This window comes from Stenotrophomonas sp. KH_052 (assembly GCF_057838755.1).
The window spans coordinates 3,750,051-3,977,504 of record NZ_CM174475.1; the positions used below are offsets into that span (position 1 = coordinate 3,750,051).

The window sequence follows — 227,454 nt, forward strand, 5'->3', positions numbered from 1 at the left end:
TCGCCACTTACCAGCGAATCGGCACCGGCGGCAAAGGCCGCCACTTCCTCATGGCGTACGTGCACCCAAGCGATCTCGCTGCCATGCATCGCATCGGTCACATGGTTGAGCGTATCGCCCACGATGCCGTAGCAACGGCGGACACCAGCCTGCTGCAGGGTGTCCACCACGATTTCGGCCACGCGCTTGCTCATCGGATACATCCTCGAACGGGGGAACGTTCGAGGCTAGACCTGATGAAGTGATGCTTCCGCAAAAAAAGGGGACGGAGGGAATTAAGTCGTTTGTGCCGTTAACGACTTAATTCCCTCCGTCCCCTTTTCTTAATCGTTGACGTTGATCCAACCTTCCACCGCGCCCTGCTTCGGGTTGCGGTAGCGCAGCTTCATCCAGCCATCCTGTTCATCCAGCATCTCCACACGGTCGCCCTGCACCAGATAACGCTTGGTGCTGGATGCACCGGGCCGGTCGAACAGGAACAGGCGCGCCGCCAGCACAGAGGCCTGCTGGCCACGCAGCGGTCCGTCGGCGGGTGCACCCAGGCCATCGGCGATGGCGCTCTCCAGCACACGACCAGTGGGATCATAGGTGCGCCAGACTGCCAACGGGCCCTGCTCGTCGGTCTGTTCCCATTGCAGCGCGGCGTTCAGCGTGTCGCCCAGCATCAGCACGCTCTCGCTGCGGTAGAGATAAAGCTTCGCACCTGCAAACCGGTACTGGTCGGCGTACCACATCGGGCCGCTGCGGCAGCTGCTGGTCAGGGTGCGGCTCAGACGATCGACAGTCAGCCCCATCAGGTCACCGCAGCTGTCCTTGCCGTGGGTGTCGGCCTGCAGCGCGCGGAACCCGGCACTGGACGGATCGAAGCGGTACACCGTCACCGCTTCGTTGACCATGCCCACCGAGGCGCGCGCGACCAATTCCGGGTAGCCATCGAAATCGACGTCCTCCAGGCCCCATCGCGAATTGCCGTCCGCATCCGCCGCGCCTTCCAGCGTCTGGCGCTTGCCCGACGGCGACAGCTGCACGGTGATGCTGCCATCCTGCTGGGGATCGGCGTGTGCCTGCACGTGAGCGGCGACCTGGAACCGTAGCGTTTCGCCGTCGCCCTCATTCGCCTCCGCCGTCTGCAGCCACAGGCCTGCCAGCAGCAGGCCCAGCACATAGTCCCTGTGTTTCATCGTCTATCCCTGTGGCGCCACGATGGCCCCTTCAGGTCAGAACGATACCTCGACCGGCTGCCGCGACCACAGCACCGACTGATGCTTGGTCTGCTGCTTCCACGCCAGGCGGATCGCTTCAATGTCAGCACGGCGCTGCGGGGTGTCCTCGTGCAGCACCACCAGCACCTTGGTGCGCAGGCGGTTGGGCGCGGCATCACCGCGGAACAGCCATTGGCCATAGGCATCGAACACGGTCAGGCCATCCGGGAAGTGCGGGGTCACTTCCTTGTCCAGGAAAGCGCGCCACTGCGTCTCGCTGATGGTGTCGGCCTGCGGACGGTTGCCGGCGCCCTGCTCTTCACCCACGCCGAAGTACAGCTCGCTGCGCACCCAGCCGTGGCCGGCGGAGGGGCGGGCGGCATCGCCCTTCAGTTCGGCGGTGGTGGCCGTGGCATAGGCGCTGGGCGCCTGCGAGGACAGGCTGGCGCAGCCACTGGTGGCCAGCAGCACGGCGAAGACGAGGCCAAGGTGTTTCATCGGTACAGCTCCGGGGAAGGGGGACAAGGCGAGCCGGCAGCGTACAGCGCCACCGGTCCGGCGTGCTGATGCCAACGGGGCATCAACTCATGCCGGACCGGCAGGGGCTTGCATCGGCACCGGCCATCACGCGAAGATAATATATCGCTTCATCCGGATGGATGTAAGTGAAACTATCTCCCCCCTTCCCCGTCGTCGTTGTTGCTGGAGCCCCCATGTCCATCCGCCTGCCCGCGTCGCCGCTCGGCCTCGCCATCGCCCTCGCGCTTTCCTCCACCGCCGTCCCGGCTCTGGCCCAGGACGCTACCAACCTCGACACCGTGATCGTCACCGGCACCCGTGCCGCCGACCGCACCGTGCTCGAATCCACCTCGCCGGTGGATGTGCTCACCGCCGAGGACATCCGCAAGGCCGGCGTGGTCAACGGTGAGCTGGGCAGTGCGCTGCAGGCGCTGCTGCCGTCGTTCAACTTCCCGCGCCAGTCCAACTCCGGCGGCGCCGACCACGTGCGCGCCGCACAGCTGCGTGGCCTGTCGCCGGACCAGGTGCTGGTGCTGATCAATGGCAAGCGCCGCCACCACACCGCGCTGGTCAACACCGACAGCAAGATCGGCAAGGGCACCACGCCGGTCGACTTCAATTCGATCCCGGTCAGCGCGATCAAGCGCATCGAAGTGCTGCGCGACGGCGCCGGTGCGCTGTACGGCTCGGACGCCGTGGCCGGCGTGATCAACGTGATCCTCGACAACGGCGGCGACGGTGGCGAGATCGAGGCCAGCTACGGTGCCAACCACACCGACCTCAAGCCGATCGGCCGCACCCTCACCGACGGCCAGACCGGCAACATCAGCGCCAAGGTCGGCACCTCGCTGGGCGAGGACGGCGGCTTCCTGCGCGTCGGCCTGGAGTACAAGCACCGCAACGGCACCAACCGTGCCGGCTTCGACCAGATCCCGCCGTGGGACCAGACCCCGGGCAACCTCGCGCTGCAGGGCAAGCGCAACTACGTGCTGGGCGATGGCAAGAGCAAGGACATCAACCTGTGGCTGAACACCGAAATTCCGGTGGGCCAGACCTCGACGTTCTACGCGTTCGGCACCTTCAACCAGCGTGATACCGAAGGCGCGAACTACTTCCGCTATCCCGATGGCGATGCCAACTGGAAGCAGGTCTATCCGAACGGTTACCGGCCGATCTCCGAAGGCGAGAACCGAGACGTGCAGGCCGTGGCCGGCGTGCGCGGCCAGTGGGGTGAGTGGAGCTACGACGGCAGCCTGGATTACGGCCAGAACGACTTCACCTACCGCCTGCGTGATTCGCTCAACGCGTCGCTGGGCCCAACCAGCCCGACCCGCTTCAAGACCGCTGACTACAAGTACGCACAGACTGTGGGCAACCTCGATCTGAGCCGCGTGTTCACCCAGAGCGACAGCATCAGCCACACCCTGGGCCTGGGCGTGGAAGCGCGCCATGAGCGCTACCAGACCCGCCCGGGTGACCCGGCCAGCTACGCCGCAGGCCCCTACACCGATCGCCCGACCGGCTCGCAGGCCGGTGGCGGCCTGACCCCGCAGGATGCGGCCCGCCTGTCGCGCGATGTCGCCAGCGCCTACGCCAGCCTGTCCAGCCAGTTCGGCGAGAAGTTCTCCACCGATCTGGCCGCGCGCTACGAGCACAACGACGATTTCGGCGGTGAACTGACCGGCAAGCTCGGCCTGCGCTATAAATTCACCCCGGCGTTCGCGCTGCGTGGCGCCATCTCCAACAACTTCCGTGCGCCGTCACTGGCGCAGATCGGCTACGAATCCACCTCCACCGGCTACAACGCCGGCGGCCAGCTTGTGCAGGGCCGCCTGTTGTCGGTCAACAATCCGATCGCACGTGGCCTGGGTGCGCAGAATCTGAAGCCGGAAAAGTCGATCAACACCTCGCTGGGCTTCACCAGCCGCATCGGTGAGCACTTCGACCTGTCGCTGGACTTCTTCCAGATTGACATCGACGACCGCATCGCGCTGTCGGAAAGCATCACCGGCGCTGCACTGACCGACTACGTGGCGGCCAACTACGGGGTCACCGGCCTTCAGAGCGCCAGTTTCTTCGTCAACGCCGCCGATACCCGCACCCGCGGTGCCGAGCTGGTGAGCAACTGGCGGCAATCGCTGGGCGATGGCCAGCTGCTGCTGACCGGCACCTACGCGTACACCAAGACCACACTGAAGAACGTGCTGGCCACGCCGGCACAACTGCGTGCACTGAATCCGGACTACGTGCTGTTCGGTATCGAAGAGACCAATACCCTCACCGATGCCACGCCGCGCACCCGTGGCAGCTTCTCGGCCGCCTGGAGCAACGACCACTGGTCGCTGAGCACCCGCGTGAACCGCTATGGCAGCGCCACCCGCGTGTTCAACTTCGGTGACGGCTACATCCCGCGCCAGACCTACCAGGCCGAATGGCAGCTGGATGCCGAAGTCGAGTACCGCATCACCCCGCAGTGGAGCGTGGCCATCGGTGGCCAGAACCTGACCGACAACTACCCGGATCGATCCAACAGCGATATCCACTACTTCGGCAACCTGCCGTACGACGTACTGTCGCCGATCGGCAGCAACGGCGCGTATTACTACGGCCGCGTCCGCTATACGTTCTGATCGCATTGGGTGTGATTGCCTTGGGTGGGTGCGGACCGTTGGTCCGCACTGTCTGCGTTCCATGCAGGCTGCCCTTCGTGCCGACCAACGGTCGGCACCCACCGGAGGTGAACGCTCTGGGCGGGTGCGGACCGTTGGTCCGCACTGTCTGCGTTCCATGCAGGCTGCCCTTCGTGCCGACCAACGGTCGGCACCCACCGGAGGTGATCGCTCTGGGTGGGTGCGGACCGTTGGTCCGCACTGTCTGCGTTCCATGCAGGCTGCCCTTCGTGCCGACCAACGGTCGGCACCCACCGGAGTGATCGCTCTGGGTGGGTGCGGACCGTTGGTCCGCACTGTCTGCGTTCCATGCAGGCTGCCCTTCGTGCCGACCAACGGTCGGCACCCACCGGAGGTGATCGCTCTGGGCGGGTGCGGACCGTTGGTCCGCACGACACGGTAGTGCCGGCCGCTGGCCGGCAACCGCAGGGTGCATCCATGGACCATGACGTTGCCGGCCAGCGGCCGGCACTACCAGATCCGTAGCCTGCCCTCGACCCCACGTACACGCCCGCGCTGGCAAGCTGGGCGTCATGGCTGAACCGCTCCCCCTGCGTCCGCCACCTCCATTGCTGGACGATGCCTGCGCGTTGTTCCTCGATGTTGATGGCACCCTGATCGAATTCGCTGCACGCCCGGATGCCGTGCAGCTGCTGCCCGATGTGCGCGAAGCCATCGGCCGCATCAGCGACCGCCTGGAAGGTGCCGTGGCACTGGTCAGTGGCCGCCCGCTCGAGCAACTGGACCAGTTGTTCGCTCCGCTGCAGCTTCCCGCCGCCGGCCTGCATGGCCACGAACTGCGTGGCGAGGATGGTCGCGTGCTGCGCGACACGCATGATGACGACACCGCCGACTGGCTGCATGCGCTGCACCAGCAGGCAATGCGTTTCGCACATGGGCACCCCGGCGTGCTGGTGGAGGACAAGGGCGTCGGCCTGGCCCTGCACTGGCGCGGCGCACCGAACGCAGCGGCCGATGTGCGCGCCTTTGCCAACCGCCACCTGCGCGGTCGCAGCAGCCATCGCCTGCAACCCGGCGACCATGTGGTCGAGTTCGTGCCGGTCGGCTCCGACAAGGGGCGCGCGGTGCGACGGATGATGCAGTACCTGCCGTTCCGTGGCCGCCTGCCCGTGTTCATGGGGGACGACCTCACCGATGAGTTCGGCTTTGACGCCGCCAATGGCCAGCATGGCTGGAGTGTGCTGGTGGGTGAACGCGAACCCAGCGCGGCGGTGTTCGCACTGCCCGACATACGCAGCGTGCACGCCTGGCTGCGTGAGAATGCCTATTGACCCGGCCAACCCCCACGGCCGCAACCGAGATGTAGCACGTGATGACCCAACCCGATCTTGATCTGGGCGTGGTCGGCAACGGCAGCTTCGGCGCCCTGGTCGACAAACATGCCCGCGTTGTCTGGAGCTGCCTGCCCACCTTCGACGGCGACCCCACCTTCTGTGCCCTGCTCGGCCCCAACCAGCAGACCGGCGGCGACTTCGCCATCGAGCTGGAGGATTTCAGCAGCAGCGAGCAGGAATACCTGACCAACACCGCGATCCTGCGCACCGTGCTGCACGACAGCCACGGCGGCTCGCTGGAAATTCTCGACTTCGCTCCGCGCTGGCGCCAGAACGATCGCTTCTACCGCCCGGTGAGCCTGATCCGCCAGGTGCGTCCACTGGCGGGCAGCCCGCGCATCACCGTACGCGCGCGGCCGCTGGCCGACTGGGGCGCACGCGTACCCGAGTCCACCTGGGGCAGCAACCACGTGCGCTGGATCCTGCCCGAACACGTACTGCGGCTGACCACCGACGTGCCGGTGCGCCTGGTGCGCGACGGCCTGCCCTTCGTGCTCAACCATCCGGTCCACCTGATCCTGGGCGTGGACGAATCGCTCGACCGCTCGATCAGCGGCTACGTGCAGGACGCCTTCCAGCGCACCCGCGACTACTGGCGCGAATGGGTGCGCTACCTGTCCATTCCGCTGGAATGGCAGGACGCGGTGATCCGCAGTGCGATCACCCTCAAGCTGTGCCAGTACGAGGACAGCGGCGCGATCATCGCGGCGATGACCACCTCCATTCCCGAAGCGCCCGGCAGCGTGCGCAACTGGGACTACCGTTACTGCTGGCTGCGCGATGCCGCGTTCGTGGTGCGTGCGCTGAACCGCCTCGGCGCGACGCGCACGATGGAACAGTTCCTCGGCTACATCTTCAACCTGGCCAGCAACGACGGCACCCTGCAGCCGCTGTATGGCATCGGCTTCGAAGCCAAGCTGGACGAGGACGAAGTGCCCAGCCTGTCCGGTTACCGCGGCATGGGGCCGGTGCGCCGCGGCAACCTGGCCTGGGTGCAGCGCCAGCACGATGTCTATGGCAGCGTGGTACTGGCCTCCACCCAGCTGTTCTTCGATCGTCGCCTGCAGGATCCCGGTGACGCGCACACCTTCGCGCGGCTGGAACCACTCGGCGAACAGGCCTTCGCCCTGCATGACGTACCGGATGCCGGCCTGTGGGAGTTCCGCGGCCGCACCGAAGTGCACACCTACACCAGCGCGATGTGCTGGGCCGCCTGCGACCGCCTGTGCAAGATCGCCGTGCGCCTGAAGCGCGATGACCGCGCACGCTACTGGCGCGAGCGCGCCGACACCATCCACGCCCGCATCATGGCTGAGGCCTGGAGCGAAGAACGGGGCCACTTCACCGATACTTTCGGTGGTCACCGCCTGGATGCGTCGTTGCTGTTGCTGGCCGACATCGGCTTCATCGACGCGATGGACGCCCGCTTCGTCGCCACCGTCGAGGCCATCGGCCGTGACCTCAAGCATGGCAACTCGCTGTACCGCTATGTCGCCCCGGATGACTTCGGTGAACCGGAAACCAGCTTCACCATCTGCACGTTCTGGTACATCGACGCGCTGGCCGCGATTGGCCGCATGGAAGAAGCGCGCGAGATGTTCGAGCTGCTGTTGAAGCAGCGCAATCATCTGGGCCTGCTGTCGGAGGACCTGGCCTTCGACAGCGGCGAGGCCTGGGGCAATTTCCCGCAGACCTATTCGCACGTCGGCCTGATCACCGCCGCGATGCGCCTGTCGCGGTCGTGGCAGGAGGCATCGTGAGTCGTCTTGTGGTGGTTTCAAACCGCGTGGCCGTGCCGGGCGAGAACCGCGCCGGTGGCCTGGCGGTGGGCCTGCTGGCCGCGTTGAAGGAACGCGGCGGCATGTGGTTCGGCTGGAGTGGCAAGAGCGTGCGTGATGGCAGTGGCACGCTGCACCGGCAGAAGGACGGCGACATCGAGTTCGTCACCCTGGACCTGAGCAAGCGCGAGGTCGATGGCTACTACAACGGCTTCGCCAACCGCACGCTGTGGCCGCTGCTGCATTTCCGCCTGGACCTGGTCGATTACGATCGCGGCACCCGCGAGACCTACCACAAGGTCAACGCGCTGTTCGCCGACAAGCTCGCACCGCTGCTGCGCGAGGACGACATCGTCTGGATCCACGACTACCACCTGATTCCGCTGGGCGCGATGCTGCGCGAACGGGGCATCGGCTGCCGCATCGGTTTCTTCCTGCACATCCCGATGCCCTCGGCCGACCTGCTGCAGGCGATGCCGGACCATCTGCGGTTGTTCTCGGCGCTGTATGCCTACGATCTGGTCGGCTTCCAGACCCAGCGTGACGCCGACCGTTTCCAGACCTACCTGCGCCTGTTCGGTGGCGGCAAGGTACTCGAGAACGGCGAACTGGAAGCACCGGGGGGACGCCGCTTCCGCGCGGCCGCCTTCCCGATCGGCATCGATACCGAACTGATCGCCCGCCAGGCTGGCACCGCCGCCACCAAGGCGGCGGTGAAGAACCTGCGCGGCAGCCTGCGCGACCGCCAGCTGGCGATCGGCGTGGACCGCCTGGACTATTCCAAGGGCCTGCCCGAACGCTTCCTCGGCTTCGAGCGTTACCTGGAACGGCATCCGGACCAGCACGGCTCGCTGACCTACCTGCAGATCGCCCCGGTCTCGCGTGGCGATGTCACCGAGTACCGCCAGCTGCGCAGCCAGCTGGAACAGATCGCCGGGCACATCAATGGCGGCCACGCCGCACCCGACTGGACCCCGCTGCGCTACGTCAACCAGAACTTCACCCATGCCACGTTGACCGGCTTCTACCGCGCTGCGGCGGTGGGCCTGGTGACGCCGCTGCGCGATGGCATGAACCTGGTGGCCAAGGAGTACGTGGCCTCGCAGGATCCGGAAGATCCCGGCGTACTGGTGCTGTCGCTGCTGGCCGGTGCCGCCGACGAACTCAAGCAGGCGTTGCTGGTGAACCCGCATGACCTGGACGGCGTCGCCGATGCCATCGCCACCGCAGCAACGATGTCACTGCACCGGCGCAAGGAGCGCTGGCACGCAATGATGGAGCACCTGCGCACCTACGACATCAATCATTGGCGCCGCAGCTACCTGGACGCGCTGGAAGGCTGAGGGAAAAAGGGGACGGAGGGGATTAAGTCGTTTGTGCACAAACGACTTAATCCCCTCCGTCCCCTTTTTTCTTCAATCCAGGAACCGCGCGGCCTGCTCCGGTGCCGGCAGATAGCAGGCGTCATGCCGCCCGAACCAGCGATAGCGGTTGCGGGCCAGCGCGCGGTACGCCGCGTCGCGCCAACTGCGCGGCAGCACGCGCAATGCACCGGTCAGGCGCCAGCCACCGCCCATTCCTGACAGCACGCGCAGGATCGCATCGGTATCGGTCCAGGCGCCCTGTTCGTCCAGCAACAGGAACGACATCGGGTCCTGCGGGTCCAACCCGTGCGAACGCAGCAGCGCACTGCCCCGCTCGCCCTGCATTGCCGCGAAGCGATAGCGTTCCTTGCGATCAAAGCGCAGCAGGAAGCGCACCCAGCGGTTGCACAGTGCGCAGACACCATCGAACACGATCACCGCGCCGCCCGCTTCGGTGGCGGCTTCACTGCGGTTCGAGCCAGCCTTCATAGCGGATCAGGGCTCCTGCCCAGGGCAAGGTCACATCGACCAGGAAAGTGTAGCGCTGGTCATCCCAGGCCTCGCGGCAACGTACGCCACCAAACCAGCGCGTCGGCAGCGGCAGCAGGCCAAATGCCCAGACCCGCCGCACCGACCAGTCGATGCCACCGTCGCGGGCCTGCAGGTCGAATTCAAAACGCACCGCACCCAACTGCTCGCGCAGATACCCTTCGTGCACCCACAGCCTCGATACCATCGGCCAGCGGCCGAAGCGTCGTGCCCAGCGTTCCCCCTGCCCGTATGCGCTGAACGCCACCTCGGTCGGCAACGCCTCGCCATCCCTTGGCAGCCGCGCCAACGCAGCCAGCAGCGGCACCAGCCAGTGCCGCCCCCTCACGATGCGCGCCTGCCCCGCGTAGCGGCAGGGCAGCGGCGCGGCATGCAGTGCCTGCACCGGTGTGGCCAGGGTGGCGAAGGCCGGCCCCAGCACGCGCGCGAACAGCGGCACGCTCAGGGCGCGATCCAGGCCAGGGTTGCCATGCGTCCGGTACGACGGTCGCGCCGGTGCGAATACAGGTCCGGATCGGCCATGGTCGACACCGTGCCGCCGTGAATCTGCGCCGGGTCCATCCCCGCCGCCTGCAGGCGCTGACGGGCCAGGACGAACAGGTCCACCTTCCAGTGCCCAGCTCGGGTTGCCACGAAGGCGGCCTCGGCAGCCGGATCGTGACCGACGAAGGCGTGATAGACCTCCTCGCCGATCTCGTAGTCGGCCGGTCCGGCCGCCGGGCCCAGCCACGCGCGCAGCTGCGCCGGCGGGGTCTGCATGGCGGCCACGGTGGCCTCCAGCATGCCGTCGGCCAACCCACGCCAACCGGCGTGCGCAGCGCCCACCTCGCTGCCATCGACGGCGGCGAACACCACCGGCAGGCAGTCAGCGGTCAGGATCGCCAGCACCACACCCGGCACCGAGGTCACCGCTGCGTCGGCGACCGGTTCGCTGGCACCGGCCACCGGCGGCGCGTTGAAGCGCAGTACGGTGCTGCTGTGCACCTGGCGCAGCCAATGCGGTGCCGACGGCAGCGCCAGCCCCTGCTGCAGCAGCTGGCGGTTGTGTTCGACGTTGGCCGGGGTGTCACCATCGGCCGCGTGGCGGTTGCCCAGGTTGAACTGCGCGAACGGCGCCGGCGAGATGCCGGCACCATGCCGCCGCGTGGTCAGCGCGTGGACGCCCGCAGGCGCCGGCCAGTCCGCCTGCAGCAACGGCAGCGCGGCAGCCATCACCAGCGGTCCCGCTCGCGTGCGGCGAAGGCGTCGCTGTCTTCGCGCAGCACCTTCAGCAGGTGCAGCATGTCGGCCGGCACCGGCGCGGTGTTGCGCACCGTCTCACCGGTGATCGGGTGCACGAACTCCAGCGTCTCGGCATGCAGCGCCTGGCGCTTGAAGCCGCGCAGCGCGGCCACCAGCTCGTCACTGGCGCCCTTGGGCAGCTTCAGCGCGCCGCCATACAGCGGATCGCCCACGATCGGGTGACGGATGTGCGCCATGTGCACGCGGATCTGGTGGGTACGACCGGTTTCCAAACGGCATTCCAGTGCGGTATGTGCACGGAAGCGCTCGCGCAGGCGGTAATGGGTCACCGCTTCCTTGCCATCCTCGCGCACGCCCATCTTCAGGCGGTCGCGCGGGTGGCGGTCGATCGGCGCATCGGCAGTGCCGCCGGCCACCAGTGCGCCCATCACGATGGCCAGGTACTGGCGGTGCACGTCGCGTGCGGCCAGCTGCTCGACCAGCGCGGTCTGCGCCTCCAGGGTCTTGGCCACCACCATCACGCCGCTGGTGTCTTTGTCCAGGCGATGCACGATGCCGGCGCGCGGCAGCACCGCCACCGACGGGTCGCGGAACAGCAGGGCGTTGACCAGGGTACCGCTGTGGTTTCCGGCGCCGGGGTGCACCACCAGGCCGACCGGCTTGTTGATCACCAGCAGGTACTCGTCCTCGAACAGCACGTCCAGCGGGATGTCCTCCGGCTGGGCGTCGGTCTGGGTTTCCAGCACCACGGTGAGGGTGACCACCTCGCCGCCGCGCAGCGGATCGCGCGGGCGGGCCTGGGCGCCGTCCAGCAGGACATCGCCGTTCTTGATCCACTCGGTCAGGCGCGAACGCGAGTATTCGGGGAACAATTCGGCCACGACCGCGTCGAAACGGCGGCCGGCAGAGGTGTCGGGGACGATGGCCTGGCGGGCCGATTCAGAGGGTTGTTCAGACATGGCAGGGGGCATTCTTTGAAATTTTGGGGTCCCGGCGGCCGGTTTCAGTCGCTGGACAGGACACTAGGCTATCATCGACCCTTCGTATTCCAGCCGCGTCCCGCCTCGACCTCATGATCCGACGCTCCGTCATGCTCTCTGCGCCCGTCCGCCTCACCGCCCTGTTGCTGGTGCTGGTCATCGCTGCCACCGGCTGCCACCGTGGTGCCAAGAAGGGCGATCGCCCCGATGAAGGGACGCCGGTCGAACAGTTGTACGAGAAGAGCCACAAGCTGATGCAGGGTGGCAACTGGAGCGGTGCTGAGTCCAGCTTCCGCCGCCTGGTGGCCCAGTATCCGTACGGCCCGTACACCGAACAGGCGATGATCGAAACCGCCTATGCCCAGTACAAGGCCGGCAAGCACGATGACGCGGTGTCCAGCATCGACCGCTTCATCCGTACCTATCCGACCCACCGCAACATCGCCTACCTGTACTACCTGCGCGGCCTGGCCAACTCCAACCGCAGTACGGTTTTCCTGCGCCGCGTATGGTCGCTGGATGCAAGCCGCCGCGACCTGTCCACGCCGCACCAGGCGTACTCGGACTTCAACATCGTGGTCGACCGCTACCCGAACAGCCGCTACGCCGCCGATGCGCGCCAGCGCATGCTGGAACTGCGTGACGTGTTCGCCCAGCATGAGCTGGACAACGCCCTGTACTACATGCGCCGTGGCGCCTGGGTCTCGGCCGCGGGCCGCGCCAACTACCTGCTGGAAACCTACCCGCAGAGCGCCTTCCAGTACGACGCCGTCGCCGTCCTGGCTGATTCCTACACCCACCTGGGCAACAAGACCCTGGCCGACGACGCCCGCCGCGTCCTGCAGCTGAACCAGCCGGACCACCCGTGGCTGGAAGGCAAGTGGCCGAAGTACCCGTGGATGATCCGCAAGCTGAACCCGTTCGCCGGCGAGAAGTCCGCCAGCACCGGCCAGCGCAACGCGCGACTGGAAAAGAAGTAAGAAAGGGCCCCGCAAGGGGCCCTTTCCTTTTGTAGAGTCGAGCCATGCTCGACTGCTCTCCCAGCCCGCCTCCCCGCACCGGGACCGGCATCTAGGAATTCTCCGAATCCCCGGTGGATGCGACGCCGGTCCCAATCGGCGCGGGCAAGGCCCTCCACACTGCGGCGCAACGGCCATCCCGGCCGGCAAGGAGCGCCCCATGTCCCGACCGTCCCGCCATTTGCGGCCGCTGCCCGCCCTGATCGCCTGTGCCGTGCTGGCGCTGGCCGCTGGCCCGCTGGGCGCCAGCCCGGCCGCACCCGGCGACCTGCTCTCTGCGGCGCCGTACCGCGCCAGCTGGGTGCCGTCCAAGGCCGCCCAGGCCTACAAGCTGCACTACCGCACCCCAGACCACCGTGGCCAGTTGGCCGCAGGCACCGGCCTGCTGTACCTGCCGGCCGGCGCGGCTCCGGTCGGTGGCTGGCCGGTGGTGTCGTGGGCACACGGCACCCAGGGCATCGCCGATCGCTGCGCCCCCTCCGTGTCCGGCCCCTACCAGCCTGAACGCGACGGGCGTTTCCTCGACCTGTTCCTGGCACAGGGCTATGCCGTGGTCGCCGCCGACTACCAGGGCCTCGGCAGCCCCGGTGACCACGCCTATCTGCACGTACGCACCGCCGCACGCAACGCCATCGATCTGGTCAAGGCCAGCCATCAGTACCTCGGCCGCACCACGCTGTCGCCGCGCTGGGTGTCGGTCGGCCATTCGCAGGGCGGTGCCGCCGCGCTTGCTGCCGGCCACATCGCAGATGCTTACGGCGGACCATCACTGCGGTACCGCGGCAGCTTCACCACCGGCACGCCCACCGCCGTCGAACTGACCGCACTGGTGATGAAACCGGACAACCGCACTGCCAATCCCGGCGCGCTCAACGCCTATCACGCCTATCTGCTGGATGGCCTGCTGCAGGTCGCCCCGCAGATCGACCGTGTGCTCAGCGATGAGGGGCGTACACGGGTCGCGCTGGCGCGCAGGCAATGCCTGGGCGAACTGGCCGCCACGCTGGAAGGCGCCGATACCGGCGCGATGTTCACCGCACCGCTGACCGACGTGGCGGGCATCTGGACGTTGCTGCACGACTACCTGGGCGTGCCGCGCCGCGGTTTCAGCCAGCCGCTGATGCTGGGCCATGGCAGCGAGGACCGCGACGTACCGTACCTGACCACCCTGCTGTATGCCGCGGGGCTGGCCCTGCGTGGAGAGCCCGTGGCATTCCGGCGCTATCCGGTCGACCACCGCGGCACGCTGGATGCGGCGGCAGCCGATGGGCTGGCGTTCGTGCGTGCGCGGTTGGGGGACAGCCCGTTCGACGAAGCCACCGAAACCGCTGGCTTCGAACAGCTGCTCGACCAGGCCCGGTAGATCCACGCCGTGCGCGGATACGCGGTGTACGGGGTTGCCGGCCAGCGGCCGGCACTACCAGATAGCGCCGGGCCATGCCCGGCGGCCTGCCTCAGCCCTTGTAGCCGTTGCTGATCGGGTAACGGCGCTCACGGCCGAACGCACGCCGCGAGACCTTCGGCCCCGGTGCGGCCTGGTGCCGCTTCCACTCACTGATGCGCACCAGGCGCAGCACGCGGTCGACCACGGCCGCGTCGTAACCGGCCGCAACGATCTCCGTGCGCGACTGCTCCTGGTCGATGTAGCGGTACAGGATGCCGTCCAGCACGTCATAGGCCGGCAGCGAATCCTGGTCCAGCTGGTTCTCGCGCAGCTCGGCCGACGGCGGGCGGCTGATCACTGCCGGCGGGATCACCGGCGCACCGCCCACGGTGTTGCGCCACTTCGACAGGCCGAACACCTCGGTCTTGTACAGGTCCTTCAGCGGCGCGTAGCCACCGCACATGTCGCCGTAGATCGTGGCGTAACCCACCGCATACTCGCTCTTGTTGCCGGTGGTCAGCAGCAGTCCGCCGAACTTGTTGGCCAGCGCCATCAGGATCACGCCACGGCTGCGCGACTGCAGGTTTTCCTCGGTCACGTCCGGGGTGGTGCCTTCGAACATCGGCGCCAGCGATTCCATCAGGCCCTTGAATGCTGGCTCGATCGACACCGCTTCCAGCTTCACGCCCAGCGCCTGGCACTGTTCGGCGGCCAGGTCGTTGGACAGGCCAGCGGTATAGCGCGACGGCAGGCGCACCGCGGTGACGTTTTCGGCACCCATCGCGTCCACGGCCATCGCCAGCACGATCGCCGAGTCGATGCCACCGGACAGGCCCAGCCACACCTTCCTGAAGCCGTTCTTGCGGCAGTAGTCCTGGATGCCCCGGGTCACTGCGCGCCACGCCAGCGCGTCCATGCTCTCGTCGCCATCGTCCATCCACACGTGCGGCAGGAAGCGGCGGGTTTCACCGTCGTACTCCACCACCAGCCACTGGTCGACGAAGGCCGCCGCGGCCGGGTGCACGGTACCGTCGCCATCGGCCACCACCGAGGCACCATCGAATACCAGCGCATCCTGGCCACCGACCACGTTGAGATAGGCGATCGCCGCCCCGCTCTCGCGGGTACGTGCAGCCAGCACGGCGTCGCGCTGGGCATGCTTGCCGCGCTCGTAGGGCGAAGCATTCGGCACCACCACCAGCTGCGCACCTTCGCGCACGGTGTCGGCCAGCGGCTCGGCGAACCACAGGTCCTCGCAGATCAGCAGGCCCACCGGAATGCCGTTGACCTCGAACACGCAGCTGCCGCCGTCCGGGTCGACATCGAAGTAGCGACGCTCGTCGAACACCGCGTAGTTGGGCAGCTCGCGCTTGCGGTAGGTCTGCTCGACCAGGCCGTCGCGCAGCACGCTGGCGGCGTTGTAGACCACCGCACCGGCCGCCTGCGGCCAGCCGACCACGGCGGTGATGCCACGGCAGGCAGTCGCGATGCGGGTCATCGCCTGCTCGCATTCGTACAGGAAACCGGGGCGCAGCAGCAGGTCCTCCGGCGGATAACCGCTCACCGCCAGCTCGGGGAACATCACCAGCTCGGCGCCGTACTCGTCGCGCGCCTGGCCGATCATCTCGATGATGCGCTCGGTGTTGCCGGCGACATCGCCGACCGGGAAGTCGAACTGCGCCATCGCGATGCGGATCGAAGCCATGGGAATCCAGCCTGTGGTTGCAATGCGCTCATTGTAGCGCTGCGCGTTCGCCGGGCATGGCCCGGCGCTACCGTGTAGATCCGGCCAGGTAGCGCCGGGCCATGCCCGGCGGATGTTCGCCCGAAGCCAGACGCAGAAAGGCCGCCCGGAGGCGGCCCTTCTGTTTCAAGCAGCCGGCCAGCGGCCGGCTCTACAGAATCGTCTGCCAGAGGCAGTCGATCTTATTTCACCAGCTTGGCGATGGCAGCACCCAGGTCGCCCGGCGAGCGGACGGTGACAACACCAGCGGCTTCCATGGCAGCGAACTTGCCTTCAGCAGTGCCCTTGCCGCCCGAGGCGATCGCACCGGCGTGGCCCATGCGCTTGCCGGCCGGAGCCGACGCACCGGCGATGAAACCGACAACCGGCTTCTTCACGAACTGCTTGATGTACTCGGCGCCGGCTTCTTCGGCGTCACCGCCGATTTCGCCAACCATGATGATGCCTTCGGTCTGCGGGTCTTCGTTGAACAGCTTCAGGCAGTCGACGAAGTTCAGGCCGTTGATCGGGTCACCACCGATGCCGATGCAGGTGGACTGGCCCAGGCCGACTTCGGTGGTCTGCTTGACCGCTTCATAGGTCAGGGTGCCCGAACGCGACACGATGCCGATCTTGCCCGGCTTGTGGATGTGGCCCGGCATGATGCCGATCTTGCACTCACCCGGGGTGATGACGCCCGGGCAGTTCGGCCCGATCAGCACGGTGTCCGGATGCGAACGGGTCAGCACGTTCTTGACGCGCAGCATGTCCAGCACCGGGATGCCTTCGGTGATGCAGACGATGACCTTGATGCCGGCAGCAGCGGCTTCCAGGATCGCGTCAGCCGCGTACGGCGGCGGCACGTAGATGACCGAAGCGTTGGCGCCGGTGCTCTGCACGGCGTCGGCAACGGTGTTGAAGACCGGCAGGTCGATGTGGGTGGTGCCACCCTTGCCCGGGGTCACGCCGCCAACAACCTGGGTGCCGTACTCGATCATCTGAGTGGCGTGGAAGGTGCCCTGCTGGCCGGTGAAGCCCTGCACGATCACCTTGGTGTTCTTGTTAATCAAAACAGACATGGGAATTCCTTGGTGTCGAATCAGGCAGCGTTCTTGACAGCTTCAACGATCTTCTTGGCGCCATCGTTGATGTTGTCAGCCGGGATGATGGCCATGCCGCTGTCACGCAGCAGCTGCTTGCCTTCTTCCACGTTGGTGCCTTCCAGGCGCACCACGACCGGAACCTTGACGCCCACTTCCTTCACGGCGGCGATGATGCCTTCGGCAATCATGTCGCAGCGGACGATGCCGCCGAAGATGTTGACGAAGATGCCTTCGACCTTGTCCGAGGACAGGATCAGCTTGAAGGCTTCGATGACGCGCTGCTTGTTGGCACCGCCGCCCACGTCCAGGAAGTTCGCCGGCTCGCCGCCGTTGAGCTTGATGACGTCCATGGTGGCCATGGCCAGGCCTGCGCCGTTGACCATGCAGCCGATGTTGCCGTCCATGGTGACGTAGTTGATGTCCAGCTCCGAAGCGATCACTTCGGTCGGATCTTCCTGGGTCTTGTCGCGCATGGCGACCAGGGCCTTCTGGCGGAACGCGGCGTTGTCGTCGCTGTCGAACTTGCCGTCCAGCGCGTACAGGTTGCCGTCGTCCAGGATGGCCAGCGGGTTGATTTCAACCAGCGCCAGGTCCTTTTCGTTGAACAGGCGGTACAGGTTCACCATGATGCTGGCGAACTGGCCGGCCTGCTTGGCGGTCAGGCCCAGCTTGAAGCCGAAATCACGGCCGTGGTAACCCTGCACGCCTTCGACGAAGTCGACGTTCAGCGAGTGGATCAGCTCCGGGGTTTCAGCAGCGACCTGCTCGATCTCCACGCCGCCTTCCGAAGAGGCGATGTAGGTGATGGTCTTGGTGCCACGGTCAACCAGCACCGACAGGTACAGTTCCTTGACGATCTCGCCAGCGGTGGTCACCAGCACCAGGTTGACCGGCAGTTCAACGCCAGCGGTCTGGTAGGTGGCCATCTTGGTGCCGAGCATCTTGGCCGCAGCGGCCTTCACGTCGTCGGTGGTCTTGCAGAACTTGACGCCGCCAGCCTTGCCGCGGCCGCCAGCGTGGATCTGCGCCTTGACCATCCAGGGGCCCTGGCCCAGGGAGTTGGCAGCGGCAACCGCTTCGTCCGGGGTCGCAGCGACCTTGCCGGCCGGGACCGGGATGCCGTACTCGGCAAGCAGTTGTTTTGACTGGTATTCGTGGAAATTCATGCGTCACCGTGGGAATAGGAACGACCGCACGCAATTCCTCAGGGCCCCGGCGGGGCGCCGGCATGGACCGCGGCGGGCCCACTATTGTGGCCGAGCCGGCGCCGGGGCGCAAAGAAGTCTGTACAAAACGCCAGACCCGGCCAGATTTCCACCATCATTCAGGCAGTTGCGCCCCGCCCGACGCTGGCCACCGGTATCCACAGCGGGCCAAATGCGCGATCCGGGTGACTCCGGCGGCGTCCTGTCGGGGGCCCTATACTGGTCGTATCGAGCAGACTCGACGCCACATCGACGCGACGTGCCGGCCGGCTTCAGGGGACGCCAGGCAGGCCCGCCGCAGATTCCAGACCCAGGCAGCCAGAAGGGGAGTTCCGGCGTGTCACCCAGTGCTTCATTGATCGACCGCATCGAATCGATTCCGCGGCGTGAGCTGTACTTCTTCGCGCTGTACCGGGTGCTGATCGCCGCGGTCATCGCCGGCCTGCTGTACAGCCCGTTGTCGGCCATGGTCGGCGAAGCCCATCACCCGCGACTGGCCGATACCGTCGCGGCCATCTACCTGCTGCTGTCGCTGCTGGCCCTGGCCATCGGCCGCAACGAACGCTGGCTGCGCCCGATCGTGGTCAGCGGCGTACTGGTGGACATCGTCGCCGCCACCCTGCTGTCGCATGCCCTGCCCGGCGCCAGCGCCGGCATCTCGATGTCGCTGTTGTTCAACATCGCCGCCGCCGCCACGCTGCTGCCACTGAGCTGGGGCCTGGGCCTGGCGATCGCCGCCAGCGTGGCCACCGGTACCGAATACCTCTGGAAAGTACTGGAAGGCGGCGACCCCACCCGCACCCTGGCCGAACTGGCGATGTTCGCCACCAGCTACCTCGCGCTGGCCTTCATCAGCTTCCAGGTGGGCAACCGCGCGCGCCGCAACCAGCAGCTGGCCAACCAGCGCGGCGATGAAGTAGCCAACCTGTTCCAGATCAACGAACTGATCATCCGCCGCATGCGTACCGGCGTGCTGGTGGTGGATGCCGACAGTCGCATCACCCTGGCCAACGAAGCCGCCTCGATGCTGCTGGGCGACAGCGATGGCAATGGCGAAAGCGGGCGCCTGGACCTGACCAGCGCCGCGCCGGAACTGGCCCGCCGCCTGCAGCGCTGGCGTAACGGCTGGGCGCAGGACGAACTGCCGCTGCAGCTCAACCCCGACCAGCCCGAGGTACAACCGCGCTTTGCCCGCCTGCTGGCCGGCAGCGAACTGGCGCTGGTGTTCCTGGATGACTCCAGCGTGGTCTCGCGCCGCGCCGAATCGCTCACCCTGTCGGCGATGGGGCGCTTCTCGGCCAGCCTGGCGCACGAGATCCGCAACCCGCTGGCGGCGATCAACTACGCCGTGCAGTTGCTGGAGGAAGGCACCGGCTTCAACGAAAGCGACCGCCGCCTGCTGCAGATCATCCGCCAGCAGTGCCAGCGCACCAACGGCATCGTCGAGAGCGTGCTGGGCCTGGCCCGGCGCGAGCGCGCCACCCCCGAGAACGTGGACCTGGCCGCGTTCGTGCGCCGCTTCGTGCTGGAGTACAAGCAGGGGCAGACGCTGGAGACCGACAGCATCGAGCCGATCATCAACGACAGTTCGGTGATGGCCCAGGTCGATGCGAAGCATCTCTACCAGGTGCTGACCGTGCTGGTGCACAACGCCCTGAAGTACGGCCGCATCGGCCAGCAGCCTGCACGCGTGCGGCTGCGCGTGGCGCAGCACGAGCGCAGCGCGGTGATCGACGTGATGGACCGTGGCCCGGGTATTCCAGAGAGCGTGGCCGCGCAGCTGTTCCGTCCGTTCTTCACCACCTCCGAGCATGGCACCGGCCTGGGCCTGTACATCGCCCGCGAACTGTGCCGGGCCAACCAGGCACGGCTGGATTACATTCCGGTGCCGGCCGGCGGCTCCTGCTTCCGCCTGGTGCTGCCCGGCCCGCACACGCTGTTGCCCACCTGATTCCGATTCTGTGCGTCAAACATTTGTCGCTTCCAGCCCCCTCGTTTATCTTTCACGCCCATGAACGAAACCCGCAGCGCCCTCGTCGTCGACGATGAACGCGACATCCGCGAACTGCTGGTACTGACCCTCGGCCGCATGGGGCTGCGTATCAGTACCGCCGCCAACCTGGCCGAAGCGCGCGAGCTGCTGGCCAGCAATCCGTACGACCTGTGCATCACCGACATGCGGCTGCCCGATGGCAACGGCATCGAGCTGGTCAGCGAGATCGCCCAGCACTACCCGCGCACGCCGGTGGCGATGATCACCGCCTTCGGCAGCATGGACCTGGCCGTGGAAGCACTGAAGGCCGGTGCCTTCGACTTCGTCAGCAAGCCGGTGGATATCGCCGTCCTGCGTGGTCTGGTCAAGCATGCACTGGAACTCAACAACGCCGAACGCCCGCAGCCCGGGCCGAACGCCGAACAGGGCGCACGCCTGCTGGGCGCTTCGCCGGCCATGGACGTGCTGCGCACCACCATCGGCAAGGTCGCGCGCAGCCAGGCGCCGGTCTACATCCTGGGTGAGTCCGGCGTTGGCAAGGAACTGGTCGCACGCACCATCCACGCCCAGGGCGCGCGCGCGGCCGGACCGTTCATTCCGGTCAACTGCGGCGCCATTCCCGGCGAGCTGATGGAAAGCGAGTTCTTCGGCCATCGCAAGGGCAGCTTCAGCGGCGCCCATGCCGACAAGCCCGGCCTGTTCCAGGCCGCACACGGCGGCACCCTGTTCCTGGACGAAGTGGCCGAGCTGCCGCTGCAGATGCAGGTGAAACTGCTGCGCGCGATCCAGGAGAAGTCGGTGCGGCCGGTCGGTGCAGCCAACGAAGAACCGGTGGACGTGCGCATCCTCTCTGCCACCCACCGCGATCTGGCCGAACTGGTCGAGGACGGGCGTTTCCGCCACGACCTCTACTACCGCATCAACGTGATCGAACTGAGGGTGCCGCCGCTGCGCGAGCGCCGCCAGGACCTGCCGGAGCTGGCCGCGGCAGTGCTGGCACGACTGGCCCGCAGCCACGGCCGCGCCACCCCGCTGCTGGCGCCGTCGGCGCTGGAGGCACTGGCCCAGTACGCCTTCCCCGGCAACGTGCGCGAACTGGAGAACATTCTGGAACGGGCGCTGGCGCTGGCCGAGGAAGACTGCATCGGTGCAGACGACCTGCGCCTGCCGCAGCATGCTCCGCGCGTCCCCGGCGGTGCCGCTCCTGTCGAAGCCGTGGCCGACCTGCAGCCTGGCAGCGCGGCCCTGCCCTCGTACATCGAGCAGCTCGAGCGCAGCGCCATCCAGCGCGCGCTGGAAGAGAACCGTTGGAACAAGACCCGTACCGCCGCGCAGCTGGGCATCACCTTCCGTGCGCTGCGCTACAAGCTGAAGAAGCTGGGGATGGAGTAAGGACCGGGTCGGATCCCTTTCCGCAGGAAAGGGCTCTGACCCGATGCGCGGCACCCCATCCACGCATGTCGTGGATCCACCTACCAACGTGGTAGGGCCGGCCGCTGGCCGGCAACCTCACACATCCCGGATCCACGCATGGCGTGGATCTACTGTCGGGCCGAGCCCATGCTCGGCTGCTGTTCGGGCATTAAGCCGAGCATGGCTCGGCTCTACAGAAAGCCGCGCGGCATCAATCCTTGGTCACGCGATTGATCTCGGCCAGGCTGGTCACGCCTGCCGCCGCCTTCTTCAATGCCGACTGCCGCAGGTCATTCACCCCGATCTGCTGCGCTGCTTCCGCAATCTGCAGCGCGTTGCCGCCAGCCAGCACGATGGTGGCGATCTCATCAGTCATCGGCATCACCTGGTAGATACCGGTACGGCCCTTGTAGCCCTCGGTGCACTCATCGCAGCCCACCGCTTCATACAGCTCGATGCCCGCGTCCAGCTGCGCCTGGGTAAAGCCCTCGGCCAGCAGCGCATGCTCCGGCAGGGTCGAGCGCCGCTTGCAGTTGCCGCACAGGCGGCGTGCCAGGCGCTGGGCGATCACCAGCGTCACCGAGCTGGTGATGTTGTACGGCGCGATGCCCATGTTCATCAAGCGCGCGATGGTCTGCGGCGCGTCGTTGGTATGCAGCGTGGACAGCACCATGTGGCCGGTCTGCGCCGCCTTGATCGCGATCTCGGCCGTCTCCAGGTCGCGGATTTCGCCAACCATGATGATGTCCGGGTCCTGGCGCAGGAACGAGCGCAGCGCCGCAGCAAAGGTCATGCCGCGCTTGTTGTTCTGCTGCACCTGGTTGACGCCGGGCAGGCGGATTTCCACCGGGTCTTCGGCGGTGGAGATGTTGCGCGTCTCGTCGTTGAGGATGCCCAGCGCGGTATACAGCGACACGGTCTTGCCCGAGCCGGTCGGGCCGGTCACCAGCACCATGCCGTACGGCTTGTGGATGGCATCCTGGAACAGCTTCTGCTGGTCCGGCTCGTAGCCCAGCTTGTCGATGCCCAGCTTGGCCGCGCTGCCATCGAGGATACGCAGTACCACCTTCTCGCCGAACAGGGTCGGCAGCGTGCTGACGCGGAAGTCGATCTGCTTGCTCTTGGACAGGTTGAGCTTGATGCGTCCGTCCTGCGGCACGCGCTTTTCGGCGATATCCAGCTGCGCCATCACCTTCAGGCGCGCGGCGATGCGCTGGTTCAACTTCACCGGCGCGCGCGCGACCATCTTCAGCAGGCCGTCGATGCGCAGGCGCACACGGTAATCGTCTTCGTAGGGCTCGAAATGGATGTCCGATGCGCCCTTGCGGATCGCATCGACCAGCACCTTGTTGACGAACTTCACCACCGGGGTGTCGTCGCCCTTGGCGTCGATGCCGGAATCGCCGCTGCTGGCGCCGAGATCTTCGTCACCGGCTGCGACATCCAGGTTTCCCATGCCCTCGTCATCGCCCCCCAGCGCATCGCCCAGGGTGTCATGACTGGCGTGCCACTGCTCCAGCGTGCGGCGGATCTGGTCCTCGTCGACCAGGATCGGCTCCACCACCAGATTGGTGTGGAACTTGATTTCGTCCAGCGAGTGGGTCGGGTTGCTGGTGCCGACAAACAGCTTGCCACCCCGTTTGAACAACGGCAGCACGTTGTGCTTGCGCAGCAGCTCCTCGCTGACCAGGCTCATCGCATTCTGGCTGGCATCGAAGGTGGACACGTCAAACAGCGGCATGCCGAACTCGACCGCATTGGCGGCCGCCAGTTGGGCCGCACCAACCACCTTGTTCTGCGCGAACCAGGTTGGCAGCGGCTGCCGGGCGGCAGCGGCCTTGGCCATGGCATCGCGGGCGGAAGCCTCGTCCAGCGCACCATCCTGGACCAGGCGACGGGCCAGGCCGGTGATGCCGACGAGATTGGCGGTGGTTACGGCGTTCATATGGATCCTTGGCTCATCATGGGTCAGGCAGTGCGGCGCGCCTTCCAGGGGCACCGCACAGGGCAGTAGAACCTGCCGCGACCCGATGGCCGACGACGACGCCAATCCTTCAGCATGACTGCCTCGCCTGGCACTCCCAGCCCGGCAGGCACGATCCTGACTCCCCCGGGGATGATAGCCCCGTCAACGGCCCGCCAACATCCCTTCGGATCACATGTTTCCACATCGCTTTCATCCTCAGAGTGCCTCCAGGCCACATCACAATGGGGACGTGACCCCGCCTTTCCTCCCCAACCCCATTCATGCACCGCAGCGGAGTACCATTGCACCGGGGAAAATGGGGATACATTTTGAATCAGCTCAGCATCATCCTGCCGGCCAAGAATGAAGCCGAAGGCCTTCTTCGTACGCTGCCGGCACTTCGTTTGCAGTACCCACATGCAGAGATCATCGTAGTCGACGACGGCTCCACCGATGACACCGCAAATATTGCGCGGGAACAAGGTGTGCAGGTGCTTTCCAGCCCTTATTCGATGGGCAACGGCGCTTCGATCAAGCGTGGCGCGCGCGCAGCCAGCGGAGACATTCTCGTGTTCATGGACGCCGATGGGCAGCATGACCCGGCCCACATCCGGGCATTGCTGGACAAGCTGGCCGAGGGCTACGACATGGTCGTCGGCGCTCGTGACAGCAGCGGCCAAGCCAACGTCCACCGCGGCCTCGCCAATCGGTTCTACAACTGGCTGGCCAGCCACATGACAGGCTTCAAAGTAATGGACCTCACTTCCGGCTTCCGTGCGGTACGCGCCGGACGCTTCCGCGAGTTCCTGCACCTGCTGCCCAACGGGTTCAGCTATCCAACGACCAGCACCATGGCATTCTTCCGAAGCGCCTATCCTGTTGCCTATGTGCCAATCCCTGTTGCAAAGCGTGTGGGCAATGGCAGCCACATTCGCCCGATCAAGGATGGAATCCGCTTCCTGCTGATCATCTTCAAGATTGCGACCTTGTACTCGCCCTTGAAGCTATTCGCGCCGGTGGCGCTGGCCTTCTTCATGCTGGGCTTGGGCTACTACGGGTATACATTCGCGACCATGCATCGCTTCACAAACATGAGCACGCTACTGTTCAGCGCATCGGTGATCATCTTCCTTATCGGCCTGGTATCGGAGCAGATCACCGGTCTTACCTACCTCGCATCACGGAAGGACTCACCCCAGTGACCGGGGGGGCCGTGCAGACTGCCCCCCTTCCAGGGCTACTGGTTGTGGCGTCTACCTATCCGCGTTGGGAAGGAGACCCCGAGCCTGGGTTCGTGCACGCCCTGAGCCAGCATCTGACTGTTGATTTCCGGGTCACTGTGCTTTGCCCCCATGCTCCCGGGGCGGCCACCCACGAGCAACTCGACGGTGTACAGGTCATCCGCTATCGCTACGCGCCGGAAGCCATGGAACAACTCGTCAATGGTGGCGGCATCACTTCCAACTTGCGCCGCCGTCCCTGGACGCTGGCACTGTTGCCCACCTTCCTGATGGGGCAGTGGTGGGCCATGCAACGCGAACTGCGGCGCCATCGCCACGAAGTGCTGCATGTACACTGGATCATCCCGCAGGGGCTGACAAGTGCGCTGCTGCCAAGGCGCCTCCGGCCTCCGATGCTGATGACCTCCCATGGCGGGGATCTCTTCTCTCTGAAGGGACGGCTTTTCTCAGCCATCAAGCGATTTTCCCTAGCCCGCGCGCAAGCGGCCAGCGTCGTCAGTCGGGCGATGGTGGCGCCCTTTCGCACTTTGGCGGCAGACCTTCCCTTGGCAGTTTCGCCAATGGGCGTGGATCTTCGACATCGCTTCGTACCATCCCCGCTGAAACGGGCACGTAACGAACTACTGTTCGTCGGGAGACTGGTCGAGAAGAAGGGCTTGGCGTATCTGATTGATGCCTTGCCAGTGGTTCTGGCTCGTCATCCCCAGGTATCGCTCACCGTCATCGGACATGGACCGGAACTCCCAGCACGAGAAGCCCAGGTGGCGGCGCTAGGTCTGCAGCAGCACGTTCGCTTCGTCGGCCCTGTGGCGCAAAGCGCGCTTCCCGCCTACTACCAACGTGCAACCACGCTCGTAGCTCCCTTCATTGAGGCCCGCAACGGAGATCAGGAAGGGCTTGGGCTGGTTACCGTGGAAGCGCTCGGTTGTGGCTGTCCGGTCGTCACCACAGATGTGCCTGCAGTGCGTGATGCGTTTCCAGCCGGCCCACCCCGCTACCTGGCCCGCCAGCGATCTTCAGATGCGCTTGCGACCGTACTAATCGAGTTGCTGGACGCACCAGAACAGGCGCAGGCCTGGGCGCACGCGCAACGGCCTGCACTGGTAGCCCGCTTCGACCATGCACAGGTCGCTGCGGACTATGCGAAGCAACTACGCGCCATCATGGAGTTGCCGGATGTCCGCTAGGTTGCCGCGCTTTGGCAACCTGGCCAGAACCTCGATCCTGGTGATGTTCTGGCAGGGCGTGAGGATGTCATGCCTGGCCGCATGGATCATCCTTGGCGCACGCGTATTGGGAGCGACCAACTACGGCCTGTTCTCCGGCACGGTTGGCACTGCCTCGGCTCTCGCCGGCTTGGTTGGGCTCGGCGGCGGCATGCTGATGTATCAGTACAGCATTGCCGACCACACGCAGTTTCCCCGCTACTGGAAGCAGAGCCTTCTACTCTGCGCCGTGAGCGCAGTCCCGCTTTCCCTGACATTCTCGCTATTGGCCGCAGGCCTAATGCCGTGGCCCGCACTCAGCCTTGTCGCGCTTTCGGAAATCATTGCATTCCCTATCGTCACCAATGCCGCATTTGCCTTCTCAGCCAATGACCGCCTGGGCTGGGCGGCTGCCCTTCCCGCATTGAACGCAGCCATGAGGCTTGCGGCGATCTGCATCTTCGGCCTTCTACCGGTCGACCACGATCTGACGGTCTATCTAATGCTACATCTGGCATCTTCGGCATGCAGCGCGGTGCTGGCCCTGATACTGGTACGGAGAATATTGCGCCCCGGCCCAGCGAACATGCAGATCGGACGCAGTGATTTGGCGCATGGCACGGGACACGCCGCAGCATGGAGCTCCGCCGTTGCCGTTACCACCTTGGACAAATCGTTCGTCCTGCATGCAGGTGGAAGCGAGATAGCCGGTTTGTACGCTGCGTGCTATCGCATCGCGGCGGTGATTGCCATGCCACTAGATGCAATGGTCATGTCCGCGATGCCGCGCCTGTTCCGGGCGCAACGAGTATCCCCCCAGTATCGACACCTGATAGTTGCGATGATCCTGGCCGCGACAGGGTATGGAATATTGGGGAGCCTCGTGCTGTGGTGTGCCGCCGGCGTCTTGCCTTCGCTGCTCGGCATGGAGTTCTCTGCCGCAATTCCGGGCCTGCAATGGATGGGCCTGTTCATTATTGGTTACAGCCTGCGCCAGATCGCCTGTCATATCCTGATTGGACGCGGCATGAAAATGTACCGGTTCGTCATCGAGGCTCTCGGGCTGGTAATAATGGCTTTGATCGCTGCAACCTGGATTCCTGCACACGGCCTGCTGGGAGCGGTCTGGATGATCATCCTCGCCGAAACACTGATGGCAGCGGCCGCATGGTCAACGGTAATTTTCAGTTCTGGTCCTGAAGTCGCTCACTTGCCGAGTTGAATATCTCCAGATACGCCGCACAGGCTACGTCGATGGAGAACGCTTTGCTCCGTTCGCGGAGAGTTTCAACCGCCACCCGCAGCTTCCCATCCAGCACATTCCGCATGGCATGGGCCAATGCATGGGCGTCCCCCACTGGCACCAATTGACCAAACTGGCCGCCTCCCAGGACTTCCGAAGGACCGTGTGGGCAATCGGTAGCAATCACCTGCACTCCGCAGCTCATGGCCTCGACCAGGACATTGCCAAACCCTTCGTAGTCTGATGGCAGCACCAGCGCTGTGCTTCGGGCCATCCAGGGAAGCGCATCCTCCACCCGCCCCGGCAGCGCGCAGTCACCCTGAATGCTGCTCCCCTCGATCCACTGGGCCACGCGCACACCTTCTGGCCCTTGCCCCAATATGAGCAAACGAGCCAGATGCGTGGCTCGCACTAGCTGAAATGCCTCCCAAAGAAGATCGAGGCGTTTCTCCGATGAAAGGCGCCCTGCATAGATAAAAACTGGCACATCATCATCCGGGAAGGGCCACGCCCGCGATATGAGATTTGCCTGCATCTCATCCATACGGACCAACGGATTGTGGATCACTCGTATGCTGGAATAAGGAATGTTCAGCTCAGACGCCATATCTGCCGCCAACGCGGCAGAAACAGCAACCAGCCCCTGGGATCGCGTCAGCGTGACCCGCATCGCCCAGCGAATCAACTCCAGTTTGACTCTGACGAACCCACGAGCCCGCCGTCTTGGCCCTGACAGGGAAAGATGCTGAGCCACAACGACTGCCGTCGAGGGATAAAGAATGCGGCGCCAGAAGGTGATCCATACCGCAATGTCGTTGGAGGTGGTGACCACGACGTCTGGCCGCTCTCGCCGGATGCGCCAAGGCAATCCAAGGAGCATCTGCCAAGCCCCGCGCGGAGCGATGAACGTTACTTCACTGTTATCACCCGGCCCATTCAGATCGCGCCCAGCAATGATGCTCACCGGACACGCTCTCTCCTTGAAGCCACGGGCGAGGTTCAACTGCACACGCTCCAGTCCCCCGGCTTCCCAGCGACTGGCCAGCAGCCAGATCATGCAACCTCCAAGGCTCGAACCGGCCCTGCGAAGCAGATCACATCCTGATAGTCCCGCAGATCCTGAACATCGATCCGAACCAGCCGCCGTCTCGTCTCCAGGCGATAGAAGCGATAGCCCAATGGTAATAGTAGCTCCAGAATCTGCCGACTATGGTACCCAGCCGCCAGGCTGGAGCGCTCCTGTACTTCCACTGCAATTACCGGCAGGAAGCGTCGTAGCGTTTCGATGCCACCTTGCAGGCAGGGCAACTCACCACCTTCAATGTCGACCTTCAAAAAATCCAACCGCGACAGGCCAATACGCCGTGCGAGTTCGTCCAACGTTGTGATGTCGACGATTCCAATTCGATTGTCGACGCCCTCGGTTCCATGCAGGCTTCCCAGTCCTTGATGAACTTCATTCACATCATGCTGCCCGCAGGACGCATAGATCGCCTGCCGGCCAATTTCTCCCGCCAGGCCCTGCTGATGGACATGCACTACCCCCTGTAGCCCATTGCGCCTTACATTCAATCGCAATTCCTCGGCAATCCCGGCTATCGGCTCCAGTGCGACGACATGGCCCGCACTGCCCACTCGATTCGCACAGACCAGACTAATCTCCCCGATATTGGCTCCCACATCGACCACGGTCATGCCCTGCTCAAGTAGATGGTCGAGGAGGGAGACGAGGCGAAGGTTGTAGTAGCCCATCCAGAACATGCGACGCTGCATATGTTCGGCCAGATCGAGGGTCATCATGAACCGGCCATCGAAGTCGCGTATGGTCTGCCGCCCCTGGGCGTGACGGAAGAGGCGGCGCAGCATGCTCTGCGCCCAGCCCGGCCGCTCCCCAAGGCGCAGATGATTACCCACCTGTCTTAGCGCTGTTGCAACTCCCATGCCCCCACCCCGTAGGTGACTTTCCACCTTCAACTGGCCCATGATGATGCACTACCCATCTGATTTTCCATACAGGTCCGTCCATGCATGTCCTCATGCTCTGCAAGCGGCAGTACACCGGACGCGACCTTATCGACGATCGCTATGGCCGCCTCTGGGAGATTCCGGAAGCACTTGCACGCCGTGGGCATACCGTCAGCGGAATTGCACTGAGCTATCGGCACCGAGATTCCGGAAATTTTTTATCTGCGGCAGGGGTTCGATGGCGTTCCATCAACGCTCTTTCACTCGAGACGATGCAGTTGAAGCGTGCAATCAGACGACTTCACCAGCAGCATCCTGTCGACGTACTCCTGACAAGCTCCGATGCGCCATGCACCGTGCTCGGCGCAAGCTTGGCGAAGCACATCCATACTCCTCATGCTGCAGATCTCTACGACAATTACGAATCTTTCGGACTAAGCCGAATCCCAGGCCTGCGCGCCGCGTTTCGTCGCGCATGTGCAAGCTCAATGGCAATCAGCGCAGTAACACATGCCCTGGCTGACCATGTGAAATCCACCCTTTCAACACCTGTTCCAGTTCATGTCATTGGGAACGGGGTTCGCCGGGATCTGTTTCATCCGATCGACAGACGTACCAGCAGGGAGATGCTTGGTCTTCCCGTGAAGGCTCGTCTGATTGGCTGTGCCGGCGCCCTCGACCAAAGCAGGGGCATTGAAGACCTATTCCGGGCATTCCACGCACTTTCGGAGCGCCACCCCGACATCCACCTCGTCATTGCCGGCCCCAGGGATGCCACCCTTCACCGCTACCCGCATCCCAGGATCATCGATTTCGGCGTCATCGGCTGGAAGCAGGCTCCCTTGTTGATCAATTCACTCGATGTATCGGTCGTCTGCAATCGCAATTCCGCGTTTGGGCGTTTCTGCTACCCATTGAAACTGGCGGAATCGATTGCCTGCGGTACGCCGATCGTCGCCTCAGATGTTGGCGATACGCGACGGATCGGCGGAGACGCAATACGCGCATACACCCCCGGCAACATCGATGAACTCGTAGAAGCAATCGATCTTCAGCTTCGAATGCCGCTTTCCAACACCGACCTGAGAGCCCTCGAATGGGAAGAACGAGCCATTCAGATGGAAGCGCTTCTTGTAGAGGCTACACGCCCAAATCACCTCTGAACTCTGGTTCAAGACCCCGGGACCGGACTGTCGTCTAGCGACAGGATGTGGGCACATACCTGGCGTCCAACCCTCCACAAGACCAGTTCACCGAGCCGTTGGTATCGCTTGCGGTCAGAACCAGTGTCTGTCCAGCGACCTTTGCGCTGGCCGAGGACGCAAAGGCCACCGCGATCGATCCGGTGCTGTCAACCGTCACCGATCGGACGAATTTCCCGGATACCGACCCTGGAGGGGCCATTCCTGCGGCACGGTTGTCAGCAGGAAACTGCCCATGGTCGGAGTAATAGGTGGCTATTGCCTCCTTGGCCCCGGTTGACAACGAAAGCCCCTCAGCTACCTGCCCTCGAGCGACATAGTCCTGATAGGCCGGCAGCGCGATTGCCGCCAGGATGGCGATGATAGCAACCACGATCATGAGTTCGATCAAGGAAAATCCACGCTGATGCATCTGCTACTCCCCTGTTGTTTGTTGGCTCGTCGCCAGCCAATGCTCCAGGCCCTCAATGTCCCGGTCATATGCGTGGCGATGATTGACGGCTCGCAGGATCCCCAATCCTTGCCTAGCCTCACTGACCTGAAGCAAGTTCGATGCCAATCCCATCCTCAACAGCCACAGCCGACATCCCAGGTCTTTCGGTGAGATTTGCACGGCCTCACGAATGAGCCTCATCGCTAGAGCCGGGTCCCTCATTACGTTGAAGGCGTAGTTCGAGAACACCACCCGGACCCTCGACGAGCGGGGATTCTCTGCAGTTGCGGTCGACAACAGAGCAAACAGCACCTGCTCTTCGGCTGGCCTGCACCCCCCCTCAACCCGGCATGCGACGATCGCTTCAAGCGCCCCGACTTCCTGTGGTCCCAATGACCGCCTAGATATCTTTCGCTCAAGTGCACCCCATATCTCCGGGGGCTGCGCCCGCCCTTGATGCGACTTGAGAATGATCAGTGCCTGCTCGGGAAGTGGCGAACTGCCGGGCAATGAGGCCGCATGCATGAACTCCTTCTCAGCCAGGGCCCAGGCCGGGGAAGCAGGATCGGCAGGGGCAGATGCAAGCAGTGCTCGTCCAAGTTCGTAACCGGCCCGCGAAGAATCAGGATTACGGTTGGACAACGTGAGAGCAAGACGCATCGGATCTGCCCACGTCTGCACCTGGATCCACCCCATGGCCGCAACAAAAAGTAGCAGGACTCCCCCTACCGTACGGCGTGCCTCAACGGTCCACCTCTGCATCAGCGCCGCAAGTGGTTGCACCAGAGCAAGAGCGACACCCGCGATTGCCAGGTAATTCCGATGTTCGAAAGCCAACTCCAGCGGCACAACGTTACTGGTCAGCAAATGGCTGGCAAAGAACCATCCGATGCCAAGTGCCGTCAGGGGCCAGCGCCTGCGCAGTCCCCAGGCCGCTGTCAACAGCGCGACCAGCGCCAGCATCGGGACAATGAAAAGAGTTGAACGCCAGGATGGCGGGACCTGCGCATTGTCGTAATAGAACTTCAACGACTCAGGCCAAGGAAGCATGATCTGCTGAAGGTAGTTCAACAGAATCGCCGGCTGCGAATATAACCGGCCCGCCAAGCTGAAATCACGTGCGGAGTAGCGCTCCGGCACCAGAGCACCAGGCAGAATCACTGCAAAGTACAGCAGCGCCGCCCCTGTGGCCCCAAAGGCATACAGAAGGGACAGTGCACGGGCACGCGTTCCATCCGGATTCCGGAATTTGAGGAGAAACACCTCAATCAGCAGTGTGTAAACCGGAATCAGTATCGCGGTCTCTTTGAAGGCAAGGCCAATCCCGGCTCCCACTACAGCACCGCACCACCAGAACAACGCTGCCCGGGAACACGGAACGCTGCTGCGCGCCTTGAGATAACAGAGAAGTGCGACCAGGACACCCGTCGCTCCTCCCATCTCCATGCGTTGCACAACGTAGAGAACGGTAGACACCTGCAATGGATGAACCATCCATGCGGTGGCGACCATGAAGGCCGTCAAGCGCACCTGTGACGACGACATGCTGAGCACTCGCCCGATCAGCCCGGACGCCAGAGCAAATACCAGCACTGAATTCAGGAGGTGCAGAGCCAAGCCCGTCACCTTCATCGGCCATGGCGCCAAGCCGGTAAAGTAGTAGTTGAGGCCGAAACTGAGCAGTGCCAATGGGCGGCCCACGTCGCCCGTGACCCCGTTACCCATGACCTGCGCGATGGAAGTAAAGTCCAGCGAGGTCAGGCGCCAGTCCGGATCGTCTACCAGATTGGGAAAGTCATCAAAGATGAATCCCCCATTCAAGCCATTCCAATAGACGCCCACTCCCAGCAACGCCAGCAGGACAAGACCCGCCAGGGGCAGCAGTCGCTGCGCAGGCACACTTCGCATCGAATAGAACTCCCCTTGCCCCAAAAAAGAAAGGGCCGCAGAGCGGCCCTTTCCCGATACCGCTATGCCGTTTGCGCGATTAGCGGCAGGACGACGGACGGTACTTGGCGTCGATGGTACCGGAGCTCTTGCAATCCCAGGTGATCGAGCCGCCCGCATCAGCCGGAGTCAGCACGAAGGTCTTGCCTGCAACCTTGGAGCTAACCGAACCCGAGCCCTTCATCATTGCGGTAATTGCACCACCGGTGCCAACAGTCACGCTGGTCACATACTTGCCGCTGATCGACGAGGCGCCAGCCAGGCCAGCCAAGGCATTGGTGGTCGGGAAGGCGCCCTTGTCGGCGTAGTACTCGGTAACAGCGGTCTTGGCGCCCGAGCTCAGGGTCATCGCTTCGGAAACCTGCGAGCGCGCCACATAGTCCTGGTAAGCCGGCAGCGCAATGGCAGCCAGGATGGCGATGATCGCAACAACGATCATCAGTTCGATAAGGGTGAAGCCCTTCTGGTTCTTCATTTGGTACATCCCCAAGATAAGTGGTGGTTGATTTCAGAAGTCAGGATCGGTCTGACCAGTGGCCAGCTGAGCGGGTCCTGCCCCCTGCGGGTGGATCAACGCAGGTTGCGTGCCAACCCCGGCACGCCTCCCCCTGGATTTCCCCGCGCCCATGATGGCAGCTATTTCACGGATGGGAACCCTCCGGATGCGAATCTGCGATGGACGCGGCAATGTGACGCAGTACGTCACCTTTGGTCGGCACCCGGCACGAATTCGCATCATGGGCCCCTTGGCAACTGCCCATACGGGCATGAACCCGCTACCATCGGCGACTAGACGCCCGCCTGGGGATGGCGGGTCTTGGGGAGCCGATATGTCTGTCAGTCGCAGTGCGATCAAGAAGGAGCCAGTGGCGCGCAGCACCACGGACCTGCAGCCGTTTGTCTGGGTGGGGACCGACAAGCGGGGTGTGAAGATGAAAGGGGAGCAGGCCGCGAAAAACGCGAACCTGCTGCGGGCCGAGCTGCGCCGCCAAGGCATCACCCCGGGCACGGTTAAGCCAAAGCCCAAGCCACTGTTCGGAGCAGCCGGCAGCAAGGTTTCGCCGAAGGACATTGCTTTCTTCAGCCGTCAGATGGCGACGATGATGAAGTCCGGTGTGCCGATCGTCTCAGCGCTGGACATCATCGCCAGCGGGCACAAGAACCCACGCATGAAGAAGATGGTGGACGGCATCCGCATCGATATCGAGGGCGGATCATCCCTTCATGAGGCAATCAGCAAGTATCCGGTGCAGTTCGACGAGCTCTATCGCAACCTGGTGCGTGCGGGTGAAGGCGCCGGTGTATTGGAGACGGTGCTTGATACCGTGGCCAACTACAAAGAGAACATCGAAGCCCTGAAGGGCAAGATCAAAAAGGCTCTGTTTTACCCTGCAATGGTCATTGCGGTGGCGCTCTTGGTCAGCTCGATCCTGCTGATCTGGGTGGTTCCGCAGTTTGAAGACGTTTTCAGGGGATTTGGCGCCGATTTGCCTGCATTTACTCAGATGATCGTAGCCGCATCCCGGTTCATGGTCTCTTGGTGGTGGCTGATTGCGATTGTAGTCATCGGCAGCATCGTCGGTTTCACCATGGCCTACAAACGCTCGCCAAAAATGCAGCATGGGATGGATCGCTTGATCCTGAAGGTGCCAGTCATTGGCCAGATCATGCATAACAGCTCGATTGCCCGCTTTGCCCGCACGACCGCGGTGACTTTCAAGGCTGGCGTGCCGCTGGTGGAGGCCTTGGGCATTGTTGCAGGCGCTACTGGTAATACGGTTTACGAGCATGCCGTATTGCGCATGCGCGATGACGTCTCGGTCGGTTACCCGGTCAACATGGCCATGAAGCAGACCGCCCTGTTCCCACACATGGTCATCCAGATGACCGGCATCGGTGAAGAGGCGGGCGCCCTGGACGCCATGCTGTTCAAGGTGGCCGAGTACTATGAGCTGGAGGTCAACAATGCCGTTGACGCCCTGAGCAGCCTGCTCGAGCCGATGATCATGGTGTTCATTGGTATCATCGTCGGTGGCCTGGTCATTGGCATGTACCTACCCATCTTCAAATTGGCATCGGTGGTCTGACACATACATGGCATTTCTCGACCAGCATCCCGGCCTCGGCTACCCCGCCGCGGCCGCCCTGGGACTGCTGCTGGGCAGTTTCCTCAACGTCGTCATCCTGCGCCTGCCCAAGCGGCTGGAGTGGCAGTGGAAGCGCGATGCGCGCGAAGTCCTGGAGGAACCGGACTTCTATGAACCCCCCCCACCGGGGATCGTGGTGGAGCCGTCGCACTGCCCGCACTGCAAGCACAAGCTGAGCTGGTACGAGAACATCCCGCTGTTCAGCTGGATCATCCAGGGCGGCAAGTGCCGCCACTGCAAGGCGCCGATCTCGCTGCAGTACCCGCTGGTGGAGGCGCTGACCTCGGTGCTGGTGCTGGCCTGCGTCTGGCAGTTCGGCTTCGGCTGGCAGGGCTTCGGCGCCATCGTACTGACCTGCTTCCTGATCGCCCTGTCCGGCATCGACCTGCGCACGCAGTTGTTACCCGACCAGTTGACCCTGCCGCTGATGTGGCTGGGGCTGATAGGCAGCATCGACAACCTGTACATGCCGGCCAAGCCCGCCCTGGTGGGTGCCGCGGTGGGTTACCTGTCGCTGTGGACGGTGTGGTGGCTGTTCAAGCAGCTGACCGGCAAGGAAGGCATGGGCCATGGCGATTTCAAGCTGCTGGCCGCATTGGGCGCCTGGTGCGGGTTGAAGGGCATCCTGCCGATCATCCTGCTGTCGTCGGTGCTGGGCGCCATCATCGGCTCGATCTGGCTGTACAGCCGGGGCCGTGACCGTGCCACACCGATCCCGTTCGGCCCCTATCTGGCCATCGCCGGCTGGCTGTACTTCATGTGGGGCGCTCCCGTGGTGGAGCAGTACCTGGTGTTGAGCGGACTGCGCTGAGGGGAATCCCCATGAGCCGCTATGTGGTGGGCCTGACCGGCGGCATCGCCTCCGGCAAGAGTGAAGTGACCCGGCGCTTCGAGGCGCAGGGGATCGTGGTGGCCGACGCCGATCTGGCCGCACGGGCCGTGGTGGCCGCTGGCAGCCCGGCGCTGGCCCGCATCGCCGAGCATTTCGGCGCCGAGATGCTGCTGGCCGATGGCGGCCTGGACCGGGCCCGGCTGCGCGCCCACGTGTTTGCAAACCCGGCCGAGCGGACGGCGCTGGAGGCCATCACCCACCCGGCCATCCGCCTGCTGATGCAACAGCAGTGCGAGCAGGCCGAGAGCCCCTATGCGATTGCTGCCATTCCGCTGCTGACCGAGGTGGGTGGGCGAAAAGCCTACCCCTGGCTGGACCGGGTGTTGCTGGTGGATGCGCCGGAAGCCGTCCAGCACGCCCGGCTGATGCAGCGCGATGGAATTGATGCCGCACTGGCTGACAGCATGATTGCTGCGCAGGCCAGCCGCGCGCAGCGCTTGGCGCTGGCCGACGATGTGGTGGTCAATGACGGGCAGCCGGAGGACCTGCAGGTGCAGGTGGAACGGCTGCATGCGCGGTATCTGGAGTTGGCTGGGGGTTGAGGCCTGGTTGCCGGCCAGCGGCCGGCACTACCGGAGTGCATCCACGCATGGCGTGGATCTACTGATTGGGCATCCATGCGCGAAGTGGATCTACTGTAGAGCCGAGCCCATGCTCGGCTCCGGGAGCCCAAGGCAGCCGAGCATGGGCTCGGCTCTACAACGGCGGCACCTACCGCTTACAACGGCTTCGGCGAGAACGTCAGGGTGGCGATCACGCCGCGTTCGCCGCCGGGGCGCACGCTCACCTGCCAGCCGTACAGATCGCACAGGCGGCTGACGATCGACAGGCCGATACCTCCGCCCTGCGAGTGGCCGGCATGGGTGCCGCGGTAGCCACGCTGGAACAGCTTGGCCGCGTCTTCCTCACTCAGGCCCGGGCCACTGTCGGTCACCGACACCGAATTGGTGCCGACGAACACGCGTACTTCGCCATCCTGCGAGTACTTCACCGCATTGCCGATCAGGTTGCCCAGCGCCACCGACAAGGCGGCTTCGGGTGCGTCGATGACCAGGTTGCGCTCGCCTTCCAGCAGCAGCTCCAGCGGCTTGCCGCCCAACTGCGCGCGATGCGCGTCCAGCAGCTGCTCGGCCACGCGGGCCACGTTGCTGGTGCCCTGCCCGCGCTCGTTGCGCGACAGCAGCAGCAGCGCGCCGATCAGGTCGCTGCACTGCTGTTCGGCGCGCTGGATGCGCTGCAGGCGCTGCAGTACCTTCTCGTCCAGGCCGGGCCGGGTCAGCAGCAGTTCGGTAGCGCCACGGATCACCGCCAGCGGCGTGCGCAGTTCGTGGCTAACGTCGGCGTTGAACTCACGGTCGCGCTGCACCACTTCGGTCAGCCGCGAGGAATAGTCGTCCAGCGCCTGTGCCAGCTGCCCCACTTCGTCGTCGGGGAAGCGTGGCGCCAGGGGTTCCGGGTCACTGGTGCCGCCGCGATAGGCACGCAGCCGCGCGGCCAGGTCCGACACCGGCTTCATCACCTTCGACGCCGACCACCAGCCCAGCACCAGCGACAGCACACTGAACACCAGCACCGACAGCACCAGCGCGCGGTTGAGCTGCTTGCCACCGCGCACGCTGTCGGTCATGTCATAGGCGAGGAAGAACCAGGCGTCAGGCGTCTTGCGTACCGCCAGCTTGTAGGAATACGCCTCGCCGTGCTCATCACCGCTGACGCTGTGGATGCCATCGGAGAAGCCCGCCCATTGCGCGCGCTCTTCGCGCACCCGGTCGAATTTGTCCTTGGAGTACGCGTACGCCTTGATCTGCAGCACGGGGGCATCCGGGTTGTGGCCCGGATGTTCGTAATAGCGCCGCGCGTACTCGTCGATGTTGCGGTTCATCAATTCTTCCACCAGCTGGTTTTCCACGCGAAGGCGGGCCCAGTTGGTGGCGAACGCGAACAGTGTTGTCAGGCAGAAGCCCAACAACACGAACGACACGATGATGCGGCTGCGCAGGCGCCGCCGATACGGCGTACGCCGGCGCTCCCCCTTGGCTGCCACGGAATCAGGCTTCCGGGGTGGCGATGCGGTATCCGATGCCATGGCGGGTCTGGATCAGCGGTACTTCAAACGGCTTGTCGACCACCGCACGCAGGCCATGGATATGCACGCGCAGCGAATCGGAGTCGGGCAGTTCCTCGCCCCACACGCGGGTTTCCAGCTCCTGGCGGGTCACCACGGCCGGGGCCGCTTCCATCAGCGCCTGCAGGATCTTCAGCGCGGTCGGGTTGAGCTGCAGCAGCTTGCCCTGGCGGCGGACTTCCAGCGTATCCAGGTTGTATTCCAGGTCGCCGGTTTCCAGCACGCGGGTCTGCACGCCCTTGCCGCGACGCGACAGGGCGTTCAGACGCACTTCCACTTCCTGCAGCGCGAACGGCTTGATCAGGTAGTCGTCGGCACCGGAATCGAAACCCGCCAGCTTGTTGTCCAGCGAATCGCGGGCGGTCAGCATCAGTACCGGGGTCTGCTTGCGCGCTTCATTGCGCAGCTTGCGGCACACTTCGATGCCGTCCATGCCTGGCAGGTTGAGATCCAGCACGATCGCGTCGAACTCGTGCACCACGGCCAGATGCAGGCCGGTGACCCCGTCAGCGGCGAAGTCCACCGTATGCCCGCGGTCCTCCAGGTAGTCGCCCAGGTTGGCCGCAATGTCGCTGTTGTCTTCGATTACCAGGATTCTCACTGTCACCTCTAATTGACTGTTCTGCCGGCGCGCATGACCTGGCCCATGTCCTGCTGTGCCCGTTCTTTCTGCCGGGCGCGTTCGGCAACGGTCATGCACTGCGTGGTGGTTCGGTTGGAACCAATGGGCTTTTCACGTTGGCATATTAGACGACTATCTTCACGCGCCTGTGTCAAAACTGTGTTCACGACCTGCTGATCGTTGAAGACCTGGGTTTGTACCGGTTCAGGCATGGCCTCACGCGTGGGGTACTGCTCGACCGCACCGCGCATGCGCCCCAACGCCTCGCTGACGCGGGCACGCTCATCCTGCTTCAGTTCCGAATAGGTCTCGCCATCCTTGAGCTCCACCTCGATACGCGCGATCTGCTGCTGCAGCGGCTGCCCGGGCACGAAGATTTCCTTGCCCTTGGATGCCGATGCGGTACTGGCCAAGGCGAGTCCCGACACCAGGACGGCCGTCATCAAAGCCTGTTTCATGGCAAACAAATCCTTGTCTGTAGTGAATCCCGACTCTATTCGCACCGCCTTCACGCCAGCAAGTGCCAATCGGCCGGGTGGAAAGGGCCTTATCGCGAGCTGGCTGGATTGAAATTGTTGAAGGTGCGCTGGTCATTCAGAAGCGCCTTGCCCTTCTCTTCGATCCGGCGGCGCTCGGCCACGGTCAGGCAGCGGCTCTTGGGCATGTTGCTGCCGGTGCTGCGGGTGTGCTGGCAGATCTGCCGGCTGTCCTCGTGGGCGCGGGTGAGCAGGGTGTTGATCCGCTCCTGGTCATTGAAGACTTCGCCCTGCACCGGTGCCGGCAGCTCCTGCAGGCTCTGGTGGTCACCCATCCGCGCGGTGATGCGGGCCAACGCCTCCCGCACCTGGACGCGATCGTCGGCGGAGATTTCGCTGTAATCGCCATCGTCCAGGGCCTTTTCGACCCGGCGCACCTGTTCGGCCACCGGCGACTGCCGGTCCATCTGTACCACCGATTTTTCCGGCTTGGCCGCAGCGGCCCCGGCCAGACCCAGCAACAACGCGATCATCGTGATGCGGTACATCGCCAGCCTCCGATCCATCCAGGAACGATGGGCGCACTGTACGGCCGTCACGCGGCCTCCACAAGGGGCCTTCGGCAGGCATAAAAAAGACCCAGGCGGTGCCCCCGCCTGGGTCTGAAGTTGTATCCCGATACCGATCCTGCTGAGAGGCAGAGCTGCGGTTCGCTGAAGGCTACGCCCGCCCCGATTAAAGGCGTGTTAAAGCCGGCCTCATTTGCTCATGAGAATCACAACCAACTGAAATATCAAGGTTTTCTCAGCTTCTCGACGTGTTCGATGATCCGCGTGGCCACGTCCACTCCGCAGGCGGCCTCGATCCCTTCCAGCCCGGGCGTCGAATTGATTTCCAGCACCAGCGGCCCGCGTGCGGAGCGGATCAGGTCCACCCCGCACACCGACAGGCCCAGTGCCTTGGCCGAGCGCACCGCCACCTGCTGCTCGGCGCGGCTGGCCTTGGCCGCCACGGCGGTCCCCCCCGCATGCAGGTTGGAACGGAAGTCGCCTTCCGGCGCCTGCCGCTGCATCGAGGCCACCACCTGGTCGCCCACCACGAAGCAGCGCAGGTCGGCGCCCTTGGCCTCGCCAATGAACTCCTGCATCAGGAAGTTGGCGTACAGCCCACGCAGGGCCTCGACGATGCCGCGCGAGGCGCTGGCCTTCTCGGTGAGGATCACGCCACGGCCCTGGGTACCCTCGTTGAGCTTCACCACGTGCGGCGGCGGGCCGAGCATGGACAGCAGGTCGACGGTGTCGTCGGGGTTGTCACCGAACACGGTGACCGGCATGTCGATGCCCTTGGCCGCCAGCAGTTGGTGCGCGCGCAGCTTGTCGCGCGAACGCAGGATCGCATCGGACGGATTGGGGGTACGCGCGCCCATCAGCTCGAACTGGCGCAGCACGGCGGTGCCATAGCGGGTGATCGAGGCGCCGATGCGCGGGATGACCATGTCCACGCCGGTCATCGGCCGGCCCTTGTAGTGCATCGAGAAGCCATCGGCGGCGATGCGCATGTAGCAGCGCAGCGGGTCGAGGATGCGTACGGTGTGGCCGCGCGCGCGCGCCGCCTCGACCAGCCGGCGGGTGGAATACAGGGTGCTGTTGCGGGACAGGATGGCGAGCTTCATCGCAGCGGGATCGGACGGCAGGCGCGCAGCATAGCGCGGGCGTGTGGCGGGTGGATGATGCCGTGCGGCGTGGCTTGGCCGGCAGCAGCCGGCACACTGCGCGGACCTGTTCAGTGCGCATGGAGCGGCCGATGACGATCACCGTGTTTCCGCGATTTTCCGAAGTGGACGTGCTTGGCCACGTCACCAACACCGCCCTGCCCGTCTGGTTCGAGGAGGGTCGCCAGGAGATCTTCCGCCACTTCAGCCAGGAGGCCAGCATGCGTGACCTGACGCTGATCCTGCGCCGCTACGAGATCGACTTCCTGCAGCAGATCCAGGCCGGCCATGAGGTGCGCATCGAGACCCGCATCGAGGCCATCGGCCGCTCCTCGCTGTCGATCGTGCAGCAGGCGTTCCAGTTCGAGGCCCTGGTGGCCAGCGGGCGCTGCGTGATGGTGCATTTCGACTACACAGCCAACGCCTCACGCGCCATTGATGCGGAGCAGCGTCGGGCGTTGTCGGGGCTATTTACCGAGGAGTATGCGCAGCTGATGCAAGCGGAAGGCACATGAGTCATCCGGAAATCCGATCATCCGCACTCAGTACTGCCCGCAGCCCATTTCTTCAGCTTTTCCATCGCTTTCCCGGCCTGCATCCACGACGCATGCCGGAACCTCCTTGTTTGATTCGAAGCGGCCTAACCTGTGACTGACGGCCGCTGGTCCGCGCGGGGCAGGCGCAGCGAGAAGCGTCCATCGCAGACACGCACGGCCAGTCCGGTTTCCCGCCACTCCACCGGCAGTGCCAGTGCCGTGTGTGGCGTGGGGATGCGTGTGATCGCCTCGAACGTCCAGTGTTCCTCATAGGCTTCGCAGCGAAGCCTACCGTCATCACCGACCTCGATCACATCGATCCAGGCACCACTCCGGGCCTTGCCGCTGCCGCCCATCGCACGGCGGCCGATGGCCTGCCAACGCCCCTGCCAGTGGACGAGCCACACACCCTCGATGGGACGCAGATCCCCATCAAGTACGCTACCCGCCACCACCACGCATCGCCCTGACGGGCTGGCGATGACCGTCTCCAGATCGCAGGCGTGACGGTCACTGGCCTCGCCATCAAGGCAGAGGGCGTACGGGCAGACGCGGGTGAACAGGGTCGGATGCGCGGTCAGGCGCAGGTCGTCGGGAAGCAGCGGGATGGCCTGCAGAACCCGGCCATCAGGCAGGACATGTCGCAATGCCTGCGGCAACCCGGCGGCCAGTGCCGGGTGTTCCTGTTCCAGCCATAGACCCCGACAGGGGCGCAGCGTGGTCACTCGACTGGGAAGATCGCGCAGCCACATCGCGGCTTCTGCATCTCCGCCAAGCTGCCGGCGCTCGTGCAGTTCCTGCCAGAACAGGCTGGGAACAATCGTCAGCAGGTGCATCACCCTCTTGTCCGCTTCGTCGTAAACGATCACGGCCTCGCTGCGATCAATGTAGCCACTGGCTACGCGCAGCGCGCTTCCTGCCAGCGCCTGCCACTCACCGCTGGCATCGTGGCTGCCGCTGGTCGATACGCCTTCAACGATGGCGCCATCGCGCAGCATCTGGGTGCTGTAGGCAGGCCCGCCCATACCCAGCTCGCCCCAGTCCAGCAGCACATCGTGCGTGGGCGGCCAAATGGCAAAGGGCAGCGTCGCCCGCGAGCGCAGCTGTGCGCCGCCTACGGCATCGCCAACCAGATCGAAGCGCTGCAGCACGCCGCCCAGGGCAAGGCATGCGGCCAGGCCAACGACCACGCCCAAGGGCGACCACCAGGCCACGCAGATGGCCACCCAGGCCAGGAACGGCAGCCATTGGGTGTATCGGCGGAGGGTGATGCGATCAACAATCATGCGGGTGTGGTGGCTGCCACTTCGCACCAGAACGCTGATTCAAGCGCCCGGCACTCCAGGCATTCCGCCGAATCGATTCTCTTCCTCGCTTCCCGGAAGGAGCATGAGAGGAAAGAGAACGAACACACCCAACGGAATGAATGCGATCACCACGTACCAGCCGGACTCGTCGATATCGTGCAATCGCCGAACGGCCAGGGCCAGCATCGGCGGGAGGAGGACGATGACGGCAAACATCGCCACTGCCAGTCCTGCGCCCTGCAGATGCTGGGACATTTCCCCATCGTAGAGATCGGTACCGATCAGCCAGGAGCTGGCATTCATCAGAATGTAGCCCAACCCCGCCACGAACCCGGCAAGCAGGGAATACGACCAGAATTCTGTCCGGTTGGATCGCCCTGAAAAATCAAGGCATCGCCTGATGGGCATAAGTGCAGCGATCATTCTCGCTCCGGGCAGCGGACGATGGGGACCAAAAGTTAACGATCTTTTAGCATCCCCAAGCCGAGCACCGACTGAATCTTCCCGCGCGACACAGCCTGGGAGACAGCGGGCGTTGCAAGAGAGGATTTCCCGCGCAAACCCCGCACCAAGGCCAGTACGGACATGGCCACTCGGTTCACACATGCCTATGAGATGAGCGGTTCGGATATTGCCGAGCGTCAGCCTTGCGCTGACCGCTGGAGACATGGAGCGGGCGATGGGAATCGAACCCACGTCAGTAGCTTGGGAAGCTCGTATGCAATCCCAATATTTCAATGACTTACTATCGATTCCCGCTCCGCAATGTGGCTAGTGGAAGGTTGATTTTTACCGAGAGAAACGCGGCATCCATAGCGATTGCGGAGCGCTCGCGGTCGGCTCAGACACCGCGGTGCATCTGCTGCAGCCCTGCCCTCACCCACGCCTTGCGGGCGTCCTTCGGGCGAGGCTTGGTCTCCTTCGGCGGTCGGCGCGGTTCCAGCGCTTCCTTAATCCGCTCGATCTCCTTCGCTCCGGCCTCGGCCAAGCGCCGTGCCTGTTGCTGCTGCTCGCTGGTTGGCGGCAGCCCTGGCAGTGGCGGCGGCGGCTGGATGGGCGTCGTATCGGTCAGCCGGGCGACGGCCTCACGAAGGGGCAGATCGGGATACAGCCTAGCCGCGCACCAGCGCTCGCCGTAACGCTTTGCCTGCCGGACGTTGGCGGCCCGTACTTCCTTCACGTCCCAGAACTTCTTACCTTCCATCCATAGCCGGACCCCAGGACCGCCATCGGGCGTGACGCTGGCCGTCTCGCGGCCGCGTTGTACCAGAGCGCCCAGCGCTCACCGGTCTGGACCCAGCCAGAGGGAATTGGGGCGGTGCGGAAGCCATGGGAAGAACGCATGGCCGGAAGCATTCGACCGGCCGTCGCAGATCCTGCGAACGCGGCGGCGACCTGGCTGAATCGTTCGAGGAAGGAGTTGTTAAGAGCTGCATCGGCGATTTGACGAAATCGTCAATTCGCCCGAATTGCAGGGTCGAGCCTGACTCGACTCTGTGCCGGCGCGGCGCTGCTCAAGTGCCCCGTGCTGAGCTGCCTGCGGCCCCGGATCCAGCAAGGCCAGGATGCCAGCGAATGCTCGGCGACCTTCAGATCCATGCACTACGCTCAATACATTCCGCACTGATGCCTTCGCCAATTTCAGCAAAGAGTTGTGCCCAGCAAGAGAGTACAAGTCGGAAGGCCGGTCAGTTCACGTTTCATTCAACTTGCGACCAGCCTATGACTCCAGGAAGGAATCGACATGCGCTTCAAACTTGTACAGGTAATTCTCGGAATTTCGCTATCCACTAGTGCGCTCTCTGCCCACGCAATCCAGTCAATCACTTGTGATGACTGCACTATCACAAAACGTCAAACGCAGTCGCGAGCCAAGGGCAACGGAGACTATTACTTCTGGGATTTCAAGAATCGACGCGTGTACCACATGAACGTGTCGGGCGGCGGTGATGTCCCTCTTCGTGTAGCGGCTGCTCCAAGTCGCACTAAGGTGGGAGAAATCATGCTGACCGGCGATGAACAGGCAATGGTCAACGCTGGCTTCCAACTTTACGATATGAATGGCGGATCGCCGACAGTTCAGGTCGAGCTTCCCGTTTATGACCGACCAGTTGCATTCAATTCATCGGGTATTGCTATCGCGGCTTCTTCAGCGCAGCTGTCGGCGGTCGCCAACGAGCCAGGGACGTCTCCCATGAACGCCATGGACGCGGTGACAACGCCAGCCTTGCGAGAGGAGGCGATTGCAAAGACTTTGTCTTACAACAACCTCGGCCCGTTCACTTTCGTAAGGGAAACTCTGCGCGTAGTCATCTCAGGCTTCTCCCAGGCAGTCAACATCACGAAGCTTCCGACACCATTTAGCATCGTAAACAAGATCCCCTTCCCCGACGGATCTTTCATTACGGTCAGATATACCTACCAAGATCATGACTACAGGTACATACCAGGATCTGGCCGAGACGCCGCAGGTAACGTTATTCCTGACACTCAGAAGGACGTGGTAAGTCCGGATCAAGGCTACCAAGCGTACGTCTATCCCACCAGCGCCTTTGCGATGGGAGCGGGTGATGACATGCTCAAGCATCTCACCAATTTGGGCGTCCGATGGATCGGCTCCAACTCCCCCCCCGTGAATGTTGGCTTCAGGATCGGCTGCTCATACACACCGACAGGTGCACAATGCCAAGCAAATTACCTAACCCCGTAGAAGGCGGAACAGAGAGCCACATCCACGGTAATGGCATCCTTTTCCGAGCATTTCTGATTCTGACGGTTAGTGCCGGCATGTGGATGATGGCCGGATTATTGATCGGCAGGGGGGCTCAGGGCGCTCTGGTTTGGCCCTATATTATTCCGTCTCTCGTTGGCATCGCGCTCATCGTTGCCTATCGAGCGAGAGTGCGCAATGCAACTTGGTTCACCAACAAGCCGAGAACGCTGTTCTTACTCACCCTGTCTTGGATTGCCTGCGCAATTGGGATCTTCCTGTCAGTGGTTCCGTCCTGACTTGTCGGCCCCGCCGCTTCCACTGCGGCGGGGCCCTACGTGCGCATAACAGAGCCAGAATATTAGAAGGCGAGCGCCTGCATCCCAGGGCCTAGCTGCAGCTCCGCCTTCTCCGGCCAGTCGAAGGTCTCCGGCTGCGGCAGCAGCACACGCACCTGATCCCACGTCTCGATCCCTGCCGGCGGCGCCAGCACCAGCTGCTCCAACTGCTGGTTCACGGCATCGCGCCAAGCCACCATCGCACGCGCCTCCAGCCGATACCGGCTCACGCTACTGTTGTAGTAGCTGGCGCACGATTCGATGCTGTCATAGCCACGGGCCACGGCCTCGCCACGCATCCATGCAAACGCTTGGTCACGGATGGCCCGGAAGTGCTCCGGCGAGTACGGCGTGTAGGCCGGACCGATTGGCATGGCCGTGTTGCCCTCTTTCAACCACAGCTGGTACTGGTCCCACAACCAGGTGCCCTCGGCGATCCACGATTGGCGTTCGGGGCAGTAGACGACGGTCGGATCTGAAGTCAGTTGGTACATGTTCAAATCTCCGCATCCGCAAAACAGTAGCTCGCAACGGCCGAAGTGGCGCGACCGTCCATGCTGAACCATGTGGTGGAGCCACGCACATTCAATGTCGCCGGAGCGATCGATCTGAGATCGAAGTCGCCATTGATAATCGCGTTGTCTCCGATCATCCGGGCACCGAGAGCATCAACCCGCAGGTCCAGGGCGGCAGCGCCGAACTGCTGGCGTTGCGTACGCCCTGGGTGGTGGTGGACACGAGCTGGCGGAGCAGCTGGTTCTGCTCGGCCAGCAGAGCGTTGCTCTGCTGTACGGCGGCGGTGGTTTGCGTCTGGGCGTCGTTGTTCACGACCAGGTCGAACACGGCCCGGCTGAAGTTGTCCGGCAGCGCCTCGATGGCATCCGCCAGCGCCCCCATGCTGGTGCCGTCCTGCTGGTTGAGGTCGCCGACCTTCATGCCGTCGATCAGGCCCGTCACCTGGCCATAGAGGCTGTTGTAGTCCTGGCCGCTGGCGTAGAGGTTCCGACCAAAGCCCAGCGCTGCCTGTGCGGCTGCCTGCGCGGCGCTGGTGTCCCCGCCGGACACCGCCCGCTCCAGTTCCTTCATCGCCTCGCCCAGCTTCTCCTGGTCCGTCAGCGGCGAAAGATCGCTGATCGACAGGCCGTACTGCATGGCCTTCTTGTCCTTGTCGATCTGCGCCTGCAGCTTGCCCATGTTGGTGGCACGTAGCGCCTCGATCTTGGCCAGGTCCTCCGCGCGGGCGCCGGACAAGCCAAGCGCCTTGGCGCAGTCGTTGGCCGACTTCACCTGCTGGCGATACGTGCGCTCGATCGATAACGCCTGCGACTGGTACTGCGTCAGGTTGGCCGTCATCAGCTGCGTGCTCACGTCGGCCATGAGGTTGGCGTAGCTTCCCAGCAGACCGGTCACCTTCTGCACCTGCGTGGCCAGATCCGTGCCAGCCACACCGGCCAGGTCCTGGAAGTAGTCCACCGCCTTGCTGACCTTGTCGACCTCCAGCCCGTTGAGGGCTCGCCCCAGCTCGTCGGCATTGCGCACGGCCAACGCGATGGACGCACTGAGCGCGGTGAACACGTCCGCCGACTCGAAGTAGCCGTCGAGCTGGCCACCGAAAGGCATCACCGATCTACCCAATCCATGCGAGGGTATTCGGCGCAACAAGGAAGCCGGCCGCGACGTGTACGTGGACGATGACGCTTTCAGGGCCGTCTATTCACACGCCGACGCAGCTCTGCGCGACGCCATGGACTTGGCGTATCTGACCGGCCAGCGCGTCGGCGACGTGTGGTCCATGGACGTGCGCCAGGTCACAGCGCGCGGCCTCATCATCCAGCAGTCGAAGACCAGCAACCGAGTCACCATGGAGATCACAGGCGAGCTGGCTGCGCGGCTCGAACGCATTGCAAAGCGTAAGGGGGAGAAGTGCCCGAACGGGCGAGAGAAGGTCTACAGCACGCGGCTGATCGTAGACGACGACGGCCTAGCCCTGGGGCGCGCGGCCCTGCGCTACCGGTTCGACAAGGCACGGGAGACAGCGGGTATTGCAAAGGGGGAGTTCCAGTTCCGAGATCTCCGCGCCAAGGCGGGTACGGACAAGGCCGATTCGGCAAAGGACATTCGCGAGGCGCAGCACCAACTGGGGCATTCATCGGTCACCACGACCGAGATCTACGTGCGAATAAAGAGGTGGTCCAAGGCCACTCCGACGCGGTGAATTGCGGAGCAGTCTGGATATTGCGGAGCGCCTGAGATGGCGCGAACCGTTGGGAGACATGGAGCGGGCGATGGGAATCGAACCCACGTCAGTAGCTTGGGAAGCTACAGCTCTACCATTGAGCTACGCCCGCATTGCGGGTGAAAGTCTATGCGGAGCGGCCGGTATTGCGCAATGGTGGCCTCTGCATCAGCGACGGGGTCAGAACCCTTTCCTTGCGGAAAGGGATCCGACCCCGCTCTGGATCAGAAGCTGCCGCTGACGGTGGCGAAGATCGAGGCATCACGGGCGCGCTTCTGCGCAGCCGTGGTGCTCAGGCCAACGTTGCCCTGCAGGCCGAACAGGTCCATACGCGCACCCAGCACGGCGGTGGCGTAGTTCTTGTCGAAGTCCAGGCCCGGCACGCGGTAGCTGCCCAGCTCCGGCAGCGTCTGCAGCCAGGCGCTGGCCTGCTTGGTGTCCTCGAACTCGTGGTCGTAGGTCACCTGCACGTACGGCTTGACGGTGCCGCCATCGAAGCGGGCCTGCCAGCCGATACGACCGACGGTGGAGTCGACGTTCTGGCGGTCGTAACCCAGGGCGGTGGCCAGCGTGCCCGCAGCGGCGCTTTCGCTGTAACCGTCGATCTTGACCTTCTGCCAGATCACCGCAGCGACCGGACCATGACGGAAGCCACCTTCGGTGCCGAACTCGTAACCGGCGTTCAGTGCGGCGGTCAGGTTGCTGCCATCCGGGGAACCACCGTGTTCGCGGGTGGCCGGGCCCAGCTGGACCTTGCGGTTCACGTCATACGACAACCAGGTGTAGCTGACCTGGCCGTTGACCCAGACGCGGTCGCCGTACCATGCCGCGAACAGGCCGGCGGTGGTGTCCTTCTGGGTGAAGTCACCACGGCTGTTGCCGAAGTCGGCATTCAGGCGGCCGAAACCGGCGAAGCCGCCGACCACCACGCCGTTGCGTGCCCAGTCGATACCGAACAGGCCGGCCGGAGCGAGGCCGTCATACAGGTCTGCGTGGTCATAGCGCTGCAGGTCGCCACGCACGCCACCCCACCACGACAGGCCATCGGCCGGACGGGCACCGAGGTGATTGCTGACCTGATCGGCACGCGAGCGGCCAACCGTCTGTGCCGAGTGGCTCAGCACCTGCTGCAGGCGCGGCGCTTCCAGCACCGAAACCGCGTACTGGCCCAGCAGCTGGTGACCAGTAACGGTGGGATGCACGCCATCGGCGAACAGATAGGTCTGGTACGCATCCGGGCTGACATAGGTCGTCGGGTTGCAGCCGATGATGCTGCCCGTGGTGTTGGCCGGGTCGATCTTGCAGGCGGTGCCGGTGACATTGGTGAACCCGTACATGCCCGGGTTCGCGGTCACTTCGCGCAGGATGCTGAAGGTGTCGAGCGGAATGAACTCGATGCCGGCCTGCTTCAGGCCGCCATACAGGGCCTTGTTGTAGCCGACCGACATGGCGGTGGCAGCCGCCGCGTTGGGGCCGCGGAACTGCGGGGTGATGCCCACGTCCGGCAGGTTCGGCACCAGCACGTACTGGGCGCCAGCCTGCTTGAGGGCGCCGACCAGCGCGATCTGATCGGTGACCGCTGCGCCGATGATGCCCTGCACCTGGGCCGGCGGCGCGCCCGCACCAGCAGCGCCGGCGGCGGCGAACAGGTCGTTGGCGCCACCCCATACGGTGTACAGGGCATTGCGGTCGGCCTTGCCGCCGTTCGCGGCCAGGTAGCGGGCCGCCTGCGACTTCAGCGACGGAATCGGGCCGAGGCCACCGCTGCCTTCAACCGACACGCGGGCACCGCCGACGGCGTAGTTGTCGCCGTTCTGGCCGTTGCCGTTGGGGTCCTTGTTGAGGCCATAGTAGTTGGCCACCTGCTGCGACCACACCCAGCCCGGGTTGGTGGTGAACTGGCCGGAGAGCCCCTGGGTGGCCCGCGGCAGCAACGGGCGGAAGTAACCGGCGTCGGTCAGGCTGTCACCGAAGAACACGGCCTTCGAGTACGGGTTTTCGCCTGCCATGGCCGGAAGCGCGGCCAGCGCGATCGCAGCCGCCATCAGGGAGCGGATCGGGTGTTTGCTGAGCTGCATGTAGAAACTCCTGTGGGGAAGATAGGTAGGAATCCGGCGCACGTACGCCGGCGCACGGTGAATGGTTTCACCGCACCGCCTTTTGCTCACGCTGCGCCGCCGCATGGATTGTCGCCTGAACGCCTGACAGTGCGCTGTGCCAGCGTTGGCGCCCGGAGGAAGTTGCAAGCATTCCGATCCTGGCAGGCCATCAGCGACAATGGACGGATGAACATCCAGCTCAATGGCGAACCGCGTACCCTGCCCGCTTCGGCGACCCTTCACGACCTGCTCGAGGCCGAGCAGCTGCTGCAGCGCCGGGTGGCGGTGGAGGTCAACGGCGAGATTGTCAGCCGCAGCCGCCATGGCGAACATGCGCTGGCCGAAGGCGACGTAGTGGAGATCGTGCACGCGCTGGGCGGCGGTTGAAGCGACCGCGCTGCGCGCTCGCCGGGCATGGCCCGGCGCTACCACGCGCGCACCTCCTCGGTAGCGCCGGGCCGTGCCCGGCGGTGCAATCACGTGACCCCATCTTCAGGCGGATAAGCGATAATCGCGCCATGAACGTTCAAGTCTCCCCCGATTCGCTGGTGATCGCCGGCAAGACCTATGGCTCGCGGCTGCTGACCGGCACCGGCAAGTTCAAGGATCTGGAAGAAACCCGCCTGGCCACCGAGGCTGCAGGCGCCCAGATCGTCACCGTGGCCATCCGCCGCACCAACATCGGGCAGAACCCGGGCGAGCCGAACCTGCTGGACGTGCTGCCGCCGGATCGCTACACCATCCTGCCCAACACCGCCGGCTGCTACACCGCCGAGGATGCAGTGCGCACCTGCCGCCTGGCCCGCGAGCTGCTGGACGGCCACAACCTGACCAAGCTGGAAGTGCTGGGCGACCAGAAGTCGCTGTACCCGGACGTGGTACAGACCCTCAAGGCCGCCGAACAGCTGGTCAAGGACGGTTTCGAGGTGATGGTCTACACCTCCGACGACCCGATCCTGGCCAAGCGCCTGGAAGAGATCGGCTGCGCTGCGGTGATGCCGCTGGCCGCGCCGATCGGTTCGGGCCTGGGCATCCAGAACAAGTACAACCTGCTGCAGATCATCGAAGACGCCAAGGTGCCGATCATCGTCGACGCCGGCGTCGGCACCGCCTCGGATGCGGCGATCGCGATGGAGCTGGGCTGTGATGGCGTGCTGATGAACACCGCCATTGCCGGTGCGCGCCACCCGGTGCTGATGGCCAGCGCCATGCGCAAGGCGGTCGAGGCCGGGCGCGAGGCGTTCTTGGCCGGGCGCATTCCGCGCAAGCGCTACGCCAGTGCGTCGTCCCCGATCGATGGGTTGATCGGCTGATGACCAATCCTTTCGACAGTGCCGGTTCCAAGGCCCCGCCCAAGCCCTTCACCGTCAGTGAAGGCCGCCGCGAAGTGCGCAGCTTCGTGCTGCGCCAGGGCCGCTTCACCCCCGCCCAGCAGCGCGCGTTCGACGAACGCTGGCCACGCTTCGGCATCGACTACAACGGCCAGCCGCGTGACCTGGACGCGACCTTCGGCCGCCCCGCGCACAAAGTGCTGGAGATCGGTTTCGGCAATGGCGCGGCCATGCGCTTTGCCGCCCAACACGATCCGTCGCGCGACTACATCGGCATCGAAGTGCACGCCCCCGGCGTGGGCCGCCTGCTGAACGCGCTGGCCGACGACAACGCCGATCACGTGCGCCTGTACCACCACGATGCGGTGGAAGTGCTGCAGAACGAGATCGCCGATGGCGCGCTGGATGAAGTGCGCATCTACTTCCCGGATCCGTGGCACAAGAAGCGCCACAACAAGCGCCGCCTGCTGCAGCCGGCGTTCGCCGAACTGATCGTGCGCAAGCTGCGCCCGGGCGGCCGCCTGCACTGCGCCACCGACTGGGAAGACTACGCCGAGCAGATGTGGGACGTGCTCGACGCCACCGCCGGCCTGGTCAACCGCGCCGGCCCGCGTGGCAGCGTGCCTCGCCCCGACTGGCGGCCGCAGACCCACTTCGAGACCCGCGGCCAGAAGCTCGGCCATGGCGTCTGGGACCTGTTGTACGACCGCACCTGATGATCGCCTGAGGACGCTGCGCCCCACATGGATACCGCGCTGACGCTGACCACTGACATGAAGCTCGTGCTCGGGCTGGTCGGCTTCACGATGGCGATGTTCCTGTTCGAGCGCATCCGCGCCGACGTGGTTGCGCTGGTGGTGCTGGTGGTACTGGGCGTGACCGGCCTGATCGCGCCAGAGGAGATCTTCGGCGGTTTCTCCGGTAACGCGGTGATGAGCATCATCGCCACCACCATCCTCGGCGCCGGCTTGGACCGCACCGGGGCGCTGAACCGGCTGGCCGCCTGGCTGCTGCGCCGTGGCCATGGCGTCGAGCAACGGCTGCTGATGATGACCACGGCCATCGCCGGCCTGAACTCGTCCTTCATGCAGAACCCGTCCGTGATGGCGCTGTACCTGCCGGTGGCCTCGCGGCTGGCGGCGCGCACGGGCCTGACCATGCAGCGGCTGCTGCTGCCGATTTCGGCGGCGATCGTGATGGGTGGCGCGCTGACCATGGTCGGCAACTCGCCACTGATCCTGCTGAACGATCTGCTGGCCTCGGCCAACAACAACCTGCCCTCGGGCCTGGCCACCATCGAACCACTGCGCATGTTCGCGCCGCTGCCGATCGGCGTGGCGCTGCTGATCGCTTCGCTGCTGTACTTCCGCTACTACGGCGACCGCAAGCTGGTGGAAGAGGAAAGCCTGGTCAACGACGGGGTCACTCCGGCGCGCACCGAAAGCTACTTCGCCAAGACCTACGGCATCGAAGGCGATGTGTTCGAGCTGGTGGTCAGTGCCGAAAGCCCGCTGGTCGGCATGACCCTGGGCGAGGCCGAGAACCTGCACGATGCACCGCTGCTGCTGGCGCTGAAAACCGGCAACGACACCCGCCTGGCGCCGCCGGCGGAAATGCGCATCTGGGTGGGCAGCGTGCTCGGCGCGATGGGCCCGCGCGAGCAGATCAACGACTTCGCGCAGAACCAGTTCCTGCGCATGTCTTCGCGGCTGAAGCATCTCGGCGACCTGTTCAACCCGAGCCGCGCCGGTATTTCCGAGGCGGTGGTGCCGCCAACCTCGAACGTGATCGGCAAGAGCGCGGCCGACCTGCGCCTGCGCAAGGAGCGCGGCATCAGCCTGCTGGCGATCAACCGCGACAAGCAGGTGATCCGCGAGGACGTGCGCGACGTGCAGCTGCGCGCCGGCGACATGCTGGTCTTCCACAGCATCTGGACCGACCTGGCACAGGCGGCCAGGAGCCGCGACTTCGTGGTGGTGACCGACTACCCGACAGGCGAGCAGCGACCGCACAAGTTCAAGATCGCGATGGCGATCTTCGCCTTGACCATCCTGATCGCGCTGACCAGCAAGCTGCCGGTGGCACTGACCCTGATGACCGGCGTAGCCGGCATGCTGCTGACCGGCGTGCTGCGCATGGACGAGGCCTACGCCTCGATCAACTGGAAAACGGTGTTCATGATGGCCGGGCTGATCCCGCTCGGCTGGGCGATGGATTCCAGTGGCGCGGCGGCGTGGGTGGCCGGCCATACCATCGACAAGCTGCCCACTGGCATCCCGGTATGGGTGCTGGAAGTGGCGTTGGCACTGCTGACCACGGCGTTCTCGCTGGTGATCAGCCATGTAGGCGCGACCATCGTGATGGTGCCCATTGCGGTGAACCTGGCACTGGCGGCGGGCGGCAATCCGACGGCGTTCGCGCTGATCGTGGCGCTGTCGGCGTCCAACAATCTGATGACGGCGTCGAACCCGGTGATTTCGATGATCACCGGCCCGGCCAACTACACCCCACGCGAGATGTGGCGGGTCGGCGGACCGTTGTCGCTGATCTACACCTGCGTGGTGGTGCTGATGATCAACCTGATGTTCTGAGGTTGGGGTTTGTTGGCAGGGCTGCGCCCTGCACCTGCAGAGGCAACGGCAACGGCCGAAGCAACAGCAACAGCGGGCTATCCGTGGGATGGCGGGGTGGGTCCGGTTGCGGGGGACGCTGCAAGTACGTCCCTGTAAGCTCGGTCGCCGCATCCATGCGGCTCACGCCCCCGCAACCGGACCCACCCCGCCTTCGACAGATTTCTGCGATCTGTCGGAACGGCGTCGTGCACCGCTGGCGTCGTGCACCGCTTTGGTAGGTGTCGACCTTGGTCGACACAGTAGATCCACGCCATGCGTGGATGCTCGTGGATGCCTTTGTAGAGTCGAGCCATGCTCGACTGCTTCTGGCCTGATGGGGTCAGAGCCGCTTTCCTGCGGAAAACGGATCCGACCTCTGGCCTGGACTCAGGCCAGATAAACCTGCCCGTCGCGCACGTCCACCGGCACCGCACGCAGGCGGTCGCCCTTGCAGGGACCGGCGATGCAGTCGCCGCTGTCCAGCGCGAACGAGGCGCCGTGGGCGGCGCACACCAAGTGGCCTTCGCGGCTCTTCAGGAACTGGCCCGGCGCCCAGTCCAAGCGGCGGCCGGCATGCGGGCAGATGTTCAGGAATGCCCGCACCTGCGCACCGTCGCGGTACAACACCAGCGACTCGGCATCGCCATCGACCACCGCCTCGACCTCGGCAAACGCGCCATCGGCAATGGCATCAAGGGCGATCAGGGCAGCAGCGGCAGTCATGGCGAAGGCTCGGACAGTAAACGCGCATTGTCGCACGCCCACTCAGGTGACTGGCTGCAACATGAACACAAGTCATTGATTCGTAATAAGCACAGGCTATATTTAACGAGTTTTTCACTCAATGACAGTGGCACCTCCCGATACTCTGGTTTCGCTGATCCCAGCCTATCGAGCCGCCATGTTCAATCGCGCATCCGCCTTCAACCAGTTCCGCACCCTGTTCGCGCCGCGCAAGCCGCGTCACCCGCTGGTGCGCGTTGCCGTGGGCCTGCTCGGCCTGGCGATCCTGGCCGCGATGGTGTTCATCGGCGTGTTCGTCGGTGCGGCGATGATCCTGGTCGGCCTGGCTTGGAAGCTGCTGGCTTCGCGCAAGCCGGGCACTGCCCGTCCGCTCGACCCGAACGTGGTCGAGGGCGAGTTCCGCGTGGTGCGCAAGCCGGTGCTGCCGGCCTCGCGTTGATCCACGCCCTACGCGCCCGCTGACGGCGGGCGCCATGCGTTCTAGACTGCGGGCACGCCCTTCCTGGATGCCCGCATGTCCGATGTCTCCGATGTGATCCCTGCCGTAGCCCTGCCGCGTGTGCCGGTGGTGGGTGGTGGCAGCTTCCCCGTGCACCGTATCTACTGCGTCGGCCGCAATTTCGCCGACCATGCCCGCGAAATGGGCGCAGCGGTGCCGGCGGCCGACGACCGCGGCCGTCCGATGTTCTTCAGCAAGCCGGCCGATGCGATCGTGGTCGGACACGACGATGCCATCCCCTATCCCCCGGCAACCGCCAACCTGCACCACGAAGTGGAGCTGGTGGTGGCGATCGGCCGTGATGCGCCAGCCGGCGAACTGGCCGTGGCCGATGCCGACGCGCTGGTCTACGGCTATGCGGTGGGACTGGATCTGACCCGTCGCGACCTGCAGGCCGCCGCCAAGGACAAGGGCCATCCGTGGGATGCGGCCAAGGGCTTCGATGCCTCGGCGCCGATCAGCGAGATCGTGCATGCCGCTGAAGTGGGCGACCTGGCAGCGCTCAACCTGTCGCTGGAGGTCAATGGCGAGGTGCGCCAGCAGGCCCTGCTCGACCAGATGATCTGGAACGTGCCGGAGATCCTGCATGAGCTGTCCAAGCTGTGGCAGCTGCGTGCCGGCGACCTGGTGTTCATGGGTACCCCGTCCGGGGTGGCCGCGCTGAAGCCCGGCGACCGCTTCAGTGCCCGATTGGAAAACGTGGCCGAGCGCCACGGCGTGATCGCCGGCTGACATCACCTGCGCTACCCTGCGCGCTGTCCACTTCCCCCACCGGAGAAAAACAACAATGGGAATGCTCACCGAGTTCAAGGAATTCGCGATGCGCGGCAACGTCATCGACCTCGCCGTCGGCGTGGTGATCGGCGCGGCCTTCGGCAAGATCGTGACCGCGCTGGTCGAGAAGATCATCATGCCGCCGCTGGGCATGCTGATCGGCAAGGTGGATTTCTCGCAGTTGGCGTGGACGTTGTCACCGGCCAGCATCGGTGCCGACGGCAAGGAAATCCCGGCCGTGGTGATCGGCTACGGCGACTTCATCAATACGCTGATCCAGTTCGTGATCGTAGCCTTCGCCATCTTCCTGGTGATCAAGGTGATCAACCGCCTGTCGCGCAAGCAGGAAGCCGCCCCGGCCGCCCCGGCCGAGGAAGTGGTGCTGCTGCGCGAGATCCGCGACAGCCTGAAGAAATAAGGTGGTAGCGCCGGGCCATGCCCGGCGGGACGCCATCTTGCCGCTGCGCTCGCCGGGCATGGCCCGGCGCTACCGCAGAAGCCTGTGAAAGCCCCGCCCCGGCGGGGCTTTCGCTTTGCCGGACGTGGCGGAAAACAGCGTTCGCGGCAGCCATGACCTCCCGCCCATGCGCCGGGCTGAACGACTGTTAAGCTCCAAGGCTTGGTCCCTTCCCGGAGCTGTCCATGCGTCGCCGCGTCCTTGCCATCGCATCCTCCCTCGCCCTGCTGGCCGCCCCGGCCTTCGCGGCGCCGCACACCACCACCCTGCCCCCGGCGTCGCTGTCCACCGCTGCGCAGCTGCGCGACCAGGCGCTGGCTGACGACACCGGCTGGAAGGTGGTTGAATCGCTCACCACCGAAATCGGCCCGCGCATCGCCGGCAGCGAAGCCGACGCCCGCGCCGTGGCCTGGGCCGAAGCCAAGTTCAAGTCGCTCGGCTTCGACAAGGTCTGGAAGGAACCGGTGACGTTCCCGAAGTGGGAGCGCCGCAGTGAACACGCCGCGGTGACCGGCAAGAACCCGCAGCCGCTGCAGATCACGGCGCTGGGCGGCAGCCCGGGCGGCACCGTTGAAGCCGAAGTGGTCCGCTTCGCCGACCTGGCCGCACTGCAGGCCGCACCGGCCGGTTCGCTGAAGGGCAAGATCGCGTTCGTTGATTACCAGATGCTGCCGTTCCGCGATGGCCGCGACTACGGCCGTGGCGGCGCGATCCGCAGCAAGGGCCCTTCCGAAGCAATCCGCAAGGGCGCGGTCGGTTTCCTGATGCGCTCGGCCGGTACTGACTCGCACCGCGTGCCGCACACCGGCATCACCCGCTTCGACGACGGCCTGACCCCGGTGCCGTCTGCAGCACTGTCGGTGCCCGACGCCGATCAGCTGGCCCGCCTGCTGGCCCGCGGCGCGACAACGGTGAAGGTCGCGCTGGACTGCGGTTGGGACGGCACCGCCACCTCGTACAACGTGATCGGCGAGATCACTGGCCGCAGCCTGCCCAAGGAAGTGGTGGTGATCGGTGGTCACCTGGATTCCTGGGACCTGGGCACCGGCGCAGTGGATGACGGTGCCGGCGTGGGCATCACCATGGCCGCTGGCCATCTGATCGGCCAGCTCAAGCAGGCGCCGAAGCGCACCATCCGCGTGATCGCCTTCGCCAACGAAGAACAGGGCCTGTATGGCGGCAAGGCTTACGCCGAGGCGCATGCCAAGGATGTGGCCCTGCACCAGCTGGCCGCCGAGAGCGACTTCGGTGCCGGCCGCATCTACGCCTTCAACACCGGTTCGCCGAACCCGGAAGGCTCGCGCGAAGCGACGAAACAGATTGCCGAAGTGATGAAGCCGCTGGGCATCGAGTACCAGGCCGACAAGGGTGGTCCGGGCCCGGACGTCGGCCCGTTGGCCGCCAAGGGCGGCGCGTGGGCATGGCTGGCGCAGGACGGCTCGGACTACTTCCACCTGCACCACACCGCCGACGACACGCTGGACAAGATCGACCCGAAGGCGCTGGCGCAGAACGTGGCCGCGTACACCGTGTTCGCGTATCTGGCCGCGGAAGCCGATGGCAGTTTCGGCAGCGAAGCCAAGGCGACCACGCCGCCGAACGAATGATGCGCCAGCGCCGGGCCATGCCTGGCGAGCGCAGCGGGAAGATCGGTGCGAACCAAGGTTCGCACCCACCGGGTAATGGCGCACCCACCGGGCGATGGTGTGGGTCAGAGCCCTCGCCGTGGCGAGGGATCTGACCCGATCCTGTCAGCCCTCCCACACGCTGGTGTTGCGCACACCCAGCAGCTTCGGATTGAACAGCGGATCCTTGCCCGCCTGGCGATGCTGTTCGTAGTCGCGCAGCGCCGCCAGCGCCGGCTTCTGCAGCAGCAGGATGGCGATGATGTTCAACCAGCTCATCAGGCCGACGCCGATGTCGCCCAGCGACCACGCGATCGTCGCACTGTTCACCGCCGAGTAGCCGGTCGCGGCCAGGAACAGCAGCTGGAACCCGCCCATCACCCACGGCGCGGGACGATCACGGCACAGGTAGCTGATATTGGTCTCGGCCATGTAGTACAGCGCCAGAATGGTGGTGAACGCGAACGGCAGGATCGCCAGCGCCACGAACGAACGGCCGAAGCCAGGCAGCGCGGACTCCACCGCGTGCTGCACGAAGCGCGGCCCGGCCTCGACGCCAGGCAGATTGCCCAGCAGCAGGCGCGCCTCATCCGGAATGCCGTTCACTGCCGGGTCGTAGACGTTGTACAGGCCCGTGGACAGGATCAGGAACGCGGTAGCACTGCACACCACCATCGTGTCGATGTAGACCGAGAATGACTGCACCAGGCCCTGCTTGACCGGATGCGAGACCTCGGCGGCGGCGGCTGGATGCGCACCGCTGCCCATGCCGGCCTCGTTGGACAGCACACCACGGCGCACGCCCCACTGGATGGCGGTGCCGATCATTGCACCGAACGCTGCATCCACACCGAATGCGCTGCGCAGCACCAGCATGATCACCTCCGGCACTTTCTCTGCATTGAGCACCATCACCAGCGCGGCCACCAGCAGATACGCCACCGCCATCAACGGCACCACCCATTCGGCCACCCGTGCGATGCGGCGCACGCCGCCGATCAGGATCGCCCCCAGCACCACCAGCAGCACCGCCGTGGTGGTCATCACCGGCACGTCCCAGGCTTCGTTCACCGCGCTGGTGATCGCATTGGACTGGGTACCGGCCAGCATCGCACCGGCCAGCACGGTGACCAGCGCAAACAGCACTGCATACCAGCGCTGGCCCAGGCCTTTTTCGATGTAGTACGCGGGGCCACCGCGGTACTGGCCCTTGGCATCGCGGTCCTTGTAGATCTGTGCCAGCGTGGATTCGATGAAGGCGCTGGAGGCGCCGAGGAAGGCGACGATCCACATCCAGAAGATCGCGCCCGGGCCACCAAAGGCGATGGCCATGGCGACGCCGGCGATGTTGCCGACGCCGACGCGGCTGGACAACGACAGCGACAGGGCCTGGAACGGTGACACACCGGCTTCGGAGCGCTCGTGCCGGAACATCAGGCGCAGCATCTCCGGCAGCGCGCGCAACTGGATGAAGCGGGTACGCACGCTGAAGTACAGGCCGGCGAGCAGGCACAGCACCACCAGGTACGGGCTCCAGACGATGCCGAGGATGGTGTTGACGATGGATTCGATGTTCATCACCTGCCCCTCAGAAGAACATGCCCAGGGCGACCTGGGGGCTGATGATGCGGCCGGTGTTGCGCCCGGCCACGGTGAATTCGACGCCGGCGATCAGGCCCAGCGACGGGCTGAAGTGATACTCCACTGCCGGCGCCAGGCTGACGTTGCGGCTGGCCGGACGGTGCTCTTCAATCCGTTCGATCGCACCACTGCCGTTGCGTGCGAAGCCGCTCAGGCGCTGGCCGGTCTCGCGGCTGGCGGCCATTTCCATCACGCCCACCCAGCGCGAATTGAAGCTGTACTCGGCGCCTACCGACAGGCCCAGTACCGAGCCGCGCGAAATGTGCCCCTGGAAGCTGTCATCGGTGCCGTACACGCTGGTGCCGGAAATGGCGGTGCGCGACGGTGCCGGCCCGGCGCTGAGCTGGGCGCGCCAGCGCACGGGGCGGTCATTGCCCAGCCACACCACCTGCTGCACGCCCAGCGCCGCGGTGGTGCGCTGTACGCCGTCGCCCTGTGCATCCAGCGGATTGCCGGTGATGCGATCGTGGCTGCCGGTGCTGAAACGCTGCACCAGCGCGACCGAGATGGCCGGACGGGTGCCATCGGCATTCGGCGCCTGCAGCAGGTACTGCAGGCGTGCGGTGGTGTCACCGGCGCGGAAGCCGCTGCTGCGCGCACTGCCGGATTCGGAGCGCGAGGCGCTGAGATTGACCTGGCCCATCACCCGGTCACTGAAGCCATAGATGATCGGCACCACCGTGGCCCAGGCGCCACTGTGCTCGGCACTGCGGCGACGATCACCGTTGTTGTCGTAGTGGTCGCGGCTGTCGACCCGCACCAGATAGGGCTCGATGTACCAGTTGCCCTGCGGCAGGCCGGCGGGATTGGGAGTGATCAGCGGTCCGGTGAAATTGACGCCATCGAGACTGCGTTCCGCGGCCTGTAGCGATGGTGCGGCAAGCGCAGCGAGTGCCAGCACCAGGCAAGTGTGACGTGTGCGGCGTTGGATTCGATGCATGGAACCACTCCTGTACGACGTTGGAAGGAACTCCACCGTGCGGCGCGGGAAACGGCCCAGCAATGAGACAAATACTAAAATCGCTTGCGTACCCATCAAGCGTGTTTGAAGCAACGTAAGCTGACGCAGATGACCCAGTTTGCTGCGCGTGCATCGTTTGCGGCCTTGCGCCGCGCAAAAGAAAACCCGGCCGCGAGGGCCGGGTCAGGAGATCAACACAGCATCAGCACGACAGGATCAGCCGTGGCGGCGGCTCGCCCACTGCGCCAGCAACACGGCCGTGGCCGAGGCCACGTTCAGGCTCTCCACCGCGCCGCTGCCGGGAATCGAGACCTGCAGGTCGCATTCGCTGGCAAGGCTGCGGTCCATGCCTTCGCCTTCGGCACCCATCACGTAGGCCAGTCGTGCCGGCAGCGATGCGCGGAACACGTCCTCACCGCCCTCGACCAGTGTCGCGGCCAGCCCGAAACCGGCCGCTCGCAGCTGTGCCATGGCCTGTGCGTTGTCCGGCAACTGCACCAGCGGTACCGATTCGGCGCCACCTTCGGCCACGCGCGCAGCGGCACCAGACAGCGCCAGCGTGCTGCCGGCCGGCAGCAGCAGCGCCTTGACACCGAAGTGCGCGGCCGAGCGCAGGATTGCGCCGAAGTTGTGGGGATTGCCGACACCGTCCAGCCACAACGCCAGCGCCGGGCCTTCGCCCAGATCCTCCAGCCACTGCGCCAGCGGTACGACGGGCGCACGCAGCACGTCGGCCACCAGGCCTTCGTGATGGGTGGTGGCAGCCAGCTTGTTGAGGTCGCCCTCCTCCACCACGCGGTAGCCGACGCGGTTGGCCACGCACCACTTCAGCACCGGCTGCATGCGCGGAATCAGCGATTCCACCAGGTACAGCTTGCGCAGTGCCTGCGGGCGCTTGTCGAACAGGGCCTGCACGGCGTTCCAGCCGTACAGGCGCAGTTCGTCGTTGCCACGCCCCGGCGGTGGCGGGGTGCCGCCCTCACGCGGCGGCAGCGGGGTGGCCCGCGGCGGTCGCGACGACGGACGGCGGGCATTCTTCCAGGGATCATTCACTACGGGACAACTCCAGCTTGCGTTGACGCCAGAAATCGGCGTTCTTGATGCCCAGGGCATCGGGGTCGAAAATCGGATCCAGGCCCAGCTTCTTCTGCCGCTCGTAATCGCGCAGGGCCAGCATGGCCGGCTTCTGGATGATGAGGATGGCGATGATGTTCAGCCAGGCCATCAGGCCCACGCCGATGTCACCCAGCGCCCAGGCCAGGGTCGCATTATGGAACGCGCCGAACACCACCATGGCGATGATGCCCAGGCGCAGGCACAGCACGGTCAGCGGGCGCTTCTTGTTGTGGTTGACGTAGGTCAGGTTGGTTTCGGCCATGTAGTAATAGGCCATGATCGTGGTGAAGGCGAAGAAGAAGATCGCGATCGACACGAACGCCGAGCCCCAGCCCGGCAGCACGGCTTCAACACCGGCCTGCGCATAGCCCGCGCCTTCCGGAATACCGGCCAGGCCCTGGAAGATCGGCGCGGCACCCGGCACCGGCGAGTACACGTTGTAGGTGCCGCTGGCCAGGATCAGGAAGGCGGTGGCGGTGCACACCATCATGGTGTCGAAGTAGATGGCGAACGCCTGCACGTAGCCCTGCTTGGCCGGGTGCGAGACCTCGGATGCGGCGGCCGCGTGCGGGCCCGAGCCCTGGCCGGCCTCGTTGGCGTAGATGCCGCGCTTGATGCCCCACTCCACCGCCAGGCCCATCATCGCGCCGAATGCCGCATGGGTACCGAAAGCGCTCTTGAAGATGATGCCGAACATTTCCGGCACGCGGTCGTAGTTGATGATCATGATGACGATGGCGGTCAGGATGAACGCCGCCGCCATGAACGGCACCACCACTTCGGCGAAGTTGGCGATGCGCTTGACGCCGCCGAAGATCACCACGCCCAGCAGCAGGCCCACCACCAGTCCGATACCCAGCTTCAACGCCTGCGCCGATTCCATGCCAAAGACCTGACCATCAAGCGGGCCGCACAGCGCGGTGCCACGGCAGGCGTTGATGACGCTGTCGGCGATGGCATTGGCCTGCACGCCCGGCATCAGGAAACCGGCGGCGATGATCGTGGCGATGGCGAAGGCCATGGCATACCACTTCAGGCCCATCGCTTTTTCAATGTAGTAGGCCGGGCCACCGCGGTAGCGGCCTTCGGCGTCCTTGGTCTTGTAGATCTGCGCCAGGGTGCATTCCACGTACGAGGTGGACGCACCGAGGAAGCCCATCACCCACATCCAGAAGATGGCACCGGGGCCGCCGAAGGCGATGGCCGTGGCCACGCCGGCGATGTTGCCGATGCCCATGCGCCCGGCCATCGACATGGCCAGCGCCTGGAAGGAAGACACGCCGGCGTCGGACTTCTCACCTTTGACGGTAAGGCGGCACATCTCGACGAAGCCGCGGATCTGCATGAAGCGGGTGCGCAGGCTGAAGAACAGGCCGGCGGCCAGGCACATGAAGATCAGCGCCTTGCTCCAGATGATGCTGTTGATGAAATGTACGGTAGCTTCCACGCGCGCTCTCTCCAGTCGGCGGGTTGTGAGGACGTCCCGTCGGCTGGAAGGGACCGGTCGATTCTCCCTGATCGAAGGCCGCTGCGGTAGCGGCAGAAGGAATCCGCCGGGCATGGCCCGGCGCTACCGGCAATGACCGTGGCCCCCACGGTAGCGCCGGGCCATGCCCGGCGGCCTTTCAGGGCAGCTGCGTGCGCACCCGGGCGAAGCGGCGCAGGTCGTGCAGCACGCCGCGCTTGTAGACCGCGCAGCGGTCCACGCCCTCTTCCTGGAAGCCGTTCTTTTCCAGCACACGGGCCGAGCCGAGGTTGAAGTCGACCACCCCGGCCTGCAGCCTGAACAGGCGTAGTTCGTCCATCACCCACGGTGCGAACAGTCCGACCACGCGGGTCATCAGGCCCTGGCCCCAGTACGCGTGGCCCAGCCAGTAGCCCAGCTCCGCCATGTGCCCGCGCTCGGCATGGCCCTGCTGGGCCCCGACGCTGCCGCAGGCCTGGCCGTCGATCTCGATGGCCAGGTTGAGCGTGCCCGGCGCCAGCACGCGGCCAGCCAGGAAGGCCTCGCCATCCTCGCGCGTGTACGGGTACGGGAAACGATCGCGCAGGCCCCGCGATACCTCGGCGTCGTTGGCATGGCGCAGCAGCGATTCGAGGTCTTCATTGCGCCAGGGACGCAGGAGGAAGCCGTCGCCCTGCAGGTGTGGGGTCAGAGCCCTTTCCTCTTGGGAAAGGGATCCGACCCCGCTGGCGGTCAGGTCAGGCATGCCCACCCACCGACGGCGACTCCGCCTCCTGCTTCTCCAGCTCGCGCTTCACCGCTTCCGGCGAGCGCGTGTACGGCGCCAGCCGCGCGTAGAACGCCGGCACCACGAACAGCGACAGGAAGGTCGAGAGGGTCACGCCGAAGATGATCACGATGCCGATGGTGCCACGGCTGGCCGAACCGGGGCCACCGGCCACCACCAGCGGGACCGCACCGACCACGGTGGCGATCGAGGTCATCAGGATCGGGCGCAGGCGCACCATCGCCGATTCGATGATCGCCTCGCGCACGGTTCTCCCGTCGTCGCGCAGCTGGTTGGCGAATTCGACAATCAGGATGCCGTTCTTCGCCGCCAGGCCGACCAGCATGACGATACCAATCTGGCTGAACAGGTTCACCGTGCCACCGCTGACCCACAGGCCGACCAGCGCACCGAGCACGCCCAGCGGCACGGTCAGCATGATGGTGAGCGGGTGGATGAAGCTCTCGAACTGTGCGGCCAGCACCAGGTACACCACCAGCAGCGCCATGGCGAAGGTCAGCAGCACCGCGCCGCCGGCACTCTGGTATTCGCGCGATTCGCCCTTCCAGTTCACCTGCGCGTACTGCGGCAGCTCTTCGCGCGTGACCTGCTGCGCCCAGGCAATCGCCTCGCCCAGCGGATAGCCCGGCGCAAGGCCAGCATTGATGGTGATCGAGCGCAGGCGGTTGAAGCGGTTCAGGGTGCCGGCCTCGGCCACTTCGCTGAGCGTGACCAGGTTGGACAGCGGCACCAGCTCGCCGGAGGTGGCGCGCACACGGATCGCGGCGAGGTCGGCCGGGCTGGCGCGGCCATCGCGACCGGCCTGGACCAGCACGTCGTACTCCTCGCCGTTGTCGACGAAGGTGGTGACGCGGCGCGAGCCCATCATCGTTTCCAGCGCCGAACCGATCGCGGTGACCGGCACGCCCAGATCGGCCGCACGCTGGCGGTCGATGTTGACCCGCATCTGCGGCCGGGTTTCCTTGTAGTCCGAGTCCGGGCCGACCAGGCCGGGGTTGTCGGCCATGCGCAGCAGGATGCGGTCGCGCCACTGCGCGATCTCGGCGTATTCCGGGCCGCCCAGCACGATCTGGAACGGCTGGCCGCCACTGCGCACCAGGCCACCGCCCACCTGCGTGCGTACGCGCACGCCGCGGATGGTGTCCAGTTCCTTCTGCAGCTCATTGGCCACTTCCGGCGTGCCTTCGCTGCGCTGGCGCCACGGCTGCAGGAACACGCTGACGCGGCCGGTATGCATTTCCTCGCTGGCGCCCCAGCCGCCCGGCACGCGCGGGTTGGCGCGCACGATCGGTTTGTCGGCGCCCACATGCGGGGCCAGCATCGCTTCCACCTGCTGCACCTGCTGCACGGTGTAGTCGTAGCCGGCGCCTTCCGGGCCGTCGATCATGATCTGGAACGAGCCACGGTCTTCGGCCGGTGCCAGCTCCGACGGCAGCAACTTGAGCAGGCCCCAGCTGGCGGCCAGCGCGGCCACCATCACCAGCAGGTAGATCCAGGTGCGATCGACATGGTGGTCGAGCACCCGCCCATAGGCACCGGCCAGGCGCTCCAGGTTGCGGTTGATGAAGCCATGCAGGCCACGCGGCGCCTGCCCGGTATGCGGCTTGAGCAGCTTGGAGGCCATCATCGGCGTCAGCGTCAGCGCCACGAACGCGGACAACGCCACTGCTGCGGCCAGCGCCACTGCCAGTTCGCGGAACAGCCGTCCCGTGTTGCCCTCCAGGAAACCCACCGGCAGGAACACCGCCACCAGCACGGCCGTGGTCGCGATCACCGCAAACGCCACCTGCGCGGTACCGCGTTTGGACGCCACCAGCGGCGGTTCACCCAGGTCGATGCGGCGCTGCACGTTCTCCACCACCACGATCGCGTCGTCCACCACCAGGCCGATGCACAACACCAGGGCAAGCAGGGTCAGCAGGTTGATCGAGAAGTCGAACGCATACAGCGCGATGAACGCGGCGACCAGGCACACCGGCACCGTTACTGCCGGGATCAGTGCAGCGCGGAAGCTGCCGAGGAACAGCCAGATCACTGCCAGCACCAGGATCATCGCCTCCACCAGCGTGGCGTAGACGCGGTCCACTGCGGCTTCGATGAAGGTGGTGTTGTCGAAGGCAACGAAAATCTGCGTGCCCTTGGGCAGCGTCAGCGCGACCCGCTCGGCTTCAGCGCGCGCGGTGCGTGCCACGTCCAGCGAGTTGGCGGTGGAGGTCTTGACGATGCCCAGGCCGATGCCCGGTTCACCGTTGCTGCGGTAGTAGGCGCGACGCTCGGCCGAAGCCAGCTCGATCTTCGCCACGTCGCCCATGCGCACCACGTAGCCGTCGCGGCCCTTGCCCAGCGGGATGGTCGCGAAGTCTTCGGGCTTGATGTAGTTGCGCTCCACGCGCAGGGTGAAATCGCGGTCGGTCGATTCGATGCGACCGGCCGGCAGCTCCACGTTCTCGTTGCGCAGCGCGGTTTCCACATCGCCGGTGGTCAGCCCGCGCGCCGCCAGCTGATCGCGGTCCAACCAGATGCGCATCGCATAGCGCTGGCGGCCACCGATGCGGACCTGGGCCACGCCATCGAGGCTGGAGAAACGATCGACCACATAGCGGTCGGCGTAGTCGCTCAGCTCCAGCGTGTCCATGGTCGAGGAGACCATGTTGAACCAGATGATCGGGTCGGCATCGCTTTCGACCTTGGCGATTTCCGGCGGACGTGCTTCTTCCGGCATGCGGTCGGCAACGCGGCTGACCGCATCACGCACGTCGTTGGCCGCGGCCTCGATATCGCGGTTGGAGGTGAATTCGATGCTGACCTGAGAGCGGCCGTTGGTGCTGCGCGCGTTGATCGTATCGATGCCTTCGATGCCGGCCAGTGCGTCTTCCAGCACCTGGGTGATGCGGCTTTCGATGACCGCCGCCGAGGCACCGGTGTAGTCGACCGACACCGAGACGATGGGCGGATCGATGGCTGGCAGTTCGCGCAGGGTCAGGCGGGTGAAGGACATCACGCCCAGCACCAGCAGCAGCAGGCTCATCACCACGGCGAACACCGGCCGCTGGATGGAGGTGTCGGACAGCTTCATCCGCCGTGGCCCTCGGCCGCGACCGGCACCGGTGCATCAGCCGGTTTGGCACCCGTGGCCGGTGCCGCGTCCTTGGCGGCTACCTTCAGGCCCGGGCGCAGCTTGCCGGTGCCATCGACCACGATGCGCTGGCCCGCTTCCAGGCCCTGCCTGATCTCGACCACGCCGGCACGACGCGCGCCGGTGACCACGTCCACGCGCTCGACACTGTCGTCGCTCTTGATGCGGTACACGAAGGTATCGCGGCCGACCTGCACCACCGCGATTTCCGGCACCACCAGCGCCGGCCGTTCGGGATGGAACAGGCGCACGTCCAGCAGCATGCCCGGACGCAGTGCGTGGTCGCTGTTGGCGAAGTCGGCGCGCACGGTCACTGCACGGGTCGCCGGATCGATGCGCGCATCGATGGTGCTGACCACGCCTTCGAAGGTGCGGCCTGGCCAGGCCACGCTGGACGCACTGACCTTGTCGCCGACGCCGAGCGCGGCCAGTTCCACTTCCGGCACCTGGAAATCGATGTGCATGTGCTCGATGTCGTCGAGCGTGGCGATCACCGTGGTCGGCGTCAGCAGCGTGCCCGGGCTGACCTGGCGGATGCCGAGCACGCCGGCAAACGGCGCACGCACACGACGGTCACCGATGTCCGACTGCATCTGTGCCACGCGCGCTTCGGCGGCATCGCGGATCGACTTCTGCGTATCCAGCGTGGCACTGGACACCAGCCGCTGCGTGGCCAGCTCGCGCTGGCGCTTGTACAGCTGGTCGGCCTCGTGGAAGGTGGCCTGCGCCTGCACCAGCGCGGCCTCCTGGGCCTGCCCGCGCAAGGTCACGATCGGCGCACCGGCGGCGATATGCTGGCCGCTCTCGAAGTGCACCTTCTCGACGATTTCGCTGACCTTGGCGGTGACACTGATCGATTCGCGCGCTTTGGCCGTGCCCAGCGCCTGCAGGGTGTCGCTCCACTGCGTGGGCTGCACGACCTGCGCGGTGACCGGCACTGCTTCGCCCTGCCGACCTGCGGCAGCCTCCTGTTTGCCTGCGCACCCGGCCAGCACGGCCAGGCTGAGGCCGAAGGCCAGGGTCGAAGCGATACGAGCCAACATGAACGGTCCTGATTGATCCACGGCCGCCGAGTGTAGGCAAGGGCCTGCATAAGCGATATGTGCCAAGCGTTTACCGGCGTGGAACCGGCACCGCGATAGCGCCTTCAACCGGTTCCGTGCAAGGCTGACGCTGGCAGTGTCGGCATGTGTCGGGGTGTATCCAGCGACCCATTGCCGACGTTGCCATCGTAGAGTCGAAGCTGCCCGACTGAGGGCGTCGGGCGGGGACGGATCCTGGCGGGGATCCGGCCCCGTTTTTTTGCCCGGCGCATGACGGTAGCGCCGGGCCATGCCGGTGACCCCGCGGTAGCGCCGGGCCATGCCCGGCGGATCAATACCGGTAGTTCACCTTCATCCACACGCTGCGGCCCGGCTCATTGATGCGTACCGGGTCGGCCGGGAAGCCGAAGTCGGCGCTGCCGGCCAGGTTCAGGTGCTCGCTGTAGGCACGGTCGAACAGGTTGTCGACACCCGCGCTGAGCTGCAGTTGCGAGCTGAAGCGGTAGGCGGTGTTGAGCGCAAAGGTGGCGAAGCCGGCGCTCGGTCCCAGGTCCTGCGCGACCACGTTGCCCTGGCCGTTTGCGACACGGTGCTGGTGGGTCACCGCACGCAGCAGGGCACCAGCAGTCCAGCGCTGGCCTTCCCAGTTCGCACTCAGGCGCGCTTCCAGCGGCGGCATCTGCGGCAACGGTCGCTGCTGGTCGCGGTTCTCGCCCCAGGCATAGGCCAGCGTGCCGCCCAGCTTCCACTGTTCGGCCAGCGCTACTTCCACGCCCGCCTCGGCACCGGCAATGCGGGCATCGACGTTGCGGGCCTGGCTCATGCCCATCATCCCGCTGCCGTGGTAGGTGAACAGGATGTAGTCCTGGATCTGCCCGGCGTACGCCGAGACCCAGGCCTGCACGCGCGGACTCTTGTATTGCATGCCCACATCAAGCTGGGTGGTGCGCTCAGGCTGCACGCCGGTGAACGCGTTCACCGTGCCGGCCGGTCCCTGGTTGGGCGAGAACAGCTCCCAGTAGTCGGGCATGCGCTCGCTGTGGCCGAGGCCGGCGTACCAGGTCAGGCCGTCGGCCAGATCCTGCTCGTAGCGCAGGAAACCACTGCCCAGCCATTCCTTGCGCTGCAGGCCAGCGGTCGGGTTCGGCCGGTTGCCCATCATCCCACGCACCGACTGCCGCTCATCGCGGACGCTCGCGCGATCGATGCGCAGCCCACTGATCCAGCGCTGGTCGGTGCCGGCGCCGAGGGTCAACTCGGTGAACACGCCATAGCGGCGGAAGTTGGCATCGGTCTCCCAGGCTGCCTGCCGATACGTGTCGCGGCCCATGCCCATGCGGCCACGATGACGGCTGTCCTCGCCATCCACACCGGCCACCAGCTGCACATCCTGCCAGCGCCACTCGGAACTGACCCGCCCGCCCTGGGTGCGGCGGTCCACGTTCGAGGCCATCGGCATCGGCATCATGCTGTGCGGGTTCGGCGTGCGCAGCGTGTAGTTGTCCATCACGTGATCGGCCTCGTTGTAGTACACATTGGCCTGCAGCGTGTCCCACGCACCCGGCAGGTTGCGCTTCTCGAAGCGCGCCGCGTAGCTGGTGCGCTCGAACGCGGCACCGTCCATGCCACGGCCCGCGTAGCGCGCGATCGCATCACCGGCACCCGCGGAGATTTCCAGCAGCGTGTCGGCATCCGGCGTCCAGCCGATGGCCACGTCGCCGTTCCACTTGCGCCACTTCGACGGCACCACGTCGCCATTGCCGTCCTTGTAGTCATCGGCTTCGGAACGGTTGCCGCTTGCACGCACGTAACCGGTCGGATTGCCCAGGGTCAGGTCCAGCACCTGGTCGTTGCGGTTGCGCGAACCGACCAGCGCACTGGCATCGGCACGCAGGCCCGGTTCCTCGAAGCGCGGCGTATCGCGCTCGAAACGCACGGTGCCGGCCGACGCGCCCGCGCCCCAGCGCACGCTCTGCGGGCCCTTGATGATGGTCAGCCGGTCGAAGCTTTCCGGCGCGATGTAGGACAGCGGATTGTCCATGCGCGACGGGCAGGCACCGATCAGGTTGCCATCGTTGCTGAGGATGTTCAGGCGCGAACCGAACATGCCGCGCAGCACCGGGTCGCCGTTGGTGCCGCCGTTGCGGATGGCGGAGAAGCCGGGGACGGTTTTCAGGTAATCAGCACCGTCGCTGGCGGGCACCGGCTGCCGCGGCAGGCGCGGATCGGTCACCCAGTGCAGCGGCGAGGACGGTGCAGCGGCGGTCACCACCATGGTGTCGAGGGTGCGCGCCTCTTCGGCGGGCGCGGCGTGGGCCAGTGACGCGGTCACGGCCAGGCCAAGGGCAACCGGCAGGCGCGCGCAGGCGCCCGCGGGGCGGGAAGTCATTTTCATCGGAACAGCTCCAAAGTACGCACGCGCGCACGGCGCCCGGTCAGGCGTCGTGCGGCAGATTCGATAGGGACATCAGCGAACGATGGAGAAGCGCGGCGGCCCACGCGCGGCATGTGCCGGCCACCGCAGTGCCGGCAGCACCTGCTGCGACCATGGGAACGCCAGCTGCGGCCGCCACAACAGCGGCAACAGCAGCACCAGCACGGCCAGCCACGGCAGCAGGCGCATGGCCAGCACGCAGTATTCGCAGGCTTCGCCATGCATGGCGTGGGGGTCGGCCGGACGGCTGGGCGCTGCCGGCGCGGCGCCGTGTTGATCGTGCCCAGGCATGGCCATGTCGTGCATGTCATGGCCCATGGCGGCGTGGTCCATGCCTGCCATCGCGGCATGCTCCATCGGCTGCGCCTGCAGCGCGCGGCTGACCAGTGGCGCAAGCACCATCAACAGCGTCGCCAGGACGGCGAGCTGGAGCAGAAGGCGCTGCGGGCGGGACAGGCGGGTCACCCCGCTAGTGTAGAGCCGGGTCCAGGGTTACCCGTGCGACGAACCGTCGCAGGAGGGGGTTTATCGGCAGGGCTGCGCCCTGCACCCGCTGCGAGCTGGAGCAACAGCAACAGCAACAGCCGAAGCAGAAGCGGAATTCCTGTGGGTAGGCGGGGTGGGTCCGGTTGCGGGAGACGCCGTAAACCCGTCCCTGGGGGCTTGGCCGCGGCATCCATGCCGCGGACACTCCCGCAACCGGACCCACCCCGCCTTCGACAGTTTTCCGCGATCTGTCGGAACGACTCTCGGGGTCAGATCCGTTTTCCTTCGGAAAACGGATCTGACCCCAGATGTATTTCGATATCTGACAGCTTTCATCCACGCATGGCGTGGATCTACCGTGTCGACCAAGGTCGACACCTACCAATAGCCGCCAGGATCTGTCAGAGGTGGGGCGGTGTGGGCAGGCAGGACCGTTGGCGCCATGGATGGCGCCATCGAGCCCCCATGGATGGGTTTACGGCGTGTCCTGCCTGCCCACACCGCCCCGCCATCCCACAGGAAACCCGCATTTGATGTTGCTGTTGCTTCTGAGGTTGCCGGCCAGCGGCCGGCACTACCGCGGGTGCAGGGCGGCACGCCCTGCTCGACCAACCTCACACTGTGATGGTCTGGGTCAGTGACTCCCACGTCGGTAGTACCGGCCACGCCGCCGCCTGGTTGCCATCCAGCACCCTGCGCAGGTCGCGCGGATCGATCTGCGGCGCCAGCACGTGCACAAGCTCCAGCGCGTAGTCGCGCAGCACGCGGTCGCGCGGCAGCACCGCCCAGGCGATGCACTCGGCAATCGGTGCCGGCGCCGGCCATGCCTTCAAGTCCTCGTCGTTGGAACTGACCGCCATCTCGGCCAGCAGACCCACGCCCAGACCGGTGCGCACATAGGTCTTGATCAGATCGGCATCCAGCGCGGTCAGCGCCAGATCCGGCACCAGGCCGTTGGCGGCAAAGGCACGCTGCAGCGATGAATTCGGGCGGGTCGAGGATTCGTAGCTGATCAGCGGCTGCCGGGCCAGCGCGGCCAGGTCCGGGGTGCGGCCTGCGCGGTCCAGCGGGTGGCCCTTGGGCACCACCACCAGGCGCCGCCAGCGGAACAGCGGCACCGCAATGCCATCGGTAGGCTCGCTGCCAGCGGTGCTGATGATCGCAATGTCGGCATCGCCCTGGTTCAAGCGATCCAGTGCATCGGCTTCACCGGCCTGCTGCAGATGCACGCTCACCTGCGGATACGCCTGCTTGATCGCTGCCACCGCCGGCGGCAGCACGAAGCGCGCCTGGGTGTGGGTGGTGGTCAGGATCAGCTGGCCCTGGCTCTCGCGGCGCTGGTTGGCCGCGTAGGTGCGGATGTTGTTGGCCTCGGCCAGCACCGAGCGGGCGCGGGCGATGACCTCGGTGCCGGCCGGGGTGACCGACTCCAGGCTGCGGCCCTTGCGCACGAACAGCAGGAAACCCAGCTCGTCCTCCAGCTGCTTGAGCTGCTTGGACAGGCCGGGCTGGGTGGCATGCACGCGCGAGGCGGCGAGCGTGATGTTCAGCTCGGCGTCGGCGATGGCAACCAGATAGCGCAGCTGGGTCAGCGTCATGGCAGGCGGGCGATGTGGGGGCGGAGGTCCACTCTAGGGTCAATTGCCGTCACCAGCTTATAACCAAAGGTTGTTTAAGAAAGGTATCTGGTCATTTCCGGGCGTCATATGCCGGCGCTACGGTCAGCCGGCAGCCGCTGGCCTCAACAGCCAGCCCTCCCCCTTCGCCCGCCGCAGCCCGGCGCGGCCCCTCTCCGGAGCGCTTCCATGGCCCTGTACGACTCCATCCTCGACACCGTCGGCAACACCCCCATCGTCAGGCTGCAGCGCCTGGCGCCCCCGCAGGTCAGCGTCTACGCCAAGGTCGAGTCGTTCAACCCGGGCGGTTCGGTGAAGGATCGCCTGGCGCTGGCGATCATCCTCGACGCCGAAGCGCGTGGCCTGCTCAAGCCGGGCGACACCATCGTCGAGGCCACCTCGGGCAACACCGGCGTGGCACTGGCGATGGTCGCCGCCGCGCGCGGCTACAAGTTCGTGGCGACCATGGTCGAAACCTTCTCGGTGGAACGGCGAAAGCTGATGCGCGCGTATGGCGCCAAGGTGATCCTGACCCCGGCCGCCGAGCGCGGCAGCGGCATGGTACGCAAGGCCGCCGAACTGGCCGAGCAGCACGGCTGGTTCCTGGCCAGCCAGTTCGCCAACCCGGCCAACCCGGCCTACCACCGCAACACCACCGCCGCCGAGATCCTGCGCGACTTCGCCGGCAAGCGACTGGACTACTTCGTCAGTGGCTGGGGCACTGGCGGCACGCTCACCGGCGTGGGCGAAGTACTGAAGGTCGCGCGCCCGCAGACGCGCATCATCGCCACCGAACCGGCCGGCGCCGCGCTGCTGAAGGGCGATGACTGGAAGCCGCACAAGATCCAGGGCTGGACCCCGGACTTCGTGCCGGACGTGCTCAACCGCGATGTGGTGGATGAACTGGTGACGGTGGAAGATGACCGCGCGATCGCCACCGCCCGCCGCCTGGCGGCGGAGGAAGGCATCTTCGTCGGCATCTCCGCTGGCGCCACTGTTGCCAGCGCACTGGATGTGGCCGCGCGCGCCGAACCGGGCTCGGTGATCCTGGCGATGCTGCCGGACACCGGTGAACGCTACTTCTCCACGCCGCTGTTCGCCGATGTGAATGAAGGTTCCGACGACGACTGGTTGGCCGGCCTGCCGTGAGCCCAGGGTCGAATCCCGTTTTCGTTCAAGGTAGCGCCGGGCCATGCCCGGCGTTGCTGTTTCCGGCATTCGCTTCGTCCACCATCCGCCGGGCATGGCCCGGCGCTACCGTTTCGCCACCTCCCCCTTTCTGCTTCAGCCTGCGTGAAGGCGCCGCCAGCCATCGTGCGTGAAGGCCGCCGGATCGCAGCGCGTGAGACGGTCATGACGCAGTATCAATGCCCTGTCCCCTACCTTGGGAACAGCCGGCGCAGATGCTGCGCGGAACACCTCACAGGCAGGAGACGGACGCATGAAGATCGAAGTTTGGCAGGGCGACATCACGACCCTGGCGGTGGATGCGATCGTCAACGCGGCCAATGAAACACTGCTCGGTGGTGGCGGTGTCGACGGTGCGATCCATCGCGCTGCTGGCCCAGCGCTGCTGGCCGAATGCGAGCAGCTGCCGGAACTGCGCCCCGGTGTGCGCTGCCCGACCGGCGAAGTGCGTGCCACCGACGCCCATGCGTTGCCGGCGCGGCATGTGCTGCATACGGTCGGCCCGGTGTGGCACGACGGTCAACGCGACGAACCGGCGCTGCTGGCCAACTGCTACTGGAAGTCCCTGCAGCTGGCAGAATCGCTGGGCGTGACATCGATCGCTTTCCCCGCGATCAGCTGCGGCGTGTACGGCTACCCGCTGTACCAGGCCGCGCAGATCGCAGTGACCGAAACGCTGGCATGGCAGCGCAGCCATGCACAACCGATGCGCATCGTGCTGGTGGCGTTCAATACCGCTACCGCCAAGGCGTACCAGCAGGCACTGACCGCTGCCGGCCAGAACGCGGACAACGAGCCACGCAGCTCGATGCTGCCACCATTGGGCGATACCGGATTTGCAGCCGCGCATTGAACGGCTGAAGGGGTTGGAACAGAAAAGGCCGGGCAATGCCCGGCCTTTTCTGTTGCGGCCTTGAGGTCATCCACGCTGCGCTTGGATCACCTCAACGGCTGGCAGCTTCCACCGCAGCAGCGGCATCATCGGCCACTGCGGCAGCAGCGTCTGCAGCCGCGCGCGCGGCTGAGGCTGCGGCACCGTCGGCGCTGGCACCCTCCACCTGCACGCGCACTTCCACCATGCCCGCGCCATTGTTCAGGCTGGACACGTCAATGGTGTAGTGACCGGCCGGCAAGGTCTCCTCCAGGCGCGCATTGGTACCGTTGCCACCGTCGTCGTCGGTCAGCTCGACATCACCGCCGACCACGCGCAGCACGGTGTCGACCTGGCTGGAGATCGCATCCAGGCGCACGTCGGCCGGGCGATCCAGGGTCAGCAGGAAACGACGGCGGCCATCGTTGTCGAGCATGGTGTACACGCTGCCCGACTTCGGCAGGGCGGTGCCATCGCGTTCAACCAGATTGCCCGGCAGTTCGATGCGATTGGCGGACAGGGTAAACATGCCATTGACACCGTCGCCCAGACCGCGCGCGGTCAAGGTGTACTTGCCCGGCTTCAGCGACAGGGTCAGGCGCGAGTTGGTGCTGTCGTTGCCATCATCGTTTTCGGCCTCAACGCCCTGGCCCGACAGCTTCAGCACCGGGTCGAACACATCCGACACCAGGCGGATCTCGTACAGGCCAGCCTTGTCCACCTGCAGGGTGTAGTCCTGCGAGCTGCCGGCCAGCATGTCGGCGATCTCACCGCTGCCCAACAGCGGCTTGCCGTCATACGGCTTCAGCTTCTCGGCGCGCAGGCGATACGGACCGAAGGCGCTCGGGCCATCGGCGTTGACCGCCACCTGGTAGGTGCCGCCACCGTTGGCACGGAAGGCCAGCGAGACGTCGCCTTCGCGTTCGTAGCCGGTATTGCTGGTGGATACCAGGCTGCCGTTGTTGAACACGGCGATCGAACCGGTCAGTGCACCGGTCAGCTTCAGGCCGACCAGGTCCTTGTCTTCCAGCTTGATCTGGTACAGCTGGTGGTGGCTGCCGTCGTTGAAGTTGATGCCGCTGCGCGAGGTGATTTCGCCGGACACCGGTTTGTCGAAATCGAGCGACGCGGCCTTGCCTGCGTCACCACCGCCACCGATGCGGTTGCAACCGCCGGCGATCAGGACCGTGGCAACGGCCACTGTGATTGCTGCCAAACGCATGTTTTTTCTCCTTGGCCTTCCATGTATGTCCCGCACACCGGCCCGGTGCGTGGGGGCGGAAACGATACCCGCAAAAGCAAACGCCGGCGTGATGCCGGCGTTGCCCTGTTCATCCTGCGATGGGACGGATCAACCGTTCCACTTGCCCAGCGCGGCCAGGCCATTGTCCTTGGCGCGCTCGTACACGGTCTTCTGGGCAGCAGCGTAGTTGCCCTTCATGTCCTTGGCCCACAGCTTCAGCGCAGCCTGCTGCATCGCGCGGCCGTAGGAGAAGCTCAGCGGCCACGGCAGGTTGCCCATCTGGTTCATGGCGTTGAGGTGAGCGGTGGACTGCTCGTCGCTCTGGCCGCCGGACAGGAACACCACACCCGGCAGGATCGCCGGCACGGTGCTCTTCAGGCACATCACGGTCGACTCGGCCACTTCCTCGACGTCGGCCTGCTCATCGCAGTTCTTGCCGGAGATGACCATCGAGGCCTTCAGGATGGTGCCTTCCAGCAGCACGTTCTGCTGGTACAGCGCATCGAACAGCGAACGCAGGGTCGCTTCGGTGACTTCGTAGCAGGTCTCGATGTCGTGGTCGCCGTCCATGATCACTTCCGGCTCGACCATCGGCACCAGGCCGCATTCCTGGCACAGCGCTGCGTAGCGGGCCAGCGCGTGGGCGTTGGACTCGATGCAGGTGCCCGACGGAATGCTCTCGCCGATGTTGATCACCGCACGCCACTTGGCGAAGCGCGCGCCCAGCTTGTAGTACTCCTGCAGGCGCTCGCGCAGGCCGTCCAGGCCTTCGGTCACCAGCTCGCCCGGGCAGCCGGCCAGCGGGTGCGCACCCTTGTCCACCTTGATGCCCGGAATCATGCCGTGGTCGGCCATGTACTTGGCGAACGGCACGCCGTCCTTGGTCGACTGACGGATGGTTTCGTCGTACAGGATGGCGCCGGAAATATGCTCGTTGAGCTTGGGCGTGGTCAGCAGCAGTTCGCGGTAGGCACGACGGTTCTCCTCGGTGTTCTCGATACCGACGCCGGCGAAACGCTTGGCGATGGTAGCGGTGGATTCGTCGATCGCGATGATGCCCTTGCCCGGGGCAACCATGGCCTGGGCGGTTTCAGCCAGCTGTTCGATGCTCATGTACTTCCTGTGGCGGGTGCGGGAAAAACGTAAGTATAGCCCCGCTACCCGTTGCCTCGCCGTAGAGGCCAGGCTGGAAACGATTCCAATGTCCGCACTGGACAAGGGATGTCCTGTGGCATGGGGTCAGAGCCCCTTCGGGGATCTGACCCGGGGTCGGATCCGCAACGCGGCTCGGACCCCAGGCCAACAATACTTACAGGTCGCCCAGACCGCTGGCGCGGCCGTCTTCGCCCACTTCCAGCAGGCGCAGGGTGTTGGTCGCACCCAGGGTTTCCATGTGCTCGCCGCTGGTGAACACCACGCGGTCGCCGGCCTGCAGCAGATCGGCTTCAACCAGCAGGCGGATGCTGCCGCGCGCGGCTTCGCGCGGGGTCAGGCCACGGCTGTCGAAGTTGATCGGATACACGTCGCGCATCAGCGCCATCTGCCGGCGGGCGCCGTCATGGCGGGTGACCGCGAACACCGGCGCCTTGGCGCGGAAACGCGACAGGTAGCGGGCGGTGCCACCGGATTCGGTCATCGCCACGATCGCGCGCACGCCCACGTGCTGCGACAGGAACATGGTGGCCATGGCAATGGCCTGGTCGGCACGTTCCAGGTTGCGCGGCGAGGCGTTGAAGTCGGTCTCGGTCTGGAACTGGCGCTCGGCACCCAGGCAGATCCGCGCCATCGCTTCCACGGCCTTGACCGGGTAGGCACCGGCAGCAGTTTCGGCCGACAGCATGACCGCATCGGTGCCGTCGATGACCGAGTTGGCCACGTCCAGCACTTCGGCGCGGGTCGGGATCGGGCTTTCGACCATCGACTGCAGCATCTGCGTAGCGGTGATGACCACCTTGTTCTGCGCCAGCGAGGCCTTGATGATCTTCTTCTGCAGGCCCGGCAGTTCGGCATCGCCGATTTCCACGCCGAGGTCACCGCGCGCAACCATCACCACGTCACTGGCCTCGACGATCTCTTCGAGGTTTTCGATGGCCTCGGTGCGCTCGATCTTCGACACCAGCGCGGCGTAGCAGCCGTGCGATTCAGCGATCTCGCGCGCGTCATTCATGTCCTGCGCATTGCGGCAGAACGACACGGCGATGAAGTCGACGCCGATCTTGGCGACGATGCCGATCAGTTCCTTGTCGCGCTCGGTCAGCGCGCCCAGCGACAGGCCACCGCCCTGCTTGTTCAGCCCCTTGCGGTCAGACAGCGCGCCGTCGTTGAGCACGGTGTTGATGATGCGCTCGCCTTCCACTTCGACCACCTGCAGCTGCATCAGGCCATCGTCGAGCAGCAGGACATCACCCGGGCCGACGTCCTGCGGCAGGCCGAGGTAGCTCACGCCGACCTGGGTCGCATCACCGGGGCCGGCATTGGTGCTGGCGATCAGGTCGAAACGGTCGCCCGCCTTCAACTGCACCTTGCCTTCGGCGAAGCGCTCGATGCGGATCTTCGGGCCCGGCAGGTCGGCCAGGATGCCCACTTCCACGCCGACGCGGGCCGCAGCCGCACGCACTTCGGCGGCGCGCTTGGCCTGGCCGGACGGATCACCGTGGCTGAAGTTCAGCCGCACCACGTTGACGCCGGCGCGGAACAGATCCTCCAGCACGCCCGGCGGATCAGTGGCCGGGCCGAGGGTGGCAAGGATCTTGGTGCGACGCTGACGCTCGAACATGGTGAATGGGCCTCTCCCGATAAAGAACGGAAATTAGCACATCCTTCACGCCGCATGTATACGGTTACAGCCTTGCGCTGCCTGACTTCGCGGGTCATCGAACGGACATCGGCCGGACATACGCTGGCGCAGGGTCGTGGTAGCGCTGGGCCATGCCCGGCGGGTGCTGGGCAAAGCCGCCGGGCATGGCCCGGCGCTACCGATCAAAGGCGCATCACGCCAGCAGCGTTTCCAGCTGCGCCGGTTCGCGTGCCAGTTGCCCGGCGCCGGCCTCGGTCAGCTCCTGCTCGCCACCGAAGCCCCACAGCACACCGATGCTGCGCAGGCCGTGGTGACGCGCGCCTTCGATGTCCATGCGGCGGTCGCCGATCATCCAGCAGTGCGCCGGCTGCACCTGCAGCCGGCGCAGCGCTTCACCGACCAGTTCCGGCTTGTGGCTGCGCGAGCCATCCAGGGTCGAGCCGACGATCTCCTCGAACAGCCCGCCGAACGGCAGGTGGGCAAGGATGCGGCGCGCATGCGGCTCGTTCTTGGCGGTGACCACCGCCAGGCGGTGACCACGACCGTGCAGCGTGCGCAGCGTGTCTTCCACCTGCGGATACACCGTGTGCTCGCGCCAGCCTTCGGCATCGAAACGTTCACGGTAGTAGCCGACGGCCTGTTCCACCCGCGCCGGTTCGACGAACAGCGGCGCGAAGGTGGTCCGCAACGACGGACCGATCCAGCCCAGCAGGGTGTCCTGCGGCGGCACCGGATGGTCCATCTTCTGCAGCGCGTAGGCGATGCAGGCGGTGATGCCCACCTGCGAATCGATCAGCGTGCCGTCGAGGTCGAAGAACAGCACATCCCTGCCGTGGTCGGCATTCATGCGCCGCGCGCGTCGAGTGCGGCCACCGCCGGCAGGGTCTTGCCTTCCAGGAACTCCAGGAACGCACCACCGCCGGTGGAGATGTAGCTGACCTGCGCGGCGATATCGAACTTGTCGACCGCAGCCAGGGTGTCGCCACCGCCGGCGATGGAGAACGCGTTGGAGCTGGCGATGGCGCGCGCCAGCGCTTCGGTGCCCTTGCTGAAGGCCTCGAACTCGAACACGCCGACCGGACCGTTCCAGACCACGGTGCCGGCGTTTTCGATCAGCTGCGCGTACTGCGCGGCGGTCTGCGGGCCGATGTCCAGGATCAGGTCGTCTTCGGCGACGGCATCGACCGCCTTCACTTCAGCCACGGCATCGGGCAGGAACTGCTTGGCGGTGACCACGTCGACCGGCAGCGGGATGTCCGCGCCACGGGCCTTGGCATCGGCGACGATCTTCTTCGCGGTGTCCAGCAGGTCCGGCTCATACAGCGACTTGCCGACGTTGTAGCCAGCGGCGGCGATGAAGGTATTGGCGATGCCGCCACCGACGATCAGCTGGTCGACCTTGCCAACCAGGCTGGCAAGCAGTTCCAGCTTGGTGCTGACCTTGCTGCCGGCGACGATCGCCAGCAGCGGCTTGGCCGGGGCATCCAGCGCCTGGGCCAGCGCATCCAGCTCGGCCATCAGCAGCGGGCCACCGGCCGCGACCGGTGCGAAGCGGATGACGCCGTGGGTGGAGGCCTGGGCGCGGTGCGCAGTACCGAAGGCATCCATCACGAACACGTCGCACAGCGCGGCGTACTTCTTCGACAGGGCTTCATCGTCCTTGCCCTCGCCGACATTCATGCGGCAGTTTTCCAGCAGCACCAGCTGCCCCGGCTGCACGTCGACGCCGTCGACCCAGTCGCGCACCAGCGGAACCTCGCGGCCGAGCAGCTCGGACAGGCGCTGGGCCACCGGCGCCAGCGAATCGGCTTCGCTCCACACGCCTTCCTTCGGGCGCCCCAGGTGCGAGGTGACCATCACCGCCGCGCCCTGCTCCAGCGCGCGCTTGAGCGTCGGCAGCGAAGCGGTGATGCGCTGTTCGGAGGTGATGCGGCCATTCTCGATCGGCACGTTCAGATCCTGGCGGATCAGCACGCGCTTGCCGGAGAGGTCGAGGTCGGTCATGCGGACGATGGACATGGGCAACTCTTTGGCTCAGGGACGGGATGCCGGGCTACGGCAGACGGCCATTGTATCGGGTGCGGGTGGTGGGAGGGCCGATGCCTGCGGCAGGCAGAAGCGCAGGGCGACAGCAACGGCAACAGCAACAGCAACGGCCGAAGCCAAAGCGCTGGCGCTTCGTGGTGCTGTGGATGGGCCGGGGTGGTGTGGGCTGGCAGGGGACGCCGTAAACCCATCCATGGGGGCTTGGTCGCGGCATCCATGCCGCTCACCCCCCTGCCAGCCCACACCACCCCGGCCTCGACAGGTTCATGTGGCGGAGCGGATGGCAAAAGCAGAAGCGGTTTCTGATGTCGGTTGGAAAATGAAGGGGTCAGATCCGTTTTCCTGCGGAAAACGGATCTGACCCCGATGGCATCGTTGTTCTGTGGAGCCGAGCGTGGGCTCGGCTGGATCTATCGCGAACAGCAGCCGAGCGTCGGCTCGGCTCTACAAGAAGCGCGCAGCCAAGCTGCTTTGCTTTTGCTCTTCTTTTTTCTCTTCCATGGGTGGACGCACACGGAAACTGTCAGAGGTCGGGCGGGTGGGCTGGGCAGGGGTATCCGCGCCATGGATGGCGCGGCTAAGCCTCCAGGGACGGATTCACGGCGTCCCCTGCCCAGCCCACCCGCCCGGCCAAGCGCGGCTTTTCGCTCTACGCGACCAACCGCCCACCCACGAGGGGCTGCGCCGTTCGCCGGAACCTACGCCGAAGGCGCAGGCTTCTGCCGAAGCAGGCTGACCGCCAGGCCGCCCACCACCAGCACGCCCAACCCCAACAACGCCCACAGCAGCCACGCCTTCCAATCGCGCTGCGGCTTCAGCGCCGCGTCGCCGGCCAGCGGTTCCGGGCTGCCTTCCAGGCGCGCCAGCGTCGGCTGCCAGGAGGGGTCATTGCGCTGCCGCAGTTCCTCGATCAGCACCCCCACCGGTGCCTCCGCCCGGCGTGCGGTCGAACTGCCTACCGCCAACGCATACGGTGCCGCGCCCTGGCTCAGGAACACCAGCACTTCCGGCTGATAGCCCAGGCGCAGGGTCGGCGCCGTCGCCGTTTCAGCCGGGTTCGCCACCAGCTTCCAGTAACGGTCGCGGTGGATGCCGCCCAGCGGTTGCGCGGCAGACTGCTGGCGCTGGCCCTGGGCGCCCTGCTGCAGCTGGTAGGCAATCCACGGTGCGCTGCGGCGCTGCCATTCCGCGCTCTCGTCATCGCGGCTGAACAACGTCCACTGCACCAGGCTGTTGTCGGTGCTGGCCACGTCGGCGCGCGCCACCGGGAAGCGGCCGTCCAGCTCGAAGGTGTACTCGCCCTTGCCCTTCGACGTCGGCTCCAGCGACAGCCATTCCCACGGCAGCGTGGCCGGTGCAGGCGGCAGCTCGGCCAGCACACTGCGCAGGGTCGGCAGGCGTGCTTCGCCCTGTGCCAACACGCGCACGTAGCGAGCGCTGCTATCCACCTGCAGCCGGCGCTGCAACAGGCGCTTGCCGGCGCGCTGCAGGTCCACCAGCGGCACGTCCCGCGCGATCGGGCGCCAGTTCTGCAGATCGTCGCTGGCGTCCAGCTGCACCTGTGCCTGCAGCGGCTGGCCGCTGTCGGCCCAGTCCAGCACCAGCGCTGCCAACGGCTGCTGGCCAAGCACGCTGGCGTCGATCAGCCAACCGCCCTGCCCGTTCGTCACCGCGCCGCCGCCCACACGCGCTTCAACCCGGCGCACGCGGCCGTCGGTATCGCGTTCGGTCAGCAGCTGCAGGTCATTGCGCTGCGCTTCGGCCAGCGGCGGCAGCACGAACCATGGCAGCTCGCGCTGCACCGGCGGCTGTGCCAACGGCTGGTCCGGTGCCAGCAGCGCCGATGGCAGCGATTGGCCCGCCGCGTTGAACACCTGCAGATCGCCCAGGTCGGCGGCACCGGCACGGCGGTAGATCGCCGGTTCCAGCACGACGCGATACGCGCCGGACTGCACACTGGACAACGTCAACGGCCATTGTTCGGCGTACTGGGTGCGGTACTCGGCGGCCTGTGCCGCGACGGCGGCCAGCATGCCGAACATCACCGGCAGCAGCGCCCTGCTCCACTTCCTCATTGTTTTTCCTCCACGGACGGCGCCGCGCTGGGCGGTGCCGGTGCCAGATACCCCACGACCGTGCACAGCAGGCCGTAGGCGATGAACGATGCGATGCCGAGCAGGTTGCCCAGGTGCTGGCGATCGATGAGTACCAGCTTGGCCAGCACCACGCCCATCAGCACGGCACCCACCATCCACAACACGCGCTGGCCGCGACGCGAGCCCCATACCCAGGCGATCACGCCAAGCACGCTCCACAGCACGGTCAAGCTGGTCTGGGCCAGGCTGAAGCGCATCATCGAGGCACTCCAGGAGAGGCCGCCCCACTGGTGCACGCCATGCAGCACCAGGCTGGTCAGCGCAATGAAGGCCGCCAGCGCCAGCACGGGCAGGCGGACCTTCAGCAGTGCCTGCGGCGCCTGATCGCTGTACAGCCAGCGCGCCAGCAACAGCAGGCTCAGCCACTGCCCGATCTCGGCCGGGTTCAATACCGGCAGCCACAGCAGTGGCGCGGCATCACCCGGCAGCAGCTGGCCGAACAACCAGCCGATCGACAGCAGGCCGAACAGCACGCACTGCAGCGGCAGGCGCACGCTGTCGAAGGCCACGCCCAGCGGCCAGCGCAGGACGTTCCAGCGCCACAGCGACAGCGCCGCCATCAGCAGCCACGGCAGCGTGACCAGCAGGGTCGTCCAGCCCTGCGCCAAGTTGGCCTCGCCACCGCCCCACAGGGCCAGCAGCGAAAGCAGCGACGGCCACAGCAGCCACCACAGGAACTGCGCGATGCGTGCCACGGTGTCGCCGCCCTGGCGCAGGCACAGCAGCGTGCGCACACCCAGTACCGCGAACACCGCCCAGGCCAGCGCACCGTAGCCGGCGAACGGTTGCTGGTGCGCATCGCTCTGCATCAACGCCAGCGGGAAGCCCAGCGCCAGCATCGCCAGTGCGGTCACGCCCAGCGCGCGCGCTGGCTGGCGACGCTGCATTTCCGCGGCCAACCATGCGGTAACCGCGGCCAGCACCAGCAGTGCATCCACTTCGATGCGGTAGGGGAAGAACCGGGTGATCTCGTGCACCAGGCCACCCAGCCACCACAGCAGTCCCCACAGGTAGTAGACCAGCGCGATCTCGTGACGCTCTCTGCGCTGGTAACTCCACGCCGACGCGAAGCCGGCCACGGCCAGCAGCAGCGCACCAATCGCCGTCGGGTTGAGCAGGAAACGCAGGTCCTCATGCCAGTGATCGCCACCGGCAACGAAGGCGAACGCGGCACCCATCTGCAGCAATGCACCGGACACCTGCGGCAGCCAGCGCTTCTGGCGCAGCCCCAGCCAAGCCAGGCCGGCACCTTCCAGTGCGAACACCGCACCGGTGGCACGCGCCGACAGCGCCAACGGCACCGCCAGCGTGGCGAAGCCCACCGCCAGCACCGCATGCGACTGCGCCAGCACGGTGTACGACGCACGCGCGATCAGCGCCCGCGCCAGCACCGCGTAGATCGCAGCCAGGCCCAGTGCACACAGTGCCAGCGTCATCGGCTGCTCATGCAACATGCCGGCCTGCAGCGAGAACGCGACAAGCGGCGTGCCGAACACCAGGCTGCCGTCGACCAGATCGCGCCGACCTGCCGGCTGACGGCGTGCATACAGCAGCGGGATCAACAGGTAGAAGGCGAAGAACAGCAACAGGAACGGCTCGGTGCTGCTGAACTTGTCCGGCGCGTACTGCAGCACGCCCCAGAACGTACCGATGCCGAACGTAAAAGCGAAGCCGAGCAGGTTCAGCGCACGCCATGGGCGGAACCAGGCGATGGCGAAGATGCCTGCGTTGAGCACCGCGTAATAGCTGAACAACCCCACGTGGTTGCCGCTGCCGGTGGACAGCCACAACGGCGCCATGAAGCCGGCGAGGATGCCCAGCACCGCCAGCGTGCGCGAGTTCTGTACCACCGCCAGCACGCACAGCCCGGCTACCAGTGCGATCGAACTGGCAAAGGCAAAGCCTGGGTTGAGCAGTTCAAAGCGTTTGAACGCGGCGAAGATGGTCAGCAGCAGCACGCCGATGGCACCGCCCTGCAGGGCCAGCGCAAACAGGCGCCGACGTTCGCGCTGGTGCCAGCCGAAGGCCAGCAGGCCCAGTGCACCCACGGTGACGCCGGCCAGGCGCAGTTCGATCGGCAGCACCAGCCAGCCCTGGTCGCTGACGTACTTCAGCAGTGCGGCGACACCGGCCAGCAGCACCAGCATGCCGATCTTGACCGGCACGTTGCCTTCGGTGAACCAGCGTTTGACCGCACCGACGCCACGCTCGATGAAATTCGGCAGCGCCGGCTCGGCCGGCAACGGCGGCTGTACCGGTGACGGTGGCACCGGAGGCGGCGTGAGCGGTCGCGGCGCGGGCACTTCGGCCGAGGCCTGTTCGCGCAGCGGCGGCGGTGGTGGCAGCGGCGGGGTGGCCAGCACCGGCCGCAGGAACGGCGGATCGGCACTGGTGGAAGCCGCGGCGGCAGGCCGTGCAGGCGCGGCCTCGGTGGTGGTTGAGGCCGCTGCGCGGGGGGCCGGCGCGCCGTCCAGGGCGCTCTCCAGCGCGGCGACGCGACGGCGCAGGCCGGCAATCATCACCAGTGCCACCACCAGCAGCAGCGGGATGGCCAGCAGGACCAGTACGACCAGGGCTATCAGTGCTTCCATTGCGTGCTTCCATTGCGATCCCGCGCCCCAGCGGCAGCGGTCGACCGGCCCATGCTACGACAGTGCCGGCCCCATAAACGACGAACCCCGGCCAGGCCGGGGTCCGCGTGCGATCTTTGCCGGCCTTACTTGGCGGCGACGACCTTGGCCATTTCCAGGCACTTGTTCGAGTAGCCCCACTCGTTGTCGTACCAGGTCACCAGCTTGACGAAGGTGCCGTCCAGCGCGATACCGGCTTCGGCGTCGAACACCGAGGTGCAGGTTTCGCCGCGGAAATCGGTGGCCACGACCTTGTCTTCGGTGTAGCCCAGGATGCCCTTCAGCGGGCCTTCGCTCTGTGCCTTCACTTCAGCGCAGATCTCGGCGTAGGTGGCTTCCTTTTCCAGCTCGACGGTCAGATCGACCACCGACACGTCCGAGGTCGGGACGCGGAAGCTCATGCCGGTCAGCTTCTTGTTCAGTTCCGGGATGACCACGCCGACGGCCTTGGCCGCACCGGTGGACGACGGAATGATGTTCTCCAGGATGCCGCGGCCGCCGCGCCAGTCCTTGTTGGACGGGCCATCGACGGTCTTCTGGGTGGCGGTGGCCGCATGCACGGTGGTCATCAGGCCGCGCTTGATGCCCCACTTGTCATTGATGACCTTGGCCAGCGGCGCCAGGCAGTTGGTGGTGCACGAGGCGTTGGAGACGATCGCCTGGCCGGCGTAGGTCTTGTCGTTCACACCGTAGACGAACATCGGGGTGTCGTCCTTCGACGGCGCCGACATGATCACCTTCTTCGCGCCCGCGTCGATGTGCTTCTGCGCGGTTTCCTTGGTCAGGAACAGGCCGGTGGACTCGATCACCACGTCCACGTCCACGTCGTTCCACTTCAGGTTGGCCGGGTCGCGTTCCTGGGTCAGGCGGATCTTCTTGCCGTTGACCAGCAGGTCGTTGCCCTGCACCGCCACATCGGCCTTGAAGCGGCCGTGCACGGAGTCGTACTTGAGCATGTAGGCCAGGTAATCCGGCTCCAGCAGATCGTTGATGGCCACGATTTCGATGTCGTCGCCGAAGTTCAGCACCGCCGAGCGCAGGACGTTACGCCCGATGCGACCGAAACCGTTGATACCAACCTTGATTGCCATGTTCTCAAGCTCCTGCGGCCGCGTCGGGTGCGGCGGGATGGATAGGGCCCACAAGTCTAGCAAACCGGGCATGGCCACCGTGGGCCAGCCCCTGCCGGCAGCGGGCTGGCGGACAGGATTTGATCCGGATCAAAGCGTTAGCGCGACGTGAGGCCGAGACTGGCCGCATCCACCCAGCAACGAGATCACCCCCATGCGCAAGACCTCCCCCCTGATCGTGGCCAGCCTGGCCGCCGCCCTGTCCCTCGCCGCCGCCCCGGCCATGGCCCAGTCCAAGGGCGACTGGACCGTTTCGGCCGGTATCCACCAGGTGGCACCGAAGTCGAACAACGGCTGGCTGGCCAACGGCACCCTGAAGGTCGATGTCGACAACGACGTCAAGCCGACCATTACCGGTGAATACTTCATCGCCGACAATCTGGGCATCGAAGTGCTGGCCGCGCTGCCGTTCAAGCACGACATCAACATCAACGGGCTCGGCCGCGTGGGCAGCACCAAGCAGCTGCCGCCGGTGGTGACCCTGCAGTACCACTTCAACAGCAAGGGCAAGGTGTCGCCGTTCATCGGTGCGGGCGTGAACTACACGACCTTCTTCAGCGAAGACACCACCGGTGCGCTGAAGGACAGCCGCCTGAAGCTGCAGGATTCGTGGGGCCTGGCCGCGCATGCGGGCGTGGACTTCGCGATCGGCGAGAAGGGCGCGCTGCGCGTGGACATGCGCTGGATCGACATCGACAGCAAGGTGAAGCTGGATGGCGAGAAGATCGGCACGGTCAACATCGATCCGCTGGTCTACGGCGCTTCGTACGTCTTCAAGTTCTAAGCGGTGTGTTGAGTGCGGGGGCTTCGCCCCCGCTCCCCCGCTACATGCAAAACCCTCGCAGCATGTTGCCCCGGTGATTGCCGGGGCTTTTTTGTTCCTGGAACTGAAGCGGTTTCGGAGCTGGGGCGAGGCGGGGAGCAGAACCGGGACACGCCGTTAACCCATCCATGGGGGCTCGATGGCGCCATCCATGGCGCCAACGGTCCCGGCTCTGCTCCCCGCCTCGCCCCTTCCCATCTCTGCGCGCGTGCCAGCTCAAGCAAAGGCAAGAACAGAACCCGTGCATCCGAGGCGCAATGATTGCCTGTAATTGCAGGAGGCCGATTTTGATCCTGCATTTGTTTTTGATGTTGCCTTTGACGTTTGCATCCGCCTTCGCGGCCATGTTGGATGGGGGCTGCAGGGGCAGGCGCTGCGGGACCGTCCGCGGCATGGGCCCGAGGCATGCCTCGGGCGGGTTGGGCAGGACGCCCAACCCCGGTCTTGCCGTGTGCGCAGGACAGCGCACACGAGCGAGCCGCGGCCGAGCTTACAGGGACGTACTTGCAGCGTGTCCCGCAGCGCCTGCCCCTGCAGCCAGCCCCAAGCAGACAGGAACGCGCCGCTCTTCAATCCACCTACCCCCGCTAGAATGTGCACATGAAAGCCCTGCACTCCTTCTTCCTCGCCGCCGCCCTGGCGCCGGCCCTGCTGTCCGTCTCCGCCCCTGCCCATGCCTGGGGCGCGCAAGGCCACCGCCTTGTCGCCGAAGTCGCTGACGCCCGCCTCAACCCCACCACCCGCGCCGAAGTGGACCGCCTGCTGGCCACCGAACCGGACGCCACGCTGGCCAGCATCGCGCCGTGGGCCGATCAGCTGCGTGCCAAGGATCCGGGCCTGGGCCGTCGCTCGGCCGGCTGGCACTACGTCAACATCGCCGAAGACAACTGCCATTACGAAGCACCGAAGCACTGCAAGAACGGCAACTGCATCGTCGAAGCCCTGAAGGCGCAGAGCACCATCCTCGGCGACCGCAGCCTGACCGACGGCGAGCGCCTGCAGGCGCTGAAGTTCGTCGTGCACCTGGTCGGCGACATCCATCAGCCGATGCACGCTGGCTACGCCCACGACAAGGGCGGCAACGATTTCCAGCTGCAGTTCGGCAACCGCGGTACCAACCTGCACTCGCTGTGGGACAGCGGCATGCTCAACACCCGCAAGCTGGACGACGCCGGCTATCTGCCGCTGCTGCAGAGCCAGCGCGCGCCGAAGCTGGCGCGCCAGTCCAACCCCCAACGTGACCCGCAGACGTGGGCCGAGGCCAGCTGCCGCATTTCCATGCAAGCTGGCGTTTATCCGGCCACGCGTAAAATCGGTGATGAATACACCGAGCGCTACCGGCCGCTGGCCGAAGCGCAGCTGCGACTGGCCGGTGAGAACCTGGCGCAGTTGCTGAACCGCGTGCTGGGCACGCGCTGAGGAGCGTTCCAATGTCAGTCCAGGTGCAGTCGTTCTTCCACCGTGACAGCAATACCTTCAGCTATCTGGTCAGTGATCCGGCCAGCGGCGAAGCGGCGCTGATCGACCCGGTCCTGGACTACGACCCGGATACCGACGCCAGCAGTGAAGCGCCGCTGCATGCCGCGTTGCAGGCCATCGAACAACAGGGCCTGCAGCTGCGCTGGCTGCTGGAGACACACGCTCACGCCGACCACGTATCGGGTGGGCGCCGGCTCAAGCAACGCTTCCCGCAGGCCACGCTGGCCATCGGCGAAGGCATCCGTGCGGTGCAGGCCACCTTCGCGCCGCGCTACGGCCTGCAGCTTCCTGCGGCGGATGAAATCTTCGATCACCTGTTCGGCGATGGCGAAACCTTCGCTCTTGGCGAACTGCGCTGCCAGGTGATCGCCGTGCCCGGCCATACCAGCGACAGCATCGCCTACCTGATCGACGATGCGCTGTTCACCGGTGACTCGCTGTTCATGCCCGACGGCGGTACCGCCCGCTGCGATTTCCCGGGTGGCGATGCCGCGCAGCTGTACCGTTCAATCCAGCGCCTGCTGGCGCTGCCCGATGCGACCCGCGTGTTCGTCTGCCACGACTACGGTCCGGGTGGTCGTGCATTCGCCAACGAAACCACCATCGGCGAACAGCGCGCACACAACATCCACGTGCATGACGGCGTGGCCGAGGCGGAATTCGTCAGCGTGCGCCAAGCACGCGATGCGACGCTGGAAGAACCCAAGCTGATGCAGCCCGCGGTGAAGGCCAACATCCAGGGCGGGGCCTGATCCACGCCGCTGCGCTCGCCGGGCATGGCCCGGCGCTACCCCGGTCATCGCAAGCGGTCATTTTCCCTGCGTGCGCACCACGTGCTGGCCCTTCACGATCTCAAAGGTAAAGGCGTACTGCAGGGTGACCGCCACCGGCTCGATGCGCTCGGCGCCGCGACAGTCGCCGCGGTCGGCAGGCACCTTGCCAGCCGCAAAGTGGCAGACCGCTGCGGACGAGTACTTCCACATGGCCACCGCTTCCTGTGCGGCCTGCAGAAGGGGCGCATTCTCGCGTGCGGCACCTGCCGCGCACCCGGAGCGATCAGTCAAGGGCAGGCTGCGCTCGACTGCGCCATTGGCATCGACCACCACCTGCAGGCAGATGGTGGTGGGCGCCAGTTCCGCGCGCGGGTCACGATCGCCCACTTCCGGGTCCGGTGCCGCGTACAACTGCGGCATCCGGTAGCCCTCGCTCGCGCCCAGCGAGTAGGTCTGCAGCTGCCCACTGCCGCCACCGGTCTGCGGCTGCAGGCGCTGATGGCCGACATTCTCGCTGCGGGTATCAACGGTGGTCAGGCGATCCTGGGTCGCGCACCCTGCCAACAGCGCCGCCATCATCAACAGCGGCACGGACTTCACTGGGAGTCCTCGGTGTTGTCCATGGCATAGGTGATCGGAATCTTCACAGCCCCTGCAACCGGCTTTCCGTTCTTCATCGCCGGACGATAGGTCCAGCTCCGCGCGGCGGCGATCGACACCGCATCGAACACACCCGGATTGGTTGCGCTGAGTACCTGGACGTCAGTCGGATGGCCTTTGGCATCCACGTCCACGCGCAGGTTCACCACGCCCACCTGGCGCTGTTCGATGGCGGACTTCGGATAGGACGGTGGCGGCATCTTGTCGACCTGGATCGGACGGTCCAGCCCCGCCTTGGCCGCATCTTCTTCAGCATGTTCGAACGGCTCGACGCTGATCGACGGCACGCCCGTCGCGCCACCCTGGCTGGCCCACGCCACCGCTCCCATTCCCAGGCACAACCCGACCACCAGCACCTGCCCCGACACCCACGGCAATGCCTTCCGCTTGGATTGCTTCAACATGGCGATACGCTCCTTCAACACGGGTTGGCTGCGCCAATGGCAGACCGCGGGCGCAACCGGATGGACCAGCTGCGCCTTCAGCAGCGTGCTGGCGTAGAGACCGCGCAGCGCAGGCTGCGGGGCAATGGTGCGGGCATCGCAGGCCAGCTCCTGGTCACGCAGGAATCGGCGGGCGGCCCACGGCAGAAGCGGATGGAACCAGAACACCGCGCGTGCCATCAGCAGCGCCCCATTAGCCCAATGATCGCCATTGCGACGGTGGCTGCGCTCGTGCTGCAGGATCAGGCCCTGCTCCTGTGCGGTGAACTGCTGGTCGAAGTCCGGGCCTACCACGATGCGCGGACGCCACAGGCCGACCAGCGCGGGCAGCCCGGGATCAGCGCTGGCCTGCCAGCTGCCATCGGCGCGTGCACACAGTTGGCCCATGCCACGTTCAAAGCGCCGCTGCGCACGTAGATCGCGTAGCAGACAAAGGACCGCCCCCAGCGTCCATGCCAGCAGCAACAGCCCGGCCCACGGCAACGACTGCCCTGCCATGCCTTCGACGGCGCCGGGTACCACTTTCAGCGGCAGCGTTGGCATATGCTCCAGAAGCGCCACCTGCGGCAGCGGCAGCAGCAACGATGCCCCCAGCAACGGCAGCAGCCACCAGCTGCGGTAGGCCAACGCCGCGCCCCCCAGGCGCACCAGCAAGGGACGCAGCACCGCCAGCACGACCACACCCACTGCCAGCCACAGGCTGGCTTGCCACAGTCCATCGAGCAGCTCAGTCATGGTCCAGCTCCTGGATCAGCTTCTTCAGTTCGGCGATGTCCTGCGCACTCAACTGGCCGCGTTCGCTGAAGTGCGCGACCAGCGGTGCCACCCGCCCTTCGAAGACGCGGCCGATGAAGTCCTGGCTCTGCGCCTCCACCCACGCCTGGCGCTGCAGCAGCGGCCGGTACAGGTAGCGCCGGCCATCGCGCTCGGCGGCGATCGCGCCCTTGGTCAGCAGGCGGTTGAGCAGGGTCTTGATGGTCGGCTCGGCCCAGTCGCGGTGAGCCAGCGCGGCCACCACTTCGTCGGCGCTACGCGGTGCCTGCTGCCACAGCACCTCCATCACAACGGCTTCGGCTTCGCTGATCGGGGTCATGATTTACATCCGTAATCGACAACACGATTACGCGCGTAATCGAATCGCCTGTCAAGCCCCTCGACTCCAGGTTCATCGCACCTGCGCCAGCATCGATACCTCCCGCCCCAGGCCCCGGATGAAAGCGCTGCCCAAGAAGGATTTCCCGGTCGAGCAGGCGCGCCGCTTCCTCGAACCCGGCCCGATCGTGCTGCTCAGCACCGCCTGGCGTGGCCAGCGCAACCTGATGACGATGGGCTGGCACATGGTGATGGGCTTCTCGCCTTCGCTGGTCGCCACCTACCTGTGGAACGCGAACCACAGCCACGCGCTGGCCCGTGGCAGCGGCGAGTGCGTGATCAACGTGCCCGGCGTGGAGCTGCTCGATACCGTGGTGGACATCGGCAACTGCAGCGGCCGCGAGGTCGACAAGTTCGCCCACTTCGGGCTCGATGCACAGCCCGCGTGCGAGGTCGGTGCACCTCTGGTCGGGCAATGTCATTCGTGCTTCGAATGCCGTCTCTACGACGATAGCCAAGTGGAATCGAGCAACCTGTTCATCTGGGAAATCGTGCGCGCCCATGTTGCACCACGCCCAAAGCTGCCGCGCACGGTGCATTACCGGGGCGATGGGCAGTTCATGGTGTCTGGCGCCGAAGTCTCGCGTCGACGGCGGTTCAAGCCCGACATGCTGTAATGCCCGCACTCCCCCACACGCAGGACCACCGCGCATGACCGAACACCTCACCGACCTGGACGCCGCCGTCGACTGGTTGTTTGCGCGCGTGGACGGGCCGCTGCGGATCGGGGCACCGCTGGCACTGGGCAAGCCGCATCGGCTGCTCAATGCCCTTTACGCACGCGTCGAGCACGATCCGTCGCGGCCGCTGCAGCTGTATACCGCGCTCTCGCTGAACCCGCCGAAGGCACGCGGCAATGGCCTGGAAGCGCGCTTCATGGCACCGTTCGCGCAGCGCCATTTCGGCGACGATTTCCCGCGCCTGGCCTATGCCGATGCGATCGCCCGCGATGCGCTGCCGGCACATGTGCAGGTGGAAGAGTTCTACATGCAGTCCGGCGCCCTGCTCGGTTCGCGGCAGGCGCAATCCAGCTATACCAGCCTGAACTACACCCACGCTGCCGATGCCGTGGCTCAACGCGCGCCGCAGGTGATCGTGCAGAAGGTCGCAATGCGACCGGACGACCGGCGGCTCTCGCTGTCGTGCAACAACGACATTACCCAGGACACGCTGGATGCGATCGCCGCGCGAGGCCTGCCGCGCCCGCTGCTGGTCGCCGAGATCGATCCGCAGCTACCCTACCTGGGTGGCTCGGCCACGGTCGATGTGTCGTTCTTCGATCTGGTGATCACCCCACCGCCGCCGTACCCGGCGCTGTTCGGCCTGCCGCGGCAGCCGGTCGGTGATGCCGACTACGCCATTGGCCTGTATGCCAGCACGCTGGTGCGCGACGGCGGCACCCTGCAGATCGGCATCGGCACGCTGGCCGACGCGCTCAGCCATGCGCTGGTGCTTCGCCACACCGACAACGCGCGCTACCGCCGCGTGCTGCATGCGCTGGATCCGCAGCTGGCCAGCCACCCGCTGGTGCAGGAAATCGGCGGACTGGAACCGTTCGAAGTCGGCCTGTACGGCTGCAGCGAAATGCTCAACGAGGGCTTCCGCCGCCTGGTGCAGACCGGCGTGATCAAGCGCAAGGTGCACGACGACCTGGCGCTGATGCAACGCATCGAAAACGGCAGCACCCTGTCCATCGACCACGCCACCCTGGCCGCCGAAGGTGAGTACCTGCACGGTGCGTTCTACCTGGGTTCGCCGGAGTTCTACGAATGGTTGCGCACGCTGCCGGAAGACGAGTGCCGCGCGATCGGCATGCGCCGCATCAGCGAGATCAACCAGCTGTACGGTGGCAACGAGACACTGGAACGCCTGCAGCGCCGGCACGCGCGCTTCTTCAACTCCTGCATGATGGCCACCGCGCTGGGTGCGGCGGTGTCGGATGCGCTGGACGATGGCCGTGTGGTGTCCGGCGTGGGCGGCCAGTACAACTTCGTGGCGATGGCACATGCGCTGCCGGAAGCGCGCAGCGTGCTGATGTTCCGCGCCGCGCGCGATGATAAAGGCCATCGCGAATCCAACGTGCGCTGGAACTACGGGCACACCACCATCCCACGCCACCTTCGCGACATCTACCTCAACGAGTACGGCATCGCCGATCTGCGCGGCTTGACCGACGAGGATTGCGTGCACGCGATGGCTGCGATCACCGAGGCGCCATTCCAGTCCGGGCTGCTGCAGCAGGCACACGCCGCGCGCAAGCTGCTGGCGGCCAAGCAACCGGATCCCGAGCGCCAGCAACGCAACACACCGCAGGCATTGACGGCGGCGCTGGCAGCGTTCCGCGCCGATGGCACGCTGCCGGACTATCCGCTGGGCAGCGACTTCAACGAGATCGAGCAGGTGCTGGTGAAGGCGCTGGGCTGGCTGAAGGCCAACACGCAGACCCGTGGCGACAAGCTGCGCACGGTCTGGGCGGCGCTGCGGCAACCGGCCGGTGATGGCGATGCGGTGTACCTGCAGCGCATGGGCCTGCAGGCACCGAAGGATTTCGCCGAACGCCTGGACGCGCGACTGCTGCGCCTGGCGCTGGCGCGTACCGCCTGAGAAAAGTTTCCGGTAGCGCCGGGCCATGCCCGGCGAGCATCTGATCCGCCGGGCATGGCCCGGCGCTACCCAATAGAGAAAGGCCGGCTTGCGCCGGCCTTTCCTTCATCTCACTGCCGGGCTGCTTACAGCGCCTTGGCGGCTTCCACCACGTGGGCGGTGGTGATGCCGAAGTGCTTGTACAGCTGGTCGGCCGGGGCCGAAGCGCCGAAGGTGTCGATACCGATCACCGCACCGTCCAGGCCGACGAACTGGCGCCAGAAACCGGTGACGCCGGCTTCCACGGCCACGCGCTTGCGCACGGCGTTCGGCAGCACCGATTCACGGTAGGCCGCATCCTGGCGCAGGAACACGTCGGTGGACGGCATCGAGACCACGCGGGTCTTGAGGCCAGCCGCGTCCAGCTGGGCCTTGGCTTCAGTCGCCAGCGAAACTTCCGAACCGGTGGCGATCAGGATAACGTCCGGGGTACCAGCAGCATCGGCCAGCACGTAACCACCGCGCTCGATCTGGGCGATCTGCTCGGCGTCGCGCGGCTGGTGCGGCAGGTTCTGGCGGCTGAACACCAGGCAGCTCGGACCATCCTGACGGGTGATCGCAGCCTTCCAGCTCACCGCCGACTCGACCGCATCGCACGGACGCCACACGTCGTTGTTCGGGATGTAACGCAGCGAAGCCAGGTGCTCCACCGGCTGGTGGGTCGGGCCGTCTTCGCCCAGGCCGATCGAGTCGTGGGTGTAAACGTGGATGGCGTGTGCCGGGATCAGCGCGCTCATGCGCACGCCGTTGCGGGCGTAGTCGCTGAACACCAGGAAGGTGGCGTCGAACGGAATGAAACCACCGTGCAGGGCCAGGCCGTTGGCGATGGCGGTCATGCCGAACTCGCGCACGCCGTAGTACACGTAGTTGGCGTTGGCGTCGTCGCTGGCGACCGACTTGCTGCCCTTCCACAGGGTCAGGTTGGAGTGCGCCAGATCAGCCGAGCCACCGACGATTTCCGGCAGCAGCGGCGCGTAGGCTTCGATGGCCAGCTGCGAGGCCTTGCGCGAGGCGATCGTCGGGCCTTCAGCGGCCACCTGGGCGATGTACGCATCGGCCTTGGCAACGAAGTCGGCCGGCAGGTCGCCGTGCGAACGGCGGGTCAGTTCGGCCGCTTCGGCCGGGTACTGCGCGGCGTACTTGTCGAACTGCTGTTCCCATTCGGCCTGGCGCAGGGTGCCGGCACCATTGGCGCGCCAGCCGTCGTAGATCGCCTGCGGGATCTCGAACGGGCCGTATTCCCAGCCCAGCTGCTTGCGGGTGGCTTCCAGCTCGTCCTTGCCCAGCGGTGCGCCGTGGCTGGATTCCTTGCCCGCCTTGTTCGGCGAACCAAAACCAATGGTGGTGCGGCAGCAGATCAGGGTCGGCTTGTCGCTCTGCGACAGCGCGGCCTCGATGCCGGCCTTGATGCTTTCCGGGTCGTGGCCATCGACATCGCGGACCACGTTCCAGCCATAGGCCTCGAAACGCTCCGGGGTGTTGTCGGTGAACCAACCCTCGACGTTGCCGTCGATGGAGATGTGGTTGTTGTCCCAGAAGCAGACCAGCTTGTGCAGGCCCCAGGTGCCGGCCAGCGAAGCGGCTTCATGCGACACGCCTTCCATCAGGCAGCCATCGCCCATGAACACCCAGGTACGGTGGTCGACCACTTCCAGCTCCGGGCGGTTGAAGCGCTGTGCCAGCAGCTTCTCGGCCAGGGCGAAGCCCACGGCATTGGCGAAACCCTGGCCCAGCGGGCCGGTGGTGGTTTCCACGCCCGGGGTCTCGTGGCGTTCCGGGTGACCGGCGGTGTGGCTGCCCAGCTGGCGGAACAGCTTCAGCTGCTCGATCGGCAGGTCGTAACCGCTCAGGTGCAGCAGCGCGTACTGCAGCATCGAACCGTGGCCGTTGGACAGCACGAAACGGTCGCGGTTGAACCAGTGCGGGTTGCTCGGGTTATGGCGGAGATAGTCGTTCCAGAGGACTTCGGCAATGTCGGCCATGCCCATGGGCATGCCGGGGTGGCCGGACTTTGCGGTTTCAACCGCATCGGCGGCAAGGAAGCGGATGGCGTTGGCCAACTGGCGACGGGTAGGCTGCGTCATGGTTCTGTCGGAATCGGGAGGCGGCCGCGGACGTGCGGGCGGCCTATTGTCCCATAGTCGCCGGGCGGGGGGTCAGTTCACCTTGCCCGGTAGTGCCGGCCGCTGGCCGGCAGTTGCGCAGAATTCAATGAAGATCATGAAGTTGCCGGCCAGCGGCCGGCACTACCCGCCCCCGGAGTTCGGGGGCTGCGCCATAGGCGCCGGGGTGTGGAGGCCGGTAAGGGGGGCCCGCGATTCGCATCGCGAAACGTGGGAGCGGCAGCGCGCATGCGATGACGCGTACCCGGCCAGCGGCCGGCACTACCGCCCCCGGAGTCCGGGGGACGGGAATCCGGACTCAGTCCTTGTGCGGGGTCAGCGCCGGGCCGTCGTGGCCTTCACCCTTGGCCACCAGGGTGGTCAGGGCCAGGTCACCGGTGACGTTCAGCGCGGTACGGCACATGTCCAGGAAGTGGTTCACGCCCAGGATCAGGCCGATGCCCAGCGGGTTCACGCCCACCATCGCGCAGATCATCGCCACCACCGGCAGCGAGCCGGACGGTACGCCGGCGGTACCGATGCCACCGAGGATGCAGACCGCCATCACCATGATCTGCTGGCCGATGCTCAGATCCACGCCGAAGAACTGGGCCAGGAAGATCACCGTCACGCCCTCGAACAACGCGGTGCCGTTCTGGTTGGCGGTGGCACCCACGGTCAGCACGAAGCGCGAAACCCGCTGCGGCAGGCCCATCTGGTCGGCCACGCGCAGCGCGGTCGGCAGGGTGGCATTACTGGACGCGGTGGAGAACGCCATCACTGTCGCCTCCTGGGTATCGCGGAAGAACGACAGCGGCGAACGGCCGGACAGCCACACGGCCGTACCGTAGGTCACCACCATGTGCAGGCCCAGTGCCAGCACCACCACGCCCACGTAGGCGCCCAGGCGGATGATCAGCTCGAAGCCGAACAGTGCGGCCAGGTTGAACATGAAGCAGGCCACCGCGTACGGCGCCAGGCGGATGACCAGGTTGATCAGGGTCATCGAGATTTCGAACACGCCTTCGATGGCGCGGCGCAGCGGGGCGACCTTCTCGTTGTCGGTCAGCACCATGCCGATGCCGAACATCAGCGCGAAGAACATCAGCGACAGGATCGCGCCGTTGTCAGACGCGGCCTGCAGCACGTTGCTCGGCACGATCGACAGCAGCATGTCCATGCCCTTCGGCGTGCCATGGATGCCAGCAACGATCTCCTTGCTGCGCTCGGCGTTCTCCGACAGCATCATTGCCGCGACCTGCGGGTCGACGCCCACGCCCGGCTTGAGCAGATTGACCAGCACCAGGCCGATGCCGACGGCGATGCCGGACAGCAGCACGGTATAGGCCAGGGTCTTCCAGCCGATGCGGCCGAGGGCGCGGATATCGCCCATCTCCGACACGCCCATGATCAGCGCCGAGAAGATCAGCGGCACGATCAGCATGAAGATCAGGTTGAGGAACAGGCCCGAAGCCGGGGTGGTGATGTAGTCCATTACCCACTTGGCACCGGCCTGCAGACCATCGACGCTGCCACCCAGGGCGTGCACGATCAGTCCCAGGACCAGGCCGATCGCGAAGCCGATGCCCATCTTCCAATGCAGGGGCAACTTCTTCTTGTCGGCAGCAGCTGCTGTCATACGCGGGTTTCCTCGAAAAATGAATGCACTCTAACAAAGCGCGCAAGCGGCGCCGGTTCAGGTTCGCCGTGGCGGATACAGCGGCGCCAGACCAGTGTCAGCGGTGCCCGCAGCCGCCGACCAGTGCGGTCCGTCACGGAAGGCCTCGCGCAGGCGCGCACGCAGCGACGCCAAGTCGCCCTGCCCACCCCAGCGCGCCTGCTGCAGGTCCTGCAGCACCTGTCGCTGTCCGGGGTCAGCCAGGCGGTCGATGACCTGCTCGATACGTTCGACACCGGCCATCGCACACAGCTGCGCTTCGACCTGCTCAAAACCTTCGCCATCCAGCACACGGCGCAGTTCGGCTAGACCGGCACGTCCGCTCGCCACAACCGGCGCAGCCGAGCGACCCGCCACCGGCGCCGCCGCACGCGGGCGACGGCCACGTTGCCAACCCCACAGCAGGGTCAGCAGCCACAGCAACGCCAGGCCGATGGCCGCTCCCATCCACGGCCATGGCCGTTCGGACAGGCCACTGGCGCGCGGATCGGTCGCCGCGATACGGCTGTCCTGGCCATCGGCACCGGGCAGCGCCGCATCGGTGTCGATCGGCGGCAAGGGTGCCGGCGGCGCGTTGCTTGCGCCGTTGCCCGCTGCAACGGCCAGCGTCAGGTCTGGCAGGCGCGCTTCCTGTGCCTTGCCGCTGCGAACATCCCACCATGGCAGCTGCGGCCCCGGCACCACCAGCGAACCGGGCTGGCGCGGCACGATCGAATAGCGGCGGGTGATCTTCAGCCGCGGCGTACTGCCGTTGAAGGTCTCCTCATACTGCGCAGGCTCGGCGAAGACCTGCGCGTTGCTGCCGACCTCGGGCACCGGCAGATCAGTGAACTGCGCGCGGGTCGCGCCTTCGGCAATCGCCTCGACCACGATGTTGGCGGCTTCCCCGCTGCGCGCACTGGTCGGCGCGCTGGTGTAGCGCAGTTGCAGGCTCTGCAGCGGCAGCCACGGCTGCAGTGCCTGCGCCGGCTGTGCCTGCACCTGCAGGGTGCGGTCGACGCCGGTGGCATTCATGCGGCCATCGCCGCCGCCAAAGAAATCATCGAAGAACCCACCGGCACTACGCCCGTTGAAGCGTGCACCGGCCAGCCGCAGTGCACCGCTGCGCTCGGGGATCAGCAGGAAGCGGCGCTCGACCACGTTGTAACGGCGGCCATTGACCTGGCGCACGTCGGTGCGGTCGTCGCCCACGCGCTGCAACGACGCGCCGGCCGGTGTATCCAGCACCAGTTCGCCGGACGCCAGCTGCGAGGCGAAGTACAGCCGCACCACCACGCCTACGCTCTGCTGCACGTACGGCGTCTGATCATCGACAACGGTTTCGATGAAGGCCATCGCGTTGCTGTCCGGACCGGCGACGGTGGCGGCGTCCACCTGCAGGGTCAGCGGCGCGGTCCGCGTGCTGCCCACCTGCAGGCCGGGAATGACCAGCGCACCACTGCGACGCGGCGTCAGCGCCACACCGTACAGATTGCGCTGCTGCATGGCGCCGTTGCTCCACTCCACCTGGCGGCTGCTGGTCTGCCCACTGAGGTCGAAGTCGGTACGCAACGGGTTGAAGTCGGGTGCGCCCTGGTCACTCTCGACGTTGAGGGTGACCGTATCGCCCATCGCAACACGGTCGCGGTCGAGCCAGGCGCGCGGCTGCGCCCACGCCAGCAGCGGCAGCCACAGCAGCAGTGCCGCCAGTACCTGCAGCGGCCAGCGCCCATGCATGTTCGTCGCCCGCGTCATCGCCCTTCCCTCTTCCTGCGTTCGTTTTCCAGCTGGAACTTGGCCCGCAGCAACGCGCCCGGATCATCCGGCACACGCCGCATCCACGCCTCCACCGCCTGCTGCTCCTCGCGCTGGCGTGGCGTGGCGCCATCGCTGCCTGGTACCGGCTTGCCGTCCTTGTCGGCCTGACCCTCGCGCGCCTGCTGCATCGCCTGCTGCATGCGCTGGCGCTGCTGTTCATCGGCCTGCGCCTGCGCCTTGGCGTCTTCCACCTGTGGTGGTGCCTGCTGGCCGTCGCGGCCACGCTCGCCGGGCTGCGGGTTCGACTGCGTTTTGTCGTCGCCCGGCTTGGGCTGGCCCTGCTGGCCAGACTGCGGCTGGCCCTGGCCGGAATCCTTCTGGCCCTGCTGCGGCTGCTGGCCCTGCGGATTCTGCTGGCCCTGACCATTCTGCGGTTGTTTCTGCTGCCCGTTCTGCGGCGGCTTCTGCTGATCCTGGCCCTGGCCACCGGATGACTTGCGCTTGCGCGCGGCATCGACCACCGCACGGTTGGCCACCGCGTCGGCCATGCCCGGATGCAGCGCCAATGCGCGATCGTAGGCAGCAATGGCTTCGTCGTAGTTGCCCTGGCGTGCCAGTGCGTTGGCCAGGTTGTACCAACCGGCATCGTTGTCGATGCCCTCGAACTGCTTGCGCGCACTGGCGAAGTCGCCATTGCGGTATGCCTGCACGCCGTCGGCCAGGCGCTGATGCTGCAGCTGGTCGCTGCGCTTCCACAGTGTGCCCTGCACCGGCTGCGGCGCAGCGGCCGACGGCGCCTGCGCCTGCACCTCGCCCATCCATGGCAGCAGGCCCACTGCCAGTACGGCAGCCAGCAATGCGCGGCGACGGAACGCCAACAGCGCCAGCAGCATCAGGGGCGGCAGCAGCCAGAAACCTTCATCGCGCCATTGCCTGCCCTCGCCCGGTCGCTCCGCCGTCGTGCCCTCACGCACATCGAGCACGCCCAACGCACGCAGATCGCTGTCATCGGCGGCAATGCGCGCATAGCGTCCGCCGCCGGCCGTGGCCACCGCGCGCAGGCTGGCTTCATCCAGTGCGGCCTGGCGGATCTGCCCGCTGCCATCGCGATAGGCCGCACCGGCTGGCGTACCCAGCCCCAGCACCGACACCTGCAGGCCCAGGCTGCGTGCCTGTGCTGCGGCCAATCCGGCTTCGCCGTCGGCCTGGTCGGTCACCAGCAGGATCTGCCCGCGCAATGCACCGATCTGCCGCATCAGCCGGGTCGCCCAGTCGATGCCACGGTCGGCGCGCTGGCCGTCGCGCGGCATCACTTCAGGTGACAGCGCATCCAGATACAGCGCGACATTGCTGCCGTCATCGGTCAGCGGCGCGACGGTGTAGGCATCGTCGGCGTACACCACCAGACCGACCTGCCCGCCCTGGCGCGCGCGCAGCAGCTCACCTACCTTTGCACGCACCTGCAGCAGGCGCGAGGGCGGCAGGTCGGTGGCGGTGATCCGGCTGGACAGGTCCAGCACCACCAGCAACGGTGCGCTGGCCTGGAACATCGGTTGCGCCTGCTGGCGCCAGCTTGGCCCGGCCATCGCCAGCGATGCCAGCGTCCAGCCCAGCAGCAGCGCCCACGGCAGGCGCGCACGACGGCGCGTGCCAGCCGCCAGCAGATGCGGCAGCAGGTGCGCATCCACCGCCTGCCGCCACACATTGCTGCGCCGCTGCCGGTACAACGCCACCGCGATGATCAGCGGCAGCGCCAGCAACGCCCACAGCCATTCCGGGCGCAGGAAGTGCAGCGCGTTCCAGTCGGGAAGATTCGAAACCAACGCGATCATCGGCGACGCTCCGGCCACAGCCAGGCCAATGCGCCCAGCAACAAGGCCAGCCCCAGCGCCCATGCGTAGCGTTCCTCGCGCGGGCGCAGGCTCGGACCCTTCGCCGCGATCGGCTCCAGCCGGTCCAGCTCGGCATAGATGCCGGCCAGCTGTGCGGTGTCACGTGCGCGGAAGAACTGGCCGCCGGTCATGTTGGCGATCTTCTTCAACGTCGCTTCGTCGACCGGGTCCTGGTCGGCAGAGATCGGAATACCAAACAGGCGCATGCTGCCGTCACCGCCAAAGGCCACGGTGTGGATGCGTACGCCTTCGGCGCGCGCCACCTCGGCCGCACGCAACGGTTCCAGCACGCCGGCATTGCTCACGCCATCGGTCAGCAGGATCAGCACGCGCTGGCCCTCGGGTTGGCTGCGCAGCCGCTTCACCGCCAGGCCGATGGCATCGCCAATGGCCGTCTCGCGGCCGGCCAGGCCGACCACGCTGTCGCGCAGCTGATCGCGCACGCTGGCCAGGTCGGCGGTCAGTGGCGTCAGCGTGTAAGCACGGTCACCGAACACCAGCAGGCCGATGCGATCCCCGGCACGACGATCAAGAAAATCGGCCAGCACGGCCTTGGCTGCGGTGAGGCGATCAACCGCCTGCCCGCCCAGCACCATGTCGCCCTCGCCCATGCTGCCGGACACGTCCATCGCCAGCATCATCTGCCGGCCTTCCTGCGGCGGCGTGATCGCCTCACCCAATTGCTGCGGACGCGCCAGCGCCACGCACAGCGCGCACCAGCCCAGCCACAGCAGCAGCGTGCGCAGCCACGACACATCGACGCGGCCGCCACCGGCCAGCGCTTCCAGTTCGGTGGCCGCATACGGCACGCGCAGCGCAGCGCCCGGATCGGCACGGCGTTTCCACCAATGCATCAACAACGGCAGCGGCAGCGCCAGCAGGGCCAGCGGCCATGCCAGCTGCAGGTCCGGCCACGGCCAGTAACTCGCCAGCACGTTCATCGGCGGCGCTCCAGCAGCAGCGCCAGGTAGCGCTCGCGCGCCCAGCGGCGTACTGCGGCCACCTCGTTGACGTCCACGCGTGGGCGATAGGCACCTTCGGCCAACAGGCTACGGCGTGCTTCCGGCAATGTGCCCTGCGGATCCACGCGCTGCCACCAGGCCTCATCGCGCAGCGACTCGCTGCCCGGACGCGCATGGCGGGCGGCACGACGCAGCAGTCCCGCAATGGCCGCCAGTTCCGCAACGGCGTCGTGGCTGGCAGCCAACTCCTGGTCGAACAGCTGCAACCAGCGCTGGTGACGACGGCGGCGGCGCCACCACAGCACAGCCACCACCAGCAGCACCAGCAGCAACACGCCACCGATCATCAGGTAGCCCGGTGCCGGCGGCCACCAGGATGGTGGCGGCGGCAGCTGCACATCACGCAGCGGCAGATTGGCGCTCATGCCGGCACCTCGGTCGGCGACGGTGCCAGCCAGGCATCGCTGGGCGCGTCGGTGGACAGCACCTGCACGTCGACACGGCGCGCACCGAGCTGACGCCGCAGCTCCTGCAGCGGTTCAACGAAATGCGCCTGCCAATGGGCCTGCACCTCGCTGCGGCGCAGGTCGAGGCCAATGCGCTGCTGCAGGGTCTGGAACTGCAGCGCGGCCGACGGCGGCTGCAGTTCCAGCGGATCGACCAGCAGCACCAGGCTGAGGTCGTGATGCTGGGCCAGCGCGCTCCAGCGTGCCGGCGGAATGCGGATGGCCTGCTGCGGATCGGCCAGCACCAGCATGCGCGCACCCGGGCGCAGCACGCGGCCGGCGTGGTCCAGCGCGCGCTCCAGGCCCAGATCATCGGCAGGCGGCTGCGCATACCAGCGGGTCAGTGCGTCGAGCACGCGCAGCACGCCGCGCGGACCGCCTGCGGGGGCAATCGGTGGTTCACGGTCGCTGCCACGCAAGGCGCCGATGCGATCGCCACGGCGCTGCGCCGACCACGCGGCGACGGCGCCGGCGCGTGCGGCCTGCACCGACTTGAAGCGCACGCGGGTGCCGAAGTACAGCGACGGTGAAGTATCGGCCACGATCAGGCTGACCCGCTCGCGCTCGGCCTGGAACAACTTGGTATGGGCACGACCGGTCCGTGCGGTCACCCGCCAGTCGATATGGCGTGCATCGTCGCCGGCCACGTACTCGCGCGACTCGGCATATTCCATGCCGCGCCCACGCAGCGGCGACGGCGCCTGCCCGGCATTGCCGGCACGGCCACGGCGCGGCGGTGGCGGACGCTGCGCCAGCCGCCGCAGTGCCACCAGTTCGGCCAGCTGTGGGCGCAGCCCGTCACCGTCACTGACGCTGGGTACGTGTTCCAGGGATCGATCGGTCATGCGCAGGCTCAGGGTGCCGGCACCCGGGCCAGCAGTTCCTGCACCAGGCGCTCGCCATCCCAACCCTCGGCGGTGGCTTCGTAGCTGGGCAGCACGCGATGGCGCAGCACGTCGGCAGCGACCGCGCGCACGTCATCGGGGGTGACGAAGTCGCGATCCGCCAGCCAGGCGCGTGCGCGCGCACAACGCTCCAGCGCGATCGAGCCGCGCGGGCTGGCGCCCCAGGCGATGCGGCGGCCGAGGCCGGCGTCATAGCGCGACGGGTCACGCGAGGCCAGCACCAGCTCGATCAGGTAGCGCTCCAGCGCCGGCGCCATGTGCAGGTCCAGCACTTCGCGGCGGGCATCGAACACATCCTGCATCGGCATCTTTTCCGGTACCGGTGCCGACTCGCCCAACGCACCACGGGCGCGCTCGCGGGCCAGGCGCAGGATTTCCGATTCGGCCGCCTGGTCCGGGTAACCAATGCGCACGTGCATCAGGAAGCGATCCAGCTGTGCTTCCGGCAGCGGGAAGGTGCCTTCCTGCTCGATCGGGTTCTGCGTGGCCATCACCAGGAACAGTGGCGGCAACGCGTAGGTGTGGCGGCCCACGGTGACCTGGCGCTCGCCCATCGCTTCCAGCAGCGCTGACTGCACCTTTGCCGGGGCGCGGTTGATTTCGTCGGCCAGCAGGATCGGGTGGAAAATCGGGCCGGGCACGAATTCGAAGCGGCCTTCCTGCGGGCGCCAGATCTCGGTGCCGGTCAGGTCGGCCGGCAACAGGTCCGGGGTGAACTGCACGCGTGCGAAGTCGGCTTCCAGGCGCGCGGCCAGCGCGCGGATGGCGGTGGTCTTGGCCAGGCCGGGGGCACCTTCCACCAGCAGGTGGCCGTCGGCCAGCAGGGCGATCAGCAGGCGTTCGACCAGCGCGGCCTGGCCCACGATCTCGGCCGACAATGCGTCGCGCAGCTGGCTGAAAGCGGCATGCAGGCGGGAGGTAGCCGGCGCGGGCGGCGGCGAAACGGTTTCGGGCATCGGCGGTGGCAGGTTCATGGGGGCCTTTGACCGGCGCAGGACGGCACGGGTTCCCGACATCATCGCAGGGTGCCCTGCGATTGGCATCAAGAACGGCTGAACAGCATCCACGCATGACCTGGATCTACCGGGCCGTAGGCGTGGAAGGGGGCCCAAACGAAGAAGGGCCGCACAGGGCGGCCCTCTTCGTGTTGCGGGGTGCGATGGCTCAGTTCTGCTTGGCCACGCGCAGCACCTTCGGGGTCACGAACACCAGCAGTTCGGCCTTGTCCTTGTTGCGGCCACGCTTCTTGAACAGGTTGCCGAGGAACGGCACGTCGCCCAGGAACGGCACCTTGCTGATGCTGCTGCGGTCGGTGAACTCGTACACGCCACCGATGACCACGGTCTGGCCGTCCTCGACCAGCACCGCGGTGTTGACCTCACGGCGGTTGATCGACGGCACGGTGCCGTAACCGTCCAGCTGGATGAGCTGGTCCACTTCGTCCTTCTTCACCTGCATGTTGAGGAACACGCGGTTGTCGTTGGTGATGGTCGGCGTGACCTTCAGTTCCAGCACCACTTCCTTGAACTGCACGTTCGGCGTTGCAACGCCACCGGTGCCGCCACCACTGATGGTGACATAGCCGATTTCCTTGCCCTGCTTGATCGTTGCCTCGCGCTGGTTGGTGGTGACCACACGCGGGTTGGAGATCACTTCGCCACGCGACTCTTCCTGCATGGCCGAAAGCTCCACATCCAGCAGGTAGCCGGCGTTGAGGATCGACAGGGCCAGCGAACCCGGATTGCTGGCCGTAGCAACCGGCAGGCTCCAGTTCAGGCCGCGGGTGATGGTCGAGCCCGTCGCCACCGGCGGCGGACCGACGCGGCCGCCGGCAATCCAGTCACGCTCGGCCTTGGCATTGTCCTGCGCCGTCTTGACCTGCGATTCGCGGGTCAGGCGATTGGCTTCCAGATTGCCACTGAAGTAGACGTTGTCACGGCTGCCACTGATGCCGAACTTCGCACCCAGCTCGCGGGCGAAGGTGTCGGTCGCAATGACGATACGGCTTTCGATCAGCACCTGGTCGACCGGGCGGTCGATCACGTTGATCAGCTCGCGCATGCGCGCGATCTTCTTCGGAATGTCGCTGATCATCAGCGTGTTGGTGCGCTCGTCGGCCACGATGCGGCCGCGACCGGACAGGAAGCCACTGTCCTCCTGCGAGGATGAGCCACCACCGCCGCCGCCAGCGCCACCACCGCCACCGCCACCGATGCCCTTGGCTTCAGTCAGTGCTTTGAAGATCTGGGTGGCGCTGTGGTAGTTGATCTGGACGTAATCGGTGACCAGGTCCTCGCGGTTCTCGATGGCGATGCGCGCGTCTTCCTTCTCCTGCTCGAACTTGGCCAGTTCGGCCTGCGGAGCGACCCATATCACGCTGCCGTCGCGACGCTTGTCCAGGCCCTTGGCGCGCAGCACGATGTCCAGCGCCTGGTCCCATGGCACATTCACCAGGCGCAGGGTCACGTTGCCCTGCACCGAGTCGGAGGCCACCACGTTGAGGTTGGACTCTTCGGCAATCAACTGCAGCACGGTGCGCACCGGCACGTCCTGGAAGTTGAAGGTCACCGGCTTGCCGGTGAAGCCGCGCTGCGGCAATGCCTTGGCTGCCTGGGTGACGCTGCCGGCAGTGACCGCGCCTACAGCGGCCGGGGCCTGCCGCGGGCTGATCTCGACCACGTACTCGTTGCCGCTCTGGTAGGCGAGCGATTCGACCGCACCGCCGGTGCTCAGCACCAGCTGGGTACCGGCACCGGACGGCTTGGCGTCGATGCGCTGCACCGGCGTGGCGAAGTCGACGACATTCATCGGCTTCTGCAGGTTGGCCGGCAGACGGGCATTGCCGACGTCCACGACCACGCTGTTGCCCTGTGTACGCAGGTCCGGGATCGCGCCCTGGCCGTCGAACTGGACGATCAGGCGCCCGGCGCCATCATCGCCCCGCTTGAAATCGATCTTGGCCACCGACAGGCCGGCCGGTGCTGCAGCCGGTGCCACGGTGGTGCCCACCGGCTTTTCCGCCGGTGCGGCAGCCAGCGCCGGAGCGCAGGCCAGCATCAGCGCGACTCCCAGCGCGCTGACACGGTTCAAGGTAGAGCGCCGGACGGGACGCAGCCCCTTGGCTTGGTGAAAGGTCATCGTGCTATCCCCAGTAAACGATCATTGATCTTCAAGCGAGAGCGTTGCCGGCCGTTCCAGCCAGCCACCCGCGCCATCCGGCACCAGTTCGATCAGCTCCACGCGGTCCTCGAAGACCGCGGTGGCCCGTCCGTCGCTCTGCCCCAGGTAACCGCCCGGGCGCACCCGGTAGGTCACCTTGTCCGGTCCCATCACCAGCGCGACAGTGCCTGCGCCGGTGCCGATGGTGCCGACCATGTCCAGTGCGTCCAGCGGGAAGCCTTCCAGCGGCTCCTTGCGCCGGTTCGGATCCGGCCGCAACCCACCGCTCCCCTGCGGATTGGTCCAGGCATCGGTGAACGGATCACGCATGCCCTGCGCGGAGTATTCGAAGGTCTCGAACTGCTGCATCACCGGCAGCGGCTCCAGTGGCTGCGCCGGTCGTGCACGCTCACCCTCCACCCACTTTTCCAGGTTCGGTGCATCGCCGGGCGTGCTGGTCACGCCACGGCCGCACGCAGCCAGCAACAGCACTGCAGCAGCCATTCCACAACGTGCGAAGAAGGAACGGATCACTTCTTGTCCTCCTTGCCGGCTTCAGCCTTCTGCTGTTCCTGCACCTCGGTCTCGTCCAGGTAGCGATAGGTCTTGACCGTGCCGGACAGTTCCAGCGCACCACTGCGGACGTTGCCGCCGGTCTTGTCCTTGGGCTTGAGGTTGATGTCGTGCATGGTCAGGATCACCACCCGCGGCAGCGAGGCGACGCCACTGACGAACGCGCCGAACTGGTGGTAACTACCCACCATGCGCAGCTTGATCGGCTTCTCGGCGTAGAACTCCTTCACCTGCTCCTGCTCCGGCTCGAACAGCTCGTTGGTCAGGCCGCTGGACAGCGCAGTCTGCGAGATGTCGATGATCAGGTCCGGCATTTCGGTCTTGCTGGGCAGCTGCCGCAGCATCTGCTGCAGCACCTGTTCCATCTGTGCCAGCTGCTGCTTCAGCGGCGCCAGGTTCACCGCGCGTTCCTGCTGCTTGGTGAACTCGGTGCGCAGCTCGACTTCCTTCGATTCCAGGCCGGCCAGTTCCTCGCGCTTGCCGCTGATCAGCAGCATCCACGCCACGAACATGATCACCAGCGCCAGCAGCGAGCAGAAGACGATCTTGGCCTTCTGCGGCCAGTTGCCGATGTCGTTGAAATCAAGGTTCTTCAGATCGATCTTCTGGCTCATGCGCGGTCCCCCTGCAGCGGGGCATGGAAGGCCTGCGGCGGCTGCGCCAGGCGGCTGCCCTCAGGCTTCGGGGCGGGCTTGGCAGCCGGCTGGTTCGGCGCGGCCGGTGGATTGGCCGGTACTGCTGCAGGTGCCGCCGGAGCCGCCGGAGCCGCCGCTGGCTGGCCTGCGGCCGGTGCCGCCGGAGCCGCCGGAGCCGCCGCTGGCTGGCCTGCGGCCGGTGCCGCCGGCGTGGCAGCATCCGGACCCGCGGCAAGCGGAGCCACGGGTGCCGGCGCTGCCGGCGCAACCGTGCCGTCTGCGTTCAGGCCCGGCGTCGCCGCCACCTCTTCACTCTGTGCCGGCAGCTTCACCTTGACCACGAACACGTACGGCAGCGCCTTCATGTCCGCAACCGGACCCGCCTTGCCGTCCTTGTCCTTCTCCGGATCACGCGCCTCGATGATCGACAGCTCCGGGTTGGTCATCCAGCCGGAGGTATCCAGGTTGCGCATGTAGGCCGAAACACGGGCATTGGACTGGGTACGGCCTTCCAGGGTCAGTACATCGCCTTCCTGCTTCAGCGCGGTCAGTACCACGCCGTCAGGAATGGTGCGCACCAGCGCATCGAACAGGTGGACCATCTGCGAGCGCTTGGCCTGCAGTTCCTCGATCACCTTCTTGCGGGCCAGCAGGCGTTCCTTCTGGGCGTCGAGGCGGTCGATCTCCTTGTTCTGTTCCTTGACCTTCTCGATCTCGGCTTCCAGATAGGCGTTGCGGTCCATCTGGCCGCTCACCTGGCGGTCGTAGTAGAACCAGATCACCAGCGACAGCAGCAGGCCACCGATCGCGGCCATGCCCAGCATTGCGTAGAACTCGCGCTGGCGTTGCTTGCGCCGCTCGGCGCGCCAGGGCAATAGATTGATGCGCGCCATCAGTCGAAGCTCCTCAGCGCCAGACCGGTGGCGATCATCAGCGCGGGGGCATCCTGGGCCAGCGCATGTGCGTTCACCTTCGGGCCCAGGGTCATCTGTGCCAGCGGGTTGGCGATCACGGTCGGCACGCCCAGCTGCTCTTCGACCATTTCCGGCAGGCCACCGAGCACGGCGCAGCCACCGGCCAGCACAATGTGATCGACGCGGTTGAATTCACTGCCCGCATAGAAGAACTGCAGCAGGCGGCTGATCTGCTGGACCGTGGCTTCCTTGAACGGCTCCAGCACTTCCATCTCGTAGCTTTCCGGCAGCCCGCCCTGGCGCTTGGCCAGGCCCGCTTCCTCGTAGCTCAGGCCGTAGCGGCGCATGATCTCGTCGGTCAGCTGCTTGCCACCGAACACCTGTTCGCGGCTGTACAGGCTGCGGCCACCGCGCAGGACATTGAGGGTGGTCATGGTGGCGCCGATGTCGACCAGCGCGACCACGCCCTCGATGGACACCGGCAGCTCGCTGGCGACCAGGGCATAGGCGTTCTCGACCGCGAAGGCCTCCACGTCCATCACCTTGGCCTGCAGGCCACCCAGTTCCAGCGCGGACTGGCGCAGTTCCACGTTTTCCGAACGCGACGCGGCCAGCAGCACCTGGACCATCTCCGGGTTGTTCGGGATCGCCCCGATCACCTCGAAGTCCAGGTTCACTTCCTCGATCGGGTACGGAATGTAGTTGACCGCTTCCAGCTCGATCTGGGCTTCCATGTCGTTCTCGTCGAGCTCGGCCGGCATTGGGATCACCTTGGTGATCACCGCCGACCCAGCGACGGCGGCAGCGGCCAGCTTGGCCTTGCTCCCCGAGCGGTTCATCGCGCGGCGGATGGCCTCACCCACGGCCTCCACTTCCACGATGTTCTTCTCCACCACCGCATTCGGCGGAAGAGGTTCCACAGCGTAATGTTCCACACGAAAACGATTGCCACTGCGGGACAGCTGCAAAAGCTTTACCGCAGTCGAACTGATGTCGACGCCTACAAGCGGCGACTGACTTTTTGGGATGAGCCCCACGGTTTCTCCCCTGCCGACGGGCACTTGGACGCAAGACCTGCGCCCGAGCATTAATAACGTATTCTTAGCAAATGGCAACGGCCCTGCTGTGAAGTCCCTCACGGATTCACCATGCAGCCCCTGACTGTTCCCTTTGCGCTCCCCGGCGACGACCCCAGCCGCCACCTTGCGTAATCTATACTCTGCGACCACGAAATTCGCAATCGGAATCTGAACCCGATGACTCGACTCCGCCGCTGGCTGCGCTGGATCTTCCTGATTGTCCTGGTCCTGGCGCTGATCGGCGCGGCCGCCGTAGGCGGTCTGTACTATGCCGTTTCCTCCAAGCTTCCCGACGTGCAGACCCTGCGCGACGTGGAAATGCAGGAGCCGATGTACGTCTACGCTGCCGACGGCAAGCTGATGGCGGTGTTCGGCGAGACCCGGCGCACCCCGATCACCATGAAGGACGTGCCCGAGCGCCTGAAGCAGGCGTTCCTGGCTACCGAGGATGCCCGCTTCTACGAGCATGGCGGCGTCGACTACATGGGTATCGGCCGTGCCGTATGGCTGCTGGCCACCACCAGCGACAAGCGCGTGCCCGGTGGCTCCACCATCACCCAGCAGGTCGCCCGCCAGTTCTTCCTCAGCTCCGAGTACAGCTACACCCGCAAGCTGGCCGAGATCCTGCTGGCGCGGAAGATCGAGTCCGAGCTGAGCAAGGACGAAATCTTCGAGCTGTACCTGAACAAGAGTTTCTTCGGCAACCGTGCCTACGGCGTGGCCGCCGCCGCCGAGTTCTACTACGGCAAGAAACTGAACGAGCTGGACCTGGACGAGATGGCCTCGCTGGCCGGCATCCCCAAGTTCCCGTCTTCGGGCAACCCGATCTCCAACCCGGAACGTGCCCGCCAGCGCCGCGACAACTACGTGCTGCAGCGCATGGCCGACCTGAAGTTCGTCAGCCAGGCCGAGGCCGACGCGGCCAAGGCCGTGCCGATGCACGCCACCGCGCATGAGCCGCCGGTGCAGGTCGATGCCCCGTACGTGGCCGAGCTGGTGCGCCAGGAAATGATCGCCCGCTTCGGCGGCGATGTGGTCAACAAGGGTTACCACGTCACCACCACCATTGACGCCACCCTGCAGACCGCCGCCAACCAGTCGGTGCGCGACGGCCTGCTGCTGTACGACCACCGCCACGGCTGGCACGGCGTTGAGAAGCAGGTCCAGGTGGGCGCCGGCGAAGACGCCGCGGCCCTGGCCGAGCACCTGCGCGGCATGTTCGGCCAGGCCGGCCTGCTGCCGGCCATCGTTGCCAGCACCGGCGCCGATGGCAGCGCCACTGTGGTGCTGGCCAACCGCAGCGAGATCGTGCTGCCGGCCGGCGCCGCCAAGTGGACCAACAAGACCCCGGGCAAGCTGGTGCAGCGTGGCGACATCGTGCGCGTGCGCACCGGCGCCAAGGAAGGTGAGTGGCTGCTGGACCAGCTGCCGCGCGGCCAGTCCGCCCTGGTTTCGCTGGATGCCCACAGCGGCGCGCTGAAGGCACTGGTCGGTGGCTTCAGCTTCTCGGGCAACAAGTTCAACCGCGCCACCCAGGCCCGTCGACAGCCGGGGTCGAGCTTCAAGCCGTTCGTCTACGCCGCCGCCTTCGACAAGGGTTACAACCCGGCCTCGATCGTGCTCGACGCCCCGGTCGTGTTCCGCGACCGCCGCGGCAAGACCTGGGCCCCGCAGAACGACGGTGGCGGCTTCCGCGGCCCGATGCGCCTGCGTGAGGCGCTGGTGCAGTCGCGCAACCTGGTCTCGGTGCGCCTGCTCGATGGCATGGGCGTGGACTACGCGCGCAAGTACATCAGCGAGTTTGGTTTCGCCGAATCGGAACTGCCGCCGAACCTGTCGATGTCGCTGGGTACCGCCTCGCTAACCCCGTTGTCGGTGGCCCGCGGCTACGCCGTGTTCGCCAACGGCGGCTCGCGCGTGGACACCTGGCTGATCGACCAGGTGAACGACCGCGACGGCAACCTGGTGTTCAAGGAAAACCCGGCGATGGCCTGCCGCGACTGTGCCGGCAGCAGCGGCCAGCCGGTCAACCAGGTGGTGGACGGCTTCAACTTCGGCGCTCCGGCCCCGAAGGTGGACCCGGCTGCTGCGGCCAAGGCCGAAGCCAAGACCGAAACCCCGGCCGCGCCGGTCAACCCCGATGCCCGCACCGCCCCGCGCGCGATCGACGCCCGCACCGCCTACCAGCTGGTGTCGATGATGCGCGACGTGGTCCAGCGCGGTACCGGTGCCCAGGCCAAGGTGCTCGGCCGCGAGGACGTGGGCGGCAAGACCGGCTCCACCAACGACCACCGCGACGCCTGGTTTTCCGGCTTCGGCGGCCCGTACGTGACCACCGTGTGGGTGGGCCGCGACGATTTCCGCTCGCTGGGTTACCGCGAATACGGTGGCAAGGCCGCCCTGCCGATCTGGATCGACTACATGCGCACCGCGCTGAAGGACACCCCGATCGCGCAGAACGAGCCGCCCAGCGGCATGGTCCAGGCCACCCTCAACGGTGCGACCGAGTGGGTGAAGGTGGAAGACATGGACCGCCTGACCGACTACGACCTGAACCTCAATACCCCGCAGGCCGACGCCGCCGCGTTCGATATCTTCTGAGGAAGGGTTTGGTGGGTGCCAACCGCGGGTTGGCACCGATGCGCCCCTGGTAGCTGCCAACCTTGGTTGGCGCCCCGTGCCGACCAAGGTCGGCACCTACCGAAGCGTTGGTGGGTGCCAACCGTGGGTTGGCATCGATGCTGCCCCTGGTAGCCGCCAACCTTGGTTGGCGCCTCGTGCCGACCAAGGTCGGCACCTACCAAAGCGTTGGTGGGTCAGCGGCACGGTCTTGCCGGGTAGCGCCGGGCCATGCCCGGCGAGCGCAGCGGCATCTCCGCGAAATACCCACGCAGATGTCACATCCGTGCGCTAGTCTGTAGCCAGGTCGCAACAGGGAGTCATCGCATGCATCGCGCCCGTCAGCATGCTGCCAGCCAGACCCGCGAGCGGCGCCACCGCCTCGCCCACGAAGCCGCCCGCCTGATGGCCGAAGGCGGCATCCGCGACTACCACCAGGCCAAGTTGAAGGCCGCCAGCCGGCTCGGCATCCACGACGATGCCTCCCTGCCCCGCAACACCGAGATCGAAGACGCCCTGCGCGAGTACCAGCGGCTGTTTTCCGGGCCCCAGCATGGCAACGAACTGCAGCGCCGCCGCGAAGCCGCCATGCGCGCACTGGAGTTCCTGCACGGCTTCGCCCCTCGCCTGGCTGGCCCGGTGCTGGATGGCACCGCCGACGCCAACAGCCCCGTGCAGCTGCACCTGCACAGTGACGACCCGGAAGCCGTGCACCGCTTCCTGGACGAACACGGCATCCCCGCCGAATCGCGGACGCGCCGTTTGCGCATGGACCGCGAGCGCTGCCTGGACGTGCCGGTGTGGGTGTTCAGTGCCGAAGAGCTGACCTTCGACCTGGCGGTGCTGCCGTATGACGCCCTGCGTCAGGCACCGCTGTCGCCGGTGGATGAGAAGCCGATGCGGCGTGCGTCTGTGGCGCAGTTGCGGCAGGTGCTGGCTGAGGCGGAGATCACCGCGTATATCGGCGGGTGACGGTAGCGCCGGTATTGGTAGGTGCGGACCGTTGGTCCGCACTGTGCTTCAGAGATCCGGACACCTGACCAAAGAGCAGCCGAGCGTGGGCTCGGCTCTACAGGGAGCGCGGTCCCCGCCTTTGGTGGGTGCGGACCATTGGTCCGCACGGTGTTTCAGACATCCGGATACCTGACCGAAGAGCAGCCGAGCGTGGGCTCGGCTCTACAGGGGGCCGGTTGCGGTGTTACAACGGCGTTCCGTTTCGAGGCTCCGGCGTCGAACCCGTCATCCACTTCGGCAACCACGACACCGGTGCGCGCCGTGGGTACTCCGCCATCATCCGGGCATGCATTCTCTGCAGATCGTTCAGCAGCCACGTCTGGTGATAGATGTCGTCGAACGAGTCCGACCAGCCACTCTTCACCCGCTGGCGCTCGCTGTCTTCCAGATTGGGCAGCAGATCCAGCGGCTCGTCCAGAATCGCCTGCAGTGCCCGGTTGACGCCCGCGTTCTCCTCCGCCGCCTCGCGTAGGAACGCAATGCGCTCCTGCACGCGCTCGCAGCGGTAAGGCACGCATCCATCGGTCGCGTCGATGTACTCGGCGATATCCGTCAGCAGGCTGGCCTTCAACCGCCAGACGGCCTCACCGTCCAGCACCTGCCGCACCCGCATCGTGCGCACCGTGCTGGCCCGGATCTCCTCCGGCGTAGTGAACGCCTTGCCGGGCGTGGTACCGCCATGGCGCACCAGCACGATGCGGTGGATGGCCTCGTTGGTGATGCCCTCCACCCGCAGCGCAGCCGCCTGCGGATGCATGCGCGGCGGCGGCGCGCTGGTGAACCGCCAGTAGTACCAGAGCAGCGCCACCACCCCCATGAGGCACAGCGCGCTGGCCAGCATCCAGGCATCCAGATGCCGGGTGTAGTAGCGATACCGTGCGCGCCACACGTAGAAGCTGCGGTAGCTCATGAACCAGCTTACCCATCGATACATCGCCATCTCCTGGGCGAGGACCCCGGCGCGACGGGGTGGATTACGCGCGTCACGCCGGGGCTCCATGGCTTACCAGCCGATACCTACACCCACGCCCATGCTGCGCTCACCGCTGTTGGTGAACGCCCCATTGAGGCTGAAGGTAGCTGAGCCCTTTTCGTTGAGCACGCGCTGGTAGCCCACCGCCATGGCCGACTCGCCTTCGGCGTAGCCGACGCCCGCACCGAGACGGTTGTAGGTGGCCAGGCCGGCGGTGTTCATCGCCATCGCCGTCTGCGCACTGCTCATCGCCGCCATGCGGTTGAAGCGCTTGTCCATCTTGTCCAGGCGGCGCTCGACGTTGCTGATCGCCCCATCGGTGTACTCGTTGGCGCGGGCCAGCATCTTCTCCAGCTCGGCGGTGTCGACCTGCGGCTTCGGCGAGTCGTCCTTGTTGGCCTTCGGCTGCGGTGCGGGCTTGTCGCCCTCGCCTACCGAGGCGACCTGCTGGGAATCCTTGCCATCCGGTACCACAGGAGTCTCCTCGGCCTGCGGCTTCGGCACCGAGGACGACGCCAGGGCACGCGGTGCCGGGGCGTCGTCGATGCGCTGCTCGAGACCGTCCATGCGGACGTTGAGCTGCTGCTGCATCGAATGCAGCTGGCCACCGTTGACCGCATCACGACTGCCCGCCGCGATCAGGCCGTTGGCCACGTTGGAGATGACCATGCCGTTGGCGCCGGCGAGGGTGAGCTGGTTGACGCCGTCGGCGCGGACCGAGGGAGTGTCCTGGAAGACGGAGCGGAGCTGGGTTTCAACCTTGTCCACGCGCGAGGTGTTGGTGACGACCGCACCATCCAGCGCCTGCAGTGCGCCATTCAAGGTGGACTGTGTCTGGCCCTGGACGTTGAAGCGCGGGCCGACGATCTTGCCGTTGGCATCGACTTCACCGCCGAGCGCGGAGAGCGCACCGCGCAGCTGGCCGACGGTGGCGGCGTTGTGGTTGGCGGTGCCGTTGGCGATGTTTACGAGACGGCGTCCAACACCCTCACTACCAAATGAGGCCGTACCACTCTCAGTAGCCACCGCACCAGCTCCCAATGCGAGGGACCCATCCGCCCCCTTGAGGACAATTGCACTTTCACCAATGGCCATGCCGTTGCGCTCCCACACCTGCGCACCAGCGCCCACGGCGAAGCCACCCCTCGATTCTTCGGAGACCCAAGACCCACGTCCAAGAGCAACCGAATTCACTCCCAGCGCTGCGGCGTAGGACCCGATTGCAGTTCCACCGTCAATTCCTGCTCGCGCAGAATCACCAATCGCCACTCCGAGGAAGCCAGCGGACGCGTCTTCACTGAGCTCATCCGTATTGATCTTGAAGAAGCGGTTCTGGTATTCCATCCGAGATACCCGATCATTAACACCAAACAGCTGACGGCCGGTAACGACGTCTCGACTATCTGCCGAAATGGAGCCATCAGCCACACCAGTCAAACGCGCACCACCGTAGTCGATGACGCTCGCATCCAACCCACGCATTGCCTGCTGCCCCATCTCCCGCTCCTTGCGCATCGCCTCCAGATCATTCCGATTCTGCGAGATCTTCTGCTCTGCGGCGTAGAGCTGGTTGCCCGTTACGGCATCACGGCTTCCTGGCGCCACCCGGCCATCGGCAAGATTGGTCAGCACCATGCCGTTCACGCCATTCAGCGCGATCTGGCTCGTGCCATCAGCGCGGGCCGAAGGTGAATCCTGGAAGATCGAATTGAGCTGACCTTCCACCTTGTCCGCGCGACGGCCGGCGGTGATGACGGCACCATCGAGTGCCATCAGTGCATCCTCGACGGTATTCTGCGCTCCGCCCTGCACCGTGTAGGTCGGGGCGATGATGTTTCCATTGCCGTTCATGCCTGCGCCGCCCCCGAGGGTGGCGAGGGAATCCTTGAGCTGGGAGACAGTGGTAGCGTTGTGGCCAGCTGTACCGCGCGCGATGTTTACAAGGCGGCGCTGAATGCCTGCATTCCCAAATGACGCAACACCTTCTTCATTCGCCTGAGAGCTGCTTCCAAGTGCCAGCGAGCCGTGAGCCCCGCTTTCAACTCTTGCACCAGCACCGATCGCGACGCCACGACTCGCGCCGCCAGTGGCTCCGCCAACTTCTGCGCCTGCTCCCATTGCGAATCCATTCTCGGAGCCAGCAGAGACAGTTGCCCCTCGACCAATCGCAGTGGAGTTCCTGCCCATCGCTTCAGCAAGAGTACCCACCGCGGTTCCTCCCTCCAGGCCAGTCTTTGCTGAATTTCCGACCGCAACGCCTGCCACACCGGCTGCTGCGCGCTCACTGATGGGCGCTGAGCCTATACTCACAAACTGCGCGACACCCTCAAGCTCTGAGACGCGTGAATTGGTTGAATGCAGCTGCTTACCAGACACAGCCTCGGCACTACTTGCGCTCAAGAGCCCATCTGCAACACCACTGATCTTCCGTTCGGCATTGGCACTATTGCGTACATCCAACGTCGTACCGCTGTTCTTCTCGCCCAGACGCACATTGCCAGACGCAGATGCCTGCGCCACCAGCCCGCCCAGCGCCGCTGTCTCGGCCAGCGCCTTGGTCGCATCCCCCTTCGCCACGGCAGCTTCCGTGCCCGCAGACCTGGCAATGCCCTCCACCGCCGCCACCTTGTCATTGGTGGCATTGAGCTGCCTGCCGTTGACGGCCTCATAGCTGCTGGCGCCGACTACACCATCGGCCACGCCGCTCACCTTCCTATTCGCATTCACACTGTTGCGAACATCCAGCACGGCGCCGCTGTTCTTCCCGCCAACACGAACGTTGCCGTTGACAGCGACTTGACCGACAAGGCCATTCAGCACTCCGGTGTCGGCCAGCGCCTTGTCCGCACTGACCTTCGCTGCGCTGGCGGTCGTCTGTGCCGAATTCACGTTCGCGTTGGTTTCATGGAGCTGCTTGCCGGTCACGGCCTCGTTGCTGGTCGCGCTGATGGCGCCGTCGGCGACGCCCACGATCCCGCGATTTGCATTGGCGCTGTTGCGCACATCCAGCTGCGTGCCACTGTTCTTCTGACCCAGACGAACACTGCCATTGGCAGCGGTCTGGTTGACCAGGCCACCCAGCACCACCGTCTCGGCCAGTGCCTTGCCCGACTCCACCTTTGCGGTATTGGCAGTGGTGGTCGCGCCGTCTGCTGCTGTCTGGGCCTTGGTGACCGCCTGGTTGGTGGCATGAAGCTGGTTGCCAGTGATGGCGTCGGTGCTGCCGGCCCCCACTACGCCATCGGCGATGTACTGGATCTTCCGCTTCCTGCTGGCGCTGCCCACCGATACCGAATTGGCCGAGGCGGTCACTGCACCTGCACCCAGCGCAACGGCATTCTCATGTGAGGCCTGAGCGCGGTCACCCAGCGCCACGGAGCTGGTGTTCGTAGCCTTGGCCAGATTGCCCAGTGCGCTGGCGAATTGCGCCGTCGCCTCACTGCCACGCCCCAGTGCGGTGGCCTGGCTGGCGCCTGCCTTGCTCAGATAGCCAACCGCCGTAGCGTGCTCTGCCTCGGCCTTGGCGTCGCCGCCTACGGCAATAGAGAAGTTGCCGCTTGCGTTTGCACGGAAGCCGGTGGCAACGGCGCCGTTGGCGCTACGGGTTCCGGCGCCGACAGAGACGCCCGCGTTCTGGTTCGCCACCTTGTTGCCGTCCGCATCTACACCAGCGCGCGCGTCGTCGCCCAGTGCCACGCTGCGACCGTTGTACGCTTTGGCATTGTTGCCGAGTGCTGTACTGATGCCGAAGCTGCCGTTCTCCGCGGTGGCACCTTTGCCCAAAGCCAAGGTCGTTGCATCGATTCGGTTCGTGGCGGCCTGAACAAGGGCACGTACCGCTGAAACGTCCACTTTCGCAGCATCTGCAGTCTTCTCGACGACACCCAGCTTGGTATTGGTGGCATGAAGCTGCTTGCCCGACACGGCCTCAGTGCTTGTCGTACTCAGTGTGGCATCCGCGACACCGGTGATCTTACGATTGGCGCTCGCGCTGTTGCGGACATCCAGCACCGTGCCACTGTTGCTGCCGCCCAGGCGGACATTCCCAGACGTGGAGGTTTGACTCAACAGCCCACTCAGCGTGTTCACCTTGCTCAGCGCACTGTCGGCATTGGTTTTGGCCGTATTGGCCGTAGTCTGGGCCCCACTTGCAGCTGAATATGCCGAGTCCGCCCGACCACGTGCGGCACTCACTGCCTGATTCGTGTCGTGCAGCTGACCACCGGTGACCGCATCTGCGCTACCGGAGGACACACCACCCGGTGCAACGTTTACGATCCGCCGCTTCGTGCTACTACTACCCACTGAAACAGTATTGCCAGCACTAGCTACTGAGTTGGCGCCAATGGCCACCGAATTTGACGAAGTTGCAGACGCCCCACTCCCGATTGCGACAGTGTTCTCTCCTTGCGCTTTTGAGCCGTTCCCCACCGCTGTAGCGCCGATGTAATCGGCAAATGCATTGGTTCCGACAGCGAGGTTATGCCCTCCCTTGCTTCCCGTTCTTGCCCTGAACCCAATAGCAATGCTATCCACGTCATGGGTCTGAGCGTTATAGCCAAACGCAACGCTATTGCGCTTCTTGATAGTGGCGCCTTGCCCGAAGGCAAATGAATCACTCCCTTGTATCAGAGCCCCCGCTCCGATCGCCAACGAATTCTCAGCCGCCAAGTCAATTTCCGCATACCCCGGTGTTAGACGCGGATTCCAATGTCCTGCGAACGGAAGGCAGCGCCGAAGATCAGCGCCGTCCGAAGACGAACAACCGACATCATAACCAGCTCTCGCGTTCCCAGTAGCGCCTGCGATCGCCAGGAGAGCCAATAGAGCCGCCCTTCGATGATCAATCAGGGAACCCGCTCTCTTACCCCTAACGGTGGCCGATTCGCTTGCCACGACCCAGCATTGCTTAGCGTGATTCCAGATACGACGATAGATTTTGTTCATGGTCTTTCCTTAACAGGTCAAGGGAAATGAAGCCCCGCGCGTGCACGGGGCGATAGAAGGTCAGGCGCTCGGCGCCAGGGTCGTTACGTGATCGCGATAGCCGTCGTTCGACAGGCGGTACTGCAACTGCAGGGTGTTGCCGGGCTGGAGCTGGAACGGCAGGGTCAGCGCAGCGTCGGGGTAGAGGCTTTTCGACAGCTCACGCGGCGTACATACGCCACCGGCGCTGCACTCGGCAGCACCGGTAATGCCTACACGCAACGTGCCGGTGTTGCGCAGGGTGTTGCCCTGCAGTTGCAGATCCACGCGGCCCTTGGCAGGCACGACGTTCACCAGCGCGCCCCAGATCAGGCTGACGCCGACGTTGGCCTGCGCCGCCTGCTCGTCGCCCTCCAGGATCGTGCCGTCGGGGCCATTCACGCCCTCGAAGTAGATGCGATAGGCCGCCTCTTTTTCGACGGTCTGCAGCGGAATCACCCGGATCAGGCGATTGCTACCGCCACTGAGTGCGAACTTGCCGGGGGTGATGGCAATCGCTGCATCGGCGGCTTCCACTTCGATCTCTTCCTCCCCCACCTGCGCCGGGTTGTTGATGCGCAGCAGCCGCGCCTGCACGTACTGTGGCTGGGTGGACTGCGAGTACACGCGGATCTTCGTGCCGTGCTTGGCGTCCACCGCGGCACGCATCGGATGAATGGACAGATTGGCCTGTGCCGGTGGGGCCAGCAGTGCACTCAACGGCAACAGGCAGAACAGCAGCTTCTTCATGATGAGCCTCCGTGGGGATCAGGGTTTGGCGGTCGGGACGCGCAGCTCTACCGTCAGCTCGCCGTCGTAGAGACCGGGACGTTTGCTGGCGATGGGAGTGGGCGGTGTTTCCAGCGTCAGCGGCGTGGGCACGCAGTACACGGGTTGGCTGATGCCCGGCAGCAGCACCATGCGTAGTTGCGCGCTGTCGATGCCACGCAGCAGCTGTTCCTCGCCGTGCTTCATGGCCAGCAGATTGCCGCCGTAGTTCAGGCCGACCTGGTAGTCGAGGCGCTGGGTGTCGTCGCTGCCGCCGTCCTGATGCCAGACCGCGAAGTCGCGCCCCGGCGGTGGCCGCGGCCCGCTGTCGCGCACGGTGACGCCGAGGAATTCGCTCTGCGAACCCACGCCGTCGTAGAGACACATATCCACGTCCTTGCGCCCGGCGACGACCTTGCGGATGGGGTCGTAGCGCAGGTCCATGTTGACCAGGGGTGCAACGCCGTCGAAGCCGGGGAAGTAGATCGAGATGGCGTCGTAGTCGGTGACTGTGAAGTCGAAGTTGAAGGTGGCTGTGGCGACCGGTGCGGCGGCTGGTTCGGCCTTGATGTTCAGGCGCATCGTGGCCCTCCAGTGGCCTGCGACGAGCCTCGCAAGCTCAGACGCCGGAACCGTCATAGCCGCACCTGTACCGATCGGTTCATCCGCTCCACATCGGTACCAGTAGGTTGCGTTCAGCTTGCGCTGCTCACCGTCCCAGTAATCGAAACCACAGCGATAGCCCGACATAGCCCGCTGCAGGCTTCCCAATGCCCGAATCTCCGCATGCAGCCCCGTCCGCAGCTCTACAAGGCGCAATGCGATCTCAGTTGTTCCTGTAGATATCGCCGGAGTTCCTTCCGTCGGACACCGTCCAAACTCAGGGTCAGAAGCAGACCCACAAACCACATGGATCTGCCCGTACTTCATCGCCAGGTCGTGACTGAACCCCAACACCGTCCGCGGCGCCCACAGCTCCACATCACCCGGCACGGCCGAGCGATCCCAGGTCATCACGATGTCCCTGCTCTGATCCCTCGGATGCGTTTCCGGCGGCCACTGCGCCCACGCCCTCGGCGCCAGCACCGCCAGCGCACACACCAGCATCAACACCAACAACACACGCCGGTTCATTGCGTTCCTCCTGCAGCAGCGGTCTGGGGCGTGGCGGCAATCAAGGCGCGTTCCTGCAGCAGGCGGGTCACCCGGGCCTGCTGGCGGATCTCGGCCGGCAGCTGGGCCACGGCCAGCGGCTCGCAGTGCACGGCGCCCACCAGCAGCACCACCTGGCGGCGCTCGCGCACCTGCAGCGGGCAGTGCAGCAGGCGGTCGTCCTGCAGCAGGTACAGCGTTGTCTCGCGACGCGGGAAGTCGGCAACGAAGCCGCCGTTGGCGCTGGTGCCGGGCACCGGCGCGTTGAGGATGCGGGCGCCACCCAGCGGCGCTCCGGCAAGATCCTTGGCGTTGCCGATGAAGGTGTAGGTCACCTCGATCGGCACCGGCATGCGCATCAGCCGCCCGGGGCTGAGGAACATCGGCCGTGCGCCACCCACGCCGCTCACGCGGATGGCGGCGATGCTGTCCAGCGTGCTGGCGTCCTGTACTTCGGCACGGTGCGACTGGTACGACGACAACGGCAGCAACCGGCGCTCGCCAATCTGCAGGCGTTGACGGCGCAGGCCGCCCACCTGCAGTTCGGCCGCCACGCCACGCAGGTCGACATCGTCGGTGTCGGCCACCTGCACGGCCAAGCCGGCATCGGCACCGTTGCTGCCGCTCCAGTAGAAGCCGCGCTTGCCCAGTGCAAAGCCGGAGCTGTGCATGCCGCTGTAGGCGGTCTCGCTGCGGCCGCGCTGCTGGTAGTGCGCCAGCGTGGCGCCGCTCTGACCCAGGCTGTTCTGCAGCTGGCCGCTGAGCGTGGCGCTGTAGCGGTCACTGTTGTTGGCGCGCAGTTCGGCCGACAGCTCGCGGTACTGCGCATCGACTTCCTGGCGCAGGCTGTGGCCAACGCTGTAGTTGATGTCCGGGCGCTGGTGCTGCGGCTGCCGCACGTCCACGCTATACCGGCGCTGGCCGCTGCCGGCGGTGCCGCGCAGCAGGCGGGTCAGGCTCAGGTTGAAGTAGATGCCGAGGTCGCGCTGATCGCTGCCGCGCAGGCTGTCGCTGGCACGCTGCTGCCACACACCCACGCGGGTGGAGACACTGAAATCCTGCCAGCGATGGCTGCGGCTGAAGCTGGCCTGCCAGGTGCGGCTGAGCTGCGGCTCGCGGCGCGGTTGCCACGGCGGTGGCGGTGGCAGCAACGGGTCCAGTCCGGCCAGCGGATCGTCTTCCGCACCCGGCAGGATGCGTCCCGCGCGCCAGGTCTGGCGCCGCGTGTAGCCCACATAGGCACTGCCACCGGCCAGCGGCAGCGCCATCGAGGCACTGAGCGAATTGGTGCAGCCCAACTGGTCGCGGGCGTCGGCTTCGAACTGGCAGGCCTTGCCGCGCATGCGCTGCTGGTAGATATTCCAGGACGCGGTGCGGCGGTACGACAGCTGGTGCTGCTGGCCGGTGCTGCCATCGTTGCCGCGCATGCCGCCGAAGCTGGCGCGCAGTTCCTGGGTGGCATACAGGCGGCGCAGGTCCACGCGCAGCTCGCCATAGCGGAAGCCGCCGAGGTCGGCGGCGCCGGCCACCATCGCCACGTCGCGGCCCAGCGGCACGCGCATGCCGGCCACGGCCACGCGTTCGCCATCGAAGCGATCACTGCGGCGCTCGTTGCGCTTGCCGCCCTGCACGAACCACTGCCACTGGCTGTTGGTCCAGTCGCCGCCCTTGTCGAACGGCGCGTCTTCGCTGCGCACCAGCACGCCGTCTTCGTAGATGCGCAGGGTGATGGTGTAGTTGCCGAACGGGAAGTTACGGGTGTCGATCTGGTTGATGCCGGCCTGCAGGTAGGAGGTCTGCAGCAGGCGCGTGCCGTCGTAGGCATCCACGCGTGCGTCGCGCGCCAGCAGCACGGTCAGCGGCGTGGCCTGCACGGCGGCATCGGCGTCCACATAGGCCTGGGTGGTGCCCACGCGCAGGCCCTGCAGGCGATCCAGCGGCAGCATGCTGAAACTGAAGGTGCCGCCCTGCGGACTGGACAGGTTGCGGCGGTCCATGCGCCCGGCCTGCAGGTAATGCGCCTGCCCCAGGTCATGGCGGTAGTAGACGTTGTCGAACTGGAACGCGCTGTCACTGCCGCGGCTGCGGTAGCGCTGCTGGTTGAAGTTCCATTCGGCGGAGACATGCCCGCGATCGAACAAGCCCAGCACGCCGGTGCCACGCGCGGACAGCGTCTGGTAATCGCGGCTGCCACTCACATTGATCACCTGCTGGTGCAGGAAGGCGTTCTCGGCGTTGGCGCTGACGGTGTGGAAGCGTTCGGCAGCCGGCTTGCCCGGAATCCACTGGCGGGCGACGAACAGGCGCACCGCGCCCTCGCCTTCGTCGTACAGCGCGCGCACGGCGGCGGGGTCGTCCGGTGGATCGAGATAGCCGCAGCCGGCAGTAGCGCCACCGAAGCGGCAGGCCAGATGGCTGTTGCGCGGCATCGGCTGGGACAACGCGGGCAGCAGCGCGGCCTGCGCCTCGACGGGCAGATCCAGCGCCTGCAGCACGCCTGCCGGATCTTCCAGCTGCACGTGTTCAAGGGTCACGCGCACCGGCGACAGCCCGGCCGAGCGGCCGAACAGTTGGATGTCGAGTTGTTCGGTCTGGCCTTCGACCAGATCCTCGAAGCCGGGCGGGACGCCGCGCGCCGCCGCCAGCGGCGTTGCCAGCACCAGGGCGAGCGCGACCGCCAGCCGGGTGATGGCGGGGGCGTGTGGGGTCATGAGGGTACCGCTGGAGAAGCGGCCGGCCCGAGTCAGGGGCCGGCACAGGAACCGCGTTGAATCAGGGCTTCTGGTTCAGCACGATGTTGACGACGCCCGAGTAGCGACCCTGGGTGGTCAGCGGTGCCGGAGCGGTCTGCGCGATGACCAGCGGCATCGAGATCGACGCGCCCGGGGTCGAGCCGGCACCGGTGAACAGATCGGCCGCAGCGTATTCAATCGGGGTCAGGCCCAGATCGCGACCGTTGAGGCTGACCTTCATCGGCACGGTGACCGTACCGTCACCGTTGGCCAGCACGAACGCACCACCGATCTTGGCTTCGATATCGGCGGTGTCATCGTTGGAGTGGATGCGCACGTGCTGGGTGTCCGGAATCAGGCCACGCAGCGGATCGTGGGTCAGGGTGACGGCGTCCGGCAATGCGCTGCCGTCGTCGCGCAGCAGGGCCAGGGTCGGGTCGACGTCGGCATAGACGGTGATCTTGGTTTCCACGGCGTGCGCGGACAGCGAAGCCGTGGCCAGCGCTGCAGCGAGCGCGGCCTTCTTGAGAATGGCGTGCATGGGTTGTCTCTCTCGGACAAGGGGGAATGAGAAAGCCCCCCTCCCCAAAGGAGAAAGGGAGGGAGGCGCCGCCCGCAGAGGTGGTTGCGGGCGACGGAGAGAATGTTAGGAACCCATTGTCCTGCCGGCCATTCAAGCATTCCTAAAACGTTGAGCGTTAAGAAGAATCTTTGAATGAGTTCAACGTTCCAGGCTTATGCAATTTCCCTCATTCGGTAAATGCAAAAAATCTCATTGCTTCGCCTTTGTAGAGTCGAGCCATGCTCGACTGCTGTTCGCGCTATGCGTGCGAGTCGAGCATGGCTCGACTCTACAGTGGTTCATCCACGCATGGCGTGGATCTACAGACAAGGTTATGCAACTTCCCTCACGCGTTGAATACAACAAACCCCATTGCCTCGCCTTTGTAGAGTCGAGCCATGCTCGACTGCTGTTCGCGCTGTGCGCGCGAGCCTCAGCCTGCGGGCACCACGGTCACGCGATCAACATCGATGTCGGTCGGCTTGAACCGATGCGTGTCGACCTCGCCATGCGGTTCCACCACCGTACCCATCCGATGGCCTCCGTCGGCAGATCGTCGTCGATCTCCTATTCGATCAAGGCGATGACAACAGGAAGGACTCCATTGCCTCCACCAGTACCAACGGTGTCTCATTCATCGGGTAGTGTCCTGCATCCTCCAGAACCTGCAGCGTGGCCTGCCGGTAGCGGCGCAGATAGGTGCGCTCCATCAGTGATCGGTTGAAGGTCGGATCGTGCCCGCCTATCAGCACCTTCAACCGGTGCTCGCCAACGATCTCGTCGCTGAAATCGGTATCTGCCCACGCGGGAAGATAGGCAGCAAACGCGTCAGGCGCGGAGTGCTGCATTGAATAGCGGGCCTTCCAATCCAGCCAGGCTGCAGGCAGTCTGCCGCCAGTACTGCGATCGATGATGGCCCTTCGGCTGGCCACGCTGCCGGCAGCACTCTCCAGAAGTCCTCGCGTGGATGCGTCATAGGCAATGCCACCACAGGGGACGGGTGCGATGGCCAGCATGGAGCGCACCCGCTGGGGCGCGAGCACGGCGATGCGCTCGATGGCCATGCCTCCCATGGAATGCCCCGCCACACTGAATGTCGCCAGTCGAAGTGCATCGGCGAGCGAGAGTGCGTCACGGGCGATTTCGTCGATGCTGTACTGCCCCGCCACATCGCGCATGCCGCCGTAGCCACGGCAGTCCATGAAGATGTAGCTGAAGTGGTCGCGTGACAGCCATGGCTCGATCGGTTCGAACGCGTGTGCGTCGCCGAACCAGCCATGCAGGACCAGGACGGAGTGAGGCCCCTGCCCCACGCGATGAAAGGTATTGGCCATGAAGCATTGCCGCAGTGAGGAGGAGTGTTGATGCTAGGCAGCGCAGGCCCGGCCCACCGTCGATGACAGGTCAACCGCTATAGAATCCGGGCCATGCGCAATTCACTGCTCGATCCCTACGAAGACCTGCCGCGCGATGTCGTGGTCACCTCGAACGACTATGCAGCGTCGTCCACCTTTCCCCGCCATGCCCATCGACGCGGGCAGTTCGCGTTCGCCGCGCGCGGCACCATCAGCGTGACGACACCGCAGGGGCACTGGCTGGTGCCGCCACGGCGCGCCTGCTGGGTACCGGCCGGACTGGCCCACGAGATGACGATGCGCGGGCCGGTGACGATGCTCAACGCATTCCTTTCCACCGACGCGGCCGCCGCGGTGGCGATGCCGGCACAGTGCCACGTATATGCCGTTTCGCCGTTGCTGCGGCAGCTGCTGGAAGGCGCAGTGGACCTGCCCGCGCTGTATGACGAGGACGGGCGTGCGGGCAAGCTGATGCAGTTGCTGGTGGCGGAGATCGGGTCGATGCCGATGCTTTCCCTGCATGCGCCGTTGCCTGCCGATGCACGCCTGGCGCGCGTCTGCCGGGCACTGTTTGATGCGCCCTCGCTCGCCATCGGGCTTGATGAGGTGGCTGCGGATGCAGGCATGAGCCGACGCACGTTCACGCGGACGTTCCGCGCGGACACCGGAGTGAGTTTTGCCGAGTGGCGGCAGCAGGTGTGCCTGCTGGCAGCCATCGAACGGCTGGGTCAGGGGCAGGCGGTGACACGCGTGGCACTGGACTTGGGGTATGCGAGTCCCAGCGCGTTTTCCGCCGCGTTCCGGCGCGAACTGGGGTGTTCGCCGAGCCGGTATTCAGAGGTGTAGTGCCGGGCAGGTGTTTGGTTGCCGTGCGGACCAACGGTCCGCACCCACCACCCGTCGACGGTCCGCAGCCACCCTCCGCCGAACGCGATCGGGGCAAAAAAAACGCCCCGCGGATGCGGGGCGTTCTCGGCACAACCTACGCGGGGCGATCAGCCCTGGTAGTCGCGCACGTCGCTGCCGGTGTAGACCTGGCGCGGACGGCCGATCTTCATTTCCGGGTCAACCTGCTGTTCCAGCCAATGCGAGACCCAGCCGGAAGTACGGCCCAGAGCGAACATGACGGTGAACATTTCGGTCGGGATCTGCAGCGCCTTGTAGATGATGCCACTGTAGAAATCGACGTTCGGGTACAGCTTGCGGGCGACGAAGTACTCGTCCTGCAGCGCGGCCTGTTCCAGCTTCACGGCCACGTCCAGCAGCGGATCCTGCACGCCCAGCTGCTTGAGCACCTTGCCGGTCATCTCGCCGATGACCTTGGCGCGCGGGTCGAAGTTCTTGTAGACGCGGTGGCCGAAGCCCATCAGGCGGAAGCCGGAGGTCTTGTCCTTGGCCTTGAGCACAGCGGACTCGACATTGTCGGCAGTGCCGATCTCTTCCAGCATCTTCAGCACGGCTTCGTTGGCACCGCCGTGGGCCGGACCCCACAGCGCGGTGACGCCAGCGGCGACCGACGCGTACGGGTTGGCACCGGTCGAACCGACCAGGCGCACGGTCGAGGTCGAGGCGTTCTGCTCGTGGTCGGCGTGCAGGATGAACAGCAGGTCCAGCGCCTTGACCACGTCCGGGTTCAGATCGTACTGGCCATCAGCCGACTCGAAGGTCTGCTTCAGGAAGCGGCTGACGTAGTCCAGCGAGGTGTCCGGCTTGTTGGCCGGCAGGCCCTTGCCGTGGCGGTAGATCAGCGCCGACAGGGTCGGCACCTTGGCGATCAGGCGCACAGCGGCCTGGCGGCGCTGTTCGGCGTCGGACAGGTCCAGCGAGGCGTGGTAGATGCCCGACAGCTGCGCGATGGCGGCGGTCAGGATGGCCATCGGATGAGCATCCTTGGCGAAGCTGCCGATCAGGGTGTTAATCGACGGATCGACGTTGGCTTCAGCCGCCAGCTCGTCGGTGAAGGCCTTCAGCTGTTCGGCGCTCGGGCGCTCGCCGTTGATCAGCAGGTAGGCCACTTCGACGTAGCTCGACTTTTCCGACAACTGTTCGATCGGGTAGCCGCGGTACAGCAGCACGCCCTTGTCGCCGTCGATGTAGGTGATGGCGGACTTGCAGCTGGCCGTCGCGGTGAAACCGGAATCGTAGGTGAAGTACCCCGTTTCCTTGGTCAGCTTCGCGATGTCGACGCAGTCGTTGCCAAGGGTGGGTTTGATGACGGGCAGAACGACCGACTTATCGCCGGCGTTGAGCGTGACCTGATCAAGATCGGACACTGTGTGCGCTCCTTCATGGGAAGGCGCCTGCCCAAGCGCATTGGTCAGGCACGTGAATGACGTCCTCGGCCTGTGCCGGGGATCACGCCATTATCGCACAGCAGCATTTGCCCGGCGCTAGACAGAAGTCGTATACGACAGGCGGCCAGACGCCGGCCGTTGAGCGGCCCGGATCGGCAAAAGCGTTGTCATCCGAACGCAGTGTTCCGTCCATCCAAACGCCCGTTGGGTAGGCGTTGGGGAAAAACAAACGGCCGCGCAGAGCGCGGCCGTCGGTTCGAAGCTGGATCGACAGATCAGCGCGCGTAGCGCTTCTGGAACTTGTCGATGCGGCCCGAGGTATCGATGACCTTGTGCTTGCCCGTGTAGAACGGGTGCGAAGCAGAGGAAATTTCAACCTTCACCAGCGGGTAGTCGTTGCCGTCTTCCCACTTGATGGTTTCCTTCGTGCTCATGGTCGAGCGGGTCAGGATCTTGAAATCGGAGGTGACGTCATGGAAGACGACGTCGCGGTAGTTCGGATGGATATCGGCCTTCATGGGCTCACACCGTAAATGGGCTGGTGGTCAAGAGCGGCATTATAAGCACCGGTTGCCCCTCGGGGCAACCGGTTGCCGGCATCCGGCTCAGGCGGCGCCCAAGGCCTGGCGTACCAGGGCCTCGAAACGGGCCTGATCGTAGGCCATCAGCAGATCGCAGTTGTCCGGCTGGCCGGTCTGGCGGTTCCAGTCGACGATGGTGGCGCCGCGGCTGAACGTACCGTTCAGCTCCACGTTCAGCGGCCGCGACTCGACCTGCAGCTGCCCTTCCGGGTTCAGCGCCCAGGCCATGGCCAGTGCATCGGCGGTGTACCAGCGGCCACCCTTGCTGTCTTCGGACAGGCCACGGGTCTTGCGCGAGATCAGCTCGTAGAAGCGGGCGCGGTCAGAATCGGCCTGCAGCCATTTTTCGGCGTCCTGCAGCGGCAGGCCGTGGGCGACGGTGGCCTCCCAGTCCGACACCAGCAGGTGCTTGAACGAGGTGAACACCACGTGTGCCGCTTCCGGATCGAAGGCGATGTTGAATTCGGCGGCCGGGGTGATGTTGCCGTGGCAGGTGACCGCGCCGCCCATCACCACGATGCGCTTGATGCGCTCGGGCAGGGTCGGGTCCAGCTTCAGTGCCAGTGCCAGGTTGGTCAGCGGGCCAAGCATCACCAGCATCAGTTCGCCGGCGTGCTCGTGCGACAGGCGCAGGATGGCCAGCGCCGCGTGTTCGGCGTCGGCCTGGCGGCTCGGCGGTGGCAGATCAACGTCGCCGTAGCCGTCACGGCCATGCACGTGGGCGGCGTCGACGGAGGGATGAAGCAGCGGATCCGGGCTGCCGGCGAACACCGGCACGTCGGTGCGGCCGACGATGTCGCAGAGCTTGAGGGCGTTGCGGACGGTGTACTGCAGGCCGACATTGCCGGCGGCGATGGTCAGGGCGACCACGTCATGCCGTTCATCGGCAAAGGCCATCAGCAGGGCCAGGGCGTCGTCCACACCGGGGTCGGTGTCGATCAACAGGGGGATCTTGTGGGTCATCGTTGCCGTCTTCAGATCGGCAACGAAGTGTGGACCGGGATGATGACCGTTGCAAGTACGGGAGGTTGGGGTTCGGCAGGGCTGCGCCCTGCACCTGCAGAGGCCGGAGCAACGGCAAAAGCTGGTTTCCTGGGGATGGCGGGGTGGGTCCGGTTGCGGGGGACGCTGCAAGTACGTCCATGTAAGCTCGGTCGCCGCATCCATGCGGCTCACGCCCCCGCAACCGGACCCACCCCGCCTTTGACAGATTTCGCGACCTGTCGGAACGGCGTTCTGCTCTGGTAGGTGTCGACCTTGGCCGACACATCCACGCAATGCGTGGAGGAACATGTAAATGATCGAATCGGCTCTCTGTAGAGTCGAGCCACGCTCGACTCACGCGCGCAGCGCGAAAAGCGGCCGAGCGTGGGCTCGGCTCTACAGGGGGGGCGCGAAGGGCCGCCGGGCATGGCCCGGCACTACCGGTTCTTCGTGCGCTCCGTGCGCTTACGCCGAGGCGTAACGCACGGCGGTGCCGATCCAGCGTTGCACCACGCGATCGGCCAGCGCGGGTTGCTGGTCCAGCAGGCGCTCTGCCAGCTCATGCACGCCGGGCAACAGGCCGGCGTCGCGCGCAAGATCAGCGATGCGGAAACCGGCCAGGCCGGTCTGGCGGGTGCCGAGTAGTTCGCCGGGGCCGCGCAGTTCCAGATCCTTCTCGGCGATGACGAAGCCATCGTTGGTTTCGCGCATGGTCTGCAAACGCTCGCGCGCCATCTGCGAAAGCGGCGCCTGGTACAACAGCACGCAGCGCGAGACCGCCGAACCACGACCCACGCGGCCGCGCAGCTGGTGCAGCTGCGCCAGGCCGAGGCGCTCGGCGTTCTCGATCACCATCAGCGAGGCATTCGGTACGTCCACGCCCACTTCAATCACGGTGGTGGCCACCAGCAGGTCGATCTCGCCGGCCTTGAACGCCACCATCGTTGCCAGCTTTTCCGCCGCCTTCAGCCGGCCATGCACCAGCCCGACGCGCACACCCGGCAGCAGCGCCTGCAGCGATTCGTAGGTGGCCTGCGCCGGGGTGGCATCCAACTCTTCGCTTTCTTCAATGAGCGTGCACACCCAGTACACCTGTCGCCCTTCCTGGCAGGCCAGCGCGATGCGTTCGATCAGTTCCGGGCGGCGATCATTGTTCAATGCAACCGTCTGCACCGGCGTGCGGCCCGGTGGCAACTCATCGATGGCCGAGACATCCAGGTCCGCATACTCGGACATCGCCAGCGTGCGTGGAATCGGCGTGGCGGTCATCACCAGCTGGTGCGGCACGCTGTTGCCGCCCGCGCCCTTGTCGCGCAGCGCCAATCGCTGGTGCACGCCGAAGCGGTGCTGCTCGTCGACGATGGCCAGGGCCAGGTCCTGGAACACCACCGCCTCCTGCATCAGCGCGTGGGTGCCGACCACGACCTGCGCTTCGCCGTTGGCGACCTGCTCCATCACCTTGGCGCGCGCCTTGCCGGTAACCTTGCCGGCCAGCCAGGCGATGCGCACGCCGAGCGGCTCCAGCCAGCCGCGCAGGTTGTTGAGATGCTGCTCAGCCAGCAGTTCGGTAGGGGCAGCCAGTGCGACCTGCTTGCCCTGCTCCACCGCCAGCATCGCCGCCAGTGCGGCAACCACGGTCTTGCCGGAGCCGACGTCGCCCTGCACCAGCCGCAGCATCGGGCTGGGGCGGGCGAGATCTTCGCGGATCTGCTTGAACACACGCGCCTGTGCGCCGGTCAGCGCGAACGGCAGCTGCTTCAGCAGTGCCTTGGCCAGCTTGCCGGGACCGGCCAGCGGCGGCGCGTGGTGTGCCTGCAAGGCGATCCGCTGGCGACGCAGGCTGAGGTGGTGGGCCAGCAGCTCTTCCATTGCCAGCCGGCGCTGCGCCGGATGGGTGCCTGCGGCCAGCGCGGCCAGGTCGGCATCCGGCGGCGGCCGGTGCACGGTCAGCAGGGCGCTGCGCAGTGACGGCAGGCCGAGTCCATCCAGCCAGCCACTGGGCAGCAGTTCCAGCGTGCTTTCCTCGGGCAGGCGATCCAGCGCCTGGCCGATCAGCTTGCGCATGGTCATCGGGCCGACGCCTTCGACGGTGGGATACACCGGGTCGAGGCGGTCGCCGAGTTCGGGATCGTCGTTGCGGCCCAGCACCTGGTAGCTGGGGTGGACGATTTCCAGGCCGAGGTGGCCGGGTTTGGGCGTGCCGAAGCAGCGCAGCCGGTTGCCGACCGCGAACTGTCCGACCTGCTGCTGGCGGAAGTGGAAGAAGCGCAGCACCAGGGTGCCCTGCCCTTCGTCTTCCACCGCCACTTTCAGCATCGGCCGGTAGCGCATGCCGCGCTCGACCGCGACCACCCGCCCTTCCACCTGCGCCGGCACGCCGTTGCGCAGGTCTTCGATGCGGGTCAGCCGGGTCCGGTCTTCATAGCGCAGCGGCAGATGAAGCCAGAGATCCTGCAGGGTGGCCAGGCCACGCGCCTGCAGTTTGGCGGCCACGGCCGGACCGACGCCGGCGAGCATCGCAAGCGATGCTTCGCCGGACGGTGACAGGACCGGGGTGACCGCCGCCTTGCGTGCCACGTGGCGGTCAGTCGATGACCATCACCGCGTCGACCTCGAAGTTGGCGCCCTTCGGCAGGCCGGAGACTTCGATGGTGGAACGGGCCGGGAACGGGGCCTGGAAGTAGTCCTGCATGACGGCGTTGACCTTGGCGAACTCGCCCAGGTCGGTCAGGTACAGGCCAAGGCGCACGACCTTGTCCAGCGAGCCGCCGGCGGCTTCGGCAACCGCCTTGAGGTTGTCGAACGCACGACGGGCCTGGGCTTCGACGTCACCGGCGCCGACGATGTCACCGGTGGCCGGGTCGAGCGGAATCTGGCCGGAGAAATACACGGTGTTGCCGGCGCGCACGGCCTGCGAGTACGGGCCGATGGCGGCCGGGGCCTTTTCGGTGTTGATGATCTGGCGGGACATGGGTCGCTCCGGTGCTTTTGGGGGAAAACAGAGCGGTGATTGTACCGGGTGGGGGCGCATCCACGCATGGCGTGGATCTACCGCGCCGCTTCGGTAGTGCCGGCCGCTGGCCGGCAACTCCATGAACGTTTGCCGACATCGCGAGGTTGCCGGCCAGCGGCCGGCACTACCGGGAACATCCACGCATGGCATGGATCTACTGCAATGCAACCGGTAGCGACGGGCCATTCCCGGCGAGCGCGCAATCATCCACGCATTTGTGTGGACCTGCAGCGGGATTCAATGGGGTCAGAGCCCTCTCCGTTGGAGAGGGATCCGACCCCGGGTTCGTGTTACTGGCGGCGCACGGCCTGCACGACCGACAATCGGCGCAGGCGGCGCATCACTTCGGCCAGGTGGTTGCGGTCGCGCACCTGGATGTTGAACGCCAGCACGGCGGCGTTGAAGTCGCGGTCCAGGTAATCCACGCGCTCGATGTTGGAATGGCTCTGCGCGATGGCCGCGGCCAGCTGCGCCAGCACGCCGGTGCCGTTCTCCACTTCCACCACCAGCGAGGTGTCGTAGTCGCCGGAAACGGTGGTGTCCCAGCCGATCGGCACCCAGCGCTCGGGCGACTTGCGCAGCTCGGCCAGGTTCGGGCAGTCCATGCGGTGCACCACGATGCCCTTGCCGGCGGTGTGGTAGCCCATGATCTCGTCGCCGGGAATCGGCTGGCAGCAGCCGGCGAAGGTGACCACGCCGCGCTCGCTGCCGTTGATCAGGATCTTTTCCTGCGAGTGGTGGCGCGAATGCGGGCCGCCACGCAGTTCGGCGTAGGCCATCAGCGCCTGTGCCGCCTGGGTCGGCATCCAGTTGCCCAGCGCGACCTCGGCCAGCAGCGCCTCCAGACGCGGGAAGCGGTGCTCGGCCAGGAACGCATCCAGGCGTCCCTTCGGCAGCCGCTCCAGCGAGGAATCCATCGCTTCCAGCGCGCGGTCGAGCATGCGATGCCCCAGCTGCACGGCGTCTTCGTGCTCCAGCTGCTTGAGCTGGTGGCGGATGGCGGTGCGCGCCTTGCTGGTGACCACGAATTCCAGCCACTGCGGTTTCGGCGTGGCCGAGCGCGCGGTGATGATCTCCACCGACTGGCCCGACACCAGCTTGGTCCGCAACGGCACCAGCTTCTTGTCCACGCGCGAAGCGACCGCCATGTTGCCGACGTCGGTGTGCACGGCATAGGCGAAATCGAGCGCGGTGGAGTTGCGCGGCAGCGCCAGGATCTTGCCCTTTGGGGTGAACAGGTAGACCTCGTCCGGGAACAGGTCGACCTTGACGTTGTCGAGGAACTCCAGCGACGAACCGGCAGCACGCTGCGAGTCGATCAGTTCAACGATCCAGGCATGCGCGCGGCTCTGTGCGCTGTTGGGCGAATCACCACCGAACTTGTAGGTCCAGTGCGCGGCCACGCCGCGTTCGGCGATCAGGTCCATCTCCTCGGTACGGATCTGCACTTCGATCGGCGAGCCATACGGCCCGAACAGCACCGTGTGCAGCGACTGGTAGCCGTTGGCCTTGGGAATGGCGATGAAGTCGCGGAAGCGCCCATCCAGCGGCTTGAAGGTAGCGTGCACCGAACCCAGCGCGTGGTAGCAGCTGGGCACGCTGCGCACGACCAGGCGGAAACCGAACACATCCATCACCTGGTCGAAGGATTTGTTCTCTTCGTGCATCTTGTTGTAGATGCTCCACGGCGTCTTGATGCGGCTGACCAGGCGGTGCTCGATGCCCTCCTTGGCCAGGCGCTGCGACAACTGCACTTCCACCTGCGCCAGCGCCTCGCGGCGCACCACCGGCTGGCTGCGGATGTGCTTTTCCAGGATGGCATGGCGCCACGGATACAGCGCCTTGAACCCGAGGTTCTGCAGTTCGCTCTTGACCAGGCTCATGCCCAGGCGCTGGGCGATGGGCGCGTAGATCTCCAGCGTCTCGCGGGCGATGCGGCCACGTGCCTCGCGGCTCTGCGCGCCCAGCGTGCGCATGTTGTGCAGGCGGTCTGCCAGCTTGATCATGATCACGCGCAGGTCGCGCGACATCGCCAGCAGCATCTTGCGGAAGCTCTCGGCGGCAGCCTCCTGGCGGTCGCGGAACTTCAGCTTGTCCAGCTTGGTCACGCCGTCGACCAGCTCGGCCACGGCCTCACCGAACTCGGCCGACAGCGCCTCACGGGTCAGCGGGGTGTCTTCAATGGTGTCGTGCAGGATCGCGGCGATCAGCGCCTCCACGTCCAGGCCCAGCTCGGCCAGCACCTGGGCCACGGCCACCGGATGGGTGATATAGGGCTCGCCCGACTTGCGCGTCTGCCCAGCATGCGCGGCGGCGCCGACTTCCCAGGCGCGGCGCAGCAGCGGCAGCTGCTCGGGCGGCAGGTAGTGGGCGGCGCGTTCAAGCTGGAGGACGTAGTCGGGTACGGCGGCAGCGGGGACTGCGGCGACCTTGGCAGTGGGGCCTGGGTTCATGCCCGAAGCCTATGCCAGTGCGCCGTTTACGGCAAATCCTGAATGCGAAACAGCCCGCACGGGGCGGGCTGTTCGGCGTATCCAGCAATGACCTTGATCGATGCGATCAATCGTCGTTCTTGGACATGTCTTCGTCGGCGACCACTTCGGCGGCGGCCCACTCCAGCGCTTCGCGCTCGGCGCGCTCACGCTCGGCCTTCTCGACTTCGTCGATCAGCGCGTTGTCGATCTTGCGGGCGGCGATTTCGCGCAGTGCCAGCACGGTCGGCTTGTCCTCGGTCTCGCTGTTGTCCAGCGTGGCCTGCACGCCGTTGGCGAGCTGGCGGGCACGCTTGGAAGCCATCATGACCAGTTCGAAACGGTTGTTAACGACTTCCAGGCAATCTTCTACGGTGATGCGGGCCATACGGGCTCCCGGCGACCGGTCGGCCGCTCAGTCGAATGAGGGAAAGGGGACGGAGTGTACTGGCAGGGGCTGGACAAAATCAAGCCAACCCCCACCCGATTCTTTTGGAATCAGTCAGTTGCGCCCGGATCAGGGGTCAGCAGCGCCTGGATCAGGCCGGCGTGGCGGACCTTCTGGGCCTCCCGGCGCAGGCGGCTGGCGGTGAAGATGGCACACAGCTCGTCCACGGCGGTGTCGAACACCTCGTTGACGATGACGTAGTCGAACTCGTTGAAGTGCAGCATCTCGTCACGGGCGGCACCCAGGCGCTGGGCGATGACCGCCTCACTGTCCTGCCCGCGCTTGCGCATGCGGTCCTGCAGGGCCTGCTTGGACGGCGGCAGGATGAACACGGTGACCGTGCCCGGCACCAGCTGGCGTACCTGCTGCGCCCCCTGCCAGTCGATCTCCAGCAGCACGTCCTGGCCGGCAGCGAGCTGCGGTTCCACCGACTGGCGGGCGGTGCCCTTCCAGTCGCCGTGCACCCAGGCATGCTCGAAGAAGTCGCCGGCGGCGATCATCTGCTCGAACTTCTCGGCACTGACGAAGTGGTAGTGCTTGCCGTTCACTTCACCCGGGCGCATGGCGCGCGAAGTGAAGGAGATCGACAGGGCGATCTGCGGATCACGCGCCAGGGTGGCATTGACGATGCTGCTCTTGCCGGCACCGGAGGGGGCGGCAACGATGTACAGCGTGCCGCGCGCAACGGCGTCCGACGGCTTCGACGGGGCGCTCATGCGCGGAACCCAACTGGTTGATTTCGCAAAATTTTTCCTCAGTGTTCCAGATCCGGCGCGGAGGATCGCGCCAGGACGGCGGGGGCTGCGCGGAACATCCTGGAACCAGGCCCGGCAGACGGCTCCCCGGGGTGCGGGCACGCAACTTTAGCAGAGGCGCCCCTTTCCGCGCCCGGCCAGCGGGCTGCCGGGCCTTGTGCCACATGGGCGTGCGGGGGCCTGTGCTATAACCGGGCCGTACCCACCGACAGCCCGGAGGCCTGCGCCTCCTCGCCATCCCAGGAGAACGGCATGCCCTCGATGAGCCGCCGCCAGTTCCTGAAAGTGACCGGGACAACCCTGGTCGGCTCCAGTCTGGCATTGATGGGCTTCGCGCCCGGCATCGCGCTCGCGGAGGTCAGGCAGTACAAGCTGACCCGCGCGACCGAGACCCGCAACACCTGTACATACTGTTCGGTGGCCTGCGGCATCCTGATGTACAGCCTCGGCGATGGCGCCAAGAACGCCGAGCCGAGCATCTTCCATATCGAGGGCGACCCGGACCATCCGGTCAACCGAGGCACGCTGTGCCCGAAGGGTGCCGGACTGGCCGACATCATCCACAGCAAGTCGCGCCTGCTCTACCCCGAGTACCGCGCGCCGGGCTCGAACGAGTGGAAGCGGCTGAGCTGGGACGATGCGCTGGACCGCATCGCGCGGCTGATGAAGGAAGACCGCGATGCCAACTTCGTGCAGCAGAACGAAGCCGGGCAGACGGTCAACCGCTGGCTGACCACCGGCATGCTGGCCGCCTCGGCCACCAGCAATGAAACCGCGGTGCTGACCCACAAGGTCGTGCGCTCCCTTGGCATGTTGGCATTCGACAACCAGGCACGTGTCTGACACGGCCCGACGGTGGCAGGTCTTGCCCCGACGCTAGGCCGTGGTGCGATGACGAATCACTGGGTCGACATCAAGAATGCCGACCTGGTGCTGATCATGGGTGGCAATGCCGCCGAGGCGCATCCGTGCGGGTTCAAATGGGTGACCGAGGCCAAGGCCCACAACAAGGCCCGGCTGATCGTGGTCGATCCGCGTTTCAACCGCTCGGCCGCGGTGGCCGACGTGTACGCGCCGATCCGCACCGGCACCGACATCGTGTTCCTGGGCGGCCTGATCAACTACCTGTTGACCGAGGACCGCATCCAGCACGAGTACGTGCTGAACTACACCGACATGTCGTTCCTGGTGAAGGACGAATTCGCCTTCAAGGACGGCCTGTATTCGGGCTACAACGAAGAGAAGCGCAGCTACGACCGTTCCAGCTGGGACTACGTGTATGGCGATGATGGCTTCGTGCGCAGCGACCCGACGCTGAAGGACCCACGCTGCGTCTACACCCTGCTCAAGCAGCACTACGCGCGCTACACCGTGGAGATGGTCGAACGCATCTGCGGCACGCCGGCCGACAGCATCCGCCAGGTCTGGGACATGATCGCGTCCACCGCCGGCAAGGACAAGGCGATGACCATCCTGTACGCGCTGGGCTGGACGCAGCACTCGGTGGGTGCGCAGAACGTGCGCGCCGGCACCATGGTGCAGCTGCTGCTGGGCAACATCGGCGTGGCCGGCGGTGGCATGAACGCGCTGCGCGGGCATTCCAACATCCAGGGCCTGACCGACATCGGCCTGATGTCCGACCTGCTGCCCGGCTACCTGACCCTGCCGAAGCAGGACGAGCAGGACTACGACGCCTACATCGCCAAGCGCACGCAGAAGCCGCTGCGCGCCAACCAGATGTCGTTCTGGCAGAACTACCCGAAGTTCCACGTCAGCCTGATGAAGTCGTGGTGGGGCGACGCCGCCACTGCGGACAACAACTGGTGCTTCGACCATCTGCCCAAGCTCGACAAACCGTACGACATGCTGCAGGCGTACGAGCTGATGAACGAAGGCAAGATCCACGGCTACATCTGCCAGGGCTTCAACCCGCTGGCCTCGGCGCCGAACAAGGGCAAGCTGATCAGTGCGTTCTCCAAGCTGAAGTTCATGGTCAGCATGGACCCGCTGGAAACCGAGACCATCGCGTTCTGGCAGAACCACGGCGCACTGAACGACGTCGACCCGGGCACGATCCAGACCGAAGTGTTCCGCCTGCCGACCACCTCGTTCGCCGAGGAAAACGGCGCGGTGGTGAATTCCTCGCGCTGGCTGCAGTGGCACTGGAAGGGGGCCAATCCGCCGGGCGAAGCGCGCAGCGACATCGAGATCATGTCCGAGCTGTTCCATCGCATCAAAGCGATGTACGAAAAGGACGGTGGTGCGTGGTGGGATTCGGTGCGCGACCTGGCCTGGAAGTATTCCAACCCGGAACTGCCGACGCCGGAAGAACTGGCGATGGAGTACAACGGCAAGGCACTGGTGGACGTGTTCGATCCGAAGGACCCGACCAAGCTGGTGCGCAAGGCCGGCGAGCAGCTGGCCGCATTTGGCGACCTGCGCGACGACGGCAGCACCGCCTCCGGCTGCTGGATCTACATCGGTGCCTGGGGCCCGACCGGCAACATGATGGCGCGGCGTGACAACAGCGACCCCACCGGCATCGGCAACACGCTGGGCTGGGCTTGGGCGTGGCCGGCCAATCGCCGCGTGATGTACAACCGCGCCTCGTGCGACGTGGCCGGCCAGCCGTTCGACCCGCGCCGCACGCTGCTGGCATGGAATGGGAAAAACTGGGGCAGCGTGGACGTGCCGGACTTCAAGGCCGACGAAGATCCCGCAGGCGGGATGGGGCCGTTCATCATGAACCCGGAAGGCATCGCCCGCTTCTTCGCCAAGGCCGGCATGGCCGAGGGGCCGTTCCCGGAGCACTACGAACCGTTCGATACGCCGCTGCGCAGCAACCCGCTCAGCCCCGGCCAGGCACTGACGCTGAACAACCCGGCGGCCCGCGTGTTCGCCAGCGATCGCGCACAGATCGGTTCGCCGGATGAGTTCCCGCATGTAGCCACCACTTACCGGCTGACCGAGCATTTCCACTTCTGGACCAAGCACGGCAAGCTCAACGCCATCATCCAGCCCGAGCAGTTCGTCGAGATCGGCGCGGCCCTGGCCGACGAGCTGGGCATCAACAACGGCAGCCGTGTGCGGGTCAGTTCCAAGCGCGGCCACATCGAAGCGGTGGCGATGGTGACCAAGCGCATCAAGGCCCTGCAGATTGATGGCAAAACCGTGCACCAGGTGGGCGTGCCGATCCACTGGGGCTTCCTCGGTGCGGCCAAGCCCGGATACATCGCCAATACGCTGACCAACGCCATCGGTGACGGCAATTCGCAGACGCCGGAGTCGAAGTGCATCCTGGTCAAGGTCGAGAAGGTGTAGGAGACACGCCATGTCACTGCAATCCCTGGATATCATCCGCCGCTCGGCCACCACCACGCCCTCGCCGGAGGCACGTGGTGCGCATACCGGCCAGGTCGCCAAGCTGATCGATGTGAGCAAGTGCATCGGCTGCAAGGCCTGCCAGGTCGCCTGCATGGAGTGGAACGACCTGCGCGACGAGGTCGGCAGCTGCGTTGGCAGCTACGACAACCCGCCCGACCTGAGCGACCAGTCGTGGACGGTGATGAAGTTCCGCGAGTACGAGGACGAGAAGGGCAAGCTGGAGTGGCTGATCCGCAAGGAAGGCTGCATGCATTGCGCCGACCCGGGATGCCTGAAGGCCTGCCCGTCGCCGGGTGCGATCATCCAGTACGCCAACGGTATCGTCGACTTCCAGGAAGAGAACTGCATCGGCTGCGGCTACTGCGTGACCGGCTGCCCGTTCGACGTGCCGCGCATTTCCAAGAAGGACCACAAGGCCTACAAGTGCACGCTGTGTTCGGACCGGGTGGCGGTGGGCCAGGAACCGGCCTGCGTGAAGACCTGCCCGACCGGTGCGATCACCTTCGGCAGCAAGCAGGCGATGACCGAGCATGCCGCCGGGCGCGTGGAAGACCTGAAATCCCGTGGCTACGAGAACGCTGGTCTGTACGACCCGCAGGGCGTGGGTGGCACCCATGTGATGTATGTGCTGCAGCACGTGAACAAGCCCGAGCTGTACGCCGACCTGCCCAAGGACCCGCGCATCAGCCCGATGGTGGAAGTGTGGAAGGGCGTCGCCAAACCGCTGGGCGTGCTGGCGATTGCCGCCACCGCCTTCGCCGGCTTCCTGCATTACATCGGCATCGGCCGCAACACGGTGAACGATGAGGAAGAGGAGGAGGCCGAGCACGAGGCGAAGAAGATCGAAGAGGAGCAGCGGCCATGAAGTACGCCCCGCACCCGCGGCAGATCGTGCGCTACCGCGCGCCGACCCGCATCAACCACTGGATCGTGGCGATCTGCTTCGTGCTGACGGCGCTGTCCGGGCTGGCCCTGTTCCACCCTGCCCTGTTCCCGCTGACCCAGCTGTTCGGCGGGGGGCCGTGGACGCGCATCCTGCACCCGTTCATCGGCCTGGTGATGGTGGTGGGCTTCGCCTTGCTGGCGTTCCGCATGTGGCGCGACAACCTGCCGACCGCCGACGATGGCAAGTGGATGCGCGGCATGCGCGATGTGCTGCGCAACGAGGACGAGAAACTGCCGCCGGTAGGCCGCTTCAATGCCGGCCAGAAGCTGCTGTTCTGGGCCATCATCGGTTGCCTGTCGGCGTTGCTGCTGACCGGCTTCGTGATCTGGCGGCAGTACTTCAGCCACTTCTTCCCGATCGGGGTGATCCGCTTCTCGGTGCTTGCCCATGCGCTGTTCGGCTGGGTGCTGATCTGCGCGATCGTGGTGCACATCTACGCGGCGATCTGGATCAAGGGTTCGGTGCGGGCGATGACCCAGGGCAAGGTGACCTATGGGTGGGCGTACAAGCACCACCGGCAGTGGTTCCGGGACATCCTGCGCGGACGGCGGGGAGAGGGTTGACGGCAGGGCCTGCGGCCCTGCACCCGCAAAATCAACGTCAACGTCAACGGCAAAAGCGGGTTTCCTGGGGATGGCGGAGTGGGTCCGGTTGCGGGGGACGCTGCAAGTACGTCCATGTAAGCTCGGTCGCCGCATCCATGCGGCTCACGCCCCCGCAACCGGACCCACCCCGCCTTCGACAGTTTCCTGCGATCTGTCGGGACGGCGTTCTGCGTTGCTCTTGGTGGGTGTCGACCTTGGTCGACACGATGAACACGGCAGCAACCGATGGGGTCAGATCCGTTTTCCAGAGGAAAACGGATCTGACCCCAACCTTTCAAATGGCCGGCAGCACGCTGGACGCCAGCGCCGACAACGGCGAGGATGGAGGCTGGTTCTTCCGGCTGGCCCTGCATGGCGCAACGCATCCTTGAACCCGGTGAAATCGAGACGCTGGCCTCGCGCGATGTTCCGCGCATCATCCTGCCCGATGCTGCGTCCCTGTTCTCCGATCGCGCAGCACGCCTGCGCAGCCTGGCCGCGCACAGTGCCATCGGCGGTTACCTGCAGTTGCTGGCGGCGTTGGCCGAAGCGCAGCAGGCGCTGCTGGATGAATTGACGCCGCAGCAACGTGAAGCGCTGCAGGTACAGGCGCGCGCGCAGCAGTCGAGCGCTGCGGCCGGCGCCGGCATGCCGCTGCGTCCCGCCAACACCCTGCAGCTCGACGACCGCTGGCGCGGATGGTTGCGCACGCTGTGCCAACACTGTGCCGATGAAGCCGGCCTGCCGGCGGAAACCCGCCAGGAACTGCAACGCGTTGCCGCTGCCGATGACGCGTGGCTGGATGCGCAGGCGCACGCGGTGCTGGAGCGGGACGACGCGCCGTCGCTGGATGCGGTGGCTGCGCTGCTGGTGATGACGGCGCTGCAGGTGTACTGGGTGGTATTGGCCGAGAGCTTCCGCCCGGCCGATCTGAAGCCGCTGGCCGATGCACCCGGGCTGTGCCCGCTGTGCGGCACCCTGCCGGTGGTAAGCGTGGTGCAGGCACGCCCACCCTATGCGTCCTATCGCTACCTGTCGTGCGCGTTGTGCGCCTGCCAGTGGCACTACGTGCGCGTGCAGTGCAGCCAATGCGGCACCGCCGGCAAGGACATCGCCTACCGTGCACTGGCCGATGTGGATGGCGACGCCGGCCACGCCGTGCGCGAAAGCGCAGTGCGCGCCGAGACCTGCGACCACTGCCACAGTTACCGCAAGATCCTGTACCTGGAAAAAGACCCGATGCTGGAACCGGTGGCCGACGATCTGGGCACCCTCGCACTGGACCTGCTGCTGGGCGAGGAAGGCTACGCGCGTGCCAGCCAGAACCCGCTGCTGTGGCAGGCCGACGGCGACTGACCGATGCCACGCACGCCTCCTGCTCCGGCATCCGCCGCTGCCCTGCCCTCGCTGGATCGGCTGCTGCGACAGCCGGCATTGTCCGAACTGATTGAAGGCCACGGCCGCAGCCGTATCACCCAGCTGCTGCGTTCGCACCTGCAGCAGCTACGCGATCGGATCAGCAGCGGGCAGTTGTCCGCCGAGCAACTGCAACAGGCGGTGGACGGCCCGGCGCTGGTCGCCGCACTCAACGCAGCGTTCACCGCCGATGCACGCTTGGACCTGCAGCCGATGTACAACCTGACCGGCACCGTACTGCACACCAATCTGGGCCGCGCCCTGCTGCCCGAGGCTGCGGTACGGGCGGTGACCCGCGCGATGACCGCACCGGTCGATCTGGAATTCGACATCGGCCGTGGCCGCCGCGGCGACCGCGATGCGCGGGTGCAGGCGCTGGTCTGCGAATTGACCGGCGCCGAAGCCGCTACCGTGGTCAACAACAATGCGGCAGCGGTCCTGCTGCTGCTCAACAGCCTGGCCAACCGCCGCGACGTGGTGGTGTCGCGCGGCGAACTGGTGGAGATCGGCGGTGCCTTCCGCATTCCCGATGTGATGCGCAGCGCCGGCGCGCGGCTGCTGGAAGTGGGTACCACCAACCGCACCCATCCGGCCGACTTCGCCAACGCCATCGGTGCGCGCACCGCGCTGCTGATGGAGGTGCACGCCAGCAACTACGCGATCTCCGGTTTCACCGCCAAGGTCGAGACCGCGAAGATGGCGACGATCGCGCACGAGCATGGCCTGCCGCTGGTGGTGGACCTGGGCAGCGGCAGCCTGTGTGATCTGGCCCTGTTCGGCCTGCCGCACGAGCCGACCGTACAGGAAACGCTGGCGGCCGGTGCCGACCTGGTTTCGTTCAGCGGTGACAAGCTGCTGGGCGGACCGCAGGCCGGCATCATCGCCGGTCGCGCCGACCTGATTGCACGGATCAACCGCAACCCGCTGAAGCGGGCGCTGCGCATGGACAAGATGGGGCTGGCCGCGCTGGAAGCGGTGCTGGCCCTGTACCGCGAACCGGAGCTGCTGGCGCACAGGCTGCCGACCCTGCGCACCCTGTCGCGCACGCAGGACGACATCGATGCGCAGGCACAGCGCCTGCTGCGGCCGATGCAAGACGGGTTGGCATCGGAGTACGGCCTTGAACGCGCGGCGATGCACAGCCAGATCGGCAGCGGTGCGCAACCGCAGGTACAGCTGGCCAGTGCCGGACTGCGCATCACCAGTACACGCCGAGGCGGACTGGATCGCCTGGCCAAGCGCCTGCGCCAGCTGCCACGGCCGATACTGGGCCGCATCGCCGATGACGCATTGTGGCTGGACCTGCGCTGTCTCGAGCCTGCGGACGAAGCCGACTTCCTCGCGCAATGGAGCACGCTGCAGGCATGATCGTCGGCACCGCCGGGCATATCGACCATGGCAAAACCAGCCTGGTGCGGGCACTGACCGGCATCGAGACCGACCGCCTGCAGGAAGAGCGCACGCGCGGTATATCGATCGAACTGGGCTACGCCTATGTCGCCGTTGAAGCCGCCGCCGGAGAAGGACCCGCTGCCACGTTGGGCTTCGTCGATGTGCCCGGCCACGAGCGCTTCGTACACACCATGGTGGCCGGAGCCACCGGCATCGACGTCGCGTTGCTGGTGATCGCCGCCGACGACGGTGTGATGCCGCAGACCCGCGAGCATCTGGCGATCCTGCAGCTGCTGGGCGTAGACCGTGCCGCGGTGGCGCTGACCAAGATCGACCGCGTGGATGTCGCACGCCTCGCCCGGATCGAAATCGAGATCGCTGCACTGTTGGCCGGCACGCCACTGCAGGACGCCCCCGTGTTCGCCTGTAACAGCACGTCACCTGAAGACACAGGTGTCAGCGCACTGCGTGCCCGCCTGCACGCGTGGGCTGCGGACGATGCCAGCACGCGCCAGGCCGAACTGCGCAGCGAACTGTTCCGCATGCCGGTGGACCGCGTGTTCTCGCTGGCCGGCCACGGCACGCTGGTGACCGGCGCAGTGCATGGCGGCGTGGCTACTGTTGGCGAACATCTGCAGCTGATGCCGGCCGCCACCGACGTTCGCGTGCGCAGCATCCACGCGCAGAACCAGGCCAGCGAACAGGCGTTGGCGGGGCAGCGCTGCGCGCTGAACCTGGCCGCCATCGCCCGCGACGACATCACGCGCGGTGACTGGATCGCCGACCCACGTGCGCTGCTGGCCACCACCCGCGTCGACGTGCGCCTGCGGCTTTCCGCGCGGGAAGCCCCCCTGCGCGACTGGGCGCCACTGCATATCCACTGGGGAACGATGCACCGGCAGGCCCACGTGGTGCTGCTGGAGGACCATGACCACGGCGATGGTCAGCTCGTGCAGCTGGTGTTCGATGCACCGGTCTGCGCGATGTGCGGTGACCGCTTCATTGCCCGCGATTCGGCCGCGACCCGTACCCTGGGCGGGGGTGTCGTGCTCGATCCGGATCCTCCGCAGCGGCGTCGGCGCAGCCTGGCTCGCCTTGCTTTGCTGGGTGCACTGGAGCAACTGGCGGCCGGAGCAGGGGTTGGCCCGCTGCTGCGGCAGGCCCCTTCCGGCATCCCCCTCGGCGCTCTGCAGCGCTACTGCCGGCGCGCCGCCGACCGGATCGACCTGCCCGACGACGCGCGCCGCATCGCCACCCGCGAAGGCACGGTGATCATCCTTACCTCGCACTGGCAGGCATTGCGCGAGCAGGTGATCGCCTCGCTGCGCGGCTGGCATGAACGACGCCCGGACGAACCCGGCGTCGACGGTGGCCGCCTGCAGCGCAGCACCCTGCCTGCGTTGGCAACCAGCCTGTGGAACGCCCTGCTGCAGGACCTGCTCGACGATGGCAGCGTGCAGCGCGCGGGCACATGGTGGCGCTTGCCCGGCCACGATCACGCACCGCCGGAACGCGAACGCCTGCTGCTCGAACGCGTGCTGCCGCAACTGCACGCGGGCGGTTTCGACCCGCCGTGGGTACGTACCCTGGGGGCCGACATCGGCCTGGCCGAGGATGAGCTCCGCGCGGTCCTGCGCCGCGCTGCCGCGCGCGGCGAACTGTTCCAGGTGGTGCCCGACCTGTTCTATGCACCGGCCCGCATCGCCGAGCTGGCCGCGATCGTCGCGCAGCTGTCACAGGCCAGCGGCACGGTGGATGCGGCGGCGTTCCGCGATGCCATCGGGCTGGGCCGCAAACGCAGCATCCAGATCTTGGAGTTCTTCAATCGCGTTGGCTACACTCGACGCGTCGGTGACCAGCATCGGCCGCGCGGCGACCTGCAGTGGAACGCAGCCCGCGACTGAGCCCACCGGCATCGCGGTACTTTCGGAAGGCATGCGCATCCGGGCATGCGGCTGGGCTTCAAACCCAGTAGGGGGCGTCGATCGTTCCCTGGTAGGTTCGACTCCTGCTGCCTTCCGCCATTCGTGTTTCCGCAGGAGATGTCGGCATGGCCACGCACGCGCAGTCCCCCGCTCCTTCAACGGCCGATGCCCCGCAACGACTGACGTCTCTCGCGCATGGCGGCGGCTGCGGCTGCAAGATCGCGCCGGGTGTGCTGACCGAACTGCTGCGCGGGGTTCCGGCACTTCCCGCACCGGTCGAACTGCTAGTCGGCCGCGAGACCAGCGACGACGCCGCGGTGTACCGCCTCGATGACCACCAGGCGATCGTCGCCACCACCGATTTTTTCATGCCGATCGTCGACGACCCGTTCGACTTCGGCCGCATCGCTGCCACCAATGCCTTGTCGGATCTGTACGCGATGGGCGCGCGCCCGCTGTTCGCACTGGCCATCGTCGGCATGCCGATCAATACCCTGCCGCAGGACACGATCCGCGGCATCCTGCAGGGCGGCGAACGCGCCTGCGCCAATGCCGGCATCGTGGTGGCCGGCGGCCACAGCATCGATTCGGTGGAACCCATCTACGGCCTGGCTGCCATTGGTGTGCTCGATCCGCAACGGCTCAAGCGCAATGCCGATGCCCGCGCCGATGACGTGCTGGTGCTGGGCAAGCCATTGGGGGTGGGCGTGTATTCGTCAGCACTGAAAAAAGAAGTACTGGATGCCGAGGGCTACCGGCAAATGGTCGAGTCGACCACACGCCTGAACAGCGTGGGCATGCCCCTTGCCGCGCTGGACGGCGTGCACGCGATGACCGACGTCACCGGTTTCGGCCTGCTCGGCCACCTGCTGGAAGTGTGCCGCGCCAGTGGCGTGGCCGCCGAGGTGGACAGCGCGCAGATCCCGTTGCTGCCGCAGACGCTGGACCTGCTGCAACGCGGCTGCGTGACCGGCGCCTCCAACCGCAACTGGGCCTCGTATGGCGCCGAGGTGCGTTTCGCCGAGGGCACGGCGGCGCACTGGCAGCCACTGCTGACCGACCCGCAGACCAGTGGTGGCCTGCTGGTGTCCTGCGCCCCGGAGGCGGTGGATGCGGTACTGGCCTGCTTCCACGACGCCGGGTTCGGCCAGGCGGCCGTGGTGGGGCGCTTGAGCGAGGGAGCGCCGGGCGTCAGCGTGGTTTGAGATGTTCTTGCCTCGGGCGCGCGTCTCCCGTCGATGAGATCCGCAGCCATGGCGGCGGCACCACTTCATCGGCTTGCTCAGATAACGTGCCACTGAGAGCAATCTCATCACTATTAAAGCATGCTTTAATAGTGGCCGGGATTCTTAAAGATCCCTTTAACAACGCCTCGCCAGGAGCGCAAATGCCCAGGACCACCGGCACTTATACCACCACCGATTCGGGTGGCGAGCTTGTCAAGGCCTTCGTGCCCCATCCATTGCCGCCCACGATGCCGCCCCTTGACCCTGCTTGCTACATGGCCAATGCGGCAGCCGAGGCGGCGCTGGGACGGCTCTCCGCCATGTCAGGTTTGGTCGCTTCTGCTGAATGGCTGATCTACAGCTCCATCCGCAAGGAGGCCTTGTTGACCTCCCAGATGGAAGGCACTCAGGCGACACTGACGGATCTGCTGGATCAAGAATCCGGAATCGACGTGGCTAGTACCACAGACGTTAGCGACGTGACGAATTACCTGCAAGCGTTCGCGTATGTGCGAGACCAGCTGAAGCACGATCGGGGCCTGCCGATCTCAACGCGCCTGCTGTGCGAAGCACATAGCATCCTTTTGAACAGTGCGCGCGGCGAGCAGAAGCTACCTGGTGAAGTGCGCCGCTCCCAGAACTGGATCGCAGGTACCCGGCCAGGCAATGCTCTTTACGTCCCCCCGCCTCACATGGAAGTCGGACGGTTGCTGGGTGAGATGGAGCACTATATCCACGAGACTACGACAGACCTTCCTCCTCTGGTCCGCATTGCCTTGATCCATGCGCAGTTCGAAACGAGCCACCCGTTCCTTGATGGCAATGGGCGCATAGGCCGCTTGCTGATTGCAGCATTGCTGGAAGACTGGAAGCTGCTGCCGGAGCCACTGCTCTATGTCTCTGGCGAACTCAAGAAACATCAAGCCGAGTACTACCGGCTCCTGTCGGCCATCCGCGCCGATGGCGACTGGGAGAGTTGGATCCGCTTCTTCCTCGACTGCACGACCGAAGCCGCCGAGAACGCCCAAAGAAACATCATCGACATCGCCTCACTCATCGCAGCCGACCGGAGAAAGGTCATGGCTGCGAAAGACGGCACGGTGCAGGCGATCCGCTTGTTCGAAATGCTGCCTACGATACCGCGCTTCACCATTACATTTGCAGCTGAAAGGCTGGGGGTGACATTTCCCACCGCCAGTGCGGCTGTCAAAGTCCTGCAAAGCGTTGACGTCCTTGTCGGTACCGAGAATCAGAAACGGAACCAGCAGTTCAGCTACAAGCAATACACCGAACTGCTGCAGCGCTAGGGAGGTAGGCGCAGCCCGCGCATCGAAGTGAAGACGTTGAATCGCCCCCTAATGCGTACCCAGGCGGATCAACGATCCCCCATCACACGCTCGTCCCAACCGCCAGGGCACGCATCTTCGATGGCCTGACGGCACGCCCGGCCACGCACTCTCACTCGATGTTCTGCACCTGTTCGCGGATCTGGTCGATCAGCACCTTCAGCTCCACCGCCGCATTGGACGTACGGCTGTCCACCGACTTGGAGCCCAGCGTGTTGGCTTCGCGGTTGAACTCCTGCAGCAGGAAGTCCAGGCGGCGGCCGACCGGCTCGCGCTGCTTGAGCACGCGGCGGATCTCGACGATGTGGCTGCCGAGGCGATCCAGTTCCTCATCCACATCCAGCTTCTGCAGCCACAGCACCAACTCCTGCTCGGCGCGGCCGGGGTCGACCGGATGCGGCAGGTCAGCCAGGCGGGCGGCCAGCTTGGCGCGCTGGCCGTCGCGAATGGCCGGAATCAGCGTGCGCACTTCGGTGGCGATGCGTTCGATGCCGTCCACGCGCTCGCTGATGGCAGCGGACAACTTGCCGCCTTCACGTTCACGGGCTTCGACGAAACCGTCCAGCACCTGGTCCAGCAGCGCAAGGGCCTCGGCCTGCAGCGCGGCAGCATCGGTGGCCTCGCCGCGGGTGACGCCCGGCAGCTGCAGCAGATCGGTGAAGCTGACCTGCAGGTTGGGGAAATCGGAGGTCAGGCGGTGCGCCAGGCGACCCAGCTGGCCCAGCAGGGCCTCGTCCACCTGCAGGTTGGCGGCGGCTTCCGGCGCGCGCAGGCGCATCACCAGATCCAGCTTGCCACGGCTCAGGCGCGCGGCAATGCGCTCGCGCAGCTGCGGTTCCAATGCCCGCAGTTCATCGGGCAGGCGCGTGCCGACCTCCAGGAAGCGGTGGTTGACCGAGCGCAGCTCGCAGCCCAGCGTGCCCCACGGGGTGACCCGCTCGCCGCCGGCATAGGCGGTCATGCTTCGAATCATGGAATGTGTCCGGTGCGTGCAAAGGGGGAATGGTACCCTAGCGCCCTCACCAGAGCCCCTTGCCCGCCCCGTGAAGGCCGCGGGCGTGGCGGCGTACTCCCTCGACATTACGGAACCCGCACCATGTCCGATTCCCGCCCCAGCGGCCGCCAGCCCGACCAGCTCCGTCCGGTCGTCATCCAACGCGGCTTCACCCGCCACGCCGAAGGTTCGGTGCTGGTCTGCTTCGGTGAAACCCGTGTGCTGTGCACCGCCAGCGTCGAGAACCGCGTGCCGGGCTTCCTGCGTGGCAAGGGCGAGGGCTGGGTGACCGCCGAGTACGGCATGCTGCCGCGTGCCACCCACACCCGCAGCGACCGCGAAGCCGCACGCGGCAAGCAGGGCGGTCGCACCCTGGAGATCCAGCGCCTGATCGGCCGCAGCCTGCGTGCCTGCGTGGACCGCAATGCACTGGGCGAGCGCACCATCACCCTCGACTGCGACGTGCTGCAGGCCGACGGTGGCACCCGCACCGCTGCCATCACCGGCGCCTACGTGGCCCTGGTCGATGCGGTGAACGTGCTGATGAAGCGTGGCGACATCAAGCGCAACCCGATCCTGGGCGCCGTGGCAGCGGTGTCGGTGGGCGTCTACCGCGGCACCCCGGTGCTGGACCTGGACTACGCCGAAGACAGCGACTGCGACACCGACATGAACGTGGTGATGAACGACGGCGGTGGCTTCATCGAACTGCAGGGCACCGCCGAAGGCCATGCCTTCCGTCGCGACGAACTGGACGCGCTGCTGGGCCTGGCCGAAAAGGGCGTGCGCGAGCTGCTGGACGCGCAGCAGGCAGCGCTGTCGGCATGAACCGGCGCCTTGCCCTGACCACGCTGGTGGTGGCCGACTACGACGAAGCCATTGCCTGGTACACCGGCAAGCTGGGCTTCGCGCTGCTGGATGACATCGACCAGGGCCACAAGCGCTGGGTGGTGGTCGGCCCGACCGACGGCAGCGCCGCCGCACTGCTGCTGGCACGCGCCAGCGACGACGAGCAGCGCAGCCGCATCGGCAACCAGACCGGTGGCCGCGTCGCCTTCTTCCTCAACACCGACGACTTCCACCGCGACCACGCAGCGATGCTGGCCGCCGGGGTCGAGTTCCTGGAAGCGCCGCGCGAAGAACCCTATGCAACGGTGGCGGTGTTCCGCGACCTGTACGGCAACACCTGGGACCTGCTGGAGCCCCGTCAATGAAGCAACTGGTACTGGCCAGCCACAACGCTGGCAAGCTGGTGGAAATGCAGGAGATCCTCGCCGATCTGCCGCTGCAGATCACCTCGGCCGCCGAGCTGGGCCTGGGCGACGTGGAAGAGACCGGCCTGACCTTCGTCGAGAACGCGCTGCTGAAGGCGCGCGCGGCCTGCGAAGCGACCGGGCTGCCGGCGCTGGCCGATGACTCGGGCCTGATCGTCGATGCCCTCGGCGGTGCACCAGGCCTGTACAGCGCGCGCTATGCCGGCCATCCGACCAACGCTGCGGCCAACAACGCCAAGCTGCTGGAGGCGATGGCCGATGTACCCGATGGCCAGCGCGACGCCCGCTTCTATGCGGTGATCGTGCTGCTGCGCCACGCCACCGACCCGCAACCGCTGATCTGCGAAGGTCGCTGGGAGGGGCAGATCATCCGCGAACTGCGTGGAACGAATGGTTTCGGCTACAACCCGGTGTTCCTGGATACCACCCACGGCCTGACCGCCGCGGAGATGGAGCCGGCACTGAAGAACGCCATCAGCCACCGTGCCCTCGCCCTGCAACAGCTCAAGCAGCAGCTGGCGACGCTGTACTGACGCCACCCGATCGAACCAGGGAAGCCGGCCAGCGGCCGGCACTACCGAAGAAGCCCATGCCGCACGCCCACGACCACTGCAACCACCTGCCCGGCGAAGCCTGCTCCGCTGACCACGACAGCCCGCCGCGACTGGTGCCACCGCCGCTGTCGCTGTACGTGCACCTGCCGTGGTGCGTGCGCAAATGCCCGTACTGCGATTTCAATTCGCACCAGGCCAAGGGCGAGCTGCCGTTCGATGCCTACATCGATGCGCTGCTGCGCGACCTCGACCAGGACCTGCCGCTGGTCTGGGGCCGGGTGGTGCACAGCGTGTTCTTCGGTGGTGGTACGCCCAGCCTGTTCCCGCCGGAAGCGATCGACCGCTTCCTGCAGCAGGCCAGCGCACGCCTGCGCTTCGCGCCCAATGCCGAAATCACCCTGGAAACCAACCCGGGCACCGCCGAACACGGCCGCTTCGACCGCTATCGCGCAGCCGGCGTGAACCGCCTCAGCTTCGGCATCCAGAGTTTCGACGATGCGATGCTCAAGCGCCTGGGCCGCATCCACGACAGTGGCGAGGCCGAGCGCGCGGTGAAAATGGCGCAGGACGCGGGCTATGACAACTTCAACATCGACCTGATGTACGCACTGCCGGAACAGACCCTGGCCGGTGCCGAGGCTGATCTGGAACGCGCGTTCGCGCTGCAGCCGGCGCACATCTCGCACTACCAGCTGACCCTGGAACCGAACACGGTGTTCTTCGCGCGGCCGCCGCAGGGCATTCCCGATGAAGACAACGCCTGGGACATGCAGGAGCACTGCCAGGCGCTCCTGGCGCAGGCCGGTTTCGGCCAGTACGAAGTCAGTGCCTACGCCCGCCCCGGCCGGCAGAGCGCGCACAACCTGAACTACTGGCGCTTTGGCGACTATCTCGGCATCGGTGCCGGCGCGCACGGCAAGATCAGCTCCGGTGCAGAGGAACACGTGCTGCGGCGTTGGAAACTGAAGCATCCGCAGGCCTACCTGGACAGCGCTGGCACGCCAGCCTCGTTCGGCGGTGACGAGGTGATCGCGCCCGAGCGCCTGCCGTTCGAGTACATGCTGAATCTGCTGCGCCTGCATGAAGGCTTTGGCCTGCGCGATTTCGAGTCGCGCACCGGGCTGCCGCGCAACGTGCTTGATGCGCCGCTGGCCGAGGCCGTGCAGCGCGGTTGGCTGGACGTGACGGATGGCCATGTGCAGCCGACCGAGCTGGGCCGTCGTTTCACCAACGATGTGGTGAGCCTGTTCCTGGAGGAATGATCCCTTCCGCCGTAACGGGTAGTGCCGGCCGCTGGCCGGCAATCCGATAAAGACAGAGTTGCCGGCCAGCGGCCGGCACTACCGTTCATCCACCGGGCATGGCCCGGCGAACAAGGTGCACATTCACCCTAAAGTAGCGCCGACAGCGGCCGACACGGTAGATTCACCAGATCGATCCGCGGGAATCCGGGTACCGCCTGCCGATGTCAGCTGTCTTTTCCATCACTCCTGCCGACAAGAACCGCCTGGCCGCCAGCGACCTGCCACCGCGGGTGCGCGAACTGCTGGGCGCGTTGATCGGCCTGTGCCGGCAAACGCTGGCCGCGCCGCTGATCCTGACCGTCGAAGCGCTGGAGCAGACCCTGCTGCACGACGCCGACCGCGCGCGCAATCCGCAGCAGCAGTCCGAACTGATGGCCCAGCGCGGCCAGCTGCACACCTTCTCCGGTCACTTCGCCGACCGCATGCTTGATGCCGTTGCCGAAGCACTGGCACGCCTGCGCGAGCCGGCTGCCGCCGCCACGAGCAGCACGGCTCCACCACCGCTGCCCGGCATGCTGGGGCTGTCGCTGGTGGCCGAGCATGACGTCGACCGCGACCTGCTGCTGACCGAGATGGTGCGGCGGGAAACCCTGCGCTCGACCAACACGCTGAACCTGCTGGGCCAACGACTGGGCGTGCTTGCCGCAGCGCCGGCTTTCGAAGCCGACACACTGCCACTGGCGCCGCAGGCGCTGTGCGCGATGGTGCGCAGACTGGCCGAACAGGATGCGCTGGGCGCCGAGGTGCAGCTGGCGCTGTACCGCAGCTTTGAACGGCAGGTGCTGGAGCGGCTGGGTGATGTACTTGACCGCGCCAATGCACTGCTGGCCCAGCACGGCGTGCTGCCGGGGCTGGTCTACACCCCCTATCTGGCGCGTTCCTCGAGCACGCGGCGGATCATCACCCAGTCGGTGGGTGGCGGCCGCACCACGCAGCCCGCAAAACGCGCCGCTGCGCCACTGACCGGCTGGAACGGTTCTGCCCCCTCGGGCTCCTGGTCGAGCCTGGTGCAGGACGCCTTCAACGAGGGCGGCGCTGCCGGCCCCGCCACCACGCCTGGATTGACCACGTCCACCGGCAGCGCACTGCATGAGCTGTTGCAGCAGGCACGCCATGCCAGCGCCGCACCCGCGGACAGCGGCGCCGTACCCAGCGCTGCGGTGGACGCCATACTCGCGCGCCTGCAGGCCCAGTCCAGTGCCGCCACCGGCGTGGCCGACCTGCAGGCCGCCGTCGTCGCCCAGCTGCGCAGCGAGCACGGCGCGCAGGCCCAGCTCGGCAGCCACGACCGCGACAACCTCGACCTGCTGCGCCTGTTGATGCAGCAGGTGCAACAGCAACAGCGCCCCGACCCGGTGCCCGCCGCATTGCTGGCGCGCCTGCAGGTACCGCTGGCGCGGGCTGCGATGGCCGACCCGGGCTTCTTCGTACGCGACGAACATCCCGCGCGCGAGCTGCTCAACCAGATCGCCGAGGTCGGCGCCAACTGGCTGGGCGACGATGATGTCGACCCGCAGCTGCTGCAGCGCATGGCGCAGAGCGTGCAGGGCCTGCTCGGCCAGGATGCACGCGCGCCGGAAGCCTTCGCCGCTGCCAATGAAGATGTGCAGCAGCACCAGCGTGCCGCCGCGCATCGTGCCGAACTGGCCGAACGCCGTCACGTGGAAGCTGCACGCGGCAAGGAACGGCTGGAACTGGCCCGGCGCCAGGCCAGCGCCCGCATCGATCAGTGCTGCGATGCGCAGGAGCCACCGCGCTTCGTGCAGACCCTGTTGCGCCAGGCCTGGGCCGATGCCCTGACCCTGACCCGGCTTCGCCATGGCGACGACTCACCACAGTGGCAGGAGCGCCTGCAGCAGACCGAGCGCATCGCAGCGGTGACCGCACAGCCGGTAGATACCGCTGTCGGCACCGATACGGTGCTGGCCGCCGAGGTCGAAGCAGCCTTGCTGCAGGTTGGCTACCACGCCGAGGAAGCCGCTGCCGTCGCCCGCCGCCTGGCCACGCCCGGTGGCGAGGATGACAGCACCTCGCGTACCGAACTCAGCGCCCGCCTGAAGGCACGCGCGCGCCTGGGTGAACATGCCGGCACGACCGCCGGTACCGCTGCCGACGCACCGCGCAGCGATTCCGAAGAAGCGGCGTACCAGCTACTGTCGACGCTGCCGTTCGGCAGCTGGTTCGACATCGACAACGACGACGGCACCCTTCGCCGCCAGCGACTGTCCTGGTACAGCCTGCTGACTGGCCACGCGTTGCTGGTCAACGCACGCGGGCAGAAGATCGCCGATACCGACCTGGATACGTTGGCCCGGCAGATCAGCGCTGGCCATGCGCAACTGGTCACCGAGGACAAGGGCCGGCTGGTCGACCGCGCCTGGCAGGCCAGCCTTGGCGCATTGCGCACACTGGCCGGTGATCGCACGCAGGAGACCCACGCATGAAACCCGTCCCGCCGCAGGACACGCGCCGCGCACCGCGCCGCCAGGTCTCGGACCTGGTGCCGGTCACCGACCAGATGCGCGAATGCGTGGTCGGCCGCCTCGGCAATGTCTCCGAGACCGGCATGCTGATGCTGGCCAGCGCCCCGCTGCGCGAAGATGCGCTGTACCAGCTGCGCTTCCCGCTGCCGATGGGTGATGGCCGCCAGGAAGCGATCGATGTCGGCGTGCATCTGCTGTGGAGCGAGCCGGCGCACGTACCTGGACAGAGCTGGACCGGCTTCCGCTTCCTGACCCTGTCACGTGAACATCGGCAGCTGCTGCGCCAGTGGGTGGGCGAGGACAGCGACGAGGGACCGCTTTCGACGGCCTGAGTGCCGGTTCCGGCACAGCGGTTTTTCGCGGTATGCGGCAGAATCTAGGGCCGTTTTCCGTGTCGAGCCACCGCAATGATCCAGCAAGACCCCGGCGCCCTGTATTCCGACCACCTGGCCGTGCTGTGCCGACGCGCCGAACAGGCACTGGCCCGCGGCGGCTTCGACCATCTGGTGGTGCCCAGCGGTACCCTGCACTACCAGGTGTTCGACGACCGCGACTACCCGTACGCGGTGAACCCGCAGTTCAAGGCCTGGCTGCCGCTGACCCGCGTGCCCAACAGCTGGATCGTATTCACCCCCGGCAAGCGCCCGGCCGTTATCTTCCACCAGCCGTTCGATTACTGGCACGTGGTACCGGACGCACCCAGCGGCTGGTGGGTGGAGCACTTCGACATCCACATCATCCGCAAGCCCGAAGAGGCGCTGGCGCTGCTGCCGGCCGATCCGTCGCGCTGCGCGATCCTCGGCGAGCCGCAGAGCGCGCTGGGCAGTTATGTGCCGAACAACCCGGCACCGGTGGTGAACTACCTGGAATGGCACCGCGGCAGCAAGACGCCGTATGAAATCGCGTTGATGCGCCAGGCGCAGGTGCTGGGCGTGCGCGGCCATCGCGCCGCCGAGGCCGCATTCCGCAACGGCGCCGACGAGTTCAGCATCCACATGGCGTACTGCCAGGCCGTGGGCCAGGATGCCACCGAGCTGCCGTACGGCAACATCGTGGCGCTGAACGAACACGCCGCCGTGCTGCATTACACCGAGCTGGGCCGCAAGGCGCCGCAGCCGCTGCGCAGCTTCCTGATCGATGCCGGCGCCAGCGCGTACGGCTACGCCAGCGACATCACCCGTACCTACGCCGCGCACGGTCACGATGAATTCGCGGCGATGATCGCTGCCGTCGATGCCGCGCAGCAGCAGATGTGCGCGGCGGTGCGCCCGGGCTTCGACTACAAGCAGCTGCACGTGGACGCGCACCTTTCGCTGATGGGCGTACTGAAGGACTTCGGCGTGATCAAGGTGTCGCCGCAGACCGCACTGGAGACCGGCGTCAGCGCCGCGTTCTTCCCGCACGGCATCGGCCATCTGATCGGCCTGCAGGTGCACGACGTGGCCGGCTTCGCGGCCAGCGACGAAGGTGGCCGCATCGAGCGCCCGGCCGGCCATCCGTACCTGCGCCTGACCCGCGTGCTGGAACCGGGCATGGTGGTGACCATCGAACCCGGCCTGTACTTCATCGACATGCTGTTGAATGAAGTGAAGGACGCCGGTCATGGCGATGCGATCAACTGGGACCGCGTGGACTTCTTCCGTCCGTATGGCGGCATCCGCATCGAAGACGAAGTGCTGTGCACCGAGGGCGAAGCGGACAACCTGACGCGGCCGGTGTTTGCGGCGGCGAACGGCTGAGCCCCTCGTGGTTGGTCGCTGAAATCAGAAGCCGCGCTTGGCCGGGCGGGGTGGGTTTGCAGGACACGCCGTAAACCCATCCATGGGGGCTCGATGGCGCCATCCATGGCGCCAACGGTCCTGCAAACCCACCCCACCCGGCCTTTGACAGTTTCCTGCCGCGTCCAACCACGGAAAAGAAAAAAGAAAAGCAGAAGCGGGTCGCTCGCTGCGCTCGCTCTGTGTCGACCAAGGTCGACACCTACCAACAGCCGCGCGTTCCAACGGCCGCAGTCGCCAGTAGATCCACGCCATGCGTGGAGGATTCATTCGATATCTGACAGATGTGCCGACCAACGGTCGGCACCCACCAACAGCCGCGTGAACCTGTCGAAGGCGGGGCACGGTGGGTTTACGGGGTGTGAACCGCATGGATGCGGCGACCAAGCCTCCAGGGATGGATTCACGGCGTCCCCGCAAACCCACAGTGCCCCGCCATCCCACGGATAGCCCGCTTTGGCCTTGGCTTTGGCTGTTGCCTCTGCGGGTGCAGGGCTGCAAGCCCTGCCGAAACCCCTTACCCCGCCATCACCGCTTCGATCTCGTCAGCGCTGCGCGCCAGGCCCTCGGTCAGCACGCGATGGCCGTCATCGGTGATCAGCACATCATCCTCGGTGCGGATGCCGATACCGCGCCAGCGCGGTTCCACCGTCGTATCGTCCACGCCGATGTACAGCCCCGGCTCGATGGTGAACGCCATGCCCGGCTCCAGCAGGCGCGAATCGCCGGCCAGGCGGTAGTCGCCCACGTCGTGCACGTCCATGCCGATCCAGTGCCCGGTCTTGTGCCGGTAGAAGCGCTGGTACAGGCCCTCGGACAGGTTCTTTTCCAGCGTGCCCTTCAACAGGCCCAGCCGCAGCAGGCCTTCGGTCAGGGTCTGCACCGCCGCCAGGTGACCCAACTCGTAAGCCACGCCCGGTTTGGCCTGGGCCAGTGCCGCGGCCTGTGCATCGCCGACCAGGTCGTGCAGCGCGCGCTGTTCGGCACTGAAACGGCCGTTCACCGGGAACGTGCGGGTGATGTCGCTGGCATAGCCACGGTACTCGGCACCGGCATCGATCAGCACCAGCTCGCCGTCACGCGAACGTGCGTTGTTGTCGCGGTAATGCAGGATGCAACCGTTGCGGCCGGCACCGACAATGCTGCAGTACGCCGGCACCGCATCGCTGGCACGGAACACCCGCTCCAGTTCGGCCTGCAGTTCGTACTCGTGGATGCCCGCCTTCGCCGCCTTCATCGCCGCCAGATGTGCGCGCACGCTGATCTGCGCGGCGTGGTGCATCAGCGCCACTTCCGAACCGGACTTGAACAGGCGCTGCTCATGCAGCAGATGGCCCAGCTCCAGGAACTCATGTGGCGGCTGCGCACCGTGGCGCACCTGCGAACGAACGCGGTTGACCCAGCCGATCAGCTTCAGGTCGAAGTCGGCATCGCGGCCGAAGTGGTAATAGACGCGCGAACGCCCTTCCAGCAGGCCCGGCAGGATCTCGTCCAGATCATCGATCGGATAGGCATCGTCCATGCCGTACTGCGCCACCGCGCCTTCCTGGCCGGCACGCCCACCGTCCCAGGCTTCGCGCTCGGCGTCGCGCTCACGGCAGAACAGGATGGCCTCGCCGTGGCGGCGGCCCGGGATCAACACCAGCACCGCTTCCGGCTCCGGGAAGCCGCTCAGGTACTGGAAGTCCGAATCCTGCCGGAACGGGTAATGGGTATCGAGGCTGCGCACCTTCTCGGCGGCGGCGGGAAGCACCAGGATCGCATCCTCGCCGGCCATGTCCATCAGCTGGCGGCGCCGACGCTTGTATTCGCCGGCCGCGATGCCGGTGCGCTGCTTGATGTCCATCAGTTCAGGCGCTGCCGATGGCGCGAGGCCAGCACCACGTCACCGTGCAGCAGCAGTACCGCCACGCGGATGAATTCCTCGATCTCGGACAGGGCTTCGTCATCGTCATCGCCACCGGCCTCGAAATCCTCGCTGGAGGCACGCGCCAGGCTGGCCATGTCGGTCAGCGCTTCTTCGCCCTCTTCGGACAGGGTCGGGCGGCGGCCGCCGCTGCCCAGGCCGAAGCCGCCCAGGAAGGAACGGGTCCAGCTGAACATGGCATCAGCCTGCGCGGACACGTCGTCGCCATCGGTCAGCAGCAGTTCGAAGGCGAAATCGCGGTCTTCCAGTTGCTTGATGGTGACCTGCAGCAGCTGCCCCAGCACGCTGTCGGCGGCCACCGGCGGCAGGTTGTCGTCGGCCAGCACACGCGCCGGCCAATCATTGCCGGGGGCACCGCCGGCGGCCAGCCAGCCGCACAGTGCGCCGTGCAGCTCGGCAGCGGTGGCGCCCAGGCCCAGTTCCTGGCTGGCGCGGGTAACGTCGTCGACGGAGGGAAGTTCGGTCATCGTGCGGCTCGTTCGGATAAGGAAACCAGGAGCGCGCACGCGCGCGCCCGTGAGACCGCCTAGTGTAGCAACCCGACGGCCTCCTCCCCGTGGCCGCCGGGCCTTGCTGCGACAGCGCTTGACCGCCCTTGCCCCGCTTGCCTATCGTGCCCGCATGGAACCCGCCGATCCCCTTGCCCAGCTGCAGGACTTCGCCGCCCGCGTGGAAGCGTTGCTTGAACGCAACCAGCGGCTGGCCGAGGAGAACCGCAGCCTGCGCCATCAGCAGGAACAACTGGTGGCCGAGCGCTCCACGCTGCTGGCCAAGAACGAACAGGCGCGCTCGCGGGTGGAAGCAATGATCAGCCGGCTCAAATCCCTGGAGCAGCACACATGAGCGCCGAACCGGTCAGTGTCCGCATCCTCGATCGTGAATACACCGTGGGTGTCGGCGGCGATGAACGCGACAGCCTGATGGCCGCCGCGCGCCTGCTCGATGCACGCATGCGCGAGATCCGCGGCAGCAACCGCATGGCCGCGGTGGACCGCATTGCGGTGCTGGCCGCGTTGAACCTGGCCCACGAACTGCAGCTGCTGCGCGACGAAAACGCCCGCCAGGCGGTGGCGCTGCAGCAGACGCTGGCCGACCTGAACCGACGTCTGGACCGCGCGATCGACGGCACCCCATAGAAAAAGGGGACGGAGGGGATTAAGGCGCATTCGCCCCTTCTGTGCTGGAAACGTCTTAATCCCCTCCGTCCCCTTTTCTCATATCTGAATTGGCACGGACTGTTGCCGACGAACGGCCTATCCAGATCCTGCGTGCTGGCTATAATGGCCACGCGTTCTCTGCGGTACTCGACGGCATGTGCAAACATTCGCCTTGTCCCTTAAGAACGACACCGGGAGCGCGACAGCGCCGGGAGTGCAGGTCCGCCTTGTAGCGGGAAGCCCGATGGTTCTCCAGCGTTCCCACTTGAGCCCCCGGGTTCAAGGTCGTTTCGCATGCATCGACATTGCGGAGAATGCAATATTCCAGCAAGGGCGGCGTCTTCGGGCGTCGCCCTTGTTCTTTCCGGCACAATGACGGCTGATCCTTGCCGCACGCTGCCATGACCGACCCGCGCCAGGCCCTGCGCCACGACCTGCGGCAACGCCGCCGCGACCTTTCCGCCGCTGAGCGCATTGCCGCCGCCGAATCCCTCGCCGATGCCCTGCTGGCCCTGCCGTTCGCCCCGCGCGAAGGCGCCGTGGCCGGCTACTGGGCGCTGGATGGCGAAATCGCCCTGCACCGGTGGCAGTTGCAGTTACCCGACACACTGACCTACTGCCTGCCGATTCTGGCCGGCGACACGCTGCGCTTCGCGCCATGGCGGCCCGGGCAAGCATTGACCAGCAACCGTTACGGCATCCCCGAGCCGGATGTGGCCGTGGAAGACACCCTGGAACCGGCGCAGATGGCGCTGGTGGTGACCCCGCTGGTGGGCTTCGACACACAGTGCCGGCGGCTGGGCATGGGGGGCGGCTGGTATGATCGCAGCTTCGCCTTCCGCCACGACCGGCCGGCGCCGCCCTGGCTGGTCGGCGCTGCGTTCGCGGTGCAGCAGGTCGAGTCCTTGCCGGTGGCGTCGTGGGACGTGCCGGTGGATGCGATCTGCACCGAAGACGGCCCCCTGTTCCCCTCCGCTGCCCCCGTGAACGCATGACCGCCCGCAAGCGCTACTGGCTGATGAAGTCCGAACCGGACGCCTTCTCCATCGATGACCTGGCCAAGGTCAAGGTCGAACCCTGGAACGGGGTGCGCAACTATCAGGCGCGCAACTTCATGCGCGATGGCATGCAGGTGGGCGACGGCATCCTGTTCTACCACTCCAATACCAAGGTGCCGGGCATCGTCGGCCTGGCCACGGTGGCCAGCCCAGCCTACCCGGACGACACCCAGTTCGACCCCAAATCCGACTACCACGACCCCAAGAGCACGCGCGAAAACCCGCGCTGGATGCTGGTGGACGTGGCCTTCGACCGCAAGCTCAAGCAGGTGATCGCGCTGGACGAGATCAAGCTGCACGCCGAAGAGCTCGGCGAAGGCTTCCCGCTGGTTGCCAAGGGCAACCGCCTGTCGGTGTTCCCGGTGACCGCCGCGCAGTGGAAGCTGCTGCTGTCGCTGGAAAAGAAATCCTGATTCCCTGCCTGAGAGTTCTCCCATGTCCGAAGCCAAGCGCCTGGCCGCCGAGAAAGCCATCGAGTACGTTGAAGACGGCATGATCGTCGGTGTCGGCACCGGTTCCACCGTGGCCTATTTCATCGATGCCCTGGCCCGCATCCAGCACCGCATCAAGGGCGCCGTGTCCAGCTCCGAACAGAGCACCGCGCGCCTGAAGCAGCACGGCATCGAGGTGATCGAGCTGAACCACAGCGGCAACCTGTCGCTGTACGTGGACGGCGCCGATGAGTGCGATGCCAACAAGTGCCTGATCAAGGGTGGCGGCGCCGCACTGACCCGCGAGAAGATCATCGCCGAGGCCAGCGAGCGCTTCATCTGCATCGTCGACCCGAGCAAGCAGGTGCCGGTGCTGGGCAAATTCCCGCTGCCGGTGGAAGTGATCCCGATGGCGCGCAGCCTGGTCGCCCGCCAGATCCGCGACATGACCGGCGGCCAGCCGACCTGGCGCGAAGGCGTGGTGACCGACAACGGCAACCAGATCCTGGACATCCACAACCTGCAGATCACCGACCCGGAAAAGCTGGAGCGCGAGCTCAACCAGCTGCCGGGTGTGGTCTGCGTCGGCCTGTTCGCGCGCCGTCGCGCCGACGTGGTGATCGTCGGTGGCGAGCCGCCGGTCGTGCTCTGACCTTTGCAAGGATCCTGACGATGTCGCTGTTGCGTTCGCTGCTGATGCTTCCGCTGCTGGCCCTGGCCGGCTGTGCCACCGATGCGGCCCGCCACTGGGTCGAGCTGGATGGCGCCCGCTACCAGGTGGAGCTGGCCACCAACGATGAAACCCGCGCGCGCGGGTTGATGTTCCGCGACCAGATGGCCGCCGATCACGGCATGCTGTTCATCCACGACCGCGAGGAAATGCAGGCGTACTGGATGAAGAACACCAAGCTTGCGCTGGACATCCTGTACTTCGACAGCCAGCGCAAGCTGGTCAGCCAGCAGCGCGATGTGCCGCCGTGCTCGGCCGGCGACATGTGCCCGCCCTACCCCAGCGGTGGACCGGCGCGCTATGTGCTGGAGCTCAACGCCGGCCAGGCCGAGAAGCTCAAGCTGAAGGACGGCACCGAGCTGACCTTCGGCCCGGGCATCGAAAAGTAAACGATGCGGCCGGCCAGCGGCCGGCAACCCTGCAGGGGTCAGATCCCTTTCGCACGCGAAAGGGATCTGACCCCTGACTTTTTCACGCGACACCGCTTGAAACCGCCTGCAATTGCCGCCAGTCTGTGGTCATGCAGGACCGGATCTCACTCCCCGACTGGGATGCACTGGCCGACCTCGAAGACGAGGCGCTGCCACTGTTGCCGACCGCGCTGCTGATCGCGCGCGATGAATACCCCGATCTGCAGCCGTCCACGTACGACGCGCTGATCCAGAGCCACGTCGACCACCTCCGCTCGGAAGTGGACAGCATCGATAACAGCCCGCTGAAGATGGCGGCAATCAACCGCCACCTGTTCGACGAGCTGGGCTACAGCGGCGACCACGACGAGTACTACGACCCGCGCAACAGCTACCTCAACCAGGTATTCGAGCGCCGCCTGGGCAACCCGATCTCGCTGGCACTGGTGCAGATGGAAGTCGCGCGCCGGCTGGGAATCCCGCTCGACGGCGTGTCCTTCCCCGGCCACTTCCTGGTGCGCCTGCCGGTGGACGACGGCGTGCTGGTGATGGACCCGTTCAATGGCGGCCGCCCGCTGGACGTGGACGAACTGCGCGAGCGGGCCAAGTCACACCTGGGCGGGCAGATGCCCGACGACCAGGTGCTGGCGCAGATCCTCGACCCGGCCCCTGCGCGCGCAATCCTGATGCGGATGCTGCGCAACCTGCACGGCGTGTATGCCGAAGCGGGCGAATGGGACCGCGCTGCACGCAGTGCCGACCGCCTGCTGAAACTGGCCCCGGAGCAGGACGACGCCCTGCGCGACCGTGGCCTGGCCTACCTGCAGCTGGAGTATCTGGCCGGTGCCCGCCATGACCTGGGGCAGTACCTGAAGCGCAATCCCGAGGCCAGCGATGCGCAGTGGCTGCGCGAGAAGCTGATCGACCTGGGTGGACCGGTGCCGCGGCTGCATTGAGGATGTCGGTGTGTGGACCAACGGTCCACACCCACCGGATGGGCCGGGTGGCCCACCAATCAATCGACCTCGACCATCTCGAAATCGGCTTTGGTCACGCCGCAATCCGGGCAGGTCCAGGTCTCGGGAATGTCTTCCCAGCGCGTCCCCGGCGCGATGCCCTCCTCCGGCAAGCCTTCCGCTTCGCTGTAAAGGAAGCCGCAGACCACGCACATCCAGGTGCGCAAGGTGGTGGGGGTGGCATCGCTCATCGGATAATCAGGGCTGGATTCACGGGCCGCCATTGTCCCATCGCGGTCCACTCACCGGTAGCCATCGATGACTTCTGCTTCCCCGGCGCCCCGCGGCGTCTACCTGATCACCCCGGACGAGCCCGATACCGCGCGCCTGCTGGACCGCACCGCGCCGCTGCTGGCCGCCGGCGCCACCTGGCTGCAGTACCGCAACAAGACCGCCAGTGACGCGCTGCGGCGCGAGCAGGCCACCGCCCTGCAGGCGCTGTGCGCGGAACACGGCGTGCCGCTGATCGTCAACGACGACCCGGCGCTGGCCAAGGCGGTCGGCGCCGCCGGCGTGCATCTGGGCGGCACCGATGGCGACATCCCCAGCGCGCGCGCCCTGCTCGGCGCGGATGCCATCATCGGCGCGTCCTGCTACGACCAGCTGGCCAATGCCGAACAGGCCGTGGCCGCCGGCGCCAGCTACGTGGCCTTCGGCGCATTCTTCCCGACCACCACCAAGATCACCACCAGCCGCGCCCATACCGACCTGCTGCGGCAAAGCGCCGCACTCGGCGTGCCGCGGGTGGCGATCGGCGGCCTGACGCCGGACAATGTCGGTCCCATCATCGACGCCGGCGCCGATCTGGTCGCCGTGGTCAGCAGCGTGTTCGCCGCCGAAGACCCGGTGGCGACCCAGCGCGCCTACCTCGCCCAGTTCGCGTAATGCCCAGGAAAGCCCCATGAACCACGACCACTCCCACGCCCTGTTCTCCCGCGCCCAGCAGCTGCTGCCGGGCGGCGTCAATTCGCCGGTGCGCGCGTTCAAGTCGGTCGGCGGCGAGCCGTTCTTCGTCGAGCGCGCCGACGGTGCCTACCTGTACGACGTCGACGGCAATCGCTACATCGACTACGTCGGCTCCTGGGGCCCGATGATCGTCGGCCACAACCACACGGCGGTGCGCCAGGCGGTGAAGAAGGCGATCGACAATGGCCTGTCCTTCGGCGCGCCGTGCGCAGCCGAAGTGACCATGGCCGAGACCATCACCCGCCTGGTGCCGTCGTGCGAGATGGTGCGCATGGTCAACTCCGGTACCGAGGCCACGCTGTCGGCGATCCGCCTGGCGCGCGGCGCCACCGGCCGCAACCGCATCGTCAAGTTCGAAGGCTGCTACCACGGCCACGGCGACTCGTTCCTGGTCAAGGCCGGCAGCGGCATGCTGACCCTGGGCGTGCCGACCTCACCGGGCGTGCCGGCCGGCCTGAGCGAACTGACCCTGACCCTGCCCTACAACGACTTCGAAGCGGCCACTGCACTGTTCGAGCAGCAGGGCGATGACATCGCCGGCCTGATCATCGAACCGGTGGTCGGCAACGCCAACTGCATCCCGCCGCGCGACGGCTACCTGCAGCACCTGCGCGAACTGTGCACGAAGCACGGCGCGCTGCTGATCTTCGACGAAGTGATGACCGGCTTCCGTGTCGCCCTCGGCGGTGCGCAGGCGCACTACGGCATCACCCCGGACCTGACCACCTTCGGCAAGATCATCGGCGGCGGCATGCCGGTGGGCGCCTACGGCGGTCGTCGCGAGCTGATGCAGCAGATCGCCCCGGCCGGCCCGATCTACCAGGCCGGTACGCTGAGCGGCAACCCGGTGGCGATGGCCGCCGGCCTGGCGATGCTGGAACTGATCCAGCAGCCGGGTTTCCACGACGATCTGGCCGAGCGCACCGCGCGCCTGTGTGCCGGCCTGGAAACGGCCGCCGCCGACGCCGGCGTGGCCGTGACCACCACCTGTGTGGGTGCGATGTTCGGGCTGTTCTTCACCAGTGAAAAAGTGGAGACCTATGCGCAGGCAACCGCCTGTGACATTCCGGCGTTCAACCGTTTCTTCCACGCGATGCTGGACCAGGGCGTGTTCCTCGCACCGTCGGCGTACGAAGCCGGCTTCCTGTCCAGCGCGCACGACGATGCGGTGATCGAAGCGACGCTGGTCGCAGCACGCGTGGCGTTCAAGGCCGCCAAGGGCTGAGCCCGCTCTGCACGAAAAAGGGGACGGAGGGGATTAAGTCGTTTGTGCACAAACGACTTAATCCCCTCCGTCCCCTTTTTTCAACCGAAGACGAACTTGCCCTTCATCATCGCGAAGTGGCCGGGGAACGAGCAGAAGAAGGTGTAATCCCCACCCTTCTGCAGCCCCTGGGTAGAGAAGCGCACGCGCGTGGTTTCGCCGCCGCCGATCACCTTGGTGTGCGCCAGCACGCGCTTGTCAGCCTTCGGCAGGTAGCTGTCGGCCAGGGTCATGCGCATGCCGGCCATCGCCACCGGCTGGTAATCCGCGCTGCGGGTCAGCACCCAGTTGTGGCCCATCGCGGTAGCGGCCAGCTTGCCGGTGTGGCGCAGGGTCAGGTCGACGGCGGTGCAGTCGGCGGCCACCTTGATCTCGCGGCTGCTGAAGCTCATCTGGTCGGTGCTGTCGATACTCACCGCACACACCCGCGCCATCGCCGACGGCGCCAGCATCAGCGCGCCCAGTCCCACTGCCACCATCCAAGCCTTCATCGTTGCGTCTCCTGCGGATTCAAGCGCCATTCTAGGCAGGCGCCTGCGGCCCCGTCTGCGACTGTCTGTCGCATGGCTGGTCCAGGGTTTCCCGCGTGATCATTGCAATGGCATGCTCGGCCAATGCGGATCGACCTGTTGCTGCTGGATGTGGATGGCGTGCTGGTGCAGTACCAGCGCGCGCAGCGCGTGCTGCACCTGGCGCGGGCGCTGGATGTCGCGCCGGAAACCGTGCAGGCCGCGCTGTACGACAGCGGGCTGGAAGCCCAGCACGACTGCGGCGCACTGGATGGCCCCACCTATCTGGCGCGCCTGGGCCAACAGTTGGGCCGCACCGTTGATGTGCACACCTGGATCGCTGCGCGACAGGCCGCCAGCCAGCCACAGCCCGCCGTGCTGCAGCGGCTGCAGGTGCTGCAGCTGCCACTGGCGGTGCTGACCAACAATGGCGAGCTGATGGAGCAGGCCTTGCCCACGCTGCTGCCGGAACTGTTCCCGGCACTGCAGGACCGCGTGTTCTGCAGCGCCGATTTCGGCCTGCGCAAACCCGAGCCAGCGGTGTTCCTGCGTACGCTCGATGTACTGGGCGTCGCGCCTTCGCACACGCTGTTCGTCGATGACCTGTTCGCCAACGTGCGCGGCGCACGCGCCGCCGGCCTGCACGCGGAAACCGTGCGCGATGGCAAGGGTTTGGGCAAGGTGTTGAAGCGCTATCGGATCGGATGACCCGCTGTAGAGCAGAGCCCATGCTCGGCTGCAATTGCCTGACATCACGATGAGCCGAGCATGGCCTCGGCTCTACAGGGATTCCGCGGCAGCCGGGTCAGAGCCCTCTCCGCAGGAGAGGGGTCCGACCTCAGCAGATTCAGCGCGCGGCGATGAACGCGGCAATCGCCGCGCGCAGGCGCTTGAGGCCTTCGGCCACTTCTTCGTCGGTGATGTTCAGCGACGGCACGAAGCGCAGCACGTCCGGGCCGGCCTGCAGGGTCAGCAGGCCCTGCTCGGCAGCGTGGTCGAGAATCGCACCGGCCTGGCCGGCGAAGTCCTTGCTCAGCACCGCGCCCAGCATCAGGCCACGGCCACGCACGTCGCTGAACACACCGAACTCGTCGTTGATGCGGGCGAAGCCATCCCGCAGCGCCTTCGACTGACGGCTGACGTTGGCGGCGATCTCCGCCGAGGCCAGCTTGCGCAGCGCCACGCGCGCGACGGCGGCCGCCAGCGGGTTGCCACCGAAGGTGGTGCCGTGCGCGCCGAACTGCATGGTCTCAGCCACCTTCGGGCCGGCCAGCATCGCGCCGATCGGGAAGCCGCCGCCGAGCGCCTTGGCCAGGGTGACCATGTCCGGCACCACATCGTCCTGCCAGTGCGCGAACAGGGTACCGGTGCGGCCCATGCCGGCCTGGATTTCATCCAGCACCAGCAGTGCGTTGTGCTGGTCGCACAATTCGCGCACGCGCTTGAGGAAACCGGACTTGGCCGGCATCACGCCGCCCTCGCCCTGGATCGGCTCCAGCATCACCGCCGCCACGTCGCCGGCGGCCATCGCGGTTTCCAGCTGCACCTCATCGTTGAAATCGATGTAGCGGAAGCCACCGGGCAGCGGCTCGTAGCCTTCCTGGTACTTCGGCTGGGCAGTCGCGGTCACCGCGCCCATGGTGCGGCCGTGGAAGCTGCCGCGGAAGGTGATGATGACGCGCTTGTCGGCCGGGCGGCCCTGGCTGGAGGCCCACTTGCGGACCATCTTGATCGCCACTTCGTTGGCTTCGGCGCCGGAATTGCACAGGAACACGCGCTCGGCGAAACGGCTGGCCTTGACCAGCTCCTCGGCCAGGTGCAGCGGCGGTGCGCTGTAGAACACGTTGCTGGTGTGCCAGAGCTTGCCGGCCTGCTCGACCAGCGCGGCGACCAGGTCCGGATCGTTGTGGCCCAGGCCGCACACGGCGATGCCCGCGGCCAGGTCGATGAACTCACGGCCCTGGCTGTCCCACACGCGGGCGCCCTGGCCTCGCTCCAGTACCACCTGGCGGGGCTTGTAGACCGGCAGGTAGTAGTGCGAAAGGGAGATCAGCGGATCGGTAGCGGCGGTCATGGCAGTCGGCAGGGTTCAGGAATCCCCATTCTCGCGCCGGAACCCCTGCGGCACAATGCGCCCATGCGACCGTTTTCCGCCCCCCAGCTGAACCCCGCCACCGAAACCGGCTGGCGCCGTCGGTGGTTCGACATCATCTACCGCCACGACTCGCGGCCCTCGCGCAATTTCGACCTGATCCTGGTGGTGGCGATCGTCGCCAGCATCCTGGTGGTGATGATCGACAGCGTGCAGCACCTGCATGCCGAATGGTCCACCGGCCTGTACATCCTGGAATGGGCCTTCACGATTATCTTCACCGCCGAGTACCTGCTGCGGCTGGCGGTGGTCAAGCGCCCGCTGCGTTACGCGGTGAGCATCTGGGGCATCATCGACCTGCTGTCGATCCTGCCCGCCTACCTGTCGATGTTCATCCCCGGCGCACAGAGCCTGCTGGTGGTGCGCGCGCTGCGCATCCTGCGCGTATTCCGCATCCTCAAGCTGACCCGCTACATCGAGGAAAGCGGCGTGCTGATGACGTCGCTGTGGCGCAGCCGGCGCAAGGTACTGGTGTTCCTGTTCACGGTGATCACCATCACCATCATCGCCGGCGCGCTGATGTACGTGATCGAGGGCCCCGAACACGGCTTCACCAACATCCCGGCCAGCATGTACTGGGCGGTGGTGACCATGGCCACGGTCGGCTTCGGCGACATCGTGCCGCAGACTGTGCTTGGCCGCTTCGTCACCTCGGTGCTGATCCTGATCGGCTACAGCATCATCGCCGTACCCACCGGCATCTACACCGCCGAACTGGCCAGCACCATGCGCGAAGCCGAGCTGGCTGCGCGCCGTGATGCACGTGGCTGCCCGGAGTGTGGCCTGGAAGGCCACGAACCGGATGCACGGCACTGCCGCAAGTGCGGCGGCCAACTGCCGGATGCGTTCAACCATTGAGGCAGATGCCGGCCAGCGGCCGGCACTACCTCTCGGCGGTTACGCATGGATGCGTGTGCCGTTGCTCACCGCATGCGGTTGCTGGTGGTCACCAGATCATTGTATGCGGCGAGGATCGTTGACTGCGCTCCTTCCGGGTCGGTGGTGAGCCAACTGCCCGACGCCTTCCGCTCTGCCGCCAGCGCTTCGGCGGTGATCGGCTTGTGCTGCTCCAGGCGCTCGACGCCACGTCCCGCAGTACGCACCAGCTTGTCCGCCGAACGCTGCACGTGGCCCCACATCGGGTCGTCCTTGCCGACACCGCCGTTCTGGATTTCCGTCACCAGTGTCTGATAGTCAGCCAGCTGCACGCGCAGCGCCGCAACATCCGGTGCGTCGTCCTGGAACGCCGTGGCCAGTAGCTTGCCGTCGCCCAGCAGGCGAAGGTGGTAGTAGGCCAGCGAGCGCCCTTCGCTCTCCTCGATCTGCTTCAGCTGCGCGGCACGGCGATCGTTCTCGTTCTTTTCCAGCGCCACATCCATCGCTTCGCTGGCCTTGAAGAAATCAGCATAGGCCTGCATCAGCGGGGCATGCTGGCTGCGCATCCCTTCACCGCCATCACGACGATAATCCTCGCGGGTGAAGTAACCATCGGCGCGCTCGACCAGGGTGTTCAATGCCTGGAAGGCCTGCTGATAGTCACGCGCGGGGCCATCCATCGGCAAGGCCGGGGTCTTCGCCAGCGCGTCGGTCAGTGGCTGGCCGCAGTACTCGACGCGGTGCGACAGCACCTTCCCGGGCGAACGCGGTTGCGCTTCCTTGCCGGTCAGGCCGGCTTCAGGGTCCTTCATCCAGCTGGTGTAGGTCTGGAAACCCTCGTGAATGGGTTGTTCAACGCCGTTGTAGCACTCGATGTAGGCGTTCACCTTCTCCAGGCTGGGGTCGGCCAGCGACAACCCTGCCGGTTTGTTGCAGCCGCTCAGGCCAGCCACAGCGCCGATCAGCAGCAGCGGCACGATACGCAGACAGGAAGTCATCATGGTCTCTCGCATGGGTGCTGGCGCGCCGGTCACTGGCGGTTGCTCTGGAAAACGAGCGTGTTGTATTCCTGCATGAGCTTGCTGGCAGAGCCACGCGGCGCCATCGACGGCGAATCAAGCATGCGTCGTTCGAAATCGGTGTAAGGCTTTTTCTCGCTGACGCGCTGCAGCCGCTCCTTGCCTTCGCGCCGGAAATTCTCGGCCCCACGCTCGAAGCCTTCCCAGTCCGACTTGCCCGGTTCCTGGTCGGCAACCTTGGCGTGCGCTTCATCGGAAATGCGGTTGAAGGCATCCAGGCGTTCGCGGGCCTTGGCCTGATCGAAATCATCCTCGCTCATCAGATCCATGATGGCCTTGGCTTCCAGCATCATCGCCAGACGGTAGTACTCGCGCGTGCGCCCCTCGGCCTGTTCCAGCGCCTTGAGCTGCTCGCGCTGGGCGGCGTCGTTCTGGCGCTCCAGCTCGGCATTGAACGTTTCGCTGGCAGCTACGAAATCCTTGAAGGCGGCCATCAAGGGCGCGTGCAGCTGCTTGCCCTTGGCGAACTGGTCGTCTTCGTAGTCCTGGCGATCGTAGTAGTCATGCGCGTCCTTGCTGACCGGCACCAGCGCCTTCAGCGCCTGCTGGTAGTGACCTGCAGCCGCATCGAGTTCGGCCAGCGCAGGCTTGGCAGCGATCGCCTCGGTCACCGGGGCGTCGCACTGCTTCATGTCGTAGTCGCTGAACTCGAACGGGCCGTACACGTGCGTCTCGCGTCCGGTCGGGCCAGCGTCGACATCCTTGATCCAGCGCGTGTAGGACTGGATGCTGCCGCGGGTTTTCGAATCCAGCGCGTTGAAGCAGCTGATGTAGGCGTTGAGCTTGGCGGTCAACTGCTGCTGCGTGTCGGACGGGGCCGCGCTGGCGTCTGCCGTGCCGGAGGCAGCGGCGCCGCCCGCAACTGCGGGTGCCTTGCCACCGCAGGCGGTCAGGATCAACGACAGCGAAGCGGCCAGCGCCGCGACGGAAAGAGTGCGTGACATGTGCTCACATCCCTGTTGAAAACGATTACAGCCACGCATTCTAGCGCAGCAGGCCGAAGGTCGCAGCCCTCGGCCTCTTCCGGCGACGCGCGATCAATCCAGGAACAGATCCGGCAACAATGGACGCGACGGATCCACCGCGTAACCCGAAAGATCGGTGACACCAGCCTGCGCCAGCACTTCATCGTCGATCAGGAACTGGCCGTGGAAACCGGCCGCCTCACGCACCAGCACCGCATGCGCGGCGTCGGCCATGATCTGCGGCGTGCGGCAGCCGGCCGCGTCCACGCCGGGAATCATGTTGATCGCATCGGTGGCGATCACCGTGCGCGGCCACAGCGCATTCACCGCCACGCCCTGCGGACCGAACTCCGCGGCCAAGCCCAGAGTGACAAAGCTCATGCCCATCTTCGCCAGCGTGTAGCCGGTGTGCGGTGCCCACCACTTTGGGTCCAGGCTCGGCGGCGGTGCGAGGGTGAGGATGTGCGGATTCGGTGCCTGCAGCAGGTACGGCAGGCAGGCCTGCGCGCAGAGGAAACTGCCGCGCGAATTGACCTGCTGCATCAGGTCGAAACGCTTCATCGGCGTATCCAGCGTGCCGCGCAGCCAGATCGCGCTGGCGTTGTTGATCAGGATGTCGATGCCACCGAAGGTGTCGACCGTGGCCGCAACTGCCGCGTTGACCTGATCTTCCTCGCGGATGTCGCACTTCAGCGCCAGGCCCTGGCCGCCGGCGGCGGTCACCGCTTCGGCAGCGGTGTGGATGGTGCCCGGCAGCTTCGGGTTCGGCACCGACGACTTGGCCGCAATGGCCACATTGGCGCCGTCGCGCGCAGCGCGCAGTGCGATGGCCAAGCCGATGCCGCGCGAGGCACCGGTGATGAAAAGCGTTTTGCCCTGCAGACTGCCCACGTTCCACACTCCAGCGTATGCAATGAGTCGCTAGTATGCCGCGCCGACGCGGAGTTCACCCGGCCTTGACGATACTCGGGCCTCCAGACAACGCACGAGGTCCATGCTATGCGCCGTTCCCGCCTGTTGCTGCCTGCCCTGGGGCTTGCCCTGCTGACTGCCTGCCAGGGCCGTTCGCCGGAACCCGGCAAGGAGCCGCCCGCCGGTGACGCGCCCAGTGCGGAGAAGGCCGCCGCCGACGGCAAGATGCGCTGGAGCGAGGCGGTGGTCTGGGATGGCGATCTCAACGCCTGCCGCCAGGGCGAGAATGCGGCCACCCGGGATTGCCTGCGCGATGCGATGCGCGCCGGTGGCGCCAGCGCCGATGCCATCACCGCCGCTGAGCAGTTGTCCAGCGGCGGCGAGCTGGCCTATGTGACCGCCTGGCACGAGAACGAAGGACTTGGCATTGCCACGGTCGAGTATCCGTTCCGCGCCAACACCAATGAAGGCACGCGACTGGTCGATGCCGGTGGCAAGCGCATCGACGTGGATGCGGTGCAGCTGGACGACACGCTGCGTGCCGACCCCACTGTGCAGGAACTGCTGAAGGCCAACCCACAGGCCACGCCGTTCGCACCGGCGCAGTCGGCCGGCGCTTCGCCATTGGATAACGGCGGCATCCGCCTGCTGTACCGCACGCCGCTGCGCGACTGCCACGCCTGCCCGGATGTGGGGCAGTTGCAGATCGCCTACGACTTCGACGCCAAGCGTAACTTCATCGGCCAGCAGGTGGTGCCGGCAACGCCGTAAGCAGGTGGCACCGGGCCATGCCCGGCGGACACAACGCTCAATGCCGCCGGGCATGGCCCTGCGCTACCGATAGGCGCGTACCTGCTTCTGCAGCAGGTGCGGCACGATCAATCGATGTACCGGCGCCACCGGCAGCATGTAGACCCGGCCGAACGCGTTATGGGTATGCACCACGGTGGCCACTTCCAGCACGTCACCCTGCCACTGCAGGGCCAGCTGCACGCGCAGATGGCGGTCGTCGTCTTCCAGCACGATGGCATCGTCGCCCAGCGACTGCAGGGTGAAGATGCCCAGCCGCTGGCCGGGCCGAGGATCCTCAACAACCTGCACCGCACGCAACGACCCCAGATGCTTCATGCCGAGCAGGCGCATGCCGTGGTTGCGCAGCGTCATCAGCCCGTCGAACCAGCCGGGAATGGTCGCCGACATATCGCGGTACGCCTGCAGCGCGGTGCGCCCGTCGCGCCGGGTCGTGGCCTGGCAGGCGTGCACGAAGTCGGCGCCGGGCAGCTGCGCACGCAGCACGTTGCCCGCACCCGGCGGGCCGCTCACCACCTGCGCACGGCTCACGGCTTCGGCCCCTGCCCTTCGTTGTCTTCCCAATGCAGGATGCGGCGGGTGACGAAGCGGTAGACCGGCTTGCCGGTGGCGAACCACAGCTCGCGCACCCACGAGGTGCGCTTGAGCACACGCTTTTCCACCGGGGTGAGCGACTCGCGGCAGTACATGCGCTTGTGCTTGAGCAGGTGGCGCAGGTCCTCGCGGGCCAGCAGCCGCATCCAGCGCGAGCGCGGGTTGCCGATCACCGCCAGCTGGAAGTCGATCAGCGCCGGCCGACCATCCTCGGTGACCAGCCAGTTGGCTTCCTTGGCCAGGTCGTTGTGGGCGACACCGTTGCGATGCAGCTGCTGCAGCAGGCGACGCGCCGAGCGGAACCAGGCCAGGTCACCGCGCGGCGGGCGCTGGTACATGGCGTCGCCGGCCATGAAACTGCGGTCCAGGTGACGGCCATTCCAGGCCAGCAGCTGCGGCACATCGGCCATGCCGTGGATGTGCTGCAGCGCGCGTGCCTCGCGGCGGGCCAGCCACCAGGCTGGCAGCCGCAGCCACATCGGTGTGGCGCCCAGATCACGGCGCACGAACGGGCCATCGGGCCCTTTCACAAGAAGGATCTGGCCGAAGCTGTCGGCCTTCAAAGCATGCGGTGGAGCGTCTGGCGTATGCGGCATGGGCCCATTCTAGGCGATGGCGCCGGTTGCAAACGGTCACGAAGCGGCTGGGAACCAGTCACCTTCACGCCCCTATAATCGGGCAATGGACTCTTCATGGATCGACGCCACGCTCGCGTGGATTGCCGCTCACCCCGTGTTGGCGGGTGCCGTTATCTTCCTCATCGCCTTCTGCGATGCGGTCATCATTCTTGGCGCCATCGTGCCGGCGCTGCCGTTGCTGTTCGCGGTGGGCGTGTTCATCGGCCTGGGCCAGATCTCCGGGCCGTACGCGGTTGCGGCTGCAGCCCTGGGCGCCTTTGCCGGCGACGGCATCAGCTACTGGATCGGCCGCCGTTGGGGTGACCGACTGCGCGGCGTCTGGCCGTTCAGCCGCTACCCGCAGCTGCTCGACCGCGGTGAGAACCTGTTCCGCCGCAATGCGTTCAAGAGCATCCTGATCGCACGCTACGTCGGCGCGATCCGCCCGTTCGTGCCCGCCATTGCCGGCATGATGAAGATGCCAGCCAGCCGTTACGTGCAGGCCAGCGGCATCGCCAGCATCTCCTGGGCGGTGCTGTTCCTGGCGCCAGGCTGGATCCTCGGCGAAGCCTACGACGCAGTCGCGGCGGTGGCCGGGCGTCTGGTGGTGGTGGTCGGCCTGCTGGCGGTGATCCTCAGCCTGGTCTGGGCCATCGTGCTGTACGGCTACCGCTGGTCGGCCGCGCGCATGGACAACTGGCTGGCGCGCCTGCTGGACTGGTCCAACCGTCATCCGACGCTGGGCCGCTACACCGTTGGCGTGCTGGACCCGAAGCGCCGCGAGTCGGTGCCGCTGGCGATGCTGGCACTGATGCTGCTGGTGCTGGGCTGGGGCTGGTTCGCGCTGCTGACCGTGGTAGTTGCGCATGGGGAGCCGCTGGCAATCGATCTGCTGGTGCACCAGGCCATGCTGGCACTGCGCAACCCGCTGGCCGACTACCCGATGGCCGCGCTGGCTTCGCTGGGGGCGTGGCAGGTACTGCTGCCGGCCACCGCTGCGGCGATGGGCTACCTGATCTGGCGCCGGCGCTGGATGGCGGCCGCGCACTGGCTGGCCGCCCTCGCCTTCGGCCTGGCGCTGACCATGCTGCTGGGCGCCACCGTGGATGTGGTGCGCCCGATCGATGCCAGCAGCGGCTTCGGCTTCCCGTCGGTGTCGGTGACCATGGCCACCATCACCTTCGGCTTCTTCGCGGTGCTGATCGCCCGCGAGATGCCCGGCCGCACCCGCGTCTGGCCCTACCTGGTGTCGGGCATCGTGGTCAGCCTGATCGGCTTCTCGCGCCTGTACCTGGGCGCGCATTGGCTGAGCGATGTGATCGGCGGCATGCTGTTCGGCACGTTCTGGCTGCTGGTGCTGGGCATCGCCTACCGCCGCCGCTTCAACCGCTCGTTCTGGGTCAAGCCGGTGGCTTGGCTGTTCTACGGCGTGTTCGCGGTAGCGGCGATGTGGTACGCGCCGCGCCACATTCCGGTGAAGCTGGAACGCTTCGAGCCGACCCTGCCGGCACCGCAGGCGATGGATGCGCAAGCCTGGTGGCAGCACGACTGGGCCACGCTGCCGGCGCGCCGCAACGAGTTCGACGACGACCAGCGCTGGCCGCTGGACGTGCAGGTAGCCGGGCCGCTGGCACCGCTGCAGGCTCAGCTGGAAGCGCGCGGCTGGAAGCGGCAGGAACAGGCTGGCTGGCAGCAGGCGCTGCTGATGCTGGACAAGAACACCGGTGCAGATGAACTGCCGGTGTTGCCGGCAACGCTGGACACCCGCGTGGAAGCACTGCTGATGGTGCGCCAGGGCGCGAAGCCGGATGAGCGCTATGTGCTGCGCCTGTGGCCCGCACCCGCGCAGTTGCAGCCGGGCAACACGCCGCTGTGGCTGGGCAGTGCACAGACCCTGCGCTACGAGCGCCACTTCGAATGGATCGGCATGTGGCACCCGTTGCGTGGTGTCGACCCGGCCTTGAATGCAGTGAAGGACGCCGTGCAGGACCTGCCGCAGCGCGAAGACGTGCACAGCGAAACCGGATTGCCGGTGCTGCGGTTGAAGACCACGCCGTGATGGCGCCGCCGGGCATGGCCCGGCGCTACCGCCGCGCTCTGGTAGATGCCAACCTTGGTTGGCGTTTTCCGGTTACGGCATCCAGCCCAGCAATTGCTGCAACCGCTGGTGCGGGTCGTCCATCTGCAGCAGCTGCAGGCGCTGCTGCTCGCTCAGCGGCAGCAGTTCGGCCAACCGCCAGCCGACCCAGCTGGCCTGGTCCAGCAGTGCCGGGCTGGCGGGCGCATAGGCCTCGCCCGCCTGTTCGATGATGTGCCCCAGCACCGTGGCCAGCAGCGCATGCTGCGGCTTCAATTCGTCATCGGGATCTTCCTCGCACCAGTGCACGTCGGCCACCACCAGGCCGTTGTCGCGCACGCGGGTGCGCTCGACATGGAAGCGGCGGGTGCCACGCAGGCGCAGTTGCAGCACGCCATCGGCGCCGACATCGAAGTCTTCGATGCGTACCTGCACGCCATACGCTGCCGGTGTCGCCGGTGCCCCCACTTCCTGGCCATCGAGGATCAGGCAGACACCAAAACCTTCGCCGCTGCGGCCGCTGTCGCGGACCAGATCCAGATAGCGGCGCTCGAACACACGCAGGCCCACCGCTGCACCCGGCACCAGCGTGGTGTGCAGCGGAAACAGCGGCAGCGAATCGTCGGCGCTCATCGGGCCTGCAAGGCGGCGAGGAAGCGACGCGGCGCGCCGTCGAAGCCACCGTTGGACATGAACACCACGTGGTCACCGCTGCGCACGCTGGACTGCAGCTGCGCCAGCAGTGCGTCTGTATCCGGCACCGCATGCGCTTCACCACGCACGGCGGCGATCACTGCCGCCGCGTCCCACGCGAGCTCAGGGCGGTGCAGGAACACCACTTCGTCGGCCAGCGCCAGCGACGGGGCCAGCGCCTGCGCATGCGCGCCCAACCGCATCGAATTGCTGCGCGGCTCCATCGCGACCACGATGCGCGCATCGCCGACCTTGGCACGCAGGCCTTCCAGCGTGGTGGCGATCGCGGTCGGGTGATGGGCGAAATCGTCGTAGACGGTGATGCCATCGTGGCTGCCGATCACCTCCATGCGGCGCTTGACGCTGCGGAAGTGCGCCAGCGCCGGGATCACCTCGGCCGGGGCCACGCCCACCGCATGCGCGGCAGCCAGTGCGGCCAGGCCGTTGAGCACGTTGTGGCGGCCCAGCAACGACCACTGCACGTCACCCAGCGCCTGCCCGCGATGGTGCACGCGGAACGCGCTGCCATCGGCGGCCAGCAGTTCGGCGTGCCACTCCAGCGAGGGATCGAAACCAAAGCGCTCCACCGGGGTCCAGCAGCCCATGGCCAGTACTTCGGCCAGGTGCGGGTCCTCGCCGTTGACGATCAAGCGGCCGCGAGCCGGCACCGTGCGCACAAGGTGGTGGAACTGGCGCTGGATCGCAGCCACGTCCGGGAAGATGTCGGCGTGGTCGTATTCGAGGTTGTTGAGGATGGCCACCAACGGCCGGTAGTGCACGAACTTGCTGCGCTTGTCGAAGAAGGCGGTGTCGTATTCATCGGCCTCGACCACGAACTCGCGGCCCTGGCCCAGCCGGGCTGAAACGCCGAAGTCCTCAGCTACGCCGCCGATCAGGAAACCCGGCGAGCGCCCAGCGCTTTCCAGCAGCCAGGTGAGGATGGTGGTGGTGGTGGTCTTGCCGTGGGTGCCGGCCACAGCCAGGGTATCGCGCCCCGGCAGGACCTGCTCGGACAGCCACTGCGCCCCGGAGATGTAGCGCTGGCCGGCGTCGAGCACGGCCTCCACGGCCGGGTTGCCGCGCGACAGCGCGTTGCCGATCACCACGTCGTCGGTGCCGGCCGGCACGCTGTCGGCGCGGTAGCCCTGGTCCAGGGTGATGCCCAGCTGCTCGAGCTGGGTCGACATCGGCGGGTAGATGGCCTGGTCGCTGCCGCTGACCGTATGGCCCAGTTCCCGCGCCAGGGCGGCCACGCCGCCCATGAAGGTGCCGGCGATTGCAAGGATATGTACGCTGCTCATGACCGAGGATTGTGACTGATGACGGCTGTATAGGGCCAATGTCCGACCGGGGGTAAGACAAGTCCTACACAGGATGTGAGAAAACTCCAATCTTCTGTCAGGGAAATCCCGATAGCGATGTTCTGTGAACCCGGACACAATTCGAACTGCCAGCCGCAGTACCCGAACCGGTCCTACTCCCCAAGAGGCCATCCCCAAGGGAGCTCATGCTGCGGGGCCCTGAGCAAGCCCTCTGCTGGCGCCTATGAAACGACACAGGCCTGATCCTCGCGGACCAGGCCTGTGTTTTTTGCGCCCGGGGGCCGGCAAGACGCCGGCCCGGCCGGTTCAACCCTTGATCGCCGCCAGGATGCGGGCTTCGATCTCGTCCAGCTCACCGACGCCGTCGACGCGGGCCAGAGTGCCACGGGCGGCATAGAAGTCGACCACCGGGGCGGTCTGGTCGTTGTAGACCTGCAGGCGCTGACGCACCGCTTCCGGACTGTCATCGGCGCGGCCCTGCTCCTTGGCACGACCGGCGATGCGGTCGACCAGCAGCTCGGTGGCCACGTCCAGCTGCACCACCGCGTCCAGCGGCTGGCCGATCTTGGCCAGCAGGCCGTCCATCGCATTGGCCTGGGCCACATTGCGCGGGTAGCCATCCAGGATGAAGCCCTTGGCGACATCGGCCTGGGTCAGGCGCGACTCCAGCATGCCCAGCAGGATGTCGTCCGAGACCAGGTTGCCGGCGTCCATGACGGCCTTGGCCTGCTTGCCCAGCTCGGAGCCGGCAGCGATTTCCGCGCGCAGCATGTCACCGGTCGAAATGTGGGCGATACCCAGCTTTTCCTTCAGGCGCGTCGCCTGTGTCCCCTTGCCCGAACCGGGCGGTCCCAACAGAACCAATCGCATTGACCTGACTCCAACGTGTTGAAAATTAAGAAGGTTCGCGTCCCGGACGGTCCGGTATCGCTGCACCGCAATAGCGCCACTTTACCGCATACGGGTAATGTCCCTGCAATGTCCCCTCCCCCGAGCAGGTAGAAGCATGCGCAACGGTACTCTCCTTTATGCCCAGTCCGGCGGTGTCACCGCGGTCATCAATGCCACTGCAGCAGCGGTGATCGAGCAGGCCCGCGCCAAGGGCATCAAGGTACTGGCCGCCCGCAACGGCATCCTCGGCGCGCTGCGCGAGGAGCTGATCGACACCAGCAAGGAGAGTGCTGCGGCCATCCGCGCCCTCGCCCACACCCCGGGCGGCGCCTTCGGTTCGTGCCGGGTCAAGCTGAAATCGCTGGATGCCGACCGCGCCCGCTACGACCGCCTGCTGCAGGTGCTGCAGGCCCACGATGTGCGCTGGTTCCTCTACAACGGCGGCAACGACTCGGCCGATACCGCGCTGAAGGTCTCGCAGCTGGCCAAGGCCTCCGGCTATGACCTGACCTGCATCGGTGTACCCAAGACCATCGACAACGACCTGGCGGTGACCGATACCTGCCCGGGCTTCGGCTCGGCGGCCAAATACACCGCCGTGTCGGTGCGCGAGGCGGCGCTGGACGTGGCGGCGATGGCAGAGACCTCCACCCGCGTCTTCATCTACGAGGCGATGGGTCGACATGCCGGTTGGCTGGCGGCGGCCGCCGGCCTGGCCGGCAATGGCGATGACGAGGCCCCGCACATCATCCTGCTACCCGAACGCGCCTATGACGAAGCGGTGTTCCTGGCCAAGGTCAAGGCGGTGGTGGAACGCGTCGGCTACTGCGTGGTGGTGGCCTCGGAAGGCATCGCCACCGCCGATGGCCGCTTCGTCGCCGACGCCGGTGGCGGCAAGGACTCGTTCGGCCACTCGCAGCTGGGCGGCGTGGCCGCGCATCTGGCCGGCCGGGTCAAGGACCAACTGGGCCTGAAGGTGCATTGGGCCCTGCCCGATTACCTGCAGCGCTCGGCCCGCCACCTGGCCAGCAAGACCGACTGGGAGCAGGCGCAGGCAGTGGGTAAGGCCGCGGTGCAGCTGGCACTGAAGGGCCAGAACGGCGTGATGCCGGTGATCGTGCGCAGCAGCGATGCGCCCTACCGCTGGAAGATCGAAGCGGCACCGCTGTCGAAGATCGCAAACCACGAGAAGAAGATGCCCGCCGGCTTCATCCGCCGCGATGGCTTCGGCATCACCGCCAAGGCACGCGCCTACCTGTCACCGCTGATCAAGGGCGAAGCCCCGCTGCCGTACGGCACCGACGGCCTGCCGAAGTACGTGACGCTGAAGAACGTGGCCGTGAAGCAGAAGCTGCCGGCCTTCGAGGGCTGAGCCGAAAAAGGGGACGGAGGGGATTAAGTCGTATACGCCCCTCTGTGCTGAGCCCTGTGCGGAGCGCAGGGCACATTGCGGCGGCCGCCGAAGCACCCCACAATCGGGCTCCGGCCCGGGGCAAAGGGGCCGCCGCAAGCCAGATTCGACGCTGCCCGGCCTTCAAGGCCCGGGCCTGTGCTGCCATTTCACAAGGACTGTAACCATGAAGCACCCGATCCTGATCGCCGCGCTGCTGTGCGGCGCTGCCGCGCCGGCCTTCGCTGCGACCTGCGAAAGCAACTTCCAGAAGAAGGGCAATCCCTTCGTCGGCACGACCTTCACTTCATCGGTCACCCACCCGGACCTGACCGTGGCCAGTGCCATCGGCCAGATGCGGGTGATCGCCAAGAACGCCAACATGGATGTCCTCAGCGAGGACGTGGAAGGCGGCTCGATGCTGATCGAAGAACCGGAAACCATGGCCCACAAGCCGATTCCGATGATCATCAGTGCCACCTCCGAAGGCGGCCAGGGCACCGTCGGCATGGTGGTGAAGGTCAACAAGGGCGCCATTGCCTCGGCCGATGGCGTGCGCGAAGAAATGTGCAAGCTGCTCAACCAGATCAAGCCGGGCAAGGCTGGCGAACAGGCAGCCAAGGCCACTCCGCAGGCGTCGGTGGTAACGATTGCCGCCGACCGCTTCGGCTTCCAGCTGCGCAACCAGAACAAGGACAACCCGGCCGCGGTCGAGCCGCGCTACAAGGGCAAGACCTACGCCATCACCGGTCGCATCACCTCCGTGCTGCGCAGTGGCGGCACCTACAACACCAGCTTCGACCTGCCCAGCGATGGCAGCATCGACTTTGAGCGCGTGGCCATTTCCTGCTCGTTCGCAGCCAACCAGGCCGCGTATGCGCTGGCCCTGCGCCCGCGCGAGAAGGTGACGCTGACCGGCGTGGTCGACAGCTACGACCAGATTGGTCGTGTGTTGTGGCTGAAGGACTGCCGCGGCAACTGATCGCTGCCAGCATGGGAAAAGGCCCGGGTGCGCAGGCGCCCGGGCCTTTTCGTTTCCACAGCGGTTCACACCTGGCGCACGTGCATCGCAGGATGATGGATGCCCCGCATGGAGATCATCATGGCACTGCGTGTTGTGCGATTGGGCACCCCTCGCGCCCCCGGTGAAGGCCTGCGCATCGGCACCGTTCGGCGCCCACCGCGCGGCGTGCCACGCAGCGAATTCGCGAAACAGGACTGGTACGACGTCTGGTTCCCGACCCTGTCACCCAGCGCGGAGCTGGTGAAGCAGGCCCATGAAGCGAAGACCACCGCCGACTGGAATGCCTTCTTCCGCCACTACAAGGCCGAGATGAAGGCACCCGATGCCGCGCATGCGCTGGATCTGCTGGCCGCGATGTCGCAGCACAGCGACATCAGCGTGGGCTGCTACTGCGAGGATGAGACGCACTGCCACCGTACGGTATTGCGCGAGCTGCTGGTCGCGCGCGGGGCGACGCTGGCGGAGTGATGATTGCAGGGTTGCCGGCCAGCGGCCGGCACTACCGGTGGATGACCGCGTGGGTACACCGCCCGCGCAATTTCAATTGCAGGCCTTGCCTTCCATCTGCAGCTGCGCGGCGAACATCGTCACCTGCGGGATCTTGCCGGCAGCGGCCTGCTTCTTGGCCTCTTCCAGATAGATGCGCGACTGGCCCTGCCCATCCAATGCCTGGGTATTGTTCACTGGCAGGCGCCACACCCGCACTACTGCCTGCTGCGCCGGGCACGCGGCATTGGGTACGCGGATCACATCGTTGAGCTTCCAGCCCTTGTCCACACTCGGCTGCGCCTTGGCATAGTCGACGAAGCGTGCGCGCGGCTGGCACTGCTCGCTGGTCCGCACCGGTGCGAAGCGATACGGCTCGGCCGCCTGGCCGGTGAATGCACCTTCCAGTCGCGCACAGGCCTCGGGGATCTGCCGCAGCGTGTGCACTGCGCCCACCGCCTGTGGGGCACCCACGGCACGCTGCAGCTCGGGGGTTTCCACGGCGAGTGCCGGTACGGCCGGGACCAGGGCGGCAAGCATCAACAGGGACAGGCGCATGCGGGATCTCCTTCAGGACTGTGCGCAGGCTTGCAGAGGCAGGCTTAACGGGGCGCAAAGACGCATCCATCGAGCAGCCACTGCGCTCGCCGGGCATGGCCCGGCGCTACCATCCGGGCGCAGGTGCACGCATACTGCGGGCACCAGGGAATGCTGAACACCGCCATACGTCGGACGACCACCAAGGTCGGTACGGGTTGGTTCCAGGCTGCAGCCCGTCGTCCCCCTCGTGGTGCAGTTCATCGCCACTGGATGCTTGTCCATCCATTCTGCGGAGGGGTCTAATGCTGGAACGTCACGGGCTGTCACTGGCGCTGGGCTGCGCCATTCTCGCGATCCTGTTCGGAATCGTCTCGGCGCGCTGGATCCTGCGCCAACCCACCGGCAATGAACGCATGGTCGCGATCGCCACCGCGATCCAGGAAGGTGCGCGTGCCTACCTCAACCGCCAGTACCTGACCATCGGCGTCGCCGGCGTGGTGCTGTTCGTGCTGGTCGGCATCTTCCTCAGCTGGTACACCGCAGTCGGCTTCGCCATCGGCGCGGTGCTGTCCGGTGCCGCCGGCTACATCGGCATGAACGTCTCGGTACGCGCCAACGTGCGCACCGCCGAAGCTGCCCGCCACGGCATCAGCGCGGCGATGGACGTCGCCTTCCGCGGCGGTGCGATCACCGGCATGCTGGTGGTCGGCCTCGGCCTGCTGGGCGTGGCCGGCTACTACGCACTGCTGCTGCGCATGGGCCTGCCGATGGAACAAGCGCTGCATGCCCTGGTGGGCCTTGCCTTCGGCTCCTCGCTGATCTCGATCTTCGCGCGGTTGGGCGGCGGCATCTTCACCAAGGGCGCGGACGTAGGTGCCGACCTGGTCGGCAAGGTCGAAGCCGGGATTCCCGAGGATGACCCGCGCAACCCGGCGGTGATCGCCGACAACGTCGGTGACAACGTCGGCGACTGCGCCGGCATGGCTGCCGACCTGTTCGAGACCTATGCGGTCACCGTGATCGCCACCATGCTGCTGGGCAGCCTGATGCTGACCGAAGCCGGTGCCAATGCCGTGCTGTACCCGCTGGTACTCGGCGGCGTATCGATCATCGCCTCGATCATCGGTGCGCTGTTCGTCAAGGTGAAGCCGGGCGGTTCCATCATGGGCGCGCTGTACAAGGGCGTGATCGTGTCCGGCGTGCTGGCGGCCATCGCGTTCTACCCGATCACCACCGGGTTGATGAGTGACAACGTGCACGGGCCGATGGCGCTGTATGGCTGCGCATTGATCGGGCTGGTGCTGACCGGCCTGATCGTGTGGATCACCGAGTACTACACCGGCACCCAGTACAAGCCGGTGCAGCACGTGGCACAGGCGTCGACCACCGGCCACGGCACCAACATCATCGCCGGCCTCGGGATCTCGATGAAGTCCACCGCACTGCCCGTGATCGCGGTGTGCGCAGCCATCTGGGGTGCGTTCGCGCTGGGTGGCCTGTACGGCATCGCCATCGCCGCCACCGCGATGCTGTCGATGGCCGGCATGATCGTCGCCCTCGATGCTTACGGGCCGATCACCGACAACGCCGGTGGCATCGCCGAGATGGCTGAACTGCCCTCGGAAATCCGCGACATCACCGATCCGCTGGATGCGGTGGGCAACACCACCAAGGCGGTGACCAAGGGCTATGCAATCGGTTCAGCGGCACTGGCCGCGCTGGTGCTGTTCGCCGACTACACCCATAACCTGCAGGCGGCCAATCCCGGTCAGGAGTTCCGCTTCGACCTCAGCGACCACACGGTGATCATCGGCCTGCTGATCGGCGGCCTGATTCCTTATCTGTTCGGTGCGATGGCGATGGAAGCGGTCGGCCGCGCCGCCGGTGCGGTGGTAGAAGAAGTGCGCCGCCAGTTCCGCGAGATCCCCGGCATCATGCAGGGCACCGGCAAGCCGCAGTACGACCGTGCGGTGGACATGCTGACCCGCTCGGCCATCCGCGAAATGATCGTGCCCTCGCTGCTGCCGGTGGCGGTGCCGGTGGTGGTCGGCCTGCTGCTGGGGCCGCGCGCACTGGGCGGCCTGCTGATCGGCACGATCGTGACCGGCCTGTTCGTGGCCATTTCGATGACCACCGGCGGCGGCGCCTGGGACAACGCCAAGAAGTACATCGAAGACGGCCACTTCGGCGGCAAGGGCAGCGAGGCGCACAAGGCGGCAGTGACCGGCGATACCGTCGGCGATCCCTACAAGGACACCGCCGGTCCGGCGATCAATCCGCTGATCAAGATCATCAACATCGTGGCGCTGCTGCTGGTGCCGCTGCTGTAGATCCACGCCATGCGTGGATGAGATGCCCGATGGGGTCAGAGCCCTTTCCTGCGGAAAGGGATCCGACCCCGATGGCGATCACCGCCCGCGCAGGAAGAACGACACCGGCACCATCACTTCCACCGGGTCGCCGGCCACTTCGGCCGGCGGCGCCGGTACCGGGCTGGCCCGCTGCACGGTGTCCAGCGTCTCCTGGTCGAGCAGCGCGAAGCCACTGCTGCGGCCCAGTTTCAACCCCGAGACCGCGCCATCGCGGGCAACCGCAAAGCGCACGTAGACCACACCCTGCTGGCGCATCCGCTCGGCCTGGCGCGGATAGCGGCGGTGTTTCTGCAGGTGCCCGAGCAGGCGTCCTTCCCAGGTCGCCTCGGCACGACTGCGCTCACCCGCCGTGGTCTGCGGTGCGGTGTAGCGTGTAGCCGCGTCAGCCGCCACCTGCGGCGGTGCGCTGGTCTGCGCGACGTTGGCGTCAGCGGTGTCCGGCGACGGCGTCGGCTCCGGTGTACGCGGCGGTGGCAGCTCACCCTGCGGCTGCATCGGCGCCTTCGGTTGCTCGCGCAGGGCCGGCTTCGGCGCCTGCCGCTGCTGTTGCTGCTGCAGCGGCCCGGTGGCGACCTCGCGCGGCGGCACCGGCGGCGCCTGCGCCATCGGCGCCAGTTCCAGCATCAGCGCCGCAGGCGGAACCGCAGCCGTCAGCGCCGGCGCACGGGCCGCCCACCAGCAGGCCGCGCCGATCAACAGCGCATGCACCAGCAGTACGATCGCCAGGCTGGTCGCCCAGCGCCGCAGTCCACTCATCGTGCGCCCTGCTCCAGGCCGACCAGCGCCACCTTCAGGTAACCGGCCGCTCGCAGCGCATCCAGCGTGGCCATCAGTTCGCCATAGGGCACGCGGGTATCGGCACGCAGGAAGATGCGCTGCGTGGTATCACTGTGAGTGGCCGCCTGCAATGCAGCCGCCAGCCCGTCGCGCGCTACGGCCTGTTCGCCAACGCGCAGCGACAGATCTGCCTGCACGGTCACGTACACCGGTGCCTGTTCCGGCGGCGTGGCACTGGCATTGCTGGCCGGCAGCTGCACCGGCACCGACACGGTGGCCAGCGGTGCGGCCACCATGAAGATGATCAGCAGCACCAGCATCACGTCGATGAAAGGCGTGACATTGATCTCATGCGCTTCTTCCGGCGCATCGTCACGGTCGGACGCGGTCCTGATCGCCATCGTCGCGCCTCAGTGCACCGCACGCAGCGGCGCGGCTGCGGTACGCGGAACGGCACGATCGAGATCGCGTGAGACCAGTTGCTGCACGGCCGCCGACAGATCGCCGAGCAGCCCACACAGGCCAGCCAGCACGCGGCTGAAATGGTTGTAGACCAGCACTGCGGGAATCGCTGCGACCAGGCCCAGCGCGGTCGCCAGCAGGGCCTCGGCGATGCCGGGGGCGACCACCGCCAGGTTGGTGGTGTTGCTGTGGGCGATGCCGATGAAACTGTTCATGATGCCCCACACCGTGCCGAACAGGCCAACGAACGGCGCCACCGCGCCGATGCTGGCCAGCACGCCGATGCCGCGCCGCTGCACGCGCGCAGTTTCCAGTTCGATACGGCCCAGGCGCGAGGCAACGCGTTCCTTGGTGCCATCGCGGCTGTCCAGCTCCTGAGACAGGCGCAGCTCGGTTCGCGCCGCGTCCAGCATGGCGAGTGCGGTGCCCTGCTGCACACTGGCGTCGGCGCTTTCGCTGGGCAGGCTCGGCGCCTGCAGCAGCAGCGCACGCGCTGCGCGCAGCTGCCGTGCCTGGCGGGCCAGTTCCCAGCCCTTGGCCAGCAGCACGGTCCAGGTGGCCAGCGACGCCAGCGCTAGCGCGATCATCACGGTCTTCACCACCACGTCGGCGGCCAGATACATGCCCCAGGGCGTCAGTGCAGGGGCAGCCACGGGGGCCAGGTCAGCAGGCAACATCGTCTCGTTTTCCATCAGCATCAGGGGTCGCAGCACGGCGGCGTGCCGAGCGCGGATCATTGGCGTCGTCCACTTCCACGACCGGGTTGGGCTCCAGCCGCGGTGCGGGCCGACTGAGCACGTAGCCGGCACTGACCGCGAAGAACAGGCCCACGCCCAGCAGCAGCCGCCAGGACGGGTGCGCGCCCCAGCAGAACAGCGCGAAGCCCACCGCCATGCCGGCGCTGGCAAACGCCTTGCCCTTGCGCGACACCGCGCCCTGCTCGCGCCACAGCCGAAGTGACGGGCCGTAGCGCGGGTGCGCCAGCAGGCGTTGCTCGAACTTTGGCGAACTGCGCGCGAAGCAGCCCACGGCCAGGATCAGGAAGATGGTGGTCGGCATCACCGGCAGCAGCGCGCCGATCACCCCGAGCCCGACCATCACCCAGCCCAGCGCGAACCAGAGCCAGCGCATCAGCGTTGCGCCGATAGGCGGGAGGCGTGCATCAGGCGAATTCCACTTCAACGTGGCCGTGCACGCTGCGGAAGGCGGCATCGGCGGCGTCGATCACCTGCTGCTCCTGCTCGGCGCTCAGCGGCACCGCATCCAGCGCAGCGGTGAACTCACGCCAGTGGCGCGCCGCGCCATCCGGGTGCGCGGCCAGGTGACGGGCGCCGAAATCGCGGTCCAGGCCGAGCTTGGCGGCCATCTTGTACAGCACGGTGCCGCCCAGGTTGGACCCTTCGGCCACATACAGCCACCCCAATGCGGCGGGTAGCTCCAGATCGGACGGCAACGCCGCGATGTCGGCTCCCGGCAGGGTCTGCTCCAGATCCTGCAGATCGCGTGCCACCTGTGTAAGGCGGCGGCGCTCACCGAGGTCGGGCAGCAGTGCGTCCAGCGCAGGGTTGGCATACAGCGCATCGATGCTGCGGTGGAAGCGGTACTGCACGCGCAGGAAACGGGCGAAGTTGCCGCGGTCGGCGAAGATGTCGCCGGCCATGATGCGTTTGTCCAACGCGCCGTGGCTGTCGCGGGTGGCGGCCTTGAGCCGCAGGCTGCGGCTGTCTTCAGGGGCGATGTGTGCGTTCATGGGGGAATGCCAAGGGGGTCGTCCTGCTGTAGACGTTCGCCACGGGGCTTTCCCCAAGCCCATGTGCACCGATAATGGGCCATTCCCTTCTTCCACCCGGAACCGATGATGATCACCACCGAACCGCGCATGACCAACCTGTTCCTGCAGCTGGGCCTGGACGCCAGCGCCGAGGGGATTGCCCGCTTCATCCGCGAGCACCAGCTGGCCACCGATGTGGAAGTGGCCGAGGCCGCCTACTGGAACGATGCCCAGCGCCAGTTCCTGTCCGAATCGCTGCAGGCCGACGCAGCGTGGAGCACTGTGGTGGATGAGCTGAACGAGTCGCTGCACGAAGATGCAGTGAAGGCGGCGACCGGGCTGTAACTGCCTGGAGGAAGGCGCCGGGCATGGCCCGGCGCTACCGTTGTCTCCCGATGGGGTCAGAGCCCTTTCCGCAGGAAAGGGATCCGACCCCACCACTCATCCGCAGCCGATCAATACTTCCAGGTCAATGCCAGCCGCGCGGTGCGACCTGGGGCCGGCATCACGCCCAGCGCCAGCGGATCCAGGTAGTAGCGGTCGGTGACGTTGTCCACGCCCGCTTCCACCGACAGCTGGTCGTTGAAGCTCCAGCTGGCGAACAGGTCGACCAGGGTGGTTGGCCGGTACAACTGCTGGATCGCCGACAGGCCCACGTTCCAGTCCTTGTCCAGCTTGCTGATCGGGCCGGCGTTGTGGACCACGCGGGTACCGAAGGTCAGGCGCTCGTCGAACAGGCGTGAGCCCAGGGTCAAGTTGACCATGTAGCGCGGCGGGTTCTGGGTATTGGTGTACGAGCCCTCGAAGCCGCCGTCCACGCAGTTCGGCGTGTTGGCCAGCTCATCGTTCCTGCGCTGTGCCCCATAGGCACGGCGCTCGGCGGCGATGTCCAGTGCACAGGTCTTGGCCTTGAAGTAGTAGTGCGCGGACAGATCAGCAAATACCTTGCCGCTGTCATAGCTGGACTGGAACTCCATGCCCGAGACCTTGAACTGGTCGACGTTGCGGATCAGGCCGGCCGACAGCGTGCGGTAGTCGCGGGTGATCAGGTCATCGATGCGGGTATCGAAGTAGGCCAGCTTCAGTGCCAGGCGGTCGCCGGCAGTGAACAGGTCGTAGCGGATGGTACTGGCGCCGATTTCCCAGCTGCGCGCGCGCTCCGGCTTCAGCTCGCCCACCGGTTTGGCGGCAGTGAACAGGCCCAGCGTGGTCTCGAACAGGCTCGGCAGCTTGGTGCCTTCGGCGTACTTCACGTAGACCATGGTGTCTTCGCTGAAGCGGTAGGCCACGCTGGCGGTCGGTGAGAACGCGGTGTCGCGGCGACGAATCGGCTGCGACCAGCTCCAGCTGACCGGCACCTCCAGGTCCTGCGCCTTGCCGGCGTCGTAGAAGTTCCAGCCACCGATGTCGCCCACCGTACCCTTCTTGTACGGTGAGGCCAGCAGCGATTCCTGGGTGAAGTTGCCGTTGGCATCCGGATACCAGTTCAGCAGCGCGATGCGCTTGGCCCGCCACGACGGCAACGCCGGGTTGCCGTTGAGCAGTTCGGTGTAGCGGTACTGGCCCTGCACCTCATAGGCATCGGGCGTGGCCAGGCGGTTGCGGTCATGCACATCCACGCGGTTCCAGCGGCCGCCGGCCAGCAGTTCCCAATGCTCATCGGGCTGCCACTTCAGCGAGGCCACGGCACTGTATTCCTTGCGCTCGGCGTTGCGCAGGAAACGGTTGTTGATCAGATCGTCGTGCATGACCGGCCCCGAACTGCCCGGCGCGATGTCTTCGTCGCTGTAGGACAGGCCATAGTCGAGGGTGAACGCGCCGGCACGAGTGTCGAACTTCGAGGTATTGCTGGCATCCAGGCCGAAGCGCTTCTGTCGCAGCGGGTTGCGGTACGCATCCTTGTAGCCGGGGTCGCCACTGAAGCTGGGCGCGTCGTACCACTCGGTGCGGCGATCGAAGTACCACGGGGTGATGCCGGTCAGGCTGTTGTACATCACGCTGTCGGTGTCGGTGTACGCGGCATTGACGCGCAGGTCGACCAGCTCGCTGTCCGGGTTGAAGCGATAGCGCAGGGTGTAGCTGTCCATGTCGACGTGGCCCGGATCCCATTGCGGAATGCGGTCGCGATCGACGCGGATGATCTGCGAGGCCATGATCTCGCCGGCGGTGCCCTCGTAGCGGCGGTAGCCCGCTTCCAGCATCTGTGCATCGTCGATGCGCCAGGTGCCCTTGAGCAGCGCCGACTTCGAGCGCGCCGAGGTATTGAAGACCTCGGTACGCGGCGGATTCAGCGGTGCCAGCGTGCGCCGGGTCTGCGGGAAATCGTCGTAGCCGTGCTTGCCGGAGAAGTAGTTTCCATTGTCACGGTAGGCATAGGCGGCCACGAGATCGAAACGATCCCAATGACCGGCCGCGGCCACGTTGAAGAACTGGCTGCCGGTGGCGCTGCGATCGTTGCGCGGCGCGGCACTGTAGGAAGGCAGGTTGTTGGCGCTGTTGTTGGCCAGGCCGCCACGCACGCGCACGCCGAAGTCCCGCCCTTCGCGCAGCACGTCACCGATCTTCAGCGTCTCCATCTCGACCACGCCGCCGATGCCACCGGAGGCATTGGCCTGCAGACTCGGGCCCTTGGTGATGGTCAGGCTGGAGATCAGGTCCGGGTCGAGGTAGGTGCGCTGCGACTGGCCGGCATAACCACGGTAGGTATCCATGCTGGACTGGCCACCGTCGATGATCACCGGCACGCGGCCCTGGCCCTGGATGCCACGGATGTTGACGTCAAAGCCGTTGCCCACGCGCGGATCACCGGCGGTGACGCCAGCCACGCCCTTGACGATGTCGCCGTTGGACGTACCGCGGAATCGCTCCAGGTGGGTGCGGTTGAGCGTGGTGGTGGAGCCGACGCTGCGATAGCCGTCGAGCAGGCGCGCCTCGTCGCTGGTTGCGCCACTGTCGACGCGGTCGCCGGCCACGCTCAGCGTGTCGGTGACGATCACGCCGCTGTCGGCCTGCACGGGAGTTGCCGATTCCAGGGTGACCGCATCGGTGCCGACCCGGCGCACCGCCAGGCCACTGCCCTGCAGCAGGCGAGCCAGGGCCTCATCGGAAGACAGGTTACCGCTGACCGCGTGCGAGCTCACGCCCTGGGCCAGCGTGGCCGGATACACCACCTGCACACCGGACTGGCGCATGTAGCTGCGCAGCGCTTCATCAAGCGGCTGCGCGGGAATGTCGAAACGCTGCAGGGCCGCATGGCCGCTGGCAGCACTCTGCGCCAGTACGGACGATGGTGCGGCGCAGGCGAGGCCGACAGCCAGCAACGCGATGCACAGGCGGGACGGGCGCAGCACGCGGCCCGGACGATGGGAGTCGAACATGGGGGAACCTGTCAGGTAATCGGAGCCGCAGGCGCGGCGTCATCCGCGGCGGGCGCGGACACGGCGACGTACGTGGCGGCGGCGGGTACGTTCGCGGGGTAAGACGGATGGGGTGGCGACAACCCCAAGAGGGAATTGCAGTTGAAGGTGTATCTCAGGTTGTCGCGGCGGCTGCCGACCGTTGGTCGGCACACGGGCAATGGCGGGGATCTACGGGTGGACGATGGCGACCCCGAACGGCAGACGGGTAACCTGCAAACCTGCCGTTGCCGCCAGCGCGTCCAGCGCCTGCTCCGGGCGATCGATGCGCAGCGCTGCACTGACCGCCGGCAACCGCGACAGATCACCGTGCACGAAGGTCGGGCCAGCACGATAGCGCCCTACCCCTCGCACCGCGTCGGCGACGCTGGCCTGCTCCAGCAGCAGCTCGCCCTGCCGCCAGGCGCCGACACTGTCAGCCGCCACGTCATCGAGCCGCGTCACGCCACTGCGCTCGCCATAGACCGCACGCTGCCCCACCTGCAGGTACGTCCAGCCACCGTCGGCCGGGCTGGCCACACGCACCCTGCCCTGCCCGACCTGGGTTTCCACCCGGTCATCGCCGCGCGCAACGGTGAACGCGGTGGAGATGTCCTCGACCACACCATTGCCGGCACGCACGCTGAAACGCCGCTGCGCGTCTGGACTGACCTCGAACCAGACGCGGCCCCGCAGCAACTCGACCTGGCGCGCATTCGCATCGAAGTGCACGGCGATCGCGCTGTCGGCATCCAGCACCGCGCGACTGCCATCAGGCAGCTGCACGTTCTGTACGACATGCGTGCTGCGATGGTCGGCCTGCGCACGCAGCCAGGCTTCCGGCCACACCACCAGCATCGCCAGCGCCGCAGCGGCGGCCATCGCCCACCGCAGGCGCTGCGGCCGGCGCCGCGCGATCGTCGCGGCCTGCGACGGACGCGGCCCTGCGCTGCGCCACAGCACACGCTCGTGCTCGAAGGCACGGCGATGCCCCGGCAGTGCCAGCCAGCACTCGAAGTCGTGCATGCGCGCATCACTGATATCGCCAGACGCCAGCCACACGATCCAGCCCCGGGCCTGTTCGGCCAGGGCATCATCGTTGGCGGCGGGCAGCGTGTTCGGCGGGCTCATGGGCTGGCAGAGAGGCGCATTCAAGCGCGGGCGAAGGAACTAGACCGCATGCACGGTCCAGTAATCAAGACGTTTCAGCGAAGGCCTGCCCCAAGCCGGGTCGATCATCGACCGCTGCGCGCCCAGGCCAGGCGTTGCAGCGCGGAGCGCACGTGGTTTTCGACAGTGGTCACCGACACGCCGAGGCGGCGTGCGATCGCGGCCTGGGTCAGGCCCTGCAGGCGGTTGAGGCGGAAAATGGTGCGGGTCGGCTCCGGCAGGTGGCCGGCGGCATCCAGCACCCGCTGCAGTTCGTCCTGTGCCATCGCCTGTTCTTCGGTCGAGATCACCTCGTCCGGCCCCCACAGGTAATGGTCGGCGAGCAGGCGGTTGCGGCGGGTCGATTCACGGCCATGGTCGGTGGCCAGGTTGGCGGCCAGCCGGTACAGATAGGCCCGCGGGTTGTCGATGGCCTGGCTGTCGTCGACCCCACGCGCCTTGAACCAGACCGCCTGGATCACGTCCTCGGCACCATTGTCTCCGCCGAGGATGCGCTGCACCCGGCGCAGCAGTGCCGGCCGCTCGCGGATCAGCAGTTCGGTGAGGGTGGCGGCATTGGAGGACATGCGCGGGGCCGGGAGGACAGACGGAAGGCGCCGCGCATGCTACTCCGTTAATGCGAATCAGTCACGTTCTCATCAATAGACGCATTCGGTCAGGCCGTCATAGGCGCTCTGCGACGTGCCCGGCAGTGGGTCGTGCAGTGGATTGCGGGCCGCCAGCGCGGCATGGAAGGCCTCCACCCCGGTGCCCGGCATCAGCGGCAGGCGGCACAGCCAGGTCGGCTGCCGTGCCGTAATCGCGCCATCGTTGCGGGAAATCTCCAGATCGCTGGCGGCAAATGCCCACAGACACTCATGGACGGTGCCACGCACCGCATCCACCGAGCAGCGCAGGCGCAGAGCGCGGATATCGCTGTACTCGCCCTCGCAGAAGGTGTCGCCACAGATGGCGTCGAAACCATGCTGCAACCGGCCTTCCAAGGCGAAGAAGCGGTCCCAGTTGGCCTCCTGGTGCGGGTAGTCGATCAGATCGACATAGGGAAACGCCTGTACCGGCGGCGCCATCAGCAGCGCGCAGGTCAGGCCGATCGGCAGGGCAGACATTTTCATGCGGGAGCTCCTCGGGAACAGGGTTCCAGCCTGCACCCGGCGTCCCGATGCCCCCATCGGGCAACACCTCCAGCAAGGGTGGGCCACTGCCGTGCCGTGCTGTCGGCCGCGCCCCCTGCACAGCGCCCGGCAAAGGCATAAAATGGGGGGCTATCCGTCTATATCCCCCACCTGGAGCACGACCATGGGTCTGGAACTCGTCTCGCCCGGCAAGAACCCGCCGGAAGAAATCAACGTCATCATCGAGATCCCGAAGGACTCGGAGCCGGTGAAGTACGAAGTGGACAAGGAAACCGGCGCGATCTTCGTCGACCGCATCCTGTCCACCCCGATGCGCTACCCCTGCAACTACGGCTACGTGCCGAGCACCCTGTGTGGCGACGGCGATCCGGCCGACGTGCTGGTGGTGCTGCCGCTGCCGCTGGTTCCGGGCTCGGTGGTGCGCTGCCGTCCGGTCGGCGTGCTGAAGATGAGCGATGAGGCAGGCAGCGACGAGAAGATCCTGGCCGTGCCGGTCACCAAGGTGTTCGGCGGCTACGCCCACGTGGAAGACATCGAGCAGGTGTCCAGCCACTGGCTGGAGCGCATCGGCCACTTCTTCGAGCACTACAAGGACCTGGAGAAGGGCAAGTGGGTCAAGCTCGACGGTTGGGGTGGCGCCGCTGAGGCCAAGCAGATCCTGGTCGAGGCGCATCAGCGCCATCTCGACAGCAAGGCCTGAGCCTGAACCGGATCGCTCCGGCGCAGGCCGTCGGAGCGATGCGGGTCACGTTTCATGACTGCGGCGCATCACCTTTGTCGCCGTATTAGGTAAATTGCGTCACTTCACACGTCGTCGACATCCATCGTCGAGACAGCCAGGGGAATGTGTCGTGCGTATTCTGCTTGTTGGGGATGCAGCCAGCCTGCCGGCCGAGCTGACCGAATTCATTGCCGATCTTGGGGAAGACTGGCAGCCGCTGACCGCTATCGATGGCCAGACCGCGATGACCGCGGTGGCTACGCAGGGCGTGGATGCGGTGATCGTCTGTCCGCAGCTGCCGGACCTCAATGCAACCACGTTGCTCGGCCAGATCCGGACGCTGCGCCCGGAAACCATCCGCATCGCACTGGTGGATGCACAGCATGGCAACCGCCCGCCACCGGCGCGCCTGATCGGTGTCGCCCATCGTTTCCTGCCGTTGCCACTGGCGCCGGAAGTGCTGTTGGAAGCACTGACCAGCCTGGAAGAACTACGCGAGGTGCTGGACAGCCCTCGTCTGCGTGATGCCATCGGCCGCATCGAGAAACTGCCGTCGCCGCCGCACCTGTACCTGAGCCTGACCCAGGCGCTGGAGCATGACGACGACGCCGACAGCGCCGACGTGGCCAAGCTTGTGGCGGCCGATCCGGCCATTGCCGCGAAGGTGCTGCAGCTGTCGAACTCGGCGTTCTTCAGCCAGGGGCGCACCATTGCCGACCTGCGTACGGCGGTGACACGCCTTGGCCTGTCGACGCTGCGCGACCTGGTACTGGCCAGTGAAGTGTTCTCGGCACCGACGTTGTCCACGGCCGAACGCAACTCGCTGCAGCAACGTGCCCTGCTCGCCTCGCGGCTGGCCGCACGCCTGCTGCCCGAATCCAGCGCCGAACTGGGCGCGACCGCCGCCCTGCTGGCCGACATCGGCCTGCTGCTGCCCGGCGTGCGCAACGAGCGCAGCGAACCGTCGCTGGCCGGTGATACCCGCCCAGGCCACGCCGAAGCCGGCGCCTACCTGCTGGGCCTGTGGGGACTGCCGATGCCGATCATCGAAGCGGTGGCGTTCCACCTGCAGCCGCAGCGTGCGAACACGCGCAGCTTCTGGGTGACCGGCGCCGTGCACGTGGCCCTGGCGCTGGTCAATGGCGATCCGGTGGACGAGGACTACCTGCAGCGCGCGGGCGTGCTCAACAAACTGCCGCAGTGGCGCGAGCATGCCAACAGCCTGATGGGGCTCACGCCCAGCGAAGCCTGATCACACCGGCAATGCATGCGATGAAGGCGCGCCCGCAGTGACGCGCCTTCGTTGCATCAGGGCTGCGCGCAGTGGTCGTACACGCAGCGCTCGAACAGGAACTGGCAGTACGCCGCATCCTCACCGGCCTTGATGCAGTTGCTGCGCACCTCCGCGCAATAGCGGCCATTGGCACACACCAGCGGACCGGCCGACACACTGCCGGCCAGGCTCAGGACGGCGAGAACCGCCGCAGCGAACATCCGTGGCATCGCGTTCTTCATTTCGCGCTCTCCTTGGTCCGGAATGGACCTCTGTGAACGTACCAGCGGTCCAGTTGCGACAAGCGTGACCTCTGTCGCTGAACCGCCCGATTCAGAGTTTCCCGACCCGGCCCTGCCAAACGCAAAGAGGGCGGGCCTTGCGGCCCGCCCTCCTCGTATTGCCTTCAGGCTTCGATGGATCAGAAGCGCTGGTTGTACTGGATGAACAGGAAGCGGTCGTAATCCAGCATCGGGTCCAGCTGCACGGCGCTGGCGTTGGTCACCGCGTAGGTGATCGGCGGGGTCTTGCCGAACACGTTGCGGGCACCGACGGTCACGCTGCCGTTCCACGGAGCCTGCCAGGTGGCCGAGATGTCGTGATAGACGATCGCACCCTTCTTGTTGGCACCCAGGCCGCCGGTCCAGCCACCGTTCTCGGTGTAGTAATCCGGCTGGTTGCACTCCAGGCCATTTTCCTGGTCGTAGCAGAAGTCGCGGAAGCCGCCGTAGTAACGCATGGTCCAGGTGGCCGACAGGTCGCCCTTGGTCCAGGTGGTTGCCAGGGTGCCGCGGACACGCGGGTAGTTCCAGTAGCCTGCGTAGTCATCCCATGCAGCGCCCTTGGTGGCCTGCTGACGGAAGCTGGTCAGGTAGTTGGTGTCCAGGTTGAACGACAGGGTACCGAAGCTGTATTCCGGCATACGGTAGCGGACGCCGAAGTTGTAGCCTTCGGTTTCCAGCGAACCCAGGTTGGCATTGCCGCGGCTCAGGCCGGTGACCTGCTGGCCATTGGCAACGTCGCCACGGCTGTACTGGTCACAGAAGGCCTGCACACCGTTCTGGTAGCACTGGTTCAGCACGTAGTTCGCCGACAGCGCGGTGATCACGTTGTCCACGGTGATCTTGTACCAGTCCAGCGAGACGTTCAGGCCGCTGACGAAGCTCGGGCTCCACACCAGGCCCGCGGTGCGGGTCTTGCTGGTTTCCGGCTGCAGCTTGTCGTTGCCCACGCCCGAGTTGAACGGGTTGTTGCCCTGGGTGTCACGGGCACTGATCGGACGACCAGCAGCGTCGGTCTGACGGAAGTCGGACGCCAGGCCTTCAGCACCGCAACGGGCGGCAACGGCCGGGTTGCTGCGCTGGCCGAACACGGCATCACACGGATCGGTGAACTTGTCGAAGGTCTGCGAACCACCGCCGAAGGTGTCGTCCAGGGTCGGGGCACGGAAGCCCTCGCCGTAGGTCGCACGCACCAGCAGGTCGTCGATCGGCTTCCAGGTCACGCTGAACTTGCTGTTGACCGTGTTGCCGAACTTGTCGTAGTCCGAGTAGCGGCTGGCGATATCCAGCGACAGCTCCTTGGCACCCGGCAGGTCACGCAGCAGCGGCACCATCAGTTCCAGGTAGAACTCGTTGGTCTTGTACTTGCCTTCGGTCGGCTGGGCGGCCAGCTCGGTGGTGTAACCCGAGGAGGACAGCGCGTCCGGGTGGTCGTAGCCCGACACTTCACGATGCTCGTAACCGGCAGCGAAGGCGAACTCGCCCGCATTGCCCGGCATGTCGAACAGCGAACCGGTGATGTTGGCGAAGTACTGCTTGCTCTTGCTCTGGCCGGTCGAGTTCAGCAGGGTGTTGATGTACTTCAGCGCATCCGGGGTCGCGGCGCTGGCGCCGCCCAGCAGGTCGAACGGGACGCAGCTGCCCGGGCTGGTGCCCAGCGCGATCGGGTTGGCAGCGGTGCCGCACTGGGCGACGCCGTTGGCGTTGATGAACGACGGGCCGAGGGCGTTCTTCAGTGCCAGCAGGTTGATGTTGCCCGAGCTGGTCTGGGTCACATCGAACTGGTTGTAGTTGATGCCCACATCCCAGTCGAACGGACGGTTGTTGAAGTCGAAGTTGCCTTCCAGGGCCGCGTCGAAGTGCAGCGACTTGACGTTGTTCTGGGTGATGCGCGGCAGTTCGAAGATACGACGGCCCCAGCCACCGATGTCAACGCCGGCGCCCGGGTTGGCCCAGTTGCCCAGCGGGTTGTAGATGCTGTCCTTGCTGATCGCCACCGGGAACTGCGGCTGCGAGGTGCCGGTCAGCGGGTAGCCGGCGATCTGGCGCTTGGAGTCACGCTCGGAGTACATCGCCGTCGACTTCAGACGCAGGTTGTCGTTGATGTCGTAGCTGGCCGAGGTGAACATGGTCTTCGACTCAGCGCCCTGGTTCAGCATCATCTGCTGCGAGGCGTTGTAGTAGTCGTCCAGACCAATCAGGTGGTAGTTGTTGAAGTTGTTCGACGGCTGGCCAACGCCGACCGGGGTGTCCCACGAACCGGTGTGGTTGACCACCCAGGTGTTCGGGACCCACTTGCCAGCCTTGTTGTATTCACCAGCACCGGCGGTGCCTTCGGCACGCGGATCGGTGAAGCGGCCCCACGGGCCCGCCGGGCTCAGACCGTCTTCCTTGTGGCCCTGGCCATAGGAGTACTGGGTCAGGCCACGATCCTTGGCCCACACCGGATCTTCCTTGATGTAGTTCGCGCCGAACACGATCGAGGAGCGCTCGCCGGTGGCACCCAGGGTCAGGCTGTACTGGGTCTTGGAACCGTCGCCGTGGCTGTTCTGGCCGTAATAGGCACTGGCCTCGGCGCCGTCGAAGTTCTTGCGCAGGATGATGTTGACCACGCCGGAGATGGCGTCGGAACCGTAGATCGCCGAGGCGCCGTCCTTCAGGACTTCAATGCGCTCGATCAGCGAGGTCGGGATGGTCGACATGTCGGTGAAGCCGGCCAGGCTGGTGCTCCAGCGCTTGCCGTTGACCAGCACCAGCGTGCGCTGCTCACCCAGGTTGTACAGGCTGACGTACTGGCCGCCCTGTTCCGGGTTGGACGCCAGCACGGCCGCCTTGCTGAAGGTCTGGGTGCCTGCCACGGACAGGTTCTGCAGCAGGTCGCCGACGCTGACCAGGCCCGAACGCTGAATGTCCTCATGGCTTACGGTGAGGACCGGCTGGGAGGTTTCCACATCCACCGAGCGGATGCGGGAGCCGGTGACTTCCAGGCGATCAAGGGTGGTGGGGGCACTGGCTTCCTGGGCGGAAGCAAATGCCGGGGCAAGCGCCAGTGCGATGCCGGCGGGCAGCAGGCCCAACCGCACAGCAGGGGTGCGAACGTTCATCAATCTCTCCAAGGTACGTGTTAGTAGCGTGTTAAAACGCTTCAGCACGTTACGATTGCGTTGCGACGCTGTATTTGCGCGACCCAACCGGAGACTTTGCAGAATGTGGCGGGAGCAAGCCGTCGTTTTCCCTGAAGCGGGAGGCCGACTGGCCGTAGCGGGCCCGGAAGGCACGCGCGAAACTGCAGCAGTTGTCGAATCCGCTCGCCGCGGCGACTTCTCCCACCATCATGTCGGTATCGCGCAGCAGGTCGGCTGCCCGCTCCAGGCGCAACCGCGCCGAAAGCGATTGGGGGCTCTCTTCGTACAGGCTCTGGAACGTCTTGGAGAGGTACCAGCTGGAGAAATTGGTCAGCTCGGCCAGCTCGCCGATGCGCACCACCCGGTGACTGTTGCCTTCCAGATACAGGCGGGCGCGCTGCATGCGGCCAAAGACCTGGCGTTTGCGGCTGCGTGACCGGCCCGGGCAGCGCTGCACATTGTCGGCCAGCCCACGCTGCAGGCCCGCCAGATGCAGCAGCAATGGGCGCAGCGCCTGTGCCGGCATGCCGCTGGCCAAGGCATCGCGCCAGAGGCGCAGGGCAACCCGGGCGTCGCCGCGGCTCATGCGACCACGGCCCGCATACAGGCCGCAGTCGGCCATCTCGGACAGTACACGCAGCGCTTCGGCGTTCAGGTTCAGGCCAACGCACAGGCTGCTGCGTCCTGCCTGGACCAGCGGACGCGACTCCTTCTCGAAGGCGATCCACTCCCCGTGGCGCAGGCGGAAGCGTCCTTCCTTGGCCTCGACCCAGGAATTGCCCCGGACCTGAAGCCAGACCGTGAAGCTGGTGCCTGCAGTCTGCAGGCTGCCCAGCCGGGCCACGCCCATGCAGGTCGGCGCAACATCGTCGAGGGCCTTGTCGAGGGAAACGGTTTGGCCGCGATCGGCCAGCGAGAGTTGACGCATGGGGCACCACGGGTTTGCCTGATACAGGCCTCCGTTTTGCCTAATCAGGCGTCACGCCGTCAGGAAAATCCGCCGAGATCGCCACGAATTCGCGGCGAGAGCCCCACGAAGAAATCACGAAGAAATATTCTTCTTCAGTATCAACGAGTTGAGGAATGCCGGGAACAGCGTCGGGGCGGGCTTGGGCAGCTGCATTACGCCGATGTCGGCGCCATCACTGATCGCCAGGGCGACGAACAGATCGCGTCCATCGGCACTGGCACTGATGCCGTTGCCCGCACTGAGGCGCTGTCGATCCAGGCAGCGTTCGGGCGCTTCCTTGCCGGCCTGGATATGGACCAGAGTGGTACCGCACTCGGCAGAGGTACCGAGATAGCCAATGCCACCCGCGCCAGCCACGGTCCAGGTCCGATAGCGCCACCGGCTGGGCCGGTCTTCACTGACCTGCTGCACGCTGGCCGGGGACAGCGACGCGTCCACCGACCACAAGCCACCGGACGCCAGCCGGGTGAACAACACCCGGCCGCCACCGCGATCGAAACGGGCCTGGGAGACGCCATCAATGCTGGCCAACCGGCGCCAGGGGGTCACGCTGCGATCAAACAGGCTCAACCGGGTGCGCTGCTCGGCATCGCGCTCGACCACCAGCAGCTGTCCGGGGGTCGCCCCATACAGCGCCTGCAATGGCTGTTCGACCGGAACCGGCAGCGGCTGCAGGCGTTCGTCACGCGGTGCGATTTCGTAGACCACGGTGCGCCCGTGCTCGTCACGACCGACCACCAGCAACTGGCGGCTGTCAGCCGACCAGTCCGGCGCCTGCCGGCCTTCCGGCCGCAACCCCTCGATCGGCCGCAGCGAATCCGGCCGCTGCATGTCGGCCCACCACAAGGCGAAACTGCCGGAGCGGTCGGAGGTGAAGACCAGCTGGCGGCCATCGGGCGCTGCCATCGGCTGACCGTCACGCCCACTGGAGGCGAACAGGCGTTCGGCGCCCCCGCCTGCCATCGGCATCCTGAACACACCGAACTGTGCACGGCGATGGACGAAAGCCAACACGTCACCATGGCGTGACACCGTCGGCCATTGCGCGTCATCAAGGCCGGCATCACGCAGCGTACGCCGCTCGACATCCAGGTAGTACAGGCGCACCTCGCTGTCGACGCGGCGGCCGAACACGATGCTGCGCCCGTCGCCCAGCCAGGCCCAGCCGCGCTGCTCGGCGGACTCGTTGGTCAGTTGTTCCAGCGCACCGCCGCCTGCTGGCATCCGCCAGAGGTCGCCCATCTGCGGGTTGCGGACAAACACCAGCCACTTGCCGTCGGGCGAGTAACGCGGCGCGTAGTCGAAATCATCCTGGTCAACCTCATACGCCAGCGCGCGCCATTGCCCGCTGGCCAGGTCGAGCACGCGGATACCACGATGGGCGTAGCGGCCCACCATGCTGCCGAAGACCAGGCCACGGCCATCGGGGGTCCAGTCGAAACTCAGCAGCTCGGTTCCGTCGCAGCGCGTGGCCTGGCGCACGACGCCTCCGGTCGCGCTGGCGATCAATACCTGGCACCCCCCATCGGCACTGAAACGGGCAAAAGCGATCTCGCGCCCATCCGGCGACCAGCTCGGGAAACGGTCACTGGCACCCTTGGGTGGCAGCGCCAGCTGCCTGGCCGGGGCATTACCGGACGTCTGCACCTTGATGGCGCCGCCGCCGGCACCGTCCTCGTTGGCGCCTTCATAGGCAACCTGCGAGCCATCCGGCGAAAGCGTGGGATACGTCTCAAAACCACTGGTCGCAGTGATCAAGCGATAGGGGCGCTGCGGGCTGCCGATCACCCGCACACCGTTCTCGACCGCCGCATCCACTGGCGAACTCGTTTCCGGTCCGCGGCGCAACAGCAGCGTGGCCATGACCACCAGCGCGGCCAGCATCAGCACACCCAGCACCCACAGCAGTTGCCGGCGCAACTGCCGCCATCCACTGCGCCGTGAAGGAGCCGGCAACACCGTCGCCGTCGGAATCGCACTGGCACCTGCCAGCGCGGGCATCACCTCAGGGACCGCATCAACCTCCACGACAGGCGCCACGTCATCCAGCACCAGCACCGGCACCAACAGGCGATAGCCGCTCTTGGCGATGGTCTCGATGTAGGCCTGGCCATTGTCGTCGTCATTGGCGAACACCTTGCGTAGCTGGGTGACCGCCTGGGTCAGCACGTCATTGGTGGGCAGCGTATCGGGCCAGACTTCTGCAAACAGCTCTTCACGGGTCACGACCCGCCCCGGCTGGCGCATCAGCACCCGCAGCACGCCCAGCGCCTTCGGCGTCAACCGGAGAGGTCGACGTGCGCCTTCGACCTCGACCTCTCGCGAGGACAAGGTGATGACGCAGTCGCCAACCTGGATACGGTCGGCCTCGACGGGCAGGAATTCGCTGCTGTTCATCTTCCGCTATACAGTAGGGACGGGGTCTGGGCAGGGTTCACCAGCAATACCGCCCCTACCGTCCCTGGACAGGGCCATCGAAAAGCCAGATTCCGCACAAAGCATCGGCGCATACCGCAAAAACAATATCGCCCCCGGATATTAGCCTAAGCCGGTTACCCCGCCTATGACGGGGTCGACACTCAGGCTCTCTCTCGCCGACGCATTCACATAATCTGCTTCACTATTCGCGCCCTCTTGGGCGCGAAATTTTTATCTGGCGTTCATTTTCACATGCGCCGAAGCATGGTCAGACCGACCAATCTCGATACGACAAGCGCCACGTACATAACGCCTGCGAACTGCTCAAGCATCACCAGTGCCCGCGCTTGCGGGTGCAGCGGCACCACGTCGCTCAAACCCACTCCGGACAACAAGCTGAAGCTCAGATAAAGAAGCTCCATCCACGTCCGCTGCGCGCCACCGCCAGTGCCCTGGAAACTGCCCGGATACCACTGCTGGCAGACCGCGAAGGTGAATGCGAAGGCCCAGGCCAGCAGTGTGAAGGTTGCTCCAGCAGCAAACAGTTCATCGCGGGTGACTTTATGGTCCTGCAGCATGTAGGCGATCAGGGCCCCCGCCGTATAGAAATACAGCAGGCTTTCCAGCAACTGCGCAGTGGTCAACAGGGCAGTACGGTCCAGCAGTGCGCCGGCCAGCGAGAACACCACCGAGGGAATGGCCAGCAGCAGCGCCAGCCAGGTGCCCAGCGGGCTGCGCTGGACCACCCACAGCGCCAGGCCGAGTACCGCCATGCCGAACATGCCCAAGGCCGCGCGCCCCCCAGCAGTGTCATCCAGCGCCGGATACAGGACTACCGCCAGCAGTTGCGCGCCCAGCAGCCATGCAGACGGATGGCGGCGGGCGATGGCCAGCCAGCGGGTGGTCACGGCAACGGGCATGGCGTCCTTTTCCCCTGGGCGATGCGGCGAGGATAGCCGGGATGGATGTGAGGCTCCGGTAGCGCCGGGCCATGCCCGGCGGCTGTCCTGAACCCCCACGTCGCCGGGCATGGCCCGGCGCTACCTGGGCGGGATCAGCCCTGGTGATAGACCTCGGCACCGGCGGCACGGAATGCCTCCGACCTTTCCTTCATGCCCGACTCGGCGTACTCGCGCACGTCCTGGGTGATCTTCATCGAACAGAAGTGCGGACCGCACATCGAACAGAAGTGGGCCAGCTTGTGCGCGTCCTTGGGCAGTGTCTCGTCGTGGAACTCCTTGGCCTTCTCAGGATCCAGGCCAAGGTGGAACTGGTCTTCCCACCGGAACTCGAAACGCGCCTTGCTCAGCGCGTTGTCGCGCACCTGCGCGCCCGGATGGCCCTTGGCCAGATCGGCCGCATGCGCGGCGATGCGATAGGCCATGATGCCGTCGCGCACGTCCTGGCGGTTGGGCAGGCCCAGATGCTCCTTCGGCGTGACATAGCAGAGCATGGCGGTGCCGAACCAGCCGATCATCGCCGCGCCGATCGCGCTGGTGATGTGGTCGTAGCCGGGTGCGATATCGGTGGTCAGCGGGCCCAGCGTATAGAACGGCGCTTCACCACACTCGCGCAGCTGCTTGTCCATGTTCTCCTTGATCAGCTGCATCGGCACATGGCCGGGGCCTTCGATCATGGTCTGCACGTCGTGCCTCCAGGCGATCTTCGTCAGTTCGCCCAGTGTCTCCAGCTCACCGAACTGCGCGGCGTCGTTGGCATCGGCGATGCAGCCCGGGCGCAGCCCATCACCCAGCGAGAAGGTCACGTCGTAGGCCTTCATGATTTCGCAGATGTCTTCGAAGTGGGTGTAGAGGAAGTTCTCCTTGTGGTGCGCCAGGCACCACTTGGCCATGATCGAGCCGCCGCGGCTGACGATGCCGGTGACCCGCTTGGCGGTGAGCGGCACGTAGCGCAGCAGCACGCCGGCGTGGATGGTGAAGTAGTCCACGCCCTGCTCGGCCTGCTCGATCAGGGTGTCGCGGAAGATCTCCCAGGTCAGTGCTTCGGCGCGGCCGTCGACTTTCTCCAGCGCCTGGTAGATCGGCACGGTACCGATCGCCACCGGCGAGTTGCGGATGATCCACTCGCGGGTCTCGTGGATGTGCTTGCCGGTGGACAGGTCCATCACCGTGTCGCCGCCCCAGCGGATCGCCCACACCAGCTTCTCCACCTCTTCGGCAATGCCGGAGGACACCGCGCTGTTGCCGATGTTGGCGTTGATCTTGGTCAGGAAGTTACGGCCGATGATCATCGGCTCACTTTCCGGATGGTTGATGTTGTTGGGCAGCACCGCACGGCCGCGCGCGATTTCATCGCGCACGAACTCCGGCGTGATGATCTTCTGGATCGAAGCGCCGAACGCCTCGCCCGGATGCTGCTGCAACAGGCCGGCATCGCGGATCGCTTCCAGCCGCTGGTTCTCGCGGATCGCGACGAATTCCATTTCCGGGGTGATGATGCCGCGGCGCGCGTAATGCATCTGGGTGACGTTGGCACCTGCGCGCGCACGGCGCGGCAGGCTGCGCGCGGGGAAGCGCACCGCATCGAGCTTCGGGTCATGCTCGCGATCGCGACCGAACGAAGAACTCAGTCCTTCCAGCCGCTCGGTATCACCGCGTTCTTCCACCCAGCCGCGACGCAGTGCCGGCAAACCAGCGGACAGATCGATGCGCACCTCCGGGTCGGTGTACGGGCCCGACGTGTCGTAAACGGTCACCGGTGCATTCTCTTCTCCGCCGAACAAGGTCGGCGTGCGGGTCAGCGCGATCTCGCGCATCGGCACCTGCAGATCCGGGCGTGAACCGGGCACGTGGATCTTGCGCGAACCGGGAATGGGCCGGGTCACGGATTCAGAGAGTTGCTGGGCCTGTTGCTGCAGGGCGGAGAGCTGTGCGTTCATCGGGCATCGTCCAGGAAGGTCAGGGACGAAGCGGCGGCGCACTGCGGCCGCATCCGGACGGTCCTTGGGCGGAGTCCGGGCATGGCTGCACTGCAAAGCTTCCCTACGCCGGTATGAGCCGGATCAGGTTCCAAGGGACTGTCTCAACCGTGGCCACATGGCCGCGGTACCCCCGCTTCTTGCCGTGCATTAAAGCATAGAACGCACTGCAGCTCATGGCCGTTCATCCATGCATGGCGTGGCGCTGCTCCATCGGCATTAACAGAACCGTGACATCGCATTCAGTAACGTGCACGCGCATCGTGCCGCTGCGGCCGATGTTTCCTTTGCCGCCTTCGCGGCTCCTGCCCGGTTCGTGCTGCATGCCGCCGGCCCCCTCGCAGCAAGCTCTGCTCGCTCCCCTCAATCCCTTGATCGGAGAAGCTCCTTCATGGTGTTTCGCGTTTCCATCGCACTCGTTCTGCTGCTGGTGCTGCTGGCTGGCTTCGCGCCCGGCCCGTTCAATACCGTCGTTCAGTCGGTACTCGCCGATGTCATCCGCAGTGTCGGCTGGCTCTATCTTCTGGTCGTGTTCCTGGCGCTGACTTTCCTGATGTACCTGGCATTCGGTCGCTTCGGCAACCTGCGCATCGGCGGTGAAGATGCCGAGCCGGAGTTCTCGCGCGCCAGCTGGATGTCGATGCTGTTCGCCGCCGGCATGGGCATCGGCCTGGTGTTCTGGGGCGCCGCCGAGCCGATTTCCCACTTCACCAAGCCTCCGGAAGGCCTTGCACCGCAGAGCATGGACGCGGCGCGGGCTTCGATGCGCTATGCGTTCTTCCATTGGGGCCTGCATCCATGGGCAATCTACGCGCTGATCGGCCTGGCGATGGCCTGGTTCCAGTTCAACCGCAATGGCCGTGGACTGGTCAGTGACATGCTGCAACCGATCATCGGCCGCCACCATCGTGGCTGGATCGGACGCGTGGTCAACATCGCCGCGGTCGTGGCCACCGCGATTGGCGTTGCCACCACGCTGGGCTTCGGCACCATCCAGATCGCTGCCGGCATGGAACGCGTGTTCGGCCTGCACGCGGGTGTGCCACTGCAGCTGACCATCATCGCCATCGCGTTCGTGCTGTACATGGCCTCCACCGCCAGCGGTGTCGAGCGCGGGGTGAAGTGGCTGTCCAACTTCAACCTTGCGCTGGCCGCGCTTCTTGCGGCCACCGTACTGGTGCTGGGCCCGACCGGATTCATCTTCGATACGTTCACCACCACTCTGGGGTCGTACCTCAACCAACTGGTGACGATGAGCCTGCGCATGTCGCCGTTCTCGGGCAGCACATGGGTAGCGGACTGGACCATCTTCTACTGGGCGTGGTGGATTTCCTGGGCGCCGTTCGTCGGCTCGTTCATCGCGCGCATCTCGCGTGGGCGCAGCGTCCGCGAGTTCGTCATCGGCGTCGTGCTGGCACCGACGGTGCTGGGCTTCTTCTGGTTCGCGGTGTTTGGTGGTACTGCACTGTGGGCGCAGATCTTCGGCCACGCCGACCTGGTGCAGGCGCTGGGCAACGGCTATGAGACGGTGCTGTTCACCCTGTTTGACAGCATGCCGCTGCCCTTGCTGCTTTCCTGCATCGCACTGGTGCTGCTGATGATCTTCTTCGTGACATCAGCCGATTCAGCGGTGCTGGTGCTGGCCAGCATGTCCACTGACGAGGCAGGCGATCCTCCGTTGAAGCGCAAGCTGGCCTGGGGCATCGCGGTGGCATTGATCGCAGCCGCATTGCTGCTCGCCGGTGGCCTGGATGCGCTGCAGGGCATGATCACGATTGCGGCGTTGCCATTCGCGCTGCTGATGGTGCTGGTGATGGTGTCGCTGTACCGGGTACTGGACCAGGAGTACACCCGCGAGCGGCGGCAGGCGCAGCGCCAGCGGCACATGATCGACGCATGGATCGCGCGCGAGATGGCGGCGCAGGAAGAGACCCAGGCGGAGGCTGCGCGCGCGCACGATCAGGATTGAGGGAGTTTTGCAGCCTGCGGCTGCACCGCTTTTCTTTCAAGCAAGAGCAAGTTCAAAACCCAGAGCAGCTCTGGGCTTCTACTGGTTGGGCGGGTCGGTGTGGGTGGGCAGGACACGCCGTAAACCCGTCCATGGGGGCTCGATGGCGCCATCCATGGCGCCAACGGTCCTGCCCACCCACACCGCCCCACCCCCGACAGGTTACGTGTGACGGTTGGTCCATCCACGGCATGCGTGGATGAGGTGTATCGGAAAACAGGAAGGGGTCGGATCCGTTTTCCTCCGGAAAACGGATCCGACCCCAACCCGCAGCGCGCAGCTGTTGCTGTTGCCTTTGCTTTTGATCTTCTTTTTTCTTTTCCTGCGGTGACGGGCACGGAAACTGTCAGGGGCCGGGCGGGTGGGCTGGGCGGGGGTGTCCGCGGCATGGATGCCGCGGCCAAGCCTCCAGGGACGGATTCACGGCGTCCCCCGACCAGCCCACCCGCCCGGCCCAATCACATGATCCCGCTTCCACGAACCATCACCGCAGAGGGGGCTCAGCCCGGTGGCCGGAAAACCTCAGTACCCCGCCGCCTGCCCATCCTTGCGGCTCTCCGAAGCACCGTAGTAAACCCCGGTCTCGGGATCACGCATGATCGCCTGGTACCCGCCGTAGGGCCCGTCGGCGAACACGATGCGATGCCCCTTGCGCATCAACGCACGCACCGTCTCATACGGGAACCCGGTCTCCAGATTCACTTCGCCGCCATCGGTCATCGCCGTGGCCTGTCCGGTCGGTTCGGTCGAGCCTTCATGCTGGATGCGCGGTGCGTCACCGGCTTCCTGCAGGTTCATCCCGAAGTCCACCAGGTTCATCACGATCTGTGCGTGGCCCTGCGGCTGCATCGCGCCGCCCATCACGCCGAAGCTGGCATACGGCTTGCCACCCTTGGTGATGAACGCCGGGATGATCGTCTGGAACGGGCGCTTGCCCGGTGCGTAGCCATTGGGATGGTTCTTCTGCAGCACGAACATCTCGCCACGATCCTGCAGGATGAAGCCCAGCCCCGGCGGCGCCATGCCGCTGCCCATGCCGCGGTAGTTGGACTGGATCAGCGAGACCATCATGCCGTCGGCGTCGGCCACGGTCATGTAGATGGTGTCGCCCTCCTCCAGCTGCTTCGGCGTGCCCGGCTGCACTTCCTTCAGCGCCTTGTCCATCGAGATCAGCGCGCGGCGCTGTGCGGCGTAGTCCTTGGAAATCAGCTTCTGCACGGGCGCCGGCTGGAACGCCATGTCGGCATAGAAGCGCGCGCGGTCGGCGAAGGCCAGCTTCTTCGCTTCAACGAACAGGTGCACATGCTCGGGTGAACCGAACGGGATTTTCGAGAAGTCGTAGCCTTCCAGCACATTGAGGATCTGCAGCGCGGCAATGCCCTGGCTGTTCGGCGGCAGCTCCCACACGTCGTAGCCACGGTAGTTGCTGCTGACCGGTTCGACCCATTCACCGTGGTGGTCGGCCATGTCCTGGTAGCTCAGGTAGCCACCGTTGGCCTTGAAGTAGTCGCCGATGGTGCGGGCGATGTCTCCCTTGTAGAAGGCATTGCGGCCACCGTCGGCGATTTTCTGCAGGGTGCTGGCCAGGTTCGGGTTCTTCCACATCTCACCCTTGCGCGGGGCGTGGCCATTGATCGTGAACTGCTCCTTGAAGCCCGGATACTGCGACAGCTTGGGCACCGAGCGGTCCCAGTAGTAGGCGATCACTTCAGCCACTGGGTGACCGTCGCGGGCGTAGCCGATGGCCGGTGCCAGGTTGTCGGCCATCGGCTTGCGGCCGAAACGGTCGTGCAGGGCGAACCAGCCGTCGACCGCACCAGGCACCGACACCGGCAGCGGGCCCGTGGCGGGAATCTCCTTCAGGCCACGGCGCTGGAACTCGGCCAGGGTCAGCGACTTCGGCGAGCGGCCCGAGCCGTTGTAGCCGTAAAGCTTCTGCGTCTTCGGGTCCCAGACGATGGCAAACAGATCGCCGCCGATGCCGTTGCCGGTCGGCTCCATCAGGCCGAGTGCGGCGTTGGCGGCGATCGCCGCGTCCACCGCCGAGCCACCGCCCTTCATCACATCCAGCGCGATCTGGGTGGCCAGCGGCTGCGAAGTGGCGGCCATGGCATGCGGGGCGATCACCTCCGAGCGGGTGGCGAAACTATGGCCGGTGATGCGATCGGCGGCGAAGGACAGCGCGGGCACGGCAGCCAGCACGGCGGCAGCGAGCAGGGAACGGGCAAGGCGTCGGGACACGGTCGGGTTCCGGTGGAAGGGTGATGCCCCGATCTTCGCCGCTGCGGCCTTCATGCGGTATCGGGCAGAGGTCATGGACCAGGCGGGTGATCCGCCGGGCATGGCCCGGCGCTACCCGCACAGCACCCGGTAGCGCCGGGCCATGCCCGGCGAGCGAAGCGGCAGAGACGCCCCCATTGCCGCGCAAAAACCACAACGAAAAGAGTGAATTCGGGTTCACCGAAACACTTTCAGCGGCAACCATCCTTGTGCTGCAAGCGATTGCGCTGGATGCAGCGGCAACCGATGGAAATTCCATCGCAAGGGTTGACATCGCCGAAACGGCTGTGTTTCTCTCGATCACATGTTGCATCACAACACGCCACCGCGAACCCACATTGAAGCCGCCGACATCGGCGCCGCCTCGCTGCGTTCGATTCTTGTGCTCGTACTTATTACCCAACCAACAGGTGCGGGACGAGCCAGCGTGTAAGCAACAAACACACCGGAACTCATCAAAAACCCGCACCCGCCCCGGTGCGGGTTTTTTCATTTCAGGACCTGGTTTCAGACGCAACCACCATGAACAACGCCACCTTCAAAACCAGGACCAGCACCACCACGACGCCTCGTGGTGGCTGTGCCTGTGCGATGCGCGGCGCCTCCTCCACCGCTTTCCCCTGACCGGCCGGCACGTCGCCTCGACGACCGGCCGTTCTTTTTCTTCCCACCGCAAGGAACCTCCCCCATGAGCACCAACGACCTGCCCCAGACCAAGATCGCTGTCATCGGCTACGGCAGCCAGGGCCGCGCGCACGCGCTGAACCTGCGTGAATCCGGCTTCGATGTGGTGGTAGGCCTGCGTCCGGGCGGCCCCACCGAGGTCAAGGCGCAGGCCGACGGCTTCACCGTGAAAGCACCGGCCGATGCGGTGAAGGATGCCGACCTGGTCGCCGTGCTGACCCCGGACATGGTGCAGAAGAAGCTCTACGACGATGTGCTGGCACCGAACATGAAGCAGGGTGCGGTGCTGCTGTTCGCGCACGGACTGAATGTGCATTTCGACATGATCAAGCCGCGCGAGGACCTGGACGTGGTGCTGGTCGCGCCCAAGGGCCCCGGTGCACTGGTGCGCCGCGAGTACGAAATCGGTCGTGGCGTGCCGTGCATCTGGGCGGTCTACCAGGACAAGAGCGGCAAGGCCGCCGAGTATGCCCTGGCCTATGCCGGTGGCCTGGGCGGCGCCCGCGCCAACCTGATCCAGACCACCTTCAAGGAAGAGACCGAGACCGATCTGTTCGGCGAACAGGCGGTGCTGTGCGGCGGTGCCTCGGCGCTGGTGCAGGCCGGTTTCGAGACGCTGGTGGAAGCCGGTTACCAGCCGGAAATCGCCTATTACGAAGTGCTGCACGAACTGAAGCTGATCGTCGACCTGTTCTATGAAGGTGGCATCTCGCGCATGTTGGAGTTCATCTCCGAGACTGCGCAGTACGGCGACTACGTCAGTGGCCCGCGGGTGATCGACGCTGGTACCAAGGAGCGCATGAAGGAGGTCCTGAAGGACATCCAGGACGGCACCTTCACCAAGAACTGGGTAGCCGAATACGAAGCGGGCCTGCCGAACTACAACAAGTTCAAGCAGGCCGACCTGGAGCACCCGATCGAGAAGGTAGGCAAGGAACTGCGCGCCAAGATGGTCTGGTTGCAAGGACAGGCCGCGTAACCACGCGGCCTCCCCCACCCGCTTTGCAAGGTTCCCCCATGAACTCTTCCACACACCGCAGCGCGCCAGCCAACGGCGCGCGCTGGCTGACCCAGGCGCTGGAAGCCGAAGGCGTCCGTACGCTGTTCGGTTATCCCGGCGGTACCATCATGCCGTTCTACGACGCGCTGGTGGATTCGTCGCTGAAGCACATCCTGGTACGTCATGAGCAGGGCGCAGCGCTGGCTGCCAACGGCTTCGCCCGCGCCAGCAACCAGGTCGGCGTCTGCGTGGCCACTTCCGGCCCGGGCGCCTCCAACCTGGTCACCGGCATCGCCGACGCGATGCTGGATTCGGTGCCGATGGTCTGCATCACCGGCCAGGTCGCCACCCCGTTGCTGGGCACCGATGCCTTCCAGGAGCTGGATGTGTTCGGCCTGACCCTGCCGATCGTCAAGCACAGCTGGCTGGTGCGCAGCGTCGACGACCTGCCGCGCGTGGTCGCCGATGCCTTCCGCATCGCCCGCGAGGGCCGTCCCGGCCCGGTGCTGATCGACCTGCCCAAGGACGTGCAGCTGGCCGATGCCAGTCATCTACCGGTGCACGTGCCGAGCAGCGTCGAACCGCCGCCGGCCCCCGCTGAAGCAGCCATCGCCGAAGCCATCGCCGCACTGGCGGCGGCCGAAAAGCCGGTGGTCTACGCCGGTGGTGGCATCGCGCTGGGCGATGCGGTGCAGGACCTGCGTGACTTCGTCGAGGCCAGCGCCATCCCCACCGTGATGACCCTGCGCGGACTGGGCGCGCTGCCGGCCAACCACCCGCACTCGCTGGGCATGCTGGGCATGCACGGCACCCGCGCGGCCAACATGGCGGTGCAGGAAAGTGACCTGCTGCTGGTGCTGGGTGCGCGCTTCGATGATCGTGCCACCGGCAAGCTGGCTGAGTTCGCACCGTTCGCCCGCGTCGTCCACATCGACGCCGACGCCTACGAGATCTCCAAGCTGCGCAGCGCCGATGTCGCCGTGCCCGGCAATGTCGGCCATGCCATCCGCGCCCTGCGTGCGGCCTTCCCCTCCCCCAAGGCCCATCAGGACGCGTGGCGCAAGCGATGCGCGCAGCACCGCGAACGTTTCGCCGCACGCTACGACGCGCCGGGCCAGCACATCTACGCACCGGCCCTGCTGAAGCGCCTGAGTGAGCTGGCACCGGCCGATGCGGTGATCGCCTGCGATGTCGGCCAGCACCAGATGTGGGTCGCCCAGCACTGCCGTTTCAACCACCCGCGCAATCATCTGACCAGTGGCGCGCTGGGCACCATGGGCTTCGGCCTGCCGGCCGCGATGGGTGCGCAGTTCGCCTGCCCCGATCGCACCGTGGTGCTGGTCTCCGGCGACGGCAGCTTCATGATGAACGTGCAGGAGCTGGCCACCATCGCGCGTTGCCGCCTGCCGGTGAAAATCGTGCTGCTGGACAACAGTTCGCTGGGCATGGTGCGGCAGTGGCAGGAGCTGTTCTTCGCCGAGCGTTACAGCGAGATCGACCTGTCCGACAACCCGGACTTCGTGGCACTGGCCAAGGTATTTGGCATCGCCGCGACCCGCATCGATGCACGCGACGACGTCGAAGGTGGGCTGGCCGCGCTGCTGGCCGAACCGGGCCCGGCGCTGCTGCACGTGGCCATTGATGCACGCGCCAATGTGTGGCCGCTGGTGCCGCCGAACACTGCCAACAGCACGATGCTGGAAAGCAACCCCGCCCATGCCCGCCAGGAGATCCCCAATGCAATACCGGCTTGACCTGGTGCTGCACCCCGCCGAAGGCGCGCTGCTGCGCGTGATCGGCATGGCCGAGCGTCGCGGCTTCGCGCCGTGCGCGATCAGCGGTGCGCCGGTGGCCGCCGATGATGGTCGCTGGCACCTGCAGCTGGTGGTGGATGGCCAGCGCCCGGCGGAAACGCTGTGCCGGCAGATGGAAAAGATCTACGACTGCGTATCGGTGCAGATGACCGCACTGGAAGGAGTATCCGCATGAACACCCGTACCGTTTCCAACACGGTGCCGGTACGGAGGCGTCTTCTTCGCCGCCCGTGCCCGTGCGCGGTGGTCGCCTGCCCCCCGCTGGTGGTCCATGCCGGCCGCTGACACCAACCAGGAAAGCGATGTCGGCGACGTAAGTGTCGCCGACGTACTGGCAGCGCAGGCCCGCCTGCGCCGCTTCCTGCCGCCCACCCCGCTGCACCATGCCGAGCGCTTCGGCACCTGGCTGAAGCTGGAAAACCTGCAACGCACCGGTTCCTACAAGGTACGCGGTGCATTGAATGCGCTGCTGGCCGGGCGCGAGCGCGGCGACACCCGGCCGGTGATCTGCGCCTCGGCCGGCAACCATGCCCAGGGCGTAGCCTGGGCCGCCTACCGCCTGGACGTGCCTGCCATCACCGTGATGCCGCACGGCGCGCCGGCCACCAAGATCGCCGGCGTCGCCCACTGGGGCGCGACCGTGCGCCAGCATGGCAACAGCTATGACGAGGCCTACGCGTTCGCGGTTGAACTGGCGCAGCGCCACGGCTACCGCTTCCTGTCCGCGTTCGACGACGCCGACGTGATCGCCGGCCAGGGCACCGTCGGCATCGAGCTGGCCGCGCATGCGCCGGACGTGGTGATCGTGCCGATCGGCGGCGGCGGCCTGGCCTCCGGCGTCGCGTTGGCACTGAAATCGCAGGGCGTCCGCGTGGTGGGCGCGCAGGTGGAAGGCGTCGATTCGATGGCCCGCGCGATCCGCGGCGACGTGCGCGAGATCGCCCCCGTTGCCTCTCTGGCCGACGGCGTGCGGGTGAAGATCCCCGGCTTCCTGACCCGCCGCCTGTGCACTTCGCTGCTGGACGACGTGGTGATCGTGCGCGAGGCCGAGCTGCGGGAGACCCTGGTCCGCCTGGCACTGGAAGAACACATCATCGCCGAAGGCGCCGGCGCACTGGCACTGGCGGCCGGTCGACGCGTTGCCGGCCGCCGCAAATGCGCGGTGGTCTCCGGCGGCAACATCGATGCCGGTGTCCTGGCCGGCCTGCTCACCGACATCCGCCCTCGCCCACCGCGCAAACCGCGGCGACGGCGCAGCGAATCCCCACGCTCGCCCAGCAAGGCCAGCGCCACCGCCTCCCCCACCTCTTCCCCTTCCCCCCTGCAAGCCGTCACGCCCGCTGTCGAGGAGATTTCCCTGTGACCACCATCGAACGAATTACCACCCCGCGCATCCGCATCTTCGACACCACCCTGCGTGACGGCGAGCAGTCCCCCGGCTGCAGCATGAGCCCGCCGCAGAAGCTGGTGATGGCGCGTGCGCTGGACGAACTGGGCGTGGACATCATCGAGACCGGCTTCCCGGCCAGCTCGCAGTCCGACCGCGATGCGATGGCCCTGATCGGTCGCGAGCTGCGCCGCCCGAGCCTGAGCCTGGCGGTGCTGTCGCGCTGCCTGCAGGCCGACATCGAAACCTCCGCACGTGCGCTGGAGGCCGCTGCCAACCCGCGCCTGCACGTGTTCCTGTCGACCAGCCCGCTGCACCGCGAGCACAAGCTGCGGATGACCCGCGAGCAGGTACTGGAGTCGGTACGCAAGCACGTATCGCTGGCCCGGTCCTATATCGACGATGTCGAGTTCTCGGCCGAGGATGCCACCCGCACCGAGCTGGACTACCTGATCGAAGTTTCGCGCACGGCGATCTCCGCCGGCGCCACCACCATCAACCTGCCCGATACCGTGGGCTTCACCACGCCGGAAGAGATCCGCGCGATGTTCCAGCAGGTGATTGCCGGCGTGGCCGATGTGCCGAACGCGGCCAACGTGATCTTCAGCGCGCACTGCCACAACGACCTGGGCCTGGCCGTAGCCAACTCGCTGGCCGCCATCGAAGGTGGCGCCCGCCAGGTCGAATGCACCGTCAACGGCATCGGCGAGCGCGCCGGCAACTGCTCGCTGGAAGAGATCGCGATGGTGCTGAAGGTGCGCCAGGCCTTCTACGAGCAGGACAGTTCGATCAACACCCCGCGCATCGTCGGCACCTCGCAGCTGCTGCAGCGCCTGGTCGGCATGCCGGTACAGCGCAACAAGGCGATTGTCGGTGCCAATGCCTTCGCCCACGAATCGGGCATCCACCAGCACGGCATGCTGCGCCATCGCGGCACCTACGAAATCATGCGTCCGGAAGACGTGGGCTGGGAGGACTCGCAGATGGTGCTGGGCCGCCACAGTGGCCGCGCCGCCGTCGAAGCACGCCTGCGTGCACTGGGCTTCTGGCTGGAAGAGGACGAGCTGAAGCTGGTATTCGAGCAGTTCAAGGGCCTGTGCGAACAGCAGCGCGTTGTCACCGATGCCGACCTGCAGACGCTGATGCAGGGTGGCTCGAATGCGCAGGGCTATCGCCTGGCCTCGATGACCATCAGCGACGTCGGCAGCCGCGCCAACGCGCTGGTTGAGCTGTCCGACCCGGACGGCAACCGCGTGGCCGAGACCGCGCAGGGCGACGGTCCGGTCGATGCGCTGTTCGGCGCGCTGTCGGCTGCCACCGGCGTGCAGCTGATGCTGGACAGCTACCACGTGCACAGCGTCGGCATCGGCGCCGACGCGCGCGGCGAAGCCAATCTGAGCGTGCGTCACGAAGGCGTGGAGTACGACGGCACCGGCACCAGCAAGGACATCATCGAAGCCTCCGCGCTGGCCTGGCTGGATGTGGCCAACCGCCTGCTGCGCCAGCGCCAGGCAAACGCTGCCAGCACCACTGAAGCACCCGCCCCCGCTACTGCCTGAGGAACCTGAGATGAGCGCCTTCGACACCACGGCACTGCCCGCAGGGCAGCACTGGAACGCCCAGGACTATGCAATCGACGCCGGCTTCGTGCCGCTGCTCGGCGGCGCGGTATCGCGCCTGCTCGACCCGCGCGCCGGTGAACGCATCCTCGACCTGGGCTGTGGCGACGGCGTGCTCAGCACTGAGTTGGCGCTCAGCGGTGCGCGCATCCACGGTGTCGATGCTTCGCCGGAGCTGGTGATCGCCGCACGTGCACGCGGCGTCGATGCGCAGGTGATGGACGGCCACGCGCTGTCGTTCGACAGTGAGTTCGATGCGGTTTTCAGCAACGCGGCACTGCATTGGATGAGCAATCCCGACCGGGTGATGGAAGGCGTCCGCCGCGCACTGCGCCCGGGCGGCCGCTTCGTTGCCGAGTTCGGCGGCCATGGCAACGTGGCCACGATCATTGCCGCGGTGCAGGCCGCACGCGTGGCCCATGGCCACGGCGCCAGCGCATTCCAGTGGTACTTCCCTACTGCCGACGCCTACGCCGACCGCCTGCGCCAGCATGGCTTCCAGGTGCAGCTGATCGAATGCACGCCGCGCCCGACCGCGCTGCCCACCGGTGTGGCCGGCTGGCTGCGGGTGTTCGCCGCACCACTGCTGGACGACCTGACGACGGAGGCACGCGCCACCGTGCGCGAGGCCGCCACCGCATTGCTGGGCGAGCTGCCGCGCAACGCCGCCGGCCAGCCGCTGGCCGACTACGTGCGGCTGCGGGTACTTGCCCGCCGCCGCTGACATGATCCATTCGTTATCTTTTCCGATGTCCGCAACTTCGTACTCCTGCCAGGCAAACGCATGACTTCCGCACCCCGCACCCTGTACGACAAACTGTGGGACGCCCACGTGGTGGTTCCCGAAACCGACAGCGCGCCTGCCGTGCTGTATATCGACCTGCACCTGATCCATGAAGTGACCTCGCCGCAGGCGTTCACCGAGCTGCGCGAGCGCGGCCTGGCGCCGCGTCGACCGGATCGCACCAAGGCGACGATGGACCACTCCACCCCGACCCTGCCTGCCGGTGCCGACGGCAAGCTGCCCTATGCCAGTGCCGCCTCCGAAGCCCAGGTCGCCACGCTCGCACGCAACTGCGCCGAACATGGCATCGAACTGTTCGACATGGCCTCGGACAATCGCGGCATCGTCCACGTGATCGCCCCTGAGCAGGGTTTCACCCAGCCGGGCATGACCATCGTCTGTGGTGACAGCCACACCTCCACCCACGGTGCATTCGGTTCGCTGGCCTTCGGCATCGGCACCAGTGAAGTCGGCCACGTACTGGCCACCCAGTGCCTGCTGCAGCGCAAGGCGAAGACCCTGGCGATCAGCGTCGATGGCGCTCTGGCACCCGGCGTTGGTGCCAAGGACGTGGTCCTGCACATCATCGGCGTGATCGGCGTCAACGGCGGCACCGGCCACGTGATCGAATTCCGTGGCAGCACCATCGAAGCGATGGACATGGAACAGCGCATGACCCTGTGCAACATGTCGATCGAGGCGGGCGCGCGCGCCGGCATGGTCGCGCCGGACCAGGTGACGTTCGATTTCGTCGCCGCCACTCCGCGCGGCCCCAAGGGCGCCGACTTCGATGCCGCCGTCGCGCGCTGGCAGCAGCTGCGCAGCGATGAAGGCGCACGCTTCGACAGCGAAGTGCACATCGACGCCGCCGATATCCGCCCGACGCTGACCTGGGGCACCCATCCCGGCACCGCCATTGCGGTGGATACGCCGATTCCGGCGGCCAACGATGCGGCCGCACAGAAGGGCCTGGACTACATGCACTTCGAGGCCGGCAAGGCGCTGGCCGGCACGCCGGTGGACGTGGTGTTCGTCGGCTCGTGCACCAACGGCCGCCTGAGCGACATGCGTGAAGTGGCGCAGGTGCTGCGTGGTCGTCGCGTCGCTGAGCGCGTGCGCATGCTGGTGGTGCCGGGCTCGGAGATCGTCAAGCGCGAGGCCGAGGCCGAAGGCATTCACGAGATCGTGCGTGCCGCCGGTGCCGAATGGCGCGAACCGGGCTGCTCGATGTGCATCGCCATGAACGGTGATCTGGTCGCCCCCGGCCAACTGGCCGTGAGCACCAGCAACCGCAACTTCGAAGGCCGCCAGGGGCCCGGTTCACGCACGCTGCTGGCTTCGCCGATGAGTGCGGCGTGGGCCGCGGTGAACGGGCACGTTGCCGATACCCGCGAACTGTTCGCGCAGGAGGTGGCCTGATGACCGGTTTCCGTACCCTGACCTCGTCCAGCGTGGTGCTGGCGCAGACCAACATCGACACCGACCAGATCATTCCGGCGCGGTTCCTGTCCACCACCGAGCGCGCCGGCCTCGGCCGCAACGCGTTCAATGACTGGCGCTGGCAGGCCGACGGTTCCCCGGTGGCCGACTTCGCCTTCAACCAGCCACACAACGCCGGCCGCAGCATCCTGCTGGCGGGCCGCAACTTCGGCTGCGGTTCCTCGCGCGAGCATGCACCATGGGCGCTGACCGACCTCGGCCTGCGTGCCATTGTCAGCAGCGAGATCGCCGACATTTTCCGTGGCAACTCGCTGAAGAACGGTCTGCTGCCGATCGTGCTGGACGAGGCCGACGTGCAGGCGCTGATGCAGCGCCCGGACGATGAACTGACCATCGACGTCGCCGCGCGCGAGCTGCGCACGCCTGACGGTCGCGTCTATTCCTTCCCGCTGGATGGCTTCTCGCAGACCTGCCTGCTGGAAGGCGTCGACCAGTTGGGGTATCTGTTGGGCCGTGTCCCTGAAATCGAACGTTACGAGAGTGAGCATGCACGCTGAGATCGTTGTACTCCCCGGTGATGGCATCGGCCCGGAAGTGGCCGCCGCTGCGGTTGCCGTCCTGAACGCCGTCGCCGAACGCTTCAACCACAGCTTCACCTTCAGCGAGCACGACATCGGTGGCATCGCCATCGATCGCCATGGCGAGCCGCTGCCGGCCGCCACCCTCACCGCCTGCCAGGCTGCCAACGCGGTGCTGCTGGGCGCGGTGGGTGGCCCGAAGTGGTCCGATCCGAATGCCAAGGTGCGCCCGGAACAGGGCCTGCTGGCGATCCGCAAGGCGCTGGGCCTGTACGCCAACCTGCGCCCGGTGCGCACTCATGAAGCCGCGCTGCACGCCTCGCCGATCAAGGCCGAGCTGCTGCAGGGCGTGGACTTCGTGGTGGTGCGCGAACTGACCGGCGGCATCTACTTCGGCGACAAGACACGCGACGCCGACAGTGCCAGCGACCTGTGCCGCTACACCGTGGCCGAGATCGAGCGCGTGCTGCGCAGTGCGTTCCGCCTGGCGCAGCAGCGCCGCGGCAAGGTCACCTCGGTGGACAAAGCCAACGTGCTGGAAACCTCGCGCCTGTGGCGTGACGTGGCTGCACGCATCGGCCGCGAGGAGTTCCCGGACGTTGCCCTGGAGCACCAGCTGGTCGATTCGATGGCGATGCACCTGCTGGCAAAGCCGCGCGAGTACGACGTGATCGTGACCGAGAACATGTTCGGCGACATCCTCACCGACGAAGCCTCGATGCTGGCCGGCTCGCTGGGCCTGCTGCCGTCGGCCTCGCTGGGCGAGCCCGGTGCGGTCGGCATCTACGAGCCGATCCATGGTTCGGCGCCGGACATCGCCGGCAAGGGCATCGCCAATCCCTACGCAACGATCTTCAGTGCAGCGATGCTGCTGCGCCATTCGCTGGGGCTGGAAGCAGAAGCCGCCGCGGTGGAAGCGGCCGTGCATGCGGTGCTGGACGATGGCGTGTTCACCGCAGACCTGACCGCGAAGGGTTCGGCCGTGAGCACCAAGCAGGCGACCGACGCGGTACTGACCAAGCTGGCATGAGCCACGCGGGTGCCGGAGCATATCCGGCACCCATTGCCTGTCCGTCGGTAACGCCGAGCCCTACCCGGCCTGCTGCGGGCTGCCCAGCAAGAGATCAACTCAGCGCGAAGGACCGCGCTCGTAGTCGCTGGCGCAACCGGCAACAACGCGGCCTTCGTCGGTGCGCATCACGATGTGTTGCGGGATCCAACTACCACCGCTGAAAGCAACCGGTGGCAACAAGCGCCGCCAGGCATCCTTGCCCACCGCGTGCGAGGTATCCATGCCGGCCTGGGCAAGCACTGGCGCCACCGCAGTGCCATCGAGATCCGCGCCAAAGAAACCACCGAACGCCAGCGCGATCGTGTGCGTGGAAACGCCGTACGCTTGGACGGGCGTCTGCAAACCGATCAGCAGCAGATGCAGCTCTTCATCGTCGACGGTGTAGTTCACCTCGTTGACCGAACGGACATCCTGCGGCCATTCGAACTGCGGCTGTTCGGAAAGCCGCTGCCAGAACGCCTGCAACCGGCGCATGCTGCCTTCGTCGGCGCGGCAGTGAATGGCATCCTGCAGGTCCTGGACGTCAACAGCCGGCACCTGACGTACGGCTGCCTTGCCATCTTTCGTGAAAGGTTTGCAGCCCAGTCGGTAGCTGTCGCGCGCGCTGCGTACGATGATCGATGTGGTGGGCGTCGACCATATCTCGAACGGCTCGTGCAGCGTGCTCGACTGCAGCTGCAGCCCGTATGCAGCGACGATGCGCTCGCGCTGCGCAGGGTCCAGCGCAACCGAGAACCCGAACCTGTCGGCGAACAGCTGCGGCGCGTCCAGGCCATGGGCGGTCACCGACTGCGGCGGCGTGACGACGGTCATCCGATGATCGTCATCCTCGTCCGTCTGCTCGAATCGCCAGTCGCGCAGATAATGCGGTCGTTCGGAAGCGTCGGCATAGCGAGCCTCGCGCAAGCGGTTGACGACGGCCTGCTGGACCTCCGCACTCGCGCTGCACTCAAGTACGTCCTGTAGATCGAGCCGGAACCGCAAGGCATCGTCATCTGTCGGTTGCGCATCGGCAACACCGCTGCTGGCAACCAGCAGCAGCGCCGAGGCACAGGTCGTGCGGAAGAACATGGCAGGCACTCCGGCCTTGGAACTGCGGCTATTGTGCCCGTGGACGCCCTGATTCTGTCCACTTGAGACAGGAAAAAACGTTGCCAACCTGTCGATGGTTGGGGACCAACAGTAGATCCATGCCATGCGTGGATGAGCGTATTGGAAGCCAGCACACACCATGCGCGGCGTGGATCTACTGCACGAACTGAACAGCATTACGCGCATGGCGCAGCGCTTCTCTACTTTGTGGTGTACCCACCATTGACCAGGATGGTCTGCCCGGTCATCCACCAGCCATCGGTGACCAGGAAGCGGATCCACGGCACGATGTCGGCGATGTCGGTCAGGCCGGTACGGGTGAAAGGCGACAGCGCCGCCGCGGTCTTGTGGTACGCCTGCGCATCGGCACTCTCGGCCGGATAGAAGAACGGCGTGTCCATCGGACCGGGGCCGATCGCCGTCACCGAGATACCGCGCTCACCGAATTCCTTCGACGCCGCACGGGTGAAATGCTCCACTGGCGCCTTGGTGCCGGCATAACTGGAATAGAACGGCGTGAACGCGCCCAGCAACGAGGTGACCAGGGTGCAGATGCGACCGCCGTCATTGACGTTTCGACCGGCTTCCTTGAGGAAGAAGAACGCGGACTTCGCATTGACCGCGCTCATCTCGTCGTACTCGGCTTCGCTGATCTCCAGCATCGGCTTCTTCAGCACTTTGCCGACGGTATTGATGGCGATGTCCGGCCGGCCGACTGCAGCCACGGCATCGGCGAACAAGCGCTCCATCGCTGCGGCCGAAGTCAGGTCGCCCTGCAGCGCCACCGCCTTGCTGCCAGCGGCCTGCACGGCGGCGACCGTTGCTTCCGCATCAGCCTGGGTGGCGGCACTGTTGTAGTGGATGACGATGGCCTTGGCGCCCTGGCTGGCAAAGTCGCGGGCCAGCAGCCCGCCCAGGTTCTTGGCACCGCCAGCGATCAGCACGGTCTTGCCCTTGAGGGAATGGTCAGTCATGGCTTGGTCTCGGGGAGGGGCTGCCCGGGATGGCAACCTGCCCTGATGACGATATCGTGCAGAAAATCCGGATAAAGCCCGCTACATTGACTTAACTTTCCAGAGTCAGCGAACAATGGACCGGATCGACCGCTTCCGTATCTTCACCCGGGTGGTGGAGAGCGCCAGCTTCACCCGCGCCGCCAACCAGCTCGGCCTGCCCCGCTCCACGGTATCGGCGGCCATCGCCGAACTGGAGCAGCGGCTCGGCACCCGCCTGCTGCAGCGATCGACCCGTCGGGTGTCCACCACCCATGATGGGGACGTGTTCCATGCCCGCTGCCTGCGCCTGATCGCCGAGGTTGAAGACGCCGAATCGCTGTTCCGCCAGGATGACGCGCAACCGATTGGCCTGCTGAAGATCGACGTGCCCAGCCGCATCGGCCGACGCATCATCGCCCCTGCCCTGCCGGATTTCTTTGCGCGCTACCCGCAGGTGGAACTGGACCTGGGCATGACCGATCGCGCGGTGAACCTGATCGAAGACGGCTGCGATGCCGTGCTGCGGGTTGGCCACCTGGGTGACTCCAGCCTGGTGGCACGCACGCTGGGCCAGCTCGACTTCGTCAACGTTGCTGCGCCCAGTTACCTGCGTGAGCACGGAGTGCCGCAGCATCCCGCGGATCTGCCGCAGCACCGCGCGGTGAACTATGCCTCACCAACAACGGCGCGGGTGGAACCGTGGGAATGGCAGGACGGCAGCCAGCTGCGCACGCAGCCGATGCCCGGCTGGGTACGGGTGAACAGCGCCGAGGCGTCGATTGCCTGTTGCGTGGCGGGGCTGGGGCTGCTGCAGATCCCGCGTTACGACGTGCAGGCGGAACTGCACGCCGGCGCACTGGTGGAAGTGATGCCGCAGTACGTGGCGCAACCGTTGCCGGTGACGTTGCTGCAACCGCATCGGCAGCATCGTGCGCAACGCGTGCAGGTGTTCATCGAATGGCTGCTGCCATTGCTGCGCACCGACCTGCAGCTGCAGTAGATCCACGCCATGCGTGGATGCTTCTGTAGAGTCGAGCCATGCTCGACTCATCCCATCATCGCGCGAAGAGCAGCCGAGCATGGCTCGGCTCTACAGAAAGCAGATCCCGCGAGCAGATCAATCCACGCCATGCGTGGATGTGCACATCGTGGATGGGGTCAGAGCCCTTTCCCAGCTGGAAAGGGATCCGACCCCGGCCGAAGAACCCGGGGCATCACGCCCCGGATTCGTCCGGCTTGACCCGGAACCATGCCGCGTACAACGCCGGCAGGAACACCAGGGTCAGCACGGTGCCCACGATCAGGCCACCCATGATCGAGATCGCCATCGAGCCATAGAACGCACTGCGCGACAGCGGAATCATCGCCAGCACGGCCGCCAGCGCAGTCAGCACGATCGGGCGGAAACGGCGCACCGTGGCATCGATGATCGAATGCCAGCGGTCATGCCCGGCATCGATATCCTGCTGGATCTGGTCGATCAGGATCACCGAGTTGCGCATGATCATGCCCGCCAGCGCGATCGTGCCCAGCAGCGCCACGAAGCCGAACGGCGCGCGGAACAGCAGCAGGAACAACGTCGCGCCAATGATGCCCAGTGGTGCGGTCACCAGCACCATCGCCGCACGCGAGAAACTACGCAGCTGCAGCATCAGCAGCGTGGCCACCACGATCAGGAACAACGGCATGCCGGCCTTGATCGAGTTCTGCCCACGGGCCGAATCCTCCACCGAGCCACCGGTTTCCAGCAGGTAGCCACTGGGCAGTTCGGCACGGATGCCGTCCAGCGTCGGTACGATCTGCTGCACCACGTCCAGCGCCTGCATGCCATCGCTGATGTCGGCACGCACGGTCACCGTCGGCAGGCGGTTGCGGTGCCAGATGATGCCGTCCTCGAAGGCGTATTCCAGCCGCGCGACCTGCGACAGCGTCACTGCCGTGCCACTGCTGGTGGGCATTGCCAGGCTGCCGATCAGGTCCAGCTGCGCGCGCTCGTTGTCCGGCCCACGCAGCAGCATCTCGATCTGGCGGTTGCCTTCGCGATAGGTGCTCACGCTCATGCCAGACAACGAACTGCTGAGGAACTGGCTGACCTGCGCGCTGCTGACGCCCAGCGCGCGTGCACGGTCCTGGTCGATCACCAGCCGCACCACTTTGCTCGGCTCGCTCCAGTCCAGATTGACGTTCATCACGTGCGGGTTCTCCCGCACCTTGGCCTCGACCTGGCGCGCGATCGCCTGCACCTGTGCGATGTGCTCGCCGGATACGCGCATCTGTACCGGGTAGCCGACCGGCGGGCCGTTCTCAAGCCGGGTCACGCGCATCTGCACGTCCGGGAACTGCTTGATCACGTCCTTCAGCATCCAGTCGCGGGTCGCCTCGCGGGCCTTGGCGTCTTCGGTGAGCACCACGAACTGGGCGAAGTTGGTCGCCGGCAGCTGCTGGTCCAGCGGCAGGTAGAAGCGCGGCGAACCGGTGCCGACGTAGGCCACGTAGTTGCTGATGCCCTCGCGCTGCTTCAGCAGCTTTTCCAGCTTGCTGGCCTGCGCCTGGGTGGCGGCCAGCGATGCGCCTTCGGCCAGTTCGATGTCCACCATCAGCTCAGGGCGGGTGGAATCGGGGAAGAACTGCTGCGGCACGAAGCGGAACAGCATCAGCGAGCCGATGAACAGCGCGATGGTCGCACCGATCACCCACCAGCGATGGCGCAGGCAGGTATCCAGGAAACCCCGGAAGCGGGTGTAGAACGGCCGCTGGTACGGATCATGGTCATGCGCATGCTCCTTCGGCGCGATCCAGCGCAAGAGCGCCGGGTGGCGGTCAGCCCACTGCAGGCGCTTGGCACGCCAGCGACCGGCCAGGCTGTCGGGCTTGGGCAGCTGCGGATTGAACAGGTCCGGCAGCATCTTGTCGCCCAGGTACGGAATGAACAGCACCGCTGCGATCCAGGACACTACCAGGGCGATGGTCACCACCTGGAACAGCGAACGGGTGTACTCACCGGTGCTCGAGGCCGCCGTTGCGATGGGCAGGAAGCCGGCCGCGGTGATCAGAGTGCCGGTCAGCATCGGGAAGGCCGTAGATTCCCAGGCAAAACTGGCCGCACGCAGGCGGTCGTAGCCCTGCTCCATCTTGGTGGCCATCATTTCCACCGCGATGATCGCATCGTCCACCAGCAGGCCCAGCGCCAGCACCAGCGCGCCCAGCGAGATCTTGTGCAGGCCGATGTCGAAGTAGTGCATGACGAAGAAGGTCATCGCCAGCACCAGTGGAATGGTCACGCCCACCACCAGACCGGTGCGCAGGCCCAGCGAGAAGAAGCTGACCAGCAGCACGATCACCACTGCTTCGGTCAGCACCTGCACGAACTCACCCACCGACTCTTCCACTGCGTGTGGCTGGTCGGACACCTTGCGCAGCTGCATGCCGGCCGGCAGGGTCTTCTGCAGGCGCTCGAACTCGGCATCCAGGGTGACGCCGAGCTTCAGGATGTCGCCGCCCTCCTTCATCGCCACCGCCAGGCCGATCGCATCCTGGCCCATGAAGCGCATCTTCGGCGAGGCAGGATCGGCAAAGCCACGCTTCACCTCGGCGATGTCGCCCAGGTGCAAGGTCCGTTCGCCCGCCTGGATCGGGAATTTGCGGATGTCTTCAATCGAATCGAACTGGCCGGTCACGCGCAGCTGCACGCGGTCGGTCGGGGTCTCGAAGAAGCTGGTGGCAGTCACCGCGTTCTGGTCGGCCAACGCCTGCTGCACCTGCTGCAGCGACACGCCCAGCGTGGCCAGCTTGGTGTTGGACAGTTCGATCCAGACTTTCTCGTCCTGCAGGCCGATCAGGTCGATCTTGCCGACGTCAGGCACGCGCTGCAGTTCCAGCTGGATACGGTCGGCGTAATCGCGCAT

Annotated in this window: 196 protein-coding genes, 2 tRNA genes, 1 other RNA gene, 1 pseudogene and 1 riboswitch (2 of these 201 running past the window's edge); of the genes and pseudogenes, 85 read left to right on the forward strand and 115 right to left on the reverse strand. The window is 66.1% G+C overall.

Annotated features, from left to right (window positions below; genetic code table 11):
- From AC3ITW_RS17225 to AC3ITW_RS17235, 3 genes are all read right to left on the reverse strand, one after another.
- Window positions 1-194: the 5' portion of a thiamine pyrophosphate-dependent enzyme gene (locus AC3ITW_RS17225; RefSeq protein ID WP_489389769.1), read on the reverse strand. 1,525 nt of this gene lie to the left of the window's left edge; the window shows 194 of its 1,719 coding nt (coding positions 1-194); the start codon lies at window positions 192-194; its stop codon lies off the left edge, out of view.
- 129 nt (window positions 195-323) lie between these two features.
- Entirely contained in the window at window positions 324-1,181 is an 858-nt protein-coding gene (locus AC3ITW_RS17230; RefSeq protein ID WP_100467845.1) for an XAC2610-related protein, read from the reverse strand.
- A 36-nt stretch (window positions 1,182-1,217) separates the two neighbouring features.
- Window positions 1,218-1,700 (reverse strand): DUF3574 domain-containing protein, encoded by a 483-nt coding sequence (locus tag AC3ITW_RS17235; RefSeq protein ID WP_065723855.1) that lies wholly within the window; start codon window positions 1,698-1,700, stop codon window positions 1,218-1,220.
- A 215-nt stretch (window positions 1,701-1,915) separates the two neighbouring features.
- Between AC3ITW_RS17235 and AC3ITW_RS17240 the strand changes: the two genes are divergently transcribed.
- From AC3ITW_RS17240 to otsA, 4 genes are all read left to right on the forward strand, one after another.
- Window positions 1,916-4,351, forward strand: coding sequence for a TonB-dependent receptor plug domain-containing protein (locus AC3ITW_RS17240; RefSeq protein WP_489389770.1), 2,436 nt, complete (start codon window positions 1,916-1,918; stop codon window positions 4,349-4,351).
- 572 nt (window positions 4,352-4,923) lie between these two features.
- Window positions 4,924-5,682 carry a trehalose-phosphatase gene (gene otsB / locus AC3ITW_RS17245; RefSeq protein ID WP_006386900.1) on the forward strand — a complete coding sequence of 253 codons (759 nt, stop codon included), beginning with the start codon at window positions 4,924-4,926 and terminating at the stop codon, window positions 5,680-5,682.
- Between the two features lie 41 nt (window positions 5,683-5,723).
- The gene (locus AC3ITW_RS17250) at window positions 5,724-7,505 is read left to right on the forward strand and encodes a glycoside hydrolase family 15 protein (protein WP_006386902.1); all 1,782 of its coding nucleotides are present in this window, start codon (window positions 5,724-5,726) and stop codon (window positions 7,503-7,505) included.
- Window positions 7,502-8,866, forward strand: coding sequence for an alpha,alpha-trehalose-phosphate synthase (UDP-forming) (otsA, locus tag AC3ITW_RS17255; protein WP_006386904.1), 1,365 nt, complete (start codon window positions 7,502-7,504; stop codon window positions 8,864-8,866). Before AC3ITW_RS17250 ends, otsA begins: the two co-directional genes overlap by 4 nt.
- Before the next feature lie 72 nt (window positions 8,867-8,938).
- On the opposite strand, the gene AC3ITW_RS17260 is transcribed toward otsA, so the two are convergent.
- Genes AC3ITW_RS17260 through rluD form a run of 4 tightly spaced genes read right to left on the reverse strand, consistent with a single transcriptional unit; the run spans window position 8,939 to window position 11,637 of the window.
- Window positions 8,939-9,376, reverse strand: a complete 438-nt coding sequence (locus tag AC3ITW_RS17260; protein WP_006386906.1) for a thiol-disulfide oxidoreductase DCC family protein — start codon at window positions 9,374-9,376, stop codon at window positions 8,939-8,941.
- On the reverse strand, window positions 9,351-9,875 hold the full coding sequence (locus tag AC3ITW_RS17265) for a DUF4166 domain-containing protein (protein WP_006386908.1): 525 nt from the start codon (window positions 9,873-9,875) through the stop codon (window positions 9,351-9,353). Before AC3ITW_RS17265 ends, AC3ITW_RS17260 begins: the two co-directional genes overlap by 26 nt.
- 2 nt (window positions 9,876-9,877) lie before the next feature.
- Window positions 9,878-10,648 (reverse strand): peptidoglycan editing factor PgeF, encoded by a 771-nt coding sequence (gene pgeF / locus AC3ITW_RS17270; RefSeq protein ID WP_153676046.1) that lies wholly within the window; start codon window positions 10,646-10,648, stop codon window positions 9,878-9,880.
- Entirely contained in the window at window positions 10,648-11,637 is a 990-nt protein-coding gene (rluD, locus tag AC3ITW_RS17275) for a 23S rRNA pseudouridine(1911/1915/1917) synthase RluD (RefSeq protein WP_012511923.1), read from the reverse strand. Before rluD ends, pgeF begins: the two co-directional genes overlap by 1 nt.
- A gap of 113 nt (window positions 11,638-11,750) precedes the next feature.
- On the opposite strand from rluD, the gene AC3ITW_RS17280 reads away from it, so the two are divergent.
- A complete protein-coding gene (locus AC3ITW_RS17280) occupies window positions 11,751-12,638 on the forward strand; it encodes an outer membrane protein assembly factor BamD (RefSeq protein WP_006386922.1) in 888 nt (295 codons plus the stop codon).
- 199 nt (window positions 12,639-12,837) lie between these two features.
- Window positions 12,838-14,040, forward strand: coding sequence for a lipase family protein (locus AC3ITW_RS17285; protein ID WP_489389771.1), 1,203 nt, complete (start codon window positions 12,838-12,840; stop codon window positions 14,038-14,040).
- Between the two features lie 91 nt (window positions 14,041-14,131).
- Here AC3ITW_RS17285 and AC3ITW_RS17290 read toward each other — a convergent pair whose 3' ends face one another.
- The 3 genes from AC3ITW_RS17290 to sucC all read right to left on the reverse strand — a co-directional run bounded on the left by AC3ITW_RS17290 (window position 14,132) and on the right by sucC (window position 18,053).
- Entirely contained in the window at window positions 14,132-15,766 is a 1,635-nt protein-coding gene (locus AC3ITW_RS17290) for an NAD+ synthase (protein WP_135274876.1), read from the reverse strand.
- Window positions 15,767-15,987: 221 nt separating this feature from the next.
- On the reverse strand, window positions 15,988-16,863 hold the full coding sequence (sucD, locus tag AC3ITW_RS17295; protein ID WP_012511927.1) for a succinate--CoA ligase subunit alpha: 876 nt from the start codon (window positions 16,861-16,863) through the stop codon (window positions 15,988-15,990).
- Between the two features lie 20 nt (window positions 16,864-16,883).
- Window positions 16,884-18,053: an ADP-forming succinate--CoA ligase subunit beta gene (sucC, locus tag AC3ITW_RS17300; protein ID WP_004154430.1), complete on the reverse strand. Its 1,170-nt coding sequence runs from the start codon at window positions 18,051-18,053 to the stop codon at window positions 16,884-16,886.
- 376 nt (window positions 18,054-18,429) lie between these two features.
- On the opposite strand from sucC, the gene AC3ITW_RS17305 reads away from it, so the two are divergent.
- Window positions 18,430-20,043, forward strand: coding sequence for a sensor histidine kinase (locus tag AC3ITW_RS17305; protein WP_032972469.1), 1,614 nt, complete (start codon window positions 18,430-18,432; stop codon window positions 20,041-20,043).
- A 60-nt stretch (window positions 20,044-20,103) separates the two neighbouring features.
- A complete protein-coding gene (locus AC3ITW_RS17310; RefSeq protein ID WP_006387002.1) occupies window positions 20,104-21,477 on the forward strand; it encodes a sigma-54-dependent transcriptional regulator in 1,374 nt (457 codons plus the stop codon).
- A 232-nt stretch (window positions 21,478-21,709) separates the two neighbouring features.
- Here AC3ITW_RS17310 and pilB read toward each other — a convergent pair whose 3' ends face one another.
- Complete coding sequence (pilB, locus tag AC3ITW_RS17315; protein WP_065723846.1) at window positions 21,710-23,443, reverse strand: type IV-A pilus assembly ATPase PilB; 1,734 nt, start codon at window positions 23,441-23,443, stop codon at window positions 21,710-21,712.
- A 350-nt stretch (window positions 23,444-23,793) separates the two neighbouring features.
- Between pilB and AC3ITW_RS17320 the strand changes: the two genes are divergently transcribed.
- The 3 genes from AC3ITW_RS17320 to AC3ITW_RS17330 all read left to right on the forward strand — a co-directional run bounded on the left by AC3ITW_RS17320 (window position 23,794) and on the right by AC3ITW_RS17330 (window position 27,132).
- The gene (locus AC3ITW_RS17320; RefSeq protein WP_489389772.1) at window positions 23,794-24,666 is read left to right on the forward strand and encodes a glycosyltransferase family 2 protein; all 873 of its coding nucleotides are present in this window, start codon (window positions 23,794-23,796) and stop codon (window positions 24,664-24,666) included.
- A 92-nt stretch (window positions 24,667-24,758) separates the two neighbouring features.
- Window positions 24,759-25,892, forward strand: a complete 1,134-nt coding sequence (locus AC3ITW_RS17325; protein WP_489389773.1) for a glycosyltransferase — start codon at window positions 24,759-24,761, stop codon at window positions 25,890-25,892.
- Window positions 25,882-27,132, forward strand: a complete 1,251-nt coding sequence (locus AC3ITW_RS17330; protein WP_489389774.1) for a lipopolysaccharide biosynthesis protein — start codon at window positions 25,882-25,884, stop codon at window positions 27,130-27,132. The genes AC3ITW_RS17325 and AC3ITW_RS17330 overlap by 11 nt, the downstream gene beginning before the upstream one ends.
- Here AC3ITW_RS17330 and AC3ITW_RS17335 read toward each other — a convergent pair.
- Together AC3ITW_RS17335 and AC3ITW_RS17340 are read right to left on the reverse strand one after the other, a co-directional pair.
- On the reverse strand, window positions 27,095-28,210 hold the full coding sequence (locus tag AC3ITW_RS17335; protein WP_489389775.1) for a glycosyltransferase: 1,116 nt from the start codon (window positions 28,208-28,210) through the stop codon (window positions 27,095-27,097). The genes AC3ITW_RS17330 and AC3ITW_RS17335 overlap by 38 nt on opposite strands.
- Entirely contained in the window at window positions 28,207-29,136 is a 930-nt protein-coding gene (locus tag AC3ITW_RS17340; RefSeq protein ID WP_489389776.1) for an FkbM family methyltransferase, read from the reverse strand. Before AC3ITW_RS17340 ends, AC3ITW_RS17335 begins: the two co-directional genes overlap by 4 nt.
- Window positions 29,137-29,177: 41 nt before the next feature.
- Between AC3ITW_RS17340 and AC3ITW_RS17345 the strand changes: the two genes are divergently transcribed.
- Complete coding sequence (locus AC3ITW_RS17345) at window positions 29,178-30,281, forward strand: glycosyltransferase (protein WP_489389777.1); 1,104 nt, start codon at window positions 29,178-29,180, stop codon at window positions 30,279-30,281.
- A 34-nt stretch (window positions 30,282-30,315) separates the two neighbouring features.
- Here the strand turns inward: AC3ITW_RS17345 and AC3ITW_RS17350 are convergent, their stop codons facing one another.
- From AC3ITW_RS17350 to AC3ITW_RS17360, 3 genes are all read right to left on the reverse strand, one after another.
- Window positions 30,316-30,732, reverse strand: a complete 417-nt coding sequence (locus AC3ITW_RS17350) for a pilin (RefSeq protein WP_489389778.1) — start codon at window positions 30,730-30,732, stop codon at window positions 30,316-30,318.
- Window positions 30,733-30,735: 3 nt separating this feature from the next.
- On the reverse strand, window positions 30,736-32,661 hold the full coding sequence (locus AC3ITW_RS17355) for a hypothetical protein (protein ID WP_489389779.1): 1,926 nt from the start codon (window positions 32,659-32,661) through the stop codon (window positions 30,736-30,738).
- 79 nt (window positions 32,662-32,740) lie between these two features.
- Window positions 32,741-33,175: a pilin gene (locus tag AC3ITW_RS17360; protein ID WP_070490391.1), complete on the reverse strand. Its 435-nt coding sequence runs from the start codon at window positions 33,173-33,175 to the stop codon at window positions 32,741-32,743.
- A 355-nt stretch (window positions 33,176-33,530) separates the two neighbouring features.
- On the opposite strand from AC3ITW_RS17360, the gene AC3ITW_RS17365 reads away from it, so the two are divergent.
- Genes AC3ITW_RS17365 through coaE form a run of 3 tightly spaced genes read left to right on the forward strand, consistent with a single transcriptional unit; the run spans window position 33,531 to window position 36,281 of the window.
- Window positions 33,531-34,787 (forward strand): type II secretion system F family protein, encoded by a 1,257-nt coding sequence (locus AC3ITW_RS17365; RefSeq protein ID WP_489389780.1) that lies wholly within the window; start codon window positions 33,531-33,533, stop codon window positions 34,785-34,787.
- Window positions 34,788-34,794: 7 nt separating this feature from the next.
- On the forward strand, window positions 34,795-35,658 hold the full coding sequence (locus AC3ITW_RS17370) for a prepilin peptidase (RefSeq protein WP_489389781.1): 864 nt from the start codon (window positions 34,795-34,797) through the stop codon (window positions 35,656-35,658).
- Window positions 35,659-35,669: 11 nt separating this feature from the next.
- Complete coding sequence (coaE, locus tag AC3ITW_RS17375; RefSeq protein WP_489389782.1) at window positions 35,670-36,281, forward strand: dephospho-CoA kinase; 612 nt, start codon at window positions 35,670-35,672, stop codon at window positions 36,279-36,281.
- A 176-nt stretch (window positions 36,282-36,457) separates the two neighbouring features.
- Here coaE and AC3ITW_RS17380 read toward each other — a convergent pair whose 3' ends face one another.
- From AC3ITW_RS17380 to rimK, 5 genes are all read right to left on the reverse strand, one after another.
- Complete coding sequence (locus AC3ITW_RS17380) at window positions 36,458-37,825, reverse strand: sensor histidine kinase (protein WP_012511942.1); 1,368 nt, start codon at window positions 37,823-37,825, stop codon at window positions 36,458-36,460.
- Window positions 37,788-38,465: a response regulator transcription factor gene (locus AC3ITW_RS17385; protein ID WP_005410804.1), complete on the reverse strand. Its 678-nt coding sequence runs from the start codon at window positions 38,463-38,465 to the stop codon at window positions 37,788-37,790. Before AC3ITW_RS17385 ends, AC3ITW_RS17380 begins: the two co-directional genes overlap by 38 nt.
- 8 nt (window positions 38,466-38,473) lie before the next feature.
- The gene (locus tag AC3ITW_RS17390; protein WP_006387227.1) at window positions 38,474-38,944 is read right to left on the reverse strand and encodes a hypothetical protein; all 471 of its coding nucleotides are present in this window, start codon (window positions 38,942-38,944) and stop codon (window positions 38,474-38,476) included.
- 89 nt (window positions 38,945-39,033) lie between these two features.
- Window positions 39,034-39,510 carry a hypothetical protein gene (locus AC3ITW_RS17395; RefSeq protein WP_006387229.1) on the reverse strand — a complete coding sequence of 159 codons (477 nt, stop codon included), beginning with the start codon at window positions 39,508-39,510 and terminating at the stop codon, window positions 39,034-39,036.
- Window positions 39,511-39,755: 245 nt separating this feature from the next.
- Entirely contained in the window at window positions 39,756-40,634 is an 879-nt protein-coding gene (gene rimK / locus AC3ITW_RS17400; protein WP_012511943.1) for a 30S ribosomal protein S6--L-glutamate ligase, read from the reverse strand.
- A 131-nt stretch (window positions 40,635-40,765) separates the two neighbouring features.
- Between rimK and AC3ITW_RS17405 the strand changes: the two genes are divergently transcribed.
- On the forward strand, window positions 40,766-41,188 hold the full coding sequence (locus tag AC3ITW_RS17405; RefSeq protein WP_012511944.1) for an acyl-CoA thioesterase: 423 nt from the start codon (window positions 40,766-40,768) through the stop codon (window positions 41,186-41,188).
- Between the two features lie 125 nt (window positions 41,189-41,313).
- Here AC3ITW_RS17405 and AC3ITW_RS17410 read toward each other — a convergent pair whose 3' ends face one another.
- From AC3ITW_RS17410 to AC3ITW_RS17420, 3 genes are all read right to left on the reverse strand, one after another.
- Window positions 41,314-42,495 carry a hypothetical protein gene (locus AC3ITW_RS17410; RefSeq protein ID WP_489389783.1) on the reverse strand — a complete coding sequence of 394 codons (1,182 nt, stop codon included), beginning with the start codon at window positions 42,493-42,495 and terminating at the stop codon, window positions 41,314-41,316.
- Window positions 42,496-42,534: 39 nt separating this feature from the next.
- Window positions 42,535-42,939, reverse strand: coding sequence for a DUF805 domain-containing protein (locus AC3ITW_RS17415; RefSeq protein ID WP_006387338.1), 405 nt, complete (start codon window positions 42,937-42,939; stop codon window positions 42,535-42,537).
- Window positions 42,940-43,357: 418 nt separating this feature from the next.
- Window positions 43,358-43,720: a hypothetical protein gene (locus AC3ITW_RS17420; RefSeq protein WP_489389784.1), complete on the reverse strand. Its 363-nt coding sequence runs from the start codon at window positions 43,718-43,720 to the stop codon at window positions 43,358-43,360.
- A 540-nt stretch (window positions 43,721-44,260) separates the two neighbouring features.
- On the opposite strand from AC3ITW_RS17420, the gene AC3ITW_RS17425 reads away from it, so the two are divergent.
- Window positions 44,261-45,226, forward strand: a complete 966-nt coding sequence (locus AC3ITW_RS17425; RefSeq protein WP_141651039.1) for a hypothetical protein — start codon at window positions 44,261-44,263, stop codon at window positions 45,224-45,226.
- A gap of 361 nt (window positions 45,227-45,587) precedes the next feature.
- Here the strand turns inward: AC3ITW_RS17425 and AC3ITW_RS17430 are convergent, their stop codons facing one another.
- The 3 genes from AC3ITW_RS17430 to AC3ITW_RS17440 are packed head-to-tail and all read right to left on the reverse strand — an operon-like array spanning window position 45,588 to window position 47,187.
- Window positions 45,588-46,058 (reverse strand): hypothetical protein, encoded by a 471-nt coding sequence (locus AC3ITW_RS17430; RefSeq protein ID WP_448123367.1) that lies wholly within the window; start codon window positions 46,056-46,058, stop codon window positions 45,588-45,590.
- A 2-nt stretch (window positions 46,059-46,060) separates the two neighbouring features.
- A complete protein-coding gene (locus AC3ITW_RS17435; protein WP_154354809.1) occupies window positions 46,061-46,216 on the reverse strand; it encodes a hypothetical protein in 156 nt (51 codons plus the stop codon).
- The gene (locus AC3ITW_RS17440; RefSeq protein WP_489389785.1) at window positions 46,213-47,187 is read right to left on the reverse strand and encodes a hypothetical protein; all 975 of its coding nucleotides are present in this window, start codon (window positions 47,185-47,187) and stop codon (window positions 46,213-46,215) included. The genes AC3ITW_RS17435 and AC3ITW_RS17440 overlap by 4 nt, the downstream gene beginning before the upstream one ends.
- A 55-nt stretch (window positions 47,188-47,242) precedes the next feature.
- On the opposite strand from AC3ITW_RS17440, the gene AC3ITW_RS17445 reads away from it, so the two are divergent.
- The gene (locus AC3ITW_RS17445; protein ID WP_489389786.1) at window positions 47,243-47,779 is read left to right on the forward strand and encodes a tyrosine-type recombinase/integrase; all 537 of its coding nucleotides are present in this window, start codon (window positions 47,243-47,245) and stop codon (window positions 47,777-47,779) included.
- Between the two features lie 59 nt (window positions 47,780-47,838).
- On the opposite strand, the gene AC3ITW_RS17450 is transcribed toward AC3ITW_RS17445, so the two are convergent.
- Both AC3ITW_RS17450 and AC3ITW_RS17455 read right to left on the reverse strand, forming a co-directional pair.
- A tRNA-Gly gene (locus tag AC3ITW_RS17450) sits at window positions 47,839-47,912 on the reverse strand.
- A gap of 112 nt (window positions 47,913-48,024) precedes the next feature.
- The gene (locus AC3ITW_RS17455) at window positions 48,025-49,878 is read right to left on the reverse strand and encodes an autotransporter outer membrane beta-barrel domain-containing protein (protein WP_489389787.1); all 1,854 of its coding nucleotides are present in this window, start codon (window positions 49,876-49,878) and stop codon (window positions 48,025-48,027) included.
- Between the two features lie 207 nt (window positions 49,879-50,085).
- On the opposite strand from AC3ITW_RS17455, the gene thiS reads away from it, so the two are divergent.
- The 4 genes from thiS to AC3ITW_RS17475 all read left to right on the forward strand — a co-directional run bounded on the left by thiS (window position 50,086) and on the right by AC3ITW_RS17475 (window position 53,821).
- A complete protein-coding gene (gene thiS / locus AC3ITW_RS17460) occupies window positions 50,086-50,286 on the forward strand; it encodes a sulfur carrier protein ThiS (protein ID WP_046985464.1) in 201 nt (66 codons plus the stop codon).
- Window positions 50,287-50,417: 131 nt separating this feature from the next.
- On the forward strand, window positions 50,418-51,212 hold the full coding sequence (locus tag AC3ITW_RS17465) for a thiazole synthase (RefSeq protein WP_100435157.1): 795 nt from the start codon (window positions 50,418-50,420) through the stop codon (window positions 51,210-51,212).
- Complete coding sequence (gene trmB, locus AC3ITW_RS17470) at window positions 51,212-51,946, forward strand: tRNA (guanosine(46)-N7)-methyltransferase TrmB (protein ID WP_006387461.1); 735 nt, start codon at window positions 51,212-51,214, stop codon at window positions 51,944-51,946. Before AC3ITW_RS17465 ends, trmB begins: the two co-directional genes overlap by 1 nt.
- A 27-nt stretch (window positions 51,947-51,973) precedes the next feature.
- Window positions 51,974-53,821 (forward strand): SLC13 family permease, encoded by a 1,848-nt coding sequence (locus AC3ITW_RS17475; protein WP_006387463.1) that lies wholly within the window; start codon window positions 51,974-51,976, stop codon window positions 53,819-53,821.
- Between the two features lie 408 nt (window positions 53,822-54,229).
- Here AC3ITW_RS17475 and AC3ITW_RS17480 read toward each other — a convergent pair whose 3' ends face one another.
- On the reverse strand, window positions 54,230-54,565 hold the full coding sequence (locus AC3ITW_RS17480; RefSeq protein WP_012511947.1) for a Rieske (2Fe-2S) protein: 336 nt from the start codon (window positions 54,563-54,565) through the stop codon (window positions 54,230-54,232).
- Window positions 54,566-54,743: 178 nt separating this feature from the next.
- Here AC3ITW_RS17480 and AC3ITW_RS17485 point away from each other — a divergent pair, with 178 nt between their 5' ends.
- From AC3ITW_RS17485 to AC3ITW_RS17500, 4 genes are all read left to right on the forward strand, one after another.
- Complete coding sequence (locus AC3ITW_RS17485) at window positions 54,744-55,025, forward strand: hypothetical protein (RefSeq protein WP_046985468.1); 282 nt, start codon at window positions 54,744-54,746, stop codon at window positions 55,023-55,025.
- Window positions 55,026-55,100: 75 nt separating this feature from the next.
- Complete coding sequence (locus AC3ITW_RS17490) at window positions 55,101-55,817, forward strand: fumarylacetoacetate hydrolase family protein (protein ID WP_006387611.1); 717 nt, start codon at window positions 55,101-55,103, stop codon at window positions 55,815-55,817.
- Between the two features lie 55 nt (window positions 55,818-55,872).
- The gene (gene mscL / locus AC3ITW_RS17495; RefSeq protein WP_006387613.1) at window positions 55,873-56,277 is read left to right on the forward strand and encodes a large-conductance mechanosensitive channel protein MscL; all 405 of its coding nucleotides are present in this window, start codon (window positions 55,873-55,875) and stop codon (window positions 56,275-56,277) included.
- A 224-nt stretch (window positions 56,278-56,501) separates the two neighbouring features.
- Entirely contained in the window at window positions 56,502-57,923 is a 1,422-nt protein-coding gene (locus AC3ITW_RS17500) for a M28 family peptidase (RefSeq protein ID WP_006388317.1), read from the forward strand.
- Window positions 57,924-58,067: 144 nt separating this feature from the next.
- Here AC3ITW_RS17500 and AC3ITW_RS17505 read toward each other — a convergent pair whose 3' ends face one another.
- The 10 genes from AC3ITW_RS17505 to AC3ITW_RS17550 form a co-directional block, all read right to left on the reverse strand.
- Window positions 58,068-59,519: an alanine/glycine:cation symporter family protein gene (locus AC3ITW_RS17505; RefSeq protein ID WP_006388325.1), complete on the reverse strand. Its 1,452-nt coding sequence runs from the start codon at window positions 59,517-59,519 to the stop codon at window positions 58,068-58,070.
- A 10-nt stretch (window positions 59,520-59,529) separates the two neighbouring features.
- On the reverse strand, window positions 59,530-60,522 hold the full coding sequence (locus tag AC3ITW_RS17510) for a hypothetical protein (protein WP_012511950.1): 993 nt from the start codon (window positions 60,520-60,522) through the stop codon (window positions 59,530-59,532).
- Between the two features lie 237 nt (window positions 60,523-60,759).
- Window positions 60,760-61,596 (reverse strand): TrmH family RNA methyltransferase, encoded by an 837-nt coding sequence (locus tag AC3ITW_RS17515; RefSeq protein WP_489389788.1) that lies wholly within the window; start codon window positions 61,594-61,596, stop codon window positions 60,760-60,762.
- A complete protein-coding gene (locus AC3ITW_RS17520) occupies window positions 61,589-63,106 on the reverse strand; it encodes an alanine/glycine:cation symporter family protein (RefSeq protein ID WP_012511951.1) in 1,518 nt (505 codons plus the stop codon). Before AC3ITW_RS17520 ends, AC3ITW_RS17515 begins: the two co-directional genes overlap by 8 nt.
- Window positions 63,107-63,284: 178 nt before the next feature.
- A complete protein-coding gene (locus tag AC3ITW_RS17525) occupies window positions 63,285-63,869 on the reverse strand; it encodes a GNAT family N-acetyltransferase (RefSeq protein ID WP_012511952.1) in 585 nt (194 codons plus the stop codon).
- Window positions 63,862-66,987: an efflux RND transporter permease subunit gene (locus AC3ITW_RS17530; RefSeq protein WP_489389789.1), complete on the reverse strand. Its 3,126-nt coding sequence runs from the start codon at window positions 66,985-66,987 to the stop codon at window positions 63,862-63,864. Before AC3ITW_RS17530 ends, AC3ITW_RS17525 begins: the two co-directional genes overlap by 8 nt.
- The gene (locus AC3ITW_RS17535; RefSeq protein WP_065723834.1) at window positions 66,984-68,090 is read right to left on the reverse strand and encodes an efflux RND transporter periplasmic adaptor subunit; all 1,107 of its coding nucleotides are present in this window, start codon (window positions 68,088-68,090) and stop codon (window positions 66,984-66,986) included. Before AC3ITW_RS17535 ends, AC3ITW_RS17530 begins: the two co-directional genes overlap by 4 nt.
- 331 nt (window positions 68,091-68,421) lie before the next feature.
- Window positions 68,422-70,485: a TonB-dependent copper receptor gene (locus AC3ITW_RS17540; RefSeq protein ID WP_489389790.1), complete on the reverse strand. Its 2,064-nt coding sequence runs from the start codon at window positions 70,483-70,485 to the stop codon at window positions 68,422-68,424.
- Window positions 70,486-70,557: 72 nt separating this feature from the next.
- On the reverse strand, window positions 70,558-70,989 hold the full coding sequence (locus AC3ITW_RS17545) for a DUF2946 domain-containing protein (protein WP_032972592.1): 432 nt from the start codon (window positions 70,987-70,989) through the stop codon (window positions 70,558-70,560).
- Between the two features lie 635 nt (window positions 70,990-71,624).
- On the reverse strand, window positions 71,625-72,608 hold the full coding sequence (locus tag AC3ITW_RS17550) for a LysR family transcriptional regulator (protein ID WP_489389791.1): 984 nt from the start codon (window positions 72,606-72,608) through the stop codon (window positions 71,625-71,627).
- Window positions 72,609-72,815: 207 nt separating this feature from the next.
- On the opposite strand from AC3ITW_RS17550, the gene cysK reads away from it, so the two are divergent.
- Window positions 72,816-73,775, forward strand: a complete 960-nt coding sequence (gene cysK, locus AC3ITW_RS17555; RefSeq protein ID WP_088026949.1) for a cysteine synthase A — start codon at window positions 72,816-72,818, stop codon at window positions 73,773-73,775.
- 292 nt (window positions 73,776-74,067) lie between these two features.
- Window positions 74,068-74,667, forward strand: a complete 600-nt coding sequence (locus AC3ITW_RS17560) for an O-acetyl-ADP-ribose deacetylase (RefSeq protein WP_006388480.1) — start codon at window positions 74,068-74,070, stop codon at window positions 74,665-74,667.
- A gap of 91 nt (window positions 74,668-74,758) precedes the next feature.
- On the opposite strand, the gene AC3ITW_RS17565 is transcribed toward AC3ITW_RS17560, so the two are convergent.
- From AC3ITW_RS17565 to gap, 8 genes are all read right to left on the reverse strand, one after another.
- Window positions 74,759-75,907, reverse strand: coding sequence for an iron-sulfur cluster assembly protein (locus AC3ITW_RS17565; protein WP_012511958.1), 1,149 nt, complete (start codon window positions 75,905-75,907; stop codon window positions 74,759-74,761).
- 129 nt (window positions 75,908-76,036) lie between these two features.
- Window positions 76,037-77,041 carry a class I fructose-bisphosphate aldolase gene (locus tag AC3ITW_RS17570; protein WP_006388532.1) on the reverse strand — a complete coding sequence of 335 codons (1,005 nt, stop codon included), beginning with the start codon at window positions 77,039-77,041 and terminating at the stop codon, window positions 76,037-76,039.
- 196 nt (window positions 77,042-77,237) lie between these two features.
- The gene (gene pyk, locus AC3ITW_RS17575) at window positions 77,238-78,704 is read right to left on the reverse strand and encodes a pyruvate kinase (protein WP_006388586.1); all 1,467 of its coding nucleotides are present in this window, start codon (window positions 78,702-78,704) and stop codon (window positions 77,238-77,240) included.
- A gap of 214 nt (window positions 78,705-78,918) precedes the next feature.
- Entirely contained in the window at window positions 78,919-79,572 is a 654-nt protein-coding gene (locus AC3ITW_RS17580) for an HAD-IA family hydrolase (RefSeq protein ID WP_012511959.1), read from the reverse strand.
- Window positions 79,569-80,744: a phosphoglycerate kinase gene (locus tag AC3ITW_RS17585; protein WP_012511960.1), complete on the reverse strand. Its 1,176-nt coding sequence runs from the start codon at window positions 80,742-80,744 to the stop codon at window positions 79,569-79,571. Before AC3ITW_RS17585 ends, AC3ITW_RS17580 begins: the two co-directional genes overlap by 4 nt.
- A gap of 725 nt (window positions 80,745-81,469) precedes the next feature.
- Complete coding sequence (locus tag AC3ITW_RS17590; protein ID WP_012511961.1) at window positions 81,470-82,846, reverse strand: DUF3999 domain-containing protein; 1,377 nt, start codon at window positions 82,844-82,846, stop codon at window positions 81,470-81,472.
- Window positions 82,843-85,518: a DUF2339 domain-containing protein gene (locus tag AC3ITW_RS17595; protein WP_489389792.1), complete on the reverse strand. Its 2,676-nt coding sequence runs from the start codon at window positions 85,516-85,518 to the stop codon at window positions 82,843-82,845. Before AC3ITW_RS17595 ends, AC3ITW_RS17590 begins: the two co-directional genes overlap by 4 nt.
- Window positions 85,519-85,643: 125 nt before the next feature.
- Entirely contained in the window at window positions 85,644-86,648 is a 1,005-nt protein-coding gene (gap, locus tag AC3ITW_RS17600) for a type I glyceraldehyde-3-phosphate dehydrogenase (RefSeq protein ID WP_046984264.1), read from the reverse strand.
- Window positions 86,649-86,841: 193 nt separating this feature from the next.
- Between gap and AC3ITW_RS17605 the strand changes: the two genes are divergently transcribed.
- From AC3ITW_RS17605 to AC3ITW_RS17615, 3 genes are all read left to right on the forward strand, one after another.
- On the forward strand, window positions 86,842-87,471 hold the full coding sequence (locus tag AC3ITW_RS17605; RefSeq protein WP_065723826.1) for an OmpW/AlkL family protein: 630 nt from the start codon (window positions 86,842-86,844) through the stop codon (window positions 87,469-87,471).
- 639 nt (window positions 87,472-88,110) lie between these two features.
- Window positions 88,111-88,929, forward strand: a complete 819-nt coding sequence (locus AC3ITW_RS17610) for a S1/P1 nuclease (RefSeq protein ID WP_489389793.1) — start codon at window positions 88,111-88,113, stop codon at window positions 88,927-88,929.
- A gap of 11 nt (window positions 88,930-88,940) precedes the next feature.
- Complete coding sequence (locus AC3ITW_RS17615; protein ID WP_006388709.1) at window positions 88,941-89,741, forward strand: MBL fold metallo-hydrolase; 801 nt, start codon at window positions 88,941-88,943, stop codon at window positions 89,739-89,741.
- 57 nt (window positions 89,742-89,798) lie between these two features.
- Here AC3ITW_RS17615 and AC3ITW_RS17620 read toward each other — a convergent pair whose 3' ends face one another.
- The 3 genes from AC3ITW_RS17620 to AC3ITW_RS17630 are packed head-to-tail and all read right to left on the reverse strand — an operon-like array spanning window position 89,799 to window position 91,958.
- Window positions 89,799-90,362, reverse strand: coding sequence for a hypothetical protein (locus AC3ITW_RS17620; RefSeq protein ID WP_006388711.1), 564 nt, complete (start codon window positions 90,360-90,362; stop codon window positions 89,799-89,801).
- The gene (locus tag AC3ITW_RS17625) at window positions 90,359-91,600 is read right to left on the reverse strand and encodes a M56 family metallopeptidase (protein WP_489389794.1); all 1,242 of its coding nucleotides are present in this window, start codon (window positions 91,598-91,600) and stop codon (window positions 90,359-90,361) included. The genes AC3ITW_RS17620 and AC3ITW_RS17625 overlap by 4 nt, the downstream gene beginning before the upstream one ends.
- Window positions 91,593-91,958 carry a BlaI/MecI/CopY family transcriptional regulator gene (locus AC3ITW_RS17630; protein ID WP_012481135.1) on the reverse strand — a complete coding sequence of 122 codons (366 nt, stop codon included), beginning with the start codon at window positions 91,956-91,958 and terminating at the stop codon, window positions 91,593-91,595. Before AC3ITW_RS17630 ends, AC3ITW_RS17625 begins: the two co-directional genes overlap by 8 nt.
- 118 nt (window positions 91,959-92,076) lie before the next feature.
- Here AC3ITW_RS17630 and AC3ITW_RS17635 point away from each other — a divergent pair, with 118 nt between their 5' ends.
- Together AC3ITW_RS17635 and AC3ITW_RS17640 are read left to right on the forward strand one after the other, a co-directional pair.
- On the forward strand, window positions 92,077-92,634 hold the full coding sequence (locus AC3ITW_RS17635) for a flavin reductase family protein (protein ID WP_100435170.1): 558 nt from the start codon (window positions 92,077-92,079) through the stop codon (window positions 92,632-92,634).
- 34 nt (window positions 92,635-92,668) lie between these two features.
- Window positions 92,669-94,621, forward strand: a complete 1,953-nt coding sequence (locus AC3ITW_RS17640) for an acetyl-CoA hydrolase/transferase C-terminal domain-containing protein (RefSeq protein ID WP_100469420.1) — start codon at window positions 92,669-92,671, stop codon at window positions 94,619-94,621.
- 125 nt (window positions 94,622-94,746) lie between these two features.
- On the opposite strand, the gene tkt is transcribed toward AC3ITW_RS17640, so the two are convergent.
- The 13 genes from tkt to AC3ITW_RS17705 all read right to left on the reverse strand — a co-directional run bounded on the left by tkt (window position 94,747) and on the right by AC3ITW_RS17705 (window position 110,760).
- Window positions 94,747-96,744, reverse strand: coding sequence for a transketolase (gene tkt, locus AC3ITW_RS17645; RefSeq protein WP_032972627.1), 1,998 nt, complete (start codon window positions 96,742-96,744; stop codon window positions 94,747-94,749).
- A gap of 337 nt (window positions 96,745-97,081) precedes the next feature.
- The gene (locus AC3ITW_RS17650) at window positions 97,082-98,401 is read right to left on the reverse strand and encodes a dicarboxylate/amino acid:cation symporter (RefSeq protein ID WP_006388765.1); all 1,320 of its coding nucleotides are present in this window, start codon (window positions 98,399-98,401) and stop codon (window positions 97,082-97,084) included.
- 57 nt (window positions 98,402-98,458) lie between these two features.
- Window positions 98,459-100,174, reverse strand: a complete 1,716-nt coding sequence (locus tag AC3ITW_RS17655) for a BatD family protein (protein ID WP_489389795.1) — start codon at window positions 100,172-100,174, stop codon at window positions 98,459-98,461.
- Window positions 100,171-102,009 carry a tetratricopeptide repeat protein gene (locus AC3ITW_RS17660; protein ID WP_489389796.1) on the reverse strand — a complete coding sequence of 613 codons (1,839 nt, stop codon included), beginning with the start codon at window positions 102,007-102,009 and terminating at the stop codon, window positions 100,171-100,173. Before AC3ITW_RS17660 ends, AC3ITW_RS17655 begins: the two co-directional genes overlap by 4 nt.
- A complete protein-coding gene (locus AC3ITW_RS17665) occupies window positions 102,006-103,010 on the reverse strand; it encodes a vWA domain-containing protein (RefSeq protein ID WP_100469430.1) in 1,005 nt (334 codons plus the stop codon). Before AC3ITW_RS17665 ends, AC3ITW_RS17660 begins: the two co-directional genes overlap by 4 nt.
- Window positions 103,007-103,456 (reverse strand): DUF4381 family protein, encoded by a 450-nt coding sequence (locus AC3ITW_RS17670; RefSeq protein WP_012511972.1) that lies wholly within the window; start codon window positions 103,454-103,456, stop codon window positions 103,007-103,009. The genes AC3ITW_RS17665 and AC3ITW_RS17670 overlap by 4 nt, the downstream gene beginning before the upstream one ends.
- Complete coding sequence (locus AC3ITW_RS17675) at window positions 103,453-104,382, reverse strand: DUF58 domain-containing protein (protein WP_065723814.1); 930 nt, start codon at window positions 104,380-104,382, stop codon at window positions 103,453-103,455. The genes AC3ITW_RS17670 and AC3ITW_RS17675 overlap by 4 nt, the downstream gene beginning before the upstream one ends.
- A gap of 8 nt (window positions 104,383-104,390) precedes the next feature.
- Window positions 104,391-105,416 carry an AAA family ATPase gene (locus tag AC3ITW_RS17680; RefSeq protein WP_041864582.1) on the reverse strand — a complete coding sequence of 342 codons (1,026 nt, stop codon included), beginning with the start codon at window positions 105,414-105,416 and terminating at the stop codon, window positions 104,391-104,393.
- 190 nt (window positions 105,417-105,606) lie between these two features.
- Window positions 105,607-107,580, reverse strand: a complete 1,974-nt coding sequence (locus AC3ITW_RS17685) for a type IV pilus secretin PilQ (protein ID WP_006388908.1) — start codon at window positions 107,578-107,580, stop codon at window positions 105,607-105,609.
- A gap of 21 nt (window positions 107,581-107,601) precedes the next feature.
- Window positions 107,602-108,105 (reverse strand): pilus assembly protein PilP, encoded by a 504-nt coding sequence (locus AC3ITW_RS17690; RefSeq protein WP_050559910.1) that lies wholly within the window; start codon window positions 108,103-108,105, stop codon window positions 107,602-107,604.
- Window positions 108,106-108,131: 26 nt separating this feature from the next.
- Window positions 108,132-108,788: a type IV pilus inner membrane component PilO gene (locus tag AC3ITW_RS17695; protein WP_006388913.1), complete on the reverse strand. Its 657-nt coding sequence runs from the start codon at window positions 108,786-108,788 to the stop codon at window positions 108,132-108,134.
- Entirely contained in the window at window positions 108,785-109,702 is a 918-nt protein-coding gene (locus AC3ITW_RS17700) for a PilN domain-containing protein (protein ID WP_489389797.1), read from the reverse strand. The genes AC3ITW_RS17695 and AC3ITW_RS17700 overlap by 4 nt, the downstream gene beginning before the upstream one ends.
- Window positions 109,702-110,760, reverse strand: coding sequence for a pilus assembly protein PilM (locus AC3ITW_RS17705; RefSeq protein WP_006388916.1), 1,059 nt, complete (start codon window positions 110,758-110,760; stop codon window positions 109,702-109,704). Before AC3ITW_RS17705 ends, AC3ITW_RS17700 begins: the two co-directional genes overlap by 1 nt.
- Before the next feature lie 219 nt (window positions 110,761-110,979).
- Between AC3ITW_RS17705 and AC3ITW_RS17710 the strand changes: the two genes are divergently transcribed.
- Window positions 110,980-113,403 carry a penicillin-binding protein 1A gene (locus AC3ITW_RS17710; RefSeq protein WP_012511977.1) on the forward strand — a complete coding sequence of 808 codons (2,424 nt, stop codon included), beginning with the start codon at window positions 110,980-110,982 and terminating at the stop codon, window positions 113,401-113,403.
- A gap of 345 nt (window positions 113,404-113,748) precedes the next feature.
- The gene (locus AC3ITW_RS17715; RefSeq protein ID WP_012511978.1) at window positions 113,749-114,393 is read left to right on the forward strand and encodes a hypothetical protein; all 645 of its coding nucleotides are present in this window, start codon (window positions 113,749-113,751) and stop codon (window positions 114,391-114,393) included.
- Between the two features lie 226 nt (window positions 114,394-114,619).
- On the opposite strand, the gene AC3ITW_RS17720 is transcribed toward AC3ITW_RS17715, so the two are convergent.
- The 8 genes and pseudogenes from AC3ITW_RS17720 to AC3ITW_RS17755 form a co-directional block, all read right to left on the reverse strand.
- Complete coding sequence (locus AC3ITW_RS17720; protein WP_489389798.1) at window positions 114,620-115,369, reverse strand: hypothetical protein; 750 nt, start codon at window positions 115,367-115,369, stop codon at window positions 114,620-114,622.
- Between the two features lie 69 nt (window positions 115,370-115,438).
- On the reverse strand, window positions 115,439-120,055 hold the full coding sequence (locus AC3ITW_RS17725; RefSeq protein WP_489390371.1) for a YadA-like family protein: 4,617 nt from the start codon (window positions 120,053-120,055) through the stop codon (window positions 115,439-115,441).
- Window positions 120,056-120,277: 222 nt separating this feature from the next.
- Window positions 120,278-120,355, reverse strand: a pseudogene (locus tag AC3ITW_RS17730) (ESPR domain-containing protein); the annotation flags it as partial.
- 60 nt (window positions 120,356-120,415) lie between these two features.
- A complete protein-coding gene (locus AC3ITW_RS17735; protein WP_197616954.1) occupies window positions 120,416-121,123 on the reverse strand; it encodes a pilus assembly protein in 708 nt (235 codons plus the stop codon).
- A gap of 18 nt (window positions 121,124-121,141) precedes the next feature.
- Entirely contained in the window at window positions 121,142-122,275 is a 1,134-nt protein-coding gene (locus tag AC3ITW_RS17740) for a CblD like pilus biogenesis initiator family protein (RefSeq protein WP_489389799.1), read from the reverse strand.
- Window positions 122,272-125,004, reverse strand: coding sequence for a TcfC E-set like domain-containing protein (locus AC3ITW_RS17745; RefSeq protein WP_489389800.1), 2,733 nt, complete (start codon window positions 125,002-125,004; stop codon window positions 122,272-122,274). Before AC3ITW_RS17745 ends, AC3ITW_RS17740 begins: the two co-directional genes overlap by 4 nt.
- 61 nt (window positions 125,005-125,065) lie before the next feature.
- Entirely contained in the window at window positions 125,066-125,566 is a 501-nt protein-coding gene (locus AC3ITW_RS17750; protein WP_012511984.1) for a CS1 type fimbrial major subunit, read from the reverse strand.
- A gap of 596 nt (window positions 125,567-126,162) precedes the next feature.
- Window positions 126,163-126,921, reverse strand: coding sequence for an alpha/beta fold hydrolase (locus AC3ITW_RS17755; RefSeq protein WP_012511986.1), 759 nt, complete (start codon window positions 126,919-126,921; stop codon window positions 126,163-126,165).
- 93 nt (window positions 126,922-127,014) lie between these two features.
- Here AC3ITW_RS17755 and AC3ITW_RS17760 point away from each other — a divergent pair, with 93 nt between their 5' ends.
- Window positions 127,015-127,788: an AraC family transcriptional regulator gene (locus AC3ITW_RS17760; RefSeq protein WP_489389801.1), complete on the forward strand. Its 774-nt coding sequence runs from the start codon at window positions 127,015-127,017 to the stop codon at window positions 127,786-127,788.
- Between the two features lie 149 nt (window positions 127,789-127,937).
- On the opposite strand, the gene AC3ITW_RS17765 is transcribed toward AC3ITW_RS17760, so the two are convergent.
- From AC3ITW_RS17765 to gmk, 8 genes are all read right to left on the reverse strand, one after another.
- A complete protein-coding gene (locus AC3ITW_RS17765; protein WP_489389802.1) occupies window positions 127,938-129,215 on the reverse strand; it encodes a citrate synthase in 1,278 nt (425 codons plus the stop codon).
- 296 nt (window positions 129,216-129,511) lie between these two features.
- On the reverse strand, window positions 129,512-129,754 hold the full coding sequence (locus tag AC3ITW_RS17770) for a type B 50S ribosomal protein L31 (RefSeq protein WP_006389217.1): 243 nt from the start codon (window positions 129,752-129,754) through the stop codon (window positions 129,512-129,514).
- 87 nt (window positions 129,755-129,841) lie between these two features.
- Window positions 129,842-130,780, reverse strand: coding sequence for a nucleoside hydrolase (locus tag AC3ITW_RS17775; RefSeq protein ID WP_489389803.1), 939 nt, complete (start codon window positions 130,778-130,780; stop codon window positions 129,842-129,844).
- A gap of 486 nt (window positions 130,781-131,266) precedes the next feature.
- Window positions 131,267-133,378, reverse strand: coding sequence for an ATP-dependent DNA helicase RecG (recG, locus tag AC3ITW_RS17780; protein WP_065723802.1), 2,112 nt, complete (start codon window positions 133,376-133,378; stop codon window positions 131,267-131,269).
- 7 nt (window positions 133,379-133,385) lie between these two features.
- Window positions 133,386-133,772, reverse strand: coding sequence for a RidA family protein (locus tag AC3ITW_RS17785; protein ID WP_012511991.1), 387 nt, complete (start codon window positions 133,770-133,772; stop codon window positions 133,386-133,388).
- Between the two features lie 332 nt (window positions 133,773-134,104).
- On the reverse strand, window positions 134,105-136,267 hold the full coding sequence (locus AC3ITW_RS17790) for a RelA/SpoT family protein (RefSeq protein ID WP_006389575.1): 2,163 nt from the start codon (window positions 136,265-136,267) through the stop codon (window positions 134,105-134,107).
- 106 nt (window positions 136,268-136,373) lie between these two features.
- Window positions 136,374-136,673 carry a DNA-directed RNA polymerase subunit omega gene (rpoZ, locus tag AC3ITW_RS17795; RefSeq protein ID WP_005410877.1) on the reverse strand — a complete coding sequence of 100 codons (300 nt, stop codon included), beginning with the start codon at window positions 136,671-136,673 and terminating at the stop codon, window positions 136,374-136,376.
- A 110-nt stretch (window positions 136,674-136,783) separates the two neighbouring features.
- Window positions 136,784-137,449 carry a guanylate kinase gene (gene gmk, locus AC3ITW_RS17800; RefSeq protein ID WP_006389578.1) on the reverse strand — a complete coding sequence of 222 codons (666 nt, stop codon included), beginning with the start codon at window positions 137,447-137,449 and terminating at the stop codon, window positions 136,784-136,786.
- Window positions 137,450-137,740: 291 nt separating this feature from the next.
- On the opposite strand from gmk, the gene fdnG reads away from it, so the two are divergent.
- The 10 genes from fdnG (at window position 137,741) to AC3ITW_RS17850 (ending at window position 149,668) form a co-directional block, all read left to right on the forward strand.
- On the forward strand, window positions 137,741-140,809 hold the full coding sequence (gene fdnG, locus AC3ITW_RS17805; RefSeq protein WP_489389804.1) for a formate dehydrogenase-N subunit alpha: 3,069 nt from the start codon (window positions 137,741-137,743) through the stop codon (window positions 140,807-140,809).
- A gap of 10 nt (window positions 140,810-140,819) precedes the next feature.
- Complete coding sequence (gene fdxH / locus AC3ITW_RS17810) at window positions 140,820-141,737, forward strand: formate dehydrogenase subunit beta (RefSeq protein WP_012511993.1); 918 nt, start codon at window positions 140,820-140,822, stop codon at window positions 141,735-141,737.
- A complete protein-coding gene (locus AC3ITW_RS17815) occupies window positions 141,734-142,381 on the forward strand; it encodes a formate dehydrogenase subunit gamma (RefSeq protein ID WP_006389639.1) in 648 nt (215 codons plus the stop codon). The genes fdxH and AC3ITW_RS17815 overlap by 4 nt, the downstream gene beginning before the upstream one ends.
- Window positions 142,382-142,629: 248 nt before the next feature.
- Complete coding sequence (locus tag AC3ITW_RS17820) at window positions 142,630-142,794, forward strand: hypothetical protein (protein WP_153676075.1); 165 nt, start codon at window positions 142,630-142,632, stop codon at window positions 142,792-142,794.
- The gene (gene fdhE, locus AC3ITW_RS17825) at window positions 142,775-143,758 is read left to right on the forward strand and encodes a formate dehydrogenase accessory protein FdhE (RefSeq protein ID WP_012511995.1); all 984 of its coding nucleotides are present in this window, start codon (window positions 142,775-142,777) and stop codon (window positions 143,756-143,758) included. Before AC3ITW_RS17820 ends, fdhE begins: the two co-directional genes overlap by 20 nt.
- Before the next feature lie 3 nt (window positions 143,759-143,761).
- Window positions 143,762-145,186: an L-seryl-tRNA(Sec) selenium transferase gene (selA, locus tag AC3ITW_RS17830; protein ID WP_489389805.1), complete on the forward strand. Its 1,425-nt coding sequence runs from the start codon at window positions 143,762-143,764 to the stop codon at window positions 145,184-145,186.
- The gene (gene selB, locus AC3ITW_RS17835; protein WP_489389806.1) at window positions 145,183-147,114 is read left to right on the forward strand and encodes a selenocysteine-specific translation elongation factor; all 1,932 of its coding nucleotides are present in this window, start codon (window positions 145,183-145,185) and stop codon (window positions 147,112-147,114) included. Before selA ends, selB begins: the two co-directional genes overlap by 4 nt.
- A 24-nt stretch (window positions 147,115-147,138) precedes the next feature.
- Window positions 147,139-147,234, forward strand: a tRNA-Sec gene (locus AC3ITW_RS17840).
- A gap of 26 nt (window positions 147,235-147,260) precedes the next feature.
- Complete coding sequence (selD, locus tag AC3ITW_RS17845; protein WP_012511998.1) at window positions 147,261-148,340, forward strand: selenide, water dikinase SelD; 1,080 nt, start codon at window positions 147,261-147,263, stop codon at window positions 148,338-148,340.
- 182 nt (window positions 148,341-148,522) lie between these two features.
- The gene (locus AC3ITW_RS17850) at window positions 148,523-149,668 is read left to right on the forward strand and encodes a Fic family protein (protein ID WP_489389807.1); all 1,146 of its coding nucleotides are present in this window, start codon (window positions 148,523-148,525) and stop codon (window positions 149,666-149,668) included.
- A gap of 151 nt (window positions 149,669-149,819) precedes the next feature.
- Here the strand turns inward: AC3ITW_RS17850 and AC3ITW_RS17855 are convergent, their stop codons facing one another.
- On the reverse strand, window positions 149,820-150,680 hold the full coding sequence (locus AC3ITW_RS17855; RefSeq protein ID WP_012511999.1) for a YicC/YloC family endoribonuclease: 861 nt from the start codon (window positions 150,678-150,680) through the stop codon (window positions 149,820-149,822).
- A gap of 123 nt (window positions 150,681-150,803) precedes the next feature.
- Between AC3ITW_RS17855 and rph the strand changes: the two genes are divergently transcribed.
- The 7 genes from rph to pepQ all read left to right on the forward strand — a co-directional run bounded on the left by rph (window position 150,804) and on the right by pepQ (window position 158,055).
- Window positions 150,804-151,529 carry a ribonuclease PH gene (rph, locus tag AC3ITW_RS17860; RefSeq protein ID WP_012512000.1) on the forward strand — a complete coding sequence of 242 codons (726 nt, stop codon included), beginning with the start codon at window positions 150,804-150,806 and terminating at the stop codon, window positions 151,527-151,529.
- A complete protein-coding gene (locus tag AC3ITW_RS17865) occupies window positions 151,526-151,915 on the forward strand; it encodes a VOC family protein (RefSeq protein ID WP_006389719.1) in 390 nt (129 codons plus the stop codon). Before rph ends, AC3ITW_RS17865 begins: the two co-directional genes overlap by 4 nt.
- Window positions 151,912-152,508 carry an RdgB/HAM1 family non-canonical purine NTP pyrophosphatase gene (rdgB, locus tag AC3ITW_RS17870; RefSeq protein ID WP_006389722.1) on the forward strand — a complete coding sequence of 199 codons (597 nt, stop codon included), beginning with the start codon at window positions 151,912-151,914 and terminating at the stop codon, window positions 152,506-152,508. The genes AC3ITW_RS17865 and rdgB overlap by 4 nt, the downstream gene beginning before the upstream one ends.
- Before the next feature lie 56 nt (window positions 152,509-152,564).
- A complete protein-coding gene (gene hemW / locus AC3ITW_RS17875) occupies window positions 152,565-153,791 on the forward strand; it encodes a radical SAM family heme chaperone HemW (RefSeq protein ID WP_065723796.1) in 1,227 nt (408 codons plus the stop codon).
- A gap of 203 nt (window positions 153,792-153,994) precedes the next feature.
- Window positions 153,995-156,277 (forward strand): DUF1631 family protein, encoded by a 2,283-nt coding sequence (locus AC3ITW_RS17880; RefSeq protein ID WP_006389792.1) that lies wholly within the window; start codon window positions 153,995-153,997, stop codon window positions 156,275-156,277.
- Complete coding sequence (locus AC3ITW_RS17885) at window positions 156,274-156,648, forward strand: PilZ domain-containing protein (RefSeq protein ID WP_006389793.1); 375 nt, start codon at window positions 156,274-156,276, stop codon at window positions 156,646-156,648. The genes AC3ITW_RS17880 and AC3ITW_RS17885 overlap by 4 nt, the downstream gene beginning before the upstream one ends.
- Window positions 156,649-156,723: 75 nt before the next feature.
- A complete protein-coding gene (gene pepQ / locus AC3ITW_RS17890) occupies window positions 156,724-158,055 on the forward strand; it encodes a Xaa-Pro dipeptidase (RefSeq protein WP_100435202.1) in 1,332 nt (443 codons plus the stop codon).
- Window positions 158,056-158,611: 556 nt separating this feature from the next.
- On the opposite strand, the gene AC3ITW_RS17895 is transcribed toward pepQ, so the two are convergent.
- Together AC3ITW_RS17895 and AC3ITW_RS17900 are read right to left on the reverse strand one after the other, a co-directional pair.
- Window positions 158,612-159,934 carry an aminopeptidase P N-terminal domain-containing protein gene (locus AC3ITW_RS17895; RefSeq protein WP_087943715.1) on the reverse strand — a complete coding sequence of 441 codons (1,323 nt, stop codon included), beginning with the start codon at window positions 159,932-159,934 and terminating at the stop codon, window positions 158,612-158,614.
- Window positions 159,935-159,939: 5 nt separating this feature from the next.
- Window positions 159,940-160,488 (reverse strand): YecA/YgfB family protein, encoded by a 549-nt coding sequence (locus tag AC3ITW_RS17900; protein ID WP_032128368.1) that lies wholly within the window; start codon window positions 160,486-160,488, stop codon window positions 159,940-159,942.
- A gap of 154 nt (window positions 160,489-160,642) precedes the next feature.
- Between AC3ITW_RS17900 and AC3ITW_RS17905 the strand changes: the two genes are divergently transcribed.
- From AC3ITW_RS17905 to AC3ITW_RS17940, 8 genes are all read left to right on the forward strand, one after another.
- The gene (locus AC3ITW_RS17905) at window positions 160,643-160,864 is read left to right on the forward strand and encodes a TIGR02449 family protein (protein ID WP_005410898.1); all 222 of its coding nucleotides are present in this window, start codon (window positions 160,643-160,645) and stop codon (window positions 160,862-160,864) included.
- On the forward strand, window positions 160,861-161,157 hold the full coding sequence (locus tag AC3ITW_RS17910) for a cell division protein ZapA (RefSeq protein WP_006389797.1): 297 nt from the start codon (window positions 160,861-160,863) through the stop codon (window positions 161,155-161,157). The genes AC3ITW_RS17905 and AC3ITW_RS17910 overlap by 4 nt, the downstream gene beginning before the upstream one ends.
- 153 nt (window positions 161,158-161,310) lie before the next feature.
- A non-coding RNA gene (ssrS, locus tag AC3ITW_RS17915) (6S RNA) lies at window positions 161,311-161,496 on the forward strand.
- Window positions 161,497-161,579: 83 nt separating this feature from the next.
- A complete protein-coding gene (locus AC3ITW_RS17920; RefSeq protein WP_006389798.1) occupies window positions 161,580-162,173 on the forward strand; it encodes a 5-formyltetrahydrofolate cyclo-ligase in 594 nt (197 codons plus the stop codon).
- Window positions 162,170-162,649 (forward strand): EVE domain-containing protein, encoded by a 480-nt coding sequence (locus AC3ITW_RS17925; RefSeq protein ID WP_032128370.1) that lies wholly within the window; start codon window positions 162,170-162,172, stop codon window positions 162,647-162,649. Before AC3ITW_RS17920 ends, AC3ITW_RS17925 begins: the two co-directional genes overlap by 4 nt.
- A 22-nt stretch (window positions 162,650-162,671) precedes the next feature.
- A complete protein-coding gene (gene rpiA / locus AC3ITW_RS17930) occupies window positions 162,672-163,319 on the forward strand; it encodes a ribose-5-phosphate isomerase RpiA (protein ID WP_006389802.1) in 648 nt (215 codons plus the stop codon).
- A gap of 20 nt (window positions 163,320-163,339) precedes the next feature.
- A complete protein-coding gene (locus tag AC3ITW_RS17935) occupies window positions 163,340-163,786 on the forward strand; it encodes a DUF192 domain-containing protein (protein WP_012512009.1) in 447 nt (148 codons plus the stop codon).
- A gap of 131 nt (window positions 163,787-163,917) precedes the next feature.
- Window positions 163,918-164,763 carry a SirB1 family protein gene (locus tag AC3ITW_RS17940; protein ID WP_010484022.1) on the forward strand — a complete coding sequence of 282 codons (846 nt, stop codon included), beginning with the start codon at window positions 163,918-163,920 and terminating at the stop codon, window positions 164,761-164,763.
- Window positions 164,764-164,822: 59 nt separating this feature from the next.
- Here AC3ITW_RS17940 and AC3ITW_RS17945 read toward each other — a convergent pair whose 3' ends face one another.
- Window positions 164,823-165,047, reverse strand: coding sequence for a rubredoxin (locus tag AC3ITW_RS17945; RefSeq protein WP_014038358.1), 225 nt, complete (start codon window positions 165,045-165,047; stop codon window positions 164,823-164,825).
- Window positions 165,048-165,081: 34 nt separating this feature from the next.
- Between AC3ITW_RS17945 and thiE the strand changes: the two genes are divergently transcribed.
- Window positions 165,082-165,708 carry a thiamine phosphate synthase gene (thiE, locus tag AC3ITW_RS17950; protein WP_012512011.1) on the forward strand — a complete coding sequence of 209 codons (627 nt, stop codon included), beginning with the start codon at window positions 165,082-165,084 and terminating at the stop codon, window positions 165,706-165,708.
- Window positions 165,709-165,724: 16 nt separating this feature from the next.
- A complete protein-coding gene (hemL, locus tag AC3ITW_RS17955; RefSeq protein WP_489389808.1) occupies window positions 165,725-167,014 on the forward strand; it encodes a glutamate-1-semialdehyde 2,1-aminomutase in 1,290 nt (429 codons plus the stop codon).
- Window positions 167,015-167,094: 80 nt separating this feature from the next.
- Here hemL and azu read toward each other — a convergent pair whose 3' ends face one another.
- Complete coding sequence (gene azu / locus AC3ITW_RS17960; protein WP_006389875.1) at window positions 167,095-167,544, reverse strand: azurin; 450 nt, start codon at window positions 167,542-167,544, stop codon at window positions 167,095-167,097.
- 123 nt (window positions 167,545-167,667) lie between these two features.
- Between azu and AC3ITW_RS17965 the strand changes: the two genes are divergently transcribed.
- Window positions 167,668-168,270: an HAD-IA family hydrolase gene (locus AC3ITW_RS17965; protein WP_489389809.1), complete on the forward strand. Its 603-nt coding sequence runs from the start codon at window positions 167,668-167,670 to the stop codon at window positions 168,268-168,270.
- A 139-nt stretch (window positions 168,271-168,409) separates the two neighbouring features.
- On the opposite strand, the gene AC3ITW_RS17970 is transcribed toward AC3ITW_RS17965, so the two are convergent.
- Window positions 168,410-169,636, reverse strand: coding sequence for an acetylornithine transaminase (locus AC3ITW_RS17970; protein WP_006467246.1), 1,227 nt, complete (start codon window positions 169,634-169,636; stop codon window positions 168,410-168,412).
- Window positions 169,637-169,699: 63 nt separating this feature from the next.
- On the opposite strand from AC3ITW_RS17970, the gene AC3ITW_RS17975 reads away from it, so the two are divergent.
- Window positions 169,700-170,572, forward strand: coding sequence for an ion transporter (locus AC3ITW_RS17975; RefSeq protein WP_032972737.1), 873 nt, complete (start codon window positions 169,700-169,702; stop codon window positions 170,570-170,572).
- Window positions 170,573-170,637: 65 nt separating this feature from the next.
- Here AC3ITW_RS17975 and AC3ITW_RS17980 read toward each other — a convergent pair whose 3' ends face one another.
- The 3 genes from AC3ITW_RS17980 to AC3ITW_RS17990 all read right to left on the reverse strand — a co-directional run bounded on the left by AC3ITW_RS17980 (window position 170,638) and on the right by AC3ITW_RS17990 (window position 173,525).
- Complete coding sequence (locus AC3ITW_RS17980; RefSeq protein WP_032972740.1) at window positions 170,638-171,588, reverse strand: YiiG family protein; 951 nt, start codon at window positions 171,586-171,588, stop codon at window positions 170,638-170,640.
- Between the two features lie 32 nt (window positions 171,589-171,620).
- Window positions 171,621-172,613, reverse strand: a complete 993-nt coding sequence (locus AC3ITW_RS17985; protein ID WP_489389810.1) for a YiiG family protein — start codon at window positions 172,611-172,613, stop codon at window positions 171,621-171,623.
- 93 nt (window positions 172,614-172,706) lie between these two features.
- Window positions 172,707-173,525 (reverse strand): SDR family oxidoreductase, encoded by an 819-nt coding sequence (locus AC3ITW_RS17990; RefSeq protein WP_100469486.1) that lies wholly within the window; start codon window positions 173,523-173,525, stop codon window positions 172,707-172,709.
- Window positions 173,526-173,633: 108 nt separating this feature from the next.
- On the opposite strand from AC3ITW_RS17990, the gene AC3ITW_RS17995 reads away from it, so the two are divergent.
- Entirely contained in the window at window positions 173,634-174,317 is a 684-nt protein-coding gene (locus tag AC3ITW_RS17995; RefSeq protein WP_012512018.1) for a hypothetical protein, read from the forward strand.
- 63 nt (window positions 174,318-174,380) lie between these two features.
- On the opposite strand, the gene AC3ITW_RS18000 is transcribed toward AC3ITW_RS17995, so the two are convergent.
- Together AC3ITW_RS18000 and AC3ITW_RS18005 are read right to left on the reverse strand one after the other, a co-directional pair.
- Window positions 174,381-174,887 carry a DUF2867 domain-containing protein gene (locus AC3ITW_RS18000; RefSeq protein WP_100469492.1) on the reverse strand — a complete coding sequence of 169 codons (507 nt, stop codon included), beginning with the start codon at window positions 174,885-174,887 and terminating at the stop codon, window positions 174,381-174,383.
- Window positions 174,884-175,546: a serine/threonine-protein kinase gene (locus AC3ITW_RS18005; RefSeq protein WP_012512020.1), complete on the reverse strand. Its 663-nt coding sequence runs from the start codon at window positions 175,544-175,546 to the stop codon at window positions 174,884-174,886. Before AC3ITW_RS18005 ends, AC3ITW_RS18000 begins: the two co-directional genes overlap by 4 nt.
- 85 nt (window positions 175,547-175,631) lie before the next feature.
- Here AC3ITW_RS18005 and AC3ITW_RS18010 point away from each other — a divergent pair, with 85 nt between their 5' ends.
- Window positions 175,632-177,626 carry a bifunctional DedA family/phosphatase PAP2 family protein gene (locus AC3ITW_RS18010; protein ID WP_100469493.1) on the forward strand — a complete coding sequence of 665 codons (1,995 nt, stop codon included), beginning with the start codon at window positions 175,632-175,634 and terminating at the stop codon, window positions 177,624-177,626.
- A 72-nt stretch (window positions 177,627-177,698) separates the two neighbouring features.
- On the opposite strand, the gene AC3ITW_RS18015 is transcribed toward AC3ITW_RS18010, so the two are convergent.
- The 3 genes from AC3ITW_RS18015 to AC3ITW_RS18025 all read right to left on the reverse strand — a co-directional run bounded on the left by AC3ITW_RS18015 (window position 177,699) and on the right by AC3ITW_RS18025 (window position 180,529).
- On the reverse strand, window positions 177,699-178,277 hold the full coding sequence (locus tag AC3ITW_RS18015; protein ID WP_006389956.1) for an LON peptidase substrate-binding domain-containing protein: 579 nt from the start codon (window positions 178,275-178,277) through the stop codon (window positions 177,699-177,701).
- Window positions 178,274-179,638 carry a UDP-N-acetylmuramate:L-alanyl-gamma-D-glutamyl-meso-diaminopimelate ligase gene (gene mpl / locus AC3ITW_RS18020; protein WP_489389811.1) on the reverse strand — a complete coding sequence of 455 codons (1,365 nt, stop codon included), beginning with the start codon at window positions 179,636-179,638 and terminating at the stop codon, window positions 178,274-178,276. Before mpl ends, AC3ITW_RS18015 begins: the two co-directional genes overlap by 4 nt.
- 327 nt (window positions 179,639-179,965) lie before the next feature.
- Window positions 179,966-180,529 carry an adenylate kinase gene (locus AC3ITW_RS18025; protein ID WP_012512023.1) on the reverse strand — a complete coding sequence of 188 codons (564 nt, stop codon included), beginning with the start codon at window positions 180,527-180,529 and terminating at the stop codon, window positions 179,966-179,968.
- A 136-nt stretch (window positions 180,530-180,665) separates the two neighbouring features.
- On the opposite strand from AC3ITW_RS18025, the gene AC3ITW_RS18030 reads away from it, so the two are divergent.
- The 3 genes from AC3ITW_RS18030 (at window position 180,666) to AC3ITW_RS18040 (ending at window position 183,432) form a co-directional block, all read left to right on the forward strand.
- Window positions 180,666-181,922, forward strand: a complete 1,257-nt coding sequence (locus AC3ITW_RS18030; protein ID WP_006390031.1) for a 6-phosphofructokinase — start codon at window positions 180,666-180,668, stop codon at window positions 181,920-181,922.
- Window positions 181,923-182,127: 205 nt separating this feature from the next.
- Complete coding sequence (locus AC3ITW_RS18035; protein WP_006390034.1) at window positions 182,128-182,922, forward strand: hypothetical protein; 795 nt, start codon at window positions 182,128-182,130, stop codon at window positions 182,920-182,922.
- Between the two features lie 120 nt (window positions 182,923-183,042).
- Complete coding sequence (locus tag AC3ITW_RS18040; RefSeq protein ID WP_032972765.1) at window positions 183,043-183,432, forward strand: DUF488 domain-containing protein; 390 nt, start codon at window positions 183,043-183,045, stop codon at window positions 183,430-183,432.
- Between the two features lie 72 nt (window positions 183,433-183,504).
- On the opposite strand, the gene AC3ITW_RS18045 is transcribed toward AC3ITW_RS18040, so the two are convergent.
- On the reverse strand, window positions 183,505-184,008 hold the full coding sequence (locus tag AC3ITW_RS18045; protein WP_006390041.1) for a hypothetical protein: 504 nt from the start codon (window positions 184,006-184,008) through the stop codon (window positions 183,505-183,507).
- A 284-nt stretch (window positions 184,009-184,292) separates the two neighbouring features.
- Between AC3ITW_RS18045 and AC3ITW_RS18050 the strand changes: the two genes are divergently transcribed.
- Window positions 184,293-186,320: a sodium-translocating pyrophosphatase gene (locus AC3ITW_RS18050; RefSeq protein WP_100435210.1), complete on the forward strand. Its 2,028-nt coding sequence runs from the start codon at window positions 184,293-184,295 to the stop codon at window positions 186,318-186,320.
- A 78-nt stretch (window positions 186,321-186,398) separates the two neighbouring features.
- Here AC3ITW_RS18050 and AC3ITW_RS18055 read toward each other — a convergent pair whose 3' ends face one another.
- The 5 genes from AC3ITW_RS18055 to AC3ITW_RS18075 are packed head-to-tail and all read right to left on the reverse strand — an operon-like array spanning window position 186,399 to window position 189,351.
- Window positions 186,399-187,118 (reverse strand): energy transducer TonB, encoded by a 720-nt coding sequence (locus tag AC3ITW_RS18055; protein WP_489389812.1) that lies wholly within the window; start codon window positions 187,116-187,118, stop codon window positions 186,399-186,401.
- Window positions 187,115-187,540, reverse strand: a complete 426-nt coding sequence (gene exbD, locus AC3ITW_RS18060; protein WP_012512025.1) for a TonB system transport protein ExbD — start codon at window positions 187,538-187,540, stop codon at window positions 187,115-187,117. Before exbD ends, AC3ITW_RS18055 begins: the two co-directional genes overlap by 4 nt.
- Before the next feature lie 9 nt (window positions 187,541-187,549).
- Complete coding sequence (gene exbB / locus AC3ITW_RS18065; RefSeq protein ID WP_012512026.1) at window positions 187,550-188,278, reverse strand: tonB-system energizer ExbB; 729 nt, start codon at window positions 188,276-188,278, stop codon at window positions 187,550-187,552.
- Window positions 188,265-188,732 (reverse strand): YbaN family protein, encoded by a 468-nt coding sequence (locus AC3ITW_RS18070; RefSeq protein ID WP_012512027.1) that lies wholly within the window; start codon window positions 188,730-188,732, stop codon window positions 188,265-188,267. The genes exbB and AC3ITW_RS18070 overlap by 14 nt, the downstream gene beginning before the upstream one ends.
- Window positions 188,733-188,763: 31 nt before the next feature.
- A complete protein-coding gene (locus AC3ITW_RS18075) occupies window positions 188,764-189,351 on the reverse strand; it encodes a biliverdin-producing heme oxygenase (RefSeq protein ID WP_046983038.1) in 588 nt (195 codons plus the stop codon).
- A 108-nt stretch (window positions 189,352-189,459) separates the two neighbouring features.
- Between AC3ITW_RS18075 and AC3ITW_RS18080 the strand changes: the two genes are divergently transcribed.
- On the forward strand, window positions 189,460-189,717 hold the full coding sequence (locus AC3ITW_RS18080; RefSeq protein ID WP_100435232.1) for a DUF2789 domain-containing protein: 258 nt from the start codon (window positions 189,460-189,462) through the stop codon (window positions 189,715-189,717).
- A gap of 110 nt (window positions 189,718-189,827) precedes the next feature.
- Here the strand turns inward: AC3ITW_RS18080 and AC3ITW_RS18085 are convergent, their stop codons facing one another.
- From AC3ITW_RS18085 to AC3ITW_RS18100, 4 genes are all read right to left on the reverse strand, one after another.
- Entirely contained in the window at window positions 189,828-192,749 is a 2,922-nt protein-coding gene (locus tag AC3ITW_RS18085) for a TonB-dependent receptor (RefSeq protein WP_489389813.1), read from the reverse strand.
- A gap of 210 nt (window positions 192,750-192,959) precedes the next feature.
- A complete protein-coding gene (locus AC3ITW_RS18090; RefSeq protein WP_012512030.1) occupies window positions 192,960-193,898 on the reverse strand; it encodes a FecR family protein in 939 nt (312 codons plus the stop codon).
- Window positions 193,899-194,002: 104 nt separating this feature from the next.
- Entirely contained in the window at window positions 194,003-194,503 is a 501-nt protein-coding gene (locus tag AC3ITW_RS18095) for an RNA polymerase sigma factor (protein ID WP_006390147.1), read from the reverse strand.
- Between the two features lie 72 nt (window positions 194,504-194,575).
- The gene (locus AC3ITW_RS18100) at window positions 194,576-195,049 is read right to left on the reverse strand and encodes a hypothetical protein (protein ID WP_100435212.1); all 474 of its coding nucleotides are present in this window, start codon (window positions 195,047-195,049) and stop codon (window positions 194,576-194,578) included.
- 184 nt (window positions 195,050-195,233) lie between these two features.
- Here AC3ITW_RS18100 and ppa point away from each other — a divergent pair, with 184 nt between their 5' ends.
- Both ppa and AC3ITW_RS18110 read left to right on the forward strand, forming a co-directional pair.
- Entirely contained in the window at window positions 195,234-195,770 is a 537-nt protein-coding gene (gene ppa, locus AC3ITW_RS18105) for an inorganic diphosphatase (RefSeq protein ID WP_006390151.1), read from the forward strand.
- Between the two features lie 151 nt (window positions 195,771-195,921).
- Complete coding sequence (locus AC3ITW_RS18110) at window positions 195,922-197,043, forward strand: HDOD domain-containing protein (RefSeq protein ID WP_006390153.1); 1,122 nt, start codon at window positions 195,922-195,924, stop codon at window positions 197,041-197,043.
- A gap of 56 nt (window positions 197,044-197,099) precedes the next feature.
- On the opposite strand, the gene AC3ITW_RS18115 is transcribed toward AC3ITW_RS18110, so the two are convergent.
- The 7 genes from AC3ITW_RS18115 to AC3ITW_RS18145 form a co-directional block, all read right to left on the reverse strand.
- Window positions 197,100-197,306, reverse strand: coding sequence for a hypothetical protein (locus AC3ITW_RS18115; RefSeq protein ID WP_012512032.1), 207 nt, complete (start codon window positions 197,304-197,306; stop codon window positions 197,100-197,102).
- A 179-nt stretch (window positions 197,307-197,485) separates the two neighbouring features.
- Complete coding sequence (locus AC3ITW_RS18120) at window positions 197,486-200,449, reverse strand: TonB-dependent receptor plug domain-containing protein (RefSeq protein WP_006390155.1); 2,964 nt, start codon at window positions 200,447-200,449, stop codon at window positions 197,486-197,488.
- Window positions 200,450-200,498: 49 nt separating this feature from the next.
- Window positions 200,499-201,398: a helix-turn-helix transcriptional regulator gene (locus tag AC3ITW_RS18125; protein ID WP_006390157.1), complete on the reverse strand. Its 900-nt coding sequence runs from the start codon at window positions 201,396-201,398 to the stop codon at window positions 200,499-200,501.
- 114 nt (window positions 201,399-201,512) lie between these two features.
- Window positions 201,513-203,837 (reverse strand): winged helix-turn-helix domain-containing protein, encoded by a 2,325-nt coding sequence (locus AC3ITW_RS18130; protein ID WP_012512033.1) that lies wholly within the window; start codon window positions 203,835-203,837, stop codon window positions 201,513-201,515.
- Between the two features lie 269 nt (window positions 203,838-204,106).
- On the reverse strand, window positions 204,107-204,778 hold the full coding sequence (locus AC3ITW_RS18135; RefSeq protein ID WP_065723770.1) for an ion channel: 672 nt from the start codon (window positions 204,776-204,778) through the stop codon (window positions 204,107-204,109).
- A gap of 134 nt (window positions 204,779-204,912) precedes the next feature.
- The gene (gene thiC / locus AC3ITW_RS18140) at window positions 204,913-206,757 is read right to left on the reverse strand and encodes a phosphomethylpyrimidine synthase ThiC (RefSeq protein ID WP_489389814.1); all 1,845 of its coding nucleotides are present in this window, start codon (window positions 206,755-206,757) and stop codon (window positions 204,913-204,915) included.
- An 82-nt stretch (window positions 206,758-206,839) separates the two neighbouring features.
- Window positions 206,840-206,941: riboswitch (TPP riboswitch) on the reverse strand.
- A gap of 39 nt (window positions 206,942-206,980) precedes the next feature.
- Window positions 206,981-207,121: a hypothetical protein gene (locus AC3ITW_RS18145; protein ID WP_154354822.1), complete on the reverse strand. Its 141-nt coding sequence runs from the start codon at window positions 207,119-207,121 to the stop codon at window positions 206,981-206,983.
- 66 nt (window positions 207,122-207,187) lie between these two features.
- Between AC3ITW_RS18145 and AC3ITW_RS18150 the strand changes: the two genes are divergently transcribed.
- Window positions 207,188-208,765, forward strand: a complete 1,578-nt coding sequence (locus AC3ITW_RS18150; protein ID WP_006390329.1) for a BCCT family transporter — start codon at window positions 207,188-207,190, stop codon at window positions 208,763-208,765.
- 561 nt (window positions 208,766-209,326) lie between these two features.
- Here AC3ITW_RS18150 and ggt read toward each other — a convergent pair.
- Entirely contained in the window at window positions 209,327-211,045 is a 1,719-nt protein-coding gene (gene ggt / locus AC3ITW_RS18155) for a gamma-glutamyltransferase (protein ID WP_489389815.1), read from the reverse strand.
- A 727-nt stretch (window positions 211,046-211,772) separates the two neighbouring features.
- Between ggt and ilvC the strand changes: the two genes are divergently transcribed.
- The 9 genes from ilvC (at window position 211,773) to leuB (ending at window position 221,420) form a co-directional block, all read left to right on the forward strand.
- Complete coding sequence (gene ilvC / locus AC3ITW_RS18160) at window positions 211,773-212,747, forward strand: ketol-acid reductoisomerase (RefSeq protein WP_065724738.1); 975 nt, start codon at window positions 211,773-211,775, stop codon at window positions 212,745-212,747.
- Between the two features lie 38 nt (window positions 212,748-212,785).
- A complete protein-coding gene (gene ilvG, locus AC3ITW_RS18165; protein WP_489389816.1) occupies window positions 212,786-214,522 on the forward strand; it encodes an acetolactate synthase 2 catalytic subunit in 1,737 nt (578 codons plus the stop codon).
- Window positions 214,506-214,757 (forward strand): ACT domain-containing protein, encoded by a 252-nt coding sequence (locus tag AC3ITW_RS18170; RefSeq protein WP_012512039.1) that lies wholly within the window; start codon window positions 214,506-214,508, stop codon window positions 214,755-214,757. The genes ilvG and AC3ITW_RS18170 overlap by 17 nt, the downstream gene beginning before the upstream one ends.
- A 96-nt stretch (window positions 214,758-214,853) precedes the next feature.
- Window positions 214,854-215,945, forward strand: a complete 1,092-nt coding sequence (locus AC3ITW_RS18175; RefSeq protein WP_197584985.1) for a threonine dehydratase — start codon at window positions 214,854-214,856, stop codon at window positions 215,943-215,945.
- On the forward strand, window positions 215,942-217,528 hold the full coding sequence (locus AC3ITW_RS18180; protein WP_100435218.1) for a 2-isopropylmalate synthase: 1,587 nt from the start codon (window positions 215,942-215,944) through the stop codon (window positions 217,526-217,528). Before AC3ITW_RS18175 ends, AC3ITW_RS18180 begins: the two co-directional genes overlap by 4 nt.
- A 10-nt stretch (window positions 217,529-217,538) precedes the next feature.
- Window positions 217,539-218,312 (forward strand): class I SAM-dependent methyltransferase, encoded by a 774-nt coding sequence (locus AC3ITW_RS18185; RefSeq protein WP_006390723.1) that lies wholly within the window; start codon window positions 217,539-217,541, stop codon window positions 218,310-218,312.
- 60 nt (window positions 218,313-218,372) lie between these two features.
- A complete protein-coding gene (gene leuC / locus AC3ITW_RS18190) occupies window positions 218,373-219,791 on the forward strand; it encodes a 3-isopropylmalate dehydratase large subunit (protein WP_006390725.1) in 1,419 nt (472 codons plus the stop codon).
- Entirely contained in the window at window positions 219,791-220,369 is a 579-nt protein-coding gene (gene leuD / locus AC3ITW_RS18195; protein ID WP_313204755.1) for a 3-isopropylmalate dehydratase small subunit, read from the forward strand. The genes leuC and leuD overlap by 1 nt, the downstream gene beginning before the upstream one ends.
- The gene (gene leuB, locus AC3ITW_RS18200; RefSeq protein WP_100435219.1) at window positions 220,359-221,420 is read left to right on the forward strand and encodes a 3-isopropylmalate dehydrogenase; all 1,062 of its coding nucleotides are present in this window, start codon (window positions 220,359-220,361) and stop codon (window positions 221,418-221,420) included. The genes leuD and leuB overlap by 11 nt, the downstream gene beginning before the upstream one ends.
- Window positions 221,421-221,519: 99 nt before the next feature.
- Here the strand turns inward: leuB and AC3ITW_RS18205 are convergent, their stop codons facing one another.
- The gene (locus tag AC3ITW_RS18205) at window positions 221,520-222,533 is read right to left on the reverse strand and encodes a hypothetical protein (protein ID WP_489389817.1); all 1,014 of its coding nucleotides are present in this window, start codon (window positions 222,531-222,533) and stop codon (window positions 221,520-221,522) included.
- Between the two features lie 221 nt (window positions 222,534-222,754).
- The gene (locus AC3ITW_RS18210) at window positions 222,755-223,528 is read right to left on the reverse strand and encodes an SDR family oxidoreductase (protein WP_100435221.1); all 774 of its coding nucleotides are present in this window, start codon (window positions 223,526-223,528) and stop codon (window positions 222,755-222,757) included.
- 115 nt (window positions 223,529-223,643) lie between these two features.
- On the opposite strand from AC3ITW_RS18210, the gene AC3ITW_RS18215 reads away from it, so the two are divergent.
- Window positions 223,644-224,549, forward strand: coding sequence for a LysR family transcriptional regulator (locus AC3ITW_RS18215; RefSeq protein WP_489389818.1), 906 nt, complete (start codon window positions 223,644-223,646; stop codon window positions 224,547-224,549).
- 214 nt (window positions 224,550-224,763) lie between these two features.
- Here AC3ITW_RS18215 and AC3ITW_RS18220 read toward each other — a convergent pair whose 3' ends face one another.
- Window positions 224,764-227,454: the 3' portion of an efflux RND transporter permease subunit gene (locus AC3ITW_RS18220; protein WP_489389819.1), read on the reverse strand. Its footprint extends 471 nt past the window's final position; 2,691 of the gene's 3,162 nt are visible here — the last part of the coding sequence; the start codon falls outside the window, past its right edge; it ends in the stop codon at window positions 224,764-224,766.

Excerpts from the sequence above, each read along its gene's own strand:
- AC3ITW_RS17740 (WP_489389799.1), bottom strand. The coding sequence starts at position 122,275 with ATGAACCGGCGTGTGTTGTTGGTGTTGATGCTGGTGTGTGCGCTGGCG.
- AC3ITW_RS18040 (WP_032972765.1), top strand. The coding sequence starts at position 183,043 with ATGGCACTGCGTGTTGTGCGATTGGGCACCCCTCGCGCCCCCGGTGAA.
- AC3ITW_RS17335 (WP_489389775.1), bottom strand. The coding sequence starts at position 28,210 with ATGATCTGGCTGCTGGCCAGTCGCTGGGAAGCCGGGGGACTGGAGCGT.
- AC3ITW_RS18015 (WP_006389956.1), bottom strand. The coding sequence starts at position 178,277 with ATGAGCGCCGACGATTCGCTGCCGCTGTTTCCGCTGCACACCACGCTG.
- AC3ITW_RS17760 (WP_489389801.1), top strand. The coding sequence starts at position 127,015 with ATGCGCAATTCACTGCTCGATCCCTACGAAGACCTGCCGCGCGATGTC.
- AC3ITW_RS17770 (WP_006389217.1), bottom strand. The coding sequence starts at position 129,754 with ATGAAGGCCGATATCCATCCGAACTACCGCGACGTCGTCTTCCATGAC.
- AC3ITW_RS18045 (WP_006390041.1), bottom strand. The coding sequence starts at position 184,008 with ATGCGCCTGTCCCTGTTGATGCTTGCCGCCCTGGTCCCGGCCGTACCG.
- fdhE (WP_012511995.1), top strand. The coding sequence starts at position 142,775 with ATGGCGCAACGCATCCTTGAACCCGGTGAAATCGAGACGCTGGCCTCG.
- AC3ITW_RS17590 (WP_012511961.1), bottom strand. The coding sequence starts at position 82,846 with ATGAGGAAGTGGAGCAGGGCGCTGCTGCCGGTGATGTTCGGCATGCTG.
- pilB (WP_065723846.1), bottom strand. The coding sequence starts at position 23,443 with ATGAACGCCGTAACCACCGCCAATCTCGTCGGCATCACCGGCCTGGCC.
- AC3ITW_RS17405 (WP_012511944.1), top strand. The coding sequence starts at position 40,766 with ATGACGATCACCGTGTTTCCGCGATTTTCCGAAGTGGACGTGCTTGGC.
- AC3ITW_RS17735 (WP_197616954.1), bottom strand. The coding sequence starts at position 121,123 with ATGAAGAAGCTGCTGTTCTGCCTGTTGCCGTTGAGTGCACTGCTGGCC.
- AC3ITW_RS17480 (WP_012511947.1), bottom strand. The coding sequence starts at position 54,565 with ATGACTGCCGCTGCTGCCCTGATCGCCCTTGATGCCATTGCCGATGGC.
- AC3ITW_RS17455 (WP_489389787.1), bottom strand. The coding sequence starts at position 49,878 with ATGCAGCTCAGCAAACACCCGATCCGCTCCCTGATGGCGGCTGCGATC.
- ilvC (WP_065724738.1), top strand. The coding sequence starts at position 211,773 with ATGAGCACCAACGACCTGCCCCAGACCAAGATCGCTGTCATCGGCTAC.
- sucC (WP_004154430.1), bottom strand. The coding sequence starts at position 18,053 with ATGAATTTCCACGAATACCAGTCAAAACAACTGCTTGCCGAGTACGGC.
- AC3ITW_RS17965 (WP_489389809.1), top strand. The coding sequence starts at position 167,668 with ATGCGGATCGACCTGTTGCTGCTGGATGTGGATGGCGTGCTGGTGCAG.
- AC3ITW_RS18130 (WP_012512033.1), bottom strand. The coding sequence starts at position 203,837 with ATGAACAGCAGCGAATTCCTGCCCGTCGAGGCCGACCGTATCCAGGTT.
- AC3ITW_RS17535 (WP_065723834.1), bottom strand. The coding sequence starts at position 68,090 with ATGTTGGCTCGTATCGCTTCGACCCTGGCCTTCGGCCTCAGCCTGGCC.
- AC3ITW_RS17540 (WP_489389790.1), bottom strand. The coding sequence starts at position 70,485 with ATGAAAATGACTTCCCGCCCCGCGGGCGCCTGCGCGCGCCTGCCGGTT.
- azu (WP_006389875.1), bottom strand. The coding sequence starts at position 167,544 with ATGAAGGCTTGGATGGTGGCAGTGGGACTGGGCGCGCTGATGCTGGCG.
- AC3ITW_RS17790 (WP_006389575.1), bottom strand. The coding sequence starts at position 136,267 with ATGAACCCAGGCCCCACTGCCAAGGTCGCCGCAGTCCCCGCTGCCGCC.
- AC3ITW_RS17815 (WP_006389639.1), top strand. The coding sequence starts at position 141,734 with ATGAAGTACGCCCCGCACCCGCGGCAGATCGTGCGCTACCGCGCGCCG.
- AC3ITW_RS17235 (WP_065723855.1), bottom strand. The coding sequence starts at position 1,700 with ATGAAACACCTTGGCCTCGTCTTCGCCGTGCTGCTGGCCACCAGTGGC.
- AC3ITW_RS18135 (WP_065723770.1), bottom strand. The coding sequence starts at position 204,778 with ATGCCCGTTGCCGTGACCACCCGCTGGCTGGCCATCGCCCGCCGCCAT.
- AC3ITW_RS17905 (WP_005410898.1), top strand. The coding sequence starts at position 160,643 with ATGGAACCCGCCGATCCCCTTGCCCAGCTGCAGGACTTCGCCGCCCGC.
- AC3ITW_RS17715 (WP_012511978.1), top strand. The coding sequence starts at position 113,749 with ATGCATCGCGCCCGTCAGCATGCTGCCAGCCAGACCCGCGAGCGGCGC.
- AC3ITW_RS18005 (WP_012512020.1), bottom strand. The coding sequence starts at position 175,546 with ATGCCGCATACGCCAGACGCTCCACCGCATGCTTTGAAGGCCGACAGC.
- mscL (WP_006387613.1), top strand. The coding sequence starts at position 55,873 with ATGGGAATGCTCACCGAGTTCAAGGAATTCGCGATGCGCGGCAACGTC.
- gap (WP_046984264.1), bottom strand. The coding sequence starts at position 86,648 with ATGGCAATCAAGGTTGGTATCAACGGTTTCGGTCGCATCGGGCGTAAC.
- AC3ITW_RS17595 (WP_489389792.1), bottom strand. The coding sequence starts at position 85,518 with ATGGAAGCACTGATAGCCCTGGTCGTACTGGTCCTGCTGGCCATCCCG.
- AC3ITW_RS17350 (WP_489389778.1), bottom strand. The coding sequence starts at position 30,732 with ATGCATCAGCGTGGATTTTCCTTGATCGAACTCATGATCGTGGTTGCT.
- AC3ITW_RS17975 (WP_032972737.1), top strand. The coding sequence starts at position 169,700 with ATGCGACCGTTTTCCGCCCCCCAGCTGAACCCCGCCACCGAAACCGGC.
- rimK (WP_012511943.1), bottom strand. The coding sequence starts at position 40,634 with ATGAAGCTCGCCATCCTGTCCCGCAACAGCACCCTGTATTCCACCCGC.
- AC3ITW_RS17360 (WP_070490391.1), bottom strand. The coding sequence starts at position 33,175 with ATGAAGAACCAGAAGGGCTTCACCCTTATCGAACTGATGATCGTTGTT.
- AC3ITW_RS17345 (WP_489389777.1), top strand. The coding sequence starts at position 29,178 with ATGCATGTCCTCATGCTCTGCAAGCGGCAGTACACCGGACGCGACCTT.
- AC3ITW_RS17665 (WP_100469430.1), bottom strand. The coding sequence starts at position 103,010 with ATGAACGTGCTGGCGAGTTACTGGCCGTGGCCGGACCTGCAGCTGGCA.
- rdgB (WP_006389722.1), top strand. The coding sequence starts at position 151,912 with ATGAAGCAACTGGTACTGGCCAGCCACAACGCTGGCAAGCTGGTGGAA.
- AC3ITW_RS17230 (WP_100467845.1), bottom strand. The coding sequence starts at position 1,181 with ATGAAACACAGGGACTATGTGCTGGGCCTGCTGCTGGCAGGCCTGTGG.
- AC3ITW_RS17635 (WP_100435170.1), top strand. The coding sequence starts at position 92,077 with ATGAAAGCGCTGCCCAAGAAGGATTTCCCGGTCGAGCAGGCGCGCCGC.
- AC3ITW_RS17695 (WP_006388913.1), bottom strand. The coding sequence starts at position 108,788 with ATGAGCCAGAAGATCGATCTGAAGAACCTTGATTTCAACGACATCGGC.
- AC3ITW_RS17330 (WP_489389774.1), top strand. The coding sequence starts at position 25,882 with ATGTCCGCTAGGTTGCCGCGCTTTGGCAACCTGGCCAGAACCTCGATC.
- hemW (WP_065723796.1), top strand. The coding sequence starts at position 152,565 with ATGCCGCACGCCCACGACCACTGCAACCACCTGCCCGGCGAAGCCTGC.
- AC3ITW_RS17340 (WP_489389776.1), bottom strand. The coding sequence starts at position 29,136 with ATGGGCCAGTTGAAGGTGGAAAGTCACCTACGGGGTGGGGGCATGGGA.
- otsB (WP_006386900.1), top strand. The coding sequence starts at position 4,924 with ATGGCTGAACCGCTCCCCCTGCGTCCGCCACCTCCATTGCTGGACGAT.
- AC3ITW_RS17365 (WP_489389780.1), top strand. The coding sequence starts at position 33,531 with ATGTCTGTCAGTCGCAGTGCGATCAAGAAGGAGCCAGTGGCGCGCAGC.
- AC3ITW_RS17565 (WP_012511958.1), bottom strand. The coding sequence starts at position 75,907 with ATGCGTTTGGCAGCAATCACAGTGGCCGTTGCCACGGTCCTGATCGCC.
- AC3ITW_RS18075 (WP_046983038.1), bottom strand. The coding sequence starts at position 189,351 with ATGAACGCACACATCGCCCCTGAAGACAGCCGCAGCCTGCGGCTCAAG.
- AC3ITW_RS17380 (WP_012511942.1), bottom strand. The coding sequence starts at position 37,825 with ATGGCATCGGATACCGCATCGCCACCCCGGAAGCCTGATTCCGTGGCA.
- AC3ITW_RS17855 (WP_012511999.1), bottom strand. The coding sequence starts at position 150,680 with ATGATTCGAAGCATGACCGCCTATGCCGGCGGCGAGCGGGTCACCCCG.
- AC3ITW_RS17985 (WP_489389810.1), bottom strand. The coding sequence starts at position 172,613 with ATGTCACGCACTCTTTCCGTCGCGGCGCTGGCCGCTTCGCTGTCGTTG.
- AC3ITW_RS17910 (WP_006389797.1), top strand. The coding sequence starts at position 160,861 with ATGAGCGCCGAACCGGTCAGTGTCCGCATCCTCGATCGTGAATACACC.
- hemL (WP_489389808.1), top strand. The coding sequence starts at position 165,725 with ATGAACCACGACCACTCCCACGCCCTGTTCTCCCGCGCCCAGCAGCTG.
- AC3ITW_RS17820 (WP_153676075.1), top strand. The coding sequence starts at position 142,630 with ATGAACACGGCAGCAACCGATGGGGTCAGATCCGTTTTCCAGAGGAAA.
- AC3ITW_RS17250 (WP_006386902.1), top strand. The coding sequence starts at position 5,724 with ATGACCCAACCCGATCTTGATCTGGGCGTGGTCGGCAACGGCAGCTTC.
- AC3ITW_RS17355 (WP_489389779.1), bottom strand. The coding sequence starts at position 32,661 with ATGCGAAGTGTGCCTGCGCAGCGACTGCTGCCCCTGGCGGGTCTTGTC.
- AC3ITW_RS17475 (WP_006387463.1), top strand. The coding sequence starts at position 51,974 with ATGGATACCGCGCTGACGCTGACCACTGACATGAAGCTCGTGCTCGGG.
- AC3ITW_RS17420 (WP_489389784.1), bottom strand. The coding sequence starts at position 43,720 with ATGGAAGGTAAGAAGTTCTGGGACGTGAAGGAAGTACGGGCCGCCAAC.
- sucD (WP_012511927.1), bottom strand. The coding sequence starts at position 16,863 with ATGTCTGTTTTGATTAACAAGAACACCAAGGTGATCGTGCAGGGCTTC.
- AC3ITW_RS18150 (WP_006390329.1), top strand. The coding sequence starts at position 207,188 with ATGGTGTTTCGCGTTTCCATCGCACTCGTTCTGCTGCTGGTGCTGCTG.
- AC3ITW_RS17570 (WP_006388532.1), bottom strand. The coding sequence starts at position 77,041 with ATGAGCATCGAACAGCTGGCTGAAACCGCCCAGGCCATGGTTGCCCCG.
- AC3ITW_RS17285 (WP_489389771.1), top strand. The coding sequence starts at position 12,838 with ATGTCCCGACCGTCCCGCCATTTGCGGCCGCTGCCCGCCCTGATCGCC.
- pgeF (WP_153676046.1), bottom strand. The coding sequence starts at position 10,648 with ATGGCTGCCGCGCTGCCGTTGCTGCAGGCGGACTGGCCGGCGCCTGCG.
- AC3ITW_RS17865 (WP_006389719.1), top strand. The coding sequence starts at position 151,526 with ATGAACCGGCGCCTTGCCCTGACCACGCTGGTGGTGGCCGACTACGAC.
- AC3ITW_RS18205 (WP_489389817.1), bottom strand. The coding sequence starts at position 222,533 with ATGTTCTTCCGCACGACCTGTGCCTCGGCGCTGCTGCTGGTTGCCAGC.
- AC3ITW_RS17625 (WP_489389794.1), bottom strand. The coding sequence starts at position 91,600 with ATGACTGAGCTGCTCGATGGACTGTGGCAAGCCAGCCTGTGGCTGGCA.
- AC3ITW_RS17435 (WP_154354809.1), bottom strand. The coding sequence starts at position 46,216 with ATGATCGGAGACAACGCGATTATCAATGGCGACTTCGATCTCAGATCG.
- AC3ITW_RS18170 (WP_012512039.1), top strand. The coding sequence starts at position 214,506 with ATGCAATACCGGCTTGACCTGGTGCTGCACCCCGCCGAAGGCGCGCTG.
- AC3ITW_RS17675 (WP_065723814.1), bottom strand. The coding sequence starts at position 104,382 with ATGACCGATCGATCCCTGGAACACGTACCCAGCGTCAGTGACGGTGAC.
- AC3ITW_RS17885 (WP_006389793.1), top strand. The coding sequence starts at position 156,274 with ATGAAACCCGTCCCGCCGCAGGACACGCGCCGCGCACCGCGCCGCCAG.
- AC3ITW_RS18010 (WP_100469493.1), top strand. The coding sequence starts at position 175,632 with ATGGACTCTTCATGGATCGACGCCACGCTCGCGTGGATTGCCGCTCAC.
- thiE (WP_012512011.1), top strand. The coding sequence starts at position 165,082 with ATGACTTCTGCTTCCCCGGCGCCCCGCGGCGTCTACCTGATCACCCCG.
- AC3ITW_RS18215 (WP_489389818.1), top strand. The coding sequence starts at position 223,644 with ATGGACCGGATCGACCGCTTCCGTATCTTCACCCGGGTGGTGGAGAGC.
- selB (WP_489389806.1), top strand. The coding sequence starts at position 145,183 with ATGATCGTCGGCACCGCCGGGCATATCGACCATGGCAAAACCAGCCTG.
- AC3ITW_RS17605 (WP_065723826.1), top strand. The coding sequence starts at position 86,842 with ATGCGCAAGACCTCCCCCCTGATCGTGGCCAGCCTGGCCGCCGCCCTG.
- rpiA (WP_006389802.1), top strand. The coding sequence starts at position 162,672 with ATGTCCGAAGCCAAGCGCCTGGCCGCCGAGAAAGCCATCGAGTACGTT.
- AC3ITW_RS18145 (WP_154354822.1), bottom strand. The coding sequence starts at position 207,121 with ATGCAGCACGAACCGGGCAGGAGCCGCGAAGGCGGCAAAGGAAACATC.
- AC3ITW_RS17785 (WP_012511991.1), bottom strand. The coding sequence starts at position 133,772 with ATGTCCCGCCAGATCATCAACACCGAAAAGGCCCCGGCCGCCATCGGC.
- AC3ITW_RS17680 (WP_041864582.1), bottom strand. The coding sequence starts at position 105,416 with ATGAACCTGCCACCGCCGATGCCCGAAACCGTTTCGCCGCCGCCCGCG.
- AC3ITW_RS17415 (WP_006387338.1), bottom strand. The coding sequence starts at position 42,939 with ATGATCGCTGCACTTATGCCCATCAGGCGATGCCTTGATTTTTCAGGG.
- AC3ITW_RS18210 (WP_100435221.1), bottom strand. The coding sequence starts at position 223,528 with ATGACTGACCATTCCCTCAAGGGCAAGACCGTGCTGATCGCTGGCGGT.
- AC3ITW_RS17925 (WP_032128370.1), top strand. The coding sequence starts at position 162,170 with ATGACCGCCCGCAAGCGCTACTGGCTGATGAAGTCCGAACCGGACGCC.
- AC3ITW_RS17640 (WP_100469420.1), top strand. The coding sequence starts at position 92,669 with ATGACCGAACACCTCACCGACCTGGACGCCGCCGTCGACTGGTTGTTT.
- rluD (WP_012511923.1), bottom strand. The coding sequence starts at position 11,637 with ATGTCTGAACAACCCTCTGAATCGGCCCGCCAGGCCATCGTCCCCGAC.
- AC3ITW_RS18125 (WP_006390157.1), bottom strand. The coding sequence starts at position 201,398 with ATGCGTCAACTCTCGCTGGCCGATCGCGGCCAAACCGTTTCCCTCGAC.
- AC3ITW_RS17585 (WP_012511960.1), bottom strand. The coding sequence starts at position 80,744 with ATGTCCATCGTCCGCATGACCGACCTCGACCTCTCCGGCAAGCGCGTG.
- thiS (WP_046985464.1), top strand. The coding sequence starts at position 50,086 with ATGAACATCCAGCTCAATGGCGAACCGCGTACCCTGCCCGCTTCGGCG.
- AC3ITW_RS17650 (WP_006388765.1), bottom strand. The coding sequence starts at position 98,401 with ATGACAGCAGCTGCTGCCGACAAGAAGAAGTTGCCCCTGCATTGGAAG.
- rpoZ (WP_005410877.1), bottom strand. The coding sequence starts at position 136,673 with ATGGCCCGCATCACCGTAGAAGATTGCCTGGAAGTCGTTAACAACCGT.
- AC3ITW_RS17700 (WP_489389797.1), bottom strand. The coding sequence starts at position 109,702 with ATGGCGCGCATCAATCTATTGCCCTGGCGCGCCGAGCGGCGCAAGCAA.
- AC3ITW_RS17615 (WP_006388709.1), top strand. The coding sequence starts at position 88,941 with ATGTCAGTCCAGGTGCAGTCGTTCTTCCACCGTGACAGCAATACCTTC.
- AC3ITW_RS18050 (WP_100435210.1), top strand. The coding sequence starts at position 184,293 with ATGCTGGAACGTCACGGGCTGTCACTGGCGCTGGGCTGCGCCATTCTC.
- AC3ITW_RS17970 (WP_006467246.1), bottom strand. The coding sequence starts at position 169,636 with ATGACCGCCGCTACCGATCCGCTGATCTCCCTTTCGCACTACTACCTG.
- AC3ITW_RS17395 (WP_006387229.1), bottom strand. The coding sequence starts at position 39,510 with ATGTACCGCATCACGATGATCGCGTTGTTGCTGGGTCTGGCCGGGGCC.
- AC3ITW_RS17850 (WP_489389807.1), top strand. The coding sequence starts at position 148,523 with ATGCCCAGGACCACCGGCACTTATACCACCACCGATTCGGGTGGCGAG.
- exbD (WP_012512025.1), bottom strand. The coding sequence starts at position 187,540 with ATGGCGATCAGGACCGCGTCCGACCGTGACGATGCGCCGGAAGAAGCG.
- AC3ITW_RS17310 (WP_006387002.1), top strand. The coding sequence starts at position 20,104 with ATGAACGAAACCCGCAGCGCCCTCGTCGTCGACGATGAACGCGACATC.
- AC3ITW_RS18035 (WP_006390034.1), top strand. The coding sequence starts at position 182,128 with ATGAAGCACCCGATCCTGATCGCCGCGCTGCTGTGCGGCGCTGCCGCG.
- mpl (WP_489389811.1), bottom strand. The coding sequence starts at position 179,638 with ATGAGCAGCGTACATATCCTTGCAATCGCCGGCACCTTCATGGGCGGC.
- AC3ITW_RS17755 (WP_012511986.1), bottom strand. The coding sequence starts at position 126,921 with ATGGCCAATACCTTTCATCGCGTGGGGCAGGGGCCTCACTCCGTCCTG.
- pyk (WP_006388586.1), bottom strand. The coding sequence starts at position 78,704 with ATGTTCGAGCGTCAGCGTCGCACCAAGATCCTTGCCACCCTCGGCCCG.
- AC3ITW_RS17425 (WP_141651039.1), top strand. The coding sequence starts at position 44,261 with ATGCGCTTCAAACTTGTACAGGTAATTCTCGGAATTTCGCTATCCACT.
- AC3ITW_RS17920 (WP_006389798.1), top strand. The coding sequence starts at position 161,580 with ATGACCGACCCGCGCCAGGCCCTGCGCCACGACCTGCGGCAACGCCGC.
- AC3ITW_RS17940 (WP_010484022.1), top strand. The coding sequence starts at position 163,918 with ATGCAGGACCGGATCTCACTCCCCGACTGGGATGCACTGGCCGACCTC.
- AC3ITW_RS17880 (WP_006389792.1), top strand. The coding sequence starts at position 153,995 with ATGTCAGCTGTCTTTTCCATCACTCCTGCCGACAAGAACCGCCTGGCC.
- AC3ITW_RS18030 (WP_006390031.1), top strand. The coding sequence starts at position 180,666 with ATGCGCAACGGTACTCTCCTTTATGCCCAGTCCGGCGGTGTCACCGCG.
- AC3ITW_RS17430 (WP_448123367.1), bottom strand. The coding sequence starts at position 46,058 with ATGTACCAACTGACTTCAGATCCGACCGTCGTCTACTGCCCCGAACGC.
- AC3ITW_RS17935 (WP_012512009.1), top strand. The coding sequence starts at position 163,340 with ATGTCGCTGTTGCGTTCGCTGCTGATGCTTCCGCTGCTGGCCCTGGCC.
- pepQ (WP_100435202.1), top strand. The coding sequence starts at position 156,724 with ATGATCCAGCAAGACCCCGGCGCCCTGTATTCCGACCACCTGGCCGTG.
- AC3ITW_RS18120 (WP_006390155.1), bottom strand. The coding sequence starts at position 200,449 with ATGAACGTTCGCACCCCTGCTGTGCGGTTGGGCCTGCTGCCCGCCGGC.
- leuB (WP_100435219.1), top strand. The coding sequence starts at position 220,359 with ATGCACGCTGAGATCGTTGTACTCCCCGGTGATGGCATCGGCCCGGAA.
- AC3ITW_RS17690 (WP_050559910.1), bottom strand. The coding sequence starts at position 108,105 with ATGGCTGCTGCAGTGCTGTTGCTGGCTGCGTGCGGCCGTGGCGTGACC.
- AC3ITW_RS17280 (WP_006386922.1), top strand. The coding sequence starts at position 11,751 with ATGATCCGACGCTCCGTCATGCTCTCTGCGCCCGTCCGCCTCACCGCC.
- AC3ITW_RS17900 (WP_032128368.1), bottom strand. The coding sequence starts at position 160,488 with ATGACCGAACTTCCCTCCGTCGACGACGTTACCCGCGCCAGCCAGGAA.
- tkt (WP_032972627.1), bottom strand. The coding sequence starts at position 96,744 with ATGACGCAGCCTACCCGTCGCCAGTTGGCCAACGCCATCCGCTTCCTT.
- leuD (WP_313204755.1), top strand. The coding sequence starts at position 219,791 with ATGACCGGTTTCCGTACCCTGACCTCGTCCAGCGTGGTGCTGGCGCAG.
- AC3ITW_RS17500 (WP_006388317.1), top strand. The coding sequence starts at position 56,502 with ATGCGTCGCCGCGTCCTTGCCATCGCATCCTCCCTCGCCCTGCTGGCC.
- AC3ITW_RS18080 (WP_100435232.1), top strand. The coding sequence starts at position 189,460 with ATGATCACCACCGAACCGCGCATGACCAACCTGTTCCTGCAGCTGGGC.
- AC3ITW_RS17980 (WP_032972740.1), bottom strand. The coding sequence starts at position 171,588 with ATGACTTCCTGTCTGCGTATCGTGCCGCTGCTGCTGATCGGCGCTGTG.
- AC3ITW_RS17485 (WP_046985468.1), top strand. The coding sequence starts at position 54,744 with ATGTTCAATCGCGCATCCGCCTTCAACCAGTTCCGCACCCTGTTCGCG.
- AC3ITW_RS17410 (WP_489389783.1), bottom strand. The coding sequence starts at position 42,495 with ATGATTGTTGATCGCATCACCCTCCGCCGATACACCCAATGGCTGCCG.
- AC3ITW_RS18185 (WP_006390723.1), top strand. The coding sequence starts at position 217,539 with ATGAGCGCCTTCGACACCACGGCACTGCCCGCAGGGCAGCACTGGAAC.
- selD (WP_012511998.1), top strand. The coding sequence starts at position 147,261 with ATGGCCACGCACGCGCAGTCCCCCGCTCCTTCAACGGCCGATGCCCCG.
- AC3ITW_RS18115 (WP_012512032.1), bottom strand. The coding sequence starts at position 197,306 with ATGAAGAACGCGATGCCACGGATGTTCGCTGCGGCGGTTCTCGCCGTC.
- ilvG (WP_489389816.1), top strand. The coding sequence starts at position 212,786 with ATGAACTCTTCCACACACCGCAGCGCGCCAGCCAACGGCGCGCGCTGG.
- cysK (WP_088026949.1), top strand. The coding sequence starts at position 72,816 with ATGGCCCTGTACGACTCCATCCTCGACACCGTCGGCAACACCCCCATC.
- AC3ITW_RS18085 (WP_489389813.1), bottom strand. The coding sequence starts at position 192,749 with ATGTTCGACTCCCATCGTCCGGGCCGCGTGCTGCGCCCGTCCCGCCTG.
- AC3ITW_RS17240 (WP_489389770.1), top strand. The coding sequence starts at position 1,916 with ATGTCCATCCGCCTGCCCGCGTCGCCGCTCGGCCTCGCCATCGCCCTC.
- AC3ITW_RS17510 (WP_012511950.1), bottom strand. The coding sequence starts at position 60,522 with ATGCATCGAATCCAACGCCGCACACGTCACACTTGCCTGGTGCTGGCA.
- coaE (WP_489389782.1), top strand. The coding sequence starts at position 35,670 with ATGAGCCGCTATGTGGTGGGCCTGACCGGCGGCATCGCCTCCGGCAAG.
- selA (WP_489389805.1), top strand. The coding sequence starts at position 143,762 with ATGCCACGCACGCCTCCTGCTCCGGCATCCGCCGCTGCCCTGCCCTCG.
- rph (WP_012512000.1), top strand. The coding sequence starts at position 150,804 with ATGTCCGATTCCCGCCCCAGCGGCCGCCAGCCCGACCAGCTCCGTCCG.
- AC3ITW_RS17490 (WP_006387611.1), top strand. The coding sequence starts at position 55,101 with ATGTCCGATGTCTCCGATGTGATCCCTGCCGTAGCCCTGCCGCGTGTG.
- AC3ITW_RS17390 (WP_006387227.1), bottom strand. The coding sequence starts at position 38,944 with ATGAAACAGGCTTTGATGACGGCCGTCCTGGTGTCGGGACTCGCCTTG.
- AC3ITW_RS17530 (WP_489389789.1), bottom strand. The coding sequence starts at position 66,987 with ATGAAGCTGTCCGACACCTCCATCCAGCGGCCGGTGTTCGCCGTGGTG.
- AC3ITW_RS17945 (WP_014038358.1), bottom strand. The coding sequence starts at position 165,047 with ATGGCGGCCCGTGAATCCAGCCCTGATTATCCGATGAGCGATGCCACC.
- AC3ITW_RS18175 (WP_197584985.1), top strand. The coding sequence starts at position 214,854 with ATGCCGGCCGCTGACACCAACCAGGAAAGCGATGTCGGCGACGTAAGT.
- AC3ITW_RS17750 (WP_012511984.1), bottom strand. The coding sequence starts at position 125,566 with ATGCACGCCATTCTCAAGAAGGCCGCGCTCGCTGCAGCGCTGGCCACG.
- AC3ITW_RS17720 (WP_489389798.1), bottom strand. The coding sequence starts at position 115,369 with ATGTATCGATGGGTAAGCTGGTTCATGAGCTACCGCAGCTTCTACGTG.
- AC3ITW_RS18070 (WP_012512027.1), bottom strand. The coding sequence starts at position 188,732 with ATGCGCTGGCTCTGGTTCGCGCTGGGCTGGGTGATGGTCGGGCTCGGG.
- AC3ITW_RS17995 (WP_012512018.1), top strand. The coding sequence starts at position 173,634 with ATGCGCCGTTCCCGCCTGTTGCTGCCTGCCCTGGGGCTTGCCCTGCTG.
- AC3ITW_RS17290 (WP_135274876.1), bottom strand. The coding sequence starts at position 15,766 with ATGGCTTCGATCCGCATCGCGATGGCGCAGTTCGACTTCCCGGTCGGC.
- AC3ITW_RS17685 (WP_006388908.1), bottom strand. The coding sequence starts at position 107,580 with ATGACCTTTCACCAAGCCAAGGGGCTGCGTCCCGTCCGGCGCTCTACC.
- fdxH (WP_012511993.1), top strand. The coding sequence starts at position 140,820 with ATGTCACTGCAATCCCTGGATATCATCCGCCGCTCGGCCACCACCACG.
- AC3ITW_RS18090 (WP_012512030.1), bottom strand. The coding sequence starts at position 193,898 with ATGAGCCCGCCGAACACGCTGCCCGCCGCCAACGATGATGCCCTGGCC.
- AC3ITW_RS17610 (WP_489389793.1), top strand. The coding sequence starts at position 88,111 with ATGAAAGCCCTGCACTCCTTCTTCCTCGCCGCCGCCCTGGCGCCGGCC.
- AC3ITW_RS17660 (WP_489389796.1), bottom strand. The coding sequence starts at position 102,009 with ATGATCGCGTTGGTTTCGAATCTTCCCGACTGGAACGCGCTGCACTTC.
- AC3ITW_RS17745 (WP_489389800.1), bottom strand. The coding sequence starts at position 125,004 with ATGACCCCACACGCCCCCGCCATCACCCGGCTGGCGGTCGCGCTCGCC.
- gmk (WP_006389578.1), bottom strand. The coding sequence starts at position 137,449 with ATGAGCGCCCCGTCGAAGCCGTCGGACGCCGTTGCGCGCGGCACGCTG.
- AC3ITW_RS17670 (WP_012511972.1), bottom strand. The coding sequence starts at position 103,456 with ATGAGCGCCAATCTGCCGCTGCGTGATGTGCAGCTGCCGCCGCCACCA.
- AC3ITW_RS18025 (WP_012512023.1), bottom strand. The coding sequence starts at position 180,529 with ATGCGATTGGTTCTGTTGGGACCGCCCGGTTCGGGCAAGGGGACACAG.
- AC3ITW_RS17710 (WP_012511977.1), top strand. The coding sequence starts at position 110,980 with ATGACTCGACTCCGCCGCTGGCTGCGCTGGATCTTCCTGATTGTCCTG.
- AC3ITW_RS17560 (WP_006388480.1), top strand. The coding sequence starts at position 74,068 with ATGAAGATCGAAGTTTGGCAGGGCGACATCACGACCCTGGCGGTGGAT.
- AC3ITW_RS17525 (WP_012511952.1), bottom strand. The coding sequence starts at position 63,869 with ATGCCTGACCTGACCGCCAGCGGGGTCGGATCCCTTTCCCAAGAGGAA.
- AC3ITW_RS17630 (WP_012481135.1), bottom strand. The coding sequence starts at position 91,958 with ATGACCCCGATCAGCGAAGCCGAAGCCGTTGTGATGGAGGTGCTGTGG.
- AC3ITW_RS17550 (WP_489389791.1), bottom strand. The coding sequence starts at position 72,608 with ATGACGCTGACCCAGCTGCGCTATCTGGTTGCCATCGCCGACGCCGAG.
- trmB (WP_006387461.1), top strand. The coding sequence starts at position 51,212 with ATGACCAATCCTTTCGACAGTGCCGGTTCCAAGGCCCCGCCCAAGCCC.
- leuC (WP_006390725.1), top strand. The coding sequence starts at position 218,373 with ATGACTTCCGCACCCCGCACCCTGTACGACAAACTGTGGGACGCCCAC.
- AC3ITW_RS17260 (WP_006386906.1), bottom strand. The coding sequence starts at position 9,376 with ATGAAGGCTGGCTCGAACCGCAGTGAAGCCGCCACCGAAGCGGGCGGC.
- AC3ITW_RS18055 (WP_489389812.1), bottom strand. The coding sequence starts at position 187,118 with ATGAGTGGACTGCGGCGCTGGGCGACCAGCCTGGCGATCGTACTGCTG.
- AC3ITW_RS17775 (WP_489389803.1), bottom strand. The coding sequence starts at position 130,780 with ATGACCCACAAGATCCCCCTGTTGATCGACACCGACCCCGGTGTGGAC.
- AC3ITW_RS18100 (WP_100435212.1), bottom strand. The coding sequence starts at position 195,049 with ATGAAAATGTCTGCCCTGCCGATCGGCCTGACCTGCGCGCTGCTGATG.
- AC3ITW_RS17505 (WP_006388325.1), bottom strand. The coding sequence starts at position 59,519 with ATGAACATCGAATCCATCGTCAACACCATCCTCGGCATCGTCTGGAGC.
- thiC (WP_489389814.1), bottom strand. The coding sequence starts at position 206,757 with ATGAACGCACAGCTCTCCGCCCTGCAGCAACAGGCCCAGCAACTCTCT.
- AC3ITW_RS17370 (WP_489389781.1), top strand. The coding sequence starts at position 34,795 with ATGGCATTTCTCGACCAGCATCCCGGCCTCGGCTACCCCGCCGCGGCC.
- AC3ITW_RS17465 (WP_100435157.1), top strand. The coding sequence starts at position 50,418 with ATGAACGTTCAAGTCTCCCCCGATTCGCTGGTGATCGCCGGCAAGACC.
- AC3ITW_RS17655 (WP_489389795.1), bottom strand. The coding sequence starts at position 100,174 with ATGACGCGGGCGACGAACATGCATGGGCGCTGGCCGCTGCAGGTACTG.
- exbB (WP_012512026.1), bottom strand. The coding sequence starts at position 188,278 with ATGTTGCCTGCTGACCTGGCCCCCGTGGCTGCCCCTGCACTGACGCCC.
- ppa (WP_006390151.1), top strand. The coding sequence starts at position 195,234 with ATGGGTCTGGAACTCGTCTCGCCCGGCAAGAACCCGCCGGAAGAAATC.
- AC3ITW_RS18095 (WP_006390147.1), bottom strand. The coding sequence starts at position 194,503 with ATGTCCTCCAATGCCGCCACCCTCACCGAACTGCTGATCCGCGAGCGG.
- AC3ITW_RS17580 (WP_012511959.1), bottom strand. The coding sequence starts at position 79,572 with ATGAATGCCGACCACGGCAGGGATGTGCTGTTCTTCGACCTCGACGGC.